148 protein-coding genes and 1 tRNA gene (1 of these 149 running past the window's edge) are annotated in these 171,301 nt (G+C 58.7%); 95 read left to right on the forward strand and 54 right to left on the reverse strand.

Translation table 11 applies throughout. The features are described from left to right. The 13 genes from HF945_RS16605 to HF945_RS16665 form a co-directional block, all read left to right on the forward strand. On the forward strand, positions 1 to 2,190 hold the 3' portion of the coding sequence (locus HF945_RS16605; protein WP_290523671.1) for a helicase-related protein. Its footprint begins 645 nt before the window's first position; only the last 2,190 of its 2,835 coding nucleotides appear in the window; its start codon lies off the left edge, out of view; its stop codon occupies positions 2,188 to 2,190. A 48-nt stretch (positions 2,191 to 2,238) separates the two neighbouring features. Beyond that, the gene (locus tag HF945_RS16610; RefSeq protein WP_290523672.1) at positions 2,239 to 5,142 is read left to right on the forward strand and encodes a DEAD/DEAH box helicase; all 2,904 of its coding nucleotides are present in this window, start codon (positions 2,239 to 2,241) and stop codon (positions 5,140 to 5,142) included. A gap of 27 nt (positions 5,143 to 5,169) precedes the next feature. After that, positions 5,170 to 9,426 (forward strand): hypothetical protein, encoded by a 4,257-nt coding sequence (locus HF945_RS16615; RefSeq protein WP_290523673.1) that lies wholly within the window; start codon positions 5,170 to 5,172, stop codon positions 9,424 to 9,426. Positions 9,427 to 9,737: 311 nt separating this feature from the next. Beyond that, on the forward strand, positions 9,738 to 10,367 hold the full coding sequence (locus tag HF945_RS16620) for a hypothetical protein (RefSeq protein ID WP_290523674.1): 630 nt from the start codon (positions 9,738 to 9,740) through the stop codon (positions 10,365 to 10,367). Next, positions 10,364 to 13,948, forward strand: a complete 3,585-nt coding sequence (locus HF945_RS16625) for an AAA family ATPase (RefSeq protein ID WP_290523675.1) — start codon at positions 10,364 to 10,366, stop codon at positions 13,946 to 13,948. The genes HF945_RS16620 and HF945_RS16625 overlap by 4 nt, the downstream gene beginning before the upstream one ends. Positions 13,949 to 14,141: 193 nt before the next feature. Further along, positions 14,142 to 14,903 (forward strand): ubiquinol-cytochrome C chaperone family protein, encoded by a 762-nt coding sequence (locus tag HF945_RS16630; protein WP_290523676.1) that lies wholly within the window; start codon positions 14,142 to 14,144, stop codon positions 14,901 to 14,903. Continuing rightward, a complete protein-coding gene (locus HF945_RS16635; RefSeq protein WP_290523677.1) occupies positions 14,896 to 15,852 on the forward strand; it encodes a hypothetical protein in 957 nt (318 codons plus the stop codon). The genes HF945_RS16630 and HF945_RS16635 overlap by 8 nt, the downstream gene beginning before the upstream one ends. 317 nt (positions 15,853 to 16,169) lie before the next feature. Then, positions 16,170 to 17,750, forward strand: a complete 1,581-nt coding sequence (locus HF945_RS16640) for a MotA/TolQ/ExbB proton channel family protein (RefSeq protein WP_290523678.1) — start codon at positions 16,170 to 16,172, stop codon at positions 17,748 to 17,750. 10 nt (positions 17,751 to 17,760) lie between these two features. Beyond that, positions 17,761 to 18,468, forward strand: coding sequence for an OmpA family protein (locus tag HF945_RS16645; RefSeq protein ID WP_290523679.1), 708 nt, complete (start codon positions 17,761 to 17,763; stop codon positions 18,466 to 18,468). Continuing rightward, entirely contained in the window at positions 18,465 to 19,565 is a 1,101-nt protein-coding gene (locus HF945_RS16650; protein WP_290523680.1) for an HNH endonuclease, read from the forward strand. The genes HF945_RS16645 and HF945_RS16650 overlap by 4 nt, the downstream gene beginning before the upstream one ends. Before the next feature lie 81 nt (positions 19,566 to 19,646). Then, positions 19,647 to 26,060 (forward strand): DEAD/DEAH box helicase, encoded by a 6,414-nt coding sequence (locus tag HF945_RS16655; RefSeq protein ID WP_290523681.1) that lies wholly within the window; start codon positions 19,647 to 19,649, stop codon positions 26,058 to 26,060. Position 26,061: 1 nt separating this feature from the next. Beyond that, positions 26,062 to 28,173 (forward strand): UvrD-helicase domain-containing protein, encoded by a 2,112-nt coding sequence (locus HF945_RS16660; RefSeq protein WP_290523682.1) that lies wholly within the window; start codon positions 26,062 to 26,064, stop codon positions 28,171 to 28,173. Between the two features lie 168 nt (positions 28,174 to 28,341). Continuing rightward, entirely contained in the window at positions 28,342 to 29,739 is a 1,398-nt protein-coding gene (locus tag HF945_RS16665) for a hypothetical protein (protein WP_290523683.1), read from the forward strand. A gap of 131 nt (positions 29,740 to 29,870) precedes the next feature. On the opposite strand, the gene HF945_RS16670 is transcribed toward HF945_RS16665, so the two are convergent. Next, complete coding sequence (locus HF945_RS16670) at positions 29,871 to 31,571, reverse strand: MBL fold metallo-hydrolase (protein ID WP_290523684.1); 1,701 nt, start codon at positions 31,569 to 31,571, stop codon at positions 29,871 to 29,873. Between the two features lie 78 nt (positions 31,572 to 31,649). Next, entirely contained in the window at positions 31,650 to 32,720 is a 1,071-nt protein-coding gene (locus HF945_RS16675) for a helix-turn-helix transcriptional regulator (RefSeq protein ID WP_290523685.1), read from the reverse strand. Positions 32,721 to 33,051: 331 nt separating this feature from the next. Here HF945_RS16675 and HF945_RS16680 point away from each other — a divergent pair, with 331 nt between their 5' ends. Both HF945_RS16680 and HF945_RS16685 read left to right on the forward strand, forming a co-directional pair. After that, a complete protein-coding gene (locus HF945_RS16680) occupies positions 33,052 to 33,231 on the forward strand; it encodes a YhfG family protein (RefSeq protein ID WP_102790534.1) in 180 nt (59 codons plus the stop codon). A gap of 16 nt (positions 33,232 to 33,247) precedes the next feature. Beyond that, a complete protein-coding gene (locus tag HF945_RS16685) occupies positions 33,248 to 33,832 on the forward strand; it encodes a putative adenosine monophosphate-protein transferase Fic (protein WP_290523686.1) in 585 nt (194 codons plus the stop codon). A 162-nt stretch (positions 33,833 to 33,994) separates the two neighbouring features. Here HF945_RS16685 and HF945_RS16690 read toward each other — a convergent pair whose 3' ends face one another. The 4 genes from HF945_RS16690 to HF945_RS16705 all read right to left on the reverse strand — a co-directional run bounded on the left by HF945_RS16690 (position 33,995) and on the right by HF945_RS16705 (position 41,354). Then, positions 33,995 to 35,110, reverse strand: a complete 1,116-nt coding sequence (locus tag HF945_RS16690) for a Wadjet anti-phage system protein JetD domain-containing protein (protein WP_290523687.1) — start codon at positions 35,108 to 35,110, stop codon at positions 33,995 to 33,997. Beyond that, entirely contained in the window at positions 35,107 to 38,760 is a 3,654-nt protein-coding gene (locus HF945_RS16695; RefSeq protein WP_290523688.1) for an SbcC/MukB-like Walker B domain-containing protein, read from the reverse strand. The genes HF945_RS16690 and HF945_RS16695 overlap by 4 nt, the downstream gene beginning before the upstream one ends. Positions 38,761 to 39,241: 481 nt before the next feature. Next, complete coding sequence (locus HF945_RS16700) at positions 39,242 to 39,934, reverse strand: DUF4194 domain-containing protein (RefSeq protein ID WP_290523689.1); 693 nt, start codon at positions 39,932 to 39,934, stop codon at positions 39,242 to 39,244. Further along, on the reverse strand, positions 39,900 to 41,354 hold the full coding sequence (locus HF945_RS16705) for a Wadjet anti-phage system protein JetA family protein (protein WP_290523690.1): 1,455 nt from the start codon (positions 41,352 to 41,354) through the stop codon (positions 39,900 to 39,902). The genes HF945_RS16700 and HF945_RS16705 overlap by 35 nt, the downstream gene beginning before the upstream one ends. Before the next feature lie 248 nt (positions 41,355 to 41,602). Here HF945_RS16705 and HF945_RS16710 point away from each other — a divergent pair, with 248 nt between their 5' ends. Next, positions 41,603 to 41,887: a hypothetical protein gene (locus HF945_RS16710; protein ID WP_290523691.1), complete on the forward strand. Its 285-nt coding sequence runs from the start codon at positions 41,603 to 41,605 to the stop codon at positions 41,885 to 41,887. Continuing rightward, on the forward strand, positions 41,874 to 42,416 hold the full coding sequence (locus tag HF945_RS16715) for a DNA-binding protein (protein ID WP_290523692.1): 543 nt from the start codon (positions 41,874 to 41,876) through the stop codon (positions 42,414 to 42,416). Before HF945_RS16710 ends, HF945_RS16715 begins: the two co-directional genes overlap by 14 nt. A 227-nt stretch (positions 42,417 to 42,643) precedes the next feature. On the opposite strand, the gene HF945_RS16720 is transcribed toward HF945_RS16715, so the two are convergent. After that, positions 42,644 to 43,507, reverse strand: a complete 864-nt coding sequence (locus HF945_RS16720) for a YicC/YloC family endoribonuclease (protein ID WP_290523693.1) — start codon at positions 43,505 to 43,507, stop codon at positions 42,644 to 42,646. A gap of 320 nt (positions 43,508 to 43,827) precedes the next feature. Here HF945_RS16720 and rph point away from each other — a divergent pair, with 320 nt between their 5' ends. From rph to HF945_RS16735, 3 genes are read left to right on the forward strand one after another with little or no spacing between them, the layout of a single operon-like run. Then, a complete protein-coding gene (rph, locus tag HF945_RS16725) occupies positions 43,828 to 44,544 on the forward strand; it encodes a ribonuclease PH (protein WP_290523694.1) in 717 nt (238 codons plus the stop codon). 9 nt (positions 44,545 to 44,553) lie between these two features. After that, positions 44,554 to 45,219, forward strand: a complete 666-nt coding sequence (pyrE, locus tag HF945_RS16730) for an orotate phosphoribosyltransferase (protein ID WP_290525439.1) — start codon at positions 44,554 to 44,556, stop codon at positions 45,217 to 45,219. A 2-nt stretch (positions 45,220 to 45,221) separates the two neighbouring features. Beyond that, positions 45,222 to 45,836: a hypothetical protein gene (locus HF945_RS16735; RefSeq protein WP_290523695.1), complete on the forward strand. Its 615-nt coding sequence runs from the start codon at positions 45,222 to 45,224 to the stop codon at positions 45,834 to 45,836. Positions 45,837 to 46,674: 838 nt separating this feature from the next. Here HF945_RS16735 and slmA read toward each other — a convergent pair. From slmA to coaBC, 5 genes are all read right to left on the reverse strand, one after another. Then, entirely contained in the window at positions 46,675 to 47,259 is a 585-nt protein-coding gene (slmA, locus tag HF945_RS16740; protein ID WP_290523696.1) for a nucleoid occlusion factor SlmA, read from the reverse strand. A gap of 416 nt (positions 47,260 to 47,675) precedes the next feature. Continuing rightward, on the reverse strand, positions 47,676 to 48,575 hold the full coding sequence (gene argB / locus HF945_RS16745; RefSeq protein ID WP_290523697.1) for an acetylglutamate kinase: 900 nt from the start codon (positions 48,573 to 48,575) through the stop codon (positions 47,676 to 47,678). Positions 48,576 to 48,783: 208 nt separating this feature from the next. After that, entirely contained in the window at positions 48,784 to 51,186 is a 2,403-nt protein-coding gene (locus tag HF945_RS16750) for a phosphomannomutase/phosphoglucomutase (protein WP_290523698.1), read from the reverse strand. Between the two features lie 36 nt (positions 51,187 to 51,222). Continuing rightward, a complete protein-coding gene (gene dut / locus HF945_RS16755) occupies positions 51,223 to 51,675 on the reverse strand; it encodes a dUTP diphosphatase (protein ID WP_290523699.1) in 453 nt (150 codons plus the stop codon). A gap of 83 nt (positions 51,676 to 51,758) precedes the next feature. Further along, on the reverse strand, positions 51,759 to 52,958 hold the full coding sequence (gene coaBC / locus HF945_RS16760) for a bifunctional phosphopantothenoylcysteine decarboxylase/phosphopantothenate--cysteine ligase CoaBC (RefSeq protein WP_290523700.1): 1,200 nt from the start codon (positions 52,956 to 52,958) through the stop codon (positions 51,759 to 51,761). Between the two features lie 239 nt (positions 52,959 to 53,197). Here coaBC and HF945_RS16765 point away from each other — a divergent pair, with 239 nt between their 5' ends. Beyond that, positions 53,198 to 53,548, forward strand: a complete 351-nt coding sequence (locus HF945_RS16765) for a four helix bundle protein (protein ID WP_290523701.1) — start codon at positions 53,198 to 53,200, stop codon at positions 53,546 to 53,548. Between the two features lie 83 nt (positions 53,549 to 53,631). On the opposite strand, the gene HF945_RS16770 is transcribed toward HF945_RS16765, so the two are convergent. Beyond that, positions 53,632 to 54,423: a type IV pili methyl-accepting chemotaxis transducer N-terminal domain-containing protein gene (locus tag HF945_RS16770; RefSeq protein ID WP_290523702.1), complete on the reverse strand. Its 792-nt coding sequence runs from the start codon at positions 54,421 to 54,423 to the stop codon at positions 53,632 to 53,634. Between the two features lie 189 nt (positions 54,424 to 54,612). Here HF945_RS16770 and radC point away from each other — a divergent pair, with 189 nt between their 5' ends. The 15 genes from radC (at position 54,613) to HF945_RS16845 (ending at position 66,677) form a co-directional block, all read left to right on the forward strand. Beyond that, on the forward strand, positions 54,613 to 55,287 hold the full coding sequence (radC, locus tag HF945_RS16775) for a DNA repair protein RadC (protein ID WP_290523703.1): 675 nt from the start codon (positions 54,613 to 54,615) through the stop codon (positions 55,285 to 55,287). A 300-nt stretch (positions 55,288 to 55,587) separates the two neighbouring features. Further along, the gene (locus HF945_RS16780) at positions 55,588 to 55,941 is read left to right on the forward strand and encodes a transposase (RefSeq protein WP_366492277.1); all 354 of its coding nucleotides are present in this window, start codon (positions 55,588 to 55,590) and stop codon (positions 55,939 to 55,941) included. 257 nt (positions 55,942 to 56,198) lie between these two features. Next, positions 56,199 to 56,435 carry a 50S ribosomal protein L28 gene (gene rpmB / locus HF945_RS16785; RefSeq protein WP_290523705.1) on the forward strand — a complete coding sequence of 79 codons (237 nt, stop codon included), beginning with the start codon at positions 56,199 to 56,201 and terminating at the stop codon, positions 56,433 to 56,435. 22 nt (positions 56,436 to 56,457) lie between these two features. Next, entirely contained in the window at positions 56,458 to 56,625 is a 168-nt protein-coding gene (gene rpmG, locus HF945_RS16790) for a 50S ribosomal protein L33 (protein WP_007151127.1), read from the forward strand. A gap of 420 nt (positions 56,626 to 57,045) precedes the next feature. Continuing rightward, a complete protein-coding gene (locus HF945_RS16795) occupies positions 57,046 to 57,276 on the forward strand; it encodes a hypothetical protein (protein WP_290523706.1) in 231 nt (76 codons plus the stop codon). A gap of 27 nt (positions 57,277 to 57,303) precedes the next feature. After that, the gene (locus HF945_RS16800) at positions 57,304 to 57,756 is read left to right on the forward strand and encodes a TadE/TadG family type IV pilus assembly protein (protein ID WP_290523707.1); all 453 of its coding nucleotides are present in this window, start codon (positions 57,304 to 57,306) and stop codon (positions 57,754 to 57,756) included. A 65-nt stretch (positions 57,757 to 57,821) separates the two neighbouring features. Then, complete coding sequence (cpaB, locus tag HF945_RS16805) at positions 57,822 to 58,661, forward strand: Flp pilus assembly protein CpaB (protein ID WP_290523708.1); 840 nt, start codon at positions 57,822 to 57,824, stop codon at positions 58,659 to 58,661. Then, complete coding sequence (locus HF945_RS16810; protein ID WP_290523709.1) at positions 58,651 to 59,802, forward strand: pilus assembly protein N-terminal domain-containing protein; 1,152 nt, start codon at positions 58,651 to 58,653, stop codon at positions 59,800 to 59,802. Before cpaB ends, HF945_RS16810 begins: the two co-directional genes overlap by 11 nt. Before the next feature lie 4 nt (positions 59,803 to 59,806). After that, entirely contained in the window at positions 59,807 to 60,997 is a 1,191-nt protein-coding gene (locus tag HF945_RS16815; protein ID WP_290523710.1) for a hypothetical protein, read from the forward strand. A gap of 39 nt (positions 60,998 to 61,036) precedes the next feature. Continuing rightward, positions 61,037 to 62,197 (forward strand): CpaF family protein, encoded by a 1,161-nt coding sequence (locus HF945_RS16820; RefSeq protein WP_290523711.1) that lies wholly within the window; start codon positions 61,037 to 61,039, stop codon positions 62,195 to 62,197. After that, positions 62,194 to 63,114 carry a type II secretion system F family protein gene (locus HF945_RS16825; protein WP_290523712.1) on the forward strand — a complete coding sequence of 307 codons (921 nt, stop codon included), beginning with the start codon at positions 62,194 to 62,196 and terminating at the stop codon, positions 63,112 to 63,114. The genes HF945_RS16820 and HF945_RS16825 overlap by 4 nt, the downstream gene beginning before the upstream one ends. Further along, the gene (locus tag HF945_RS16830) at positions 63,107 to 63,979 is read left to right on the forward strand and encodes a type II secretion system F family protein (protein WP_290523713.1); all 873 of its coding nucleotides are present in this window, start codon (positions 63,107 to 63,109) and stop codon (positions 63,977 to 63,979) included. The genes HF945_RS16825 and HF945_RS16830 overlap by 8 nt, the downstream gene beginning before the upstream one ends. Positions 63,980 to 64,008: 29 nt before the next feature. Continuing rightward, complete coding sequence (locus HF945_RS16835; protein WP_290523714.1) at positions 64,009 to 64,680, forward strand: tetratricopeptide repeat protein; 672 nt, start codon at positions 64,009 to 64,011, stop codon at positions 64,678 to 64,680. A gap of 10 nt (positions 64,681 to 64,690) precedes the next feature. After that, complete coding sequence (locus HF945_RS16840; RefSeq protein WP_290523715.1) at positions 64,691 to 64,966, forward strand: hypothetical protein; 276 nt, start codon at positions 64,691 to 64,693, stop codon at positions 64,964 to 64,966. Next, the gene (locus tag HF945_RS16845; RefSeq protein WP_290523716.1) at positions 64,941 to 66,677 is read left to right on the forward strand and encodes a hypothetical protein; all 1,737 of its coding nucleotides are present in this window, start codon (positions 64,941 to 64,943) and stop codon (positions 66,675 to 66,677) included. The genes HF945_RS16840 and HF945_RS16845 overlap by 26 nt, the downstream gene beginning before the upstream one ends. 792 nt (positions 66,678 to 67,469) lie before the next feature. On the opposite strand, the gene HF945_RS16850 is transcribed toward HF945_RS16845, so the two are convergent. Together HF945_RS16850 and HF945_RS16855 are read right to left on the reverse strand one after the other, a co-directional pair. After that, positions 67,470 to 68,657, reverse strand: a complete 1,188-nt coding sequence (locus HF945_RS16850; RefSeq protein ID WP_290523717.1) for a fatty acid desaturase — start codon at positions 68,655 to 68,657, stop codon at positions 67,470 to 67,472. A gap of 146 nt (positions 68,658 to 68,803) precedes the next feature. Next, a complete protein-coding gene (locus HF945_RS16855; protein ID WP_290523718.1) occupies positions 68,804 to 70,780 on the reverse strand; it encodes a hydantoinase/oxoprolinase family protein in 1,977 nt (658 codons plus the stop codon). A gap of 136 nt (positions 70,781 to 70,916) precedes the next feature. On the opposite strand from HF945_RS16855, the gene mutM reads away from it, so the two are divergent. Both mutM and HF945_RS16865 read left to right on the forward strand, forming a co-directional pair. Next, positions 70,917 to 71,726 (forward strand): bifunctional DNA-formamidopyrimidine glycosylase/DNA-(apurinic or apyrimidinic site) lyase, encoded by an 810-nt coding sequence (gene mutM / locus HF945_RS16860; protein WP_290523719.1) that lies wholly within the window; start codon positions 70,917 to 70,919, stop codon positions 71,724 to 71,726. A 138-nt stretch (positions 71,727 to 71,864) separates the two neighbouring features. After that, entirely contained in the window at positions 71,865 to 72,242 is a 378-nt protein-coding gene (locus HF945_RS16865) for a hypothetical protein (RefSeq protein ID WP_290523720.1), read from the forward strand. Positions 72,243 to 72,651: 409 nt separating this feature from the next. Here the strand turns inward: HF945_RS16865 and HF945_RS16870 are convergent, their stop codons facing one another. Together HF945_RS16870 and hemW are read right to left on the reverse strand one after the other, a co-directional pair. Continuing rightward, positions 72,652 to 73,428: a TetR/AcrR family transcriptional regulator gene (locus HF945_RS16870; RefSeq protein WP_290523721.1), complete on the reverse strand. Its 777-nt coding sequence runs from the start codon at positions 73,426 to 73,428 to the stop codon at positions 72,652 to 72,654. Positions 73,429 to 73,526: 98 nt separating this feature from the next. Then, entirely contained in the window at positions 73,527 to 74,672 is a 1,146-nt protein-coding gene (gene hemW / locus HF945_RS16875; RefSeq protein ID WP_290523722.1) for a radical SAM family heme chaperone HemW, read from the reverse strand. Between the two features lie 137 nt (positions 74,673 to 74,809). Here hemW and HF945_RS16880 point away from each other — a divergent pair, with 137 nt between their 5' ends. Next, positions 74,810 to 75,256: a YaiI/YqxD family protein gene (locus tag HF945_RS16880; RefSeq protein WP_290523723.1), complete on the forward strand. Its 447-nt coding sequence runs from the start codon at positions 74,810 to 74,812 to the stop codon at positions 75,254 to 75,256. On the opposite strand, the gene HF945_RS16885 is transcribed toward HF945_RS16880, so the two are convergent. The 5 genes from HF945_RS16885 to HF945_RS16905 all read right to left on the reverse strand — a co-directional run bounded on the left by HF945_RS16885 (position 75,247) and on the right by HF945_RS16905 (position 79,285). Continuing rightward, entirely contained in the window at positions 75,247 to 75,861 is a 615-nt protein-coding gene (locus HF945_RS16885; protein WP_290523724.1) for a hypothetical protein, read from the reverse strand. The genes HF945_RS16880 and HF945_RS16885 overlap by 10 nt on opposite strands. A 291-nt stretch (positions 75,862 to 76,152) precedes the next feature. After that, a complete protein-coding gene (rdgB, locus tag HF945_RS16890; protein ID WP_290523725.1) occupies positions 76,153 to 76,740 on the reverse strand; it encodes an RdgB/HAM1 family non-canonical purine NTP pyrophosphatase in 588 nt (195 codons plus the stop codon). Positions 76,741 to 76,899: 159 nt separating this feature from the next. Then, positions 76,900 to 77,490 (reverse strand): methionine biosynthesis protein MetW, encoded by a 591-nt coding sequence (gene metW, locus HF945_RS16895; protein ID WP_290523726.1) that lies wholly within the window; start codon positions 77,488 to 77,490, stop codon positions 76,900 to 76,902. Beyond that, complete coding sequence (locus HF945_RS16900) at positions 77,483 to 78,682, reverse strand: homoserine O-acetyltransferase (protein ID WP_290523727.1); 1,200 nt, start codon at positions 78,680 to 78,682, stop codon at positions 77,483 to 77,485. Before HF945_RS16900 ends, metW begins: the two co-directional genes overlap by 8 nt. Positions 78,683 to 78,769: 87 nt before the next feature. Beyond that, positions 78,770 to 79,285, reverse strand: coding sequence for a hypothetical protein (locus HF945_RS16905; protein ID WP_290523728.1), 516 nt, complete (start codon positions 79,283 to 79,285; stop codon positions 78,770 to 78,772). A gap of 89 nt (positions 79,286 to 79,374) precedes the next feature. Between HF945_RS16905 and HF945_RS16910 the strand changes: the two genes are divergently transcribed. Continuing rightward, positions 79,375 to 80,676: an MFS transporter gene (locus tag HF945_RS16910; protein ID WP_290523729.1), complete on the forward strand. Its 1,302-nt coding sequence runs from the start codon at positions 79,375 to 79,377 to the stop codon at positions 80,674 to 80,676. A gap of 59 nt (positions 80,677 to 80,735) precedes the next feature. After that, positions 80,736 to 81,338, forward strand: coding sequence for an outer membrane beta-barrel protein (locus HF945_RS16915; protein ID WP_290523730.1), 603 nt, complete (start codon positions 80,736 to 80,738; stop codon positions 81,336 to 81,338). Between the two features lie 142 nt (positions 81,339 to 81,480). On the opposite strand, the gene trmB is transcribed toward HF945_RS16915, so the two are convergent. Continuing rightward, positions 81,481 to 82,197, reverse strand: coding sequence for a tRNA (guanosine(46)-N7)-methyltransferase TrmB (trmB, locus tag HF945_RS16920; RefSeq protein WP_290523731.1), 717 nt, complete (start codon positions 82,195 to 82,197; stop codon positions 81,481 to 81,483). A 314-nt stretch (positions 82,198 to 82,511) separates the two neighbouring features. Continuing rightward, positions 82,512 to 83,444 carry an IS110 family transposase gene (locus HF945_RS16925; protein WP_290525365.1) on the reverse strand — a complete coding sequence of 311 codons (933 nt, stop codon included), beginning with the start codon at positions 83,442 to 83,444 and terminating at the stop codon, positions 82,512 to 82,514. 510 nt (positions 83,445 to 83,954) lie between these two features. Here HF945_RS16925 and HF945_RS16930 point away from each other — a divergent pair. Further along, entirely contained in the window at positions 83,955 to 84,086 is a 132-nt protein-coding gene (locus tag HF945_RS16930) for a hypothetical protein (protein ID WP_290523732.1), read from the forward strand. 135 nt (positions 84,087 to 84,221) lie between these two features. On the opposite strand, the gene HF945_RS16935 is transcribed toward HF945_RS16930, so the two are convergent. From HF945_RS16935 to ftsY, 7 genes are all read right to left on the reverse strand, one after another. Continuing rightward, positions 84,222 to 85,001: a thiazole synthase gene (locus tag HF945_RS16935; RefSeq protein WP_290523733.1), complete on the reverse strand. Its 780-nt coding sequence runs from the start codon at positions 84,999 to 85,001 to the stop codon at positions 84,222 to 84,224. 58 nt (positions 85,002 to 85,059) lie between these two features. Next, positions 85,060 to 85,257, reverse strand: coding sequence for a sulfur carrier protein ThiS (gene thiS, locus HF945_RS16940; RefSeq protein WP_290523734.1), 198 nt, complete (start codon positions 85,255 to 85,257; stop codon positions 85,060 to 85,062). A gap of 8 nt (positions 85,258 to 85,265) precedes the next feature. After that, on the reverse strand, positions 85,266 to 85,634 hold the full coding sequence (locus HF945_RS16945) for a DUF423 domain-containing protein (protein ID WP_290523735.1): 369 nt from the start codon (positions 85,632 to 85,634) through the stop codon (positions 85,266 to 85,268). A 451-nt stretch (positions 85,635 to 86,085) separates the two neighbouring features. Continuing rightward, positions 86,086 to 86,946 (reverse strand): RNA polymerase sigma factor RpoH, encoded by an 861-nt coding sequence (gene rpoH, locus HF945_RS16950; protein WP_290523736.1) that lies wholly within the window; start codon positions 86,944 to 86,946, stop codon positions 86,086 to 86,088. Between the two features lie 339 nt (positions 86,947 to 87,285). Continuing rightward, positions 87,286 to 88,314, reverse strand: coding sequence for a permease-like cell division protein FtsX (gene ftsX / locus HF945_RS16955; RefSeq protein ID WP_290523737.1), 1,029 nt, complete (start codon positions 88,312 to 88,314; stop codon positions 87,286 to 87,288). Further along, on the reverse strand, positions 88,301 to 88,990 hold the full coding sequence (ftsE, locus tag HF945_RS16960; protein ID WP_290523738.1) for a cell division ATP-binding protein FtsE: 690 nt from the start codon (positions 88,988 to 88,990) through the stop codon (positions 88,301 to 88,303). The genes ftsX and ftsE overlap by 14 nt, the downstream gene beginning before the upstream one ends. Before the next feature lie 84 nt (positions 88,991 to 89,074). Then, positions 89,075 to 90,283 (reverse strand): signal recognition particle-docking protein FtsY, encoded by a 1,209-nt coding sequence (ftsY, locus tag HF945_RS16965; protein ID WP_290523739.1) that lies wholly within the window; start codon positions 90,281 to 90,283, stop codon positions 89,075 to 89,077. 239 nt (positions 90,284 to 90,522) lie between these two features. On the opposite strand from ftsY, the gene HF945_RS16970 reads away from it, so the two are divergent. The 7 genes from HF945_RS16970 to HF945_RS17000 all read left to right on the forward strand — a co-directional run bounded on the left by HF945_RS16970 (position 90,523) and on the right by HF945_RS17000 (position 96,906). Next, positions 90,523 to 91,851 (forward strand): pitrilysin family protein, encoded by a 1,329-nt coding sequence (locus tag HF945_RS16970; RefSeq protein ID WP_290523740.1) that lies wholly within the window; start codon positions 90,523 to 90,525, stop codon positions 91,849 to 91,851. Positions 91,852 to 91,895: 44 nt separating this feature from the next. After that, positions 91,896 to 93,359, forward strand: a complete 1,464-nt coding sequence (locus tag HF945_RS16975) for a pitrilysin family protein (protein WP_290523741.1) — start codon at positions 91,896 to 91,898, stop codon at positions 93,357 to 93,359. Then, entirely contained in the window at positions 93,346 to 93,951 is a 606-nt protein-coding gene (rsmD, locus tag HF945_RS16980) for a 16S rRNA (guanine(966)-N(2))-methyltransferase RsmD (protein WP_290523742.1), read from the forward strand. The genes HF945_RS16975 and rsmD overlap by 14 nt, the downstream gene beginning before the upstream one ends. A 219-nt stretch (positions 93,952 to 94,170) precedes the next feature. After that, positions 94,171 to 94,683 carry a methanogen output domain 1-containing protein gene (locus HF945_RS16985; protein WP_290523743.1) on the forward strand — a complete coding sequence of 171 codons (513 nt, stop codon included), beginning with the start codon at positions 94,171 to 94,173 and terminating at the stop codon, positions 94,681 to 94,683. Between the two features lie 2 nt (positions 94,684 to 94,685). Then, positions 94,686 to 95,630 carry a sensor domain-containing diguanylate cyclase gene (locus HF945_RS16990; protein ID WP_290523744.1) on the forward strand — a complete coding sequence of 315 codons (945 nt, stop codon included), beginning with the start codon at positions 94,686 to 94,688 and terminating at the stop codon, positions 95,628 to 95,630. Positions 95,631 to 95,720: 90 nt separating this feature from the next. Further along, on the forward strand, positions 95,721 to 96,605 hold the full coding sequence (locus tag HF945_RS16995) for a metal-dependent hydrolase (protein ID WP_290523745.1): 885 nt from the start codon (positions 95,721 to 95,723) through the stop codon (positions 96,603 to 96,605). 103 nt (positions 96,606 to 96,708) lie between these two features. Continuing rightward, positions 96,709 to 96,906 carry a hypothetical protein gene (locus HF945_RS17000; protein WP_290523746.1) on the forward strand — a complete coding sequence of 66 codons (198 nt, stop codon included), beginning with the start codon at positions 96,709 to 96,711 and terminating at the stop codon, positions 96,904 to 96,906. A gap of 565 nt (positions 96,907 to 97,471) precedes the next feature. Here the strand turns inward: HF945_RS17000 and HF945_RS17005 are convergent. After that, positions 97,472 to 98,275: a mechanosensitive ion channel domain-containing protein gene (locus tag HF945_RS17005; protein WP_290523747.1), complete on the reverse strand. Its 804-nt coding sequence runs from the start codon at positions 98,273 to 98,275 to the stop codon at positions 97,472 to 97,474. Beyond that, on the reverse strand, positions 98,268 to 101,009 hold the full coding sequence (locus HF945_RS17010; protein ID WP_290523748.1) for an ATP-binding protein: 2,742 nt from the start codon (positions 101,007 to 101,009) through the stop codon (positions 98,268 to 98,270). The genes HF945_RS17005 and HF945_RS17010 overlap by 8 nt, the downstream gene beginning before the upstream one ends. 183 nt (positions 101,010 to 101,192) lie before the next feature. On the opposite strand from HF945_RS17010, the gene HF945_RS17015 reads away from it, so the two are divergent. The 5 genes from HF945_RS17015 to HF945_RS17035 all read left to right on the forward strand — a co-directional run bounded on the left by HF945_RS17015 (position 101,193) and on the right by HF945_RS17035 (position 105,321). After that, positions 101,193 to 101,603, forward strand: a complete 411-nt coding sequence (locus tag HF945_RS17015; RefSeq protein WP_290523749.1) for a CBS domain-containing protein — start codon at positions 101,193 to 101,195, stop codon at positions 101,601 to 101,603. A gap of 177 nt (positions 101,604 to 101,780) precedes the next feature. Then, a complete protein-coding gene (locus HF945_RS17020; protein ID WP_290523750.1) occupies positions 101,781 to 102,272 on the forward strand; it encodes an Mpo1-like protein in 492 nt (163 codons plus the stop codon). Between the two features lie 68 nt (positions 102,273 to 102,340). Further along, complete coding sequence (locus HF945_RS17025; RefSeq protein WP_290523751.1) at positions 102,341 to 103,123, forward strand: AraC family transcriptional regulator; 783 nt, start codon at positions 102,341 to 102,343, stop codon at positions 103,121 to 103,123. 2 nt (positions 103,124 to 103,125) lie between these two features. Continuing rightward, the gene (locus tag HF945_RS17030; RefSeq protein WP_290523752.1) at positions 103,126 to 103,992 is read left to right on the forward strand and encodes an enoyl-CoA hydratase-related protein; all 867 of its coding nucleotides are present in this window, start codon (positions 103,126 to 103,128) and stop codon (positions 103,990 to 103,992) included. A 57-nt stretch (positions 103,993 to 104,049) separates the two neighbouring features. Further along, on the forward strand, positions 104,050 to 105,321 hold the full coding sequence (locus HF945_RS17035) for an aminotransferase class I/II-fold pyridoxal phosphate-dependent enzyme (RefSeq protein WP_290523753.1): 1,272 nt from the start codon (positions 104,050 to 104,052) through the stop codon (positions 105,319 to 105,321). Here HF945_RS17035 and HF945_RS17040 read toward each other — a convergent pair whose 3' ends face one another. Further along, a complete protein-coding gene (locus tag HF945_RS17040) occupies positions 105,322 to 106,287 on the reverse strand; it encodes an AraC family transcriptional regulator (RefSeq protein WP_290523754.1) in 966 nt (321 codons plus the stop codon). Positions 106,288 to 106,489: 202 nt separating this feature from the next. Here HF945_RS17040 and HF945_RS17045 point away from each other — a divergent pair, with 202 nt between their 5' ends. The 6 genes from HF945_RS17045 to HF945_RS17070 all read left to right on the forward strand — a co-directional run bounded on the left by HF945_RS17045 (position 106,490) and on the right by HF945_RS17070 (position 112,246). Beyond that, positions 106,490 to 107,782: an NAD(P)-binding domain-containing protein gene (locus HF945_RS17045; protein ID WP_290523755.1), complete on the forward strand. Its 1,293-nt coding sequence runs from the start codon at positions 106,490 to 106,492 to the stop codon at positions 107,780 to 107,782. A 1-nt stretch (position 107,783) separates the two neighbouring features. Next, entirely contained in the window at positions 107,784 to 108,704 is a 921-nt protein-coding gene (locus tag HF945_RS17050; RefSeq protein WP_290523756.1) for a bile acid:sodium symporter family protein, read from the forward strand. Continuing rightward, the gene (locus HF945_RS17055; protein WP_290523757.1) at positions 108,686 to 109,624 is read left to right on the forward strand and encodes an SDR family oxidoreductase; all 939 of its coding nucleotides are present in this window, start codon (positions 108,686 to 108,688) and stop codon (positions 109,622 to 109,624) included. Before HF945_RS17050 ends, HF945_RS17055 begins: the two co-directional genes overlap by 19 nt. Continuing rightward, positions 109,621 to 110,412 carry an SDR family NAD(P)-dependent oxidoreductase gene (locus HF945_RS17060; RefSeq protein ID WP_290523758.1) on the forward strand — a complete coding sequence of 264 codons (792 nt, stop codon included), beginning with the start codon at positions 109,621 to 109,623 and terminating at the stop codon, positions 110,410 to 110,412. The genes HF945_RS17055 and HF945_RS17060 overlap by 4 nt, the downstream gene beginning before the upstream one ends. 2 nt (positions 110,413 to 110,414) lie before the next feature. After that, positions 110,415 to 111,155, forward strand: a complete 741-nt coding sequence (locus tag HF945_RS17065) for a sulfite exporter TauE/SafE family protein (protein ID WP_290523759.1) — start codon at positions 110,415 to 110,417, stop codon at positions 111,153 to 111,155. 500 nt (positions 111,156 to 111,655) lie between these two features. Then, on the forward strand, positions 111,656 to 112,246 hold the full coding sequence (locus tag HF945_RS17070; protein WP_290523760.1) for a GNAT family N-acetyltransferase: 591 nt from the start codon (positions 111,656 to 111,658) through the stop codon (positions 112,244 to 112,246). A gap of 356 nt (positions 112,247 to 112,602) precedes the next feature. On the opposite strand, the gene HF945_RS17075 is transcribed toward HF945_RS17070, so the two are convergent. Then, a complete protein-coding gene (locus tag HF945_RS17075) occupies positions 112,603 to 113,244 on the reverse strand; it encodes a class I SAM-dependent methyltransferase (RefSeq protein ID WP_290523761.1) in 642 nt (213 codons plus the stop codon). Then, positions 113,241 to 114,341 carry an alpha/beta fold hydrolase gene (locus tag HF945_RS17080; RefSeq protein WP_290523762.1) on the reverse strand — a complete coding sequence of 367 codons (1,101 nt, stop codon included), beginning with the start codon at positions 114,339 to 114,341 and terminating at the stop codon, positions 113,241 to 113,243. Before HF945_RS17080 ends, HF945_RS17075 begins: the two co-directional genes overlap by 4 nt. A 174-nt stretch (positions 114,342 to 114,515) precedes the next feature. On the opposite strand from HF945_RS17080, the gene HF945_RS17085 reads away from it, so the two are divergent. Beyond that, positions 114,516 to 114,746, forward strand: a complete 231-nt coding sequence (locus tag HF945_RS17085; RefSeq protein ID WP_290523763.1) for a hypothetical protein — start codon at positions 114,516 to 114,518, stop codon at positions 114,744 to 114,746. Positions 114,747 to 115,341: 595 nt separating this feature from the next. Here the strand turns inward: HF945_RS17085 and HF945_RS17090 are convergent. After that, positions 115,342 to 116,019, reverse strand: a complete 678-nt coding sequence (locus HF945_RS17090; protein WP_290523764.1) for a YHYH domain-containing protein — start codon at positions 116,017 to 116,019, stop codon at positions 115,342 to 115,344. A gap of 614 nt (positions 116,020 to 116,633) precedes the next feature. Between HF945_RS17090 and HF945_RS17095 the strand changes: the two genes are divergently transcribed. The 5 genes from HF945_RS17095 to HF945_RS17115 all read left to right on the forward strand — a co-directional run bounded on the left by HF945_RS17095 (position 116,634) and on the right by HF945_RS17115 (position 120,065). Beyond that, complete coding sequence (locus tag HF945_RS17095; RefSeq protein ID WP_290523765.1) at positions 116,634 to 117,245, forward strand: hypothetical protein; 612 nt, start codon at positions 116,634 to 116,636, stop codon at positions 117,243 to 117,245. After that, entirely contained in the window at positions 117,245 to 117,832 is a 588-nt protein-coding gene (locus HF945_RS17100) for a hypothetical protein (RefSeq protein ID WP_290523766.1), read from the forward strand. The genes HF945_RS17095 and HF945_RS17100 overlap by 1 nt, the downstream gene beginning before the upstream one ends. Before the next feature lie 82 nt (positions 117,833 to 117,914). After that, positions 117,915 to 118,199 (forward strand): hypothetical protein, encoded by a 285-nt coding sequence (locus tag HF945_RS17105; protein ID WP_290523767.1) that lies wholly within the window; start codon positions 117,915 to 117,917, stop codon positions 118,197 to 118,199. Then, positions 118,196 to 118,453, forward strand: coding sequence for a hypothetical protein (locus HF945_RS17110; RefSeq protein WP_290523768.1), 258 nt, complete (start codon positions 118,196 to 118,198; stop codon positions 118,451 to 118,453). The genes HF945_RS17105 and HF945_RS17110 overlap by 4 nt, the downstream gene beginning before the upstream one ends. 13 nt (positions 118,454 to 118,466) lie before the next feature. Beyond that, positions 118,467 to 120,065, forward strand: coding sequence for a PepSY-associated TM helix domain-containing protein (locus HF945_RS17115; protein WP_290523769.1), 1,599 nt, complete (start codon positions 118,467 to 118,469; stop codon positions 120,063 to 120,065). 284 nt (positions 120,066 to 120,349) lie between these two features. On the opposite strand, the gene HF945_RS17120 is transcribed toward HF945_RS17115, so the two are convergent. Beyond that, a complete protein-coding gene (locus tag HF945_RS17120) occupies positions 120,350 to 121,645 on the reverse strand; it encodes an outer membrane protein transport protein (RefSeq protein ID WP_290523770.1) in 1,296 nt (431 codons plus the stop codon). Positions 121,646 to 121,883: 238 nt separating this feature from the next. Further along, complete coding sequence (locus tag HF945_RS17125) at positions 121,884 to 122,900, reverse strand: AraC family transcriptional regulator ligand-binding domain-containing protein (protein WP_290523771.1); 1,017 nt, start codon at positions 122,898 to 122,900, stop codon at positions 121,884 to 121,886. 169 nt (positions 122,901 to 123,069) lie between these two features. Between HF945_RS17125 and HF945_RS17130 the strand changes: the two genes are divergently transcribed. Together HF945_RS17130 and HF945_RS17135 are read left to right on the forward strand one after the other, a co-directional pair. After that, positions 123,070 to 124,569, forward strand: coding sequence for an NAD(P)/FAD-dependent oxidoreductase (locus tag HF945_RS17130; protein WP_290523772.1), 1,500 nt, complete (start codon positions 123,070 to 123,072; stop codon positions 124,567 to 124,569). 65 nt (positions 124,570 to 124,634) lie between these two features. Beyond that, positions 124,635 to 125,456, forward strand: coding sequence for an alpha/beta hydrolase (locus HF945_RS17135; protein ID WP_290523773.1), 822 nt, complete (start codon positions 124,635 to 124,637; stop codon positions 125,454 to 125,456). Between the two features lie 206 nt (positions 125,457 to 125,662). Here HF945_RS17135 and HF945_RS17140 read toward each other — a convergent pair whose 3' ends face one another. Both HF945_RS17140 and HF945_RS17145 read right to left on the reverse strand, forming a co-directional pair. Then, the gene (locus tag HF945_RS17140; protein WP_290525365.1) at positions 125,663 to 126,595 is read right to left on the reverse strand and encodes an IS110 family transposase; all 933 of its coding nucleotides are present in this window, start codon (positions 126,593 to 126,595) and stop codon (positions 125,663 to 125,665) included. Between the two features lie 903 nt (positions 126,596 to 127,498). Continuing rightward, positions 127,499 to 127,575: transfer RNA gene (locus HF945_RS17145), tRNA-Arg, on the reverse strand. 250 nt (positions 127,576 to 127,825) lie between these two features. Here HF945_RS17145 and HF945_RS17150 point away from each other — a divergent pair. The 7 genes from HF945_RS17150 to HF945_RS17180 all read left to right on the forward strand — a co-directional run bounded on the left by HF945_RS17150 (position 127,826) and on the right by HF945_RS17180 (position 134,558). Beyond that, positions 127,826 to 128,155: a multidrug efflux SMR transporter gene (locus HF945_RS17150; protein WP_290523774.1), complete on the forward strand. Its 330-nt coding sequence runs from the start codon at positions 127,826 to 127,828 to the stop codon at positions 128,153 to 128,155. Positions 128,156 to 128,304: 149 nt separating this feature from the next. Beyond that, on the forward strand, positions 128,305 to 128,994 hold the full coding sequence (locus tag HF945_RS17155; protein ID WP_290523775.1) for a response regulator transcription factor: 690 nt from the start codon (positions 128,305 to 128,307) through the stop codon (positions 128,992 to 128,994). Positions 128,995 to 129,024: 30 nt separating this feature from the next. Next, entirely contained in the window at positions 129,025 to 130,134 is a 1,110-nt protein-coding gene (locus tag HF945_RS17160) for a FecR domain-containing protein (protein ID WP_290523776.1), read from the forward strand. A gap of 3 nt (positions 130,135 to 130,137) precedes the next feature. Continuing rightward, on the forward strand, positions 130,138 to 132,732 hold the full coding sequence (locus tag HF945_RS17165) for a CHASE2 domain-containing protein (RefSeq protein WP_290523777.1): 2,595 nt from the start codon (positions 130,138 to 130,140) through the stop codon (positions 132,730 to 132,732). 273 nt (positions 132,733 to 133,005) lie between these two features. After that, a complete protein-coding gene (locus HF945_RS17170; protein WP_290523778.1) occupies positions 133,006 to 133,473 on the forward strand; it encodes a cytochrome c5 family protein in 468 nt (155 codons plus the stop codon). Between the two features lie 4 nt (positions 133,474 to 133,477). Further along, a complete protein-coding gene (locus HF945_RS17175) occupies positions 133,478 to 133,834 on the forward strand; it encodes a c-type cytochrome (protein ID WP_290523779.1) in 357 nt (118 codons plus the stop codon). Between the two features lie 400 nt (positions 133,835 to 134,234). After that, positions 134,235 to 134,558 carry a hypothetical protein gene (locus HF945_RS17180; protein WP_290523780.1) on the forward strand — a complete coding sequence of 108 codons (324 nt, stop codon included), beginning with the start codon at positions 134,235 to 134,237 and terminating at the stop codon, positions 134,556 to 134,558. A gap of 73 nt (positions 134,559 to 134,631) precedes the next feature. Here HF945_RS17180 and HF945_RS17185 read toward each other — a convergent pair whose 3' ends face one another. Then, positions 134,632 to 135,060 carry a hypothetical protein gene (locus tag HF945_RS17185; protein WP_290523781.1) on the reverse strand — a complete coding sequence of 143 codons (429 nt, stop codon included), beginning with the start codon at positions 135,058 to 135,060 and terminating at the stop codon, positions 134,632 to 134,634. A gap of 126 nt (positions 135,061 to 135,186) precedes the next feature. Between HF945_RS17185 and HF945_RS17190 the strand changes: the two genes are divergently transcribed. Then, positions 135,187 to 136,011: a hypothetical protein gene (locus tag HF945_RS17190; RefSeq protein ID WP_290523782.1), complete on the forward strand. Its 825-nt coding sequence runs from the start codon at positions 135,187 to 135,189 to the stop codon at positions 136,009 to 136,011. Between the two features lie 460 nt (positions 136,012 to 136,471). On the opposite strand, the gene HF945_RS17195 is transcribed toward HF945_RS17190, so the two are convergent. The 5 genes from HF945_RS17195 to HF945_RS17215 all read right to left on the reverse strand — a co-directional run bounded on the left by HF945_RS17195 (position 136,472) and on the right by HF945_RS17215 (position 142,230). Continuing rightward, positions 136,472 to 137,455 (reverse strand): IS110 family transposase, encoded by a 984-nt coding sequence (locus HF945_RS17195; RefSeq protein ID WP_290522779.1) that lies wholly within the window; start codon positions 137,453 to 137,455, stop codon positions 136,472 to 136,474. A 429-nt stretch (positions 137,456 to 137,884) separates the two neighbouring features. Next, positions 137,885 to 138,595, reverse strand: coding sequence for a DUF2894 domain-containing protein (locus tag HF945_RS17200; protein WP_290523783.1), 711 nt, complete (start codon positions 138,593 to 138,595; stop codon positions 137,885 to 137,887). Further along, a complete protein-coding gene (locus tag HF945_RS17205; RefSeq protein WP_290523784.1) occupies positions 138,588 to 139,235 on the reverse strand; it encodes an OmpA family protein in 648 nt (215 codons plus the stop codon). Before HF945_RS17205 ends, HF945_RS17200 begins: the two co-directional genes overlap by 8 nt. Beyond that, complete coding sequence (locus HF945_RS17210) at positions 139,235 to 141,448, reverse strand: DUF802 domain-containing protein (protein ID WP_290523785.1); 2,214 nt, start codon at positions 141,446 to 141,448, stop codon at positions 139,235 to 139,237. Before HF945_RS17210 ends, HF945_RS17205 begins: the two co-directional genes overlap by 1 nt. Continuing rightward, the gene (locus tag HF945_RS17215) at positions 141,445 to 142,230 is read right to left on the reverse strand and encodes a DUF3348 family protein (protein ID WP_290523786.1); all 786 of its coding nucleotides are present in this window, start codon (positions 142,228 to 142,230) and stop codon (positions 141,445 to 141,447) included. The genes HF945_RS17210 and HF945_RS17215 overlap by 4 nt, the downstream gene beginning before the upstream one ends. Positions 142,231 to 142,393: 163 nt before the next feature. On the opposite strand from HF945_RS17215, the gene HF945_RS17220 reads away from it, so the two are divergent. Continuing rightward, the gene (locus HF945_RS17220) at positions 142,394 to 142,621 is read left to right on the forward strand and encodes a serine protease (RefSeq protein WP_290523787.1); all 228 of its coding nucleotides are present in this window, start codon (positions 142,394 to 142,396) and stop codon (positions 142,619 to 142,621) included. A 317-nt stretch (positions 142,622 to 142,938) separates the two neighbouring features. Here HF945_RS17220 and HF945_RS17225 read toward each other — a convergent pair whose 3' ends face one another. Next, positions 142,939 to 144,516 carry a phospholipase D family protein gene (locus HF945_RS17225; protein WP_290523788.1) on the reverse strand — a complete coding sequence of 526 codons (1,578 nt, stop codon included), beginning with the start codon at positions 144,514 to 144,516 and terminating at the stop codon, positions 142,939 to 142,941. A 53-nt stretch (positions 144,517 to 144,569) separates the two neighbouring features. Here HF945_RS17225 and HF945_RS17230 point away from each other — a divergent pair, with 53 nt between their 5' ends. Further along, a complete protein-coding gene (locus HF945_RS17230) occupies positions 144,570 to 145,757 on the forward strand; it encodes a BamA/TamA family outer membrane protein (protein WP_290523789.1) in 1,188 nt (395 codons plus the stop codon). A gap of 516 nt (positions 145,758 to 146,273) precedes the next feature. On the opposite strand, the gene HF945_RS17235 is transcribed toward HF945_RS17230, so the two are convergent. Continuing rightward, complete coding sequence (locus HF945_RS17235; RefSeq protein ID WP_290523790.1) at positions 146,274 to 146,585, reverse strand: hypothetical protein; 312 nt, start codon at positions 146,583 to 146,585, stop codon at positions 146,274 to 146,276. Positions 146,586 to 146,800: 215 nt separating this feature from the next. On the opposite strand from HF945_RS17235, the gene HF945_RS17240 reads away from it, so the two are divergent. Then, on the forward strand, positions 146,801 to 147,088 hold the full coding sequence (locus HF945_RS17240) for a hypothetical protein (protein ID WP_290523791.1): 288 nt from the start codon (positions 146,801 to 146,803) through the stop codon (positions 147,086 to 147,088). A gap of 437 nt (positions 147,089 to 147,525) precedes the next feature. Beyond that, complete coding sequence (locus tag HF945_RS17245; protein ID WP_290523792.1) at positions 147,526 to 148,029, forward strand: N-acetyltransferase; 504 nt, start codon at positions 147,526 to 147,528, stop codon at positions 148,027 to 148,029. 140 nt (positions 148,030 to 148,169) lie between these two features. Here the strand turns inward: HF945_RS17245 and nhaD are convergent, their stop codons facing one another. Further along, positions 148,170 to 149,399: a sodium:proton antiporter NhaD gene (gene nhaD / locus HF945_RS17250; RefSeq protein ID WP_290523793.1), complete on the reverse strand. Its 1,230-nt coding sequence runs from the start codon at positions 149,397 to 149,399 to the stop codon at positions 148,170 to 148,172. A gap of 269 nt (positions 149,400 to 149,668) precedes the next feature. Between nhaD and HF945_RS17255 the strand changes: the two genes are divergently transcribed. From HF945_RS17255 to HF945_RS17270, 4 genes are all read left to right on the forward strand, one after another. After that, complete coding sequence (locus HF945_RS17255) at positions 149,669 to 150,949, forward strand: imelysin family protein (protein ID WP_290523794.1); 1,281 nt, start codon at positions 149,669 to 149,671, stop codon at positions 150,947 to 150,949. Positions 150,950 to 151,064: 115 nt separating this feature from the next. Then, positions 151,065 to 152,465, forward strand: coding sequence for a di-heme oxidoredictase family protein (locus HF945_RS17260; RefSeq protein WP_290523795.1), 1,401 nt, complete (start codon positions 151,065 to 151,067; stop codon positions 152,463 to 152,465). Positions 152,466 to 152,493: 28 nt separating this feature from the next. After that, entirely contained in the window at positions 152,494 to 153,516 is a 1,023-nt protein-coding gene (locus HF945_RS17265) for an imelysin family protein (protein WP_290523796.1), read from the forward strand. 162 nt (positions 153,517 to 153,678) lie between these two features. Next, on the forward strand, positions 153,679 to 154,785 hold the full coding sequence (locus tag HF945_RS17270) for a DUF1513 domain-containing protein (RefSeq protein ID WP_290523797.1): 1,107 nt from the start codon (positions 153,679 to 153,681) through the stop codon (positions 154,783 to 154,785). 281 nt (positions 154,786 to 155,066) lie between these two features. Here HF945_RS17270 and HF945_RS17275 read toward each other — a convergent pair whose 3' ends face one another. Both HF945_RS17275 and HF945_RS17280 read right to left on the reverse strand, forming a co-directional pair. Then, positions 155,067 to 156,518: a protein adenylyltransferase SelO gene (locus HF945_RS17275; protein WP_290523798.1), complete on the reverse strand. Its 1,452-nt coding sequence runs from the start codon at positions 156,516 to 156,518 to the stop codon at positions 155,067 to 155,069. Positions 156,519 to 156,699: 181 nt separating this feature from the next. Then, a complete protein-coding gene (locus tag HF945_RS17280; RefSeq protein WP_161319139.1) occupies positions 156,700 to 157,710 on the reverse strand; it encodes a putative solute-binding protein in 1,011 nt (336 codons plus the stop codon). A 263-nt stretch (positions 157,711 to 157,973) separates the two neighbouring features. Between HF945_RS17280 and HF945_RS17285 the strand changes: the two genes are divergently transcribed. The 4 genes from HF945_RS17285 to HF945_RS17300 all read left to right on the forward strand — a co-directional run bounded on the left by HF945_RS17285 (position 157,974) and on the right by HF945_RS17300 (position 163,621). Next, positions 157,974 to 159,347: a cytochrome ubiquinol oxidase subunit I gene (locus tag HF945_RS17285; RefSeq protein ID WP_290523799.1), complete on the forward strand. Its 1,374-nt coding sequence runs from the start codon at positions 157,974 to 157,976 to the stop codon at positions 159,345 to 159,347. Beyond that, positions 159,344 to 160,345, forward strand: coding sequence for a cytochrome d ubiquinol oxidase subunit II (locus HF945_RS17290; RefSeq protein ID WP_290523800.1), 1,002 nt, complete (start codon positions 159,344 to 159,346; stop codon positions 160,343 to 160,345). Before HF945_RS17285 ends, HF945_RS17290 begins: the two co-directional genes overlap by 4 nt. A 138-nt stretch (positions 160,346 to 160,483) precedes the next feature. Continuing rightward, on the forward strand, positions 160,484 to 161,680 hold the full coding sequence (locus tag HF945_RS17295) for a GGDEF domain-containing protein (RefSeq protein WP_290523801.1): 1,197 nt from the start codon (positions 160,484 to 160,486) through the stop codon (positions 161,678 to 161,680). A gap of 135 nt (positions 161,681 to 161,815) precedes the next feature. Continuing rightward, positions 161,816 to 163,621, forward strand: a complete 1,806-nt coding sequence (locus HF945_RS17300) for an N-acyl-D-glutamate amidohydrolase (RefSeq protein ID WP_290523802.1) — start codon at positions 161,816 to 161,818, stop codon at positions 163,619 to 163,621. A gap of 24 nt (positions 163,622 to 163,645) precedes the next feature. Here the strand turns inward: HF945_RS17300 and HF945_RS17305 are convergent, their stop codons facing one another. Next, positions 163,646 to 164,536, reverse strand: coding sequence for a haloalkane dehalogenase (locus HF945_RS17305; protein ID WP_290523803.1), 891 nt, complete (start codon positions 164,534 to 164,536; stop codon positions 163,646 to 163,648). 190 nt (positions 164,537 to 164,726) lie between these two features. Here HF945_RS17305 and HF945_RS17310 point away from each other — a divergent pair, with 190 nt between their 5' ends. Beyond that, positions 164,727 to 165,632: a recombination-associated protein RdgC gene (locus tag HF945_RS17310; RefSeq protein WP_290523804.1), complete on the forward strand. Its 906-nt coding sequence runs from the start codon at positions 164,727 to 164,729 to the stop codon at positions 165,630 to 165,632. 110 nt (positions 165,633 to 165,742) lie between these two features. Here HF945_RS17310 and HF945_RS17315 read toward each other — a convergent pair whose 3' ends face one another. Beyond that, positions 165,743 to 166,312, reverse strand: coding sequence for an ATP-dependent zinc protease (locus tag HF945_RS17315; RefSeq protein ID WP_290523805.1), 570 nt, complete (start codon positions 166,310 to 166,312; stop codon positions 165,743 to 165,745). A 146-nt stretch (positions 166,313 to 166,458) separates the two neighbouring features. On the opposite strand from HF945_RS17315, the gene HF945_RS17320 reads away from it, so the two are divergent. From HF945_RS17320 to HF945_RS17345, 6 genes are all read left to right on the forward strand, one after another. Beyond that, on the forward strand, positions 166,459 to 167,151 hold the full coding sequence (locus HF945_RS17320) for an alpha/beta fold hydrolase (RefSeq protein WP_290523806.1): 693 nt from the start codon (positions 166,459 to 166,461) through the stop codon (positions 167,149 to 167,151). Position 167,152: 1 nt separating this feature from the next. Beyond that, on the forward strand, positions 167,153 to 167,368 hold the full coding sequence (locus HF945_RS17325; RefSeq protein WP_290523807.1) for a DUF1653 domain-containing protein: 216 nt from the start codon (positions 167,153 to 167,155) through the stop codon (positions 167,366 to 167,368). A gap of 197 nt (positions 167,369 to 167,565) precedes the next feature. Further along, on the forward strand, positions 167,566 to 168,927 hold the full coding sequence (locus tag HF945_RS17330) for a DEAD/DEAH box helicase (protein ID WP_290523808.1): 1,362 nt from the start codon (positions 167,566 to 167,568) through the stop codon (positions 168,925 to 168,927). A gap of 289 nt (positions 168,928 to 169,216) precedes the next feature. Further along, positions 169,217 to 169,882 (forward strand): paraquat-inducible protein A, encoded by a 666-nt coding sequence (locus HF945_RS17335; RefSeq protein WP_290523809.1) that lies wholly within the window; start codon positions 169,217 to 169,219, stop codon positions 169,880 to 169,882. Continuing rightward, the gene (locus tag HF945_RS17340; protein ID WP_290523810.1) at positions 169,872 to 170,375 is read left to right on the forward strand and encodes a paraquat-inducible protein A; all 504 of its coding nucleotides are present in this window, start codon (positions 169,872 to 169,874) and stop codon (positions 170,373 to 170,375) included. The genes HF945_RS17335 and HF945_RS17340 overlap by 11 nt, the downstream gene beginning before the upstream one ends. A 2-nt stretch (positions 170,376 to 170,377) precedes the next feature. Further along, the gene (locus HF945_RS17345; protein ID WP_290523811.1) at positions 170,378 to 171,223 is read left to right on the forward strand and encodes an MlaD family protein; all 846 of its coding nucleotides are present in this window, start codon (positions 170,378 to 170,380) and stop codon (positions 171,221 to 171,223) included. Positions 171,224 to 171,301: the final 78 nt, after the last annotated feature.

The following is a 171,301-nucleotide window of genomic DNA, read 5'->3' on the forward strand; positions in this document are numbered from 1 at the left end:
GCTGGACTTACCAGACAGTGGAAAGAAGAACTTTATGGGAAATTTGGGTTTGAGGGATTCAGGATCTATGGCGATGAATTCCAGATTCACGACCCCCGGGACTGGAAAAAGGAAGATCACGTTATCGGGTCCATGGATCGTCTCAAGCAAGATGAGCATCTAAACAAGCTGCTTCAAGCTGACACATGGGATTTGGTCATCGTTGATGAGGCGCACAGGCTCAGCCGGAGGGAGTATGGTAACAAGCTCGATGCAAGTCAGCGTTACGGCATGCTCCAGAAACTGCGGCATAACTCCAAAACACAAAATGTTTTGCTGCTAACGGCGACCCCTCATCAGGGAAAGCAGGACAGCTTCGGAGCCTTGCTGGAACTTCTGGCCCCGGAAAGAAAAAGCGAAATCCGCACCCTGAAGATTAACCCCGAAATTATCGGCGACATGATCATCCGCAATTACAAGGCGGATGTAACTGATATGGACGGCAATTTCCTGTTTCATGGAAAAACCGTACGCCAGATTGATGTTCCGCTTTCGGAAGATGCCGTGGAGTTTGATAAAGAACTTCGGGCTTATCTTCGCAAAGGGTATGCAGCGCAGGAGAAGAGTGGAAAAAACACAGGCCGAGCCATCGGCTTTGTGATGACGGTCTATCGCAAGCTGGCTGCATCCAGCGTGGCAGCTATTCATGCCGCACTGGTGAGACGGCTTGAACGCCTGAAGGGTGAAGAGGCGAGTATGGATCGTCCCTATGATGACGAGCGTTATCAGGGGGAGCAGGAAGAAGCAGCGACCCGGAAGACGGAGGCATCACCCTTCTTTCCTGGTGAGGAAAAAATCCTTGCAGAGTTGATCGAAAAGGCTGCAGACCTGGAGGAAAATGACGCCAAGCGCCACGCCTTTATGAATGGCCTGGTGGAAACCGTTATCAAGGAAAACCACCGGGAAAAAATCCTCGTTTTCACCGAGTATCGAAGTACCCAACAATGGGTCAAAGCGGCACTGGATGATCGCTTTGGTCCCGGTAGCTGTGTTCTTATCCATGGTGGCATGGACATGCAAGAGCGGCGGGAAGCTATTGCCACCTTTGAAGAAGAGGACGGTGCCCAGTTCCTCGTGTCCACCGAGGCGGGCGGCGAAGGCATCAACCTTCAGCATCGTTGCCACATCATGGTGAACTACGATCTGCCCTGGAACCCCATGCGGCTGGTTCAGCGTGTAGGGCGGCTTTATCGCTATGGCCAAAAGAAGCGGGTCGTGGTCTTCAATGTCCATCAGTCCGACAGTGCCGACGAGCAGGTGCTCAGTATTCTCTATGACCGCCTGGAAGCCGTGGCCCAGGACATGGCAAGTGTCCAGAAGCATGAATTTAACGATGCTATCAAAGAAGACGTCCTGGGTGAGCTGGCAGATCTGGTCGACATTGAAGAAGTATTGGCACAAGCCGCCAGTGACAAGATGGAGCGAACCAGTGAGCGCATTAACGAAGCGCTGGATCGCGCAAAAAATGCCGCTGCAGAACAGCATGATTTATTCAGGTATGCGGTGAATCTGGACAGCAAAGAGGTCTCGGGAGAGTTGGTCATCACCCTGGATCACCTGCAGGCCTTCATAGAGGGCATGGCAAGTATTGCCGGATTCGAGATTCTGGAAAAAACCCACAACGGACTCATTTGGCAGATCAGGCTCGGCGAAGCGGCCATGCAATCCATGGGCGTTTCACGCAGCCGCTTCGGGCTGACCTTTGATCGAACGCTGGCTGCCAAAAAGCCAGATCTGTTACCCATGAACATGGATAACTGGCTTTTCAAAAACCTCATCAAGCAGGCGCGCAAGTATGATTTTGGCGGCACTTCAGTAATGGGCGCGGGTTACCAGTCAGAATCCATCATTGTTGCCGTGGCCCGCTGGCAGAATGATCGTGGTCGGCGCGCCCGTCAGGAGCTGGCCATGGTGGCACTGGATAACGGCGCAGCTACCCTCAATCCGCCCTGGATCAGCCAGTGGCTGATGCAGCCGTGCTCACCGTCACAGCAGGTGGAGACGGACAAGGAACAGCGAAAGGCTGCCCTCAAGCTGGCCAACGCCTGCGTCGAAAAATACCTTGCTGAGCAATGCTCTCAGACCCTGCTGCCAGACCAGCTGCAGTGGATCACGGCGGGTTGGAAGGGTAAACCGCAAGGGGCGGAGTAAGAAGATGAAAAAGCAGAATTTGCATGCGATAGCACAGGACAACAACCCATGAGCAGTACCCTCTACGCCCCCGGCGCTCGCGTCGTCATTCGCGATTGCGAGTGGATCGTTCGCCGCGCGGATCCCAGCGACGATGGCGGCTATATCCTCACCGTGGATGGCCTGTCCGAGCTGGTTAACGGCAAGAGTGCGCGTTTTCTCAGCCGGCTGGAGGAAGAAGCCGAGGCGATTCAGGTGCTGGACCCGGCGGAAACCCGTTTCGAGCAGGACATGAGCCCCGGCTTTGAAAAAAGCCGCCTGTTCATCGAGGCCCAGCTGCGTCAGATCACCCCGGCGGATCAGCGCATCCATTTGGGCCACAAGGCCGCCATGGACCCGGTGCCCTATCAGCTTGATCCCGCCCTCCAGGCACTGAACCAGCCCCGTCAGCGTATCCTCATTGCCGATGCCGTGGGTCTGGGGAAAACCCTGGAAGCCGGCATCCTGATGACCGAACTCATGCGCCGTGGCCGGGGCAAGCGCATCCTCGTGCTCACCCTCAAAAGCATGATGACCCAGTTCCAGAAGGAAATGTGGAACCGCTTTACCATCCCGCTCACCCGCCTCGACTCCCAGGGCCTGCAGCGGGTGCGCAACAACATCCCGGGTAACCACAACCCCTTCTATTATTACGACAAGTCGATCATCTCCATCGACACCCTCAAGCAGGACAACGAATACCGCCGCCACCTGGAGCAGGCCTACTGGGACATCATCGTCATCGACGAATGCCACAACGTGGCAGAGCGGGGCAGCAGCTCCCAGCGCGCCAGGTTGGCGCAGTTGCTGGCGGGCCGCTCGGATACCCTCATCATGCTCTCGGCCACCCCCCATGACGGCAAGGCAAAATCCTTCGCCAGCCTGATGAACATGCTCGATCCCACCGCCATCAGCGATCCGGACGACTACGCCCGCGAAGACTTCAGCGACAAGGGGCTGGTGATTCGCCGCTTCAAGAAAGACATCCGCGATCAGGTGCAGCAGGAATTCAAGGAGCGTGTGGTCAAGGACATCCACATGAACGCCTCCCCGGAAGAGGAAGCCGCCTACCAGGCCCTGCTGGATGTGCCCTTTACCTACCGGGGCGAACACAGCCAGACCAAGAACGGCCAGCTGGTCCGCATCGGCCTGCAGAAAGCCATCTTCAGCTCCCCGGCAGCGGCGGACATTTCCGTGCAGCAGCGCATCGCCAAACTGCAGAAAAAAGCCCTGGTCAGCGAAGACGAACAGCACGAAATCCAAAGTCTGAAATCCCTGCTGCTGGCCCTGCGCAATGTCACCCCGGCAGCCTTCAGCAAATACCAGTCCCTGGTCAAGCTGCTGAAGAGCAAAGACTACGGCTGGAAGAAAACCGACAGCGAAGATCGCCTGGTCATCTTCAGTGAGCGCATCGAAACCCTCAAATGGCTAAACGACCAGCTGGCCGGTGACATGAAACTCAAGGCGGATTCGGTGCAGATCCTCCACGGCGGCATGAGCGACGTGGAGCAGCAGAGCATCGTGGAAGAATTCGGCAAACCCGAATCGAAACTGCGCGTGCTGCTCTGTTCCGATGTGGCCTCCGAAGGTATCAACCTGCACTACCTGTCCCACCGCCTGGTCCACTTCGACCTGCCCTGGTCCCTCATGGTGTTCCAGCAGCGTAACGGCCGGGTAGACCGCTATGGTCAGGAACAGATCCCGATCATCACCTACCTGATCAACCAGAGCGACAACCCCACCGTCAAAGGGGATCTGCGTATTCTGGAAATCCTCAAGGAAAAGGACGAACAGGCCTACAAGAACATCGGCGACCCGGCTACCTTCATGAAGGTCCACGACAGTGAGCAGGAAGAAAGGCTCACCGAAGAGGCCATGGCCGAAGGCATGAACGCGGACGACTTCGATCAGCACTACCAGCCGGAAGACAGCAACGAAGGGGATGATCTGCTGTCCCTGTTCCTCAACCCGGAAGCCAGCCAGCCGAAAACCCCGGAGCAGGCAGAGCAGCACACCGTCGAAGACTTCAGCCTCTTCCCCAACGATTACGAATTCGCCCGTCAGGCCCTGGAAGCCATCAACCGCGAGCGCAACCAGGTCAGCGTCAGCGTCAATAACGAACGCCAGACGCTCACCCTCACGCCCCCGGATGATCTCGACTACCGCTTCCGCTTCCTGCCCCCGGAAATCAGCCCGGACAACGGCACCCTGGTACTCACCGCCGACAAGCCCCGTTTCGAGCAGGAAATCCGCCGCAGCCGCCAGGACGAAAATGCCTGGCCCAAGCTCCACTACCTGTGGCCCCAGCACCCGGCCATCCAGTGGCTGCAGGACAAACTGCTCGCCCAGGTGGCGCGCCACAGCGCCCCGGTGCTGGCCCTGCCCGATACCGAAGCCGTCAAACAGCAGCTCCAGCCGGAGGAAAGCGTCTTCCTGGTCAGTGGCCTGATCCCCAACCGCAAGGCCCACCCGGTCATCTGGGAATGGTTCGCCATTCGCTGCCAGGGGGGCGCAGTCACCGAAGTGCTGCCCGCCCGTGACTGGCTGCAGGCCCTGCAACTGGACAGCAAACTGCCCAACCGCGCCCAGCCGGTAAACCTCGATGCACTGCAAGCCCTGCGTCAGCCGGTCATTCAGGCCGCCCGCAGCGAAATGCAGCAACGCCAGCAGGTCTTTACCGACCACACTCAGCCACAACTGGATGAAAAACTGGCTGAACTGGCCGCCCTCAAGGATCGCCAGCTCACCCAGCTGGAGCTACAACTGCAGGGCTCCCAGCAGGCAGAGCACTTCAAGGCCGCCAGAAGGGAAGAGCGTACCAGCCGCATTGATCGCATCTTCAATGATTACCAGACCTGGGTCAGCGACACCCTCACCATCGAGCCGGTGCCCTACATCCAGATCATTGCCGCCTTCACCCGCGCCCACGGCTAACGAACAGGTTAAACAGGACAACGCCCCATGGCAGTACAAGACAGCGCCGCCACCTTTATCGGCCTCACCAACGACAACGAATTCTTCAGTGCCCACTACCTGGCCGAAGTGTTCCAGGGTGACTTTGCCGATACCATCAAGGCCTGGGACAGCGAAGAAGACGCAGCCCGCCAGGCCCAGCGGGAAAAAGCCGAAGCCGCAGGCAAAACCATCAACGAGGCCGCTGGCGGCTTTGCCTTCAGCAGCCCCCACCGGTCCCTGCGTAACCTGAACCAGGATTACTTTGCCCTGCGCCACAAACTCAAGAGTGAGCGCACCGTCGAACAGCGCATCGCCCTGCAGCGGGAATTCTTTGAATCCTTGCTCACCGTACTCGGCATCCCCTACCAGCCGGAAAACCGCACCATTGCCGCCAACACGGAACTCCCCGTGCTGGCCGCCCTGGGCGATCAGCTCTGGGTGCTCGGTGCCCTGGATCAACACAACGAAGGCGAAGACCCGCTCTCCCTTACCCTGCACAAAAGCCAGTTCGTCGGCGCCGGCCCCCATCACGACAAACTCAAGGGCAGCGACTGGTACAGCATCCTCAACGAGGCCGTCTTCCGCCAGAATCCGCACCACGAAAACCCGCCCCGCTGGGTACTGCTCATCAGCGACCGTCAGGGCATCCTCATCGACCGCTACAAATGGTCCCAGAACCGCATGCTGCGCTTCGACTGGGAAGAGATCCTCGGCCGCCGCGACGACAAGACCATCAAGGCCACCGCCGTGCTGCTGCACCGCGACAGCCTGGCCCCCCGCGAAGGCCAGAGTCGTTTGGATTACCTTGATGAACGTAGCCACAAGAATGCCTTTGCCGTTTCCGAAGACCTGAAGTACGCCCTGCGCCAGGCCATCGAACTGCTCGGCAACGAAGCCGCCAGCCAGCTCATCGAACAGGCCCGCGACCGCAAGGAAGGCATCTACACCGGCAGCAACGCCCTCGATGCCGGCCAGCTGTCCCGGGAATGCCTGCGCTACATGTACCGCATCCTGTTCCTGTTCTACATCGAAGCCCGCCCGGAGCTGGGCTACCTGCCCGACGACGACACCTGGCGTCAGGGCTACAGCCTCGACAGCCTGCGCGATCTGGAAAGCGTGCAACTGACTACAGAAGATAGCCGATACGGACGCTACTTCCACGACAGCCTGCAGCGCATGTTCGGCCTCATCTACAACGGCCACCAGATTAGCCGTCAGGCCGACCAGTACCACGAAAGCACCGGCAACGCCTTCACCCTGCAGGGCCTCGACAGCCACCTGTTCGACCCGGCCAAAACGCCCCTGCTCAACAAGGTGGTGTTCAGCAACGACACCTTGCAAAAAGTGGTGCGCTCCATGTCGCTCACCCGCCCGCAGAAGGGAAAGAAAAGACGTGGCCGCGTCAGCTACACCCAGCTTGGCATTAACCAGCTCGGCGCCGTGTACGAGGCCCTGCTCAGCTACCGGGGCTTCTTCGCCATCGAAGACCTCTACGAAGTCGCTCCCAAGGGCAACAACATCAACCCCGACGAGCTGGACACCGGCTACTTCGTTACCCGCGAGCAACTGGACGAATTCGACGACCAGGAACGGGTCTACGACAGGGACAGCGAAGGCCGCAAAAGCCTGCGCCTGCACCCCAAAGGCAAGTTCATCTACCGCATGGCCGGGCGCGACCGGGAAAAGTCCGCCAGTTACTACACCCCGGAAGTGCTCACCAAAAGCCTGGTGAAATATACCCTCAAGGAGCGCCTCACCGACGACGTCACCGCCGACGACATCCTCAACCTCACCGTCTGCGAGCCGGCCATGGGCAGCGCGGCCTTCTTGAACGAAGCCGTCAACCAGCTCAGCGAAGCCTACCTCACCCGCAAACAGCAGGAGCTCGGCCAGCGCATCCCCCACGAGGATTACCAGCAGGAACTCCAGCGGGTGAAAATGCACATCGCCGACCACAACGTCTACGGTGTCGATCTCAACCCCATCGCCGTGGAACTGGCCGAAGTCTCCCTCTGGCTCAATGCCCTCAGCGGCGGCCACACCGTACCCTGGTTCGGCTATCAGCTGTTCACCGGCAACAGCCTCATCGGCGCCCGCCGCGAGGTCTACCCCACCATTGCCCTCAAGAAACAACCCAAAGAAGGCCTCTGGTACAACAACGCCCCAAGACGCCTCCCCCCGGAATCCCTTAATTCAGATGCCGCTGTAGGAACAAACACCCCTGTAGGAGCTTGCTTGCAAGCGAACCCCGGCAATGCCGAAGGCGAGCCGAATAAACAAGACACCGGCCCAAGAAAAGAAAACGAAATCTACCACTTCCTCCTCCCCGACCCCGGCATGGTCGGCTACAACGACAAGGTCGCCAAACAACTGCGCCCGGATGCTTTCAAAAAAATCAAAGCCTGGAAAAAGGACTTCTGTGCCCCCCTGGACGACAGCGAAATCCGCATTCTCCAGAACCTCAGCACCGCCGTAGACCGCCTCTGGCGCGAGCACACCCAGATGCTCACCCAGGACAGAAAACGCACCGAAGACAGCTACCCCCTCTGGGGCCAGGAGCAGGTGCAGGCACACCACACCAGCACCCGCGAAAAAGACGACATCCGCACCACCGGTATCTTCAACACCCATGCCCGCATCGCGTCCCCCTACCGTCGCCTCAAGCTGGCCATGGATTACTGGTGCGCCCTCTGGTTCTGGCCACTGGACAAGGTGGATGCACTGCCTGACCGGCAAAAATGGCTGTTCGACCTCAACACCATCCTCAACAGCGCCGGCACCTTCCAGTTCGCCGCCGAACAGGAAAGCCTGCTGCCAGAGGGAGTCGATCAGGCTTCCCTCTCCACAAGGGGACAAGCGCAGCGCAGAACAGCCGAAGGCTGGCCCGAAGGGCGAGCGAAGGATGAGCGAGTAAAGGGTGAGGGAGAGGGGTTGTTTGAAAAACCGGTAGAAGACCTTTTCGCATCGGAAGCCCCCCAACAAACCCTGCGCGAAGAAACCCGCGCCGCCCAGGCCGTCAGCACCCCCCGGGGCGAGCTCAACCTGGAAAAGCTGTTCAGGAACCCCGTCTTCGCCACCCTGAAAATGGCCAACGACTTGGGCGAACACTACCGTTTCTTCCACTGGGAACTGGCGTTCTCGGATTTGTTTGCCACCCGCGGAGGCTTCGACATCACCCTGGGAAACCCGCCATGGCGCAAGGTGGAGTGGCAGGAAGGCGGCGTACTGGGGGATTACAACCCGGCGTTTGTGCTACACAACCTCAGCGCCAAGCAGCTGACCGAAGAACGGGAAGCTGCCTTTGAGCGTAGCCCGGAGTTGGAGCAAGCCTGGTTTGCAGAGCTCGCGGAGGCGGAAGGCTCGCAAGCATTTTTGAATGGCATGCAAAACTACCCGCAGCTCAAGGGGGTGCAGACCAATTTGTATAAGTGCTTCTTGCCACGGGCTTGGTTCAATGTGAATGAAGAAGGGGTGAGCGGCTTTGTGCATCCCGAAGGAATTTATGACGACCCCAAAGGTGGGGGGCTGCGCAGAGAAGTCTACCCGCGGCTGCGTCAGCACTTTCAGTTCCATAATGAAGGGGGGCTGTTTGCCGAGGTTCACCACGCAACCATATACAGCATCAATGTGTATGGCCCTAAACGTAGTGAGGCTTCCTTCAGTCATATCGCCAACCTGTTCATTCCCCAGACTGTTGATGTCTGCTTCTCACATGACGGGAGGGGGAAGGTTCCAGGGATCAAGGAGGAAGTAGAATCCACCAGTGGTTCGATCAAGAGTATCTGGAACACTAACGGCCACCGCGACCGTATTATCGAAATCAGTCAGCATGAACTGGCTCTGTTTGCGCAGCTGTACGATGAAGTGGGTACGGATGCCGTGGAGGCACGGTTGCCTGCGCTGCATGCACGACAGCTCACCAACGTACTGGAAAAGTTCGCCGCTCAACCTCGTCGTTTGGGGGATCTAAAAGGGCAGTACCTCTCGCTAGAGATGTGGCACGAAACCAATGCCCAGAAAGACGGCACTATCAAACGGGAAACTTGCTTCCCGGCGGAATCAGAGCAATGGGTGCTGTCCGGTCCCCATTTCTTCGTGGGTAGCCCGTTCTACAAAACCCCGCGAGCAGAGTGCACCAAAAATAGTGACTATGACGTCCTCGACCTGCAAACCCTGCCGGACGACTACCTGCCACGCACTAACTACGTACCCGCCTGCGACCCCGCCACCTACCGCGACCGCACCCCCGCGTGCCCTGGGTAGAAGAGGGCGAGCACCGTGAAAGATTGGTGACGGATTATTATCGAGCAGTGTTTCGTAAGATGATCGGGCCATCGTCAGAGCGGACATTGTCTGGAGCACTGGTGATACCTAATGCCGCGCATATGGACGGCGTATTTTCAGTTGTAATCAAATCACAAAGAGATACTGTTTTTTTTACAGCAGCCTGTTCTTCAGTCGTTTATGACTTTTTTGTTAAGTCTACAGGGAAAAATAATTTTAGGGACGATTTGGCTAAACTTTTGCCAGTGGTAATGCTAAATGAGAGGGCTCTTGTGCGAGGGTTGACGCTAATGTCTTTGACTTTGGGGTTTTCCAAACTCTGGCAATCCAACTGGCAAGAAAGCTTCCGCCAACAACGCTGGGCCACCTGCGAACCGATCGCAGCCCTGCCGCAGGACTTTTTCGCCAAGCTGACCCCGGAATGGCAAAGAAACAACGCCCTGCGCACCGACTATGCCCGCCGTCAGGCCCTGGTAGAAATCGACGTTCTGGTCGCCCAGGCCCTGGGTCTCACCCTGGAAGAACTGCTCACTATCTACCGGGTGCAGTTCCCGGTCATGCGCCAGTACGAAGCCGAAACGGTCTACGACCAGACCGGCCGCATTGTCTTCACCCCCAGCAAGGGTCTGGTCGGCGTCGGCCTGCCCCGCAAGGCTAGCAACAAGGAACTCAAGGAAGGCACCCACTACGCCCTCCACACCCCCGACCGCACCGAAACCGGCATCGCCCTGGGCTGGGAAGACATCCAGCACCTCACCGAAGGCACCGTCAGCAAAACCTATATGGATGATACCCTCCCAGGCGGCCCCACCGAACGCACCATCCAATACCACGCCCCCTTCTTCAAACCGGATCGGGAAGAGGATTACCGCGTGGCATGGGAAATTTTTGAGGCAGCTTCAGAAGGAACTGAGTCATGACAGTACATATGACATTGCGCCTTGCCTGGCATAACGATGGATGGAATGGTCGAGTTTGTGAGAACCCGGCGAACAATACTTATTGTGTGGGATGTGCTTCTTACCCTGGCGAACTTATTCGTGAGCAGCGTGACCTGGACTGGGAAAAAAAGCACGCTGGTGAGAAGTTTTCTGAACTGGAAAAACCTGCGGCCTGCATGTATAGCGGGTCTGCGTTCTCTGAGGAAGGGTGTGAAGTGCTGGCTGAGCCACCCGAATTCTTCAATGATGATACCGAGATTAAGCGCTGGCGCATTCCCCCGGCGACGGCCTGCACCTGGCCCTATGAGGCCATGTACAACATGGAAGGCGTCAAAAAGGGCAACGGTTACGATTATGACAAGCGCCTGGAGCACGCTGAAGCCCATTTCAAGGGATTTGAAGGCGGGAAGAGCCTTGTTTTTTACTATGCGAACTATTCAAACCCTCTTAGCGACGATGAAAGTCGTCGTTACCTGCTGGTCGGCGTTGCAAGGCTAAAAGAGATCGCACCCACAATTTTCTATGAGAATTGTTCGGAGAGAACCCTTGAGCGTTACAAGGGATTTGTATGGCAGCGAGGGGTAACCTCGCATTACCCTGAGCAGGGGATTCGTTTGCCATATCATCGCTATCTGAACAAGCCTGACGTTCTTCAGCAATTTGCCGCTTATCCGGAAAACGCCAATCTCTGTAAATACGCTACAAAAGTGGTCAGTGACGATGAAGCGCTTGGCCTGCTGGAGCAAATTCTTGAGTCCGCGCGAATTGTCAGGGATGACGTCCAGGACGATAGTGAGAACTGGGATCAGCGAATTCATTGGCTGGAGGCGCTGATCGGTGAGCTATGGAAAAGCCGGGGAGCGTATCCAGGAATGCCGGCTGTTCTGGAGCAGCTGGGTGTCGGAGAAGCCATTAGCGGCTTCAGATCAATGGTGGAGCAAGGCAAGGAATCAGAAGCCTATCGTGAAGTGGCTGATTTCCTGGCGGGCAAGACCGAGTATGTTGCGGGCTTTTATCCACACAAGGAGGAGCTTGAAGAGATTAGAAGAAATGTGCTCCTGCAAGAAGATGAGCATGTTTCGCTGCTTTTGAACGTGCTGTCGAGAATTTCGATAACCAAAAGCCAGCTTGAGGCAATTCTTTCTGATGATCGCATTCAGGTAGGTATCGCCTCATCGATTTCCCAATTGGAAGCCAATCCTTACCTCATCGCTGAGCAGTATTCCGGAGCTGACCCGGCGGATGGGATTCGTTGGAGTATGGTGGACAGGGGTATGCTTCCTTCCCCGGAGTTATCTGCTGAGCCTCTTTTTAAAAGAAACAGCAAGGAGCGCCTCAGGGCACTGATCCTGGAAACCTTGCGGGGGAATCCTCAGCAAACCTTTTTGCCGGCTTCTCTGGTTGTTGACCAGGTTAATAACAGGGTCAAGGCGCAGCCCGAGTGGAAGCAAAACCTGATTACCGAAAAGTACCTTGCCGTTGATAAAGCCTTCTACGATGGCGCGATATATCAGCGCAGGGAGGGGGATGTCGACTACCTTTACGACCTGAAAACCTGGGAGGATGAGCGCCTTGTAGAGCAGGTGCTAAACCGTATGCTCACTGCGCCAGATCTGGATCTTCCTAGACCCGTGGGCAAGGATTTCTGGCATAAAGTGCTTTTTCATGAGTCAAGCTCCCTGGCGAAGAACGCTCGACAGGAATATGAGCAAGCAATTATGGAGCAAGGTCGCGCGTGTCAGAAATCCATTAGCAAGCGATTTGTTGCCATGACCGGAGGAGCGGGAACCGGAAAAAGCACTGTGATCAAAGCCCTGATCAAGGGGATTTACAAGGTTTATGGAGATGGCACGAGTATCGCTGTCATTGCGCCAACCGGGAAGGCCACGGATCGGATTCGGCGGCTGCTGGATGGAGACGACCTCGACCGGGTTGCTGCTTCGACGATTCATTCCATTCTCGCCAGATATGGCTGGCTGAATTCCAATATGACTTTCCGGCAGTCAGGCGGTAAGCGACTGGCGGACTACGGCGTCATCATCATTGATGAGTCTTCCATGATTGACCTGTCTTTGATGGCGGCGCTGTTTCGGGCAGTAGATTGGAGCGCCGTGAGTCGACTGATACTGGTCGGGGATGCGGCACAGCTGCCACCAATAGGTGTCGGCAAGCTATACGCGGATATTATTTCGCATTTACGTGATGACCACCCTGATAATTTTGTGGTCCTGGATGCCAACCTCAGACAGCTGGAAAACCGTGTATCTGGGAAGGGGAGTGGCATTCTTTCGTTGGCAGATCTTTTTATCAATCGGGCGGTGCGCTGTGAAGACGAATCGGAAGAGCGTGCTCAGGCCCGTGAAGAAATGATTTCAAGGCTGCACGAAGGCGGTGTTATCGATGATGACCTGGATGTGGTTTATTGGTCTGATCCCGAGGCTCTGCAGGAAACCTTGATCACGCGCATTACACAGGAACTGACAAACGAGGGTAATCAGGAGCAGTCGGACTCACAGAAATGGGGGAAGGCATTACAGGGCAATATCAATTGTTTTCAGATCCTCAGCCCCGTAAGAGGTGAGCTCTATGGTACCGAGTCTATTAATCAGAGTGTTCAGGCATTCAAGAGTCAATACTGGCTCAAGCGGGGCGAGGTCGATGGAATTACTCTTTTCGATAAGGTTATCCAGATCGTTAATAGACCGCAATCTCGGTCACTGAAAGGCTATGACCATGATCGGAAAGAGGTGCGGAAAGATATTGAGATTTTCAACGGAGAAATCGGCTCTGTTGTTCCGTCAGGCGCTGACTGGAAAAAATTCAAGTGGACTGGCTTTCAAATTAAGCAATTTTCGGTCCAGTTCTCAGGAAAAGAAAAGCTGTCTGTGAACTACTTTGGTCGGGCTCAGGATAAGCCAGAAGCAAACCTGGAGCTTGCATACGCGATTTCTGTTCACAAAGCGCAAGGTAGTGAATTTGATCATGTCTACTTTGTGCTGCCTGAGCTGGGTAAGACAGCGCGATATATGGAGCTGGTTTATACCGCGCTGACACGGGCGGCAAAAAAATGCACCGTATTCATAGAGAAAGATGTTTCGACCGTTGTCAACGCAATGCGGCCTGAGCAGTCCTCATTATCGGTCATCAATTCTTCGTTGTTCCGGTTTCAGCCTGTTGCGGATCACCTTATCAATCGCTCGGAATGGTATGAGGCCGGGAAAGTTCATCAAGCCCTGACAGGCGACATGGTTCGAAGTAAATCGGAAGTGATTATCGCCAATATGCTTCACGAGCGTGGCGTCAAATTCTGGTACGAACGCCCCCTGAAGGCCTCTGACGGCACCCTTTATCTGCCCGATTTTACCTTGCAGGTGGGCGGAGAGCTGTATTACTGGGAGCATCTTGGCATGTTGTCGCGGGCCGAATACAAGGCACATTGGGAAGAAAAGGCGCAGTGGTATGAAACACATTTCCCCGGGAAACTGGTTACCACTGAAGAGGGGGAGAAGTTGAGTGAAGAAGCACAGGCAATGATTGGCCGTTTGTCGGGGATGGGTTGATAATTTCCGGGTTGATGGTTTTTGAAGTCGCTCAGGAATCCAGTAGTGCGCTTGCACTTGACCGTGAAGAGATTCGGCTCTTGATAAAGGTGCTTTCTATCAATCACCCTGGGCAACGCTCTGCCGCGGCCAAACCCAATGCCGCTCACTTTGGGGATAATAAAGTCATGAATGACATGGAGAGTGAAAAGTAATGACATCGAAAACGATATCAACCTGGGATTTGTTCAAACAGGCTGGCAACGAAGATCTTGATCCTTTGGTGGGTTACCTGAAAGAGGCGTCGCTCACTGAATGGTTGACTGTGAGCGAGAAGTACAAGAAGTATTCTCCTGATCACTCAAAATATATCAGTGAAATATACGATGAAATTTGTCTTTTCGGTGGTAATACGTTTGCCAACTTGTTCCGAGGAGGCAAAGGGCCTGGCTATAAGGAAGTTTTAGAGGACGCAGCTAAGAAGGTTGGAGTTAAGAATATAAAGGGTCTTTCAATTGAAGAGATTGAAGAAGAAATGATCCAGTGCCTATTACGTAAGGCGATCAAAGAGGCTAAGGGGGAGGACTTGAAGGAGCTTCGAAAACAGCTGGAGGAAGCTGGCCTCAAGCACAAGGATTATAGCGCATTCGTTTCAGGTGCTAGCCTTGCTACCCTTCTGGGAGCAAATGTCTTTCGCTTGGTGATGGCGGAGACGTCCGCGGTGATTGCCAATGCTGTAGCTAAACAGGTGCTAGGGCATGGTCTTCGAATGGCGGGTGGTGCTGCATTGGGGCGCCTGGGTGCAGTTTTAGCGGGTCCGATTGGTTGGGCTGTGGCTGGATTATGGATGGCAGTCGATATTGCAGGTCCTGCCTTCAGAGTAACAATTCCGTGCACAATCCATATAGGCATGTTACGCCAACAATGGATTTGTCAGCAGCGGGCTGCTCATATGGAAGGGGCGTTCGATGACTAAAGTTTCCGTGCTGTTCGAAGTGCCAGATGAGATAGCGACTGGATTGATGGATGGATCCCTGGAACGAGTTGGAGGTGTGATTCGTCGTTCGGGTGATAAGAAGGTACGCGCTTGGTTGCGCGAGGGGATGGGGGAGCTACAGAATGATGCTCCCGGAGATGATCTCTTGGGGGGCGGGATTCCGGGTAGTCAAAAGGGGCCGGGATTGCCCGATGTGATAGCCAATCAGCAGTTAATGATGGGTTTGCAAGTTGCAAACCTTGCAGTCAGTGCGGCTGGCTTTGCAGTTATTTATCACAAGCTAAACAGGGTAGAGGGAATCCTTAACGGAGTAGACAGTAAGTTAAATAATCTGCGTCATGATATGGCATGGCTCGATAAAAAACAGTTGCTTTCTGAAATCGCTCCAATGGCTGGAGCAATGAAAGCTTTGAACGCAGCTCGGGACATTAAAGATGAAGGGGTTTTCAAAGGAAAGCTGATTGATGCTGATGGCCGTTTGGATACAGCTAAAGAATACTTCTATGGTGTGATTGGGAGAATGTTGGCTGAGGAGCTCGAATGTATACGGCCGGAGGAATTTGCCGCTTGTTACCGCGCATGGCTAATGGCCAATCAAGGAGCGATTGATGTGATGCTCGCTTTGGACGAAGGTGTGGCAGCGCGGAGTCGTCTGGAAATATTGAAGAAAGATCATGCAATGCTGGGTAATTCACTAAAAGAGAGTCGCATTGACGTAGGGCGGAGAGTTAGGGGGGGGAGGGTCGCACAGAATGTGGATCAATATCTGGACGATCTCAGTCATCAGATGGTGGGTGCTCATGATCTCATCAAAGGCCAAGCTTTGATGCTTGAAGTCACACAAGATCAGAAAATTTCGGTAAGAGATATTGATCGTCAAATCATTCAGCCAGATCCCGGTTTCTTTTTTTATTATATAGAAAGTTAATCGCTGGTGCGATCTACGGGATCTAAGTGGGTGGTCATGGATTTCCCCTTGTGTGCATCAGTAACAGGCCTGGAGGCGGCAGGAAAAAGCGAAATTCCGGAAATGTTTGTCAGAGAAGTTGTGGGGTTCGTGATGTCATATCTGATGTTCATTGGGTTCGGTTCTGATAGTGATCTAGCCGGGTAACCGAATCAGGAATAGGTCGTAAGGGGTATAAGGTAAATTATTTTCAATGTTTGGTCTGGGTGCATATCAAAATTTGGGTCGCTGGCTTGTTGGTGCTAGTGATTTATCTTTTTCTATGAGGGTGAGGCTTCATGTTTTCTTCTCCAATTGAGTCTGCAATCACGTCCATCGGGGCTGGGTTGCTTACCGAAATTTTCATCGCTGTATTGGTGGTCGTTTTCGGCATGGCCATCGTGTGGAAGCGGGGTAACCAGCATCATGGCTTTACCCAGTATGCGCCCACGCTGCTGACCACGCTGGGCATTCTGGGCACCTTCACTGGGATTGTGGCCGGGTTGCTGGACTTCGATGTGAAAAACATTGACGGCAGCATCGAGTCGCTCCTTGCCGGGATGAAGACCGCCTTCCTGACTAGCTTGGTGGGCATGCTGCTGGCACTGATTTACAAGGTGCTGATTACCATTGGCTGGCTGAGCGTGAAGGATAATTCTGTCATCGATGAAGACAGTATTGGTATCGCTGAACTGTATGGCGTCATGAAGGATCAGCGTGACGGTATTGTGTCCCTGAAAGAAGCCATTGGTAGTGGTGACGAGTCCTCACTCACCGGGCAAATGAAGCTTCTCCGCTCTGACACCAACGACAACTTCAAGCTGCACCAGAAATCCTTTGGTGAGTTTGAAGAGCGTTTGTGGATCAAGCTGCAGGACTTCGCCGACATGCTCTCCAAGTCGGCTACAGAGCAAGTGATTGAGGCCCTGAAACAGGTGATTGTGGATTTCAACAATAACCTGACCGAACAGTTTGGCGAGAACTTCAAGCAGCTTAATGAGGCGGTTTTCAAGCTGGTGGAGTGGCAGGAGAGGTACAAGGAGCAGATCGCCCAGATGGTGGAGCAGTATGCCCTGGGTGTGACTGCCATTGGGCAGACCGAAGCGTCCGTGAATGCCATTTCGACCGATACCCAGAAAATCCCGGAATCCCTTGCGCTAATGCGCAATGTGCTTGAGGTGAACCAGCACCAGATTGAGGAGCTGGATCGCCACCTGGAGTCCTTCGCCCAGATGCGAGACAAGGCCGTGGAAGCGGTGCCCCAGATTCAGGAGCAGATTGATAGCACGCTCAAGGGGGTCACTGAGGCGTCTACGCAGATCTCCAGCGGCATGAAAGAAGCCGGTGAGAAGCTGCAGACTGCCATCGTGCAGGGGGCCCAGGAGTTTGTCGATAACAGTGCCCGGGTTAACCAGTCACTGCAGGGCAGTTCTGATGTGATCGCCAAGAACAGTGAAGAAGTGAAGCAGCAGTTCTCTGATCTGGTCACCGAGCTGAACAGCAACTTCCGAAACCTGATGGCAGAAATCACCAGCCAGAACGGGGAGCTGGGCAAGCAGTTCAAGGAAGCGGGGCAGAAACTGACCAGCGAACTGGGTAACGCCCAGCGGGAGTTCCAGGCCAATCTGGAACGCATGGCAGAAAAGCAGAGCGACGAGGCGCAACGGGTGTTCGCTGGCCTGCGTAAATCCGTAGAGGATGCGCTGTCGGATACCAAGGATGCTGTCACAAAGCAGGTCGGCATGATCGACTCCTCATTGGAGAAAGAGCTCAGCACCGTGATGTCGGAAATGGGCCGGGCGCTGGGCCAAATTTCTGGTCAGTTCACGGCGGACTATCAGAAGCTGGTCCGTGAAATGCGCGCGATCACCAATGCTTGAGGTATGAACCATGTCTGACTTGTTCAATACCCGGGCTGCGGAACAGGAAGAGCACCACTGGCTATCCGTATCGGATTTGATGGCGGGCCTGATGGTGGTGTTCCTGTTTATTGCCATTGCCCTGATGCGAAACACCCTGGAAGAGCAGCGCAAGGTCAAGGAAATTGCGGTGGCCTATCAGGAGACTCAGGTGGCCATCTATGATGCCCTCATTGGCGAGTTTGAGAAGGATCTGGAGACCTGGAATGCCCATATTGACCGGGATACGCTCACCTTTACCTTCAATTCTCCTGATGTTCTGTTCGAGCAAGGCAAGGAAGCCATCAATTGGCGCTACCGAAAGCTGCTGTCGGATTTTTTCCCTCGCTACATCAGGGTGCTGGACAGGTTCAACAAGGAAATTGATGAAGTCCGCATTGAAGGCCATACCAGCAGTGTCTGGAATCGCCACGTCAGTGCCTCTGATGCCTACTTCCTGAACATGCAGCTCTCCCAGGGGCGAACCCGTAATGTGCTGGAATATGTGTACGGCCTGGACGAAGTGGCCCCCTATCAGAAGTGGCTGAAGGCTCATGTGGCAGCGGTGGGATTCTCTTCCTCTCGTCCGATTGTGAACGATGAAGGCAATGAGGATGGCCGCGCCAGCCGACGGGTGACCTTTCGGGTAATTACCAACGCGGAAATCAAGATCAAGCAGATCCTGGAGACCGTGCAATGAAGATCCGCACGGACTTTGGGCTTCTCTGGCAGTCGGTGAAGCAGATGGGTGCCGATGAGCGGGATTTTTCCTTCGAGGTCTCCTCGAGAGAAGAGATGGATATTGATATTGAGCTGGAGCGTGGTGTTGAGGTCGCTCTGGACGATCTCGAATCCACCGGGGGCTTGCTTTCGTATAAGGGAAGGCAGGTTCTTCTGTATATTCCGGATCATGGCAGCTGGGTTCAGTCTGTCATCGATGGTAAAAATCAGGGAAATCGATTTCACGTTGGGGATTGCACAAAACTTGATGAAATGCGCCAGAAGGGAAAGTTTGACCGTTATACGGTGACGACTGATCTGAGCGGTGTATTCAGAATTTCCGGCCAGAGTAATGTCTCATCCCATATTGAGCATGATGCTGAGCTGAAAGTCTGCAAGCTTTGTCTGAGGATGTTGAACTACCGAGGATATGATACCGGGCCATTGGCCAAGAAAGTTATCTTCGAAGAATTTTCCATATCCGATTTTTTTGCTACGTATAGCACACAGTTTCGTTTTCTTCCCAAGCAGTTGCTTGATCGTCGATCTGGGTACTCAGATGAATGGTCTGAAATATCGAGAAGGTACCGGGAATCAAGGAGCTGGATTTGTGAGTGTTGCGGTATCAATCTGGCGGGCAATAAAAATCTTCTCCACTGCCATCATGTCAGTGGTAACAAAAGAGATAACCGTGATGATAATTTAATGGCTTTGTGTGCGGACTGCCACAGCAAGCAGCCTGACCATGAAAAAATGTATGTCAGAAAATCAGAGATGATTGAGATACAGCGGTTACGAAGACATCAGGGCATTTTGGATGTTTTGCCAGGATGGGATGCTGTGCTTGAGTATATCGACTCGGCCTACGAGGGCGTCGCAAGGAAGATCATGAAGACTTCTAGGTCGCTTCCTGCCGTTGGTGAAGATATTGAAAATAGCAAGGGTGAAATTGTGTTAACTCCTGAGCTTTCCTGGCCTGCCCAACGGTTTGCCATCGTCGATAACGAAGAGCAACTCGATACGCTCACTCAGGTTGGTTGGCGCGCAATGACAATGGAGCAGGTGCTGAAAAGTTGAGGGGCGAAGGAGCTGTTTTGAATCAATGGGTTGCGTGAGTGCTCCTCGCCAGGCTGCTACGGATACTAACAAGGATAAAATATGATTCCCGGCTTGTTGGCCAGTGAAGTCGCTGCGGCGCTGAAAGAGTTCATCGTTACCGGTTACGAAACCGAAACGGCCCCGTTCAAAGGGGAGTTTCGGCGGCTGGTGGAAGAGCAGCAGGGTGGCGAAGCCTTTATCAAGGGGCCCTATGTGCAGGTGGGTCTGCCGTTCCTTGCCGGAACCAGTGGCCGGGATTTCTTCTCTGGCTTCAATACGGATTTTCCCCCTTATGCGCATCAGGAGCAGGCCTGGAAGCGGCTGGCGTCGGATCGCAAGGGGGGCAACACGCTGGTGGCCACCGGCACCGGCTCCGGTAAGACCGAGTGTTTCCTGTATCCCATCCTGGATCACTGTCAGCGAGAAGATGGCAAGGGCATCAAGGCCATTGTGATTTACCCGATGAACGCACTGGCCAGCGACCAGGCCAAGCGTTTTGCAGAGGTGATTCATGAGCAGGCGGCCTTGAAGGGCTTGCGGGTGGGGCTGTTTGTGGGGGGCGATGGCCTGGGCTCCAAGGCCATGAGCAAGGATCAGGTGATTACCGACAAGGAAACCCTGCGCAGCAACCCGCCGGATGTTCTACTCACCAACTACAAGATGCTCGATTACCTGCTTATGCGCCCCAATGATCAGGCGTTGTGGGCGCACAATGGGCCTGACACCTTGCGCTATCTGGTGGTGGACGAGCTGCATACCTTTGATGGAGCCCAGGGCACGGATCTTTCACTTCTGATCCGGCGTTTGCGTGCCCGCCTTGGCATGAGCCCAGAAAAGCTGTTGTGTGTGGGTACCTCAGCTACCCTGGGCGGGGAGGACAGTCTCAATGCCCTGCTGGGCTATGCCTCTGACATCTTCTCGAGCCGTTTCAATCGCGATGCGGTGGTGGCTGAGCAGCGCAAGTCGGATTCCGACTTCCTCGACAATATCGGCTTTCTGATTCTTAACCGTGAAATTGGGCCGGAAGCACTGATTGAGGCCCAGCAGCAAGGGCTCGAACAATACCTGGGCAAGGCCTACGACCTGTATTTCAGCAAGGAGCCGGATGCCCCGCTGATGGATAAGGCGGGCCAGATTGCCCTTGGCAGGGAGCTGAAGCAGCATGGCCAGCTGGCCAATCTTCTGCGCCAGCTCAAGTCTGGCCCGACGCCCACGTTTTCTGACCTGGTAAAACGGCTTGCAGGCCAGATTCCTCCCCTGTTCGCCAAACAGCCCGAGCAGGCCCTGATTGCCCTGTTATCGCTGATGGCCCATGCCCGCGCGGAAACCGGCCAGCCCTTTGTGCAGTTGCGCTTGCAGCTCTGGTCCCGGGAGCTGCGCCGTATTGTCGGTGCTCTCAGAGAGCCTTCCCGCACGGAGATGGCTGATGAAGAGGGAGATGCATCGGCAACGGGGGCTCTGCCTTTGCTGTCCTTCGGTGATGACCAGCCGCCGAAGGATCAGCAGCATATCCGGCTGCCGCTTGTGCAGTGTCGAGAGTGTCACGGCACGGCCTGGCTGACGCGGATGGAGGCGGGGCATCCTGCAGATCAGATGATCGAGACTGATCTTGGCAAGATCTACCCTTCGTTCTTCAGCAACCACCATGAAACCAGCCTGCTGATGCCCTGGCAGAATGACGCCGTTTCCCAGAGTGGTTTTCATCTTGAGCATTTCAAGGTGTGCCGGGAATGCGGCAAGACGGCAGCAATGGATTATGCCGGTGACTGCAAGAGCTGCCAGGCGGGCAATGATGCCCTGGTGCGGGTCAGCAAGCCTTACATGCTCAAGGAAACCCAACAGGCTAATGTAAAACGCATCATCCATGAGCGGCATTGCCCGTGGTGTTCGGCCCGCTCTTCTCTGGTGGTATTCGGGGCCCGGGCTGCCAGTCTGAGTGCGGTTGCCATTCACCAGTTATTCAGCAGCCGCGACAACGATGATCGCAAGCTGCTGACATTTAGCGACTCGGTACAGGATGCGACCCACCGGGCCGGTTTCTTTGCCGCCCGTACCTGGCACAACAATGTACGCATGGCCCTGTCGCAGTTGCTACAGGACGAGCCAGGGGCATTGTCGCTGTTGTCTTTGCCCGAGCGGTTCGAGGCCTACTGGCTCGCGCATGAGGGCCGTAGTGGCCGGTTGTCGATTGACAAATACCTGCGCGAATTCATGCCGCCGGAAAAACGCTTCTTCAAGGATTTTGAGCATTTCGAGCTGACCGGGGAAGTGCGTAACCCGGGACCGCTGCTCAAACTGATCCGTGAGCGGATGCTGTGGCAGTTGCTGGAGGATCTGGGCTGGCGTTCCCAGGTGGGACGTTCGCTGAATCGCCTGGGGATTGCCGCCATTCAGTGGCCGCAGGAGATGGTAACCCAGGTGGCCAAAAGCTGGGCCGAGACAGTGGATAACACCCTTGGCTATCGTATCAGTGGTGAGACGGCGGGCAAGTTCATGCACGGCCTGGTTCAGCATCTGGTCTCCGTGGGGGCGTTTGGGATGGACTACCTGCGTCTGTACCGTGAGAAGGCGGGCAGGGCGTACATGCTGAATCTGCTTGGTTTCGTGCCCAACTACGGCCCGGGCTCCCCGCGGCCGAAGTTTCCTTCGCTTAAGAATGGCGAAGGCTATGAACTGCTGGCCCAGAACTCGGGGACTCAGACCTGGTATGAGCGCTGGCTGCATTGCCTGAATCCGGATTCACTGGTGGATCGCAAGCAGCTGGAGCATGTGCTGGTTGCCGCCTTTGAGGCGCTTTGTCAGTCAGGCCTGCTGGCTGAGGAGCTGAATGAACGGGGGGTTCGGGTGTGGATGCTTAATCCTGAGCGCCTGTCGCTGACAACGGATGTTCATGGTGTGGAGTGTCCGGGGTATCGCCCAATGCATGTGCCTGCCGAACAGGTGCAAGCCTGGATCAACTTGCCAATGATCAGCGCGGCCAGCCCTTCGCTCGTCTATGAACACGGCGTTCCTGTAAGGGAGTCGCTCTATCGCAATTTGTATCGCCATGGAGAAATCCATCGCGTGATTGCCCATGAGCATACCGGGCTGTTGGCGCCCGGCGAGCGAGACCGGGTGGAAAAGAGTTTCATCGATGGGAAAAAGCCCTGGGAATATAACCTGCTTTCCGCTACGCCAACCCTGGAGATGGGTATCGATATCGGTGATCTCTCCAGCGTGCTGTTGTGTTCGGTGCCTCCGGCACAGGCCAACTACCTGCAGCGGGTTGGCCGGGGTGGCCGCCGTGACGGGAACTCCTTTGTGCTCACTGTGGCAAACGGGCGCCCCCATGACCTGGTGTTCTATGCCGACCCGGGACGAATGCTGGATACCCCTGTAGAACCACCTGCGGTGTTTCTCAAGGCGCGCCATGTGCTGCGCCGTCAACTGCTGGCTTATACCATGGATTGCTGGACGCACCAGTCGAAAGGCGATAACCAGGTGCCCAAAACCATGCAGCCGGTGCTGGATGCGGTGGAGAAGACGCAGGAGGATCGTTTCCCCTACACCCTGCTGAACTATCTGAAGCACAACATGCAGGAGATCTGGGACGGCTTCAGTGCGCATGTGGCATCAGAACTGGGGGGCGATGACCTGGAGTTGCTTCGCCAGTATCTGTTTGGTGGCCCTGAGCACAAGGATGATCACTTGCAGCTGTATGTGGTGGGGAGGCTCAAGGTAGTGACCGATGAGCGTTTGCAAATGACGGCCACCATCAAGGAGCTGGACAAGCTGCTCGAAAAGCTGAAAAAACGGCCCCAGGATGACAGCACCCGGGCAGAGATTGCCGAGCTTGAGAGGGAGGCTGCGGGTTATCGCAGTATGCGTATCCGTCTTAATCGTCGGGAAACCCTGAACTTCCTTACCGATGAGGGGCTGTTGCCAAATTATGCCTTCCCGGAAGAGGGGACGACTCTGCACTCCGTTATTTTCCGTTCAGAGAAGGGGGCGGCGGGTGAAGGTGTTCAGCAAGAGTTCATCAAGCGTGAGTACGAGTACCAGCGCCCGGCCCAGGCAGCCTTGAGTGAGCTGGCACCGGAATCCGTTTTCTATGCCGGCAATCGCAAGGTCAAAATCTCGCGGGTAGAAACCGCCAAGGGACGTAATATCCAGGATTGGCGGTTCTGTCCTCGCTGTCACTATTCCGCTCCAGCCGATGTGCCTGGCTCCGGTTTCCAGGACAAGAGTTGTCCCCGCTGTCATACCCACCAGTGGGGTGACGAGAGTGCCCGCACCAAGATGCTAAAGATGACCCAGGTGTATGCCTTCACCAATGCGAAGGATGCGCAGCTGGATGACAACTCGGATGATCGCGAGCCGGCTTTCTTCAATAAGCAGATGCTGATTGATTTCAAACTGGAGGATGTCCAGATCACCTGGGTGCTGGATGACGATGATCGTCCCTTTGGTTTCGAGTTTATTCGTTCCGCCAACTTCCTGGAGGTGAATTTCGGTCGCCGCCAGGGTGAGGAAATGCATTTTGATGTGGCAGGTCAGCAGCTTCAGCGGACCGGGTTCCCGGTGTGCCGCGAGTGCGGGTCCGTGCAAAGCCAGAAGGCCGCGTCTGGGAAAGCCCAAGCGGAGCATCTCAAGAGCTGCAGTTTCTCCAAGGGGCCCAAGCCCCTGCCAGGCGGCAAGGAAGACTCCGGGATCGAGAACTGTCTTTACCTGTACAGGAACTTTTCCTCAGAGGGGCTGCGTATCCTGCTGCCCCGTCTATCTACCGGTGGAACCGAGGAGCAGGTGAACTCCTTTGTGGCTGCGCTGCAACTGGGGCTCAAGCGCAAATTCGGTGGCAAGGTCGATCATCTGCGGGTGGCACAACAGAGCGAGCCCATTGGCGAAACGGATGAGCGTCGCTATTTCGTGGTCCTGTACGACTCTGTTCCGGGTGGTACCGGTTATCTCCATGAATTGCTGAGCAATGTGGAAAACATGCAGTCGGTCTTCAAAATGGCCTATGAGGTGATGAAGGGCTGCGATTGCTATGACAACACCATGGATGGTTGTTACCGCTGCCTGCTTGAGTATCGCAATGCCTATGGGATGGAGAGCACCAGCAAGGCGCTGGCGCTGGAGATGCTCAAGGATATTGTCGAGGGGGAGCATCAATGGGTTGAGGGTGAACAATCCCTGAGTGCGCTGGCGGGTAATCCCTGGATGGACAGCGAGCTGGAAGCTCGATTCCCGGAAGCGCTTGCCCGCTTATCGGGGCAGCCATGTGTGGATAGCCAGAAGGTGCGTGTCAATCAGGATGTGGTGCATGGCAAGCATGGCTATCGGCTGACTATTGGCGAGAGGGCTTATGAAATTGAGCCTCAAGTCGATTTGGGAATGGCGCAAGGCGTCCAGTTTGCCAGCAGGCCTGATTTCGTGTTGTGGCCTGCGGCCTCTGGACTGAAGCCGGTCGCCATTTTCCTCGATGGCTATCAGTACCATGCGGGAAAGATCCAGGAGGATTTGCTGAAGCGGCAAAGCCTGATGCATGCCGGTTTTGTGGTGTGGTCGCTCAACTGGTATGACGTGAATCAGGTAATGGGAGACAAGGCCTGCGATGTGCCTTTGCCGAGCGGCATGACTTCGCCGCAATGCAATCATGCTGCCATCACTGCCTTGGCCAAGGCCGCTAAAGAGGACCATCTTGGTGAGCACCTGGGCAAGACCAGCTTTGAGTTGCTGATGGTTTTTCTGGCTCGCCAGAATTCGCGATCCCTTGCGAACCAGGCCCTGTTGTTTGTGTTGCAGTGTCTGCCGGCAGGGTCGATAACCAATCCTGCTACCCGGGAGGAGATTACTGATCGTTTGCATGGTCTCCCGGCCTCCTACACTGACCGCAAACCCGACCCCATTGCGTTGGCTGGTGCCGTCTCGATTGACGATGACAAGAGCGACGCCGTTTTGGCGTTGGACTTTGTCGCCGGGAAGGAATTGCTAAGCCGTGTGGATCTGGATAAGGCGATGGTGAGTGTTTGTTACCACCGTGGTACATCCAGCGATGAACTGGCCCGCTATCAATGGCAGCGGCTATGGATGCTAGTGAACTGGATCCAGTTTTTACCTGTTACTTATACCTGGACACCGCAATCGAAGAGTGAGGGTTCCGCTGCGGGCCTGTTGTGGGCGGAGCCTGAGGATGCCCAAGCGGAAGACACATCTTCACCTGAATGGTATGAAGACCTGGAGGCGGAAGTGCTTGAGCAGCTTGATGGCGTTTCTGTGACTTGGCCGGAAGTGCCGCTGGTAGGGGACGATATCCTGAATGCCGACGGTGAGGTTATCGGTATTGCTGAGTTGATTTTTGAAGATTCCAGAATCGCGCTGCTGCTTGATGACCAGGTTGCGTTGAAACCAGAACTTGAGGTCGATGGTTGGTCTGTCTTTACCGAAATCAATGCGTTGGTGGCTGCCATCAACAAGCAGGAACAAGGAGTTTGAGATGGCAAGCGTTGCATTTTCCGATAAATATTTTAACAGCCTGTCCAAGTTGACCCCGAACGAGCAGAGCCAGGCCAACAAGGCCGTCATGCTTTTTCAGAATGATCCCTGGCATGGTGGTTTGCATTACGAAAAGCTGGCCGCATTCCGGGATGACAAGCTGCGTTCCATCAGAGTTAATCAGGACGTGCGTATCATTCTCGCCTCGGCAGAAAAGGAAGATCTCTACCTGATGCTGTATGTGGATCATCACGATGATGCCTATAACTGGGCATCCAAGCGAAAGGTGGAGATCAATCCGAATACCGGGACCCTGCAGGTCTATACGGCAGAGGAAAACGCAGTCAAGCAAGCCGATGTCGAGAAAGGAATGCCGGATCGACCGGGCCTGTTCGATGCCATCCGGGACCGACAGCTATTGCAGCTTGGTGTCCCTGAGGATGCGTTGCCATTGGTGCGGGAGATGAAAATCGAGGCGCATCTGGAATCGGCCAAGGTAAACGAGCAGCTTCCAGAAGATGCCTATGAGGGGCTCTTTCTGCTGATGGCGGGAGCCAGCTTTGAAGAAGCGTATAATGAAGTGGTTCCGGCGGCCCCACAGGATGTTGATACCAATGACTTCATGGCTGCATTGGCTCGCCCGGAAACGCAGGCGCATTTTGCCGTTGCCGAAAATGAAGAAGAACTCAAAGCAGTATTGAATCAGTCAATTGAGAAATGGCGTGTTTTTCTGCATCCGGCTCAGCGTCGATTGGTTGAAGGCAAGAAGAATGGTGCCGTGCGGGTGCTGGGCGGCGCGGGTACCGGTAAAACCGTGGTCGCCATGCACAGGGCTAAATGGCTGGCAGACCATGTGGCGTCTGCAGGGTCGAAGATCCTCTTCACCACTTTTACACGCAATCTGGCCACGGATATTCAACAGAACCTGAACAAGATTTGCAGCCAGGAGGAGCTGGAGCAGATCGAGGTCATGAATCTTGATGCCTGGGTGATGGGGTTCCTGAAGAAGCGCGGCTATGACTATGGCCTGCTGATGGACAGCCGGCAGGAACGGCAGCTCTGGACCCAGGCCTATTCAGAAAAGCCCGCCGGTATCGATCTGAGTATGGCCTTCTTTCAGGAGGAATGGGCCAGGGTAATACAGCCCCAATCCATATCCAGTGTGGATGAGTACAAGAAAGCATCACGTATTGGCCGGGGGACACGATTAAATCGCAAGCAGCGGATCGAGATCTGGCCGGTTTTTGAGCGATTCCGTCATCTGCTAGCCAGCAACCACCTAAAGGAAACGGATGATGCCTATCGCGATGCTCGCGAGTTGCTGGAGGCAAACCCGGATCTCCGTCCGAATATCTGCTCTGTTGTTGTCGATGAAGCCCAGGATATGGGCACCCAGGCATTCCTGCTGCTTCGTGCATTAGTGCCGAAAGGGGCAAACGATATCTTCATCGTCGGCGACGGCCATCAACGTATCTATGGCAAGAACAAGGTGGTGCTGGGGCAGTGTGGCATTGATATCCGGGGCCGCAGTGCAAGGCTGAAAGTGAATTACCGCACAACCGATGAAACCCGAAAGCTGGCAGTCAGTATTCTTGAGAATGTAGAGGTAGATGACCTGGATGGTGGGGAAGACACCCACCGCTTCTACCATTCCCTGATGCACGGTCCTGCCCCGGTGGTTCAGTGCTTTGATTCCATTGATCAGCAGGTTAGCGCGATTCTGGAAGCGATCAAGGAGCACAGTCTCGCTCCGGAAGCTTGTTGCGTTATTGCCCGTACACGTAAAGAGCTCGGCAGTTTGCAGGGTGCTCTTGAAGGCAAGAACCAGCTTTGTCACACCCTTGACGGACGAAGCTCAAGCACTCCTGAAGGCTCGATCAATCTGGCGACCATGCACAGGGTCAAGGGGCTCGAGTTCGATGCGGTTTTCCTTGCCTCTGCTAACAAGGGATTGGTTCCCCTGGATTTCGTGGTCAATTCAGCTGCTGATGTTGTCACACGAAGACAGTTGGAGAATGAAGAGCGGGCACTGGTTTATGTGAGTCTTACCCGGGCGAGGAAGCTGGCTTATGTGTTTGGTTATGGGGTGATGAGTGAGTGGTTTGGGGTTTAAAAAAAGAGTTATCGAATCGGTGGAAGTGATAGGAGATGAAACCCGACTTTTCATTATTGGGTGGTCTGGGTCAACAAGATTGTTCACTTCATCAGCATGTCATGCTTGCGGCTGCTTTGAAATATGAATCTTCATAACATAATAAATTAAAATTATTTGGAGGCAGGGATGCGAGATCGTTTGATTCAGACATCACCATCAGGTGAAGTTACTTCTTGGGTAAGAAAGAACCTCATCGAGGTAGAGAAAAAGGAAGAGCACCTTGAGGCCGTATTGGCTGAGCATTGGGATTTGCTGTGCCTTGAGGACGTGGGGGTATTCGCCAAGAATGTTCATGTTGTTCGACAGGCGAGTGCTAAGGATATTACCGGTGCTCAAAAATACCCGGATATTTTGTTTTTGACAGATTCCGGGCATGTCGGGGTGGTTGAGGTAAAGCGATACTCAAACCCTGAGCTTGCGGGAAGAAAGGTGGTTTCCCAAATTCTTGATTATGGCGCCACAATTACGACTCTGCCTGAGCCAGACCAGGTTAGACTTTTCAGAGGCCCCGGATCGGGTGCATTGTCCTTCGAGGAGTTAGTTGGAGAGGTTTTCTCTGACTGTCGAAATGCTAGTGCCTTGGCGGCAAGATTGGCCCGCCAATTAAAGTATGGGCAGCTTCATTACATCATTGCCTGCGACCGCGCCCCGGATGGATTGTCGGCATGGATAAAGTCGATTAGTCAAAGTGATGCAACTGACTTTTCAGTCTCTGTTGTAGAGGTGTCCCCCTATCAAAGAGAAGAAGGAGAGGGTGGCATCATTTGGTTTTCGGCGCCGAAGATAAAGACAGAAACCATACAGAGAACCACCATCTGCTTTGATGTTGACTCTTCAGGAAATCGCGTAAATGTATTTTTGAATAGCGAAGTGACTGAGGAAGGCGTCGATGTGCTCAGCGGTGGGGATGATGAGAAAAGGGTTACAAATTTTGATCGATTTCAGTCTTCGGAACAATCATTAAATAGTGTCGTTTCCTGGGGTGACCATGACCTTTACTCGATTCTTAAAGGGCTTCACAACGAAGTCATACATGAGAATTGGGATTGGGTTTATGACGGGTTCTCGGAGTCAGAGCATGTGTGTTTTCTACGTGGCAAGCGCAGCCCTGGGTTTGTCGAAGGAAGGTATGGTATTAACTGGCTTAAGCCCTGGCGGCCCAGCCTGTTCGCCGGCGTTTACTTCTATGGCTGGGATCATGGCTTAGAGGCGAGTGAAGAAGCGGGCGACTTTGCGATCATTCTTGATGTCGATACTAAATGGGGCCGCGATAGTGGGTTCTATGATTCGGCACAGTTTCAGACACTGATGAATAGGCTGGGATCCCTGGCCGATTGGCAATTCGCAAAAACACAAAACCGATATCATCCAATCATGATAAGAAAGCCGATGTCCAGAGCGTTCCATGGTGTGAACTCCGTGGAGGGATTGAAGCAGCGATGGTTGGACCTGGCAAACGATGGTTTGACTCAGATGCTTTCTGGTGGAGAATTGGTGGAGTTTAGACAAAGTATCAATGATTGATTCTGTGGTCGCAAGAGAGGTTAGCTGATATTTGCACATATGACTGGTTTAATCAGGCTCGATGTGGCAGACACATTCTGAAGAGCCTTTTTCCTTATTTTTCAGAATGAGTCTGCCCGATATTGCTTGAATTACTCGGCTTGATTTTCGATATGTTTTTTCAAATCAGGTCGTTGCTTAAAGATAGCTAATAATTGTTCGAGATCTTCGTCTTCGTAGTTATTTGCCTCTGGTTCTAGTGATATCCAACCGGATTCCTCTCCGGGTAGCTGTATGTCCAAGTCCATGCCAAGCTCTGCTGATTTCGAGAAAAGAGCATCTCTCAACGCATACCTGTTTCTGTCATCTCCGTGTTGAAGAAAAATGGTGTCTCCGGCGGGCAAGTAGCCCTTTTTTGCATTGCATAGCACCCAATTCAAAAGATCTTCCTGGTCTCCGTGGGCTGAATAACCTTTGATTTCCTCGATGTTCGCCATGATATCGGCGATAGCGATGCTTTGCTTGCTATTCGGCCAATGGATTATGTTGCTGTTCATTCTCCTGTCAGGGATTGGAAGGCCCCGAATGGATAAAAGCTTCCCGCAAATGGTGTTTGCTCCGCAAAATCCCGTCGTTGCCACAATGTTGTTTTTGTTAGTTAACAACATCGGAAGCCAGTAAGCAGCGCGACCAGCGTCACCGTTTCCGGACCCTGTTACGATGACGGTCGGACGGTTAGAGGAGGCTGCTTCCTCCCGCGAGGGAATTCTCCGGGATATAATGGGCTTCCAGTTGTGGGCAATCTGGTTGCCTTCCAGCAACCCCTCCCACTTACTGTTGTCTTTATAGAGGCTGATGGCATCCATGGCCTTTACTGCCTCCTTAAGATGGTCCGGGTGGTTGTTGGTAAGTCCCAAAAGGTCGAACACTTGTTTGCCGAGCCACATAGGCCTCGTCTTCTTGGGATTGCTCTCCGTTTTCGACCAGAATCTGCGTGTTTCATCCAGAATTTCACGACCGAGCGGGAAGTCATAGTAAAAGTCGACTTGCTCATAGCGTCCAGGATCTTCAGCAACGATGGCATGCAAGTCGAACAGGACATCCTGGCTTCGTCCTAGAGCGAAAGCGGGAATGAGGAGTGTTCCCTGAGAGTGGAGGATATTGTCAATGAGAGACTTTAGATGGTCTCTACGAATGCTTGGAGCTTTATCTGAGGAGCTGCGGTTTGTGGATCCATAAGTGGATTCCATGACGGCATAATTATGATGGCCTGGATTCATTGTATGGCGAATGGCAGGTAGTACTTCATTATCTTGAGGCTGAGGTCCAATATCGCCTGAAAAAACGATGCTTCTTTGTTCTGGTGACATCGGCCTTCCCCAGTGAATGCTGACCGATACCGCGCCAAGTATATGGCCGCTTCTCTGATACTGGACAAAAAGGTCTTGGTCTACGGGGTGGTAGCCCCCCAGAAGAGGTTCTTTTTTAAAATGACACCATTCAATTCTGTCTATATTTTCCTGATTGAATAAATCAGGGCTCAAATGCATTGAATTTTGATACTGAATCTTGGCGATTTCCGCTGTTTCTTCGGTGCAGTAAACCTTTCCAGAAAAACCAGATTCGTAGAGTGAAGGGATGAGCCCGCTGTGGTCCATATGTGCGTGAGTGAGCACAATAAATTGAATCTCAGCCGGGTCGAATGGCCACTCTTGGTGATTCCACTGATCCGCAGTAATTTCACCCTGCTGCATTCCGCAGTCGATTAAGAAGCTCCAGCCTTTCTCATTGTCACGCATCCAGGTGCAGGATCCCGTTACTTTTCCCAACGGTCCAATGAATTTGATTTCCATAGTGATTTCCTTATTTCATCGAGAGTTCAATCAAAATTATGAACAGCTCATTCAGATAGACTTAGAAAATAGGCCGCTTTATGACTCGCGACATTCAGCGGCTTTCAGATTCTGGCGTCGGTGCTCGTATACTTCTTTTACCTCTTCGATGCAGTCCATTAGTTCGCTTAGTTTCGGTAGCCCTTTGTTTTCTGATGATCCGATCTTTCTAAATAGCGGTTTATCTTTGAGCTCAAGGGCTACGGCAATGCGATGGCCCCAAGAGCTCGGGAATGGGGCGATGGAAAGATCATCGGTATGGACACGAGTGATAGAAATATGCGCATTGCAGAAAGGTTGTTTCAGCATCAGGTCTAATGAAATTCCGCCCTCAGTGGAGAAAGCGTTTACTGTGCACTCAGGCATGTTTCGGCAAAGGGAAACAATGAACCAAAGAACCAGGGTTTCGTCCTGAAGAAACACGGTTTTAGCGGGACCAACTTCTTCATATACCCTAAGGCTTACCATGAATTGGGTTTGCTCACCGATGTGTTTGCCGTTGTCATAAAACTCGGGGTAGAAACTGGACAAGATTCTTCGGATGTCTCGCCCCAATGCGTGCTTCGGCCATTGCGTCATGGGCCGCCAGACATAACCAGTGGCCTGACTGTAATGAAGCTCTTTCAGCACAAACTCTACGAATTGTTCGCCACTGTTGCGGATAGGGATTTGGAGAGCGCCTTCTTTACTGTCTGGCGAAATAGACCAAGAGGGGATGGGGCCGGTAGGAAACTCTGGTAGGCCGCCCCCAGTCATGTCCTTGACTGGAAAGGGGCGCTCGCAGTCAATGTAATCCTTAATGAAGGGAACGACTTCGTAGTCCTTGTTGAAAAGGTGTCGCTGAGGTTTGCCTTCGTCGATACCCGGGTGCTGCACTTCACAAAAGAAAGGTGAGAACAATTCCGCTCTTTCCAACCCCTGCAGGTGCTTCACCGTAACGCCCAGAAACTTAGCTATCTTCTCTGCGGTTGTCTTAAGACACGTTCCCCGTTTCTCGAGTTGATTATAGGCCCTACGAGAGATCCCTACATTTTCTGCAACCGCTTCCTGAGATAGGCTGCCCCGTGTTTCTTTGAGGATGGTTGTGTCGAGTTCGATGTCCCTGGCCATTGTTTTCCCCTGTCCTAGTGAGTTGATGAGCGGAGTATCTGCTGCACATAAATCACACACAAGATCGCATATGTGATGTATGATGTCGTGTGGTTGGATTTTATGCAGGGCTGCTGGACTGTTATTGGGTGCTTAGTGGTTCCACGCTTTAGTTGCTAGCCTGCTGGCGATGGTGTGTTGGTTGGGCTGGTTTCGCCTGCGGGCATACCCGAAAGGGCGCAGAGGGTTCCTTCAGGTGTTGTGGGCTGAGGCATAGGGGGTGGTTAAAATCTGGCCAGATTTCTTGCCATTTGTTATAATAAACAGACATTTACCTGCTAATGGGTGTGTCATGTCGTCTCCTTCTGTTCAGGCCAAAAAGGCCTACTTTGCCAAGGTGCGGAAAGCCAACTATTCGGCGAGCCTGCGCCTGGAGGGCTTTGTGGTGCAGAAGGATGGGGCTGTGAAGAAGCATGCTTCCCGCGAGGCCGCAGTGATTGCTCATACACGTCAGGTGAAAACGAAAGCCTGAGATGGATAAATACGGGGTGGGCCAGGACAGTTACTGTTACCCCGATACTGAGGTGCTGAAAAACCGCCTCAACATTGAAGATGACGAAGCCCTTTCTGAGGCAGAGCGGGAAATCACCGAGCTTGCCGCTGAAGACATCGAGTTTGAACCCCCTCCCTACGATCTTGCTACCCTCCAACGTATCCACCGACAGTTATTTGCCGATATTTATGACTGGGCCGGAGATATCCGTACCGTAGATGTCTCCAAGGGGGATACGCGTTTCTGTACGACCCAACGCATTGTTCCTGAAGCTGAGAAACTGTTTGAACAGCTGGAGGATAAGGGCTGGTTCGAAGGTTTGCCTCGTCATGTGTTTATTGATGCGCTTTCTGAGCTTTACGGTGAGCTCAACATGGTGCATCCGTTTCGGGAGGGTAATGGTCGGGCACTGCGTCTGTTGTTTGAATTCATCATTGTGAATGCGGGTTATGAAATCAGCTGGAGCGGGGTGGATGAAGACGAGTGGCTTGAGGCGAATATTCTTTCTGCGTTGGCAGTTGATGCTTCGGGGTTGCGGGCCATTTTCGAGAAGTGCGTTGGTGGTTTGATCGAGGGGTGATTATTTGTGGGAGCGGTGATTCCGGCGCCATGGGTTTTGGCCTCGCTGGGGCTCGGATCGCGGTGGAACCACCGCTCCTACAAAACATTTCCGTGATGAGTGGTTCGTCCAACAAGAGAGGCTCCTGCGGTTGGCGGAGATTGGCGCACGCCAATTTCCGCCCTACGGGATGTGAATGGCTTCCTGGTCCAGGGCGTTGTTGGTTTGTCTGAGGGCGGGGAGCAGGGTGGTGTCGGTGTAGGGGCAGCCGGTGGTGCCGGGGTCGGTTTGGGCGGTTTTGCCGGTTTGTTGTGGGGTGTGGCCGCCGCCGGTGTTGAGGAGTTCCAGCATGGGTTGATAGCCCGGTTGCCAGGCTTGCAGGTTGGGCAGGCTGTTTCTTAATGCTTTCAATATTCCCATGCCTGCAAAGTCCAGGTCACCCCAAAAATAGCAGGGCAGATCTTCGCTGAGCCAGTGCTGTTGGAACAGTCCGGGGGCGCTGCCGGGGAGGAAGGCGAAGCGGGTGTGTTCGCTGCTCAGGCGGGTGGCGCTGGCGCGGAAGCCGCCGCTGTAGAGCAGGGCGTAGTCTTCGGGTGGGTTTTCTACCAGGCGCAGGAAGCTGTCCTGGTTTTCTACGATAAGCAGTTTGCTGAAGCCGGGTGGCGCCCAGGCGGTAAGGAGCAGTGGCCGGGGTTTGATACCGTTGGCGTTGTCGCCGTAGAGTTTGAGCAGCAGGTCAAAACGGTTATCCAGCGTCTTTGAGTCGCCGTTGAAGCAGCGGGCGGCGATTTCTCTGAGTGTCAGGTTTTGGTTCAGGTACGCCTCCACGTTGGCGAAGGCACTGACGATCTCTGCCGGGGTGAGGCCGGGAATCTGTGGTTTTTGATTCAGCAGGGCTTCGCCGTTGTCGGTGAAAGTGGTGGTGTGTTGGTTGATGGCCTGTAGCCATGCCTCTACCACCGGGTCTCGCTTGGGGCGGTTCAGCCACTCTCTTAATAGCGGTTCGCAGGCTGGATTCAGGCGGCACTGGGCGTTTTCGTAGGGTTCCTGAAACGCGCTGCGTTTTTTGTCGAGAACAATCTCGAAGATACCGTGGTCGCGGGCGATTTGTTGCAGCAGTTGCCAGCGGCCTTGGGTGTCTTCGTTGAAGTCGTAGAGTGCTGGCAGGGTGCTTTTCTTGATGCGGCGGGTGATGGCGCGCTGCGATGGTTCGCCATCACGGTTATCCAGCTTGTCCAGAAACCAGCCTAGCCACTTGGCCAGCCAGGGCTCGTCCTTGAGCCAGATGGGCGTGGTCATGGGCTGATCTCATCCATAAAGTCCAGCGCTCCCTGCTGGCGTATCACTCTTCTGTGTTGTTCCCACAGTTCGCTGATGCGTTCCTGGTTGAGTTGTTGTCTATCTACCAGTACCCGGGTGTTGAGTTCGCCCACGGCCATGGGGCTGGGGACTTTGCTGAATACGAACTGGTTGCTGATCAGGTCCAGGAAGGGGCCGGCTTTGCTGGTGGGCATGATGAAGATGAGTTGTAGCCCCAGGGTGTTGGTGAGGTAGTTGATGACGCTCTTGGAGCGGCTTTCGTCCATGTGCATGAAGGCTTCGTCGACGATGACCATGCGCAGGTGGCTGTCGCCTTCGTTGAAGCGGAAGGCGCTGGTGATGGCGGCGGCACGGATGATGTAGGCCGGGGTTTCCAGCTGCCCGCCGGAGCCGGTGCCGTACTGGCTGAGGCTGATGGGCTGTTTGCCTTGCGGGTGTTTGAGGATGTCGTACTGGCGGTAGCGGCGGTAGTCGCTGATGCGTTCCAGTTCGCGCAGGGCCTGTTGTTCGTCGCCGTCCAGCAGCAGGTTGAGCAGGCGGTCGCGCACCGCTTCGGCCTTGGCTGAAAGAGGGGTGTCGAACAGGCTGGTGCCGTCGCCCAGGTTGGGTATATCGATGACTTCCTTGAAGAAGTTCCAGTATTCCTTGTACTCCGGTATCCACTGCCAGTCGAATTCAAAACGCTCTCGGTCGGCACCGAACTGGTGGTGTTCCAGTTCGCTGTTGAGGCTCTTGAGGATGCGCTCGCCGTCGTTGATGGCCTGATGGATCTGACTGCACAGGTCGCTGACGAAGGTGGTGTTGAAGGTGTCGCGCAGGCTGGTGAGTTTTTCCTGCTTTTCCAGCAGCACGTTGTTGCGCAGGCGGTTGTGCAGGTTGTCCAGTTGCTGGTGGAGACTCTGGATGTGGCCGAAGAACGGAGCGCTGTTAAAAGTTTCAGGCGTGTCTGTCAGAACCTGATCGGCGGGCTGGGCCTGTTTGTTGTACTGGTCCAGGGTTTTTTCCAGTGCGATGAAGGTTCTGTTGAGCTGCCCGGTGAGCGCTTCTTCTTCGGCAATAAAGTCGATGTCGCCGTGGGCGTTTTGCAGCCGCTCATCCATGGCTTCGATGCGCGGTTCCACATCGAGGCCGGGCCAGTATTTAATGCAGCCATGCAGGTTGGCTTCGGCTTCTTCCTGGGCTTCCTGAAAGCGTTCGCTCTGGTCGGCCAGGGTGGTGATGGTTTTGCTGCAGGCGCTGAGTTTTTCGCTGAGCTTGCCGTTCTCTTCGGTGAGCTGCTTCTGTTTGGCTTCCAGTTCCTGATGCAGGGTCTTGGCCTGTTGCTGTTTTTCTTCCAGCTCTTCGTGATCGCTCAGGTCCAGGGTGGCCAGGGCTTTTTCGGTTTCCTGTAGCTGACGCTGGGCGTCGAGCAATTGCGTTGCCGCGTTGACCCAGTGCAGGGGCTGGAAGGTTTTGACCTGGGTGTGCAGTTGGCGCACGGCCTGATAATCGTCGGCGGCGCGCTGGTAGTTTTCCTGCAGTTCCATGAGCGCGTTGCGTTGGGCGTGCAGGTTGCGTTCGCGGGCGGCTTCGCCGAATACCAGATCGCTGTCCGGCAGGTCGCAGCGGAACATGGCGTAACCGCCTGAGCCCAGACCATCGGCGGTGATGCCGCGCCGGGTGCGGCGCAAGGCTTCGGCGTCTTCCACGCACACCACGCTGCCATAGGAGGCTTTCAGGTAGTGCTCGGCGGTGCGGTGGCTGAAGCGCAGGGCGTGGAACAGGGAGTCGTCGGGCAGCTGCACCCGTTCTGCATCGCGGCGGGCCTGTTCGCCCTGAATCACGCGGGCGCGGTTGCGTTGTTTGCCGCTGAGGCGGCGGACGATGCGGATGGCTTCGGCTTCATGGTTGGGTTCCACCAGAATGCCGAAGCGGGCTCCGCCAATGTAGCCTTCGATGGCCATCTGCCAGTCCGGGTCCTGCACTTCCACGTGATCGCACAGCACGCGGGGTTCTGCCTGGGGGCATTCCTGTTTGATGGCCTGAATGGCGATCTCTACATCCTGCGGGTAGTTCACCCGTTTGGATTCCAGGTTGCGGATCTGTTGTTCGATTTTCTTTTGTTGCTGGTCGAGGGTTTCCAGGGCCTGGCCGCGTTTGTTGACGATGCGGTCCAGTCGCTGGGCGACGGAGAGTGCTTCCTGGCCGGGTTTGTCTTCCCGTTCGCTGTGCAGTTGTTCGGCTAGCTGATTGTGCAGCTGCTGTTCGCTGCGCACCCGGGTGAGGCCGTCTTCCAGCGGGGACAGGTCGATCCAGTCCCGGGCCAGCATCTGGTTCAGGTCCGGCAGGGCGTTGCTCTGTTCGGCGAGCAGCGCCTTGCTGGTGCTGCGCCAGTGTTTGCTGGCGAAGCTGGGCAGTTCCAGTTCGATGCTGTGGCGGGCCAGTAGGCTCTGGATGTTGCGCAGGGCTTCCAGGTTTTTGTTGCGCTGCTGATCCTGTTCCAGCAGCGGGCGGGCGCCATGCTGGAGTTGCTGGGTCAGGTCGGCCAGTTGTTTTTCCAGCTGTTGTTTGTCACGCAGGGCGGGGATGCCGAGGATGCGCGCTTGCAGTTCCACCAGTTCCGCGTGGGCCTGGTCGAGGCGCTGCTGTACCTGTTCGGCTTCTTCGCGGTTGCCTTCCTGCTGCTGGCGCAGGGTGTTCTGTTCTTCTTTCTTTTCCAGATACTGTTTCTGGTTGCGCTGGAATTGTTGTGCGGCGGCGCCGTAGGCCTGGGTGGTGCGTTCCAGCCAGGTGTCCAGGTAGGTGTCGGTGTGGCTTTGTGCCTGGGCGAGCAGGTTCACGTTCTGCTGCAGCTGTTCCGCTTCTTCCGCCATGCCGTGGACGGTGCGCATGAGGTCGCGGATGCGGCGCAGGGTGTCGCCCATGTCGTGGGGTTCGAGCACTTCGCTGGCGACAAACTGGTTGATGGATTCCACCGGTTTGTAGGCCATGAAACGGGCGAAGGTGCGGGCGGCGTTCTTGGCTTCCTGTTGGGAAACTGCGTCGCGTTTGCCGCGCAGGGCGCCGTACAGGCGCGCCAGGTACTGGCCCTTTTTGTCGTAGGTTTCCACGTTCTTTTTGCCGAACTGCTGGCGCAGCTGGTTGGCGATGTGGGTGATCGGCACGGCATGTTTTGCACCGCCAGATTCATGAACGAAGTGCGATTCGCAGAGCATCTCGCCGGGAACGATCATCAACAGCAGTTCCTGCTGCCGGGCCTGGCTGGTGCTGCCGGCCTTGTCCAGATGGGCGCGCACGCCGATGACGGCGGTGAAGGGTTCGGCGGTTTCGCCCTTGGTGGGGTGGAAGACGCCGGCGATGTAGCCATCGCTGTCGTACGGGCGGGCGTAGGCGCCGTCGTCACAGCCGAGCACGTAGGAGGCCAGGGTGCGCACCTGTTTGCCGCCACGGCCGCGCTGGGTGGTTTCGTCCTGCCCCGGGTTGTAGTTGAACAGGTTGTCGTGGGCGGCGGTCATCAGGGTTTGCAGGGCGTCGGCGGCGGTGGTCTTGCCGGAGCCGTTGCCGCCGGAGAACAGGTTCACCGGGCCGTATTCCAGTTCGCCGGGGGGCAGGTTGCCCCAGTTGACGGTGATGGAGCGTTTTAAAAACATGGGTGGACCTGTTTGCGATTTTTTGTGGGAGCGTGCTTGCACGCGAATTGGGCGTTATTCGCTTGCAAGCAAGCTCCCACAGTCAGAATGAGTGTGGGGTGCGTTGTTGGGTTGTTTGGTTTTGTGTGGGAGCTAGCCTGCTGGCGATGGGGGGGAGAATCGCTTGCAGGCATACCGCAAGGGCACAGAGAGCTCCCACTGTTGGTCGGTTTTTTTGTAGGAGCGTCGCTCGAGCCGCGAAGCGCACTGCACCACCTTCGCAATCCCCTTCGCGGCTCGAGCGCCGCTCCTACGGGGAGGTGTTGGGTGGTTTCAATGTGGGAGCTGGCCTGCTGGCGATGGGGGGAGGAATCGCTTGCAGGCAAGCTCCCACATGGGGTTTCTCCAGGGCGAAGAGAGTTCCCAGGGGTGAGGGTTCTGCATTTGGGCAAAATCAAAGGATCGCCTGCAGGCAGGCTCCTACGGAGAGTGTAGGACTGGATCATTGCTGGTCCTCCTCCGGGGGTTCTTCGGCGTCGTCGTTGCTGGCGGGTTTGTTGTCTTCGCCTAGCAGTTGTGAGAGGACGGTGTCGGTGACCAGGCTGGTGATGTCCGGGCGGATGGTGAGCCAGGTTTCGTTGTCTTCCAGGCTGTTGTCACCGTCGCTGCGGATCAGGCGCAGTTGGCGCATGCGGCGAAACAGGGCGTCGCGTTCGGTGCGGCCTTCCGGGAGCGGGCGGCCGAGCAGGTTCTTGCTGGCCAGGTTGATGGCTTCCAGGGGCAGGGTGGCCTGGCCGTGTTCGTCGATCTGGCCGTCGCGCAGGGATTTGTCGTATTCGGCGCGCAGCACCAGGATCAGGGCCACTTCCTGCTGGCTGAGGCGATTGCGCAGGCCGCTGTTGAAGCCGTCGTCGGTGTCCGCTTCGCCGGGGATTTCGGCACCGGGTGGGAACAGGCGCAGGGAGGTGAAGCGGCGCTCGTGGTGCAGACGGATGTGCAGCACGCTCAGGTAGTCTTCCACCAGCTCGGGAATTTGCAGGTAGCGGTCGTAGAGTTCTGCTTCCTTCTTGCTTTCGCTGCGGCACAGCACGCCGTGATCCAGCAGGCGGATCATCAGTTCCGAGAATTGCGCCTGAGTGACGCCACGGGCGTTGAGGGCTTCACTCAGGGCGTGTTGTAGCGGTGCTTGGCTCATCGTGCTCCAGTTCCAGCAGGAAACCATCACGACGGACGAAGTAGTGTTCGTCGGTGATGGGGTCGGTGGGGGTAATGCGCAGGCGGAAGCCGTTGGCGGCGTGGTCGGCGCTGCCCAGTTCGATCACGTGGCTCAGAGCCAGCAGGTCGCGGGCGTTATTGATGGGCAGGTCGCGGTTGTCGATGCGGCGGCTGGCGCCAAGGGCATCGCGCAGGTAATCGCGCAGGGCGCCACCATTGATGTTGAAGGCCTTTTCCAGCAGTTGCTGGGTGGCCAGCTCGCGCAGGGTGGCGGCGTCCGGGTCGTCCAGTTCCACCATGCGGCTGTGCACCACCCGCTGGCTGCGTTGTTCGCGCAGGCGTACCTGGGCCGGGTCGATAAAGCCCAGGTGCAGGCTGGCGAGGGCATCGCCGGCTTGCTGCAGTCGTTGGTTGTAAGTGGCTTCATCCAGCTCGGACAGTTCCTTGCACAGGCCGACGATGTCGTTGTGCTTCTGGCTGTGCAGGTAGCTGAGCTGGCGGATGATGATATCGGCCCGGCGGGTGAAGCCCTGCAGGGTGCGGCGCAGGGCCGGCAGCATGATTTCCGAGGCGTTGCGCATGCGCGTGTCGATGCTGTCCAGCAGCTGGAACAGTACCGAAGCGTCCTGGCTGACGATCAGGTCCGGGGCCAGGCGGCGCAGTTCCTTTTCGGCGTTGGCCTTCCAGGCTTTGGGTTTGCGTTTGATCTTTTCGATGGCGCTGTGGATGCGGTCGCGATGCTTTTCCACGCTGTCGGCGGACATGCGGATGGCCACGTCCGGCTGGAAGCGTTTTTCCATGAAGTCGAAGAACTGATCGCTGGCCTGTTGCACCAGTTGTTGCGCTTCCACTTCCTTCACCAGTTCCCGTTTGCGTTCTTCCAGCTCGGCGATGATGTCGGTGAAGTCGGCGATGATGCGCTCGGAGTGTTCGTGGGCATCGAGCAGATCGTAGACCTCGCCGCGATCCACAAAGGCGGCCAGAGCATTGAGGGTGTTACGGGTGTTGCGGTGGCGGGTGCGTACGCTGCGCCCATCCACTTCCGCCAGGGTCTGGGTGAACAGGCGGCCGGTGCGGCTGAACGGGTAGGTGGACTGGAAGGAGGCTTCGTCCTTGTCCCGCTTCAGCCAGCCGTGTTCCACCAGCAGGTTGAGAATCCAGCCGGCCTGCTCGCGATTGTTGCGAAAGCGGCCGCCGTCTTCGTCGCCGTCCAGCAGTGGCGCCCGTTCCAGGGCTTCGCTGAACACATCCAGCACCTGATCACGCTTGAGCGATTCGCCGTAGTCCGCCTTGGCGCTGTACAGCCGCTCATGCAGCAGGCGCAGGCATTCGATGACCTGTTCGCGGTACTTGCCGGTGAGGGGCTTGAAGAATTGGGCGCGCTCGTCGCTGAAAAACATGGCTCGCTTTCTGGTGTTGGAAGGCGTCGGGGTAATAGGCCATTTAATCAGGTTGAGCGGGGGGCTCCAAGGGGGTTGTTACCTGAAGGAGTAAGGGCGAGCCACACTTTCGTCTGCAGGCAGACGCCCACGGCAAACACGGGGTTGTTCCTACAGCGTTTGCCGGCTTTGGCTGACAGCTCCCGGCTGTTGGGGCGGATTAGGCTGTGTCTTCGCAACGGATGAGATAGATGCAATGGAGGTGCGTGATGCCCAGAGACCGGCACGGTGATTGGGAAGTGGAAGTGGCGCTGTTGTATGCACAAGCCAATGGCTGGCGGGTGGAGCCGGGGGCGGGCCCCGCGCATGGGCGGTTACGGCGCCTGGAGAATGGCAAGGAGAATGGAAAGGAGAGTGGGGACGTGGCGTTCTCAGTGATGTGTATCTGGCAGGCGCCCAAGAGTGCCCATCGCCATGCCATGCAGATTCGTCGCGCCGTGGACCAGTCGATGCAGGGTGGTGGTCGGGAGGGGCTGTGGCATGGGCGAGTATGAATTTACGCTACGTTATCTGTTGCCCACCGGGCTGCCGGCGGAGGTACTGGAGCAGCGGCTCTTTGAGGGTGGCTGTGCTGATGCCTTGTTGGGGCTGGGGCAGAAAGGACGGCTGACGCTGGCCTTTACTCGTCCGGCGCCCACGGCAAAGGCGGCGGTGATCAGTGCGTTGCGGGATGTGGTGGCTTCCTTGCCCGAGGGGCGCCTGGTTGAGGTGGGGCCGGACTGGGTGGGCATGAAAGAGCTGGCGTTCTTGCTGAAATGCAGTCATGAATATCTGGTTTCGCTGATTGGCGATAATGTGGCCACGTTTCCGTTGCCCCTGCATGCGGGCAAGGCCGGCTTATGGCATCTGGCGGAGGTGCTGGGCTGGTTTGCCGAGCATCAGGGCAAGGCGGTGGATGAATGCCTGCGGGAGGTGGCCATATTCAACCGCACCTTCAATGTGGCGAAGGATTTCCGTCTGCTGGATACGGCACAGCGCCAGCAGATGGTGCTGTTGGCGGGGGTGGCGTCAGCAGAGGAGTGATGCTGGTGGGGCCGCACGGTATGCATGCTTTCGCCTGATTGGGTTGTGGCTTGGGTGGGCGACGGAAAGGCTGTATTCGTTCAGCAAGCTGAATCTCCCACGGTGCCCGGACCACCTGGTCGAAAATCGTCCCAGACATACCCTGATGCGACTGTTTGCTTCGAAGGTGGACTTGCAGGCGGCAGCCCGGGCGTTGGCGCAGTGGCGCGTGTGCCCGGTTTGGTCAATTATTCGATATTCTGGATCTGCTCCCTCATCTGCTCGATGAGCACCTTGAGTTCCACCGCGGCCGCGGTGGTTTCACTATCCACGGATTTGCTGGCCAGGGTGTTGGCTTCGCGGTTGAGTTCCTGCATGAGGAAGTCCAGGCGCCGGCCGATGTGGCCGCCTTTCTTGACGATGCGGCGTACTTCGCTGACGTGGGTGACCAGCCGATCCAGTTCTTCGTCCACGTCCATCTTCTGGGCCTGCATCACCAGTTCCTGCTCCAGGCGATCCGGGTCCGGCGATTCCACCACATCCTGAATGCGCTTGCGCAGGCGCTCACGCTGGGCCTCCTTGATGCGCGGGATGGCGGCTTTGACGATGTCCACCTGGGTCATGATGCCGTCCAGGCGGTCGATGATCAGCTTGCCGAGCTGCTCGCCTTCCCGGGCGCGGGTGTCGATCAGGGCCTTGAGGGCGTCGTCGAGCAGGGTGAGGGCTTCTTTCTGCAGCAGTTCCACGTCCAGTTCCCGGGTGCTGAGCACGCCCGGGTAGCGCAGGATTTCCATGGGGTTTACCTGGCCGGAGTGCTGTACCAGGTCACCCACCCGGCGGGAGACGTCGGAGAGTTTCTTCACCAGGGGTTCGTTGAGTTCCAGTTCCACGTCGCTCTCGATCAGCTGGTAGCGCAGGGTGATTTCTACCTTGCCGCGGGCCAGGGCCTGGCGGCACTTTTCCCGGGCGCCATTTTCCAGCGCGCGCAGGGTGTCCGGCAGGCGCGGGCTCACTTCCAGATAGCGATGGTTCACGGACTTGATCTCCCAGGCCAGGCTGAAGCCTTCCAGGTGACGGTCGGCGCGGGCAAAGGCGGTCATGCTGCAGATCATGGATGAACCTCGTTGTTATCCGTGGAATGGGGCGCCCGGGGATGTGGGAGCCTGCCTGCATGCGAAAGGCAGTTTCGAGCCTCGAGAAGCGAGTTTCGAAAGGCAAAACCCGGTGGTCGGAAAGCCCGGTTTTCGCAACTCGAAACTCGTCACTCGCTTCTGGTCTTGTTTTCGCTTGCAGGCAAGCTCCCACAGGGTTAACAGCAGGGCGGTGCCGGTTCTCTAGTCTAGTCGTAACGGGGGTGGGTGCAAGGAAGGCATTGGCGCCGGTGTTTGCTACAATGGCCAGCCTTTCGTTTTTCACTGATTCAGGAGATCCCATGCGTCCTTCCGGTCGAGCCAATGATGAGCTGCGTGAACTGAGCTTTACCCGTGATTACACCGTTCACGCCGAAGGCAGTGTGCTGGTGGCGTTCGGGAACACCAAGGTGCTGTGCACCGCCTCTGTAGAAGAGGGCGTGCCGCGCTTTCTCAAGGGCAAGGGCCAGGGCTGGCTGACGGCAGAATACGGCATGCTGCCCCGTTCCACCCATACCCGTTCCGGGCGGGAAGCCTCCCGTGGCAAGCAGGGTGGCCGTACCCTGGAGATTCAGCGCCTGATCGGCCGTTCCTTGCGGGCGGCGGTGGATCTGAGCAAGTTGGGTGAGCGCACCATTTATCTGGATTGCGACGTGCTTCAGGCGGACGGGGGTACCCGAACCGCGTCCATTTCGGGAGCCTGTGTGGCACTGGTGGATGCCTTTACCCATCTGCTGGAGACCAAAAAGATCAAGGATGACCCGCTCAATGGCCTGGTGGGTGCGGTATCCGTGGGCGTCTACAAGGACACCCCGGTGCTGGATCTGGACTACGCTGAAGATTCCAACGCGGGCACCGACATGAACGTGGTAATGACCCAGCAAGGCGGCTTTATCGAGATCCAGGGCTCCGCAGAGGGTGCGCCCTTTACCCGTGAGCAGTCCGATACCCTGCTGGGCCTGGCCGAGAAGGGCATCAACGAGATCATCAAGGCACAACAAGACGCGCTGGGTTGGTAAGCCATGAGCATGAAAAACTACAAGAAGCATTTTTTGCGTTTTGCCCAGGAGCGTGAGGCGCTGAAATTTGGCGAGTTCACGCTCAAGTCCGGCCGTACCAGCCCGTATTTCTTCAATGCGGGCACTTTCAATACCGGTGAGGCACTGGCCCGACTCGGCCGCTACTATGCGGATGCGATCATGGCATCTGGCCGGAAATACGATATGTTGTTCGGGCCGGCCTATAAAGGCATCCCGCTGGTGGCGGCGGTGTCTGTGGCGCTGGCCGAGCACCATGGCCAGGATTTGCCCTGGGCATTCAACCGCAAGGAAGCCAAGGATCATGGCGAGGGCGGTTGGCTGGTGGGGGCGCCCCTGCAGGGCCGGGTGCTGGTGATTGATGATGTGATTACCGCAGGGACGGCCATCCGTGAGGTGGCGGCCCTGTTCGAAAAGACTGAAGCAACCATGGCGGGGGTCATGGTGGCGCTGGATCGCCAGGAATGTGGCAATGGAGAGCCTTCCGCGGAGGGAAAAGGGCTGTCTGCGATCCAGGAAGTCGAAAAGACCTTAGGGGTGCCAGTGGGCAGTATCGTCTCCATGGGCGATATCATTGACTGGCTTGAGCAGCTACCGGATAGTGAGGATCGCGTTATGCAAATGCGCGCCTACCGGGGGCGCTACGGAGTGGAATAAGAATGAAGAAGCTTGTCCTGGTGCTGGCACTGGCGGTGTCGGCACCGCTGTGGGCCCGGTCAGGAAAACTGGCCAGTGAAGTGATGCCGCAAGGCGCCTATTTTCGTCACGTCACCCCGGATGGGGTGGTGCATCTCAATCGTACCCTGAGAACAGAGGCCATCGAGAATGGCTATCAGCTTCTGGACAGCCATGGCCGGGTGCTGGAAGAAGTGGAAGGGGTGGAACTGAATGACGAAGAGGCGCGCAAGATGCGTCTGGAACAGGCGCGCCAGGCCCGTGAAGACAAGGAACTTCTGCGACTCTATGCCGGCCCGGATGACGCGGTGCGTGCCCGGGATCGCAAGATTGATGCGCTGGAGTTGAGCATCAGCTACGAGGAAAACAATCTGGCCCAGCTGCAAATGAAGCTGGACGACGAGATTGCCGTGGCGGCGCGCAGCGAGCGCGCCGGCAAGAAGGTCCCCAAGGGAGTGAAAGAGGCGATTGACCGGCTCAAGCGTCAAATTGCCAGCTCCGAAGAAAAGCTGGCGGAGTTTGACCGGGAGATCGATGAGGCGGGCGAGGAGTTTGCCCCGATCATCAAGCGCTTGAAAGAGATTGAGAACGAAGAGTAACGCTGCACGCATCATGCTTCACCGGGCACGCTCGCGGTGCAGGTGAAGATAGCAGCAAGGAAAGAGGCCGCGCCCAGTATTCGGGTGCGGCCTTTTTTTTGCCCGCTTCGCGGGTGTCAGACGCTGGACGCCTGACGATAAAAGCTGAAACCATACCTTTTTCACCACAGAGGACGCAGAGTGCACAGAGAAAGACCGTCTTTCCTCAGTGAGCGCTGTGTCCTCTGTGGTAAATCTGCCTGTAACGGCGATGGCAAAAGCGCGGACTACCCTGACGAGCACAAGCACTACGCTGCTAAGGGGTAGCTCTGGATTTTATGTGGGAGCGTGCCTGCACGCGATGCGGCATCGCCAACCGCACAATCGTTTGCAAGCAAACTCCCACAGAAGATATGGCAGCCCAACCGCCGTAGGAGCCAGCCTGCTGGCGATGGTGGGGTGATCTGAAGCCCTTCGCCTGTGGGCAGGCTGATGGGGTTTCATTTGCTGTAGGCGTTCCTCTGGAGGGGCGAAGGTTTTCTGGCCGGGAGGTTCGCCCCTCGAGAGGGGGCTCCTACAAAAAAGGGGCAGCTCTGGATTTTATGTGGGAGCGTGCTTGCACGCGATGCGGCATCGCCAACTGCACAATCGTTTGCAGGCAAACTCCTACAGAAGAGAGGGTAGCCCGACTTTCACTGTGGGAGTTTGCTTGCAAACGAAGAGGTTTGTGTTCAGGGCCAAATCGTAATTTTCGGGGAGATAGTAAAAAGCCGCACCCTGTCGTTGGGGCGCGGCTTCTGTGGTTCAGGCTGGCGACAAAGTTGCCGTCGCGATGTTGAGAGCTGCGTGCAGCGTCTCTTTACCTGAACAGGGTGGGGACAAGCAGTTCCCATTGGGCTGGCCAGTCCTGGCTGGGCTTTTGCTTGAAGCCGGAACGGACGAACTGGGCGATACGCCCTTCCACCACGGCCAACAACAGGTTGGCGGTGATAGTGGGGGTGGCGATGGTGCGCAGGCCTTCCTTGAATTCGGCGTCGCGCAGTACCTGTTTGACCTGGTTTTCCACCCGGTCGTAGAACTGCTGGATGCGCTGGTGCAGGCGTTCGTTCTCGCCGGTAAGGGCATCGCCGGTGAGTAGTCGGGTGATACCCGGGTTACGCTCGGTGAAAGCCAGCATCAGGGTGAGGATCTGCTCCACCTGGCTGGTGGCGTTGCCTTCTTCGGTGATGCGGTTGATGCGCGAGAAGATGGCATCTTCGATAAAGCTGATCAGCCCTTCGAACATTTTCGCCTTGCTGGGAAAATGCCGATACAGCGCCGCCTCTGAGACCCCCACTTCCCGTGCCAGGCCAGCGGTGGTAATCCGCCCGCCAGGGCCGGCTTCGAGCATGTGGGCGAGCGACTGCAGAATCTGCTCTTTACGCGACGGTTTTTTTTCAGTCATCAAATGTCGTTCCCGTTTTAAGCTGCAAGCGACAAGCTTCAAGCTGCAACGCGAGTGTGGCTGTGAGGTATATCACATGCTGTGCCCGCGCCCAATGTTACTAGCCTTCTGCGGCATTTTTTTTATCCGTGTTGTAGCGGCTTTAGCGGCAATCCCCTTTGCCGCGGGTGTTAGTTGAAAGTTCAAAGTTTAAAGTTGAAACGCGTATTGATGCCTTTGGTTCTGCCTGGCCGTGCCCGCGTTTTCCGGTAAGGGCGCGGGTGCCGACCTTTCAAAAGCCAACAACGTCTGGCGCGCTTTTCAACTTTGAACTTTAAACTTTCAACTCGTCGTTCATCGCCATGCAAGCATGGGCTCCTACAGGAGCGGTGTTGTCTTTCCTCACAGCTGGCAGCTCAAAGCTCCCAGCTGTTTTTTCAGTCTTTGCTGATCAGGGTACCGATACCCTTGTCGGTGAGAATCTCCAGCAGTACCGCATGGGAGACTCGCCCGTCGATGATGTGCGAGGTATGCACGCCATTCTGTACCGCTTCCAGGGCGCAGCCGATCTTGGGGAGCATGCCGCCGTGGATGGTGCCGTCGTTGATCAGTTCATTGACCCGGTCGGCGGTGAGACCGGTGAGCACCTTGCCTTGCTTGTCTTTCAGGCCGGCCACATTGGTCAGCAGGATCAGCTTCTCGGCGCGTAGCACTTCGGCCACCTTGCCGGCCACCAGATCCGCATTGATGTTGTAGCTGATACCGTCGTCATCCACCCCGATGGGGGCGATGACCGGAATGAAATCACTGCCGGCAATCAGGTCGATGATCTTGGTGTCGATGCCCTGCACTTCGCCCACGTGACCGATGTCGATGATCTCGGAGGTTTTCAGGGCCGGGTTGTCTTCGTCCTGGGCCTTGAGCAACATTTTGCGTGCCTTGATCAGGCGCCCGTCCTTGCCGGTGAGGCCAATGGCCTGGCCACCGTTGTGCTGGATCAGGTTGACGATGTCCTTGTTGACCAGGCCGCCGAGGACCATTTGCACCACATCCATGGTTTCGCGGTCGGTGACGCGCATGCCCTGAATGAATTTGGATTCCTTGCCCAGGCGCTCCAGCAGGCTGCCGATCTGCGGGCCTCCACCGTGGACGATGACCGGGTTGATGCCCACCTGCTTCATCATCACCACGTCACGGGCGAAGCTGTTTTTCAGCTCGTCGTTTTCCATGGCGTTGCCGCCGTACTTGATCACGACGGTGGTGCCGGCAAAGCGTTGGATATAGGGCAACGCCTCAATCAGAACGCGGGCAATGTCATGCGCGCTGGTGGTGTCCATTGGTGCTCCTCGGGAATTGACGATTGCCGGGGAGTTTAAAGTTTAAAGTTCAAAGTTGAAACGCGAGTTAGTGCCGTCGGTTCTGTCTGGCCGTGCCCGCGTTTTCCGGTAAGGGCGCGGGTGCTGACCTTTCAAAACCCAACAACGTCCGGCGCGCTTTTTAACTTTGAAGTGTAAACTTTCAACTCCTCAGCGGCATGATTCTACCTCAAAACGGCAGGGTGAGGGTCTCGTCTACCGCCTTGAGCTGGTTGCGGAACATGGTTTTAACCCGTTGCAGGGCCTCTTCGTCCCGGCCTTCGAAACGTGCCACCAGCGAGGCGGTGGTGTTGGACGCCCGCACCAGCCCCCAGCCATCAGGGAAGTCGATACGCAGTCCGTCGATGGTGGTGGCCCGGCCACCGGGGAACTGCTCGGCCCGGGCAGTGAGAGCCTCCACCAGCGGGAACTTGCGCTCCTCCTCGACTTCCACATAAAGGGCGGGGGTGGTGATGCCGGTTTTCAAACCGCTGAAAACCTGGCTGGCCGGGTCGTCCAGGAGTGACAGGATCTCCAGCAGACGGCCGCCGGCATACATGCCGTCGTCGCAGCCGAACCAGCGATCGGCAAAGAAGATGTGACCACTGATCTCTCCACCCAATGGGGCGCCGGTTTCTTTCATCTTGGCCTTGATCAGGGAATGGCCGGTCTTGTACATCAGCGGCCGGCCGCCGCTCTTGCGGATCACGGCGGGCAGGGCGCGGGTGCATTTCACGTCGAAGAGGATGTCGGCGCCGGGGGAGCGGCTGAGTACATCGCGGGCAAACAGCATCATCAACCGGTCGGGCCAGATGATCTCGCCCCGGTTGGTGACCACTGCCACCCGGTCACCATCGCCGTCGAAGGCCAAACCCAGATCCAGTTGTTCGCTGTCCACCAGGCGAATCAGGTCGGTCAGGTTGTCCGGGTTGCCCGGGTCCGGCGCATGGTTGGGGAAGTTGCCATCGATATCGGTGTACAGGGCAGAGACTTCGCAGCCGAGCTGGGTAAACAGTTTGGGTGCCAGTTCACCTGCCGCCCCATTGCCGCAGTCGATGCCGATTTTCAGGGGCCGCGCCAGCACGATGTCGTTGGCCACGTCGTTGAGGTAGCGGTCGCTGATATCCAGCTCCTGCTCTTCGCCCTGGCCTTCATTGAAGTCGCCGCGGGCAACCCGGTCCTTGAGTGTCTGGATCCGCTCCCCGTAAAGCGTTTCACCGTTGATGACGATCTTCATGCCGTTATGAGTGGGCGGGTTGTGGCTGCCGGTGATCATGACGCCGCTCTGCGACTCCAGCACTTCGGTGGCGTAGTAGAGCACCGGGCTGGGCACCAGACCCAGGTTGATCACGTTGCGGCCGGACTCGACCAATCCCTTGATCAGCGAGCGGGACAGTTCCGGACTGGACAGGCGCCCGTCACGGGCCACGATCACCGTTTGCTGGCCGGCTTCGCTGGCTTCTGTGCCAATGGCGCGACCCAGCAGGTAGGCCCCCTGGGCGGTGAGGGTGACACCGGCCACCCCGCGGATGTCGTAGGCGCGGAAGATTTCCTCTGGCAGGGATTCGCCCTGGCTGTCATCCATCAGCAGGATGCCATCATCGTCCTGCTCATCCACGACCATGGGTTCGCTGGGCCTGGGCTGGCTGGCTGATGAGCTCTTGGTGTTTCGACTGCGCAGTTTTTCAGCGGTTTTTGCCTGGGCATCCGTAACGGAGCGAAACAGGTCGAAGTGGAAATGGTCGCGGGCGGTGACGCCTGGCTGACGGGCCAGTTCGTCGGTGTAGCGAATCAGTTCGGCGGCGTCCTGGCGCAGGGCACGCACCAGCAAGCGATTGACGACCAGGGTGATCACCAGCAGCAGGATGGCGGAGCCCCCAAACGCGGCGGTGGCCACAAGGTAAAGATTGTTGTTGGTGGCGGGCAGGGTAAAACTGACCGAGACCGGGCCGGCGGTGGCGCTGGCTTCCATACCGCTGGCTTTTTGGCCGTTGCTGAACAGCGGCGTGTTGCCATGTTGAATGGACACCGCGGTGCCGTCAGGGATGCTGGCCTGGACCAGTGTGCTCAGTGAAGCCAGCGAGCGATTCAATAGCAGGATGCCATTCTTGTTCTTGCTTGCCCGGGCGATGACCAGCGCGGGGGGTTGGCCTGCAATGATAGCGGGGGCCGGCTGATTGCCCAGCCTGACCTGCTTGATCAGCTCCTGGGCGGTATAGCTGAGCGCGTCGGTATTGCTGCCGCGTCGAGGAATCAGGGTCAGGGTGGCGTCGGAAAGCCACAGATGAGGGGCGGCGTTGAAGTCTGCCACGGTGTCGCTACTGAGCGCCTCTTCCACATCTGGTCGGTTACTGAGGAGTGTCAGTTGTTGATGGGTGTCGGTCAGGTAGCCGTTGACCTGATGTGCCAGGGCGCCGGCAACCATGGTTGCCTGGCGCTGCTGCTGTTCCTGCAGTTCGCCGCTGTTCAGCCATGAATACAGTGATGCGATGCTGCCGGCTACCGCAACCAGCCCTGCCAGTGTGAGCGGCAGCAGTTGCTGCATTGTGCTGGTGTTCTTGCCGGCAGTGCTCTGCTTGTCCTTTTTCCCCATATCCCCCTCCGCAAAGCCGTTGTTTTTTGAATGTTCTTATTGTCGGCCGCTGTGCCCAAATCCGCCGGTACCCCGGTCACTACTGGTGAAAGTGTCTACCTGTTCCAGTTGAACCTGCATGACCGGCACGATCACCAGTTGAGCAATTCGCTCACCTGGCTCAATAGTGAACGGTTGCTGGCCCCGGTTCCAGCACGACACCATCAGCTCGCCCTGATAGTCGGAGTCGATCAGCCCCACCAGATTGCCCAGTACGATGCCGTGTTTGTGGCCCAGGCCGGAGCGCGGCAGGATCATGCCGGCGTAGCCCGGGTCGCTGATATAGATGGCCATGCCGGTGGGCAGCAGCTGGGTGTCGCCGGGGGCCAGGGTCAGCGGTTCCTTGACCATGGCGCGCAGATCAAGCCCGGCGGAGCCCTCGGTGGCGTAGTGAGGCAGTGGAATGGTGTCCCCCAGACGGGGATCGAGAACGCGGTACTGCAGTTTCATGGTATTCCCTTCGGTCATGCATCACGCGGCACGCTTCACGCAACACGCGGCGTGGTGCATGAAGCGTGATGCCTGTTGCGTGGTCAGTCTTTATACCTTATCGCAATCAGCTCAATAAGCTGTTTGGCGATCTGGGTCTTGGAGGCCAGGGGTAGCACCTTGTGGCCGCCGGGCCAGATTACGGTAAGGGCATTGTTGTCGCTGTTGAAGCCCACATTGCTGCCGGACACGTCGTTGGTGGCGATCATGTCCAGTTTCTTGTTGACCAGCTTGCCTTCCGCGTAGGCCATTACGTCCTGGGTTTCGGCGGCGAAGCCCACAGTGAAGGGGCGTTTGTCGTGTTCGGCCACGGAGGCAACGATGTCCGGGTTTTTCACCAGCGTCAGGTGAATTTCCTCGGTGGATTTCTTGATCTTGTGGTCGGCGGTGACGGTGGGGCGGTAGTCCGCCACGGCGGCGGTGGCAATGAACACATCGCAGCCGTCGGCCACCACGTCCATGCATGCCTCGAACATGTCCACGGCACGGGTGACATCGATACGGGTGACGCGGTTGGGGGTGGGCAGGTTCACCGGGCCGGCGATCAGGGTGACACGGGCGCCGGCTTCGGCGGCGGCTTCTGCCAGGGCGAAGCCCATTTTGCCGGAGCTTTTGTTGGTGATGTAGCGCACCGGGTCGATGGCTTCCCGGGTGGGGCCGGCGGTAATCACCACATGTTTGCCGGTGAGCAGTTCGTAATCGAACACCTCGGCGGCCTGTTCGATGATCTCGTGGGGTTCGAGCATGCGGCCGGCGCCCACATCACCGCAGGCCTGGCTGCCAGAGCCGGGACCGAATACGTGGACGCCTTTTTCCTGCAGCATCAGCAGATTCTGCTGGGTGCTTTTATCCGCCCACATCTGCTGGTTCATGGCCGGGGCAATGGCGATGGGGGCGCCGGTGGCCAGGCATAGGGTGTTGAGCAGGTCGTTGCCGTGACCATGGGCCAGCCGCGCCATGAAGTTGGCGGAGGCAGGGGCAATCAGTACCAGATCGGCCCAGCGGGCCAGCTCGATATGGCCCATGGCCGCTTCGGCAGCCGGGTCCAGCAGGGTGGTGTGCACCGGGTTGCCGGACAGCGCCTGCATGGTCAGCGGGGTAATGAATTCACAGGCCCCCTGGGTCATGACCACCCGAACCTGTGCACCGGCGTCCTGCAGGCGGCGCACCAGATCAGCGGCCTTGTAGGCAGCGATGCCGCCGGTAACACCCAGCAGAATGCGTTTATTGACCAGTCGTTGCATGGGAAAAACCCTTTAATGGCTGACGGCAATCATGGCGAATCTCTTCTGCCGGCGCTGCCCCAGAACTGCTACTAATTTCAGGCGCATAGGGTAGCACTCAATGAGAGACGCTACACGCAACACGCATCAGGCGGCACGCAGAACCCTCGTGGCCTTGAGGTTTGGGCTGAGAAGAAGTGGCGTTTTCGTGTGGTGAGGTGGCGGTGGAAGGTAAGACTTTTCACATGGAGGTTTGGAGAGTGGGTCGACGTTATCAGGATTTGAGAGTGTGGCAGGCGGCCATGGAGATGGCTGAGGCGGCGTATGCGCTGGTGGCTGGTTTTCCGGATTCGGAGCGGTTTGGGCTGGTGCAGCAGATGCAGCGCTCTGCCATGAGTGTGCCGTCTAACATTGCCGAAGGTTATGGGCGCGGTGGTGATGTGGAGTTTGGGCGTTTCTTGAAAATAGCCCGAGGTTCGTTGTTCGAGCTGGAAACCCAGCTGATTGTCGCCGAACGGCTGGGTTATGGCTCCAGAAGTGATCTGGAGCCCTTTATCGAGAAGGTCTTCGCCCTGCTCTCCGGCATGCTTCGCAAGCTCGAAGGCGCGTAAGCGCCCCCGAGTCTTGGCGTGTTGCGTGCAGCGTGATGCCTGTTGCGGACCTCTGGGGCTGTTCCCATGGCTCCGAGCCCAAATCATCGACTAGCCGTTTGATTCTGCATCAAACGCTGATACTGCCCCGTTATCTCATCCATCTTGGCGAGGATGGAGTCGGTGGTGACGGAGATGACGGTGGGGACGTAGCGGCCGCTGTCTTCCAGTTCGAAGCCGGTGCGGGAGAAGTCCCACTGGTTGCGAACCCTTTGCAGTGCATCGTGCAGTTCTTGGGTGTTGTTGGGATAGCCCTCCAGTTCGGCCAGGGAGTCGTCAAACAGGTTAATGGCCTGCTCGTATTCCTCGTTGAGATCGTCGGCGCGGACTTTCCAGGCGCGGGCCACGTAAACCTTGGCGATCTTCTGGGACAGCGTGCGCTGGCGGCCGGACAGGTTGACCAGGCGGGCGCTGTCGATGCCCGAGTAGCTCTCGATGGCCTTGACCACGTCGTCGCAGGCCTTGAGCAGGGTCAGGTTGTCTTTCATCAGGGTGCTGGAGCCGGTTTTGCTGGGTTCGCTGATCATGCGCAGGCGGAGGGGAAGCCACAGGGCTTCCACGGTATCGAGCTGACGGGAGATGGCGTCGGTAGGGCTGTAGTCGCGCAGTTCCAGCAGCTGCTCTTCAAACAGGGCTACCGCTTCATCCAGCTGGCGCTGGGCTTTGTCGGCCTGGATGCCGGCCCCGATGAGCAGGTAGTTCTTCATCATGCGCTGGGTCAGCATGCGCTGGCGGCCGGAAATGTTAACCGCTTCGGCGTCTTCCATGGCAAGGGTCGGTACAGGGGCCATCAGGCCGGTAATCAGGGTGGCAATCAATAATAGTTGGCGAGTCATTTTTTTGTCCGGGTGTGCTGTGGTGAATGCGTTCGCTGAGCAGGGAGCAAGGAGTGGGCCAGTCTCTCTGGCCAATAAAAACAGTGGGTTACGATTCAGGCATGGAGAGCGGTGTTCCGATATGGCGCTTTTTTCATGCTCGCCGCTGGTGCGGTGATCCGTTAGTGAACAAAAAAGGACAAGGATGTCATGGCGATTACAGACTGGCCGGCGGATGAGCGGCCACGGGAAAAGTTGCTCACGCGTGGGGCGGAGGCGCTCAGCGATGCGGAATTGCTGGCGATCTTCCTGCGCACCGGGCAACAGGGCATGACCGCGGTGGATCTGGCCCGCCAGCAGCTGGTTGCCGGTGGCGGCCTGCGTGCCATGCTGGATTGCAGCCCGGAGGCCATGGCCCGGCTGCCGGGCATGGGCAGTGCCCGGCGAGCCTTGCTGCTGGCGGCGTTGGAACTGGGGCGGCGTTATCTGGCCGAGCCATTGGAGCGGGGGCTGCCGTTGGATAACCCGGACAAGGCCGGGCAGCTGCTCACGGCGCGGATGCGCGGGCTGCCCTATGAGGTGTTTGCCTGCCTGTTTCTGGACAACAAGCACCGGCTGATTGCCTATGAGCAGCTGTTTCAGGGCACCATCGATGCGGCGGCGGTCTACCCCCGGGAGGTCTTGCGGCGGGCCATGGACCACAACGCCGCGGCGGTGATCCTGGCGCATAACCACCCCTCCGGGGTGGCCGAGCCCAGCCAGTCGGATCACGCCATCACCCGGCGGTTGGTGGAGGCGCTGGGGCTGGTGGATATCCGGGTGCTGGATCACCTGGTGATCGGTGACGGTGGCTGGGTGTCGCTGGCGGCGCGGGGGGCGGTGTAGGGTGCTGTTTTGCGGCGGAGATGGGCTGACGCCCATTTCCGCCCTACGACCCTTCGACATTAAATGCAGGGTGGAGATTATTCGCCGCGTTCAGCCCTTGGGGCCAGCCTGCGGCTGTTCTGTGCTTCGCTGGTCGGCGCAGGCCGATCTCCGCCATGGAGGGTTATTCGGGAGGCAAGGATGCCGAATTACCGCAGGAACTATGTGCCTGGTGGGTGCTATTTCTTTACCGTCAATCTGCATGATCGGAATCAGGACCTGCTAACCCGGTATTGGCCCGATTTGCGGCAGGCAATCCGGATGGTGCGATCAGAGCGGCCGTTCCGGGTGGATGCGCTGGTGGTGCTGCCGGATCATCTGCATGCGGTCTGGACCCTGCCGGAGGGCGAGGCGGATTTCTCGAGCCGCTGGCGGGCCATCAAGAGCCGTTTCAGCAAGTCTCTGGTGCTGGATGGGCCGGTCTGGCAGCGCCGTTTCTGGGAGCATACGTTGAAAGACGAGGCCAGTTATCGGAGGCATGTGGATTATGTGCATTTGAATCCGGTTAAGCACGGGTTGGTGAACAGGGCGCGGGATTGGCCGTATTCCACGTTTCATCGGCATGTGGAGCGTGGGGTTTATTCGCTGGATTGGATGGGAGAGGCTGGCAAATAATGGTGGAGATGGCCTACCGGCCATTTCCCCCCTACGGCAGCCGTGCTGAATTTCCGCCCTGGGGGCGTTTGTTGTGTAGGGTGGAAATGGCCGGTAGGCCATCTCCACCATTTTGGGTTCGCCGCTAACCCCTTGAATGTTCGTGGGTGGGGGAAGGAATTCAAGATTGTGCTTGAATCTTGACCGCCACATTGGTATAAAACGCGCCTTTTCCGGGGCTCTACCGTCCCCCGCAAGAAGATTTACGGAGCAAGACAATGTCCAAAGTTTGCCAGGTGACCGGTAAGCGCCCTGTAACGGGCAACAATATTTCGCATTCGCAGATCAAGACCAAGCGTCGCTTTGAGCCGAATCTGCACCACCACCGTTTCTGGGTTGAGTCCGAGAAGCGTTTTGTTCGCCTGCGCGTCAGCTCCAAAGGCATGCGCATTATCGACAAGAAGGGTATCGACACCGTACTGGCTGATATCCGTTCCCGCGGCGAACGCGTTTAAGACTGAATTAAGGAGCTAACCCATGGCTGGTCCGATTCGTGAAAAGATCCGTCTGGTGTCCTCTGCAGGCACTGGTCACTTCTACACCACGACCAAGAACAAGCGTCTCCATCCTGAAAAGATGGAAACCAAGAAGTACGATCCGGTTGTGCGCAAGCACGTTGCCTACAAGGAAGCCAAGATCAAGTAACACTTGATCGATTGCTGCCTGGCAATACGGACAGAAAAAACCCGGCCTGGCCGGGTTTTTTTGTGTCTGCAGAAAAGGGGTGGCGCCTGGTACTTTCGTACAAAAGTACACAGGAAATGGCTTTCCATGGATTTGAATTTTGTTCATTATTTCTTTGCATAACAGAGTCTTGCACCTTTGTCGCAGTGATACTTATCACAAAACGGGATGAACGACCGCTTGTCGATCTTCTCTGACCGGTGGGGGGCAGCTGTGGCGTATTTCTGGTACGCCAGTGTTAGCGTTTACGCTATGGGAAAGTCAGGTAACACAACGCATACGCGGACTTTGTTGAGCTGCTTTCCCGGGATGCCTAGCATATAAAAACGCCTTCATATATTTGCTTTGGCAAGCTTACAAGGACGTCCATGGAGACTAACAATGAGTAGTATGTCCCGGTTTTATTATTCCCTGATGGCCCGGCTGTTTACCCGCATGCCTGGCCGTGCCCGTGGTCAGCGCGGTGCCAGTGCACTTGAGTATATTGTGCTGGCGGCAGCACTGATCAGCATCATCGGCGTGTTGGCAACCAATGACACGGTTCAGACAACCTTGTCTGGTGCGTTCGAAGGTTTGTTCGAAGATGCCGCTGCGGGTGGCGGTGAAGGCTAACGCCTGCGTAGTCGGGAAGTTTTCCTCGTGAAAGGTCGTCACCTGCAATTCGGCGCCGTGGCGCTTGAATTCATCATGCTGTTTCCGTTCGTGGTTGCCATGTTGTATGGCGCAGCGGTGTACGGCCTTACCTTTTTTGCCCAATACCGGATGCAAAACGCGGTGGATACCGCTGTGGCCACGGCTTTGTATCTGGATCGTTCTGCCTATGAAAGTGAGGCCCTGTCCAGCGCCGTGACCCAGCGTGCCAATACTGCACTGGCAGGTCTGGTGGCGCAGTTGCCGCAACGCCTGCGCGGCCTCAATACGGATTCCGCCTGTGCCCTGGAAACTGTGGGGGGGGTAGAGATGCTTCGCTGCGAGCTGGTGTACAGCAATTATGCGGAGAATCCCGTTGCGCCTGCGCTGAATTTCGGCATGCTGGGAGCATTCCCTCCCTTGCCCGCGCAGCTGGATGTGGATGCCAGAGCTGCTTTCTAAAGGAGCTTGGTGACTGTATAGCGGCGGGATAAAAACAGAACAAACACGGATGTTCCGGAGAGAACATGGGATCAAGACTGTTGTACATGCTGCCGGCTCTGGTGGTGGCATTGGTAGCCCTGATGTTGGCGTTGCTGGGGTTGAGCCGGGAACCGGCCTCGTCCCTGGCGGTGGCGCCTGCTGAAAGGGAGCCCGCCGATCAGGAGCAGCAGGCACCTGCCTTCCGTTATTGGGTGGTCACAGAAAGCCTGAATATCGGTGATGAGATTACCGAAGAGGTTCTGGCGGTGGTGTCTTCTCCGGCACCTATTGCCAATGTGCTGACGGCTGATGAAGCGGTGGTCGGCAAGCCCTTGCGCCAGTTTGCCCGTCCGGGCGAGCTGCTTTCCCGAGATCATCTTGAACCTGGTGGCACCCTGCCTGGCACCCTGCCGGCGGGGTATCGTGCGTTGGCCGTAGCCGTGGATGATGTGGTCATGGCTGGTGGTCTGGTGACGCCGGGCGATCTGGTGGATGTGGTAGTGGCGTTTCGCAAGGGGGATGGCGAGCGGGATAACCCGGCGGCCATGGTGTTGCTGAGCAATGTGCAGGTGCTGGCGGTGAAGGGGGCCATGGCAGAGGCCCAGTCCGATCAGGATCGTGAGCGGCAGCGACGCAACAATACCGTGGTGCTGGCGGTGCCCGACGACAAGATGGCCGCCGTACTGTTGGCGGAAGAAGAGGGTGCGCTGCGGCTGGCGGTGGTGGCCAGCGAAGACAAGGCGAAGACCGTGGCGGACCAGAGCAAGCCGGTCTATTACCGCGACCTGTTCCCGGGCAAGCCGGCGCCCGCTCCTCAGGCGGCCCCGGGTCAGCGGGTGGAAGTTTACGAAGGATCGAACTCAAGGAGCACCTATGTGCGTTAGGAGAATAGCTCTGCTGGTGCTGGCGTTTGTCTGGCTGGTGCCGGCCCATGCAGAGGACCTGCAGGGTTCCATGCGAGTGGCGCCGGGTGACCAGAAGGTGCTGACCTTCCCGTCGCCGGTGGCCAAGGTGGCCACCTCTGATCCAGAGGTGGCGGCATTAACGGTGACCGGCAGTCAGGAGTTGTTGCTGACTGCCAAGATGGAAGGCTCGGCAGTGCTCTCGATCTGGTTGCGGGGCGACAGCAAGCCGCTGCGCAGCACCGTGGTGGTGGCGACCACCCTGGGCTCGTCGCTGCCATTCGGCACCCAGGTGCAAACCGACATCCGCGTGCTGGAGGTGAGTCGCGCCGAGTTGAATCAGCTGGGCATGAGCTACAGCAACGTCTGGGATGGCGGCAACACGGCGGCGGGCATTGCCGCGCCGGGCACCGGTTTTCAGGTCCCGGGCAGCATTCCCACGCCATTGAGTACTGAAGGCTTCAACCTGTTCCGGTTTGGCTCCAATTCGGTGCTGGCGATCAATGCCCTTGAAGCGGGGGGCTTTGCCTACACGCTGGCCGAGCCTTCCCTGACCAGCCTGTCCGGGCAGAGTGCCAGCTTTCTGTCCGGTGGCGAGTTTCCCATCCCGACCCGCAGTACCACCGATGGGGTACAGATTGAATTCAAGGAATTCGGGATTGGCCTGAGCCTTACCCCCACGGTGATTGATGAAAGCCAGATCATTCTCAAGGTGGCCCCGGAAGTCTCCGAGCTGGATTTTTCCGCCGGGGTGGAGACCGGTGGGGTGGCTGTGCCGGGCCTGCGGGTGCGTCGCGCGGAAACCACCGTGTCTTTGGCGCCGGGTGAGACCTTCATCATCAGTGGTCTGGTGAGTCGCAACACGGTGAGCAACAGTGATCGCCTGCCGGGCATTGGCAATCTGCCGGTGCTGGGCGCGTTTTTCCGCTCGTCCCGTATCGAGAAGAATGACAAGGAACTGGTGATGGTGGTGACGCCGCATTTGGTGACGCCCCAGAAGCCTGCCCACATGCCGGCCACCCTGCCCGGGGCCGGCTACCAAAACAGCAGCATGGGCTGGCTGGACATGGCCACCGAGGTGCGTCGTGGTTCCCAGCCCATTCGCCACGGCCTGAGCTGGTGACCCCATGAGTGATCACGACATTGTTCTCTCCGTGGTTGACGACAGTGGCCTGGAAGCCTGGCTGGAGCGGGTGGTGGAAGAGCCGTTTCGCCTTGAGCAGGTCAGCCGCACCGACCTGACCCGGGTGCTGCGTTTGCTGGAGGCCACCACCGCCCATGTGGTGATGGTGGAAATCTCTGATGCGGATCTGGATCAGTCGCTGGCCATTATCACGGCCCTGACCAGTGCCCGTCCCTGGGTCACGGTGATTACGGTGTGTGCCCGTGCCAACCAGGAGCTTCTGCTGCAATCCATGCGTGCCGGTGCCCGGGATTGTTTTGTGGCGGGCAGCGATGCCGGCGATGTGCGTGAACGGTTGCGCCGCCACCAGTTGCTGCGGGTGGGCCACTACGATGACCGCATCCAGTCAGCCACCAACAATCTGGTGCTGGTGGCGTCTGCCAGTCCCACCGTGGATACCCGTTTCCTGACACAGAATATTGCCCTGGGCATCAATCAGCTGTTTCCAAACGAGCGCACGCTGGCCATTGATACCCAGCCTTCCGAGCGCGGCATTTTCTATCTGGATGTGCACAACGAGTACACCCTGGAAAACCTGCTGGCCAGCCCGGAAACCCTGGACGACACCCTGATCGGAACCGCCCTGGAAGAATACCGCCCCGGCCTGCGGTTACTGGCCGGCGGCATCAACCGTGAGGACATGGAAGGGGACCGCAGTGCGGACCTGTTCATTGCCCTCAACCACCTGATGCAGATGTTCGATCGCATCATCATCAATGTGGGTACCATGCAGCGTCGCCACTGGGTGCGGGCGCTGGGGATCCACGCCCGGCATCTGTTGATTGGCATGCACCCGCTGGTGGATCAGGCCCATGCGGTACGCACGCTGGGTAATGAATGGCGCGCCCATCTGGGCCGCGACAGCAAGGTGAGCCTGGTGGTGGACGGCGCCGACAGTCGGGTGCCGCCCGCGGTGGACGAGCTGGCGGAAACAGCCGGGGGTGAGGTGATTGGCGAGCTGCCCATGGACTGGCAGCACCGCCTGCTGGCCATGAATGCCGGGTTGCCGATTCAGGAACAAAGTCCACGTAGCCGTTACAGCCGCGCAGCACAACGTCTGGTCAGCAAGCTCGAGGCGCAGCCGGACAGCCAGGGCGGCGACAGCTGGTGGCAACGGATTCGCAGCCAGGGCTGAAGCCCGCTGCACTAATACTGCACTGACCAGGAGTCGAGAGTGGCAGGACGCATTGACGCGGAATACCAACAGCTGAAGGACCGCACCCACCGGTGGGCGGTCGAGCGGCTGGATGAGGAAGGCATTGAGGTCAGCAATGCCAACCGCGAACTGCTGTCTGAATTTATCCGCACTGCGGTGAACCAGCACATCGCCCTCAATCGCGTCCCGTTATCCACCCAGGACCTTAACCAGCTGGTGAAGGATACGCTGGATGAGGTGCTGGGATTCGGGCCACTGGAGCCCTTGCTGGCGGACCCGCGCATCAACGATATTCTGGTGAATGGTCCGGACAGTGTGTTCATCGAGGTGGCCGGGGTGTTGCAGAAAGCCCAGGTGCGCTTCATCAACGATGACCATGTGATCCGGGTGATTCGCCGGATGCTGGCCCCATTGGGGCGGCGCCTGGATGAGGCCAGTCCCATGGTGGATGCGCGCTTGCCGGACGGTTCGCGGGTCAATGCCATCATTCCGCCGCTGGCCCTGAATGGTCCCAGCATCAGTATTCGGAAATTTACCCGTAACCATCTCAGCGCCGAGGAGATGATCCGCAGCGGCTCACTGACCCAGGCCTGTCTGGATACCTTGATCACCGCGGTGGAGACCCGCCGCAATATCATCATCAGTGGGGGTACCGGTACCGGTAAAACCACCATGCTGAATCTGATCAGCCAGTACATTCCCCGTGAGGAACGCATTCTCACCATCGAGGATTCTGCCGAGCTGGTGCTCAATCATCCCCATGTGGTGTCACTGGAAACCCGTCCGGCCAATACCGAAGGCAAGGGGCGGGTGACGGCCCGGGAATTGGTGATCAACTCCCTGCGCATGCGCCCGGACCGGGTGATTCTGGGCGAGGTGCGTTCCCACGAAATCATCGAGCTGCTGCAGGCCATGAATACCGGTCACGAAGGCTCCATGAGTACCATCCATGCCAACAGCACGCGGGACGCACTGGTGCGGATCGAGACCCTGTTGGCGGTGAGCGGCTACGAGGCCAGCGAAAAGGCGATTGGTCGCCTGATCGGCTCGGCGCTGGATGTGATTATCCAGCTGGAGCGCCTGCCGGATGGTCGACGCCGGGTCAGCGAGGTGGTGGCCCTGACCCCCACCGATGACGAACAGTACAACCTGGATTACCTGTACCGGAGTGAGGCGTGAACGCGGCCGCGTTGCTTGGCATGGCCCAGACGCTGGGCATCATCGCGGTGATCACCGTGCTGGTGCAGCTGCTGTGGTTCCGGCAGCGCGAAAAAGGCCTGCTCAATGACAGGGTGCGTCAGCGGCTTCAGCAGCGCACGGAGGTGGCGGTGGAGCCTTCCCAGTCCCGGGTGGCCAGCAACGCCCTGGAGCGCTTGCTGTTGCGTGCGGATATTCGCCTGTCCCGTACCCAGCTTGCCCTGCTGGGTGTGGTGACGTTTATTCTGGTGGCGCTGGTGCTGGCCAGCAGCGGTGCGATTCCGGCTGTGGTGGTGATGCTGTTCATTGTGGCCAGTGCCTGGCTCTATTGGCGGTTTCGCTTTCAGCAGCAGCGCCGCAGCATTTTCGAGGCCCTGCCGGGAATCATGGATTCCACCCTGCGCTACATGGATGCGGGCCGCTCACTGGAGGCGGCCTTGCTGGAATCGTTCAACGATGCGCCGCCGGTGTTTGCGCCGCTGACCTTTCGTTTGCGCAGTGCCATTGAGGCAGGCCGGGATTACACCGGTCTGTTTGATGATTTTTCCCAGCTCTACAAGGTGCCGTCGCTGGTGATGGTCTCCATCGCCCTGCGAACCTCCACCCGGTTTGGTTCTTCGGTGCGCCCGGTGCTGCAGCAGGTGGCCGGCTCCCTGCGTTCCCAACAGGAACTGCGCCGTGAATTCATGGCGTCCACTGCGGAAACACGCTTTACCGCCGGTGCCTTTACCCTGCTGCCGTTGGGCATGGCGGTCTACATGATGCTGATCAACGACAAATATGCCGAGGTGTTGCTGGAGACGGACACCGGGCACACCATGCTGATTATCGCGGGCATCCTGCAGGGCATGGCGGTCATCGTCATCTGGCGCATGGTGCAGGGGGTGGGCCGTGAATAATGTCTGGCTGATCCTCTCCCTGTTGCTGGTGGTGTTGTCGGTGTGGCTGCTGTTCCGGGCCCGGCACTGGGAAATGCAGGCCAGAGTCAGCCAGCGTCTCAATGATGCGGGCACCCGCAGTAGCGAGGCTGGGGGCGGCCGTTTCTGGTTGTGGCGTCTGTCGGCGGCACTGACCGAATCGTCCCTGGCGGCCAGTGACTACCAGGAAATTCGCCAGGCCATGGCCGGCATGGGCAAGAGCCGGGAGCAATCCCAGGTGATTTATCTGCTCACCTGCTGGGTGTTGCCGGTGCTGGTGGCGCTGGTGGGTTTTCTGTTCTTTGGTGCCATGGGTGGGCTGTTGCTGTCCGTGGCCGGGTTTATCGTGCCGCGGCGGACCATTCGCAGTATGGGGGCCAATGCGGAACTGCGCCAGAATCTGGAGGCGGTGGAGCTGTGCCACATGACGCGCATGCTGATGGAGGCCGGGATCTCGCTGGAACGGGTGATGCGTATTATCGGGGTGCAGGGCCGGTCGTTGCTGCCGGTGCTCATTCCCCGTATTGATCGCTTCAACCGGCTGATGCAGTCCGGGGCGGAGCGCACCCAGGCGCTGGATGAACTGGGCGAAAACAAGCGTATTCCGGTCTTGCGCAGTTACGTGGTGCTGATGAAACAGAGCAGCTTGCTGGGCTCCGGGGTGTCCACCAGTCTGGACCAGATTATCGAGGAGGCCCAGAACGTGGAACGAAACCGTATCCGGGAGGAAACCAACCGGATCGGGGCGAAGATGACGGTGGTAATGATGGCCTTCATGCTGCCGGCGCTATTCATTCTGATCGGCGGGCCAGCGGTGATTTCCATCGCTGACGCGCTGGCGAGATAGTCAAACACGAAAGGACGAGAGTGATGCCAATGAGAGGCTGGGTGTGGATGGCGGTAGTCATGCTGGCAGGGTGTGCCAGTCAGCCGGCTGAGACAACCTCAGAGAGCGCCGTGGATACCAGTGGCATAACCTGTAAGGAGGCGGTGCAGCCGGAGCAGCGTGTGGATCTGGAAATGATCGATACCCTGATGGGCAAAGGGCGTAACCATGCGGCGCTGGCCCGGTTGGAAAGCCAGTCCATGGACGGTATCGATTACTGGCTGCGCTACGGACAGCTGCTGGCGTCCACCGGCAAGCTGGATGAGGCCGAGCAGGTGTTCCGTGACCTGGTGTTCCAGTGTGTCGATGGTCGTAGCCGGCACGGTCTGGGGATGGTGCAGCTAAAGCGCAATCATGTGAATGCGGCGCTCCTGCATCTGGAGATTGCCCGCAATCTGTCCCCGGCCTCTGCCCAGGTGCGCAATGATTATGGTTATACGTTATTGCTGGCAGGGCGCTACCAGCAGGCAGCGTTCGAACTACGCACGGCGCTGGAGCTGGCCAACGGTCAGGGGCCGGTTCGTCAGAATGTTGCGGTGGCCTATCTGTTAACCGGTGACGAGGCGGGTCTTGAGGCGTTGAAATCAGAGTATGGCTTTTCTGCTGAAGAAATGGAGTATGCCCGCGCACTGCAAACGCAGTTCGCCAAGGCCGGCCAATGAGGGTAGAGCAATGAAAGCACAATGGTTGATGGTGGGGCTGGCGCTGCCCATGGTGGCGCTGGCTGACGCCCCTGAACAGTTTGCATTCGGGGTGTCCGGTCAGGTGGTTAGCAAGCCGCCTGCTACGGAGACCGAGTGGTTGCTGGAGCAGCAACGCACGGCCAATCAGACAGCAGAGAGCGAGCTGTCATCTCACTTGTACGTGGATAGCCAGCGTCGTCTGGCTGAATCCTTCCGCATCCCGATTCCGGAAACCTTCGGTGAGCAGACCCGGGACGATAACTGATCGCCGCCGCCAGCGTGGGGCGCTGACCGTTCTGACCCCGCTGCTGCTGTTGCTGGTGGTGATCCTGTCGGTGATGGCGCTGGACGGCGCGCGCCTGTATAGCCTGCGTGGCGAGATGCAGGCGCAGGTCAATGTGGCCGCCCAGGCGGGGGCGTCTGCGACCCAGAGCTGTGGTGGTTTTGCACCGACGACGGCGATGATTCGCCAGCGTGCCCTGGCCGCGGCCCAGGCCCAGGGGTATAGCGCAGACGCCGACGCGCTGACGGTGACCTCCGGTGTCATCGAGGCCCCCACAGGCGACAATGTACTGGCCTTCCGGCCGGTGAACTTTATCGAAGAAAGCAACGCGGTGCTGGTTTCCTATACCCGCAGAGAACCCATTTCCATACTGCTGCCTGAATCTGTGTTCGGCACCCTGGATATCACCGTCAATGCGGCGTCCCGCAAGGAAGTGGTGGCGACCCTGAGTGCTGCGGGCAGTACCGCCAGCGTCGATTCCGGCATTGTGGGCGGGTTGCTGGGGGCGGTGCTGGGTGACCCCTTCTATGTGCTCGACCCCACGAGCCTGGATAGCTTGCGTAACACTACGGTGTTGTTGGGCGATGTGCTGACTGAGACCGGGGTGGCGGATGTGACTGGGCTGCTGGGGCTGGATGGCCGCACGCTGGCGGCCGCCCTGCGTGATATCGGCGGGATCTCCAGCCCGGTGGGGCAAACCCTGGATGACCTGCTGGGTGCGGCGGGGCTGGAGACGGTGTCGGTGAGTGAAGTGCTGGAGGTGGTGGAAGGCACGCAGGTGCCGGCCAACAGCGAGTTTCCTCTCTATGACATGCTGATCAGTCTGGTGTTGAATGTGGCGGAATCCCAGCAGGATGCACCGGGCGGTTTCCTGGCGGTGCCGCTGGATGTGGATCTGGATCTGGGCGCGGTGGCCAACATTGATGCCAGTGTACGTCTCAATGTGGGCGAGGCGCCGCGCATCGTGATTGGGCCGGCGAGGCAGGATGCCGACGGAAACTGGGTGACCCGTTTTTATGCTCCGGATATCCGCTTGCAGGTACTGGCGGATGTGCAGCTGTTGTCCCTCGGTGGTCTGTTGTCCGGGGCCAATGTCTACCTGCCGCTGGCGGTGAATGTGGGCGGCGCCGAGGGCGAATTTGTGTCGGCGCGCTGTGCGGCGGGCAGTGTGAACCAAGTGGAGATCGGGGTGAACCTGAACCGCAGTGTGGCCAGGCTGGGTACCGGCACCATCGACACGGACACAGGGGCAATTATCCCGGAAATCGGTGATCTGGATGTGCTTGGACTGCTCGGGTTGCAGGTGCTGTCGGCGGATGTGTTTATTGATGGTGAGGTGCCCGGCATCACCGAGACCAACGTGGTCATTTCCGATGAATATCCGCTCTACTGTGGCGAGATGGGTTGTAGCGAAGACACCTATCAGGACACCGGGGATGGTGTGGGCGGACTGGACCTGGATCTGGACTTGCAGAATGTGGCGTTGCTGGGCTTGCCTGTGCAACTGACCCCGTTGCTGAACCTTCTGGAAGGGCTGCTGGCGGATGTGGTGCAATTGCTTGCCGGCTCTTTGATAAATCCTTTGCTCGAATCCCTGGGGCTGGGCCTGGGGGGCGTGACGGTGACCCTGACCAATGCCACCCAGGGCAGCAGCCAGGTGATCGAGAATGTGCCGGTGGTGGCGGGGGACTGATCAGCTACGAGCTACGAGCTACAAGCTACGCTTGGATAGGCAGCCTCCGAAAAGTTGCCGGGTTTTCTACGAAGCGACTCTAGGAACCGGAGTGCAACGTAGGTAACAGCCGCAGGCTGGCCCGTAGGGTGAGCGGAGCGAATAAGGCATCTTGAGGCGCGCACCGTGCGACGCACGGAATCGACCGCAGGGCGATCAGGCATTTCCGGGCTCGACAGGTCCCAAAAGAATGATCTCCCTTCGGTCGTTTCGTTTCTCTCGGTTCGCACCTCGGCGCTCCCAAGAACAACACTCCGTAGTCATTTTTAGTGAACTCTGTGGTGAATCCGCTTTTGATCTTCGCATTCCGCATGTTGCGTGAAGCGGGCAAAAAAACGGCTCATCGCGGATTAGCGGGGAGTTGCGACTACCAAGGCCTTCCCGTAGGAGCGTCGCTCGCGGCGCGATTCCGGACCAGGATCAAAAGCGGATTTACCACAGAGATCACGGAGGAAACCCATTTCTGTCTCAGTGATCTCAGTGGCCTCTGTGGTAAAACTGGCTTAGCTGCTTATGTGGGAAGTTCAGCGTGCTGAACGAAAGCTGCTGTAAACTAGGGCATGCTACCAGAACCTTCGTTCAGCAAGCTGAATCTCCCACCAGACATCGATTTCACCTAAGGAGTAGTAAACCGCTGGAATCGCGCCGCGAGCGACGCTCCTACGGCACAGGCTTTGTGTAAAGCCTTCCCTCAAATCCGCGAAGCGGGCAAAAAAAACGGCCGCATAAGCGGCCGTTTTGGATTGGGGGGGGTTATGCCGTGGCGTGGCGGTAGCGGGCCAGTTGATCCGCGAAGTCCTGCAGGGCGGCGATGCCGGATTCCCGGGCATCCTGGTACCACTGCTCCAGCGCCTCCACCATCTCGGCGGAATTGCGGCTGGTCTGGGACCAGATATCCTGCAGACGCAGGCGGAACTGGTAGATGGCTTCCAGGGTTTCGTTGCTCTGGGTCAGGTTGACCAGACGCTCCTGCTGCTTCGGCTTGATCAGTGACAGGTCCTTGTGGAACAGGGCATGGGCGCGGGCATACAGATCACGGGTGGCCTCACAGGCCCGTTCCCGCTCCTGCTTGAATACCGGGGCGATCACGGTCTTGCGGTAGTTGGCCATGACCTGGAAACGGTGCTGCATGACACCGCGCAGGGCCTCCAGATCAATACCTTTGGCGTCGTGATCGATCACCGGTTTCGGGGCCACCTTCTTCACTTTCGCCAGCCCCAGCATTTCGAACAGACGAATCCAGGCCCAGCCCGCATCGAATTCGAAGCGGCGCACGGACAGTTTGGCGGAGTTCGGATAGGTGTGGTGATTGTTGTGCAGCTCTTCACCACCAATCAGGATGCCCCAGGGTGAGATATTGCGGCTGGCATCGGCGCATTCGAAATTCCGGTAGCCCCAGTAGTGGCCAATACCGTTGATCACGCCGGCAGCGAACACCGGGATCCACATCATCTGCACGGCCCAGATGGTGATGCCGTAGACGCCGAACAGGGCCAGGTCGATCACGGCCATGATGGCAACGCCGCCCATGGGGAAGCGGGAGTAGACGTTGCGCTCCAGCCAGTCGTCCGGACAGCCCGCGCCGTATTTGTTCAGGGTTTCCTGATTTTCGGCCTCTTCACGGTATAGCTCGGCGCCTTCGCGCAGCACCTTCTTGATGCCTTTGACCTGTGGGCTGTGAGGGTCATCTTCGGTTTCGCACTTGGCGTGGTGCTTGCGATGGATGGCGGTCCATTCCCGGGTGTTCTGGCCGGTGCTCAGCCACAACCAGAGACGGAAGAAGTGCTTCAGGACCGGGCTCAGTTCCAGTGCCCGGTGAGCGGAGTAGCGGTGCAGGTAGACCGTCACGCTGACGATGGTGGCGTGGGTCATGGCCAGGGTAATCAGCACCAGTGCGCCCAGACTCGGGGCCAGCAGGCCGTGTTCAATAAAATCTAGCATCAGGTTCATACAGGTAGAATTCGGAGCTTGTTATTGTGCCCAGTCAGGGTGACGGTAAGAAGACGCCGAACGGGTCAAATTCGGACTTTCGCCCGCTTTATCGACCGGACGGCGGCATCGCCGGGATAAAGGGGGGCTGTGGCCGGCTAAATCCGCTTTTCCAGCAGCAGATGGCCTTGCGGATCCACCCGGGCATCCCAGCCCGGCGCCAGCCAGGTGGTACCCACCGCTTCAGCGATCAGGGCCGGGCCGTGAAGTCGCTGGCCGTTGCCCAGGTGCTCCCGTTGGTAAATGCTCACCTCGGCATCAATGCCGGGCAGGCGGTCGCGGCGCAGGGGCTGGCCCGGTTGTGTCGAACGGGCCGGAATGGACGGGGCTGACCGGGCGGCCTGACATTGGACGCGCAGGTTGACCTGCTCCACTGGCAGGCCCAGCCGATGGCCAAAGCGGCGTTCGTGGGCCTGGTGAAAGGCCTGCTCGCGCTGGCCGGCATCTTCCTGCCAGGGGATCTGCAGCAGGGAAGACTGTCCCCGATAGCACATGTCCAGGTAGACCTGGTAGCGGATCTGGTCGGCGGCGACGCCCTCGGCCTCCAGTTCCTGGCGCCCTTGTGCCTGCAGGGTGTGGATTTCGTTCTGACAGTCAGCGTCGGAAAGGCCCTCGGGAAGGGCCTTGAGCAGTTCGCGCTTGCGGGGGGCATAGACCAGCCCTTCTGCGGACAGCACCCCGGCTCGTTGCGGCACGATGGCCCGGTGCATCCCCAGATTGTCGGCCAGATCGCAGACATGCAGGCCGCCCGCACCGCCGAAGCTCATCAACGCAAAGTCCGCCGGGTCATGCCCCTTCTGGATGGAAATGACCCGCAGGGCCTGGGTCATGTGCTCGTTGGCCAGCGCCAGCACCCCCTCCGCTGCGGCCTGGGTGTCCAGCCCGAGCTGGCTGCCCAGGGAGGCCATGGCCTGTCCGGCGGCGGCCACATCCAGTGTCAGGGAGCCGCCCAGTGCGAAATCCGGCTGCAGGCGACCCAACACCACATTGGCATCGGTGACCGTCACCTGCTGGCCGCCGCGGCCGTAGCAGGCAGGGCCGGGATCCGCGCCGGCGGATTGGGGGCCCACGTGCAGCAGCCCGGCGTCGTCCACGTAGGCCAGTGACCCGCCACCGGCGCCTATGGTGTGCATGTCTACCATGGGGACCGCTACCGGGTAAGGGCCGATCCGGCCTTGCTGGGTGAGCCGGATATCCCCGTCCAGCAGGGCCACATCCGTGGAAGTGCCGCCCATGTCGAAGGTCATCAACTGGGGTTGCTGAAGCTGTTCACCCAGCCGCTGGGCTGCGGCCAGACCACCGGCGGGGCCGGACAGCAGCAGATTGACGGCCAGCTCGCGGGCCTGTTGGGCCGCAATGGTGCCGCCGTGGGACTGCATGATGGCCAGCGGAGCCGGCTTGGTGGCCTGTTGCAGCCGCTGCAGGTAGGCGGCCACTTTGGGTGATAACCAGGCATTCAGCCAGGTGGCCATGCCGCGCTCATACTCTCCGCGGGTGGGAATGATGTGGTGAGAGGTGCTCACGGCCAGCCCGGCCTGGCGGAGGGCACCGGCTATGCGTTGTTCCTGCCGGCCGTCCAGGTAGGAAAACAGCAGGCAGATGGCCACGGATTCCGGATCGTGGGCGTGGATGCGGGCAAGCAGTTCGTTCAATGCCTCATCGTCCAGCGCCTGGATTTCCTGGCCGTTGGCATCCAGCCGGCAACCGGCGCCTTCACAGGGGAGAGTGGTGAGTACACCGTCCTGGGCGGCCGGTGTCAGATTGTACAGCTCCGGCCGGTTCTGCCGGCCGATACGCAGGATATCTTCGATACCACTGTTGGTGACGAACACCGTGCGGGCGCCCTTGCCTTCCAGTGCCGCATTGGTGGCGACGGTGGTGCCATGAACCACGGCCAGTTCACCGGCTGCCATGGCCTCTGCCAGCCCCATTTCGCGGATGCCCTGAAGAATCGCCTGCTCCGGCGCAGCGGGGGTGGACAGGACCTTGTGAATGCGCGGCTCGCCGTCACCCAGCAGCACAAAGTCAGTAAAAGTACCGCCGGTATCGACGCCGAGCCAGAAGGAGAGAGGCATATCAGTGAACAGTTAACAGTGAATAGTGAACAGCGAAAACAGGGGGCAACGTCGATGCCCGCTGGTGCTACCATACCGGAAGCGGGTGGATTTTAACTATTCACTGTTAACTATTAACTGTTCACTGCTTTTTCCCATGCCCGAATTACCCGAAGTTGAAACTACCCTGCGGGGTATCCGTCCTCACCTTGAAGGCCAGACACTGCGTGAGGTGGTGGTGCGTGAGCGGCGCTTGCGGTGGCCGGTGAGTGACGAGTTGCTGACCCTGCGTGATGTGCGGGTGCTGGGGCTGCGGCGACGGGCCAAGTATCTGCTGATTGCGCTGGAAGGCGGTGAGTTGCTGATTCATCTGGGCATGTCCGGCACCTTGCGGGTGGTGGATGCGACGGTACCGTTGCGCAAGCATGACCATGTGGATCTGCTGATGGGCAGCGGCAAGGTGCTGCGTTTCAATGACCCCCGCCGCTTTGGCACCGTGCTGTATCAGGCTGGTGATGTGCCCCATGCCCTGCTGGCAAAGCTGGGACCGGAGCCGCTCAGTGAGGCATTCAACGGTGAGTGGCTGTTTCAGCGCTCAAGGGGCCGCAAGGTGGCCGTGAAAAGCTTCATCATGGATAACGCCACGGTGGTGGGGGTGGGCAATATCTACGCCCAGGAGAGCCTGTTTCTGGCCGGGATACATCCGTCCCGGGCGGCCGGGAAGATATCAAGGGCTCGCTATGAGCGATTTGCCGAGGCCATCAAAGTGGTTCTGGCCAAAGCCATCGAGGCAGGCGGGACGACCCTGAAAGACTTCACCCGGGCGGACGGGCAGCCTGGTTATTTTGCCCAGTCCCTGAACGTGTACGGCCGGGCGGGAGAGCCCTGCCTGCACTGCAAGGCCTTGCTTAAGGCAGACCGCCACGGCCAGCGCAGTACCAGTTACTGTCCGCAGTGCCAGCGTTGATCACGGAATGAGCAATTTGCGTATTGCCGGGTTGTCCGCAAAGGTGTAGATTGTGATGCAATTGTCGGAATATTAACGACTTAGCTGAAACAATGTCAGCGATACTTTAACTATAAGAACTTCATAGAGGGACTGACCATGAAGCGAGCAAAGCGCCCGGTACTGGCATCTGTTCTCGCCTCCACCCTGATGCTGACCGCGATGGCGCCGATGACGGCCTTCGCCGGATCTTCATCTCAGGATCGCCCGGGGGAAATGGCGATGATTGCTGATTCGCTGATCGCGCGTCCGGTACTGTTTGCATCGACGGTGGTGGGGGCAGGCTTGTGGCTGGTCACTTCCCCGTTCAGTTTGCTGGGTGGCAACGTGGGTGAAGCCGGCGAAGTGCTGGTACTCAACCCGGGCAAGAATACCTTTGTCCGCTGCCTTGGCTGCACACCGGCACAGCATGAAAGCCTGAAAGCCGAAAAGGCCACCCAGGCTGCCAATGAAGAGAAGGTGGCTGCTGCGGAGTAAATCCCCGCGCGCCCATGCTTCATGAAAAGGCCATCCTGCAGGGCAGGATGGCCTTTTTTATGCCGCTCTGCGGCTGCTGCACGCATCACGCATCACGCAACATGCGGAAGGAAAATCGGGGGAACCGAACTGTAGGAGCGAGCCTGCTCGCGATCCGAGCCCAAGCGAGGAAATGAGTTTCGAGTAACGAGAAGCGAGTTTCGAAAGCCAGAACCGCAAAACTCGTTTCTGGACCCGTTTTTTTGATCTTCAAAACTCGTTTCTGGAATCCTTACCTCGCTTGGGCTCGGATCGCGGTCGAACGACCGTTATTCGCTACGCTCACCCCTTCGGGGCCGCACTCCGTGCGTTACTCCGCTGCGACGTTCCTGCAGCGGGTATAGGAGTGTTTCATCGACGCCAAAAGGCGTCAGGCGTCAGACGAGGGGCCCGGGGGGCTCATCTTGATGCAGTTGTTCTCGCCGCACAGATCGCCGAACAGGGTATCGCACAGGTACTTGACCTTGCTGTCCAGGGCATCATCGTCGAAGGGGTTGCTTACCATGGGCTGCCAGTTCAGGGCATTCAGATGCAACTGAATATGACGCATGAACATGCGGTAAGGCTCATTCAGGGCATACATGTCGAGAACACCCTCCGCATTGATCAGGGTGTGCATGCCCATACTCATTGCCCACTGACCAGAACTGAACGTCAGAGGGGCCAGACCATGGCTCTCCAGTTCGCCCTTGTCGATGGCATCGGCGACGACGGATTCCACCATACGGCCGATGGGCATGCCGGCTTCCATCATCTGTTCGCGGCGATGGGTGGATGAGGCCAGCCAGACCACCTCGGTCATCACATACTGTTCCAGACGAAAGTGTTCCGGGTGATGCTGGGCGAACAGGGTGTAGGCCACCGCAAAACCGAGCATCTTGTCACGGGTGCACAGATCCGACTCGGCGACCCGGCGGAAGTATTCCTGGCGGGTGCCGGTGAGCTCGGTGCAAACGGCGATGAGCAGATCTTCTTTCGATGCGAAGTGATGATAGAGCGTGCCAGTGGCAAAGTTGCAGCTGCGAGCGATGGCCGCCATTTGAATCCCGAGAAGCCCTTCGTTACAGAGTTGCTGCCGGGTGGCTTCGATAAACAGCTTTTCCCGCTCAGCGAGGGCCTGTTCGCGGCCGCTTCGTGTTTTGATCATGTGTGTTGTCTTCTATCCCTGATTGTTCTGTCTTGGCTGTCTCTGGGTAAGCAAGGATTCACTCAGAGATCTCTAAGCCTGAGTGTTCTTTACACTTTTTACAATGTCTCGTTCGCGGTTTCCAGCACGCTGTTCAGGTGCAGGATGCCGTTTGGCGTACAGCGAAGCCGTTCATCATCAATCATCAGCAGGCCATGCTGCTGTAGTTTGCTCAGTAGCGGCAACCATTGTGCCGGATTTTCCCCCGTGGTTCGTTCGAGGGTTTGTAACGAGATACCATCCATCAGCCGCAGGCCGTTGAGCAGGGCCTCAAAGCGTCTGTCGCTACCATCGATGGTCTGGGCCTGGCGGCGGGCGTGGGCCGGCGCGGCCAGATAGTCTTCCGGTTTGCGGGTTTTCTGGTGGCGAGTGAGCACCAGATGACCCTGTTCATCGAGCGTGCTGAGTTTACTGTGGGCGCCGGCGCCGATGCCCAGGTAATCACCAAACTGCCAGTAATTCAGGTTGTGGCGGCAGGCCTTGCCCGGTTGGGCAAAGGCGGAAATTTCGTACCGCTGAAAGCCGGCCTGCGCCAGCAGGTCAAAGCCGGCCTGTTCGGTATCGGCCATGCTGTCACTGTCTGGCTGGGTGGGGGGCGCACGGTAGAACACGGTATTGGGTTCGATGGTCAGTTCGTACCAGCTCAAGTGGGAGGGCTTGAGCGAGATGGCCTGTTCCAGATCTTCCAGTGCCTGCACCTGGGTCTGGCCCGGTAGTGCATGCATGATATCCAGATTCAGGTTGTCGAAGCCGGCTGCACGGGCCTGTTGTGCTGCGGTAATGGCCGCCTGGGCATCATGGATGCGGCCGAGGGCCTTGAGATGATCATCGTTGAAGCTTTGCACGCCAATGGACAGGCGATTGATACCCGCCGCCCGGAATCCCTCGAAGCGCGCCGCTTCGGTGGTGCCCGGGTTGGCTTCCAGGGTGATCTCGGCATTGTCGGCCAGCGGCAAGCGGGCGCGAATTCCGGCAAACAGCAGTTGATAGAAGTCTGCCGACATTAGACTCGGCGTGCCCCCGCCAATAAACACCGTCTCCACCGGACGCTCGCCGGTCATGGCGAGATCCTGCTCCAGATCCAGCAGCAATGCGTCCAGATATTCCCGCTCCGGCAGCTCTCCCCGCTCATGGGAATTGAAGTCGCAGTACGGACACTTGCGCACGCACCAGGGGGTGTGGATGTAGAGGGAGAGGGGGGGCATGAGTATCAGTTAACAGTGAATAGTTAACAGTGAACAGCTAAATTCACCGGCTTGGGGTATGGTAGCAAACCGTCCGGGCGAAGTGTGTGTTTTGCCTTCGCTGTTCACTATTCACTATTAACTGTTCATTGTCTTTTATGCATATCTGGGTTGATGCCGATGCCTGTCCCAGGCCGGTGAAAGAGGTGTTGTTCAAGGCGGCGCAGCGGGTGCAGGTGCCGTGTACGCTGGTGGCCAATCAGCCCGTTGCTGTGCCGCGCTCGGCTCTGATTCGCGCTATTCAGGTGGGGCAGGGGTTTGATGTGGCCGACAATGAGATCGTGCAGCGTTGTGAGCCGGGGGATCTGGTGGTCACCCAGGATATACCGCTGGCCGCGGAGGTGGTGGCCAAAGGGGCAGAGGCGGTCACGCCACGTGGCCACTGGCTGGACAAGGATACGGTCCGTGAGCGTTTGAACATGCGGGACTTCATGGAAGAAATGCGCTCGGCGGGTATGGAAACCGGTGGTCCGAAATCCTACTCCCCACAGGACAAGGGGCGTTTTGCCAATGCCCTGGACCGTTGGCTGGCCCGTCAGAAGTAGAGCATTAACCCTATCTCGCCCCACTGCTCGTCGTCGCCACCATCCCGGCGCACGTCCTCACCGGCCCAGCTGTATTGCCAGCCGGCGTATACGTCCAGATGATCACGGGCTGACCAGTCCAGCGCCACGGCGGCTTCGGTATTGTTGAGACCGTTGTAGGCCTTGCTGGCATAACCATGGTCCAGTGTCTGGGTGACCCGGAGGCTGGCGATCAGCGGTTCAGCCAGTGCCTTTTCTGCTATCAGGGATAATCCATAAAAGCTGCCTTCTGCCCGTCGGCTCCAGGTGCCGTCCAGGGCCACACTGACAATCCGGTTCAGTGGCCGGCTTACCCCGGCGCCCACTTCAACATCGTCCGGATCGTCAGGGTGAAACTGCAGATAGGTCACGTTGGCGTAGGGGCGCCAGTCTCCCAGCAAAGGGGCGTATTCCAGGTAGAGGTTGTTTTCCCGGTAAGGACCGCCTTCCTCCCAGGCTTGCCAGACTCCGGCAGACAGCCCGGCGTTGACACTGAACAGGCTGGAGCCGGGCAGATTATCTCGCCCTTCGGTGACATAACGGCTCTGCCACTGTGTTTGCAGATCCCCCTGAATACCCAAGGCCATGACGTGCGCCGGCAGGGTCAGAAGCAGGAGTGAGCGCGGTAAATAGGGTAGGTGCACGCACGGGTCCTTGTGTCGTGAGACGATTTTTTACTTTAGCAAAAGGGGGAGTAAGGGAGGGTGAAGGATCGTTAACAGTTAACAGTTAACAGTTAACAGTGAACAGTGAACAGCGAAACCCTGAAGCCCCTGACGAAGCCGCGTAGGCGCCCAGGCAAGCTGGGCTCCTACAGCGCGAATGAGCGATTGATCCCATTCGGCCAACGATTGGGCTCTCCTGCAAAACCAGGAATCTTAAGTCAGCTGCGCCAGCAGTTTTTCCATCGCCTTGCCGCGATGGCTCATGGCGTTCTTTTCTTCCGGGGGGAGTTGTGCGGCGGTACAGCCTTTTTCCGGGACAAAGAAGTGGGGGTCGTAGCCGAAGCCCTGATCGCCTTGCGGTTCCAGCACGATTTCGCCTTCCCAGGTGCCCTGGCAGATGATCGGGGTGGGGTCGTCCTCGTGTTCCATCAGTACCAGTACGGCCACATAGCGGGCGTCACGGTTCACATCGGGAAGATCGGAGAGCAGTTCCACCATCAGCTTGTTGTTCTTGGCGTCGCTGGCGCCGACGCCGGCAAACCGGGCCGAGAACACGCCGGGCGCGCCGCGCAGGGCGGCTATCTGAATGCCGGAGTCATCGGCGATGGCGGGCAGGCCGGTATATTTGCAGGCATTGCGTGCCTTGATGATGGCATTTTCCACAAAGGTGGTACCGGTCTCATCGGCTTCCGGTACCTCAAACTCGCTCTGCGCCACCACTTCGATGTTCAGTGGGGTGAGCAGATTCTGCAACTCGGCGAGTTTTTTCTTGTTGCCGGAGGCGAGGACTAGCTTTTCCAATTTTCACTCCTTGGGTCGTTCGCAGCATGCATCACGCAACACGCTTCACGCAAAACCCGGTCGCAGGTTCTATCTACGTTTGAGCGCGGAGAAGACGCTACCACTTTGGGCAAGCCCCTTCCGCGTTGTTGCATGATGCGTGGTGCGTGCAGCGGCTCTCTACGCCTTCACCCGATAAATCGCGATTTCTCCGAACAGATTCGGCCACAGGCGGGCGAGGATACCGCTGCGGTGATCCCGATTGATGACCTGGCGTTCCAGGATATGGATGCCGTTCTTGTGGCAATGGGTTTCAAAATCCTGAACGGTGCACAGGTGGATATTCGGGGTGTTGTACCACTGGTAGGGCAGTGCCGAGGACACCGGCATGCGCCCCTTGAGCCCCAGATAACTGCGCACTTTCCAGTGGCCGAAGTTGGGGAAGGTGATGATGGCTTCGCGGCCCACGCGCAGCATTTCATTGAGGATCTGGTCCGGCCGCAGGACGGCCTGCAGGGCCTGGGTCATTACCACGTAGTCAAAACGTTGGTCCTGGAAGTTGCCGAGGCCAGCATCAAGATCCTGTTCCAGTACGTTGACGCCTTTTTCAAAACAGGCCGCCAGATTGTCTTGATTGATCTCCAGGCCATAGCCCTTTGCCTGTTTGTGCTCGCCCAGCCAGGCCAGCAGGGTGCCGTCGCCACACCCCAGATCCAGCAGCGTGGCGCCCTGGGGAATCCAGTCGCTGATCAGTTGCAGGTCATCACGCATGGGCGGCCTCTGCAGCATTGGCGGTGTTGTCGATGCGGTTGTCGCCGCCCTCGATTTCGTTGGCGACCCTGTGCATATAGGCCCCGAACAGCTTGGTGTATTCCGGGATGTCCAGCAGGAAGGCATCGTGGCCCTTGGGCGTATCGATTTCGGCGTAGCTTACGTCGCGGCCGGCGTGCACCAGACCGTTGACGATCTCGCGGCTGCGTTCCGGCGCGAAGCGCCAGTCCGAGGTGAAGGACATGACCAGGAATTTGCAGCTGGGCTGGGCCAGAGCGGTTTCCAGGTTGTCGCTGAATTCCCGGGCGGGGTCGAAATAATCCAGGGCCTTGGTCATCAACAGGTAGGTGTTGGCGTCGAAGTTGCGCGAAAACACCTCACCCTGGTGGCGCAGGTAGGATTCCACCTGAAATTCCACATCGAACCCGAAATGGAAACGGCCAGCCCGCAGGTCCCGGCCAAATTTCATGCGCATGGCGTCATCACTGAGGTAGGTGATGTGGCCGACCATGCGCGCCAGGATCAGCCCCTGGCGGGGGTAGGTGTCGTGCAGATAATAGCGCCCGCCATGGAAATTCGGATCGGTGAGGATGGACTGGCGCGCCACTTCGTTGAAAGCAATATTCTGTGCCGACAGTTTCGGCGCTGCCGCAATCACCACCGCGTGGCTCAGGCGTTCAGGGTAATCGATAGACCACTGCAAGGCCTGCATGCCGCCCATGCTGCCGCCAATAACGGCTGCCCAGCGCTGGATACCGAGCACGTCGGCCAGACGAGCCTGGCTGTTCACCCAGTCCTTGATGGTCATCATGGGGAAGTCGGGACCCCAGGGCTGACCTGTCTCCGGATTGATGGAGGAAGGGCCGGATGAGCCGTGACATCCGCCCAGGTTATTCAGGCAGACCACATAAAAACGGTTGGTATCAATTACCTTGCCTGGGCCGATACAGGTATCCCACCAGCCTGGGCGCTTGTCGTCCATGCTGTGGTAGCCCGCGGCATGATGGTGGCCGGACAGGGCATGGCAGATCAGCACCGCATTGGAAGCGTCGCGGTTGAGGGTGCCATAGGTTTCATAGACCAGTTCATAGGCAGGCAGGGTTCGCCCGCACTCCAGTTCGAGAGGGGTATCGAAACGATATGTTTTCGGTTCAACCAGCCCGACGGAATCGGCAGGGATCTGTTGCGGCATGATGACTCGCTTGCGTCTGTTGCCGCAAAGTCTAAAGCTCGCCCGGTGGCCGTGCAATCGGCCACCGTCGAGAACACCTTTTCCGGCTCAGGTCAGAGGGCTGTAATCAGCCTCCTCATGGTGCTGGCGGACATCAATATGGTCATCCAGCGCCTCATGGACCTGATTCCGGTGCATCTTGCGATCCACATCCACGATGACAAGATAGTTGCCACTCTTGACCGACTGGATGTAGGGCATCAAGTGGTGGTTGGGATGGGAAATGCCGCGCAGGCCACCCACCCAGGCACCGAAACAGGTGAAGAACAGTGCCGTCAGAGCCCAGATACCCAGGTGGGCATCAATGCCCCAGGGGTCGGCAAAGGCCACGGCGTAACCCGCGATCAGGCCAATAATGAAGCCCCGGGTAGCGCCGCTGTAGCCATCGGCCATCAGGTCGGTATCCTCCCACGGGGTGGTGCTGTTGATGCCCAGTCGCTCCAGCTCACCGTTGTCGCGGGCCATCACGTGCACCCGGTCACCACCGAACCCGGCATTATCCAGGCGATGCATTGCGTTGCGAACCTGCTGAAGATTGGGGACGAGATAGTAGATTCTGTACATACGCGATTCCCTCCTTCGTAATGGGTTACTCCACGCTAGGCGTGGGCAAGTGAAGAAGTGATCAAAAGATGATCAGGAACAGGTGAAGCATGGCAAATCGGGAATTACTGGACAAGCTGTACGCCCAGGTGGCCAACGATGAGGATGCCCGTACCTGCAAGGACATCAGTGAGGATGCTTGCCGCGAGGTGCCCGGGAATTTCTTTCGCATTATCACGGCCAATGCCCTGACCAAAATCGGTGATCTGTTGATCAACCCGAAAACCGTGCTGGCCTGGTTGATCACCGCCGTGGGCGCACCGGCCTGGCTGGCCGGCTTTCTGGTGCCGATCCGCGAATCCGGGTCTCTGATACCGCAGTTGATGATTGGCGCGCTGGTGCGGCGTTATCCGGTGAGAAAAGGCTTCTGGGTGCTGGGATCTGCCCTGCAGGGGCTGGCGGTGCTGGGCATGGCCGTGGCGGTCTGGTGGCTGGACGGCATGCAGGCCGGGCTGGCCATCATTGCTCTGTTGATCCTCTTCAGTATCAGCCGGGGATTCTGCTCTGTGGCCATGAAGGATGTGCAGGGCAAGTGTATCCCCAAATCCCGGCGTGGCCGGCTCACCGGGTTGTCTGCCACCCTGTCAGGCGCTATTACCTTTGCGCTTTCGTTGCTTATTTTCCATGGCGATGAGGATCCCACGCGGGCGTTTTACAGCGCACTGTTGACCGGGGCCGGGGTGGCCTGGCTGTTGGCCGCCTGGGTGTTCTTTACCGTGGATGAATACCCGGGGGCCAGCGAGGGTGGACACAATGCTTTTCGCGAGGCGCTGGGCAGCTTGCGGTTGCTGAAGACCGATGCGCCCTTTCGTCGTTTTGTGATGACCCGGGCGCTGCTCATGTCTTCCTCGCTGGCGTCCCCGTTTCTGGTGTTACTGGCCCAGGATCAATCCTCTCTGCCGCTGCTACTGGGTAGCTTCGTGCTGTCTTCCAGCCTGGCCAGCACTGTCAGTGCCACGGTGTGGGGCTACATGGCGGATACCTCCAGTCGCAACGTGATGATTCGTGGCGGCGGCCTGGCCGCTGTGATCTGTGTGCTGGCGGGCAGTTTTGCCCTGTGGGGCCCGACGGTGTCCTGGCTCCACTGGTTGTTCCCGCTGGCCTATTTCATTCTCGCAATCGCCCATGCCGGGATCCGCATTGGGCGCAAAACCTATCTGGTAGATATGGCCGGGGGCACCAAACGCACGGATTACACCTCGGTAAGCAATACGGTGATTGGTGTGCTGTTGCTGGTGGTTGGGGCGTTCAGCGCGGCGGTGGCCACCCTGGGGAATGACTGGGCGTTGCTGGTGTTGGGGGTGATGGGCGCGGTGGGAGTGTTCAGTGCGTTATCGCTTGAGGATGTGTGACAGGAAGGCGCCACTGAGTATGATATGCGCTTGTTTTCTTAATAATCGGGGAGATAAAAATGAAAAAAATCGTCATGGCAGGTGCCTTGTTGCTGTCGGTTGGCGTGGTGCAGGCGGAAGAAACGGCCGGGCCACAATTCTTGCTGGGGGGGGCGCTTTCCATTGATCGAAGCAACTTTGCCGACGAACTGGATGATGATCTGGCCGGACTGGGCTTTGATATCGATGATGATAGCGGCCTGGCGTTGGGCCTGGATCTGTACGCGGGATTAAGTTTCCTGGAGGCGTCCAGTTTCCGATTCGGCTACCGCAAGTTTGGCCAGCAATCAGCGGAAGTGGGCATTATTGGCTTGCCTGGTTCTGCAACAGCAGAACTGGATGCGGATGGACTGTATGCCGCTGTGGATCTGATGTTCCCGGTGAGTGAGTCTTTCTATCTGGGCGGAACCGTTGGACTCCAGAAATGGGATCTTGATCTGGACGTTGAAGGTATGACGGAAAGTGAAGACGGCAGTGATCTGTTTTATGGGGTGCGTGGCAAGGTCTTGTTTGGCGATCAGAGCGGCGCCATGACCCTGTCCATTAACCGCTACAGTTTCGAGCTGGAGGGTTCGGATCTGGAATACACCCCGGTCTCGGTGGGTGTGGAGTTCTACCTCTAAGCCAGATAAGCCTCACGCTGCAGGGCGCGGGCAGGGCCGGCCCGTGCCCTTTCTTCCACGAGGTTCGCATGGCGGAATTAACGGCCTTCAGTCCGGCAGCTACCTTGGGGTTGTATCGTGGGTTGAGCTTGTAGCTTGCCGCTCAATCCTTCTCGAACAGTAAATCCCATACCCCGTGGCCCAGCCGTTCGCCGCGGCGTTCGAACTTGGTTTCCGGGCGCCAGTCCGGGCGTGGTGAGAACTGACCATCGCCAGCCAGGTTGGTGAAGCCCTCTGCTGCGTTCATGATTTCCATCATGTGTTCTGAGTAGTTTTCCCAGTCCGTTGCCATGTGCAGTACGCCGCCGGGTTTCAGCTTTTGGCGAACCCGTTCCACCCAGGCGGGTTGTACGATGCGACGCTTGTGATGCTTTTTCTTGTGCCAGGGGTCCGGGAAGTAGAGCTGCACCCGTGCCAGGCTGTCATCGGGGATGCAAAGTTCCAGGATCTCCACCGCATCATCGCAGTAGCTGCGCAGATTGGTGAGGCTCTGTTGCTCGATTTCCATCAGCAGGGCGCCGACGCCGGGGCGGTGCACTTCAATACCAATGAAGTCCTTGTCCGGATCCGCTTTGGCCATGGCGGCCAGGGATTGCCCCATGCCGTAGCCGATTTCCAGTACCCGGTCCGCGTCGCGGCCGAATACGGCTTGTGGATCCAGCATGCCCTGGTCCCGCTCCAGGCCGAAGGTGGGCCAGAGCGTGTCGAGGGCATTGCGTTGCCCGGTGGTCAGTCGGCCTTCCCGGAGTACAAAGCTGCGCACCTTGCGCATGACCTTGCCGGTTTCCGGGTCCTTGTCCTGTTTGATGAAGTCGAGCATGGAAAAATTCAGCGTCAAGTTGAAAGTTGAAAGGCGCGAAGATGTGCCATGCACACTTTGCCAGGGTCGGCACTCCGCGTTGCGGATGCTGACAGGTAATCGGGCGTGATTGTAGCAGAAAGCGGTGAGAAGGCGCGTTCACGTGCCCTTCATGGGGAAAAGCTGATCATGATTTTCGAAACATACTTCCCCAATATTTACCCCTTGGCACTGACCCTCCCCCGGCAGTGCCATTTTTTTGGTTCATGGTGGGTTAGCGGAAAGTGGCCGCTACCAAGGCCTTCCCGTAGGAGATTCTATGTTGTCCACCCCTTTTATGAGGCAGGCATAGATACGTAGTCAGTACGGCTCTTCATCAGCGCGAAGGCGATACGGACCAGCTTACGTGCGAGGATGACCAGGGCCTGCGTTTTCGCCAGGCCACGGTCGAGATAACCTTGGTAGACACCCGCCCAGCGGGCGCTTTTACGAGCGGCCATGGCCGCACAGTAAAGCAGTCTGCGGGTCTCTGAGTCGCCTTTTTTGGTCAGCTTGCGTTTTCCCGTTCTGGTGCCGGAGTCCTTTACATGGACATCCATCCCCAGGAAGGCGACGAAGGCGTCGCTGTTGCGGAAGTCTCCTCGCAGGAAGGCCATGACCAAGGCGTAAGCCGTCAGATCGCCCACACCTTCCAGAGATTTGCAGCGTTGTACCTGATCGCAGAGCCCTGCCTCTCTTACGGTGTTGCGAAGATGCTTCTGGATTAGTGTATCCAGACTGTTGATCTGTGAGATCAGCCTTGTCAGGCTCGCCTTGAGAATCTTTTCGCCACCCAGGCTCTGTTGGATCATGGTTCGCGCCTTGATCAGCGCCGCGCGGCGGCGTAGCAGTGTCTGCAGTGTTCGATACGCCTTGGGCGGCGGGCTCCAACGGCGCAGATCCTCCTTCTCTCTCTGCAGATGGCGGGCAAGCAGCTGGGCGTCAGAGGCGTCTGTTTTAGCTCGGCCGCCTGTTCCCTTGCGGTAGCTGCTGAGACGTGAAGCATCAATGACGTAAATGTGGTGCCCTTTGGCATGGGCCAACTCGATGACTGCCATGTGGTAAGTCCCTGTGGCCTCAATGGCGATCTCACAGGAGCATGGCAGGCTCTTGAGCCAGTGTTTAATGGCTTTGGGGGTGTTCTCGATGGTGAACGTCTGGCCCTGGAAATGAATGACCAACTCGGCCTTGGCGACGTCGATGCCGACGATAGATCTTGCTACTTGCATTGCCACTGAACTGCCCCTTGAGCTAGGTTACACATGCTTGTCGGGGCGCACCTAAACGCTGGCTTGCTGGTATCGTCGGTCTGAGGTGCAACTCAGCCGATGGATTCTTTATCGGCGTATGAATAGGTGCGGGGTGGGGCCAAGTCTCCTACCGTCTGTACCCTGAGGTCAGATGCGTCGTTGGTCCCTCCACCCCGGCAAGTCCTGCATCATTGCAGGAGAGGCATTCAAACATACAAGCGTCGGTTATTCGCTCCGCTCACCCCTGCGGGGCCGCCTTGTCAGGCGTTCCTTCGCTGCGCTCGGAGGCGGCGCGATTTCAGACCGGGATCAAAAACGTTTTCACCACAGGGGTCACTGAAACCTCGGATCGGGAGCCGTTGCCAGAACCTTCGTTCAGCAAGCTGAATCTCCCACCAGACACCGGTTTCGCCCGGGCGAAATAAAGCGCTGAAATCGCGCCGCCAGCGACGCTCCTACGGAAAGGTGGGGCCTTCCCGGAGATCCGCGATGAACTTTTTTTTTGGCCGCTCTGCGGCTGCGAGGGATAAGAAGCGGGTTTCGAAAGGCGAAACCGGCATCATGGAAGAGGTTTGGGATTTGGGCTTCGAGGTGCGTTTCTGGAATATTTACCTCGCTTAGGCTCGGATCGCTCAGGCGAGCTGAGCTCCTACAGCGGGGTATAGCGAGGGATTTACCGACGCAAAAAGGCCCGCCCGGTTACGGGCGGGCCTTTTTGCGTCAGGCGTGCCTGTTGCGTGCAGCGTGCTGCGTCTCCTATTTGCTCAACCCATCCAGCGGGGAGGAGGCTGAGGCGTAGGCCTTGCGGGGCATGCGGCCGGCGAGGAAGGATTCGCGGCCGGCCTCAATCGCTTTCTTCATGGCGGAGGCCATCAGCACCGGCTTCTGGGCGTGGGCCACCGCAGAGTTCAGCAGTACCCCGTCACAGCCCATTTCCATGGCGATGGCGGCATCGGAGGCGGTGCCTACACCGGCGTCGACGATGATCGGCACCCTGGCTTCTTCCATGATCAGACGGATGTTGTGGGGGTTGAGAATGCCCAGGCCAGAGCCGATCAGGGAGCCCAGCGGCATCACCGCCACGCAACCCATGTCTTCCAGTTCTTTTGCCACGATGGGGTCGTCGTTGGTGTAGACCATCACCTTGAATCCGTCATCGATCAGTTCCCGGGCGGCGGTGAGGGTGTGGGGAATATGCGGATACAGGGTTTTCTGGTCACCGAGGACTTCCAGTTTGACCAGATCATGGCCATCCAGCAGTTCCCGGGCCAGCTTGCAGCAACGCACCGCGTCTTCGGCGGTGTAGCAGCCGGCGGTGTTGGGCAGGATGGTGTACTTGTCCGGGGTGATGTAGTCGAGCAGATTGGGCTCGTCGGCGTTCTGGCCGATATTGGTGCGGCGAATGGCCACGGTGACGATCTCGGCGCCGCTGGTTTCGATGGCCTCGCGGGTTTCGTCAAAATCCTTGTACTTGCCGGTGCCGATCAGCAGGCGGGATGAGTAGGTTTTTCCGGCAATGGTAAGCAGATCGGACATTCTGGCCTCGTTCATTCGGTGTGTGGTTAGCAGTCAGGCACGGTGGCGGGTAAATGAATCAACCGCCACCGATAGCGTGGACGATTTCCACGATGTCGCCTTCCTTCAGCGTAACGTCGCCATGCTGGCTTTTGGGGATGATCTCCCGATTCACCTCCACGGCCAGACGGCGGCCGGTGAGTTCCAGCTGACTGACCAGATCGGCAATGGTGGAGCCGTCCAGGGTGAGCGTATCGCCATTTACAGTGAGCTTCATGATCTTGATCAAGCGTGTTTGAAAAGGGACCAGGCCAGCATCAGCCAGCCGATGATCAGGGCGGTGCCGCCCAGCGGGGTAATGGCGCCGAGCCACTTCTGTCCGCTGAGCACCAGTATGTACAGGCTACCACTGAATACCAGCATGCCGGCAAACATCACCCAGCCGGCAGTCACCATGCTGGAGGCACCGAAGGTCTTGGCCAGCAAGCCGGTGAGCAACAGGGCAAGCGCATGGTAGAAGTGGTATTCGCTGGCGGTGGCCCAGGTGGCGAGCATGGATTCGTCGACACGGGCTTTCAGGCCATGGGCACCAAAGGCGCCGAGGATCACGGCCAGCGCGCCGTTGATGGCGCCAAGAACAAGCAGGATTTTCATTCAGGGCTCCGCAATGGCGGTCAGAACAGGTGCCGCCTCGGGTTGCACAGTGTACCGGAATTCTTTCGCCGGCGGGTATATTCGCGGGGGGGTTGGGGAGCAGTTGAAAGTTTAAAGTTGAAAGTTCAAACGCGAAGCTGTGCTGGTGCCGTGTTCGGACGGTGTTGCTTCGCGCTACGGCGTTGCAAAGTTGGGGCTCGACAAGAAGAGCGGGTTAAAGGCTGCTGTGGGAGCTCTCTGTGCCCTTTAGGGTATGCCTGCAAGTGATGCAGCATCTATCGAAGGCAAATCGCTTGCAGGCATACCCTAAAGGGCACAGAGAGCTCCCACAGCAATTTCATCATTGGCATCAGGCATCAGGCATCAGGCATCCGCAGAGCGGCCACAAAAAAGCCCCTCATCAAGGGGCTTTGGCGTGTTGCCTGTTGCGTGAAGCGTGCAGCGTCTCTTTTTACGCCATGGCGTTGCGCAGCTTCTTGATGGCGTTGTTTTCCAGCTGGCGGATCCGCTCGGCGGAGACGCCGTACTCGTCGGCCAGTTCCTGCAGGGTGGCTTTCTGGTCGGCCAGCCAGCGGCGCTCCAGGATGTCGCGGCTGCGGTCGTCCAGGGCCATCAGGGCGGAACCCAGCTGACGGGTTTCGCGGTCCTGCTGGTCCTGCTCGGCGATCAGGTCAGCCGGGTCGCTGTTGTCGCTGTGCAGGTAGGCCGCCGGAGAGACCACGGTGTTGTCATCATCATCATTGGTGGGGCCGTCGAAGCTGGCGTCATAGGCGCCCAGGCGGCCTTCCATTTCCTTCACCTGATCGGCGGTGACACCCAGATCATTCGCCACTCGCTGGGCTTCTTCCATTGTCAGGCGGCCGAGACGCTTTTTCTGGCCACGCAGGTTGAAGAACAGCTTGCGCTGGGCCTTGGTGGTGGCCACTTTCACGATGCGCCAGTTCTTGATCACGTACTCGTGGATTTCCGCCTTGATCCAGTGCACAGCAAAACTGACCAGACGTACCCCTTTGGTGGGGTCAAAGCGTTTCACGGCCTTCATCAGGCCTACGTTGCCTTCCTGAACCAGGTCACCTAGGGGGAGGCCGTAGCCGCTGTAGCTGCGCGCAATGTGGACGACAAAGCGCAGATGAGCCAGCACCAGGTTACGGGCGGCATCCAGGTCCTGTTCGTAATAAAGGGCCTCAGCCAGTTGGTGTTCTTCGTCTGCGCTGAGTACCGGCACGGCATTGACGGCCCGCATGTAGGCATCCAGGTCATTACCCGGGACGGCCAGCGAAAGCGCCTGTGCTTGAAATGAAGGGTTGGTCATGCGCAATGTCTCCTCGTGAAGACGTCATTTAATTCCGTTTGAGCCCGATATTAGCACTCGTTTCTATAGAGTGCTAATCGACCCAAAAGTTCCCTGTGATCAGCAATTTCGATGGGTTTCGGAGGGCGAGCATTGAGAATAGCGGGTTTGGATGAACAGGCTGTGAAGCGGGGCGCAGAATCAGCTACGAGCTACGAGCTACAACGCGATTAGAGGGTGGAGGGCTGGGAAAGTTCCGGACTTAGCGCTGGTATCCTTGTGGTGCGCGGGCAGGGCGTTGCCGTTTGGCAGGGCCTGACCCGCGTCTCGCAGCTGACAGCTCATCGCTCACAGCTGCTCTTAGAAGTTCGGTTCGATTTCGCCCAAGTGTCGTCCTACCGCCAGCCAGGCGCCGAGCAGGCCGAGAATGCCGCTGAACAGGGGCATGACAAGCAGGCTGGAAGCGGCCATTCCGGTTAGTGAGTCTTCACTGTTGTAGAGGGCCAGTAACTCGTCGATAGGGCCGCCGAGCCACCACAGGGCGCTTTGGACCAGAATCATGGCGACCACCCCACCGGCGAACCCATAGCAGAACCCGGTATAGAGGAAGGGGCGCCGCACGAAGCCGTCGGTGCCCCCGACGATCTTCACCACCACGATTTCATCCCGGCGGCTCTCGATGCCCAGGCGGATGGTGTTTACCACCACCAGCACCACGGCGGCGGCCAGGGCCAGGGTGAGGGCGGAAATCAGGCGTTCGCCCAGTTCGATCAGGGCATGCAGGCGGCGCACCCATTCCACGTCCAGTTGCACCAGATCCACGCCATCCTGCTCGGCCAGGCGGTTTTCCAGGTCTCCCAGGGTCACCGGATCGGTACTGTCAGGAAAGACCACGATCAGGGGGGGCAGGGGGTTGTCCGGCAGGGCCTGAAGTACATCGCCAAAGCCGGACAGGGCCTGAAATTCTTCCAGAGCCTGCTGGCGGGTGATGACTTTGGTGTCGTCGATGTGATCAAGCTTGAGCCATTCGCTGGCCATCTGTCGCTGGCGATTTTCCGCCACGTCCATCTCCAGAAAGACAGACAGGTGGGCGTTGCCGTCCCAGCTGCTGGTGATGGCGCGGGCATTGTCCAGCAGCACGGCCAGGCCGGATGGCAGGGACAGGGCAATGGCAATCACCAGAATGGTCATGGCGCTGCTGGCACGGCTGGCGTTCAGGCGTTGCAGGGCGTCCCGGAAGGAGTCGCGGTGATGGGCGCGCCAGCTGCGAAAACGGTCTGCCAGGGAGGTGTTGGCGCTCTGGGCACCCACTACCCGGCGTGGCTTTTCGGCTTTCTGGCGTTGCGGTTTGAGCGGAGTTGCGCGCCGGGAACCTTTATTGGCCGCCATGGAATTCCTCCCCCTCATCGCCATCGTGGATCAATCGCCCTTCGCGCAGGGTCAGCAGGCGATGGTTATAGCGGGCGATGAGGCTCAGGTCGTGGGTGGCAATGAGCACGGCGACCCCCACACGGGCGAAGTCCTGAAACAGGTCCATGATCTCTTCGGACAGGGCCGGGTCCAGGTTACCGGTGGGCTCGTCCGCCAGCAGTAGCGGGGGCTTGTTGACCACGGCGCGGGCAATACCCACACGTTGTTGTTCACCGCCGGAAAGCATGATCGGGCTGAGATGCTCTTTTTCCAGCAAGCCCACCTTGTCCAGTGCAGCACGTACCCGCTTGCCGATATCCGCGCGGGAGTAACCGGCGATGATCAGTGGCAGGGCCACGTTTTCGAACACGCTGCGGTCGAACAGCAGCTGGTGGTTCTGGTGCACCATGCCGATCTTGCGTCGCAGCAGGGGAATGTGGCGATTGCCAAAACCGTTCAGGTTCTGGTTGTCCACCAGCACCTGGCCCTGGGTAGGGCGTTCGATCATCATGATCAGTTTCAACAGCGTCGACTTGCCCGCCCCGGAGTGTCCGGTGAGAAAGGTGAGCTGCCCGGCGGGGAGCGTAAAACTCACCTTGCTGAGCGCGTCTTTGCCATTCGGGTAGCGTTTGCTGACCCGGTCGAACTGAATCATTGTGTCTCGCTTGGGCTCGACCGCTGCACGCACCATGCAACAGGCAACACGCGGCGTGATGCGTGATGCTTGTTGCGTGAGGCGTTAACCAGTCACATCTTCAAACAGCGCCTGGACGAATTCTTCTGCGTGGAATGGTCGCAGGTCTTCCAGGCGTTCCCCTACGCCGATAAAACGGATCGGCAACCCCGTGCGTTTAGCCAGTGCAAACAGGATACCGCCTTTGGCGGTGCCGTCGAGCTTGGTCAGTGCCAACCCGGTCACGCCGGCGGCATCACGGAACTGTTCCGCTTGCTGGATGGCATTCTGGCCGGTGCCGGCATCCAGTACCAGCAGGACCTCGTGGGGGGCATCCGGGATCAGCTTCTTCATTACCCGGGTGACCTTGGTCAGCTCGTCCATCAGGTTGCCGCGGGTGTGCAGGCGGCCGGCGGTATCGGCAATCAGCACGTCCGCATTGCGGGACTGGGCAGCCTGTACCGCGTCATAGACCACCGAGGCCGAATCGGCGCCGGTGTGCTGGGCGACCACCGGAATGTCGTTACGCTCGCCCCACACTTGCAGCTGCTCCACCGCCGCGGCACGGAAGGTGTCACCGGCGGCCAGCATCACGTTTTTGCCCTCGGCCTTGAAGCGGCAAGCCAGCTTGCCGATGGTGGTGGTCTTTCCGACCCCGTTTACGCCTACCATCAGGATCACATAGGGCTTCTTGCCGGTGTCGATCTGCAGTGGCTGATCCACGGGCTCCAGCAGTTTGCGCAGTTCATTCTGTAGGGACTCATAGAGGGCGTCGGCGTCCACCAGTTCTTCGCGGCTGACCTGGTCGGTGAGGGCCTCAATGATCACGTCGGTGGCTTCCACGCCCACATCCGCCACCAGCAATTGGGTCTCGATTTCCTCGAAGATCTCGTCATCGATCTCCTTGGCCCCCACCAGCAGGTCCGCCAGGCCCTTACCGAGCCCCTTGCGGGTCTTGCTCATGCCTTGTTTCATGCGGGCCCAGAAACTGCCGCCATCATCGGCGCTGTCGGCGTCAGCCGCAGCAGGTGTGGCCTCAGGCTGGGCGGCCACGACTGCGGGGGCTGGTGTGGGCGCCGGCGTCGGGGCCGGGGCCGGGGCCGGCTGTGGCTCCGCTGCTGGCTCGCCGGCCGGTGCGGGGGAAGGGGGCGTCTCCGTCTGCGGAGAATCCGGGGAGGGCGTTTCTTCTACCCCCACAAACATGCGCTTCCAGAAGCCGGTTTTCTTCGGCTCCTGTTTGCCACTGTTATCGTCGCGGGAAACTTCGTCGCTCATGATCAGTCATATCCAGGCAAGAAGGGGTGACTTCCCCTTCCTAAACAATCAGGCTGCATAGGCGGGCCGTTTAGCCGGTATGCTATGCCGGCAAAAAAGGTGCCCGCTTGCAGAAACAGGCACTCACTGACGGAGTGCGCGGCTATCCTACCATAAGGAGTTGTTCAGGGGCTCCATATCGGCAAGGGTAGCTGCTTCTACGGCGGTTTTTCGCCGGGCGCATGATCATGGGATAGAGAATGAAAAAATGGATACTTGGCCTGTCGCTGGGCCTGTGGGCGGGTCTGGCCGTTGCGGCGCTGCCAACACACAATTTCACGCTGGATAATGGACTCAAGGTGGTGGTGCGTGAAGATCACCGCGCCCCGGTGGTCACCGTGATGGTGTGGTTCAAGGCCGGCAGCATTGATGAAGCCCCGTTTGAAACCGGCCTGGCCCACGTGCTGGAACACATGATGTTCAAGGGCACGGAAAAGCTGGGGCCGGGCGATTTTTCCAGGCTGGTGGCCCGCTATGGCGGCAGTGATAACGCCTTTACCAGCTATGACTACACCGCCTATTACCAGCAGTACGAAGTGTCCCGTCTGCCGCTGGCCCTGGAGCTGGAAGCGGAGCGGCTGGCCAACCTGAAGATCGATGACGACGAGTTCTATCGTGAACTGCAGGTGGTCATGGAAGAGCGCCGCATGCGCACCGATGACAACCCCAATGCACTGGCGTGGGAAAAATTCCAGGCGGTGGCGCGGCCGGGCACCGGCTACGCCCACCCGATCATCGGCTGGCGTTCACTGCTGTCCCAGCTGCAACCGGAACAGGCGCGAAGCTGGTTTGAGCGATTCTATGTGCCGGGTAATGCCACCCTGGTGATTGCCGGGGATGTGACCCGTGAGCAGGTGGAGCCGCTGGTGCAGCGTTTCTTCAGTGGGCTGCCTGCCGGCACCACGCCGCCGCGGCCAAAGCAGACCGTGAATCCCCCCGCCGGTGAGCGGCGCCTGGATCTGGTGTTGCCAGTGAAGGTGCCAACACTGTTCATGATGTACAACGTTCCCTCCCTGGTGACCGCACAGAACCAGCGCGACTTCTATGCCCTGACCATGCTGTCGGGTGTGCTGGATGGGGGCATGAGCGCGCGTATCGAAACGGATCTGGTGCGTGGCCAGCAACTGGTGGCCGGTGCGGGGGCTTCCTATTCCGGGATCCAGCGCGGTAATGGCACCTTTACCTTGCAGGCAGCACCGAATCCCGGTGTGACACTGGACCAGGTAGAGGACGCCCTGCGTGCTGAAATTGAAAAACTGCAGACCACCCTGCCCAGTGAAGCGGAAATGGCCCGGGTGCGTGCCGGTGTGCTGGCGGATCAGGTCTATGAGAAGGATTCCGTGATGGGGCAAGCCATGGAACTGGGCACCTTGAGCACACTGGGCCTGGATCTGGATCTCTCCACTGCCTTTGCTGATGAACTGGCGAAAGTGACTGCGGAAGATGTGCAGCGGGTGGCCAGGGAATGGTTGGTGCCGGAGCGTCTGGCGGTAGGGCATGTGCAGCCGGAGCAGGGGGAAGGCCAATGAGCAAGCAGTTGAAAGTTGAAAGTTTAAAGTTTAAAGGCGCGAAGATGGTGTCTGGACTGGGGCTGGTGTCTGTGCTCCGCGCTGCAGCTGTTGTCGTTACGGTCCTGCTGAGTGCCTGTGCTTCCCTTAACTCTTCTGAGGATTTCCCCACAACTGAAGCGCTGGTGGCGGCCAGTGAGCCGGGGGCGCCGGTGCTGGATATTCAATCCTGGCAGACCGCAGAGGGGGCAAAGGTGTTGTTTGTGCCCAGTGATGCGCTGCCCATGCTGGATATCCGGCTGGTGATGGATGCCGGTAGTGCCCGTGATGGCGGTGCGGCGGGGTTGGCATCACTGACCAGTGCCCTGCTGGGTGAAGGCGCAGAAGGACTGAACGTGGATGATATCGCCCGCGGTTTCGAGGATCGCGGCGCCCGCTTTTCGTCCAGTAGTTACCGGGACATGGGCATCATCAGCCTGCGTACCCTGTCTGATGAGGAATACCGTGAGCCGGTGCTGGACCTGTTTGGGCAGGTGATTGGTTCGCCGTCATTCCCGCAAGCCGCCGTGGACCGCATCCGCACCCAGATGATGCAGGGGCTGCGTATGGAGCAGCAGGTGCCAGGCCCCCAGGTGCGCAAGGCGTTCATGGCGACCCTCTACCCGGGTCACCCCTACGGTACCGCCAGTGATGGCACCCTGGAGAGCCTGCCGGCGATAAAGCGAGATCAGCTGCAGCAGTTCTACGATACCTACTACGCAGCCGGCAATGCCGTGATTGCCATGGTGGGGGCCGTAGATCGCCAGCAGGCGGAGGCGATTGCCGCACAGATCAGTGCGGCCCTGCCTGAGGGGGAGGCGGCTGAGGCCCTTGAGCGCGCCACGCCTTTGGCCCAGCGTCAGCAACAACATATCGATTTTCCCTCGGCCCAGACCAGCATCCTGTTGGGCAACCAGAGCACCTGGCGGGGCAACCCGGATCATGTGGCGTTGTATGTGGGCAACATGGTGCTGGGGGGCGGTGGTTTTGCGTCCATCCTCACCGATGAAGTGCGCCAGAAGCGAGGCTATGTGTACGGTATTGGCAGCGGTTTCTCTGCCATGGCGGCGGGCGGGCCCTTCCAGGTGTCCTTCAAGACCGGTAACGAGAATGCGGACCAGGCGCTGAGCCTCACCCTGCAGCTGATCGAGGAGTTTGTGGCCAAGGGGCCCACGGACACCCAGCTGGAAGAGGCGCGCACCAGTATCCTTGGCAGCTTTGCCCTGGGGACCGCAGACAACAGCGACATTATTGGCCAGTTGGGCGCCATCGGTTTTTATGATCTGCCGCTGGATTACCTGCAGCAGTTCAGCCAGCAGGTGCGGGCGGTTAGCGCGGAAGATATCCGTGCAGCGTTCGGCCGTGCCCTGGCGGTGGACGATCTGGCCATTGTCAGTATCGGGCCAGAGGCGCCACAGATCGTGCCTGTGGATGCCCCCGAGGACAGCGACACCGGGGAGACTGATGAGGTTGGCCGTGGCGAGGAATAAGCGCCAGGGCAGTGCCGCCAGCAAGGGGCAGGTACGGATTATCGGTGGCGATCAACGCGGGCTGCGGCTGCAGTTCGTGGATCATGGCGGCGATCTGCGCCCGTCCTCTGACCGGTTGAGGGAAACCCTGTTTAACTGGCTGCAGTTCGAGCTGCCGGGCCTGCGCGTGCTGGACCTGTTTGCCGGCTCAGGCGTGCTGGGGGCGGAAGCGCTCAGCCGCGGGGCGGCGGAGGCCGTGTTGATCGAAAAGCAGCGTGATCGGGTAACGGACCTTCAGCGGCAACTGCACCCCCTGTTTGCAGAGCGTATCCAGGTCCATTGCCATGATGCCCTGCGCTGGTTGCAGCAGCGCGCTACGCCCTTTGATTTGGTGTTTGTGGATCCGCCCTATGATCTGGGGCTGGCGGAGCCGGCCTGTGCAGACCTGGAGTCTCGCGGCTGGCTGGCGGAACACGCCTGGGTTTATGTGGAGTCCCGTCGCCAGGCTGCGGTACCGGCTGTGCCCGCCGGCTGGATCCTGCATCGTGAAAAACAGGCCGGCGAGATTCATGCCCGGTTGTTCCGGCGAGGTCAGGAGCCAGAGCGCGGCTAACACTGGGCTGGCCGCATCGGCTGTCGGAAAGTGCCGCAACTTCAATGCCGAGAGTGTGGCTTTCTTAACGTTTTAGTGACGCCCGTTCGTCCAGATTTATGGATGGATGGGCGTTTTTCATTCTGATCCTGTCCAGGATCATAATAATGTGACTTTTATCACAAAAAAATGTCACGAGCCGTCGATGTTTGAGGGTGTGGATACTTTCGGAGACAGGTCATGGATGAGGTTAGCAATGCCCGGATTCCCTTGAATCAGGACCGCTTTTTGCGACAGCTGTTGGGTAATCTTGCCGAAGCCATTCAGGATGTGGCCGGGCTGGAACAGGCAGAGGGGCTGGTCTCTATTGTCGGCCAGAAAATTGGTGACGAAATCAATGCGGGCTACCGCTCTGCGCTGGCGGCGCCGGCGCTGGATAAAGCGCAGATAGCCGCTGTTCTGGTAGATCTAAAGCGCCGCATCGGTGGCGATTTTTATGTCATAGAGCAGGACGATGACAAGATTGTGCTGGGTAACTGGCGCTGTCCTTTCGGGCGTTACGTGGAAGGCCGCCCGGCTCTTTGCATGATGACATCCAACGTGTTTGGTGTGATTGCGGCAGAAAATACCGGCTACGCGAGAGTGGATATCACCGAGGCCATTGCCAATGGTGATGCACAATGCCGCGTCATCGTCAGCCTCAAGCCCCATGAGGGCGCTGCCGGGCGAGAATATTTCTCGGCGGACAACTAATCATGGTCACCAAGGAATGTCTGGCCATTCTTGATGCCATCTCCTTGCCGGTACTGTTGATGGATGGAGAGGGGAGGGTCAAGGTGATCAATGCCCATGCCCGCACCCTGTTGAAGGACGAGACGCCTGACAGTGTCTCCGCCATTATCAGGACGGATGTTCAATCCTTCCTCAAGACTGTGCGCCGCAATCGTCACTGCGCACACCTGGCAACCCGGTTGGTGGAGCCCCTTGCCGATTACTACCCGGCCAGTTCCCGTGTTCGTCATGGTGATGAATGGCAGGATTGTTATCTGATCGAGCTGTTTCCGCGGGACTTGGCGGTGGGGGGAATGAGTCGTCTTTCCGAAACGCGCCGGCGTGAAGCCTCGCTGCAACGCAACTATGTGCGCGCCCGGGAATCCGCCCGCGCGGCCCTGACCCAGGCTAACCAGGACCCGCTCACCGGCATAGCCAACCGGCGTGCATTTGATCAATGGCTGCAGCAGTTGTGCCGGGATGCCCGGCACCAGGCGTTTCCGTTTTCGCTGCTGCTGATCGATCTGGATTTTTTCAAACGCATCAATGACAGCCACGGCCATGACGCCGGTGACCAGGTGCTGTGCGCGGTGGCCTCACTACTGACGGCCTCGCTGGTGCGCAAGGGGGACCAGGTTGCCCGTATCGGCGGTGAGGAGTTTGCCGTCCTGTTGCCCAATACCGACCGTCGGGGGGCGGAAGATGTGGCCTGGCGTCTGGTGATGGCCATGCGAAATGCCAACAAGTGTGACCATAGAGACCACCAGGCGCCGCCATGGATCCCGGTGACGTTGTCCATCGGGGCCGCTAGCTGGCTGCCGGGGGAACCGCTGACCACGTCCCTGCTGATGCGGGAAGCGGATCAGGCGCTTTATCTTGCTAAGGAGCAGGGTCGGGATCAGGCGGTCACCATGAAAACGGACAGTTGATCACCCTGAAAAGGGTAAAAATGGCACAACCTGCACTAGAGTCCCAATTTCTGCTGTCACATATTGGTGACAAGACAGGAGGGTTCAATCATGGCGCAGAACAATGTGCAACAAAACGTGCAACAAAAGACAGCCATAAAGAAAGTAAACCAGAGCGATATTCAGCCCCGGCGGATGGATTTCGAGTTTGATCCTGACATGCCTCGCTACTGGTTTGACAATGACCAGTTCAAATCCACGTTGCTGACATCCCTGTCCTGTACCTTCCCGGAAGGGGAGCGCTTTTTTGTGCGCTCTGTACGTCACTTTCAGAAGAACATCCAGGACCCGTTGCTGCGTGAGCAGGTGAAGGGGTTCATTGGTCAGGAGGCGCATCATGGCAATGAACATGATGCCTTCAACGATTTTATGGAATCCAAGGGCGTGCCCACCAGAAAAGTGGATGCCTTTGTGAAAGACGGCCTCAAGTTCATGGCCAAGGTGTTATCCCCGGAGCGGCAGCTGGCCAAGACCTGTGCGCTGGAGCACTTCACTGCCATGCTGGCGGAAATGATTCTGGAAAACCCGGAATTTATCGAAGGCATGGATGAACGCATGGTGCCACTGTGGTTGTGGCATGCCATCGAGGAGAGCGAGCACAAGGCGGTGGCCTTCGATGTCTACAAGGACCAGGTGGACAGCTACTGGGTGCGCAGTTCCGAAATGGCTTTTACCACCGTGGAGTTTCTCAGCTTTACGGTGTTTCACTACTGGCAGCTACGCAATGAGATGGACGATCCTACCGACTGGAAATCGGTGATGAACGGGTTTAACTGGTTGCTGGGCAAGCCGGGTTGGCTGCGCAAACTGGGTAAGTCCTATCTCGCGTATTACAAGCGCGATTTTCATCCTGGCAAGCGTGACAGTACGCACCTGCGCAGGCGTGCCCTGATTCGGCTGGCCAACATGATGGGGCGCCCGGAACTGGCCGCATAATCGCGGCCGTTTCAGTTGGAGTCGTTGCGTTGCCCGGGGGACTATGAATCCTTCACGCCTCCCGTGTTAGGGTCGGAGTAAGACTTCACAGCAGGAGGTGGCCATGCGCTGGTTAACGGCCCTGAAACGTCGTCTTTTTCCCTCGCCGACGCCCCACGGCGATGACCGGCCCGAAGTGAACCATGTGGACTATCATCCGGCCCATGAAGGGGAGACCCCGGATGATCTGCACCGTGGCCGGCATCGCATCAAGGAAACCTTTACCCGGGCCTGTTGTCACCACCGAAAATGCACCTGTTGAGTCCCCAAGCCCGCCAATCTAGGCATGAGGAGTGATGTTTGGTATTTCCAAATGAGTGACGAATAACGACGAGTGGCGGGCTTGGGGACTCAACCCGGAGGGCTGATCCCTTTTTCCGCCCAGCAGCGCCATCCGATGTTTATGTAGAATGACTACACGGCACATCGGCTGACACTACTGGGCGAAAAAATGCATTCAGCAGGAGCCTTTTCGGTGGTGGCAACAGGCCCTGTCACTGGGATCTGGATTACCTGCCCCGCGAAGAGGTGGAGGCACTGCTGGAAAAGCAGAAAAAATCCGGGCGATAAAGGTGTATCAACCCAAAGACGTTTTTACCACAGAGATCACCGCGTTCACTGAGGAAAGAGAGAGTTTACAGCCAAACCTGGAGAATTCGCGCGCCCGGAAATGTTCAGGGAGCGCCCCTGCTTCCCCGTTTATCCGCGATGAACCAGAACAGGCAGGGTGTGATTACTCTGTGTACTCCGTGATCTCTGTGGTAAATCCGCTTTTAACCTTTGCGTGCCGCATGTTGCGTGAAGCGTGATCCCGCCGCAGAGCGTCTTCAGGAAGGGCGAATCACGCCTGCTTCGGCAAACCGTTTGGAAACCCGCACCACAATATCGCTCTGGAAGGCCTTTTCGTAATGGACATCCAGCACGTAGGCCTTGGCGCGTAATCGAATGGCCAGTCGATAGCCCACTTCGATCTCTTCAATGGCGAAGGTGACCGGTTTCTTCAGGTAGGCGAAGCGGCTGGTGAAAATGACTTCTTCAATGATCCCCTTGGCCTCATCCAGGTCTGCATCCAGGGCAACGTGGAAGTCGGTCACCACCATCATGTCCAGCTCGCCGGCGTTACCGGAGGCAACCACATCGGTAATAAAGCGGGAGTTGGGAATGGTGACCAGGTTGTCATCCAGGGTTTGTAGCCGCACCGTGCGCAGACCGATGGAGACAATCTCACCATACACATCGTCGAAACTGACCCGGTCGCCCACCCGGAAGGGACGGTCGAACAACAACAGCAGACCGGCCACCAGGGATGCGGCAATGTCCTTGAGTGCAAAGCCCAGCGCCACCGCGACGGACCCCCCGGCAGCCAACATGAATTCCTTGGGCGGCTGCAATACGCCCACGATCAGGGCAATGGACCCGACGGTGTAGAGAATGAAGCCAATCAGGGTGGTGATCTGCAGGATCATGAAACGCCGGGTGGGCAGTTTCTCGGTGATCTTCTGGCTTGCCTTGCTGATCCCCCAGTTCAGGGCCCACAGCACGAAGCCACCGATGAACAGCAGCAGGATGGCGTAGACGTTGAACAGCTCAACCACTACCGCCAGGTCGTTGACGATATTTCCATCATTCATTGAGCAGGTTCTTCCTTGTCAGGTAACTGATCACCGGCTGATACCACAATGGCACCAGACGGTAGCGGCCGTCTTCTGCCTTTTGCAGGAAGCCGGCATCGGAGCCGCCTTTCAGTGCATACCGCACCACGTTTTCCGGCAGGCAGGTCACGCCACTGATCTCATGGCTGGAAAGCGTACCGTGGGTAGCAATGGCGGCGTACACGAACAGGGCGTTCTCTCCCATGCTGTCCAGCACTCCGGAGGAGGGCGGCGTTGGCAGCCCCACCAGGACTTCGCGCCCCTGTACCTTGATGGAGGTGAGCCATAGCCGCAGGGCGACCAACGGATTACCGCGGCAGGCATCCCACAGCAGGCTGAAGTACCGTTGTTCGGCGTTGCGTACATTGCCCGCTTCCGGCCCACGGGATGACAGCAGCACTTCATCGTAGCGAACCTTGTAGCCGCTGAGATGGTTGCGCGACAGGACCAGGGAACGGATATCCGACTGGGCCCAGCGTTTGACCTTCACCACGTTGCGGAACTGGTAATCGCGGCCGAAGACATTGCACAGATAAGCCCAGCTCTGGTTGTTAATCAGCAGTAACCAGAACACATTGTCGAGTCGGGCATTGACCAGGCTGAGTACCTGGCGCCAGCCTTCCAGCCCCCCTTGCTGGGCGAGAAAAAAGTTTTGTGCTTCATCAAGGACCACCAGGGTGGGTTGGCGTTCCTCATCACTTTTCACTAGTGCAGCCGGGCCATGCTCGCCGAGATCCACCTCCAGGGTTTCACCCACCAGGGCGAGAATATCGGCGGGGTCGGTGGTCCGTGCGGGCACCTTGAGGTCGAGGATGTTCAGGCCCTCGCAACTGGCCTCCAGGGCGCTCGTGAGCTTGCGGATGCTGATGCTCTTGCCGCTGCCTTTCTCGCCGGCCACCACCAGGGAGTTTTCATCGGTCTTGTTTTCGTGCCAGCGCAGGATGCTTTTTTCCACGGCACCCACCAGGCCGGTGTCGATAAAGGGCAGTTTGCTGCCTTCTGGTACATCCTGGGCAAACCAGCGTTCATAGTGGACCTGCACATCCTCTTCGCTGTCCTGGGGCTGGTCACTGTCCTCGTCACTGCTAATGCGGGTACGCAACCGGAACCAGCGTGCCTTGAAGCTCATGTACCAGTCGAAGTCCACCAGCACCCGGTCCACGAACCCCACCAGGAAGCTGATCAGCGCAACGGGCAATAACAGCGGAGCAAACAACGGGAACACCCTGTCACTGAGCAGGCGTTCGGCAATGGGGTCGAGCCGGGAAGGCAGGATAGCCTGCAGGCAGACCAGGTAATCCTTGCTGCGCAGGGCCAGCAGGCGGCTCAGGGCAAGGTACAGGCAGACGATCAATATGGCCTGCAGCACATAGTAGAGCAGTGACGGCCCGAGGCTTTCCCAGATCACCAGCAGAGGCAGCCAGGGAAGCATCAACCAGCGGGCAACACTGCGCGAGTGGTCCAGCACCTGTTGCGCCTGCTCGCCGCTGAGGTAGGTGCCGGCGCTCTGTGCCACACGGCCGATCAGCCATTCCCCCAGCAGACACAGCAGGCCGTAGATCACGTAAAGGTGGGCAAAGGGCAACAGCCAGAACAGAACCTTGGTCGAGGGCGCGTTCAGATGCAGGCTGAGCTGATCGAGAATGAACCACAGCAGAAACCAGGGGAGCATGGGGGCAATGCCACTGATTAGTCGGCTGGCGTTGCGCACCCAGCGGCGTTCGCCGCTGCTTTGAACTACCTTGTCGTGCAAGGCCAGAGCCCAGCCACGGCTACGTTGCGCCAGCTTCACCAGCATCACAAAACCGGCAATGCCCAGCACCAGAGCCAGAATGTTCTGTACCAGGGGAAGATAGCCGTTGCCCCGCACCGGAGCGTTCAGGTCGTAACGAACCAGTACCAGGGTATCCAGCGCACGCTGACCGATACGCTGCACTTCGCGCGCCAGCAAGGCAGGGGCGCCAGTCAGCCCACCGTTATCCGCAATCTGTTGAATCAGTTGCCGGCGTTGCCAGATGTCACCGCGCAGGGTGCGGATCTGTCGTTGGATATCCAGCCGGGTTTTCACCAGGGTGCGATATTGCGGGGTAACGGGAACCGGTGCGTCCAGTGCCGGCGAGTTGTACCAGAGTTGATCCAGTTCTGCCCGGGCCTGATTGGCAGAGGCCTTGTCCAGCGCCGGGATCAACGCCCAGGTGCGGGCAATATCCTGTTGCAGCAACAGTGCCCCCTGCTGGATGACGGGATCAATGTCGCCGGCGTTCAACAGATTTTCCAGGCTATGGTACAGCTCGGTCAGTGCCAGCATGACCCGGCGCTGGGTCGGGTTGCGGTCGGTGATCTGGTGACGCAGGGTCAGCACGGCCTGATCCAGTTTGACCAGCTGACGTTGCAATGCCTTCAGGTCGCTGGCCAGCGTCTGGCAGTCAGGTAACTGCGAAGGGCGTACAGGGGGAGAGGCCGGCAGGCGGATCTGTGGACTGTCCAGTGGCTGGCCGATCAGGGTTTCGATCTGTTCGCGGGTGGGCACCTGACCATCGATAAATCGCTGCAGCTGCTGCTGGTCATCCTGCAACTGCTGATGTTCCCGCTCCATGTTCAGCAGCAGTTCTTCCGCTTCCTCGCAGGCGGGGTTTGCCGCTGCCTGCAGCGACAGAAGCAACAGCCAGCAAAGAGTCAAAAACCCGGGCGATATTCTGTGTTGCGATCCCATTCGCGCTTCCTGTGTCCTTGAGGGCCCGGAGTTCGGGGTGGTAGCTGATCCCATTGTAGGAAGGGGGGCGGTTGACGTCACCTTCTGCATACGAAACGGTTATAAGAACCATAGAGGAATACCACAGGACAGGACAGATCCCGGTGCTATAGTCAGGGAAAGGCTTTCATAAAGGATGTGATGATGAGTGATCTGACAGTCAGTGCCCTGATGGGAAAACATCCCACCGCGATTGCCCTGGGCACAGAGCTCACCCAGGTGGTGGACAAGTTGCTGCAGCACAAGGCCACCGGGTTGCCGGTGGTGGATGAGAGCCAGCGGGTGGTGGGATTTGTGTCGGAACAGGATTGTCTGCGCAAGCTGCTGGTGTCCAGTTATCACTGTGAGGGCTCATTGATCGTGGATGAGTTCATGCATGCGCCGCCGCTGACCGTTGCCGAAACCGATTCCGTAGTGAATGTGGCGGAATTGATGGTGACCCAGAAGCCCAAGATTTATCCGGTGGTGGATGCCCAGAACCGGCTGGTGGGCATGCTCAGCCGTCACCAGGTCCTGAAGGCATTAAAGGACACGCGTCGCGCCTGCGAAGTTTGATTTTACGCCTGATGCTGGACGCTGGATGCCTGACGCTCACAGATAGGTGCTGCCTGTTTTTGGTGTTCTTTGTCAGGCGTCGAGCCTCCGGCGTTTACCTTGGCCCCTGCGTACAATTTTCCGGATTGCGGCGCCGTTAGTCTTCCGATTGAAAACAATAATTCGGGAGAGTTCCTCATGCGCGATCTACAGACCTTTCTGTCCGACTACGGTGATAGCCACCGTAACCCGGTGAACCAGTGGGTACATATTGTCTGTGTGCCGGCGATCTTTGTGTCCACCCTTGGCCTCTTCTGGTTGGTTCCCCTGGGGCACTGGCTGGGGCTGGAAGGCGCGCTGGCCTACTGGGTCAACGGCGGCACTCTGCTGGCTGCGATCTGCATGCCCTTCTATCTGCGCATGTCCGCAGGCATGACTCTACTCATGAGCATCTGGCTGGTATTGTCGTTGCTGGCCATTGTTGCCGTGGATCGCAGTGCGCTTTCCCTGGGCTGGACCAGTGCGGCGGTGTGGCTGGTCGCCTGGGCGGTTCAGGTGTGGGGCCACAAGGTGGAAGGCAAGAAACCCTCCTTTGTGGATGATCTGGTGTTCCTGCTGGTGGGGCCCATGTTTGTTTCCATTGAGTTGGCGCACAAACTGGGGCTCCGTCGGGAAGTTGGGAGCCTCTGAGCAACGCCTCGCTATTTCGGCCTGATTGGCAGATTGTCGGCCCGGCGTTCGCCGGGCATTATGCCGGCATGACTGTTTCTCCGTCGGCCATCGAAACCCGTTTGCTGTCGCCCCTGTATATCTGGCCGGGCGGCTGGCTGGTGCTGCTGTCCGCCATGGATAACCGCCCGCATCAGCATGTGGCGGCGTCCCTGCTGGTCGCCCTCGAAGGCAGCCTGCAGGTCAATCGTGATGGCGTGCTAATTAAACGGCCGCTGGTGCGGGTGCCCCCAGAGGTGCCCCAGTCGTTGCACAGTGACACCCCGTTGGCGGTGCTGCATCTGGACCCCGATGAACCTGCCTGGTGGGCTTTGCGCGAGGCTGACGAGGAGGCTGCCTTGCCGTTAGCCCAACTGCGGCAGCCATTGATGGCGCTGGCGGATGGTCAGGTTCATGAGGACATGGCAGCCGCCTTTATCCGCCAATTGAGAGCCCCGCAGCCGGTGCATATTCCCGACCCGCGCATTGTCGCGGCTTGCCAGGCGTTGCGTGAAGACAACAGCCTGGATCTGGAATCCCTGGCGGCCACCGCCAACCTGTCCGTGTCCCGCTTTCGCCGCCTGTTCAGTGAACAGCTGGGCGTTACCTTCAAGCGTTTCGTGCTGCATCTGAAGTGCCAGCGGGCCTTGTCCCTGTGGGAAAGCGGTATGTCGCTCACCGAGCTGGCGGTCGCCGCAGGTTTCTACGATCAGCCCCATCTCAACCGTACACTTCGGGCCATGTTCGATGCGCTGCCGTCGCGGTATGCTCGGGGGCAATCGGTGCAGGTGGTGGACCTGTCTGACCATACAAGAACAACCTTCATGGAGTGACCATGCAATATCAGGACATCACGACCGACGTGTCGGAAAACATTCTCACCATTACGCTAAATCGCCCCGAGCGTCTGAATGCTTTTACCCTGCGCATGAAAGACGAAGTGGTCCATGCCCTGGAAGCGGCGGACAGTAACGATGAAGTACGAGCTATCATTGTGACTGGTGCGGGCAAGGTGTTCTGTGCCGGCATGGAAATGGAGCCGGAAGGTGGCGGCAACCTGTTTGGTTATGATGATGCAGAAGGAATGAATCCGCCGCTGGAAACGATTCGTGATTCCGGTGGCGAGTTGTCCATGGCCATATACAACAGCCGCAAGCCGGTGATCGGTGCCATCAATGGCGCTGCAGTGGGGGTGGGCATCACCATGACACTGCCCATGGATATTCGCCTGGTAGCCGCCAACAGCAAGATCGGTTTCGTATTTACCCAGCGCGGCATCACCCCGGAAGCCTGTTCCTCCTGGTTCCTGCCACGGGTGGTGGGGCGTCAAAAGGCGCTGGAATGGGTGCTCAGTGGCGATATCTTCATGTCCGAGGAGGGCGCCGAAGCCGGCCTGTTTCACAGTGTGCATGACAAGGGGGAGGTGCTCGATGTGGCTCGTTGCATGGCGAAAAAGCTGATCGCCAAGAGTTCACCGGTGGCGGTGGCCCTGGCGCGTCACATGCTGTGGCGCAACCCGGAATTCGAGACCCCCCTGCAAGCTCATGTGGTGGAGTCGAAAATGATCTACTGGTCCCACTCTTTCTGGGACGGTCGAGATGGCTTTACCGCTTTTCTGGAGAAGCGTGCACCGCGTTTCGAAACCGATCTGGCGGATGTGCCGAAGCAATTTGATTTCTGGCCGCAACCTCCGCTTGAATAACCCGTTTGGACTGGCCGCCATGGGGCGGCCATTTTTTTGCCTTGCAGGGAGAGAGAAATGAAGAAAGAAACGGTATCCATCCATGGTGGCTTCGACGGTGACCCGCAGACCCATGCGGTGGCGGTGCCGATGTACCAGACCACCAGCTACTATTTTGATGATACCCAACACGGGGCGGATCTGTTTGATCTAAAAGTGCCCGGCAATATCTACAGCCGCATCATGAACCCTACCAATGCGGTACTGGAAGAGCGGGTGGCCATGCTGGAGGGGGGGATCGGTGCGCTGGCCATGGCCTCGGGCATGGCCGCTATTACCGCAACGGTGCAGACCCTGGCCCGTGCCGGGGACAATATCGTGTCTGTCAGTCAGCTGTACGGCGGCACCTATAACCTGTTTGCACACACCTTGCCGAATCAGGGTATTGAAGTGCGTATGGCGGACGGCCGGAACCCTGAGGCCATTGCCGCGGTGATCGATGAAAAGACCAAAATGGTGTTCTGTGAATCCATTGGTAATCCCGCTGGCAACGTGGTGGACATGGCTGCGCTGGCGAAGGTGGCCCACGCAGCCGGCGTGCCGCTGGTGGTGGATAACACCGTTGCCACGCCGGCGTTATGCCGTCCGTTCGAGCATGGTGCTGACATCGTGGTGCACTCGCTGACCAAATACATGGGCGGGCATGGCACCACCATTGCCGGCATCATCGTGGATTCCGGCAAGTTCCCCTGGAAAGATAACCCCCGTTTTCCGCAGTTCAACGAACCGGACCCCAGCTATCATGGGGTGGTTTATGTGGAGGCCATGGGGGAGGCCGCGTTCATTGGTCGTGCCAGGGTGGTGCCGTTGCGCAATATGGGGGCGGCGCTGTCTCCCATGAATGCCTTCCTGATTTTGCAGGGCATCGAGACCCTGAGCTTGCGAATGGAGCGTCATTGTGAAAACGCCATGAAGGTGGCGGCGTTTCTGCGTGACCATGACAAGGTGAGCTGGGTGAACTTTGCAGGTCTGGATACGGACAAGGATTACGCTACTGCGCAGCAGTACATGGACGGTGGTGTGCCGTCATCCATTCTCAGTTTCGGAATCAATGGTGGCCGCGATGCCGGCGCCCGGTTCATTGATGCGCTGGCAATGATCAAGCGGTTGGTGAATATCGGTGATGCCAAGTCCCTGGCCTGTCATCCTGCCACCACGACTCACCGCCAGCTCAACGATGAGGAACTGAAAAGCGCCGGGGTCAGTGCGGACCTGGTGAGATTGTCTGTGGGGATCGAACATATCGATGACATCCTGGCAGACATCAGCCAGGCGCTCGACAAGGCCTGATCAACGTTGTTCACGAAACTGGGCCGGTGTCATGCCGGTCCAGCGTTTGAAAGCCTTTGAAAAAGCACTTTCATCAGAAAAACCCAGTGACTCGGCAATATCGCTGAGACGGGTCCCGTCCTTGAGCTGCTGCTCCGCCATGCCCTGCAGCAGACCGTCACGCAGCAACTTGAAACTGCTGCCTTCCTCACCCAGTTTCCGTACCAGATGGCGGCCGCTCATGGACAGGTTGTCGGCCACCTTTTCCTTTCCCCAGTGAGGGTTTTGCCGGAGCAGGTGCGTGACCTGAGCGCTGAGGGATTGTTCGTCGAGGGAGTCCAGTACCTGGTCGGCGAGGGTGCGCAGGTGCTGGCACAGTGCCGGGTTGGCATAGATCAGTGGCAGTTCCAGGGCGTCGGCGGGAATCACCAGACTGTTGCGATTGGCAAGAAACCGCACCGGCACATTGAGCAGGGTTTCATAGCGCCGGTTGTCGTCCAGGGCGGCATGGGCGAACTCCAGACGGCGGGCTTTCAGCTTGCCCCCGGATGACCAGCGCGACAATTGCAGCAAGGAGGCCAGGGCGGCTTCCACCCGCTCCTGCTTGCGCACCTGGTATTGGGGTTCATAGGACACAATGCATTCGTCCCCCTGAATCTCATAATTGAAGGTGCCGCCCTCGCCCACGATGGGGTAGTAGTCGATCAGACTCTCCATGGCATCTGCCACCGTGTCACAGCTCATTAGCACCATGCCCGCGGTATCCAGGTGCCCCACCTCCAGTGCCAGCCCGAAGCGTACCCCCACCAGGGCATCATCGGCCTGGCTGCAGAAGCTTTCCCATATCTCCCCCTGCAATTCCAGGCTCACCCGTTCCTGCTCGGCAAAGGCATTTTGCAGCGTATCCGGCAGGGAGAACCCCAGCTTGGCGGCGGCCTGACTGATGGCCTGGGTATAGCGCACCGTGACGGTGGGAGCGTGCGACATGGGTTGTCCTGTCTGGGGAGCCTCTGAGTAACGCCCTGGTGCTCTGCGCTCCAGGCGTAATTCAGAGGCTACCTGGGTTAATGGGTCCCGAATTAACCGTGAGCGGGTCCTGAATTGGCCGTGAGGTGGCAGCCCGCTGTCCCTAGAGTGGGCATCATAACAAATTCTGAGTGTAGCTCAGTAAACAAACGCAGGTGACAACATGTACGCAGTGATAGGGGCCGGCCCAATGGGCCTTGCGACCGCCCGCAACCTGAAAAAATATGATATCCCGTTCATTGGTTTCGATCTGCATTCCGATGTGGGCGGCCTGTGGGACATCGACAATCCCCACAGCACCATGTACGAGTCCGCGCACCTGATTTCATCTAAGGGCATGACGGAATTCAAGGAATTCCCCATGGCCGATAGCGTGGCGACCTATCCGCACCACAGCGAGATGAAGCGTTACTTCCAGGGCTATGCCCGTCAGTTTGGGCTGTATGAAAACTATGAATTTTCTACCCGGGTAGAAAACGTAGAGCGTGATGGTGAAGGCTGGCAGGTGACCACCAGCAAGGACGGTGAGCAGCAGACCCGACGTTTCGACGGGGTACTGATTGCTAACGGCACCCTGCACAAACCCAACATGCCCAGGCTGCCGGGTAAGTTTGATGGCGAGCTGATGCATTCCAGCGAATACCGCAGCGCAGAGGTGTTTGAGGGCAAGCGCGTGCTGGTGGTGGGCTGTGGCAATTCCGCCTGTGACATTGCCGTGGATGCGGTGCACCGCGCCGCCAGCGTGGATATGTCCGTGCGTCGTGGTTACTACTTCCTGCCCAAATTTATCGCTGGCAAACCCACCGACAGTTTCGGTGGCAAATTTACCCTGCCACGTCTGGTGAAGCAGAAGGTGGATGGTGCCCTGATCCGGATGCTGATTGGCAAACCCAGCGATTACGGCCTGCCGGACCCGGATTACAAATTGTACGAATCACACCCGGTGATCAATTCCCTGATCCTGCATTACCTGGGGCACGGTGACATCACTCCCCATGGCGATATTGCGGCAGTGTCCGGCAATACGGTGACCTTTGCGGATGGCCAGTCCCGGGTGTACGACCTGATCCTGATGGGGACGGGCTACAAGCTGGATTACCCCTTCATTGATACGGCTGAACTGAACTGGAAAGGCCATGATGCGCCGCAGTTGTACCTGAACGTGTTCCACCCGGAGCATCGCAACCTGTTCATCATGGGCATGGTGGAAGCGGCCGGTTTGGGCTGGGAGGGGCGCAATGAACAGGCCGAAATGGTGGCGTTATATCTGCGCGCCAAGGCCAGGGGGCTGCCCGAAGCCGAAGCACTGGAAAGGAAAGCCACCGCGGAGGCAGGCAAAAATCTGGATGGTGGTTTGTCTTATCTGAAGCTGGCCCGCATGGCGTACTATGTCCACAAGGACACTTATCGCAAGGCGGTGGGCACTCACATCAGCGATCTGCTCCAGGGGGTGTGACATGGAAGTGCACTTTGGCAGCAATAATCTGCTGATCCTCAACGTCATCCTTGCCTTCATGATGTTTGGGGTATCCCTGTCGCTCAGCACTGACGATTTTCGCCGGGTGCTCAAGCGCCCGGATGCACCTATTGTGGGCCTGATTGCCCAGTTTGTGCTGCTCCCGGCAGCCACCTGTCTGACCACCTGGTACTTCGATGTGGATCCGCAGCTGGCATTGGGGATGATTCTGGTGGCGTGCTGTCCCGGCGGTTCGTTCTCCAACATCATGACCTGGCTGGCCAAGGCCAACGTGGCGGTGTCGGTGAGCATGACCGCGGTTTCCAGCCTGGCCGCCATGTTCCTGACCCCGTTCAACTTCGCTCTGTATGGCTACCTCAATCCCAATACCCGCAGTGTGCTTACCGAGATTCAGCTCGACAGCATGGAGATCCTGATACTGGTGGGGCTGGTGTTGGGCCTGCCGCTGGTGGTGGGCATGTTGGTGGGCAAGGCGTTTCCGGCCTTTGCCCAGGGTGCACAAAAGCCCATGCGGGTGATCACCTTGCTGGTGCTGTTCCTGTTCGTGGGTGTGGCGTTCGGCAACAACATGGATGTGTTCATGGCCACGGCGGACCGGATTGTCGGTCTGGTGGTGCTGCAGAACCTGTTGGCACTGGGACTGGGGGCCATGGCAGCCGCGATCACCGGACTGCCTCGCAATGATCGGCGGGCCATCACCATGGAAGTGGGCATTCAGAATTCCGGCCTGGGGTTGGCGATTCTGTTCACCTTCTTCCCGGACGCCAGCGAAATGATCCTGATCGCTGCCTTCTGGGGTGTCTGGCACCTGATCAGCGGGCTGGTATTGGCCGGTATCTGGGGGCGCAGCAGCCAGCGCGTATCCGCCGGGGAGGAGGCCACATGCAAAGACGCATTCTGATCACCGGCGCGGGCGGCTATATCGGCAGCCTGTTGGCGCGGCGTCTGGCCGAGCGACACTTTGTGGTGGGAGTGGATATCCGCGAAGACCCCTCCGCTGTTTTCCCGTTTCATGTGATGGATGTGCGCGATCCGGCGCTTGCCGATCTGGTCCGTGAGCACGCTATTGAGCAGGTGGTGCATCTGGCGGCCGTGCTGGAAGATTCCGGCGATCGTGAGCGCGATTACGATATTGATGTGAATGGGACCCGGAACGTGCTCGAGGCCTGTGTGCAGAACAGTGTACGCCAGTTGGTGGTGACCAGTTCCGGCGCCGCCTATGGCTATCACCCGGACAATCCTGCCTGGCTCGACGAGCAGGATCCGCTGCGCGGCAATGCGGAATTTGCCTACTCCGATCACAAGCGTCAGGTGGAAGAGTTGCTGGCGTCCTATCGTGAGCAGCATCCCCGGCTGAAACAGTTGGTGTTGCGCCCGGGCACCGTGCTGGGCGCGGGGACACGCAACCTGATTACCCGGTTGTTCGAGGGGCGGCGTTTGTTGGCGGTGGCCGGTTCCCCGTCGCCGTTCGTGTTTATCTGGGATGAGGATGTGCTCCACATCATCGACAAGGGCGTTAATGAAGAAGCCGCAGGCTGCTTCAATCTGGCCGGTGACGGCGCCCTGAGTATCCATGAGCTCGGCGCCATACTGGGCAAGCCGGTCATCGCTATTCCTGCCGCGGTATTGCGTACCGGGCTGTGGATTGGCAACAAGCTCGGGCTTACCGGCTATACCCCGGCACAGATCAATTTTCTGCGCTATCGCCCGGTGCTGAGCAACCAGCGGTTGAAGAGCGAATTCGGTTATCAGCCCAGAAAGAGTTCCGAAGAAGTGTTCCGTTTTTATCTGGCGGGGGCACGGGGGAGGCAGTCCACATGAAAACAGTACTGATCACCGGTGCAGCGTCGGGGCTGGGCTGGGCCCTGGCCCGGCAGGCCTATGTCTGTGGTTACAGGGTGATTCTCACCGACATGAATACGGTGTTGCTGAATGCCAGGGCGGAGCAGCTGGCCGATGACTCGGATCAGGTCATTTGCCGGGAACTGGATGTCACTGACAGCGATGCTGTCATCATGCTTGGGCAATGGCTTGAAACCCAGCCCTTCGGGCTGGATCTGTTGATCAACAATGCGGGCATTACCCATCGTTCAATGGCGGAAAAAACCGCGTTGCCGGTGTTTCGCAAGGTTATGGCGGTAGATTGGCAGGCACCGGTGGAGTTGTCGCTAACCCTGCTGCCGCTGCTCAAGAAAAGCCGGGGAAGTATCATCAATATCGGCTCCATGGCCGGCTGGATGCCCGTGCTGGGGCGGGCCGGATACTGCAGCGCCAAGAGTGCCCTGGGGCAGTTTTTTGAAGTAATGCGCGGCGAGGTCGCCCGTGATGGCGTTCATATCATGATGGTATACCCCAGCTTTCTCGATACGCCTATCGAAACCAATGCGCTGGGGCATGACGGCAAGCCCGCGGGCCATGCCCGTTCCATGGTAGGCAAGATGCAGACACCGGAAGCGCTGGCCGAGCGCGTATTCCTGGCTCTGGACAGGAAGCAGAAACGGCTGTTTCCGGACCGCTTCACCTGGTTTGCCAGTCTGCTGTGGCGTCTGGCTCCGGACCTCTATCAGCGCATGATGGTGCGCAAGTTTGCCACCGAGCTGGAGCAGTAGCATTGGATATTGCCGTATTGTGGCCCTGGCTGTTGCTGGGGGTGTTCATTTTCTTTGCGTTTACCACCGAAGCCATGACCGGGTTCGGCAGCATTGTGATTGCTCTCTCTCTGGGGGCGTTGGTGTTGCCGATTCCGGAGATCCTGCCGGTGCTGGTGCCTCTCAATATTGTCATGAGCAGCACCCTGAGCTGGCGTCACCGCCACAACATCCACTGGCCTACCCTGTGGAAACTGATCCTGCCGCTGATGGTGCTGGGGACCCTGGCCGGCTATGGCCTGCGTCCATGGCTGGGTGATGAGTACCTGCGTCAGGGATTTGGCGTGCTGGTGCTGTGGTTCAGCAGCCGTGAATTGTGGCGCATGTTCAAGGGGATTGAGGTGCGTAGTCATGCGCCTTGGTGGTCACGCTGCTGGATGTTCCTGGCAGGGATCACCCACGGGCTGTTTGCCTCCGGGGGGCCTTTGCTGGTCTATGCCCTCAGTGGCCTGCAACTGGACAAGCAGCGTTTCCGAGCCACCCTGATTCTGGTGTGGCTGTCACTTAACAGTCTGCTCACCGTGGTGTTTCTGGTGGATGGTACCCTGCTGCCGGCAGCACCGAAGATCGGCGTGCTGGTGCCGGTGGTGATTGCTGCCATGCTGCTGGGCGAATGGCTGCACCATCGCGTCAACGAGGAGCGCTTTCGTCAGGCGGTGTTTGTGGTGTTGTGGATCACCGGCCTGATTCTGATGCGGCCCTAGGCGCTGCGCGCCAGCGATGAGCTACGAGCTACCCTTGATTGGAATAAGAAAGGCCAAAAGGTCCCCGGATTCCCTGGCTTCTACGAAGCCGCTGTAGGAACGTAGCGTAGCGGAGTAACGCACGGAGTGCGGCCCCGAAGGGGTGAGCGGAGCGAATAACGAGCCTGCTCGCGATCCGAGCCTAAGCGAGGTAAGGATCCCAGAGGCGCATTTAGAATAGCCAGGAACGTAGCGCAGCGAATAAAGCCAGCGTATTGGGCAAAGGGCGATTAGGCATTTCCTGATTCGACAGGTCATAAAATGACAACCTCCCTTCGGTCGCCTCGCTGCGCGAGGTTCGCGCCTCAAGTGGCGCTCCTACAGCCTTTTCAGAGATTTGCAGAAGGCGCCTGGCCCGCTCGGTCAACACGTTGGTTCTTCCGTGGGTCTTCCCGCCCTTTTCCTTCCCCCGTGCATCATGCTATTGATGCCCTTCCTGATTCGTCTCCCGAGGAGCCTGCATGTCTTCAGTGGAAATTCGCCCGGTGACCGGTATTGCGGTGGAGCCCTGGCTGGATGAACTGGCACAGCTGCGCATCGAGGTATTTCGGGATTTTCCCTACCTGTATGACGGTGATCTGGACTACGAGCGCCGCTATTTGGATCTCTATGCCCAGTCCGATCGCAGTGTCTTTGTGCTGGCGCTGGAGTTCAACAAGGTGGTGGGGGCCGCCACGGGGTTGCCGCTTCGCGAGGCCGATGACGCGTTTCAGGCGCCGTTCCGGATGCTGGGTGCGGATCTGGCCACTATCTTTTACTTCGGTGAGTCTGTCCTCAAGAAAGACTGGCGTGGCCAGGGAATAGGGCATCGCTTCTTTGATCTGCGCGAGCAGTATGCCGAGGATTTCGGGTTCCAGGAGACCACCTTCTGTGCGGTGCAACGCCCCGAGGATCATCCGGCCCGACCGGCTGACTATCGTCCACTGGACGCCTTCTGGCGCGGGCGGGGCTATTTCCCCCAGGATCAACTGGTGGCGGATTTCGACTGGACGGATCTGGGCGATCGCCAGCCTTCCCACAAGCGCATGCAGTTCTGGATGCGCAGCCTGTAGACATTGGCTGGCCTCGGGCCGCCCCATGTCCTGACCCCTTCCCGGAGTGCACCAGCGCACAGAATTGACAGAATAATCCATGCCTACCCCATCTGGGGGATTGTCCGGCGGGGGATCTCCTCTACCATGCGAACTTGAGCCTTCGTTATGCAATACCTTGCTATAAGGCTCTTTTGGGATAAGGGGATAACAAGATGGAATTACAATACAAGGTCTCGGTCTTCGCCGAGCGTCTGGTTCGTCACATCATGATCATCATACCCATGGCCCTGCTGGCGGCGGCGGTCGCGGTAGTGGTCGCCGGCTGATTGCCCGGCCTGCGCCGGGTTCTCTGCGCGCCCGCAACACTGATGGGGTCAGTGTTGCGGGCGTTTTTGCATCAGCACCACGGGGTTTTCGGCCAGGACCACTCGCCAGCCTTGCTGCCGGGCCAGCCATTGAAAGGTTTCCGGCTGCCAAAAGCACACATGGGTTGGGTCTCGTCGGTAGTGCCAGTTTGCGAACGCGGCATCATCCACAAGCCAGCGGGTCATGATGCCCAGCCAACCCCCGGGTTTTACATGATCGGCAAACCATTGCCATTCCCGGGCAGGCTGATGCAGATGCTCAATCACTTCTGTGCAGGTGACAAAGTCATAGTGATGAGCCAGCGGTGACCGGTCCGTGGCATAGATCGGATCGTAGGTGTCACAGGGGAACCCGTTTTCTGTCAGCAAGGCGGCCAACGCCGGCCCCGGCCCACAACCGAAATCCAGTCCGCGGGCTCCGGCCGCCAGCCGCTCCATGAGCGGATCTGCCAGCTGTGACAGGAAGCGGCGGTAACCCGGGTCATCCGGGCGGTTGTCGTGAAGGTCGTACTGGCCTTTCTCCTCCTCGGCAGAGGGTAGCCTGTCCGGGTGCTCCAGGGTCAGCTGGCAGCATGGGCAGCGAAAGTACTCTCGGTCGCCAACCTGGGCAAAGGGCGCTGCCGGGGTGTGACACAGGGTGCAGGCAATCATGCGGTTTCCAGCCACTGCTGTAGCCGGGCAAAGGTGCGGCTTTCCTCGATCATGGTCATATGGCCCATCTGCCAGAACTGTTCGCGGGTCAGCTGTGGTGCGTCCGGGTACAGGCGGTTGGCCAGGGCGCTGTCCACGGAGACCAGCCAGTCGCCCTGGGGCTGCGGGTGCCCGGGTTCGCTGACGCTGCCGGCGATGAAGAGTTGCCGGACGTCGGGGTCCAGTGGCACCTTGCTACTGGGCTGAACCTCATCAATGGGGCGATGTTTCCACTGTTCCTCGAGCACATAGCCAAAGCGCAGATCGCGGATGCCGTCAGAGCGCAGGTTGCCCAGTCGCATGAGGGGCTTTGACCAGGGGGTGGTGGCCAGCAGGCGGTTGGCATTGTTGCCGATCCGTTCCAGCAGGGCGCCCTGATGGGGAGAGCCCAGGCAGGCCAGCTCGGACACCCGTTTTACCCAGTGGTCCTGCCGCTGGCGCCCCTGATGCAGGGCGCTGCGCGCCACCAGCCCGCCCATGGAGTGGCCAATCAGGATCACCCGCTTTGGCAGGGCGGAGTGGGCAAGCAGTCCTGCCAGCTTGCGGCCATTGTCAGAGATATGCAGGCCGGTGTTGTAACGCAGATACCGCACTTCTGCATTCAGGTGGCTGCGGGCCCACTGGCTGAAGCCGTCGGCGGCGGGGGTGTTCCAGCAGGCATCGTTCATACACAGCCCATGGATAAAGATCACCAGCGTGTCGGTTTCTTCCGCCAGTTTCTTCTTGGGCAGCAGGGTCATGGGCAGGGCATAGCTGCTGTTCTGCTCCACCAGCAATTGCCCGAAAATACCATTGATGATGCTCTGCAAATCCAGGCTGTCGCGCAGTTCCCGGTTGGGGTCAGCCAGCAGATCGGCGATGCCCGCCGCATTGCCGGCCTGACGAAAGCCGTAGCGGATCAGGTTGTAGACCATGGGTGCGGGGGTGTAATCATGGCCACGTATCCCGAAGGGATTGGCAATGGCTCCGTGCATGTCCTGCACCACCTGGGTAATTTCGTTGCCGAAGCGGGTGACCAGCTGGGCCAGTCCGCCCACTTGATGTCCGACTTTTCTCATTTTCTTCTCCCCGGTCAGGACTGTGTTCATAGCGGTTCGCGGCCGCACCTGTCACGGTGTCATTCGTAAGGCTTCGTAAAATGCCGACATTCTGTGGGTCGGTCTGTGGTTGGTGCGCGGCTACATCTGTAGGGTAGTCACTGTTCGAATCACTGACACCAAAGGAGTGAGTCTATGCGTATTTTCACTAAAGCGGCATTGGCCGCCATTTTTGCCTCCACTGCCCTGCTGGTAGCCTGTGACACCAATGACGGCCCGGTCGAAGAGGCCGGCGAGAAAGTGGATGAGGCCGTAGAGAGCATGGATCCCCAGGGCCCCATGGAAGAAATGGGTGAAAACCTGGATGACGCAGCGGAAAGCGCTGAGGATTCCGTGGACAGCATGAAGGATGCAGCGGAGCAGTAAGTAACGCAATACGCTGCATGCAGCGTGCATCAACGCGGTACAGGTTGGTGTATGTTGCGATAAAAAAAGCCGCGCCCGTATCGGGCGCGGCTTTTTTTGTGGTTCATTGCGGATTTGAGGGAATGGCTCGCAACACGACCCATGCCGTAGGAGCAACTTTCCGCAATTGCGCGATGAGCCTTTTTAGGGAACCTCTGAATAACTCCTTGCATGCTCAGCGTGGCCTGAAGCGTGCAGCTGTTGTGTCTTGTCTCGATGGTCAGGGTGGTTCCCTTTCCGACAGGCAAGGCGCAGCAGATGTGCGCTTCAGGCCGCGCCTTTATGCCTGAACGGGTGCTCTCGGGTCTTCCAGGCTGGCCCGCACTCGTTGTTGCGCTTCCTTTGAAGGTGAAGAGCCGATGGATGGACATACACCTTCAAAAGCGCGCCCCTCTTTACCTTTGCCGAGGGGGCGAACCAGCCTGAAAGACTGAGTACGCAAGGAGTTATTCAGAGGTTCCCTAGCTATGAGCTTTCAGTTGTCGGGCTCATTATTCCTTTGGGTCCGGTTTTCCTCGCAGCTTGCCGCTCGCTGCTGATAGCTGAATTTCAGGAGTCAGCGACAGGTGGCGTCCAGTTTTTCCAGCGCTTCCATTTCAGGGGGGGTGATCATCAGCGCATAGCGTTGCTTGAGCGCGCGCCAGCGTTTCCCGTATTCGCACCAGTAAGCACGGTTGTCGGGCAACCATTGATCCGGGCTGCTGGCCCCCTTGCTGCGATTGGCGCTGGCGGAGACCGCCAGCAAATTGTCGGGGTCGTTGGCGAATTGCTGGCGCAGGCGTGTGTCCCATTGATCTCCGCCGTGGCCGTGGGCATGACGCAGCGGCACCAGATGATCCATATCCAGAGCGCTGGCGTTGTTGAAGACGGTATTCGTGTACGGGTCATACCATTCGCCGCTGGCCACAGTACATTGCTGTGAATTCGTAAATGTCACTGGTTTACGACTGCGCAGGATCAGCATTTCGGCCCGGGTGTCCTGGCAATCCCGGTCATCATCGCTCCAGTGTGGCCAGGCTTCCCGGTCATACAGGCTGCTGAAGCTACGGCCTTCCTCGCGGGCTTCCTGTTCGGCCTGTTGCTGTTTGCGGTGGGCCTGTTCGCATTGGCTGCGGTGGCAATGGTATTGCCCGCTACGGCTATCCGTGTGGCCGCCCTGACGATCGAGACCGCCGGGGTGGGCGTTAAGAATTGCCGGACTGGCAATAAGAAACAGGGCTATTAGTGCGCGCAAGTGACTATCCGTAAGGCTAAGAATATTTGCGTAAAGTATCAGCAGAATGTGGGTAGAGGCGATGATTTGAGTAATCAATTTTGTGAACTGGTTCCTGCAATTTACCCCGACGAAACAAACCGCAACGCGGTACTACGAAAAGCCACATTTTCGCGCTGGGGTGGGGACGAGGTGGTGGTTAGGCTAGGGAGCCTCTGAATAACTCCTTGCATGCTCAGTCTTTCAGGCTGGCTCGCAATCTAGGCGCGCTTTTGATGGCATGCTGGTTGCCTGTCGAAAAAGCGCAACAACGAGTGCGGGCCAGCCTGGAAGACCCGGAGGGCGCGGCCTAGAGCGCACATCTGCTGCGCCTTGCCTCTCGGAAAGGGAGCCACCCTGACCATCGAGACAAGACACAACAGCTGCGCGCTCCAGGCCACGCTGAGTACGCAAGGAGTTATTCAGAGGCTCCCTAGTACCGCTCCCCGGACCGGACGTTAGGAGCCTTTGAATAATGCCTCGCTCGCTCGAGGTCTCGCTGAGTACGCAAGGCGTAATTCAGAGGCTCCTTGAGCAGGCTGGGGGTTCGTTTGTGCGTTCGCGGCAGTCTCAACCGAAGTACCAGGAGCTTATCTATGACGTCCTCCCGCTCGTCCAGCGACACAAGCCTCAATGGCCTTGCGCTCGAAGCTGTGGAGCATCGCCTGCAGGCCTTGTCGGAATACCTTGCTGTTTACCGTGCCGGGTTGGCGTCCGGTGTGGGCGGTTGGCAGTGGCGTCAGGTCCGGGTATTGCGCAGTGATATTGCCCGGCTTCAGGCATGGTGGTGGTACCTGAGCGGTCGTCAGCGGGGAGCGAGTTGGGTGCCCTGGCTGGACAGGCTGGCTGCCCTGCTGGTACCCATGCTCCCTCTCAGAAAAGTGAAGACTCGTCGTCGTCATGCGGCACGTACCATGCGCCGTATTGGGAGTCACAGCCTGGTGCAGCGCGCCTATCTGAACCTGGAAGAAGATCTGCAGGGCCAGTTGCTGACCCGCCGTCTTACCGCCAAACAATTTCCCGGCCGGGTGACCGAAGCACAGATCAACCACTCGGAAAGCCGCCTTGCGCAGGCCGTGCTATTGAGTCGGGAGTGTCTCCCGGAATCCCGTCATGTGGCGATTTGCTGCGAGCTGCTGCGGGCCGTCATGGTGATCCGTCAGCGGTTGGGTCTGCCATTGCCGATGGCGCGGGTCATGGAGCCTTGATGGAAGCGGATGTGATGGTGCCGTCCCTGGACAGCATGCCAAGGATATTCTCTCTGTCGGATTTGAAGCAGCAGCTGCCGGGTGGGCGCGAGCATGCTCTGGATGTGACACTGCGTTGGCTGGAGGCAGGGGTGATCCGTCAGGTAGCCCCGGAGCGACCCGTGTTCTATCGTGTGATCGCGGGCGAGCCCCTCTCTGAAGCTGAAGTGCTGCAGGCCCTGATGCGGACCTTCCCCTCCGTGGTGATCGTGGCCGGTTCGGCGCTGTGGCGACAGGGGGTCAGTACCCAGCAGGACAATACCCTGGAATGTGCCATCGCCGAGCCGGTAACGGACTGCAACCTGAGCCATGTGGGACTGCACTCCCGTCCTGCGGGCTGGTGGTCAGTGATGCGTCAGGTGGGCGGGCTGTCTGCGGAGGGCCGGTTCGGGGTGACCATGCTGAGCCCGGAAATGGCGGTGGCGGATGCGGCAGCATTCCGGGATGTGTGGATGCCGGATCGTGATGGCATCGACTGGAATCGGCTGTCCACGGCGCGCCTCAGTACGGCCACAGAGGCATTGGCGCCACTGCGCACGGGTAACTGACGGATCGTTTCAGGGTGAGTCATTGACGCCTGCCGGTTCCTCATATCTAATGAGAACTATTTACAATTACCCGCTCATCCTTATGTGGTTTTCCTTGCTGGCCTCGCTCTCTGCGGCGGCCCTCATCTATCTTTCTGATCGCCAGCAGCGCTGGCTGGATCGGCCGTTGCCGACCGTGGTGCGTGCCCTTGGTGTGTTGATGGCACTGGCGTCCGCCGCCTTGTGGGTGCTGACGCTGGGGTTGGGGGTGGGGCTGATGGTGGCCATGTGGCTGCTGCTGCTGGCGGTGCTGCTGATGTCCCTGTGGGCCGGCCATTACCGTGACAGCTTCCAGAAAGTGAACGGCAAACCGGGCGGTGTCCGATGAGGGCCCTCGCGGTGGTGTTGCTGTGCCTGCCCCTTGCCCTGATGCTGACGGGGTTGGCGGCGGCATGGGTGCCGGTGCCCTGGCAGGACTGGCTGGTGTTGCAGTTGCTCCTCGGTACGCTGCTATGGATGGGGCTGAGCCTGCTGGCGGCGATGGTGGAAAAAACCTGGCCTGTGCTGGTTGGCTTGCTGCTGGCCAATGGTGCTGCCTGGCTTGCGTTACAGGGCACCGGGCTTTATGGCGGTGCGGCATGAGCGGAGGTGATGAATGAAAGCTGAGCGCCTGCGCCGCTTTATCGATTTGCATGCCTGGGTGGGCATGGTCAGTGGTCTTGCCTTGTTTGTGGCGTTCTTTGCCGGCGCCATCAACGTGTTTCATCATGAGCTGCATCATTGGCAGGAAGCCCACCAGGGGCATGAGGCGGCTGCCGCCCCGGCGGACCCAGACGCGTTCCTGCAGCAACTGGTCGAGCGCTTCCCGGCAGCGGCCGAGCGCATGTTCTTTCTGCCGGATGACGACCCGGGGGCCATGTGGTTCCAGCCGGGAGAGGGGGAGGCGCCGGGAGAATGGCGCACCGCCCACGCTTCCAGTTTTTCCGACGATGGCCGCTTTCATCAGGCGCCAGGCTCGGAGCTGGCGGACTTCATCAACGAGCTGCACTACGAGCTGGGTATTCCCGGCAACGGTGGGCTGATCAATATCGGCATGACCTTGATGGGCTTCATTGCGGTGTTGTATGGCGTGGCGCTGTTCAGCGGGCTCGTGATCCACTGGCCAAAGCTGCGCAAGGAGCTGTTTGCCATCAGGCATCAGGGCAACCTGCGGCGCTACTGGAAGAACCTGCATAACCTGATTGGGGTGCTGAGCTTTCCGTTTCACCTGATCATGTCGGTGACCGGGGCGGCCATGGGCATGTTCACCGTCATGGCCATCGTCATGGGGGTCCTGGTGTTCGGTCCGCAGCTGCAGGGCGTGATCCAGAAGGAAACCGATATCTGGCCGGCGGTGGAAAGTGAGGGCGAATCCGTTGCAATGGCGCCCATGGCGGACTACCTGGCGGCTGCCGACAATGCCTTGCCGGGCATGGATGTGGGTTGGGTGGAGATTCGTGGCTATGGCGATGCTGCGGGCTGGATGGATGTGGCGGGCTCACAGCCAGGTTACCTGGGGCACCATGCCCACGTGGTTCTGGATAACACCATGAAGCCGCTGCGTGTCAGTGCGCCGGGTAATCGCACCTTCAACTTTGCGGCGATTTCGCCAGTTTACTCCCTGCATTTCGGGGATTACGGCGGTACTGGCGTGAAGCTGCTGTATTTTGCCATGGGGTTGCTGGGGGCAGTGCTGTTTGTGTCCGGGAACATTCTCTGGTGTGAGCGCCGCAGTGACCGCGTCGGGCCCTCTCGCAGTTCCGCGTTTCTGCTGCGCCTGACCCTGGGGCTGTGTTTTGGGGTGGTGTGCGGCATCGCCGTCAGTTTCCTGGTCAGCAAGCTGTTGCCCTATACCCCCTGGGGAGCCCTGGTGGCCTCGGCGGAACGACAGGTGTTCTGGGGGCTGTTGGTGGTGCTGGTGGTGTGGAGTCTGCGTGCCTCGCCGTTGCGCTTCAGTGGTCTGATGCTGCGTATTGCGCCCTTGCTCTATCTGGCCATCCCGGTGGCGCAGTTCGCAGTGGAAGGGCGGCATGCCTGGCAGGCGCCGGATGTCTTACTGGTGAACCTGGTGGTCCTGGCGGTGGCCGCGAGCCTGTGGGTTGTTCGTCGCCAGTTCCGCAGACGTGTGCGTCTGGCTGATCCGCACCCGCTATGGGTGGGCAGGGTGACCCGCGAGCACCCGAAGCGCCTGACCGAGGCCGAGCAGGGCCGCTAGCGGCGGGCAGGTTGGGTGATGAAAGACCGTGGTGAACGGTCTTTATGCGCCGCTGGTTTCGTTCAGCAAGCGGAACTTCCCGCACAAGCAGTAAAGCCGGTTTTGCCACAGCGGGCACAGAGTTCACTGAGTGGGGCTTTCTCTGCGCGCTCTGTGTCCTCTGTGATAAGGGTTTTGTCTTTTGCGTGTGGCGTGATGCATGAAGCGTGTTGCAGCCGCAGAGCGGCCTACAAAAAAGCCGGGCAAAGATGCCCGGCTTTTTTGTGTTCCGCGTTCTGTGTGGATCAGAAGCGGTAGGTGGCTTGCAGGGCCAGGCCGTGGGCGCTGTTCTCGAAGTCTGCGCTGTAGGTGTCCTGGGTCACGCTGCCTTTCTCTTCATTGATGTAAGCGTAGGCGGCATCGATGGTGAGGTCCTCGGAAACGTTCCAGCCTGCACCCAGGGTGTAGATGTCGCGGTCGCTGACCGGAATCCGCACGGTGCGGTGCTGGTCGTTGGTGGGGGACTCATCGAAGGCGTAGCCAGCGCGGATCACCCAGCTCGGGTTCAGCTGGTAGGCGCCGCCCACGGCGAAGGACCAGGTGTTTTCCCACTCCAGCTCTTCGGTGATGGTGCCAAAGCTGGGCTGGAACATGGCGTTGATGCCGCTGTTCTCCACCTCAATCCCTTCCAGGCGGCTCCAGCGGGTGTAGGTGGCGCCAGCGTACAGGGCCAGCGCATCGGTGGCCTGATAGCTGAAGGAGGTGTCCACGGATTCCGGCATGGTGATGTCCAGTTCGGCATCATACTTGCCATCCAGAACCGTGTTGATCGGTGCGGGGGTGCCGCTGATGGTGGTATCACCTTCCAGGCTGTAGTTCACCTTGGAGTGATAGGTCAGGCCCCAGTCCAGGCGGTCGCTGATCCCGAAAAGTACGCCCAGATTATAACCGTAGGCAATGTCATCGCCTTCGATTTCCACTTCGCTGTCGGGGGCGCCGACGTAGGCCGGATTAATCGTGGCAAAAGCGGCGCCCGGCACGTTGCTGGTCAGCTCACCGGAGATATGGTTGATGGTCGGACCGAAACCCACAGAGACGCGCTCGTTGAACGCATAGCTGATGGTGGGCTGAAGGGTGACGACCTGCACCATGCTGGTCACCCCTTCGTAACGGCCCTGCCAGCCATTCTCATAGTCGCTTTCTACGCCAAAGGGCGCGTATACGCCGATGCCGGCGTGCAGCTTGTCGTTGATTGGGCTGACGTAGTAACCAAACGGAATGGTGGAAAAGGGCACCATGTCGCCATCGTTAGTGCCGGAGACAGGCAGGCCGGGGGCTAATTGACCGCTGGCATCGCTGATATCGGTGCTGGCATCAATAAAGGCCAGACCGCCGGACACCTCGGCGCGCTCCAGGCGGCTCATGCCGGCCGGGTTGCCGAACAGGGTGCTGGCGTTGGCGGCGGTGGAGGCGCGCCCTGCGTAAGCGGAGCCGGCGCTGGAGGCGCTCTGCTCGTTAAGTGCAAGGCCATTGGCCATTACCTGGCTTGATGCGGCAGCAATAGAGGCCGCCAAAATCATCTTGTTCGAATACTTCATCATAGCTTTCCCGAGTTATGAGATTTGCGCGCGAACGGTAGCACTGAGATGTCGGCTATGGCTATGGGGTTGCTCGGAAAAATGTGCCGTTTGTCGCTAAAATTTATTAATTTTGGCGTAAACATGCTGTTTAATGCTGTGAAGATGCTTCATGTTTACATTGTATAATGTTGTGGTTGGTGGAAATTTGACCGGCCTGGCCGCGGCATGGCATTGGGTAAAAGCGGTGGGGAAATGGCGGTTACTGGCCGAGTAATTGCCGACGGTAGGCGCCTGGGGGAAGATCGAACCAGTCACGACAGGCACGGTTGAAGGCGGATTGTTCAGAGTAGCCCAACAGGCCGGCGATCTGGCTGAGTTTGAGATTGGGTTCCTGCAGATACTGCCGGGTCAGGGTGAAGCGTTCCTCGCTGAGCAGCTGCTCATAACTGGTGCCCTCCCTGGCAAGCCGCCGTTGCAGGGTGCGCTTGTGCATGGACAGGTGCCCGGCGATGGTGTGGCTGCTGCAGTGCCCGGTGGGCAGCAGGGTGTGGATCAGCCGCACCACATCTTCACTGAGCGTGCGGGCATTGGGGGCTTGTTGGGAGTCCAGATATTGCTCGGCCAGTTGCCAGGTCTGGTGATCCGCACTGGACAGGGGCAGGGCATAGGTGGATGGCGGCAGGTAGAAGCCGGTCCAGTCCTGCTCAAAAAACGCCGGGCAGCGGAACATGTGCCGGTAGGCGTCCTCGTCGGCATGGCGTGGATGCCTGAAATGCACGGAAAGCGGCCTGAAATGCTCACCACAGAGCAACTTGAGCACTTGCATGGCATTGGCCATGCCCAGTTCGTGGGGTTGCACCCGGTATCCCTGCTCGCGCACATCCACATGGTAACGAAACTGCATCACCGGCTGGCCCTCTCGTATTTCCTGCCTGCTTTCCACACTCAGTGCCGGTGAATGCAGGTGAAGGTAGCGGCTGATGCTGTGGATAGCTTCCCCCACGGTTCTGGCGCTGCGGGCAATCACGGACACCGGGCCGAGGATATCCATGCCCTGATATTCGGCCAGGCTCATACCGAAGGCCGGATCGTTGAGGGTGCGGGCGGTATCTTCCAGCAGTGCGATGAAGTGCTTGAGAATCAGGAACCCCTGGTCCTCCCGCCGTGACGCTGGCGGGATATGGTGCCGGGCCAGCAACGGCAGGGGGTCGCCGCCCCGGCGACGCACCTGTTCTTCATAGCCCCACAGGTTGGTGGCGCGGATCAGGCTGGGCACGGATCGGGTTTTCCGGGATGTGGTGTCAATGCACTGCAATTCATTGGGTTGTTGCCCGTCAGGCTGTCGCGATACGTCAAAAAAATGTCCACATTCGTCAATATTGTCAAGCCCGGCTTCTGGAATAGTCATGGGGTAGAGAGCGAATAGTAATAACAAGGAGACGGCCATGACCGCCCAGCACTACGACATCATCATCATTGGTGCCGGACTCTCCGGCATCGGTACCGCCTGCCATATCGCCCGCCAATACCCGGGCAAGAGCATGGCGATTCTGGAGCGCCGGGAGCAGGTGGGCGGCACCTGGGATCTGTTCCGTTATCCCGGTATCCGCTCGGATTCCGACATGGCCAGTTTCGGCTTCAACTTCAAGCCCTGGTATTCCGACAAGGTGCTGGCCAAAGGTGGCGATATCCGCAATTACGTGGCGGAGACCGCGAAGGAATTCGGGCTGTATGACAAGGTGAAATATGGACTCAAGCTGGAAAAGGCGCAGTGGTCCAGCGGCGAGCAGCAGTGGACCATTCCCGCTCTGCATGAAACCAGCGGCGAAACCCGCACTTTCACTTGCAGTTTTATCGTCAACTGTGCCGGTTACTACAATTTCGACCATGGCTACCGTCCTCATTTCGACGGCGAGGAAAACTTCAAGGGGCAGATCGTGCACCCCCAGCAGTGGCCGCAGGATCTCGACTACCGTGGCAAGAAGGTGGTGGTGATCGGCAGTGGCGCCACCGCCATCACTGTGGTGCCCGCCATGGCGGAAACCGCCGCCAAAGTCACCATGCTGCAGCGCTCCCCCAGTTACATCATGGCCATGCCGGATACCGATGTGATCTCCCGGGCCATGAACAAGGTGCTGCCGAAGAAGTGGGTCTTCAATATGACCCGCAAGCGCAACATCCTGTTTCAGCGGGGGCTGTACCTGGCGTGTCAGCGCTGGCCGAACAAGGCCCGCAAGCTGCTCATCTCCCACATGAGCAAGCGCGCGCCGCATATCGATGTGAAGCACTTTACCCCGTCCTACATGCCCTGGGACCAGCGCCTGTGTGCGGCGCCGGACGGGGATTTCTTTGCGGCGCTGCGCTCCGGCAAGGCGGACATGGTCACTGACCATATCGAACGCTTTGACGACACCGGTATCGTGCTGGCTTCCGGCCAGCACCTGGATGCGGACATTATTGTCACGGCCACGGGCCTGGATGTGCAGCTGATGGGCGGGATGCAGCTTGAGCTGGATGAGCAGCCGGTGGATCTGACCCGGAAGATGACCTACAAGGGCATCCTGATTCAGGACATTCCCAACTATGGCTGGATTTTTGGCTACACCAATGCGCCCTGGACGCTGAAAAGTGATATCGGCGGCCAGTATCTGTGCCGACTGTTCGCGCAGATGGAAAAGACCGGTGCCACCGTGGCCACCCCGGTGGACCACCACAACAACCTCACGGATGTGGGCATGCTCGATGGCTTTGCGCCGGGCTATATCAGCCGGGCCAGGGATCGCATGCCACGCCAGGGCCGGGGCGGTCCGTGGAAGGTCACCATGCACTATGGCCATGACAAAAAGCTGCTGACAGAAGCTCCGGTTCAGGATGGCATCCTGGAATTTACCGGCCCGCAAGCGGCCGCTGACAACAAGGTCACGCCATTGCGTGCCTCTGCCTGAGGCCCTGTTGCGATGATGTCTGACCGGGGAGTACGGAGCCCTGGCGCTGTTTTGGGAGAGAGACAATGAAGAGCAACAGCAGACCGCCGGTGTTGCTGATCCATGGCATGTGGAGCGATGGCAATACCTTGCAGGCGTTGCGTGATGCGTTTGTGGCGCAGGGTTATCAGGTGGAGGCGATCACCCTGCCTTTTCACCGTACGCTGGCCGAACATACCACCGCCAGTCTCGCCAGCCTGGCCCGGGCCCGCTTGCAGGATTACGTGGCGTTTCTGGTCGAGCATGTGCAGAAGATGGACGCAGCGCCCATTGTGGTGGGGCATTCCCTGGGCGGGCTGCTGGCCCAGCTGCTGGCCGCGCGGGTGCCCTGTGAGCGGTTGATTCTGTTGTCCTCTGCTGCCCCCGCCGGGATTAACGGGCTGGGCTGGTCAGTGTTCCGTACCCTGGGCAGAAACCTGTTCCGGTTTCCGTTGTGGCGAAGCGCCACCCGGCTGGGCCTGGCCAATGTGAAGTACGGTATCGGCAATGCACAGAGCGAGGCTGTGCAGCAGGACATTCTTTTCGGCTGTGGCTATGAGTCCGGCATGGTGACCTTCCAGTTGACGCTGGCAGCGTTCAGCCGCAAGAGCTTTGCCAACGTGGAGCCCGATAGTATCCGTTGTCCTGTGCTGATCATCGGGGGTGTGGAGGACCGTATTACCCCTATCAATGTGCAGCGCAAGATCGCCAGCCGTTATGGCGAGCGCTGCCAGTTGGTCGAGATTCCGGGCTGTGATCACTGGACCGTGGGTGGTCGCTATTTCCGCGAAATCCGTATAGCTCTGTTCGATTGGCTTGACCCGTCGGGGTCGGCAGTGAAGAGTGATGATGTCCTGAAAGCCAGTTAGTGTCGTGCGCTACAACAAGCCGCTTTGACGGTGCCGCACGCGACCGGCGGCCCGGCAGGTGAGAGTGCGTCTCTTGCCGTCCGGCAACCGGTTACCCGCCTCCTCCGGCTGCGTTGCTGGTGGAGGCGTTTTTTTGGGTTGCGGATTGGCGGGAATGGCTAATTGCAAAGACCATTCCGTAGGAGATTCTATGTTGTCCACCCCTTTTATGAGGCAGGCATAGATACGTAGTCAGTACGGCTCTTCATCAGCGCGAAGGCGATACGGACCAGCTTACGTGCGAGGATGACCAGGGCCTGCGTTTTCGCCAGGCCACGGTCGAGATAACCTTGGTAGACACCCGCCCAGCGGGCGCTTTTACGAGCGGCCATGGCCGCACAGTAAAGCAGTCTGCGGGTCTCTGAGTCGCCTTTTTTGGTCAGCTTGCGTTTTCCCGTTCTGGTGCCGGAGTCCTTTACATGGACATCCATCCCCAGGAAGGCGACGAAGGCGTCGCTGTTGCGGAAGTCTCCTCGCAGGAAGGCCATGACCAAGGCGTAAGCCGTCAGATCGCCCACACCTTCCAGAGATTTGCAGCGTTGTACCTGATCGCAGAGCCCTGCCTCTCTTACGGTGTTGCGAAGATGCTTCTGGATTAGTGTATCCAGACTGTTGATCTGTGAGATCAGCCTTGTCAGGCTCGCCTTGAGAATCTTTTCGCCACCCAGGCTCTGTTGGATCATGGTTCGCGCCTTGATCAGCGCCGCGCGGCGGCGTAGCAGTGTCTGCAGTGTTCGATACGCCTTGGGCGGCGGGCTCCAACGGCGCAGATCCTCCTTCTCTCTCTGCAGATGGCGGGCAAGCAGCTGGGCGTCAGAGGCGTCTGTTTTAGCTCGGCCGCCTGTTCCCTTGCGGTAGCTGCTGAGACGTGAAGCATCAATGACGTAAATGTGGTGCCCTTTGGCATGGGCCAACTCGATGACTGCCATGTGGTAAGTCCCTGTGGCCTCAATGGCGATCTCACAGGAGCATGGCAGGCTCTTGAGCCAGTGTTTAATGGCTTTGGGGGTGTTCTCGATGGTGAACGTCTGGCCCTGGAAATGAATGACCAACTCGGCCTTGGCGACGTCGATGCCGACGATAGATCTTGCTACTTGCATTGCCACTGAACTGCCCCTTGAGCTAGGTTACACATGCTTGTCGGGGCGCACCTAAACGCTGGCTTGCTGGTATCGTCGGTCTGAGGTGCAACTCAGCCGATGGATTCTTTATCGGCGTATGAATAGGTGCGGGGTGGGGCCAAGTCTCCTACCGTCTGTACCCTGAGGTCAGATGCGTCGTTGGTCCCTCCACCCCGGCAAGTCCTGCATCATTGCAGGAGAGGCATTCAAACATACAAGCGTCGGTTATTCGCTACGCTCGGTGGTGGCGCGATTCCAAGACCAGGATCAAAAGCTGTCTCACCACAGAGATCACCGAGAAAAACAGGTTTTCACTCTGTGTGCTCTGTGGCCTCTGTGGTAAATGTCGTTTTTCAGGTTTGGGTTATCGCGCCGCCAGCGACGCTCCTACGGAAAGGGGGAGGCTTGAATCGGGCTTTTCCCGAAATTCCGAGATGAACCTTTATTTCCCCTGGTCTACAGCCGCATTCGTTCAGCAAGCTGAACTTCCCACACAGGCAGCAAAGCCAGCCATACCACAGAGGTCGCAGAAATCTCTAAACCCCGCCGTAGGTACGTTGCGCAGCGAATAACACCTCTTTAGGTGCGAACAGAGCCGCTGTAGGAGCGGTCGTTCGACCGCGATCCGAGCCTTGGCGAGGAATGGATACCAGAAGCGCGTTACTCGAGCCCCGAATCTTTTTTTACCTCGCCCAGGCTCGGATCGCTTGCAGGCAAGCTCCTACGGAAAGAACAACAGCACTGCGCAATCCGAACGCTGTGTCCTGTGTGGTCAAATCCGCCTTGGATCTTTCGATTTTGACGTGCCGCGGGTTGCGTGAAGCCTGTTGCAGCCGCGGAACGGCACAAAAAAAGGCCTCTCGAATGAGAGGCCTTTTTATATGGCACGCCCGAGAGGATTCGAACCTCTGACCTTTGCCTCCGGAGGGCAACGCTCTATCCAGCTGAGCTACGGGCGCAGAACTTGTTGCACAGCGGTTGGGGGCCGTTCGGGCGCCCTGGCTGTGCAGGCTGGAACTTGGGGATCCAACGGCGGCGAATGATAGCCGGTTGTGGCGGTGGCGTCCATGGATGGGGTGCATCCGCGGTGGAGTTGGTTATAATCTGCGCGCCGCACTGTTCTGGTGCGGCAACGTGCAGCAGGCTGCCTCTTGCGGGTTTCCGGTGGCCTTGCTCCCTGTACGAGCCCGATGCATGACGGAGAGTCTGATGAACGTCTATTGGGTGGTGTTGTTGCTGGCGGTATTCGTGGAGATTGCCTGGGCGCTGAGTCTGAAATGGATACAGACCCATCCTGGGGTGTGGTCCATTGGGGCCGCACTGATTCTCACCGGCCTCAACATGTTGATGTTGTCCTATGCCATGCGCGGCATTCCGGTAGGGACCGCCTACGCGGTGTGGACCGGGCTGGGTGCGGTAGGTATCACGATCATCGGTATTCTCTGGTTCAGTGATCCCCTGAGCGCGGCGCGGCTGGCCTTCATGGCGCTGATTATTGTCGGGGTGGTGGGGCTGAAGCTGACCGGTAAAGCGGCTTGATTGTCCGGCATGCGGCCGGATCATGTGGACGTTGGCGGCCTTTTAGTGTCGAATGCGAAGGGTTGGCATTTTACAATGTTTTCCCGCTAACTCTTTGATGAATCGGTATCTTTGCAACAGTCGCAAGCAGCAAAGTGATGGAGAAAACCGTGCGGATTGCTTATCTGGAAGATGATATGGCCCAGGCCGAGCTGGTGACACACTGGCTGAAGGAGGCGGGGCATAACTGTCTGCATCATTCCAGTGGGCGGGAGTTCATGTCCATGCTGCGGCGTGACACTTTCGACATTCTCCTGCTGGACTGGGAAGTGCCGGACATGAATGGCTATGCCGTTCTGGAAGAGGTCCGTGCCAGTGGCAACCGCACCCCGGTGCTGTTTGCTACCCAGCGTGATGATGAATCTTCGATCGTCGGCGCCCTGTCGCTCGGCGCAGATGACTACATGGTAAAACCGACCAAGCAAGCGGAATTGCTGGCCCGGATCACCGCCCTCGGGCGCCGGGCAGGGGTAGCAGAAATGGATGAAGAAACAGCGCTTACGGTGGGCCCCTGGACAGTGGATCGTGCCCGTCGGCAGATCCTGCTGGACGAAGAACCGGTGAAACTCACCGACAAGGACTTCGAGCTGGCCTGCTACCTGTTTCAGAATGTGGGTAAACTGATGAGCCGTGCGCACCTGCTCGAAAAGGTGTGGGGTATCATGACGCCGATCGAATCACGCACGGTGGATGTGCACATTAGCCGTATTCGCCGCAGCCTGCAGATTCGTCCGGAACGTGGCTACCGTATCAAGACGGTGTACCAGCATGGTTACCGGCTGGAGCCGATTGAAGAATAAAGAGCAGATTATTATTCAGGAAGGGGATACATGAAGGGCTGGTTGTGGATGGCGCTGCTGTTGGGATTGTTGTCGTCTGCGGCAAGCGCGCAAGATGATTGGCACTATACCCTTCGACCCGGTGATTCCCTGTGGAAGATCTGCGATCGCTTTGCCCAGCAGCCGGATGCCTGCTGGCGCGAGCTGGCGGCCTATAACGGCCTGGCCGACCCCCATAGCCTCCGCCCTGGCGACAGCCTGCGGGTCCCCATCGACTGGCTCAAGGAAAAACCCATCTCTGCCACCGCCCGTGCGGTGAGCGGAGAAGTGCTGCTGTATCCCGCGGCGGGCGGTGAACCGGTGATCGTTCGCGAGGGGCAGGCCATTGCCTTTGGTGACGCCCTGGAAACCGGCCGCGATGGCAGTGTGCGCCTGCACTTCGCCGATCAGTCCGAGGTCATGATCAAGCCTGCCAGTCTGTTGGTGGTCAATCAGTATCGTCGCTTCCTGGGGCAGGACGGTGAGCAGACCCATCTGCGCCTGGAGCGTGGCAGTATCCGTAACTCGGTGTCATCGCAGGATCAGGAGGAAGCTTCTTTCAAGGTCTACACCCCGGGTGTGGTGGCCGCCGTGCGCGGCACGGAATATTACCTGTCCGTGGACGGCGCGGAGACCACCCGCAACGAGGTGCTGGAGGGGCAGGTGGATGTGACCGGCCGGGAGACCACCCGGGAAGTTACCCAGGGCTTCGCCACCCTGGCCCCGGTGGATGAGCCGCCCATTGCCCCGGTGGCACTATTGCCCGCCCCATCCCTGGCGCTGACCACCACTCACAGTGGGGCGGAGGCCGTGTGGCCTGCCCAGGCAGAGGCTCAACAGTACGCGGTGGAATGGTATCAACAGCCCGGCGGAGAACTGCTGGGCCAGCAGTTTGTGACTGAAACCCGCTGGCAGCAGCCGCTGGGGGTAGGCGAGTATCGGCTGCTGGTGCGCGCGGTAGATGCCCATGGCCTGCGCGGTGAAGAAGCCTGGCAGGATATTCAGATCACCCCGCCCCCGCCACCGGCCCCTGAGCCGGCCCCCGAGCCGGAACCGGAAGAAGAAGCGGACTGGGATTTGTGGGTCTTCCTTGGCGGGCTCGCACTGATGTTGGCGTTGTAAGGAATGAAGCGTCGCCTGACACTGGATCAGCGTCGTTATCTGGCCGAGCACGTTTCCGTGTTGTTGCTGGTGGCGGGCCTGAGTGTGTTGCTCAGTGTCAGCGGTGCCCTTTCTTTCATTGATCGTTATATCTACGACAGCCTGCTGCAGACCCTGCCTGACGAGCCTGCCAATGATGTGGTGATCGTGGGGATCGATGAATACAGCCTGCGTGAAATCGGCCGCTGGCCCTGGGACCGCAAGGTGCATGCCCAGATTATCGACCGTCTGACCGAGATGGGGGCCCGGGCGGTGCTGATGGATCTGATCCTGTCCGAACCGGACCTGAACAACCCGGCCTCCGACCAGGCCCTGGTTGAGGCCATGACCGCCAACGGCCATGTCTACCTGCCAGTGCATGTGGAGCAGTTACGGGCCGGGGGCCAGCTGATCGAAGTGTTGCCCCATTCGCCCTTTGCCCGGGCTGCCGCCGGGCTGGGGCATGTGGACCTGGAGCTGGATGCGGATGGGGTGGCCCGTTCCGTGTACATGCGCTCCGGCATTGGTCAGGCCTGGTGGCCGCACATTACCCAGACCCTGCTGGTGCATGAAGGTGAGTTGGCCGAGAACCGTTTTCCGTCCGGTCAGGGAGAAGAATTTTCCGGGCTGGCCAATGTGCGCCGCTACCACCGTTATATCCCCTTCGTGAGCGGCCCCAACAGCTATCCCCAGGTGTCTGCGGTGGAGTTGCTGGAAAACCTGATTCCTGAACAACTGATCCGCGATCGCATCGTGCTGGTGGGGGCCACCGCTGCGGGGCTCGGTGACATGCTGCCCGTTCCGCTGGCCAACAACGGTGAGCTCATGGCCGGTGTGGAGATCAATGCCAACCTGCTTGATGCCCTGCGTGAAGATCGCCTCATCCGTGAACTGAACCTGCCCAGCGTGCTCATTCTCAGCGCCCTGCTGGCCTTGCTGGCGCCGCTGTTGCTGCCCTATGTGTTGCCGCGCTGGAGCATCCCGCTGGTGGCCGCGATCATGTTGTCCTGCATGCTGGTGAGCATGGTCATGCTGATTACCCTGCGGTTGTGGTTGCCGCCGGCGGCGGCCATGACCGCTGCCTTGATGGCCTACCCGCTGTGGACCTGGCGTCGGCTGGAATACTCCCTGTCCTATATGCGCAAGGCGCTGGAGCGACTGTCGGAATACAGTGAGCTGAATCGCCGTCTCACCCGCGCTGCCTCCCTGGAGCAGTTGGGCCTCATGCTGGACAAGGTGTTGCCGGTAAAGGCCTGGCAGCTCAATGGTCCGGATGGTCAACATGCCGGTGGCGCCGCCCTGGCAGCCCCGGAATGGAAGGGCTCTCTGGCGCGCCAGTACCGCTTCCGTCACGAAGGGCGTCGTTATGAATTGCAGGTGGTGTGGCACCAGGGCCTGGATGCCGATACCTATGATTACTGGGTGCACGCCATGCTGGTGCGTATCCGCTCCGGTGTGCCCAGTGCCGGGCCGCGCTATGAAGTACTGGAAAACCATATCGAACGGCTGCGTCGGGAAGAGGAGCGGCAAGAGGCGCTGACCCGTTTCTTCCAGGTGACTCTGGCGCAGATTCGTGAAGGTGTGGTTATCACCGACGCCTGCGGCTGCATCGTGTTTGCCAACCCCCAGGCGGCCCTGTTGCTGGGAGTGGATGCCGGGTTGCTCAACAGCGGGGATTTTCCGGTAACCGACATTGGCCGGGAGTTGGAGCTACGCGAGCATGGCTGGGATGAGCTGCTGCGCCGCACCCTTGCCGAAGGCCGCAGCCAGCTGGAATGCCGTAACCGTCAGGGGGCAGATCTGTACCTCGACATGCTGTTGGTCCATGCCGGTGACAACCCGGGGCGGATGATGATCCTGTCCTTCAAGGATATCTCCGAGGTGAAATCGGCCTTGCGAACCCGCTCGGAAATGCTGGATTTCCTATCCCACGACCTGCGTTCTCCCATGGTCTCGGTGCTGGCGCTCACCGAAAAGATGCGTCAGGGCAGCGCCGAGGGCGAATTGCCCCAGTTTCTGGATAACGTGCAGCACTACGCCCAGAAGAACCTGAACATCGCCGAGCAATTCCTGCAGCTGGCCCGTGTGGAAGCGGTGGAAAGCGTGGAAATGAACGAGCAGGACATGCTCGACGTGGTGGAAAGCGCCATTGATCAGGTGCAGATCCAGGCCCAGCAGCGCGATATCGTGCTGCGCTTCGATTACGACCCGGACCAGGATGTCTGGGTACAGGGCAACAATGAGTTGCTGGAGCGTCTGGTGGTCAATCTGCTCACCAACGCTATCAAGTACAGCCACCAGGGCAGCTCGGTGGATGTGCGCCTGTATGCCGAGAACGCCCAGGTGTGCTGCGAGGTACGGGACCGCGGCGTGGGTATTCCCCCGGAATTCCAGACGCGCCTGTTTCAGCGCTTCAGTCGGGCCAGCACCAGCGGCGGGGCCGGCGTGCGCGGCGCCGGCATGGGGCTGCGCTTCGTCAAGGTGGTCACCGAGCGCCACGGCGGCGACATCCGGGTCAGCAGTGTGGTGAACGAGGGCAGCCGGTTTACCCTGTGTTTACCCCGTATTGACATGGGGTGATGGAAGATCAGCTGGTGTCGGATACCTGACGCCAGACGCGAAAGGCAGAAAATCGGTAGCTCAACGTCTACGGTCTACGCCAGCGACCCCTGCAAACCAGGGATCGCGCGCCTTGGTGGCGCTGGATAGGGCCTCAGGCTTCTGGCCTTCAGCTTTTGGCGTGCCCACCGACCAAAGCCGCAACAAGATGCCATTTTGTCCCCACGGCCTGAGCGGGTATAATCGCCAACCGCACGCCCCTGAGGCGACTCACAGAACAGTAGAGGTGTAATTGTGAAAAAGAGTCTGACAGCCAGCCTGGTACTGATTGCCGCCCTGTTTGCCGCCGGCAATGTGGCTGCCAAGAACACCAAGGAAATCTCCCCCTACCCGCTGGGTGAGCGTTCCGTGTTCAGCGACCGCGCCATCGAAGAGCGTATCAAGCCGGTCGGTTCTGTGTGTGTGGAAGGCGAAGAATGTGGCACCGCCGCCCCGGCGGGTGAGGAAGTGGCCAGTGGCCCGCGCTCCGGTGACGCCGTCTACAATGCCTCCTGTGCTGCCTGTCACGCCACTGGCGCTGCCGGCGCTCCCAAGACGGGCGACGCTGCTGCCTGGGCACCGCGTATCGCCCAGGGCAACGCTACCCTGGTCAAGCACGCCATCGACGGCCTCAACGCCATGCCCCCGAAAGGCATGTGCATGACCTGCTCCGACGACGAGATCAAGGCCGCCGTCGAGTACATGGTTAACGAGAGCAAGTAACCTGATGCGGATGCTGGCAGTGACGGCGGCCCTGTTTCTGGCCGCCTGTTCTGACAGCGATCCTGCCGGCAACGCCCCGACTGCCTCCGCCGAACCGGCGGAACAGCGCAGCGGGGCGTTGTTGTATCGGCAATACTGTGCCACCTGCCACGCCAGTGGCGCCGCCGGCGCGCCCCAGGTCGGCAAGGAAAACCGTCTCTACTGGTCCCACGAAGTGGAAGAGGAAGGTTTCGAAACCCTCGTCCAGGAAGCCATTCATGGCATCAACGCCATGCCCCCCCGCGGCAATTGCTACGACTGTTCCGATCAGGAAATCCGCAATGCCGTTATCTACATGCTGCAATTGAGCGCGGCGAAATAAGTCCAGCTGCAAGTTTCAAGCTGCAAGCGACAAGGCGCGTTCAGGCGCCGGGTTGGCGGCGATGCCGTGCCCGCGAACTGGTGTCTGGGTGTTGCAGATTTGCTGAATAAGACAACACCCCTTCCGGTTTTCACCCGCGCGCAAGTTGAATAGGCAGGATATGGCTTGCATAAATTTGTAAGTAGTTGAGTTAAAGTGGTTTTTCAGAAAAGTGGATGCAAGAAAACTCCGAGTAAAAATTCCCGTTCAACACGCAAGTGCAAGAAAAGTCTGTTGAAAGTGGTTCCTGCTTGTGGGGCAAGTCACTGATCGATAGGCGGTTTGTTGGGATTCTTGAGGTGGGGTAGATCGGGGATATACAGCAAAGTGTTATATCGCATCTGCAATTGAATAAACTGTTATGAATATGAGTAAACGACCCAACTTCATATATGTGGCCGGAATGATCCCTGTTCTCTTCGTGGTGGGCCTTCTGATATTCCTTACGTTCGATAACCTGCTCTCAAGTAGGGCTGTGTATGGAGACAAGTTTGGGAATGCATATGAGGTTGATGGGCTTGCTGCAATTTTAGTGAACCTGGGCATATTTGGGCTTATTGCTTGGCTGGGCTCTTACTTGGCATTCCTTGTAAAGCGCAGCGCAAAGCTCATGTGGGCTCATAGAGCTATCGGGGTTGTTAGCGGTGTTTTTATAGCGGTTGGGCTGGTCTATGGCCTTTCATAACAAGCGGCGGCAGGCGGATCAAATTTCCGCTCGTTCCTCGCTCCAATTTGCCCGCTGCGCCGGGCGTTATGAGTTACTCTTGATTCTGCTGTTGTTGCGGCGTTGAGTCCGCTCGAGGAGTAGCTGCCCTTTTGGGCTCATGCGTATAACTCAGCTTGGTTTCCCCCAGCACTTCACAGGCCTGCAGAATGCGGGCTTCCACCAGCACCTCATCCCCCGGCAACAGATCCAGTGCCACGTCGCCGGTCTTCTTGCTGTTCCCTTCGATAAATAACTTGCTGGACTCGCTGTTGATCAGGGTGGTGCCGTTGCGGGTGCGGCTGGCGCGCAGCAGGTAGGTGAGGGTGTTCCAGGTGCCCTTGCAGCTGACTTCCAGACTGAAGTGGTGTTTGGCATCAATGGCGCTGTGGTGAATCTTCAACTGGCAATCCTGGGCAGCTGCCATGCCAGGGATGAAGAGTAGCGACATCAGTGTCAACGCTATGAGGGATTTGTGGGCCATGGATGGGATTGCCGGCAGTCGTTGTCATTGCAGTTTACCCTGCGATAACACCATGCCCAAGTGCTGGCAGGGTTGTGTGCAAGCCGTTAGGGTTGGGGTTAACAAACATCAGAGTGGTAACAGTGGATGGGTAATACGTTGAAAAACGGGCGTCGAGAACAGCATTTTTGGCTCTACGGGGTAACGGTATTGCTGCTGGCTGTCAGCCAGTGGGCGATAGCGGAAGAGCGTGTGTCTGTCAGTCGTCTCCTGGTGGCCTCCGGTGTGGACGGTCAGATGCCGGTGTTCGAAAAAATGGTGCAGGGTACGTTGGCACAGAACCCGGCATTTGAGGGTGAGGAAAAGGCGGTGTTGCAGCACATTGCCATGGAGTCTCTGCGCGGGGATGTGATTTATCGATATGTGGAGGACGCTGTCACTGAGGCGTTGCAGCCGGGGGACAGGGAGACCTTGATGCTGTGGTATGACTCGCCGTTGGGACAGCGCATTACCGAGCTGGAATTGAAGGGCCTGGAGGCGGATGCCTTGCCTGCCATGAAGGCCGCGGCGGAGGCGCTGGTGGCGGACCGACCTCGCATGGAGGCGGCGGCGCGGCTGGATGCGCTGACACAGTCTTCTGACCTGGGGATGGCGCTGCAGAAGAAAGCCATGCTGGCCAGCTTCATGGCGGAATCCATTGCGACGAATCCGGATGCACCTGTAGAGACAGCGGAACTGGATGCGCAGCTACAACAGCATCAGGGCGCCATGCAGCAGTTGATTGAACAGCAGACCCTGTTGTCGTTGGCATTTACCTATCGTGAGTTGCCGCTGGAAAAAATTGCCAGCTATGAAAGTTTTCTGTCCACGTCGGCGTCCCGACGTTATCAACAGGGTTTGAAGGCTGGGTTGCTGGCCGGGGTGGATGCGGTGTTGGAAAGTTGGGAAGCCGGGCTGCGGGAGTATTATTAGTTGCGAGCTACGCTCGAGGTGCGAACCTGTATTGGTTGTGGCGCCCACCTGGATGACTTGATGTCTGCTGATTTTTCATCGCCCTCTGGCACGTGCTTGTCCTCGCCGGACGGGCCCAAAGGGGTGTTGCGCGACACCCCTCTGGCGTTCCGGCCATTCCCCGGTATGGGAATGGCGCTCCAGCGGGCAAAACATGTTTTGCAAATCCCCGCTTACGCCCCCCTTGCCCCGACTCCGTTCGGCCCGCTCCGCGGGCACACTCCGGTACTCATAATCTGAAGGACGCAAAAAAGACTCGCTCCGCTCAGACAGGTTTTTTGCTCTTCGCCTTCAGATTATTCCGTTCCTCGACTCACTCTAACGGGGATGATGCCCTGCTGCTGGCATTGGTGCGGTTTCATCGCACAAAAGCGGAAGGTTGCTGTAGATACCGTCTCTCTCCATACCCTGCAAGCCGTCTCTATGCGACTTGTGGGGTATATTTCTTTTGGTGCTTGATTACCCCATAGGCGATTTGCACCAGCTTGCGCATTGCTGCCACCACAATCACTTTACCTGTCTTCCCCCTGTCTTCCATGCGCCGTCTCAGTGCCCGGATATCGGGGTTGTGGGTGCATGCTGTGACTGCTGCCATGAACAATTTTCCCCGTACGTTGGCGCGGCCACCTTTGCGGATCTTTGTCGGCTTTCTGGAGTCGCCGGATTCATTGTGCACCGGCGTAATGCCCAGGAAGGCGGCACATTGCTTGGCTGACCGGAAGTCCCGACTGTGTATTAGCGACAGCAGCTCTCGGGACATCACATCGCCTACCGCAGTGATGCTCTCCAGCAGTGAGCGGTCCTGTTTCAGTTCAGGATGGCCATCAATGTGGTCATCGATGTCCTTTTTGAGCTTGCGGATCTCCTCATTCAGTGTCGCGATCATGTCCTGTATAGAGGCAATGACTCGCTCGCTTGACTGGTTGAATTCCGCTTTCTCAAGCCGGTTTTCTTCCCGCTGACGGTCTTTCTCCAAGGCCTCCAGACGAGCACCAAGCGCTCGTAACTGCCTGATCTCTGGCGCTTCCGGCTGCCATTTATGTAGTCGCTCATGCTTCTCTTTCACGTAGAGAGCCAGGCACAGCGAGTCGAGCTTGTCTGTCTTGCTTGAGAACCCTTCACTCTTGGCGAAGTCCCTGGTGCGCGCCGGATTGGCCACATACACCTGCAACCCAGCTTCATGGAGTGCGTAGGTCAGGTTCTCGTGATAAATACAGGTGGCTTCCAGCACCACATGAATCTCGGACGGCTCAGCACCGGTCTGCTTGAGCAGCCACTGCGCAACCTCGTGCTCCTTCCCGCGCCGATTCTGGAAAACCCGTGTTTTTACCTTCCGGGGATTGGCCTGGCGCAGCCAAAGTGTATCGAGGCTCTTTTTGCTGACATCAATTCCAACGAAGTGCATCTCTCGTGTCTTCCCTTGCTTATACGGCTTCATCCCGCGGAGGGGAGAGCCCGGATACCGTTCAGATTTAAGAGAATGGGTCGGAGCCAGGATCTACGTCACAGGGTCTATGCCCTCAGGAGCTTGTCAGGCTTTAACCCGACCCGTGAGTGCTGGTAGCTAATCAGCACTCGTGGAGAGATACAAGGAGCTTGCCTGCAAGCGATCCGAGCCTTGGCGAGGTAAAAAGATTCGAGTTGCGAGTTTCGAAGGGAAGAACCAGAAGCATGGAAAGCGGTTTGGGTTTTGATCTTCGGGATGTGTTTCTGGAATCCTTACCTCGCTTAGGCTCGGATCGCGGTCGAACGACCGCTCCTACGGCAGGTTCTAGCTAGCGTGTGTTGTACCGATGCAAAAAGGCATCAGGCATCAGGCGCCGCCAGGCTTCCATCATCCGCCGCGTTTCTTGCCGGCTTTTTCCAGCACCATGAGGGTGTCTACGTAATTCACGAAGTGATCCAGATAGGCGGGGGAGAGGTCCTTGAGGGCGCTGATGGCGTGGGTGACCAGACGGTGGGAATTGAGCGGGCCGGCATCGGGGGGGGTGTGGGTGAGGGCGTCTTCGATGCGGCGGCGTTTGCGTTGTTGTTGCTGGCCGGCGCGCACCCGGCTCAGGGCTTTCAGTTCTCTTGGTGCATCACTTGCCGGTTGCGGTAGCGCATCTGCTTCAAACAGATCGCCTTCCTGTTCCTGCAGCATGGCACGCAGCGGATCGCGGTTGTCCGGTTTGTGTTCTCCGCTATGACTCTGGCGCAGCTGTGTCAGCACTTCGGCAAGGGGGGAGGGTGACGGATTTGGAGCCAGCTGCCGCAGTAATGCCTTGAAGGCGTGTTGTTCGTAGAGCGGGGTAAGTTCCGGTTGTTGCTCCGGGTTCCAGTGTTGCTCGGCCTGCTGTTGTGCCGTTGCCAGTTGCTGTTCCAGCCTGTGCACTGCCTCGGCTAGACGGTTCAGGGGGCGTGGGCTGGTGTGGCGCAGCTGCGCCAGCCGTTCCTGTTGGCGTTGCAGGAAACAGAAGCCCGCAGGATCAAAGCGGTCCGCCCCCTGGGCTTGCAGGGTGTCGATGCGGTTTGCCAGATCACTGAGAGAGACTGCGTCAGTCATCGCTACCCTCTGCAGCGGCGTCGGTGTTACGACGCGGCACGGTGGTCAGCTCCACCCGGCGGTTTTGTGCCCGGGCGGCGTTGTCCTCATTGGGGACCACTGGCTGGTGAGGGCCAAATGCGGCAGCGAACACCTGGTCGGCGGGCATGCCTTGATCGATCAGACTGCGGGTAACGGTGAGGGCGCGCTGGGCGGACAGTCCCCAGTTATCTGAAAAGCGGCTGTTGCCTCGCTGGATCGGCAGGTCATCGGTGAAGCCGCTGACCATGAGCATTTCGTCATGCTGGTCCAGATACAGCTGCAGCGGCTTGACCAGATCCTTGAGCAGCACTTCGCCTTCGTCCTGCAGCTGGTCGGAGTTGATCTGGAACAGCACGCTGCCGCTGATGCCGATGCGGCCATCGCGAAAAGTAACGCGACCACTGGCCAGTGGATCGGCGAGGGCCTTTTCCAGTGCCATGCGGCGCTGTTCTTCGGCGAGGCGTTTTTCCTTTTCCTGTTGCAGCGACTCACTGAGTTCCAGCTGGATACCGATGACCCACACCAGCACCAGTACCAGGATGCCCACCAGCGCGGCCATCAGGTCGGAAAAGATGGCCCAGACCGGTGAGGCCTGGGCGTCGTCGTGAAGCTCTTCCATCAGCTGGCCTCGGCCGCAGACAGGTTACCCAGGGCGTCGATCACGTCTTTCTGGGAGGTCATGCTCAGCTCGATCACTTCGCGAGCCTGTTCCACGTAGTAGGCCAGCTGTTCATCGGCGCGGATGGCGGACTTGTCGAGGGCGCTTTCCACTTTTTGCAGGTTGTCCAGCAGCTTGTCGTTGCTGTCGCTGAACAGCTGCACGGCGGTGGTGAAGGAATCACTGAGGCTGGCCACTTCGGCAGCGCTGCCGGTCACATCGCCGGCCACTTCATTGAGGCGTTCGCTCTGCTCGCTGACCTGCTGGGTGAAGGTGTCGCCCACCTGGCTGAGGGTCTCGCTGGCGCGGGTGATCAGGGTCTCGATGGCCTCGCGCTGGGCGGTGGCCGCGTCGCGCTGGTTGCTGAGCAACTGATCCAGCTCTTCGGTAATGCGCTGACGTTCTTCCAGCAGTTCGTTGTCGCGCTCGCTGCTGCGGGTCATTTCCTCGCGCAGGCGGGTGATCACTTCCGCCGCCGCTTTCGGGGTTTCCGAGGCGGTTTCGATCAGGCGGGTCATGGGTTCTTCCAGGGCGGAGCCCAGGCGAGTCAGGTGCTCGCTGACGGTGCCCTCAAGAGCGGCCAGTCGATCGCTGGCGGCGCTGGCGCGTTCGGCTTCGGCGTCACGCAGGGCGGCCAGTTCACCACGGATACCCGCTACCAGTTGATCCAGACCTTCGCGCTGGCCGTCCAGCAGGTTGGCGGTGCTGGCTTCGAATTGCTGGTTGTTGCTGCTGAAGGTGTCGCGCAGGGCCTGCAGCAGTTGCTCATTGCTCTGCTGTTGCTGGCTGCTGTGCTGCTGCCATTGTTCGCCGGCCTGTTGAATGGCCTGGCTGAATTCGCCGGTGGCGGCATTCAGGCGGATTTGCTGCTGTTCGGCAAGGGCGGCCTGGGCATCACGGGCTTCCTGCAGCTGACGGACGTGCTGGGCCTGTTGTTCGGCCAGTTGCTCCTGCCAGTGTTGCTGGCCGTTGCGGCTGGCTTGCGCGAACTGCTCGGCCACCGTTTGTAGTTGCTCGCGGCTTTGTTCTGCCAGCCCCTGTTGGCTGTCACGCAGTTGCTCCACCAGGCTGTCACTGTTGGTCTTGAAGCGATCGTGGTGCTCCGCCAGGGACGTGCTGATATCGCTGACCAGCCGGGCGCTGGTTTGCTGATGGGTGTCGAGCCCTTGCTGCCAGTGGTTGGCGGCGGCTTCGGTGGTAGCGCGGAATTCCCGGGTCAGGTCGCTGAGCTGCTTCTCGGTGAGCTCGGCCAGACGGGCATGGGTACCTTCCACCTGTTGGTTGAGGGTGGCCAGGGAGGTTTCCATCAGCGGCTGGATGTTCTCTACGGCTAGACGGCTGCTGTCGGCCAGGGTGTCCTTGAGGGACTGGCTGACGTCGCTGGCCAGCTGGCGGTACTGGCTGTTCACCGCTTCATGGAACTGCTGCTGGTTGCCGGTGAGGCTGTCGCGCAGTTCAGAACCCAGGCCTTCCATGCGGGTCGCCAGCGCCTGCAGGGCGTCCACCAGGGCCGGGAAGGTTTCACTCTGTTGATGCAGGGCCTGATAGGCCGCTTCACGCTGATGATCCAGAGAGAAGGCATGCAGGGTGGTGTCGCTGAGGGTGTCCAGCTTGCGCGAGATCAGCATGCGGTCGCGGCGGCACAGGGTGGCGGTGAGGCCGAGCATGGCGGAGGCAGCTACCCCGGCGATAGAGGTGCCGAAGGCCAGGCTCAGGCCGGCGATGGGGGCGGACAGGGCGCTGCGGATGGCGGTGAGCTCGCTGCTGCCGTCCAGGGCGGTGGCGGCGCCCTGCAGGGTCACGATCATGCCCACAAAGGTCCCCAGCAGGCCGAGCATCACCAGCAGGCCGGTGAGGTAGGGGGTCAGTACCGGGCCGGGCAGGGCGGCGGGGTGGCCATCAATGCGGCGCTGGACGCTGTGACGCAGCGGCACCGGCAGGCTCTGCAGCCAGTGGCGCAGACTTTCGCGGCTGTCCGGCAGGTCGTCCAGGCGTTTGTCCAGCGCGGCGGTATTGCGCCGGAAGCGCAGCAGTTCAGCGAAGCCCAGGGCATAGACCGCGGCAATGATGGCGGTCACGGTAAAGGCCACGGGCTGGCTGACGAAGGTGATGGCGATCCTCAGGACTGCGATGGCGCCGATCACAAAGGGCGCAGCAAATAGATAGCGTTTCATGGAGTGGGGCTTACCTCATTGGTGTCATGCGCGTCGGCGGGGGCCGCATCGGTTGCTTCCCGGGCCGCCGCGAGCAGGCCAAGAACCGGTTCCTGTCGGGCATCCAGTTCGGCCAGTAACAGCATTTTCAGTTCCCGTCGAAACTGGGTGAGCCAGCCCTGTGGGCGGAGCCAGTCGGCGGGGGTATGGAAAGGGTCGCGCTGCTGCCAGAGCAGGCGGTAGCGTTGTTCAAGTACGCCGGTCAGGGCGGCAAAGCCCTGGCGGGCGTAGCTGGCCAGGCCGCATTCAAATACGGCGTCCAGTTCGGCCAGGTGCGCCAGCGAGGCGCTGTGACCGGCCAGCAGGCGACGGCAGCGCAGTCGCAGGTTGCTCAGGCCGGCGATCATCTGTCGCTGGTGGGCCTGATAGAAGCGCTCGTAGGCGCCGAAGCTGGGGCGCTTTTCGGGGTCGGCGTCGTCACGCAGGGGCGGCAGGGCAATTACCGAGGCGGCTTTTTCGCCGCTGAAGCTTCGGCCCAGGTGGTCGAGCAGGGCACGGCGGGTCTTCAGCAGGTGCTCCTGCAGCTGTGCGGTCAGATCGTCGCCGGGGCTGAAGGGCCCTTTGGGCGCAACCCGCGTGGCACCGTCCAGGGCAATGGCATCGGACAGGTCAAACAGGCGCCCGAGACGCTCGGCAAAGTCGCCGTGGCTGGCCTGGGCGGCCTTGCTGTCCAGGCTGCTCAGCAGCTGCACCAGGCGGCTGCCGGAAAGGGCGGATTGTGTGCGCGGTTGCGTCCTGTGCATGATGACGGCGGTGGTCCATTGGTGTTCACGGTGCCGGGCGGGTGGTTCCGCCGGGCGAGCCGGACATTCTAATCGGGAAAGGGGTGGGATGATAATGCGTCTGTCGGTTGGGGGATATGGGGCGGATTTCTGTAATACTGGGCAATATGTCAGCAGGAGATGGATGATGAAGGCGGTCGTGATGGTTGCAATGCTGTTGTTGGCGGGCTGTGGGCCGAAACCGGTGGGCGCAGACCGGGATCGTCACGGGTGCCTCGGCTCAGCAGGTTACCAATGGTGCCCGACTATCCAGGAATGTGTGCGTAGCTGGGAGCTGGCTGAGGACCGGGGCCTGGCGAATACTCCCGAGGCGGTAGAAGCCTTTTGTGCCGGGGAGGAGGGGGGAGCGTAGGGAATAACGGCCGTTCGACCGCGATCCGAGCCTCAGCGAGGTAATCAAGTTACGAATTACCAGAAGCGAGTTTCGAAAGGCAAAACCCCAGATCGTGTGCCTGGCACGGTTTTTTATCTTGGACAGGCGTATCTGGAATCCTTGCCTCGCTTAGGCTCGGATCGCGGTCGAACGACCGCTCCTACAGCAGGTTCTAGCGAGTGCTTTCGACGCAAAAAGGCCCGCCCGGTTTACCGGGCGGGCCTTTTTGCGTCAGGCGTCAGGCGTCAGGCGTCAGGCGTCAGGCGTCAGGCGTCAGGCGTCAGGCGTCAGGCGTGCTATATCTGGCTGTCGATGGGCAGCCAGGACAGCAGCCATATCTTGAAGCGGGACCAGGCGGAGGTTTCCGGGTCATGGTCTTCTTCCAGCCGGCCCTGCGCGGTGTCGGCAGTCCAGCGCAGATCTCCTTGATCATCAAATCGCACTGACCAGGCAGAATCCCCGGCGACCCAGCGATCGAAAATGTCACTGAGTTCCTGGTTGATGGCCGGGCTGTCGATCAGCAGGGCGATCTCGGTGTTCTGCAGGATCGAGCGGGCATCCAGGTTCACCGAACCGACCACGGAAAGCCGGTCATCAATGACCATGGTCTTGGCGTGCAGGCTGGCGCGAGAGCGGCCTTTGAACCAGTGCATGCGCTTGTGTTGACCCGCGGTGGAGCGCAGTTCCCAGAGCTCTACCCCGCCTTTCAGCAAAGGCTTGCGATAATCCATGTAGCCGCTGTGGACAATGGCCACATCCGTGGTGCTGAGGGAGTTGGTGAGAATCTGCACGGAAACGTCACGTTCTTCCAGGCTGTTGAACAGCGCCACGCCCTTGTCTCCGGGGACAAAGTAGGCGGTGCTGATCTTCACCCGGTCACGGCTGGATTCCAGAATGGTTTTCAGATCCGCGCCGAGATAGAAGGACGCATGCAGGTCGGCGTGTTCCAGGACTTTCTTGGGAGTGTCCACCAACAGTGATGCGTTCCCCCAGTGGAAGGGCACGTTACCGTCCTTCATTGCCTCACTCAGAGTGCTGGTCCGTAATGCGTTGATAAACTCCGAGTTTTTCTGCTCTTCGAGAAAATCGCTCAGGTTTTGCCGCAGGGTGGCCAGATCCGTGTCGCTGTCCTCCGCGTTGAGCAACAGGTGCACGGGTACGCTGGCGGGGTAGGCCCAGTACTCGTCAAAGCTGCCGCTGGCCGGCGGTACGATGGGGCCGACGGCAAGGATATCGATGTCCTGGAAATCGATATTGGTGCTGGAAAAATACAGGTCCCCCAGATTACGTCCGCCGGTGATGATGGCCACCCCATCTGCCACCATCAGCTTGTTATGCATGCGGTGATTGGTGCGGCTGAACTCCTTGAGAATTTCCCAGTTTCTTGCCGCACCATTGCGTGACGCGACAGGATTGAAGACGCGAATTTCGATGTTGGGGTGTTGATCCAGCCGGGCCACCAACGGGTTGTGAAGTTGTGTGCCCATGTCATCCACCAGCACCCTTACCCGCACGCCACGGTCTGCGGCACTCAGCAGGCGGCTGATGATGATGCGCCCGGTCACATCGTGGGTGAAGATGTAGTACTGCAAGTCCAGGCTGGTTTGGGCGTTTTCGATCAGGGCAATACGGGCCAGAAATGCGGACAGGCCATCGTGCAGAAGGTAGAAGCCGGACTGCCCTTCATGCGCAGCCTCACGGGATCGCAGCCCTGTCACCAGTGGTGAGTCGGTATTCACCAGGGTGGTGCTTTCCGGGCGCTGTTGCGGATCGTAAGGCGGGGCGCTCTGGCAGCCTGAGGCAAAGAGGGTGGATAGAACCAGAATGGCGACAAGTTTTGGCAGTGCGGTCATGGCGCTTGTAGGATAAGTCATCGATGGGGTAATCAAACCTCAGCATGGGCAGGATTACAAACCCGGGAGAGGGTATGGAAAGGAAGCGAATCGGGGCTGCAGTATTGGTCTGTGGGCTGTGGGGGGCGGCGCAGGCGGGCTTCATGGAAGAATACATGACCGACCCGGAAGACGGCATGCCGGATGCCAGCCGTTTTCTGTCAGAGCTTCCCTTTAGCTTCATGCCAGTCCCCGTGGTGATCACCGAGCCCGCCGTGGGCAATGGGCTGGGTGTGGTAGGCGTGTTCTTTCATGAAAGTGAGGAGCAGAAGCAGCAGCGGGTGGAAGGCAATGCGCCGGCTATCCTCCCCAACAACATCAGCATGCTGGGCCTGGCGGCCACCGAGAACGGTACCCGGGCGGCGGCAGCGGGGCATATGGGGTTCTGGCGCAATGACACCATTCGCTACCGGGGCTTTGCGCTGGTGCCAGACCTGAATCTGGATTTCTATAATTTCGGTGGCCGTAATATCGACCAGCCGATTGAATTGAACCTCAAGGGACCGGCCGTCATTCAGGAATTGAAATTCCGGCTGGGAAGCAGTCGCTTGATGGTGGGGATGAGACAAACCTATCGTCAGGTCGAACTGGATCTGGCAGAAGATATCCAGTTGCCCAATCCTCGCCTCGAAGCGGCGGTGAATCGTTTCCTGGATAATCAACTGGGGGAAACCATCCGCACGTCCGGGTTGGGGGTGTTGGCGGAATACGACTCCCGGGACAATCCCATGGCGCCGCTGAACGGACTGTATTACACCGCTAACTATGTCTGGTACGGCGACAGCATTGGCAGTGATGTGAACTATGGCAGCTATACCCTGGAAGGGCTGAATTACTGGAACGTGAACGAGCACTTCAATTTTGCCCTGCGCATGCAGTACGACGGCATTGATGCCGGCGACAGTGCCCGTTTGCCTCCCTATGTGTCCCCTTATGTGGACTTGCGCGGGATTCCGGCGGTGCGCTACCAGGGCAAGTCGGTGGCCCTGGCGGAGGTAGAAGCCACCTGGAAAGCCTCACTGCGTTGGCGTTTCAATTTCTTTGCCGGTGGCGGGCGTGCTGCTGAAAGTGTCAGTGAGCTGTCGGATGCCGAGGTGGCCAATAGTTACGGGGCCGGTTTTCGTTACCTGATGGCACGCCGTTATGGCATGACTATGGGGATCGATGTGGCCCGTGGTCCGGAAGACACCGCCTGGTATATTCAGGCAGGCTCAAGCTGGTAGCTACAAGCTACAAGCTACAAGCTACAAGCTACAAGCTACAAGCTACAAGCTACGCTTGGTCGGATAGAGAAACCCGGAAAAGTTCCCGAGTTTCTGCAATTCTACGAAGCCGCTGTAGGAGTTCCCTTCCAGGGGACGAACCGAGCGACAGCGAGGAACTGAGATGCAGTTGGCGCCTGTCGTCGTTAGAGTCCGTAGGAACGTAGCGTAGCGAAGTAACGCACCGAGTGCGGGGCAGCGAAGCGAATAACCTGCTTGCAGGCGATCCGAGCCAGGGCGAGGTGAAAAGCGTCGAGTTGCGAGTAACGAGTTTCGATAGGCGAAACCAGCAGCATGGAACCTGGAAAGCGGTTTGGATTTTGAGGTTCGATACGCGTTTCTGGAATCCTTGCCTCGCTGTCGCTCGGATCGCCCAGGCAAGCTGGGCTCCTACAGGGGGGAATAGCGAGTGTTTTACCGACGCAAAAGACCCGCCGGGTTACCGGGCGGGCCTTTTACGTCAGGCGTCAGGCCGTCCTATTCTTCGCTGCCTTTGTCCATGTTCTTGCTGGCTTCTTCGGCATCTTCCAATGCCGCGAACTGTTCGGATATCAGGCTGCCGATATCGTTGTTGATGCGGCGAATGGTGTCGTAGACCATGCCAATGGTCTTGCGCTGTTTGTCTTTCAGGGAAGCGGCCTGCTCTTCAAACAGCCCCAGTTTTTCCAGGGCGTCAAATGGCAAGCTGGCGATGTGCTGGTGCACGTCTTCCACGGTGGTGGCGCCATCATCGACGGCCTCCTGAATCATGTCTTTGAGCAATTCTGCCCGCTGTACGGCTTTTTTCATGGTTGTCCTGCTGTTGTGCGTATTCTGGTGGCTAACTGCGAATGTAGCGGAAAGTGGATGGATCAACCATACGTGGAATTGTGAGAAAAATTGTTGATCCATGACCGATTGTCAGACGGAGGCCGCCATTACTGGTGCCAGAGTTGACCTCGGTAAACAAATCGCGGCAACCTGAGCCTGGCAGCCTCTGAATCCTGATCGGAACCTGGAGTGCGATGATGGAAGACGTTAAGACAATGATCACCGACATCAAGAGCAAACTTGATGAACTGGAAAACGAACTGCTGCAACTGGAGCAAAAATCGCTGGGTGACAGCGGTGATGTGAACACCGAAGCGGAGCGCCATCGCCTGGCCCTGCAGGAAGTCCTCACCGACATGCAGCAGCGCATTGATGAATACCATGAACTGGCGGACCTGGACGGCACCCATGCCGGCGACAGCTGGAAGCAGATGGATCAGGATCTAAAGGATCTGGACAGCGACCTGTACGGCGCGAACTAGCTACAAGCTACAAGCTACAAGCTACAAGCTACAAGCTACAAGCTACAAGCTACAAGCTACAAGCTACAAGCTACAAGCTACAAGCTACAAGCTACGCTTGATTCGATAGGGAAAGCCGGGAAAGTTCCCGGGGTTTTGAGACAAACGGAAAAGACTTTCAGATCGTTGAGTTCGGCGGTTTGGGAACCTGATCAGCCGCTGTAGGAACGTAGCGAAGCGGAGTAACGCACGCAGTGCGGCCCGAAGGGTGAGCGTAGCGAATAACGGTCGTTCGACCGCGATCCGAGCCTCAGCGAGGTAAGGATTCCAGAAACGCTTTTTCGGCGGCGCCCCGGGCCCTCGCTTCACTTGTAACCTTCGGCGATGGCGCTTCGCTTGAAGCCCCCGTGCTTTTCCGCAAGCCCCCTGGGCACTGGCCTGACGCAAAGGAGTGCTCCATGCCATCCTTCCATCTTCGCACTGAGCAGCCCGGCGATATCCCGGCCATTCACGCCCTCACCGCAGAGGCGTTTGCCAACGTTTCCCACAGCGATCAACGGGAACCCTTTATCGTGGATGCTCTCCGAAACGAGGGAGCTCTCTCCCTTTCGCTGGTGGCGGAACTGGAGGCTGAGCTGGTGGGGCACATCGCCTTCTCCCCGGTGACACTTTCCTGCGGTGCCAGCCACTGGTACGGCCTGGGGCCGGTATCGGTGCTACCGGAATGGCAGGGGAAGGGCGTTGGCAGCCAGCTGGTGCTGGCGGGGCTGGATGCGCTGAAGAAACAGGGTGCCCACGGCTGCGTGCTACTGGGGGATCCGACCTGGTATGAACGCTTCGGCTTTGTCGCCACACCGCTGTTGCGTCTTGCAGGCGTACCGGCTGAATATTTTCAGGCGTTACTGCTCAACGGCACCTGGCCGGATGCGGAAGTTCACTATCACCCGGCGTTTCAGGTTTAAGAGGCAAGCTTCAAGCTACAACGCGAGAAAGTCTTATGTATCATCTATGCCTTTGCCCGCGCCAAAGCATTTGTCCGCGGCACGTTATTTCAACATCTACTGTCTGGGCTCGCGTTGCAGCTTGTAGCTTGTAGCTTTTATTACAGCAACGTCCCCAGGCCCAATACCGCCACAAAGCCCACACTGTACGCCGCCAGCAGATAGCCGAAGTAGCGCAGGTAGGAGCCAAATGTGAGGGCTTCCACCTTGCTCATGGCGATCACGCCGGCGGCGGAACCAATCACCAGCAAGGCACCGCCAACCCCCACCGAATAGGTCAGTGACAGCCATTCTGGCAGGGTCATCTCAATACCGGAATTGAGCAGGGCGGCGGTCAGTGGCACGTTGTCGAACAGGGCCGAGGCCATGCCCACGACGAAGTTGGCGGCTACCGGGGGCATCACTTCGTAGAGTGCCGGGAAGTAGGCCAGCATGCCCAGTTCCTTGAGCATGCCCACCAGTAACAATACGCCAAGGAAAAACAGCAGGGTGTCGAATTCGATCTTGCGGATGTATTCCAGAACCGGTTCATCCTTGTTCATGAATTGTACCACCATGAACATCAGTGACAGACCGAACAGAAAGCTCAGCACCGGCGGGATGCCAAACGCCACATTGGCGGCAATGGTGCCGAGGATGGTGGCAAAAAACAGCAGGGCGATGACCTTGTCACCCCGGTCGATGACCCGGGCCTGTTTCTTGATGTGCAGTTCGCCATCGAGTCCCAGCGACAGCAGGCCCGCCAGTACGGCCACCGCAGCGCCCGCGGGAAGGCTGAGTAGCAGCAGATCCGGAATGGCCACCTTGCCAGCCAGGAAAATCATCAGGGTGGTGACATCACCGGTAATCAACGCGGTTCCCCCGGCATTCACCGAGAACACCACCAGCACCAGATAACGCATCATTTTCCGGGCCGGCAGGTCCAGGTTCATCAATACGGCAATACACACCAAGGTGGCGGTAATGTTGTCCGCCATGGAGGAGAACAGAAAGGCGAACAGCCCGGTGAGCAGCATCAGTTTGCGTTCACTGATCCGCGCTGGCAGCAGCCGGTTGACCATGTTGTCGATGATGCCCTTGCCGGACAGGTACGCCACGAAGGTCATGGCGGCCATCAGGAACAGCCACAGGGTGGCGATGTCCAGCAGGTTTTCATTCAGGCTGTCCATCAGCTCGGCATGGCTGAGGTGTGAGGGTGGAGCAATGAAGAACAACAGCCAGGCAAAGGATCCGAAAAACAAGGTGGTCTTGGCTTTGTCGATATGCACGATGTCTTCAATGACGATGGACACAAAGCCCAGAGATACCAGAATGAGGAGCACAGTAGTCATAAGGTTGTCTCGCAGAGTGAGGGCGGACAGGACCGCGACAGCGTTTGCTGCGAGCTGCATTCTAGGCCTGATATGAACTGCGTTCACCATGGAAACCTGATGTATCCCCCTTTTTACCCCCGGAATTGCCGGACAACAGCCCCGAATCGGTGTTTTTTTGCCGTTATCCCTTTAAAATAATGAGAATAATTCGCATTATTGTGTTTTTGGGTAGTCCGGTTGTCCGGGAAGCCCTGCTTTGCTGTCGAGTATCAAATTGAGGAAACCCTATGTTGACCCGTGTTGCTGCCGGAGGGCTGCTGCTGTCCTCCCTGTGGATTGCCGGTTGTAGTGATGAGCCCCCCGCCGCCCCTGCTGCCCCCTATGACGAAGCGCAGGCCCGGCAGGTGGTCAGCCATTACGGCGAGTTGGCCCTGGCGGTGTACAGCGATGCGTTGGCCCAGGCGAAGTCGCTGCAGTCGGCCATTGATGCCTTGCTGGCAGATCCCTCTGCCGAGACCCTGGCTGCCGCCCGTGAAGCCTGGAAGGTCGCACGGGTTCCCTACATGCAGACCGAAGTGTTCCGGTTTGGCAACCGGGTGGTGGACGAATGGGAAGGGCAGGTGAATGCCTGGCCTCTGGATGAAGGGCTGATCGATTATGTGGATGACAGCTATCAGGCGGTGATGGGCAACCCGGGCGCCCGTGCCAACATCATTGCCAGCGAGTCGCTGACGATCGGTGAGCAGACCCTGGACCTGAGCAATCTGAACGGCGAGTTGCTGGCCAGCCTCAATGAACTGGGCGGTTCGGAGGTCAACGTGGCCACCGGTTACCACGCCATCGAATTTCTCCTCTGGGGGCAGGATCTCAACGGCACCGATGCGGGTGCCGGGCAGCGCCCTGCGACGGATTTCGCCACCGACGGCACTGCCACTGGCGGCCATAACGAGCGTCGCCGGGCTTACCTCAAGGCGGTGACCGAGTTGTTGATCGAGGATCTGGAGTTCATGGTGGCCCAGTGGCAACCGGGGGCAGACAACTACCGCGCCGAACTGGAAGCGGATGATCCCAGGAACGGGTTGCGCAAGATGCTGTTCGGCATGGGCAGCCTGTCCCTGGGCGAGCTGGCCGGTGAACGGATGAAGGTGGCCCTGGCGGCGCACTCGCCGGAAGATGAGCATGATTGCTTCAGTGACAACACGCACTTCTCCCACTTTTACAACGGCAAGGGCATTCGCAATATCTATCTGGGCGAATACCAGCGGGTGAATGGTGAGACGCTGAATGGCCCGTCGTTGAGTGATCTGGTGATGGCCAATGACCCGGAGGCGGACCAGGCGCTCAAGCAGGAGCTGCAGGCATCGGAAGCTGCCCTGCAGGTGCTGGTGGACAATGCGGCCAATGGTACACACTTTGATCAGCTGATCGCCCCGGGCAATGCCGAGGGCGCGGCTGTAATCAACGGTGCCATCAATGCCCTGGTGGAGCAGACCGGGGGTATCGAAAAGGCCGCCCTGGTTCTGGATATCAAGGCGCTCAATCCTGACACGGCTGATCACCAGTTCTGAAATTGATTCTGGTTAACTGGTAAGATGACGCCGCCCATCCAGGCGGCGTTTTACTTGCCGCCGGGAAATGGTGCCGCCGTCACGTGGCTTTTGTCATTCTGGAAGGATACTTGCCTTGCGTTATACCTTGTTGTCTCTCTCCCTTGCCGGCTTGCTGGTCGGTTGTGATACCGGCCCGACCTTTACCCAGGCGGAACCCGGAGAGCACCTGTCCGCGGGTGAGGGTACCGTGACCAAAACGGACCAGAATGCCTTTTCGCTGCCGCTGGCCAATCTTTCTCCCACCCGGCGTCTGGATTTCAGTGTCGGCAACAGCTTCTTCCGCAACCCCTGGGTGATTGCCCCGGCGTCCACCGATGCCCGCGATGGGTTGGGACCGTTGTTCAACACCAACGCCTGTCAGAACTGTCATATCAAGGATGGCCGCGGTCATCCGCCGGGCCCGGAGGCCAAGCAGGCAGTGTCCATGCTGGTACGCCTGTCGGTGCCTGCCGGCGAGGGCGATGATCTGACCCGCAGCGGTCTGGTGGCCGAGCCCAACTACGGTGGCCAGTTCCAGGATGCGGCCATTCCCGGGATCGTCCCGGAAGGGCGGGTGCGGGTGGAGTATTCCCCGCTGGTGATGACCTTTGCCGATGGCCACGAGGTGGAATTGCGCAAGCCGCGGCTGACGTTCAGTAATCTGGCCTATGGCGAGATGCACCCGGCCACGCTGTTCTCGGCGCGTATCGCACCGCCGGTGATCGGGCTGGGTTTTCTTGAGGCGATCAGTGACGAGGATCTGCTGGCCAACGAAGACCCGGATGATGCAGACGGTGACGGTATCAGTGGCCGTGCCAACCGGGTGTGGGATCGAGCCAGCGGTACGGTGCAGGTAGGGCGCTTTGGCTGGAAGGCCGGTCAACCCAGCCTGCGTCAGCAGAATGCGGAAGCCTTCGCCAACGACATGGGGCTGACCAGCCATCTGGTGCCCACGGATTCCTGCGCGCCCAGCCAGGAAGATTGCCTTGCCCTGCCGGACGGGGGAACCCCGGAGGTGAGCGACGAGATTCTCGACAACGTGACTTTCTACACCCGCAATCTGGCGGTGCCGGCGCGAAGGAATGTGGATGATCCCCAGGTACTGAAGGGCAAGAGCCTGTTCCATGAAGCCAACTGTCAGGGCTGCCATGTGCCTTCTTTCACCACCTCCGCCGACGCCCCGGAACCGGAGCTGGCCAACCAGACCATTCGCCCCTACACCGATCTGCTGCTGCATGATGTGGGCCCGGGACTGGCGGATGGCCGTCCGGAGTTTCTTGCCAACGGGCAGGAGTGGCGAACCCCGCCGCTGTGGGGAATTGGTCTCACTGAAGCGGTGAACGGCCATACCCAGTTTCTCCACGATGGCCGGGCGCGCAATCTGATGGAAGCCATTCTCTGGCACGGTGGCGAAGCGGCGGCTTCCCGTGACAAGGTTTTGACCTTCGATGCCGAACAGCGTGCTGCGCTGTTGGCGTTCCTTAATTCACTCTGATCTGGCGATCGGCAGAGGAGAAAAGCGAATGCGTGCAGTCTATCTGGTCCTGCTGGCGGTGCTGGTATCCGCGTGCAGTAACCCGCGCGAGGAAGTCACCGTGCAGCTGGCCAATCAGGTACTGTTGCCGGCCCATGAACAGTGGCACGGCAGCAACGGTGCCTTGCGGGTGGCCGCTGAAGGGTTCTGTGCCGGCGAGCTGGACCGACCGGCGCTGGAGCAGTCTTTCTATCGTGCCTTGCAGAGTTGGTCCTACCTGCAGCCGCTAATGGTTGGCCCCATGGCAGAAGGCAACCGTAGCTGGCAGGTCCAGTTCTGGCCGGACAAGCGCAACCTGGTGGCCCGACAGGTGGAAGCGCTGCTGGATGCCTCCAACCCCCTGACCCCGGATGCGCTGGAAAGCGCAAGTGTGGTGGTGCAGGGGCTGACTGCTTTCGAGTACGTGCTGTTTGACGAAACCGTGGCGCTGGCGGACAGCATGGCCCGTTACTGCCCGCTGCTGACCGGTATCGCCCGTCATCAGCAGGCGCTTTCCGGCTCTGTACTGGCCATGTGGGAAGGCCCGGAGGGCATGCTCAAGGCGCTGACCCAGTTCCCCAATGATCGCTATGCCAGTGCCGATGAAGCGTTGGCCAGTATGCTGCGTACCCAAATCACCGCGGTGGATGTGCTCAAGAAGAAACTGGGCGTGCCCATGGGCCGGCTGAACAACGGAGTGCCGCAGCCCTGGCAGGCGGAAGCCTGGCGTAGCCAGCACTCCATCGGCAACCTGCAGGAATCCCTGGCCGGCGCGCGGGCGTTGTGGGAGCGGGTACGGCCGCTGGTGGGCGATGCCGAGCTGGTGACCCGCATTGATGCGGCCTACGAAAACACCGCGCAGAAACTGGCCGGTCTGCCGGACCCGCTGGTGGAGATGGTGCAGGACAAGGCCAGTCTGCCGCGGCTGAAGGTGTTGTACGAATCCATCGATCATCTGGAAAACCTGCAGCAGACCGAGCTGGCCCGGGATCTGGGTATTCAGATTGGTTTCAATGCCAATGATGGGGATTAAGAGCAGTTGCGAGTGACGAGTTTCGAGTTGCGAAAATCCAAGGCGCAAACCTTTCGCCTTCAGCCGTCCCGGGCTTTGCTCTTCGAAACTCGAAACGCGTTATTCGCCCAGGCAAGCTGGGCTCCTACAGGTTTTGGCCGGTTGTCGGCTGGTGGGTAGATCATGACACTGACACGACGACATCTTCTGGGTATGGGCGCGGCATTGGGCGGGGTGGCTGCGCTGGGGGGCTGGTCGCTCTGGCAGGGGCGCGGTCAGTCGCCGTTGTTGCTGTCAGCCCGCAATGATGATGCCGGCCGGCATTACTGTGCCGGCTACTTCCTGGATGGTTCCCGCGCTTTCGCCACCCCGGTGGCGGAGCGCTGCCATGATGTGGCTCGCCACCCGTTTCTTCCCCTGGCGCTGTTTGTGGGCCGACGTCCGTCCCGGGAAAGTTATCTTGTGGATCTGCGTGATGGTCGCCTGTTACAGACCGTGCACAGCCAGCCGCAACGGCATTTTTATGGTCATGCGGTCTTTCACGGTAGCGGCGACTGGCTGTATGCCACTGAAAATGATTTGAGCGAGCCGGGTCGTGGCGTGCTGGGACGTTATCGGCTGGACCGGCAGTCCCTGCAGTTGATTCATGAAGGCGAAGTGCCTACCCATGGGGTGGGGCCGCACCAGCTGGCCTGGATGCCGGACGGCGAATCCCTGGTGGTGGCCAACGGTGGCATTCGCACCGAAGGCAGCCGCGAAAAAACCAATCTGGACAGCATGGCACCCAGCCTGGTGATCATGGATCGGCAGGGTGAGCTTCTCAGCAAGGAAACCCTGCAGCATCAGCAGAGCAGTATTCGGCATCTGGCGGTGGCGGACGATGGCACGGTGGTCACTGGCCAGCAATATCAGGGCGAGGCCTGGGAATCGGTGCCGTTGCTGGCGGTGAAGCGTCCCGGTCAGCCCTATCAACCCTTTCCGGTGGCGGCGTCCCAGTTGGCCATGATGGACCAGTATACCGCCAGTATTGCCATCCACAGCCGCCGTCGGCAGGTGGCCATGACGGCGCCGAGGGGCAACCGCTTCTTCGTCTGGGATCTGGATACTGCCGCTACCCTGATAGAGGTGCCCATGGCCGATTGCGCGGGTGTGGGGGTGGTGGATGACGGCTTTGCCGTCACCTCCGGGCAGGGACGTTGCCGTTACTTCGGTTACCGGGATGGCCAGCAAGCCAGCCACTGGCTGGACCTGCCCGGTGGCTGGTGGGATAACCACCTGCGGCTGGGCTGAGAGCTACAAGCTACGAGCTACGAGCTACGAGCTACGAGCTACGAGCTACGAGCTACGAGCTTGATTGGATAGGCAAACCCGAAATAGTTCCCGGGATTCCTGCATTTCTACGAAGCCGCTGTAGGAGCACCACTTGAGGTGCGAACCGAGCGACAGCGAGGAACTGAGACGCAGCTGGCACAGGTCTTTGTTAGAACCTGTAGGAGCGAGCCTGCAAGCGATCCGAGCCCAGGCGAGGCAAGGATTCCAGAAACGCATTTCAACTCCTCTCTGCGGAATCGTCACGTCCCACAAAACGTGGCGCACACCACCTCATCCTCTTTCGGCGGTTGCACATAAGGGTCCTCTGCATCGCGATCCGCGTAAGGATCGCTCAGTGCGGCCAGCAGACGGTTAACCACACTGAGGTCGCCGTCTTCTTCTGCGGCCTGTAACGCCTTTTCCACCTGATGGTTGCGGGGAATGATAGCCGGGTTGTTCTGTCGCATCCGTGCCCAGCTGTCATCAACGTTGCCTTCGTGTTCCAGGCGCGCCAGCCAGCGTGCATGCCAGCTGGCAAAGGCATCATTGTTGTAAGCCTGGCCCTGCGGTTGTTGCCCGCCAATCAGCAGGCGAAAAGTATTGGTGTAATCCGCCTTGTGTAACTGCATCAGGGAGAGCAGATCCGTGATCAGGCTTTCATCTTCTGCCTGCTTGCCTGTCAGCCCCAGCTTGTTTCGCATCATGGCCAGCCAGCTCGCATCATAGGTGCTGCTCCAGCCCTTGAGTCGCTCGGTGGCCATCTCGATGGCGCGGTCTACATCGTCATCCATGCGGCTGAGCAGGGTTTCTGCAAAGCGGGTCAGGTTCCACTGGGTGATTGCCGGCTGGTTGCCAAACGCATAGCGGCTCTGGCGATCAATGGAGCTGAATACGGTGTCCTGGTCGTAACGATCCATGAAGGCACAGGGGCCATAGTCGATGGTTTCACCGCTGAGGGTTACGTTGTCTGTATTGAGAACACCATGGATGAAACCCACCCGCATCCAGTGGGTTACCAGGGCGATCTGCTCAGCTATTACTGCGTTCAGCAGCGCCAGCGCCGGGTTGTCGCTGCCCTGCTGGTCCGGGTAGTGGCGGTGCAGGGTGTAGTCTATCAGGGTGTCCATCAGGGCAGGGTCTTGCTGGGCGGCGGCGTACTGGAAGGTGCCCACGCGCAGGTGTGAGGCGGCCACACGGGTAAGGATGGCGCCGGGCAGCGGTTGGTCCCGGTAGACCGGCTCCCCGTTTGCCACCACTGCCAGGCTCCGTGAAGTGGGTATACCCAGGCCATGCATGGCTTCGCTGATGACATATTCCCGGAGCATGGGCCCCAGGGCCGCACGGCCATCGCCGCCGCGGGAAAACGGGGTGCGGCCGCCTCCTTTCAGCTGGATGTCCCGCCGGCGGCCATCCTCTGTGAGGTGCTCACCCAGCAGGATGGCGCGTCCATCCCCGAGCATGGTCAGGTTACCGAACTGGTGGCCGGCATAAGCCTGGGCCAGGGGGGTGCTGCCGGGAATCTCCGTGTTGCCGCTGAACCAGTCTGGCTGTTGGGCCAGGGCATCTGCGTCCAACCCCAATTCATCGGCCAGGGCGTGGTTGAACAGCACCATGTCCGGCTTGGCCACAGGCTGGGGGGCACTGAGGGAAAACAGGGCCTCGGGCAGCCGGGCGTAGCTGTTATCAAACTGGAAGCCGTAGGTCGGGCTCATGGTGACTCCATCACGTGACTGGGTGCATCAGCGTAACAGAGGGCGGGTGAGCCCCGCAGTGATTTACCGGCGACAATATTTGCCGTTGGCTCGGTGAACAGTGCGGAAAGGGGATTGGTGTGGGGAAAGGGGCAGGGAGGCCCCGGCCACCGGGGAGTGCCGGTGGCCGGAGCGGGTGGGGTTATTCCACCGGGTTGACGCATTCGGCGCGGGACGGTTCCTGCTTGCAGCGTACCTTGCGCAGCAGGCTCATCATGTCCTTGTTGTAAACGCCATCTTTGGTGAGGGCAATGCGGGCCTCGCGCATCATCTGGTCGTAACGCAGCTTGTCGGCCTCGGGGATGCGGATCCACCATTTGTCATCGATTTCGCTGCTGGCGTTGTCGATCAGCTTCATGGCGCGGTCAAACTGGCCAGACATGAATTTGCGGGATTGCTGACCGAAGCCGTCCGGGAAGCGGTCCTTGCGAATGATTACCTGGGCGCTCAGCTGACCGAGGACGTAATCCAGGATGCCGCCGCTGGGGGCCATGCCCTTGTAGAGTTCCAGAGCGGAATAACCCATTACCGGGGCAAAGCAGATATCCACGGAGCCATTGTTGAAGCGGGTAGAGAAGTTGGTGATATCTGACATGACCGGAGACATGCCCACCCGGGAGGCCATGTTGGCCTGGGCGCTATCGTACTCCAGAACGGCGATGGATTTACCGGCCAGCTCTTCCACGGTGTCAATTTCCTTGTCCTTGAGGAACAGGAAGGCCGCGCCGAGGGGGAACACGCCACCCACTTCATAGGGGCCAGACACCAGATGCTGGTCCACTTTGCCACTGGCCAGTACCGCGATCACGGTTTGCATGGCGTCGTAGCTGGGAATGGCGCCGATGGAATCCATGCTGCCGGTGTAGCTGTTGAACTGGCGACCGCGGATGCCGGTGAGAACAGCGGCATCACACTGGTTGGCCTTGAGATCTTCAGAGGCGATCTTTTCGTCAGTGTAGGGCTTGAGTTCCACATCCACCCCCCAGGCCAGGGCGGCGGTCTTGTAGTCTTTCATCATGTTGTAGGTGTCGCCACTGGCGCCGATGATGTCGAATACGCAGAAGGTACGCTCCACCGCCGCGAAAGCGGTACTGCTGAGCGTCAGCGCAGCGGCGGCACTCAATGCCTGAAACACTTTTTTTGTTTTGCTCATGGGACTCTCCCGTTAATTCCGGTACAGATATCGAAGTCGCAGCCAGCGCTGCAAAAAATGATGAAATGCATTTTGTTGGGTGCACAGAAAGGGCGCTGTAGTGTCCTTGTTGTGCGCTATCTAACGAATTGTGTCCTTTGTAGAGGTAGTGTTATTACTGACGCGTTGTTCACGTCTGGCAGAGGGATGGACAATTTGTCATCTGGGCAGCCCGGAAGAGCCTGATAGTATGGTTATATGGATATTCCTTCAGGAGATATGGAATGGAATTTGACCCCTTCCTGCTGGCGCGCTTGCAGTTTGCCGCCAACATCAGTTTTCACATTCTGTTTCCCACCATCACCATTGGTCTGTGCTGGGTGCTGTTCTACTTCCGCCTGCGTTATACCCTGTCCGGCGACAAGGCCTGGGAATACGCCTATTTCTTCTGGGTAAAGATTTTTGCGCTGAGCTTTGCGCTGGGGGTGGTCTCGGGCATCACCATGAGCTTCCAGTTCGGTACCAACTGGCCTGGCTTCATGGAAAGGGCTGGCAACATAGCGGGCCCACTGCTGGGCTATGAGGTGCTCACGGCCTTTTTCCTGGAGGCCTCCTTCCTGGGCATCATGCTGTTCGGCAAGGACAGGGTGTCCAACCGCACGCACTTGATTGCCACGGCGCTGGTGGCGGTGGGCACCTCATTCTCCGCGTTCTGGATCCTGAGCCTGAACTCCTGGATGCAGACGCCCAGCGGTTACCGTATCGAGGACGGGGTGTTCTTTGTGGAGAGCTGGTGGGAAGTGATCTTCAATCCTTCCTTCCCCTATCGCTTTGCGCACATGTTCAATGCCTCCCTGCTCACCGCAGCATTCCTGATCATGGGCGTCAGCGCCTGGCGGGCGCTGAGGCAGGTAGATGGTCCGGCTACCTGGAAGGTCATGCGCACCGGGGCGCTGATGGCTGCTGTGCTGGCGCCGCTGCAGGTGTGGATCGGCGATATGCACGGGTTGAACACACTTGAGCATCAGCCGGCCAAGATCGCCGCCATGGAAGGGGTCTGGGAAACCGAAAGGAATGCCCCCCTGACCCTGTTCGGTTTCCCGGATGAAGACGCTCGCACCACGCACATGGCCATCAAGGTGCCGGGCCTTGCCAGCCTGATTCTGACCCATGAATGGGATGGCGAGCTGAAGGGGTTGAATGAGTTCGAAGGTGATCACCCGCCGGTGGCGCCGGTGTTTTGGTCATTCCGCGTCATGGTCGGGGTGGGCACCTTGATGGTGCTGGTGGGGTGGTGGGCCGTGTGGCGACTGTTCCGTACCCGGGACGAAAGCAGCGCGGCGCACCCGTGGTTATTACGGGCCCTGTCGGTGATGACCTTTTCCGGCTGGGTGGCGGTGCTGGCGGGCTGGTATGTGACCGAGATCGGCCGTCAGCCATGGATCGTGGATGGCTTGCTGCGCACCTCCGAGGTGGTGGCTGATCACAGCAGTGCCACCGTGGCCGGGACCCTGTTTGGCTATGTGCTGCTGTACGCGTTCCTGCTGGTGGCCTATATCGCCGCATTGCGTTATCTGGCCACCAAGCCGGCCCGGTCCCTGTCGTTGTCACCGCAGCAACAGGCCATGGCAGCAGAACGCAGCGAAGGAGACGCATGATGGATCTTGGATACTGGTTGCCGTTGTTTTTTGCCGGGGCCATGGGCCTGGCGCTGTTGATCTACGTAGTGTTGGATGGCTACGACCTGGGCATCGGCATGCTGCTGCCCTTTGCTTCTGATCAGGAAAAGGATGTGATGGTGGCGGCCATCGGGCCGTTCTGGGATGCCAATGAAACCTGGATCGTACTCGGCGTGGGTATCCTGCTGATCGCCTTTCCCCAGGCTCACGGTATCGTGCTGACCTCGCTGTATCTGCCGGTGACCATCATGCTGATGGGGCTGATCTTGCGTGGGGTCTCTTTCGATTTTCGGGTCAAGGCGGGTGATCAACACAAGGCCATGTGGAACCGGCTGTTTGCCATCGGTTCACTGGTGGCCTCGGTGTGCCAGGGCTGGATGCTGGGAGCCTATGTCACCGGCCTCACCGGGGATACCACCAGCACCCTGTTTGCGGTGTTGATTGGCCTGGCATTGCCGGCGTTGTACATCATGCTGGGGGCTGCCTGGCTGTTGATCAAAACCGAAGGCGAGCTGTTCCAGAAGGCGGCTCGCTGGGGGCGGTTGGCAGTCTTGCCCATGGGGGCCTTCCTGCTACTGGTGTCTATCGCTACGCCGCTGGTGAGCGAGACCATTGCCGCCAAGTGGTTCACCCTGCCCAACGCCATTGGCCTGATGCCAATTCCCATTGCCACCGGTCTGGCGTATGCCGGGTTGATCTGGATCTTCAACAGCCGACAAATTCTCGATAATGGCTACGGCTGGCTGGCCTTTCTGTCGCTGATCGTGATCTGTGTGCTGGCCAGCATCGGCCTGGCCTACAGCCTGTTCCCGGACGTCGTGCTGGGCCAGTTGTCCATCTGGGAGGCCGCGTCGGCCACAGAGTCCCTGCTCTTTACCTTCTGGGGCGCGGTGATCGCGTTGCCAATGATCCTTGGCTATACCGTCTTCATCTACCGGGTGTTCCGCGGCAAGGCGACCCATCTCAGTTACGAGTGAGGTGGGTCGTCAGGATTCGGCCACGGCATTATCCGACCACTGGTCGCCTGCCAGGTATGGACGTTGTGTGAAGGAGCTTTGCACCGAGTCGAAAGTGTCATAATGATATTATCCGTGTGAACCAGGTCACGAAGAATAATGAAAAAGACACCTGCACGGCTGTTGACGCTATATCGATTGCTGGACTGGAGCGACAGGGACAAATGTTTGCTGTTGTCCGTATTGCTCTGGGGCTATATGGGCCTTGTCTACCTCTGGCACCTGTTTACCGTTCATTTCACCGACTTTGCCCGGCAGTTTGTCTCTGCTGAAGGCGCAGAGGTAATGAATCAGGTGATGATCCTGAATCAGGTTGGTTGGCTGGGGCTGATTGCCTGGGGCAGCCTGTTGCGTCGCCGTGAGCGTCATTCGCGGTACTATCCTGTCGCCTTCATGTCCTTCTTCAGTATCGGGTTTCTCCTGTTGGCCTGGACGGTGGGCTTCTACAGCCCCATGACCGGTATGGTGTTGATGGGTTCCCCCCTGGTGGGATTCATCCTGTTCGGGTTCCCGCAGGTGGCATGGAACTTTGCCTTTTCCGTTCTGGTGGTATTGCTGCTGGCCTGGTTGTCAGTGCTGGAGTACAGCGCCCACGCCATTTATTTTATTACCTACCCCATTACCCGGGAAGTGGTGTCCTATTATTGGGTGGCCAGCACGGTAGCCTTCATGGTGCCCTTCATTGCCACAGTGATCACCCTGATATCCCTGTTGCTGCGGCGCTGGATTTACCGTGAAGCCCAGATTCGTGACCAGGCGGTGCATGACCCCCTGACCGGGTTGGCCAACCGTCGCGAATTGTTCAGGTTGCTGGCGCATGAGTTGGCGCGCGGGCGTCGTAGCGGCTTGCCCATGGCGATCTGCATCATGGACCTTGATCACTTCAAGCGGATCAACGATCAGTATGGTCACGGTGCGGGAGACCGGGTGCTGGTCAAGATGGCAGAGACTCTCAATGCCTGTTTGCGGGAGAGTGATCTGGTGGGGCGAATCGGCGGTGAAGAATTTGTGCTGGTCATGCCGGAGACGGATGCTGACGGTGCGGCCAATGTGCTGGAGCGGTGCCGGGATGCCATTGCATCGACAAAGGTGATACTGGATGACGGCGGTATCCTCCATGTCACTGCCAGTTTTGGTGCCATCATATGGCTGGCGGATGCGGCCGGGCAGACACCACGGTCCGAGGCCCAGTTGCTTTCCCTGGCTGACCAGGCGCTTTATCAGGCCAAGGAGCAGGGGCGCAACCGGGTCCTGTTCTGGCAAGACGCATATCAAACAACAAGCAGTGCTGTCTGATGTCCCGTTTCTGCGGGATGTTGTCTCCAATTGTCCGGGCTTTTCTATCTTCCTTTCTCTTACATTGTTTTCCCTGACACCGATAACAATAACGACCATGCGGGCATCACGGCAGGTCGACCAAAGGGAAAGCACATGCAGCACGTCTACGATATCGTGATCAATCACGGTGAGGTTTTCGATGGGTCCGGCGAGAGCCAGGGGATCAAGCATCTGGGTATCCGCGACGGCCGGGTCGCCCTCATCAGTGAGCAGCCCTTGCCTGCTGATTCCGCCGCACGTTATTACGACGCTACCGGCCAGTGGGTAACGCCCGGATTTATCGAAACGCACAGTCACTACGATGCCGAAGTGATTGCAGCCCCCGCCCTGAAGGAATCGGTTCGCCATGGCGTGACCACGGTAATGATTGGTTCCTGCTCCATCAGCATGGTCAATGCGGCGCCAGAGGATTGCTCTGATCTTTTCACCCGGGTAGAAGCGGTGCCACGGGAACTGGTGTTGCCAGTACTGGAGAAGCGCAAGTACTGGAACGATGCCGCTGGCTATCGCCGGTTCTACGAGCACCATCCGCTGGGCCCCAATGTGGGGTCGTTTATCGGTCATTCAGACCTGCGTGTGGCGGTGATGGGGCTGGAACGCGCCACGTCCGACGTGAAGCCCTCAGAACAGGAATTGCAACGCATGGAGCAGTTGCTGGAAGAGGCCCTGGATGCCGGTTGCGTTGGGTTGTCGCTGATGACCACGCGGCTGGACAAGGTGGACGGGGATCGCGCCTGGTCTCGACCGTTGCCGTCAACGTATGCCCGCTGGAATGAATTCAAGCGTTTGTTCAGGGTGCTGCGGCGACGCAACGGGGTTATGCAGGGCGCTCCCGATGCGGTCAAGAAAGTGAATGTGGTGCGTTTTCTGTGGCAGGCCCACGGCCTGTTTCGTCGCCCGATGAAGTGTTCCATGCTTACGGCCCTGGACCTCAAGTCCAATCCCTGGCTGAACGTGGTCACTCGCCTCAGCGGCTTTCTGGCCAACCGTGTCCTGCGGGGTAATTTTCGCTGGCAGACCCTGCCCGCGCCGTTCACCGTTTATCTCAGTGGCCTCAACGTGAATGCCTTCGAAGAGTTTGCCTCCGGTGAACTGCTGCGCGACTTCAAGGATGAGGATGCCATGTATGCAAAGGTGGATGATCCTGCCTTTCGCAAATTGTTCAAGAAGCATGTGAATGCTCTCTTTACCAAAGGCCTTTGGCATCGGGATTTCAGTGATTGCTGGGTGGTGGACTGTCCGGATGTCGGCTTGATCGGCAAGAACTTTGAGGAAATCGGCAGGACCGAAGGCAAGGATGCGGTGGATGCCTACTTCGATCTGGCAGTGAAGTATCGCAATGCTCTGCGCTGGAAGACCAACTATGGTAATCACCGCCCGGCAGTGGTGCGCAAGCTGCTGGCCAGTCCCCACACCCATGTTGGCTTTGCCGATTCCGGGGCGCATCTGGAATCCATCGCCCAGTACAACTTTCCATTACGCCTGCTGAAATATGTTCGCGATGCGCAGCGCGAGGGTGTGCCTTTCATCAGTGTGGCAGAAGGAGTGCAACAGGTTACCTCCGACCTGGCGGACTGGTTCGGGCTGTCGGCAGGGCGCATCAGCCAGGGGGTGCGGGCCGATGTGGTGATCGTGAATCCACAGGGGCTGGGGGATGAACTGGATGAGGTGCAGTGGGCGCCCATGCCAATCGAAGATGTTGAAATCCAACGGATCGTGAAACGTAATGACGATGCTGTCAGCGCCACCATTATCAACGGACGGGTGGCCTGGGACAGGGAGGGCGGCTTTGATCCGCAACTCGGTGAGACGCAGGTGTTTGGTCGCTACCTGAGCGGAACACATCTGCTGCCGCGGCTCTCCCCGGGCGTGGCCGCCGCCCAGGGTGAACTGTCATAGCCTGCTGGGCATCGGCGGAGCGGACTACGCCAGAGCGGCCAGTAGATCATTGATGGCGCGGGCGAATGCCACCGGGGAATCTTCCTGAAGGAAATGGCCACCCACCAGCGTCTGGTGGGGCTGTCCCTTGGCCCCGGGGATGCGTTCCTGCATGAATGTGTCTCCCCCGCGGGTGATAGGGTCGCCGTTGCTGAAAGTGGTGAGAAAGGGCTTGTCCCATTGCTCAAGGACTTTCCAGGCGGCGCGGTTGGCGTCGCTGGCCGGGTCCTCCGGGGTCACCGGTACCAGCTTGGGGAACGCCCGTGCCCCGGCCTTGTACTTGCGGTTGGGAAAGGGTGCATCGTAAGCGCGCCGTTCATCCGGACCCAGCTTGCGAAAGGTGCCACTGTCGATGATCCGGGCAATGGGGAAGAGCGGGCTGTAGATGGCGAAATTCTTCCACAACTGAAAGGCCGCCGGCACTTTCTGGTCACCGGTGGGCAGCATGCCGTTGCCCACGACGATGGCGCGGAACCGTTCCGGGTTCTCGGCAGCCAGACGCAGTCCAAGCAGGGAACCCCAGTCCTGACACACCAGCGTGATGTTCTCCAGCTCAAGCTGGTCCAGCAGCGATAACAACCAGTCCATGTGGGTCTGGTAGCTGTAGGCTGCCATGTCGGTGGGTTTGTCGGATTTGCCGAAACCAATCAGGTCAGGGGCAATTACCCGGTGCCCGGCGGCTGCACAGATGGGAATCATGTGCCGGTACAGGTAAGACCAGGAGGGTTCGCCATGGAGCATGAGGATGGGGTGGGCGTCGCGGGGGCCTTCGTCCACATAATGCATGCGCAGGCCGTCCACGTCGGCATAGTGGGGATCGAAGGGGTAATCCAGTAAACGCTCAAACCGGGAATCCGGGGTACGCAAAAAATCCATGGGGCCTCCTGATGCTGATGAGTGTCTATTGATGCCACAGATAGGGATGTCATGACAGGCCAAATGGGCGGCGATTTGCTGAGCAGTTGACGGCGTGGTGCTTGAGGCAGGCTGGGCATTTCGCTACTGTGGCCAGCCCTCCCGTTTTCCGGCAGCGCTGTTTTCCGCTCCGGCTTTTGGATACGAGACTATGTGGATCAAGAACCTGATTGTGTATCTGGGCGATGAGCCCTTTTCCTTTTCCGTGGCCGAGCTGGATGAGATCCTGGCCAGCAATCGCTGTCAGCCCTGCGGCAGCCAGACCCTGCGCACCGAAGGGTTTGTGCCGCCCCTGAAGGGACAGGATCCCATGGCCTATGCAGTGGACGGTTTCATCTACTGTACCTATCAGGAAACCACTCGCCTGTTGCCGGGGCCGGTGATCAAGGAAATGCTCGACGAGAAGGTGGAAGCCATTCAGGACGAGGAAGGTCGCAAGGTGGGCCGCAAGGAAAAGGCCGAGTTGAAGGAGCAGATCACCTTCGAACTGATGCCCCGTGCTTTTACCCGTTCCCGCCGGACCAACCTGCTGATCGATATCGAGTGCAAGCGGGTGCTGGTGGATGCGTCTTCCGCTACCCGTGCTGAAGAAGTGGTGGCGTGCCTGCGCAAGGCCATCGGCACCCTGCCGGTGGCGTATCCGGCTCCCAACTCGGCCCCTTACACCAGCTTCAGTAACTGGCTGCGTGACACCAAGCTATTGCCGGAAGGCTTTACCCTGGGGGATCGCTGTGAGCTGAAAGGCACCAAGGACGAAGGCGCGGCAGTGAAATTCACCGCCGTGGATCTGGGCCAGGAAGAAATTCTCGCCCACCTGGAAACCGGCATGGTGGTGACCCGTATCAACCTGGCCTGGCAGGACAATCTGGAGCTGGATGTGAATGACAAGCTGGAGATCAAGCGCATCAAGGCGCTGGATCTGCTACAGGAAAATATCGACAGCCTGGATGCGGAGGACGCCGTGGCTGAACTGGAAGCACGCATCAGTCTGCAGGGTAATGTACTGCGTGAGGCGCTGGACGGGATGTTGGGGTACTTCGAGGTGAATCCGGCGTAACGGCAGGTACAAGCTTCAAGCTGCAACGCGGCATCGAGGTTTGATTGGGCTGCATTGACGAGGCCGCGTCCGGAATCCGGGCGCGGCCTCGGTCGTTATTCAGAGGCTTCCTAGTCGTGGATGTCCTCGTCGTCGTCCTCTTCCTTGTGCTGCTTCACCGTTGATTCTTCGGTGCACGTGGGGTTGTGGAGGAAGGTTTCGGTCACATCCAGATACCCCAGATGAGACAGGGTGCGGCGGCCCAGCAATACCGGATAGTTCATGTCGGAGCGGTCGTTGAGGGTGAACTGCTCTTCATAGAGGGTGTCGCCCATGCATAGCTGCATCAGCACCACCGGGCGTCGCTCCTCGCCACCGGCACCACGAATCAGTACCCGACGGAAGCGGGGTTTTTCGAAGGTCTTCGCGACCATTTTACCGCTGTCCAGGTCTTTCACGTTCACGGTGAAGCGCACCCACTTCTCACCGTCGCGCTCAAAGGTTTGCACATCGATGGCGTGTAGTGAGGAGGTCAGGGCCCCGCTATCCAGCTTGGCTTTGAGCTTTACGCCCCAGGGCAGCAGTGTGGTGTGTTCCACCCAGCCGTAAACATTCTTGGGCTCCACGGCCTTGCGCGCCATGGCCTGGCTGGTGCCGCACAGCAGGAGCAGGGAAGTCAGGGCAATCAGGGTTTTCTGCATGAGGTCCTCTTTACTGGCTTGTTGCTGGTGTCTGTGACCGCGCTCAGGCCGGTGTGTTCGGTTGGGCCAATCGTCAATCGTGGTATTTAACGGTTTTTTGCACAGGGTACCATTCCTGCTGATCTGGACGAACGTGGAGCAGCACCATGACCGAAAAACTGTCGCCACCGGCCTTGCGCCTGTTGCTGGGCGAAAGCCGCGCCCTGCTGGCCTATGGCCGTTATCTGGTGAAGGGGCTGGAGCACCGCCAGCTGCCTGCCGGTAATGGCGAGCCCGTGCTGGTGCTGCCTGGCTTTGGCGCCAGTGATGTGAGTACCCGCCCCCTGCGTCGTAGCCTTAGCCGCCTGGGTTACAGCAGTTATGGCTGGGCCCAGGGCACCAATACCGGCATGAATAACAAGCGACGCGGGTTGCTGGCGTCTCAGCTGCAGGCGATTCAGGCCCGCCATGGCCAGCCGGTGGCGTTGGTGGGGTGGAGTCTGGGTGGGGTGTTTGCCCGGGAGTTGGCGCGGGCCTTTCCCGAACATGTGAGCCGGGTGTTTACCCTGGGCAGCCCGATCAATCATGATCCGGATGCCAACAATGTGAGTGCCCTGTTCCGGTGGCTCAATCCGCAGCACAACCCGGACCTGGATGCTTTCCGTGAGCGCATCGCGGCGCCCCCGGTGCCCTGTACCGCCATTTATACCCGTGACGATGGCATTGTGAGTTGGCAGTGCTGTCTGGAAAATGAAGGGCCGCTAACCGATAACGTGGAAGTGGCGGGCACCCATGTGGGGCTGCCCTGGAACCCCCAGGTGCTGGCGGCCATCGCCGAGCGTCTGGCAAGAGGAGCATGAAGTGAGCGAGATCAAACCCGGCCGTTACCGTCATTACAAGGGGAACGATTATCAGGTGATTGGCACTGCCACTCATTCGGAAACCGAAGAAACCCTGGTGGTCTATTTCCCGCTCTACGGCGATCGGGCGCTGTGGGTCAGGCCGCTGAGCATGTTCATCGAGACGGTGGAGAAGGAGGGGGAAGTCATTCCGCGGTTTGCGTGGGTGGGGGAGTGAGTTCAAAGTTGAAAGTTCAAAGTTAAAAAGGCGCGAGACGGGTTTTGCCGTTCTGGACCTCTGTGCCCGCGCCATTACCGGAGATCGCGGGCACGGTATGGCAAAACCTGCTGCCCCGAACCGCGTTTCAACTTTAAACTTTGAACTTTCAACTCCGGCAGCTGCTACAATGCCCCCTCAACACCGGAGCCGAACCCATGTCCACCTTTGCCGAACTCAATCTCCACGAGCGCCTGGTGCGCGCCCTGTCCGAAATGGACATCACCGAGCCCACACCGGTGCAGGCGTCGGCCATTCCCGAGGCACTGGCGGGGCATGACCTGCGGGTAATTGCCCGCACCGGTAGCGGCAAGACAGCGGCCTTCCTGCTGCCCTTGCTGAATGGCCTGTTGCAGCACTCGCGCCCTCGCACCGACACCCGTGCCCTGATATTGCTGCCCACCCGCGAGCTGGCCCAGCAGACACTCAAGCAGGTTGAGGCCCTGGCCCGCTATACGTTCGTGAAAGCGGAGCTGGTCACCGGCGGTGAGGACTTCAAGGTGCAGGCGGCGAAGATGCGTAAGAATCCGGAGATCCTGATTGGCACGCCGGGGCGGCTTATCGAGCACCTGGAAGCGGGCAACCTGCTGCTGGGCGATCTGGAAGTGCTGGTGCTGGATGAATCCGACCGCATGCTGGATATGGGTTTCAGTGATGATGTGTTGCGGCTGGCGGCAGAGTGCCGCACCGAACGACAGACCCTGCTGTTCTCTGCCACCCGCGGCGGCAACGCCATGGATCGCGTGGTCGAAAATGTATTGCGTGAACCGAAGTTCCTGTTGCTGGACACGGTGCGCGATCTGAATGAATCGATCCTGCAACAGGTGATCACCGCCGACGATGTGGCCCACAAGGAACGTCTGGTGCAGTGGCTGCTGGCCCACGAAACTTATGACAAGGCGGTGATCTTTACCAATACCCGGGAACAGGCGGATCGCCTGGGCGGCGTACTGCGAGCCACCAGCCACAAGGTCTTTGTGCTGCACGGGGAGAAAGACCAGAAAGACCGCAAGCTGGCCATGGACCGGCTCAAGGATGGCGGTGTGCGGGTGCTGGTGGCCACCGATGTGGCGGCCCGTGGCATTCATGTGGAAGGGCTGGACCTGGTGATCAACTTCGACATGCCTCGCAGCGGTGATGAATATGTGCATCGTATTGGCCGCACCGGCCGGGTGGGCGGTGAAGGCACTGCGATCTCCCTGATTGCGGCCCACGAATGGAACCTGATGGCGAGCATTCAGCGCTACCTGCGTCAGCAATTCGATTTCCGCGTCATCGAGCCCTTGAAAGGCAAGTTTCTGGGGCCAAAGAAGCTCAAGTCCAATGGCAAGGCTGCGGGCAGCAAGAAGAAAAAGCTGAAGAAAAAGACGGATGCCAAGAAAGGTGGCAAGAAGCCGTTGAAGAAAAAGGCCCCCGCCAAAAAGCCCGCTGCTCGACGTAGTCAAAAGCCTGCGGCTCCGGATACCCAGGGCGGTTTCGCCACCGTAAAAAAACGCAAGAACCCTGGTCCGATTGATTAAAGCTGTTAACAGTGAATAGTGAACAGCGGCACGACAGGGCGCTGTTGTTTAAAGGCATCAGGCCACGTCCAGAATTGAGTCGAAGCCTGATGTGTTTACGGCTGCAGAACAGGGGGCGTGTTTCATCCAGTGCCATCGCTGATTCCGGCCTCCTTCAGCCAACATGTTGGCGCTCCTGCAAAGTCATCCTTTCCCCATTTATAAAACTCCGTAAAACCCCTGCTGGTTTTCACAGACGTGCAAATCAGGCAATGTCATCCTTGATATCTGTTCAATACAGGAGCTGCCTTTGCCATCGGACAGGGAGGTTTCCCTCAGCCGGCGCCCCTTGCGCCAGCCGGACGTGCTGCACTGTCCGGATTGCCATACCCGTCTGGCCCTGCCTTCAGGCAAGGGGCGAGGCAGCTGGCGTTGTCCCCGCTGTGATTGTCAGCTCAGTGGCGCCTGGCGTCTGAAACCGGATTCCCTGCTGGCCCTGTCGTTGGCAACCGCCTTTCTGTGGGTGCCCGCCCTTACCCTGCCGTTGTTACGCCTGGAGAACCTGGGGCTGGATAACAGCGCCAGCCTGCTGGACTGTATTGTGGCCCTCATGCATGGCGTCTATCTGCCCGCAGGCTTGCTGCTGTTGTTTACCCTGTTGATCATGCCGCTGGCGAATCTGGTAGCAGTGACCCGCCTGTTATGGGCGGCTCGACAACAACAGCCAGTGGCATCGCCACGCTGGATGCAGATCTACCGGCAGAGCCGGGAATGGGCCATGACCGATATTTTTCTGCTTGGCATCCTGATTTCCATGACCAAGCTTGGCGATCTGGCCTCGATCACGCCGGGTGCCGGTATCGTTTGTCTGGGCATGGCGGTGGTGTTGCGCCTGATTGTGGAAACCCTGGCCCAGCCGGATCAGCTACAACGGCAGATAGCCCTGCACAATGACGAGGGTGCCCATGGTGAATGAATCCCGCACTCTCTGCTGGGCGCTGCTGATCGCCGCGCTGGTCTGGCTGGTACCTGCCAACCTGTTGCCGATCATGACGGTGACCCAGGGCGGGCGCAGCAAGACCAGCACCATTGCCGATGGCATCTGGCAGTTGTTCGAAGCAGGGATGCCCGGCATCGCCATCATTGTCATGGTGGCCAGTTTGCTGGTGCCCTTGTTCAAGGTGTTGGTGCTGGCGGTTGTCTACTGGCGGGCACCGCATGAAACCGACCCGTTGCTGAGCACGCGGGCCTACCGGCTGGTGTACTGGATTGGTCGCTGGTCCATGCTCGATGTGTTTGTTGTGGCGCTGCTGGCAGCGCTGGTGGAATTTGGCAATCTGGCCAGTGTGAAGCCTGAGCCCGGTATTCTGGCGTTTGCTCTGGCGGTGGTGTTGACCATGTTGTCTGCCCACGCGTTCTCGCCTGGGCAGCTCTGGATGAAGACCATCCCCGATCAACGTGGAGTCTGAGAATGGAAACACCTGAAGTGAAAAAATCACACTGGCCCTCGCCGATCTGGCTGGTGCCGCTACTCAGTCTGATCGTGGCGAGCTGGTTGCTCTACGATCAGTTGCTGCAACGGGATGTGCAGATCGAGATCAGCTTTCAGAGCGGGGCAGGCATCAAGCCAGGTGTGGAGCTGCGTTACCGTGGTGTCCCGGTGGGCAGTGTTGACGATATTGTGCTCAGCGAAGATCTGAAGACCGTGAATGTGCATGCCAGCCTGAATCGGGATGCTGAAAAGCTGGCCAGTGAAAACAGCAAATTCTGGATTGTGGAGCCGGAGCTTGGCATTGCCGGTGCCCGCAATCTGGATACCCTGGTGTCGGGAAAATATATTGCCGTGGAACCCGGTGACGGTGAACAGAAAAAGGAATTTGTCGGTCTGGAAACGCCGCCGGATCAACAACCGGATCTGGGGTTGAAGATCACCCTGGTGGCGAACCAATTGGGCTCCCTGAAAAAAGGCCGGCATATTTATTATCGGGATATGGAAGTGGGCACCATTGGTGACAGCAGGCTCAGTGAGGGCAGTCGCTATGTGGAGATTCAGGCCATTATCAAACCCGAGTACAGCAAGCTGGTACGTACCAATAGCGTGTTCTGGAACAGTTCCGGTTTGACTGTGGATGTGGGGCTGTTCAAGGGGGCAGAGGTTCAGTCCAGTTCCCTGGAGAATCTCCTGCGCGGCGGTATCAGCTTCGCTACCCCACCCGAACCCGGCCCGCTGGCAGAAGAAGGGCGTCGCTTCCCGCTGAACCGTCAGGCGGAAGATGAATGGCGAGAGTGGTCGCCGATCATGAAATGGAAAGATTGAAAGGCAGTTAACAGTGAACAGTGAATAGTGAACATTTCGCGAGCAATGCCCTTCTGTGTTTAATGCAAGAGGCCGCGC

This window comes from Alcanivorax sp. (assembly GCF_017794965.1).
Classification (GTDB): Bacteria; Pseudomonadota; Gammaproteobacteria; order Pseudomonadales; family Alcanivoracaceae; genus Alcanivorax.

Coding starts and splice junctions, on each gene's coding strand:
- HF945_RS16610 (WP_290523672.1), top strand. CDS start 2,239: ATGAGCAGTACCCTCTACGCCCCCGGCGCTCGCGTCGTCATTCGCGAT.
- HF945_RS16615 (WP_290523673.1), top strand. CDS start 5,170: ATGGCAGTACAAGACAGCGCCGCCACCTTTATCGGCCTCACCAACGAC.
- HF945_RS16620 (WP_290523674.1), top strand. CDS start 9,738: ATGTCTTTGACTTTGGGGTTTTCCAAACTCTGGCAATCCAACTGGCAA.
- HF945_RS16625 (WP_290523675.1), top strand. CDS start 10,364: ATGACAGTACATATGACATTGCGCCTTGCCTGGCATAACGATGGATGG.
- HF945_RS16630 (WP_290523676.1), top strand. CDS start 14,142: ATGACATCGAAAACGATATCAACCTGGGATTTGTTCAAACAGGCTGGC.
- HF945_RS16635 (WP_290523677.1), top strand. CDS start 14,896: ATGACTAAAGTTTCCGTGCTGTTCGAAGTGCCAGATGAGATAGCGACT.
- HF945_RS16640 (WP_290523678.1), top strand. CDS start 16,170: ATGTTTTCTTCTCCAATTGAGTCTGCAATCACGTCCATCGGGGCTGGG.
- HF945_RS16645 (WP_290523679.1), top strand. CDS start 17,761: ATGTCTGACTTGTTCAATACCCGGGCTGCGGAACAGGAAGAGCACCAC.
- HF945_RS16650 (WP_290523680.1), top strand. CDS start 18,465: ATGAAGATCCGCACGGACTTTGGGCTTCTCTGGCAGTCGGTGAAGCAG.
- HF945_RS16655 (WP_290523681.1), top strand. CDS start 19,647: ATGATTCCCGGCTTGTTGGCCAGTGAAGTCGCTGCGGCGCTGAAAGAG.
- HF945_RS16660 (WP_290523682.1), top strand. CDS start 26,062: ATGGCAAGCGTTGCATTTTCCGATAAATATTTTAACAGCCTGTCCAAG.
- HF945_RS16665 (WP_290523683.1), top strand. CDS start 28,342: ATGCGAGATCGTTTGATTCAGACATCACCATCAGGTGAAGTTACTTCT.
- HF945_RS16670 (WP_290523684.1), bottom strand. CDS start 31,571: ATGGAAATCAAATTCATTGGACCGTTGGGAAAAGTAACGGGATCCTGC.
- HF945_RS16675 (WP_290523685.1), bottom strand. CDS start 32,720: ATGGCCAGGGACATCGAACTCGACACAACCATCCTCAAAGAAACACGG.
- HF945_RS16680 (WP_102790534.1), top strand. CDS start 33,052: ATGTCGTCTCCTTCTGTTCAGGCCAAAAAGGCCTACTTTGCCAAGGTG.
- HF945_RS16690 (WP_290523687.1), bottom strand. CDS start 35,110: ATGACCACGCCCATCTGGCTCAAGGACGAGCCCTGGCTGGCCAAGTGG.
- HF945_RS16695 (WP_290523688.1), bottom strand. CDS start 38,760: ATGTTTTTAAAACGCTCCATCACCGTCAACTGGGGCAACCTGCCCCCC.
- HF945_RS16700 (WP_290523689.1), bottom strand. CDS start 39,934: ATGAGCCAAGCACCGCTACAACACGCCCTGAGTGAAGCCCTCAACGCC.
- HF945_RS16705 (WP_290523690.1), bottom strand. CDS start 41,354: ATGTTTTTCAGCGACGAGCGCGCCCAATTCTTCAAGCCCCTCACCGGC.
- HF945_RS16710 (WP_290523691.1), top strand. CDS start 41,603: ATGCCCAGAGACCGGCACGGTGATTGGGAAGTGGAAGTGGCGCTGTTG.
- HF945_RS16715 (WP_290523692.1), top strand. CDS start 41,874: ATGGGCGAGTATGAATTTACGCTACGTTATCTGTTGCCCACCGGGCTG.
- HF945_RS16720 (WP_290523693.1), bottom strand. CDS start 43,507: ATGATCTGCAGCATGACCGCCTTTGCCCGCGCCGACCGTCACCTGGAA.
- rph (WP_290523694.1), top strand. CDS start 43,828: ATGCGTCCTTCCGGTCGAGCCAATGATGAGCTGCGTGAACTGAGCTTT.
- pyrE (WP_290525439.1), top strand. CDS start 44,554: ATGAAAAACTACAAGAAGCATTTTTTGCGTTTTGCCCAGGAGCGTGAG.
- HF945_RS16735 (WP_290523695.1), top strand. CDS start 45,222: ATGAAGAAGCTTGTCCTGGTGCTGGCACTGGCGGTGTCGGCACCGCTG.
- slmA (WP_290523696.1), bottom strand. CDS start 47,259: ATGACTGAAAAAAAACCGTCGCGTAAAGAGCAGATTCTGCAGTCGCTC.
- argB (WP_290523697.1), bottom strand. CDS start 48,575: ATGGACACCACCAGCGCGCATGACATTGCCCGCGTTCTGATTGAGGCG.
- HF945_RS16750 (WP_290523698.1), bottom strand. CDS start 51,186: ATGGGGAAAAAGGACAAGCAGAGCACTGCCGGCAAGAACACCAGCACA.
- dut (WP_290523699.1), bottom strand. CDS start 51,675: ATGAAACTGCAGTACCGCGTTCTCGATCCCCGTCTGGGGGACACCATT.
- coaBC (WP_290523700.1), bottom strand. CDS start 52,958: ATGCAACGACTGGTCAATAAACGCATTCTGCTGGGTGTTACCGGCGGC.
- HF945_RS16770 (WP_290523702.1), bottom strand. CDS start 54,423: ATGACTCGCCAACTATTATTGATTGCCACCCTGATTACCGGCCTGATG.
- radC (WP_290523703.1), top strand. CDS start 54,613: ATGGCGATTACAGACTGGCCGGCGGATGAGCGGCCACGGGAAAAGTTG.
- HF945_RS16780 (WP_366492277.1), top strand. CDS start 55,588: ATGGTGCGATCAGAGCGGCCGTTCCGGGTGGATGCGCTGGTGGTGCTG.
- rpmB (WP_290523705.1), top strand. CDS start 56,199: ATGTCCAAAGTTTGCCAGGTGACCGGTAAGCGCCCTGTAACGGGCAAC.
- rpmG (WP_007151127.1), top strand. CDS start 56,458: ATGGCTGGTCCGATTCGTGAAAAGATCCGTCTGGTGTCCTCTGCAGGC.
- HF945_RS16795 (WP_290523706.1), top strand. CDS start 57,046: ATGAGTAGTATGTCCCGGTTTTATTATTCCCTGATGGCCCGGCTGTTT.
- cpaB (WP_290523708.1), top strand. CDS start 57,822: ATGGGATCAAGACTGTTGTACATGCTGCCGGCTCTGGTGGTGGCATTG.
- HF945_RS16810 (WP_290523709.1), top strand. CDS start 58,651: ATGTGCGTTAGGAGAATAGCTCTGCTGGTGCTGGCGTTTGTCTGGCTG.
- HF945_RS16815 (WP_290523710.1), top strand. CDS start 59,807: ATGAGTGATCACGACATTGTTCTCTCCGTGGTTGACGACAGTGGCCTG.
- HF945_RS16835 (WP_290523714.1), top strand. CDS start 64,009: ATGAGAGGCTGGGTGTGGATGGCGGTAGTCATGCTGGCAGGGTGTGCC.
- HF945_RS16840 (WP_290523715.1), top strand. CDS start 64,691: ATGAAAGCACAATGGTTGATGGTGGGGCTGGCGCTGCCCATGGTGGCG.
- HF945_RS16850 (WP_290523717.1), bottom strand. CDS start 68,657: ATGCTAGATTTTATTGAACACGGCCTGCTGGCCCCGAGTCTGGGCGCA.
- HF945_RS16855 (WP_290523718.1), bottom strand. CDS start 70,780: ATGCCTCTCTCCTTCTGGCTCGGCGTCGATACCGGCGGTACTTTTACT.
- mutM (WP_290523719.1), top strand. CDS start 70,917: ATGCCCGAATTACCCGAAGTTGAAACTACCCTGCGGGGTATCCGTCCT.
- HF945_RS16865 (WP_290523720.1), top strand. CDS start 71,865: ATGAAGCGAGCAAAGCGCCCGGTACTGGCATCTGTTCTCGCCTCCACC.
- HF945_RS16870 (WP_290523721.1), bottom strand. CDS start 73,428: ATGATCAAAACACGAAGCGGCCGCGAACAGGCCCTCGCTGAGCGGGAA.
- hemW (WP_290523722.1), bottom strand. CDS start 74,672: ATGCCCCCCCTCTCCCTCTACATCCACACCCCCTGGTGCGTGCGCAAG.
- HF945_RS16880 (WP_290523723.1), top strand. CDS start 74,810: ATGCATATCTGGGTTGATGCCGATGCCTGTCCCAGGCCGGTGAAAGAG.
- HF945_RS16885 (WP_290523724.1), bottom strand. CDS start 75,861: ATGGCCTTGGGTATTCAGGGGGATCTGCAAACACAGTGGCAGAGCCGT.
- metW (WP_290523726.1), bottom strand. CDS start 77,490: ATGCGTGATGACCTGCAACTGATCAGCGACTGGATTCCCCAGGGCGCC.
- HF945_RS16900 (WP_290523727.1), bottom strand. CDS start 78,682: ATGCCGCAACAGATCCCTGCCGATTCCGTCGGGCTGGTTGAACCGAAA.
- HF945_RS16905 (WP_290523728.1), bottom strand. CDS start 79,285: ATGTACAGAATCTACTATCTCGTCCCCAATCTTCAGCAGGTTCGCAAC.
- HF945_RS16910 (WP_290523729.1), top strand. CDS start 79,375: ATGGCAAATCGGGAATTACTGGACAAGCTGTACGCCCAGGTGGCCAAC.
- HF945_RS16915 (WP_290523730.1), top strand. CDS start 80,736: ATGAAAAAAATCGTCATGGCAGGTGCCTTGTTGCTGTCGGTTGGCGTG.
- trmB (WP_290523731.1), bottom strand. CDS start 82,197: ATGCTCGACTTCATCAAACAGGACAAGGACCCGGAAACCGGCAAGGTC.
- HF945_RS16925 (WP_290525365.1), bottom strand. CDS start 83,444: ATGCAAGTAGCAAGATCTATCGTCGGCATCGACGTCGCCAAGGCCGAG.
- HF945_RS16930 (WP_290523732.1), top strand. CDS start 83,955: ATGAACTTTTTTTTTGGCCGCTCTGCGGCTGCGAGGGATAAGAAGCGG.
- HF945_RS16935 (WP_290523733.1), bottom strand. CDS start 85,001: ATGTCCGATCTGCTTACCATTGCCGGAAAAACCTACTCATCCCGCCTG.
- thiS (WP_290523734.1), bottom strand. CDS start 85,257: ATGAAGCTCACTGTAAATGGCGATACGCTCACCCTGGACGGCTCCACC.
- HF945_RS16945 (WP_290523735.1), bottom strand. CDS start 85,634: ATGAAAATCCTGCTTGTTCTTGGCGCCATCAACGGCGCGCTGGCCGTG.
- rpoH (WP_290523736.1), bottom strand. CDS start 86,946: ATGACCAACCCTTCATTTCAAGCACAGGCGCTTTCGCTGGCCGTCCCG.
- ftsX (WP_290523737.1), bottom strand. CDS start 88,314: ATGGCGGCCAATAAAGGTTCCCGGCGCGCAACTCCGCTCAAACCGCAA.
- ftsE (WP_290523738.1), bottom strand. CDS start 88,990: ATGATTCAGTTCGACCGGGTCAGCAAACGCTACCCGAATGGCAAAGAC.
- ftsY (WP_290523739.1), bottom strand. CDS start 90,283: ATGAGCGACGAAGTTTCCCGCGACGATAACAGTGGCAAACAGGAGCCG.
- HF945_RS16970 (WP_290523740.1), top strand. CDS start 90,523: ATGAAAAAATGGATACTTGGCCTGTCGCTGGGCCTGTGGGCGGGTCTG.
- HF945_RS16975 (WP_290523741.1), top strand. CDS start 91,896: ATGGTGTCTGGACTGGGGCTGGTGTCTGTGCTCCGCGCTGCAGCTGTT.
- HF945_RS16985 (WP_290523743.1), top strand. CDS start 94,171: ATGGATGAGGTTAGCAATGCCCGGATTCCCTTGAATCAGGACCGCTTT.
- HF945_RS16990 (WP_290523744.1), top strand. CDS start 94,686: ATGGTCACCAAGGAATGTCTGGCCATTCTTGATGCCATCTCCTTGCCG.
- HF945_RS16995 (WP_290523745.1), top strand. CDS start 95,721: ATGGCGCAGAACAATGTGCAACAAAACGTGCAACAAAAGACAGCCATA.
- HF945_RS17000 (WP_290523746.1), top strand. CDS start 96,709: ATGCGCTGGTTAACGGCCCTGAAACGTCGTCTTTTTCCCTCGCCGACG.
- HF945_RS17005 (WP_290523747.1), bottom strand. CDS start 98,275: ATGAATGATGGAAATATCGTCAACGACCTGGCGGTAGTGGTTGAGCTG.
- HF945_RS17010 (WP_290523748.1), bottom strand. CDS start 101,009: ATGGGATCGCAACACAGAATATCGCCCGGGTTTTTGACTCTTTGCTGG.
- HF945_RS17015 (WP_290523749.1), top strand. CDS start 101,193: ATGAGTGATCTGACAGTCAGTGCCCTGATGGGAAAACATCCCACCGCG.
- HF945_RS17020 (WP_290523750.1), top strand. CDS start 101,781: ATGCGCGATCTACAGACCTTTCTGTCCGACTACGGTGATAGCCACCGT.
- HF945_RS17025 (WP_290523751.1), top strand. CDS start 102,341: ATGACTGTTTCTCCGTCGGCCATCGAAACCCGTTTGCTGTCGCCCCTG.
- HF945_RS17030 (WP_290523752.1), top strand. CDS start 103,126: ATGCAATATCAGGACATCACGACCGACGTGTCGGAAAACATTCTCACC.
- HF945_RS17035 (WP_290523753.1), top strand. CDS start 104,050: ATGAAGAAAGAAACGGTATCCATCCATGGTGGCTTCGACGGTGACCCG.
- HF945_RS17040 (WP_290523754.1), bottom strand. CDS start 106,287: ATGTCGCACGCTCCCACCGTCACGGTGCGCTATACCCAGGCCATCAGT.
- HF945_RS17045 (WP_290523755.1), top strand. CDS start 106,490: ATGTACGCAGTGATAGGGGCCGGCCCAATGGGCCTTGCGACCGCCCGC.
- HF945_RS17050 (WP_290523756.1), top strand. CDS start 107,784: ATGGAAGTGCACTTTGGCAGCAATAATCTGCTGATCCTCAACGTCATC.
- HF945_RS17055 (WP_290523757.1), top strand. CDS start 108,686: ATGCAAAGACGCATTCTGATCACCGGCGCGGGCGGCTATATCGGCAGC.
- HF945_RS17060 (WP_290523758.1), top strand. CDS start 109,621: ATGAAAACAGTACTGATCACCGGTGCAGCGTCGGGGCTGGGCTGGGCC.
- HF945_RS17070 (WP_290523760.1), top strand. CDS start 111,656: ATGTCTTCAGTGGAAATTCGCCCGGTGACCGGTATTGCGGTGGAGCCC.
- HF945_RS17075 (WP_290523761.1), bottom strand. CDS start 113,244: ATGATTGCCTGCACCCTGTGTCACACCCCGGCAGCGCCCTTTGCCCAG.
- HF945_RS17080 (WP_290523762.1), bottom strand. CDS start 114,341: ATGAGAAAAGTCGGACATCAAGTGGGCGGACTGGCCCAGCTGGTCACC.
- HF945_RS17085 (WP_290523763.1), top strand. CDS start 114,516: ATGCGTATTTTCACTAAAGCGGCATTGGCCGCCATTTTTGCCTCCACT.
- HF945_RS17095 (WP_290523765.1), top strand. CDS start 116,634: ATGACGTCCTCCCGCTCGTCCAGCGACACAAGCCTCAATGGCCTTGCG.
- HF945_RS17100 (WP_290523766.1), top strand. CDS start 117,245: ATGGAAGCGGATGTGATGGTGCCGTCCCTGGACAGCATGCCAAGGATA.
- HF945_RS17105 (WP_290523767.1), top strand. CDS start 117,915: ATGTGGTTTTCCTTGCTGGCCTCGCTCTCTGCGGCGGCCCTCATCTAT.
- HF945_RS17110 (WP_290523768.1), top strand. CDS start 118,196: ATGAGGGCCCTCGCGGTGGTGTTGCTGTGCCTGCCCCTTGCCCTGATG.
- HF945_RS17115 (WP_290523769.1), top strand. CDS start 118,467: ATGAAAGCTGAGCGCCTGCGCCGCTTTATCGATTTGCATGCCTGGGTG.
- HF945_RS17120 (WP_290523770.1), bottom strand. CDS start 121,645: ATGATGAAGTATTCGAACAAGATGATTTTGGCGGCCTCTATTGCTGCC.
- HF945_RS17130 (WP_290523772.1), top strand. CDS start 123,070: ATGACCGCCCAGCACTACGACATCATCATCATTGGTGCCGGACTCTCC.
- HF945_RS17135 (WP_290523773.1), top strand. CDS start 124,635: ATGAAGAGCAACAGCAGACCGCCGGTGTTGCTGATCCATGGCATGTGG.
- HF945_RS17140 (WP_290525365.1), bottom strand. CDS start 126,595: ATGCAAGTAGCAAGATCTATCGTCGGCATCGACGTCGCCAAGGCCGAG.
- HF945_RS17150 (WP_290523774.1), top strand. CDS start 127,826: ATGAACGTCTATTGGGTGGTGTTGTTGCTGGCGGTATTCGTGGAGATT.
- HF945_RS17160 (WP_290523776.1), top strand. CDS start 129,025: ATGAAGGGCTGGTTGTGGATGGCGCTGCTGTTGGGATTGTTGTCGTCT.
- HF945_RS17165 (WP_290523777.1), top strand. CDS start 130,138: ATGAAGCGTCGCCTGACACTGGATCAGCGTCGTTATCTGGCCGAGCAC.
- HF945_RS17175 (WP_290523779.1), top strand. CDS start 133,478: ATGCGGATGCTGGCAGTGACGGCGGCCCTGTTTCTGGCCGCCTGTTCT.
- HF945_RS17180 (WP_290523780.1), top strand. CDS start 134,235: ATGAATATGAGTAAACGACCCAACTTCATATATGTGGCCGGAATGATC.
- HF945_RS17185 (WP_290523781.1), bottom strand. CDS start 135,060: ATGGCCCACAAATCCCTCATAGCGTTGACACTGATGTCGCTACTCTTC.
- HF945_RS17190 (WP_290523782.1), top strand. CDS start 135,187: ATGGGTAATACGTTGAAAAACGGGCGTCGAGAACAGCATTTTTGGCTC.
- HF945_RS17195 (WP_290522779.1), bottom strand. CDS start 137,455: ATGCACTTCGTTGGAATTGATGTCAGCAAAAAGAGCCTCGATACACTT.
- HF945_RS17200 (WP_290523783.1), bottom strand. CDS start 138,595: ATGACTGACGCAGTCTCTCTCAGTGATCTGGCAAACCGCATCGACACC.
- HF945_RS17205 (WP_290523784.1), bottom strand. CDS start 139,235: ATGGAAGAGCTTCACGACGACGCCCAGGCCTCACCGGTCTGGGCCATC.
- HF945_RS17210 (WP_290523785.1), bottom strand. CDS start 141,448: ATGAAACGCTATCTATTTGCTGCGCCCTTTGTGATCGGCGCCATCGCA.
- HF945_RS17215 (WP_290523786.1), bottom strand. CDS start 142,230: ATGCACAGGACGCAACCGCGCACACAATCCGCCCTTTCCGGCAGCCGC.
- HF945_RS17220 (WP_290523787.1), top strand. CDS start 142,394: ATGATGAAGGCGGTCGTGATGGTTGCAATGCTGTTGTTGGCGGGCTGT.
- HF945_RS17225 (WP_290523788.1), bottom strand. CDS start 144,516: ATGACTTATCCTACAAGCGCCATGACCGCACTGCCAAAACTTGTCGCC.
- HF945_RS17230 (WP_290523789.1), top strand. CDS start 144,570: ATGGAAAGGAAGCGAATCGGGGCTGCAGTATTGGTCTGTGGGCTGTGG.
- HF945_RS17235 (WP_290523790.1), bottom strand. CDS start 146,585: ATGAAAAAAGCCGTACAGCGGGCAGAATTGCTCAAAGACATGATTCAG.
- HF945_RS17240 (WP_290523791.1), top strand. CDS start 146,801: ATGATGGAAGACGTTAAGACAATGATCACCGACATCAAGAGCAAACTT.
- HF945_RS17245 (WP_290523792.1), top strand. CDS start 147,526: ATGCCATCCTTCCATCTTCGCACTGAGCAGCCCGGCGATATCCCGGCC.
- nhaD (WP_290523793.1), bottom strand. CDS start 149,399: ATGACTACTGTGCTCCTCATTCTGGTATCTCTGGGCTTTGTGTCCATC.
- HF945_RS17255 (WP_290523794.1), top strand. CDS start 149,669: ATGTTGACCCGTGTTGCTGCCGGAGGGCTGCTGCTGTCCTCCCTGTGG.
- HF945_RS17265 (WP_290523796.1), top strand. CDS start 152,494: ATGCGTGCAGTCTATCTGGTCCTGCTGGCGGTGCTGGTATCCGCGTGC.
- HF945_RS17270 (WP_290523797.1), top strand. CDS start 153,679: ATGACACTGACACGACGACATCTTCTGGGTATGGGCGCGGCATTGGGC.
- HF945_RS17275 (WP_290523798.1), bottom strand. CDS start 156,518: ATGAGCCCGACCTACGGCTTCCAGTTTGATAACAGCTACGCCCGGCTG.
- HF945_RS17280 (WP_161319139.1), bottom strand. CDS start 157,710: ATGAGCAAAACAAAAAAAGTGTTTCAGGCATTGAGTGCCGCCGCTGCG.
- HF945_RS17285 (WP_290523799.1), top strand. CDS start 157,974: ATGGAATTTGACCCCTTCCTGCTGGCGCGCTTGCAGTTTGCCGCCAAC.
- HF945_RS17290 (WP_290523800.1), top strand. CDS start 159,344: ATGATGGATCTTGGATACTGGTTGCCGTTGTTTTTTGCCGGGGCCATG.
- HF945_RS17295 (WP_290523801.1), top strand. CDS start 160,484: ATGAAAAAGACACCTGCACGGCTGTTGACGCTATATCGATTGCTGGAC.
- HF945_RS17300 (WP_290523802.1), top strand. CDS start 161,816: ATGCAGCACGTCTACGATATCGTGATCAATCACGGTGAGGTTTTCGAT.
- HF945_RS17305 (WP_290523803.1), bottom strand. CDS start 164,536: ATGGATTTTTTGCGTACCCCGGATTCCCGGTTTGAGCGTTTACTGGAT.
- HF945_RS17310 (WP_290523804.1), top strand. CDS start 164,727: ATGTGGATCAAGAACCTGATTGTGTATCTGGGCGATGAGCCCTTTTCC.
- HF945_RS17315 (WP_290523805.1), bottom strand. CDS start 166,312: ATGCAGAAAACCCTGATTGCCCTGACTTCCCTGCTCCTGCTGTGCGGC.
- HF945_RS17320 (WP_290523806.1), top strand. CDS start 166,459: ATGACCGAAAAACTGTCGCCACCGGCCTTGCGCCTGTTGCTGGGCGAA.
- HF945_RS17330 (WP_290523808.1), top strand. CDS start 167,566: ATGTCCACCTTTGCCGAACTCAATCTCCACGAGCGCCTGGTGCGCGCC.
- HF945_RS17340 (WP_290523810.1), top strand. CDS start 169,872: ATGGTGAATGAATCCCGCACTCTCTGCTGGGCGCTGCTGATCGCCGCG.
- HF945_RS17345 (WP_290523811.1), top strand. CDS start 170,378: ATGGAAACACCTGAAGTGAAAAAATCACACTGGCCCTCGCCGATCTGG.